Origin of the sequence: Salegentibacter sp. 24 (assembly GCF_004362395.1) — a bacterium.
In the GTDB taxonomy this organism is placed as follows: Bacteria; Bacteroidota; Bacteroidia; order Flavobacteriales; family Flavobacteriaceae; genus Salegentibacter.
In genome coordinates this window covers 1-230686 of sequence record NZ_SNWE01000001.1, presented here as the reverse complement: position 1 = coordinate 230686, position 230686 = coordinate 1, and the positions used below count along the sequence as shown (strand labels likewise).

Here is a 230686-nt window from a genome sequence, read left to right as displayed (position 1 = left end):
TAAAATATCCTAAAGCACCGATTAATAAATAAGGAAATACCATTAGATAAAGAATTCCATTATTAATACCTTCCGCAGCGCTTTGGTCTGTGCCGCTTTGTAAAACCGCACGACACATAGAACATTGTGCCTGGGCAAATTCAGGAAGCAAGAACAGAAGAATGAAAAGTAAAATATACCTGATTTTCATAACGATAATTTCTTATGCAAATTTAGCAAAACTGCAAATAAAAATTGCAATTGTTAGCAAGAATACTCCCTTGATTTTAATTGCAATCAAAGCTAATAATAAGGCCACATAAAAATATAAACCAACACACCAGTAATTGCCACATATAACCAAATAGGAAAAGTCCACCGGGCAATTTTAGCATGCTTGGTATATTCTCCAGTCAGTCCTCGATACATGGTAAAAAGCACTAGCGGAACAATTATGGCCGAAAGTACGATATGTGTAATAAGTATAAAGAAATAAACTATACGTAAGAAACCCTCACCTCCATATGGTGTTGGATCGTTGCTGATTTTTGAAATTACATAGCTTACCAGAAATATAGCTGACAGTACAAAAGCGGTAATCATTACATTTCGGTGCAATTTATATTCCCCTATACTCATAAAAAAGTAACCAAACATAAGCAAAATGGCAGTTGAAGCATTTAAAACTGCGTGAAAAAATGGAAAAGTCCCTGCTTGTGTTCCGAACACATTATATCGGTCTGGCAAATACATTAAAATAAGCACGATAATTGGCACCAGGATGGAAAGGGCAATAATAACTGGTACTGCAATTCTATCAGTTTTCGTTAGTGTTCTTTTCACAGTAGTTTTCTAATATCTTCAATTAAAATTTCAATTTGGGGCGCTTCTTCTCCCTCTGCAACGGATTTACTTCTCTCTACCGAACCTCGATAGTAGATTATTGGGTTTCCATATTTGTCCTCCCGGGACCTAATGTAACCTTCTTTATCTACAAGTGCGAACAAGCCCTGATGAGCAAAACCACCGGGAACTTCGCTATTCTCTCCCACATAAACATTAAAACCGGCATTAGCAAGCCCATAAATAGCATCTTTATCTCCGGTTAAAAGGTTCCAATTAGGATGGTTTATTCCATAATTCTCAGCATATGATTTTAGCACCTTTGGAGTATCATGATTTGGATCTATTGTGAAAGAAGCGATTCCAAAATCCTTGTTATTTTTAAATTCATTCTGAACTTCTACCAGGTTTTGATTCATTATTGGGCAAATTGTAGGGCAGGTTGTAAAAAAGAACTCAGCTACATAAACTTTCCCCAGGTAATCTTCGTTGGTAATAGTATCCCCGTCCTGATTAACCAACTCAAATTTAGGCGCTTTTTTCCTTTTGCCATTTATCTCAATAAATGATAGGGGTTTATTATCATTGACCTCTTTTTTAGCACCTTTAATATTAAGCCTATCAGCCTTAACCACTTGATTATTCCCAACGGTTTCTACAATTTTTGGAATAAAAATAATTCCAAATACCAGGATGATAAGTGAAAGCCCTATGTATGAATATTTTCTTTTCATTTTAATTATTTTTTCTATGCGCGTTATTCTTCTTTAAGGCCAATCGATATTCGGCAAGAATAACTTTCACATCATCGTTCATCTTATTGCTGAGTTCCGCAACAGATCGAGAGTCATAACCATACACTTTCCCGGTATCTTCATCATCACTTCGACCTCTCAAATTTCTATCTTTATCAACTATAAAAACGTAAGGTGTATAAGTCTCTTTTAGATTATGAGGTGTATCGAAACTTTCAAAAACTTCCTTTACTTCTTTTGGGGTTCCAAAAATGAATTTCCATTTCTCGGTTTTTGAAATTCCACTAAATTCCTTTTTAAATTTTTCCGCTTCTTCCCTCGCTTCCTCTGGCAGAACCACTATGAACTGAAAATCATTAAACTCATAATATTTTTCCAGAATCTTTTGATCTAGGTTAAAGGTATTCCCTTTCAGGTTCTCTAATTTTTTTCCAAAAAAGGCTACAATGCTAATTTTATCCTCAAGGCTAATTGGTTTCCCATCCAGGGTCTGAAATTCCGAGACATCCATCACTGTCTTGGTCAACACCGGTAATTTGGCGAAATTATTTTGCCCGGAAGCAAAAAACATATATGCGATAATTGGCAAAGCAAAGAGCACAAAAAGCACAAAAAACTTTTTCATAATCCTGTATAAAGAAGTGGGTGCAAAAATAAAAAGACGGTTTAATAAAACCGCCTTACTATACAAATTTAACTTTTAATCTTATCAAAAGTCCCAGGCCACATAGCCGTTTTTGTATACCTCGTAAATATAGCCTCCCTCCGTGAGAAGAATAAATATAAGGTAACTAATAAGGAAAATTGCTGTCCATACAATTGCGCGACGCAAACCTTTAGTTTCTCCTTCAAGATGCATAAAAGCCCAGGCTATATAATAAGCTTTGTAAATAGTCAATATAATGAATATCCAGTTAAGAAGAGACATTGTAAGGAAAGCTGTATCGGTAAGGAATTCAGGTTTTAAGATCCCTAAAACCACTTCCACAAGGGTTACGATGGAAAGTATAATAAATACGGTCCAGATTCTCTTCGTATTAGATTCGTGATGATGCGCTGTATCGTGTGCCATTTTTATTTATTTCTAAAAATTATACCAGGTAAAAGAATGTAAATACAAATACCCAAACTAAATCTACAAAGTGCCAGTAAAGACCTACTTTTTCAACCATTTCATAATTCTTTCTACGCTCATAGGTTCCAAGAATAACGTTAAAGAAAATAATGATATTGATGATTACACCCGAGAGCACGTGAAAACCGTGGAAACCGGTAATAAAGAAAAAGAAGTCCGCAAATAACGGTGGGCCGTATTCATTTCTAGTCAGATTAGCACCTTCTATTACACCTTCGGCATCTGCAGTTAGTTTTGCTAAAGATGCTTCACGGGAAAGTATGATCTTCTCTCCATCCTCACTCAACATCTCTGTTTTTATTAAAAGATTTGGATTCGCAGCAAAACCTGCTATCACTTCTTCTAAAGCATAAGAAGGCAAAGACTTCTCACTTTCAAACCAAACTCCATTTCTAGCTTGATGTTCTACCCTAACAGATTCACTAGGAACAGCAATTTCTTCAAGAGAAACTCTTTCCCCTTCGGTATCGATAAACTGAAGAATATTACCCCCTTCTGTATAAACAGCCCCATAAGTTCCGCTTATAAAATTTTTCCATTCCCAGGCTTGAGAACCAAGGAATATAAGCCCCCCAATAATAGTCAGGAACATATAAAAAGTAACTTTTCCCTTCTTTAACTGGTGGCCGGCATCAACTGCCAATACCATGGTCACGGAAGAGAAAATAAGAATAAAGGTCATTAATGCTACATAATACATTGGAGCATCTACCCCGTGTAAAAATGGAAAGTGATTAAAAACTTCATCTGCAATTGGCCAGGAGTCGATAAATTTAAAGCGGGAAAATCCATAAGCTGCAAGAAAACCAGAGAAGGTAAGTGCATCTGAAACGATGAAAAACCACATCATCATTTTACCATAACTTGCCTTTAACGGCTCATTACCACCACCCCAGGTTTTACCTTCAGTACCTGTTCTAACAACAGTAGCTTCCATAGAAGAGTATTTAGATTTTAAGTATTGCGCAAAAATACGCAATTTTATTATTTAACGAAATATAAAAACACAAACAGGTATATCCACATAAAATCAACAAAGTGCCAAAAAGTGCCACCTAACTCAATTCCAAGCATTTGACCTTTTACATAACGTTGTTTAAAATGGTTATAAATTACCACCAAAAGCGTGATTATTCCTGCAAATAAGTGCGCCATATGAACTAAAACCAACACATAAATAAAGGAAGTGGTGATACTGCTTTCACTTCCGGTGAAATAATACCCTTCACTTATAATTTGAGAAAAACCATGAAACTGAAAAACTACAAATAAAACCGCTAGCAACAAGGTTCCGATTAACATGGCCGAGGCATTCTTTCGGTTTCCCGACAGAATACTTTTTCTTGCAAGTATAAATGTTATACTACTTAATACAATTATAATTGTACTCCAGTAAAAGGCACCAGGCAATTCAAAGTCGGTCAACCAATCTGGCCTAGTTTTACTAACTACATAAGCACTGGTTAACCCTCCAAAGGTCATTACCATACTAATTATCCCAAACCAAAGCATCATCTTTTTCGCCCGGTCGTGCTTATCTTTTTCGCTATTTTGAGTTAGATCCATTGTCTTATAAATTTATCGAAAACATATACTATTTGAAGTAGGGTAATATAAGATACGCTTGCGAACATTAATTTTTTAGCAGCTTCTGCCGATTTTTCTTTATACAGTTTTATTGAATAAAATAGCATACCTAATCCAAGCATAAGTATGATAACTCCCGCAACAGGAGATAAAAAGAGCTTTCCTGTAACACCAAAAACGGGGATTAAAGAGACCAGAATAGTCCAAACCGTATAAAGAATAATTTGAATAGCGGTCCCCCGATCCCTCCTTCCAGTAGGCAACATAAAGAAACCTCCTTTTCTATAATCATCATACAACCACCAGCCTATTGCCCAAAAATGAGGAAATTGCCAGAAAAACTGGATCATAAATAGTGTACCGGGTTCTATACTAAAATCTCCAGTGGCCGCCACCCACCCCAACATAAATGGAATAGCACCAGGAATCGCACCTACAAATACGGCTAAAGGAGTCTTAGTCTTTAAGGGTGTATATAAGCTAACGTACAAGAAGATACTAATAGCCCCGAACATTGCGGTTTTAGGATTAATAATATACAATACTAAAAGCCCCGCAATGGTAAAAACGCTAGCAATTAAAAATGCCGTACTTACCGACATTCGACCATCAGGTATCGGACGATTTTTAGTACGATCCATTAGAGCATCCAGGTCCCGCTCTATAATTTGGTTATAAGCATTAGAAGCACCAACCATAAAATAACCTCCTATGGCCAGCAAAAATACTGTAACAAAATCTATACTATCCGCCCCTAGAAAATAACCGGCAATCGAAGAAAAAACAACGCTGACAGCAAGCCGCACCTTGGTAATTTCTTTAAAGTCTGTTAGAATGGAAGCCGAGGAAGTATGTACGCCGGTGCTGCTCAAAAATAGATTTTTTCAATTGGCGCAAAGATACTTCTTAATTGGGTTTTGACAAGGGGGCAAAAATGTTAATTTTCAGCCTCTAGCGAATTCAGGAAACATTCATAAAAAATCTAAAAGTAGTTGTTCCTAATAATCGTAATACCAGTTAAAAATATCTGTACGCAAACCAAAATTTACCCAGGAAGTAGTATTATCAAAATTTTGTGGAGTTTTAACCTCAGGATTAAAATTGCGATAAATATAACTTCCATAAAGCTTTAAATTGGTTGCCGGATTTATAATATAGCCCACTTCTATGTTAGAAAAAAAAGAGATTGTAGTATTTCCCTGCCCAATTTCCACATCGGTATCAAAGGGACGCTGGCGCTCACTAGAATAAATATCCCCCCCATAAGCTGCCTGATTCACAGCCACATTGTAATCAAACCCTCTTTTCCCATAGATGAATTTAGCATTTCCGTACCACCTATTGCTTTTATATCGTGCGATAGCGAGGATCTCTCTGAAGTTGGAACCCCACAAATGGGCCATTGACTGGTTATTATGTCCGTAATTTAAAACTCCGGTATTATGGGAATAAGTATAAGGTCGCACCTGGTTATATTCAGTCTGCAGAAATAATCCAGGAATATTAAACGCATTAAAATACTTTATCCCTAATTGATACCCAAGTTTGTTTTTCCAGCTCTGTTGCCCTCCGAAAACATCAGTAGTAGAGAATTCATCTATTATAATTTGACCATAAAAATTAATTTTATTTGACAACTTATATTTTGAAGTTAAACCAATAATAGCATTTCCTCCCCTAGCTCCCGTAGAAAATTCTATTGCACGATAAAAAATTATAGGATTTAGGTAATTTAAATCAAATCCTCGATTATTATCATTTTGCCAAACTACCGATTCAAATAAACCAATATTAAGCCTTTTAGTAACATTATAACTTAGATAATGATTGGCCATATATTTTGTCCTGAAAGAGCCATCTGAAGTAACTGCAGGTCTCACGTCTCGAAGGGACATCCAGGTATTGGTGTATTTTAACTTCCAGAAAGTTGTATTAAGCTTAAAATAGGGATATGGGGAAGCATTATCACTCATTAAAAGGGAGCGATAACCATCGCCGATAAAATTTTTGCCATGCCCAAATTGAATATTAAAAAATTTACTGGGAGTATAAGACAAGTAACCTTCGGCGACAGGATAATCATAACCTCCATCCATAAAGGGTTTGGCAATTCCCCGACCGGGAATTATAGCAGGATCACCTCCGTCTGGCCGGAGGGACGCTGCAAAACGGTTGTAATATTCAGCAAATCTGCCCTGATTTTCGTAAGCAACAGTGTAAAAATTAAAATTTGCACCCAAACCACCCTGAAAGATAAGTGCACGAGTATTATTATAAGTGAAATCGAAGCTTTGCTGCTGAAAATCTTTACCAAGCTGAAGATCTAGAGCAAAATCCAAAGTAAACCAGTAATCTTCAGTTTGATATTGAACCAGATGTTCGTTAAACAATTTTCTACCCACCCAGGAATTGACATCCAGGCGCATTTCATTTTCCTTTGCCTTAAAATTGTAATATTTGGAAACTTCAGAGAAAAGCAAGGGCTTGGAAGCCGAGTGCGTATTTAAACCGATTCTATTGAATTCAGCATCAAACCTGCTATAGTACTCATGGGAAAGTGGAATATTAATCTGGCTTTCATAACGAGGCCGGGTAAATTCCCCGGGTTGAATTTCATCGTATTCATTAATCACTATGTCTTCTTTAACCTGTGGCATAATGTCTGCAGAATCCTCATTTTCTGAAAATTCAAGACTTTGGACAAGAGGAATCTTTATTGGCATTTTAAACTGAACGGAAATAGGCCTGGAGTTATAGGTAGCCGGTTTAATATTAGGCAGTAATTCAAAAACCCGTACCATTTCTTCCTTGAGTTCCGGGTATACAGCATCGAGATAAATAATCTCAAAACCACCTACTTGATTAACTTCGAAAATCACTCTTACTTCCCCCTTGTACTGTTCTTTTCTTATTTCCGCAGGAACTTGATAATTATCCAGAACAAACGCTCTTAAGGTATTTTTAAAACAAGCCTCTTTCTGTAAGAAATCTACATCCACACATTTAGGAAATTGTGGAAAGCGCTGGCTGTTATGCTGAGCCTGGGACTTGGAATTGACTGAAATTAGCAGAAAAAGAAGAAACAGGTAGCTCTTCATATTAGAGTCGGGGAAAGATTGGTTACACCTCCGAAATATACATTTTTTTGTATAGAGTCACTCATTAAATTAAAAAATCCCGGAACGAAGCCGGGATTTTAATATATATAAAAACTTTAATTTTAATCCTGAACCTGGAAAATAATAGGTAAAGAATACATAACTCCTACTGCTTTACCACGTTGTCTACCCGGTTTCATTTTTGGTAATTTATTAATTACTCTTGCCGCTTCTTGCTCTAACCTTGGGTGAGGAGCACGAGACATTACATTGGTAATATTACCTTTTTCATTAATTTTAAACTGAACAATCACCCTGTTTACCCCAGAAAGGCCAAGTTCTGCACCCAAATCGGTATCAAACTCATCGTTAACGAACTGACTAATTTTCTGACTCATACAGTTTTTACGCTCTTCGTTGTTGTTAAGGTTCTCACAACCTGGGAAAATCGGCACATCTTCAATTACAGCAAAAGGCACGTCTTCAATCACCTCTTCAGTAGGCGCTTCAACAACCTCTTCTACCTCAACAATTTCCTCCAAACTGGTTTCGGTAGATTGAATTTCATCTTCCTCTACCTCTTCCTCGTCTTCTACAACCTCAATAATCTCCGGTGCCGGTGGCGGCGGTGGCGGTGGTGGTGGTGTATTCTGCATTTCAGTAATCGGGATTACCTCTTCATCTAACTCGTCCATATTTAACTGGCCGGTATCAATGGCTTCCTTGTCATAGGTCTTCCATTCAATTGCCCGCCAGGTAATTAAAAGGACCAGGATAAGCCCCAATTGAAGAAAGAATACACTTCTTCTTTTTAAATCGGCTTTTGGATTTTTCTTTGGTTCCATAATAGGTTATTGATTAATAAGGATTGCTAAATTAAATATTTTTTCTAAAAAATTAAATTAATCTTACTATTTAACCTTTTTAGGTTCTTTTCGAAGAAAAGAAAGATACTAACAGCAAGTATAACTCCGCCTGCATTGGCCAAAATATCATACCAATCCGGCTCTCTGTAACTGGTAAACACACCTTGTAGAACCTCAATTAACATACCAAACCCCAATGCGAGACCTGCTATTTTAAATAAATTGTTTTTAAAAGATACTTTAGGATTATTTTTCAGTATAAAATATACTTTCCACAACACCACAAGTCCAAAATAGGCTGTAAGATGCATAAGTTTATCCGTAGGACTAAAACTACCTACACTAATTTTACCCAAGCTCACTAATGAGGAAACCAAAAGTAAAACAGTATAAACAATCGCTACAAATAAGCCTGCTCTAGCTACCAAGAATTTCCTTATATGAATCTGGATTTAGCAAATCCTCCAGCTGAGATTCATCAGAAAATTTTATTTTAATCATCCAACCTTCACCATAAGGATCGGAATTCACCTTTTCCGGTTCGTCTTCAAGGCTTTCATTAAATTCAATTATCTCCCCCGAAAGTGGCAAATATAGATCGGAAACTGTTTTTACCGCTTCTACCGTTCCAAAAACTTCTTCTCTATCAAGTGTTTCATCTACGGTTTCGACTTCTACATATACGATATCACCCAATTCGCCCTGAGCGAAATCTGTAATACCAATTGTAGCCGTATCACCTTCTATCCTAACCCATTCGTGGTCTTTTGTGTATTTTAAATCTTGTGGAATATTCATTAGTTGTTTTTTATATTATGGCAAAGTTAATTTTTTAAAGTAATACTTCAAACAAGCCTTAATTAATTTCCGAAATTATATCTAAGAGTGATGCCAGATCTTATAGTTGTTTGAGGAAATGCAGTAGAGACAGCGTATTCGGAAAAATTATGTTCATAGTAGAATATTGCCGTTAAATTGCTGGAAAGCGCATAATCTGTAGTGAAGTTAATGCGCCATATATCCTGGCCTGCAATTACCTGGCTTGTTTCTAAATCCAAATACCTAATAATGCTTTTATTCCTTCTAAAGGATACATCAGCTTTAAAATTAAGATCGCTACTCAAAATTCTGTTTCTACCTCCTAGTCCCGTTGCAATTCTTAAATCCTTTATCCTATATCCAGCACCCAGGATATATTCGTTTCCGGTAGTCTCCGTCAGTAAATTATTATCAAAACTTAAAGAAAGCATACGGTCCTTTCTAACTTCTGCTAAAATTTGGATAGCATTTTTTGTTTCCAGGTCTAAACGGAATAATGGCGTAAACAATTCTGTTAAAACAATATTAGAGTACAATACCGGGTTTTTAAAATCTCCTGCCTGGTTAGTTTCAAATTCATTCTCTGGATCATAGTCCAGGTTGGTCTGAAATTGATTGATGGTATAATTTGATTGATAACCATGATTTATAGAAATTCTCCTAAACTTATCCCTAAACCAACCGATTCGCATTAAACCTGTATATTTCATATCCCAGTTAGGCAATGGCATATCTCTAAAAGCACCCAGTTGAATGTCCTGTGGATTCTTCCCTGAATAGGCCGAAACAAAAGCGGGCAAAAGAACAGCCTGGTTAGTTCTCCCAATTCCTATAGGATAACCATCATCATCCACCTCGTTGGGATCTAACCCACGCTCTCTGGCAATCCGACGAGCTATTTGTAAACGATTGGCTCTAAAGGTTTCGAAAGTTTCTGAAGATTGCTCGCTGGATTGATTAAAAGCAGTTCCGATAAGAATGGTTGAAATATTAAAATTTCCATAGTTATATGGCGTTAGCGGAATGTATTCTAAAGTATTTGGATCCACTCTAAAGTTCTCTGAATAATTCTCCGAATAGTTCTTGTTAGCACTTATCGTTACTGTGAGATCAGGAATTATATCTAAAGCCGCCTGAAAATCCAGTTGTTCATTCACTAAAGTAGAATACTGCTGGTTAAAATTTTGAAATAGGGTTAACCAACCTCTTCTTGCAGCAGCATACCTAACTTCTTCCTGCCATCCAAAAGTAAAAGCCGTACTTGGCCGCAGAGTTCCCATAAAACCAACACTAGGAATATAGCCTGGAAGAAATGTGCCTTCATTCTGACGATAGTTTATTTGTAACCTGCTCAAAATAGTTACAAAATCTACAAAAGTATTATAGGTTTTATTGGTTTTTTCAATGACCTGTGTGCTCTGAGTGCGTTGTGTGTCTTGTGCCGTTCCATCCAGAGTGGGAACACCGGCGCTGCGTTGTTTAATTGTTTGTCCAGATTTGGCCCCCTTTTTTTCTAAACCTAAATAAGAATAAAGACTTTCCATATCCAGGCTGGCGTTTATTTGATGGGAACTGGAGTTTTGTACACTATTTCCAATATCGGGAATACCTTCGAGATTTTCATAAATTCTGGAACCACGTTGCCATTGAAAATCGCCAGAATATGAGTAAGTAGCATTAATAAATTTCAGTACTGGAATTTTATCGAAAGGCAGTTCATAATTTACCTGTAGGTTCTGATAATGCAAATCTGGAGTACCAATGCTAAAAAAGTTATCCCACACACCAATATTGTTATTTGCAAAGCCATCTTCGTCTATATAATTTCTAACAACGCGATTATTTGAAGCATTGAAAATAAAATTTAAGGATTTGGTAAGATTGTAGTTTATACCATATTCCCAGTTGAATAAATAGTTTCGCTGATAAAGAGTCGGAATACCCAAATCGTCTTCCGAAAGATCTAAAGTCCTGAATTGTTGTTCTGTATACTGCCTTAAGATCGTAGAACTCGCATTGATATTTGAAGGCAACAAATTCACGTTAAAATCCCTTACTAGCGAGTAATAATCGCTACTGTCCAATTCGGAAATATTCTTAAACGGCTCTATTTGCTTTGGCTCAAAATTAAACTCATAAGTTGCCCCCACCCTAACATTTTGATCCAGAGATTCTTCAATTTCAAAATCACGGTGATTCACCTGGTTATAAGAAGTTGTGAAAGTAAAATTCTCCACATCATAAGGCATCGGCTTTGCCTCCCCAGTACGCTCTTTTCTTAAACCAATTATATTTACGCTTTGCCGTTTGGTGTAAGATTGTGATTGTCTTTTAACCAAAGCTCTTTCTACCGGATCCTCAATATTTTCCAGTCTTGTTTCCAATTCTAAATCCAGGTATTCCTGGTCATATTTCGGAGTTATCAATTCCTCTCCTCTGCTATAATTAAAAGGAATTTTAACGCCCCAATTCTTTGGTAATAGTTGCCCTGCATTTACACTGGTAACCACGTTATATTGCTGGAAATTTTCCCTGCTTCGTTGGTTTGGTCCCTGAGCCAGTGTTCCAAATCCAACAGTACTTTTTCTCCCGGTGGCGGCCACAGTTGCAAAATCTGCTAAATTAGTATCCATATTAATCACTGTAGCCCAACCACCTTCATTTTTAAGATCAGAAAGTCTTAGCTCATTAAACCAAACTTCTCCACACAAATCTTGAACACCATTGGTTGGTGTGCCGTTTTTAACACCAAGCATCAACACACGAACATTGCCAAAGCTGGGATTCCCTTTTATTCCAAGTCGCAGCTGACCCATTTCATAGGAATCTTCTTCATTTACTAAATTCAGATTCTCGCTGAAAAAATTCAATTCTCCCGAGCTCAGGGAAGGATCCCCAAGGACCCTTGTTTTTATTCCCTGTAATAAATCCAGTGGTAGTTCCATACGATTTACTGCAGGCCAAATCTCTTCAGCAGTCATTGCTCCAAAAGATGTTGGACTTAAAGGTACTTCAACCTGATAGTAATTATCGGTAAAATCGGTTCCCATTCTTATAAAAGCTACCAACTGGCCATCTTTTAACGGCGTTCTTTCGGGTAGCGATTCTGCGTGAATAAACATTTCCAGTTCCTTATACTGTCGCATATCCAACTGGAAATTCTTGTAAACCGCCCGCGAGTCCTGGGGCTCTAAATCACAAACTCTAAGCGACAATGATTGCTCATTTTGTCTTATGTTTGTATTACTTTCAAAAAGTTCTTCTCTTATTACGCCCGGTGGCAATACATAAGGTATTGGTTCACGATTTTCATTTTCCTCTATATTTACTGCGGAAACTTCAAAAAGGGTATTTTGATTTTCAGGAAGCACATCTCTATCTCTTAAACCACCATTATAACGCCGGTAATCTCCTCTTACCAACTCCATAGTACCGAATCTAAGTAAAGTTTCCTCCTCAAAATCACTTAGAAACATTCGCATAAAACGAATGGACCTATATCCCGCTATCCCACCTTTGGAATCCGTGGGTTCATAAATAGGTATTTTAAATTGGAGCCAACGAACAGGCAGTTGGTTGCCGTTTCGAAGCGTTACATTAAGCTCTTTTTCATCTGTAATATATTGGTTATTATCAATATCCATCCCGGGAAAAAACGGTATTTCATATTCAAAATAACTATCTATAGTATTCATTGTATTGTCCCGATTCATATCTTCCGATGTGGGTAAGGTGGTATTCCCCCTATTGGTCTCACTAACTTCTGGGGGTGAATTCCCATCGGGACCATTATAATTCCTATAGCGATTAACTATATCGCCATCTACACTAAGAAAATATTCATAATTATCTGCAGCAGGATCAGGTAAGGTACTAAATTCAGGGAATTTTACAGCTTCCAGTTCGTCGGAAAACCCATCGTAGCCTATATCCTGATTTACACGTTCTTCTCCTTCAGAATCAAATGCGTAAATTAAAGATTGATCTGCCGGAACCTGCGCCACTTCAGTTTCTATGGTATTTTGGGTCCCACCGTCACGGGGAAGACCATTTTCATATTGCTTCCGACCATCTTTAAGTACATCTTCAGAAATATTTCCCAAGTTGAAATTGATAATTCCTCCTGAATTACTCATATTTTCAGCATATATATAGGGATCCATCACCCAAAATTCTATAAACTCAACATTGCTTTGCTCAAAATTCGTGGTATTGATTCCCCGCATAATTCCACCAAAATTATCTGCAGGGTTCGGAAGAGAACCATTTGCAGCTGCAGGATCGAAATTGTACGGCCCTCGCTCTTCAGGAAAATAAGCCACGTCCATGGTATAAACTACTTGGGGCTGACCTTGTACAACATCGGTATTCGGAAAAATCTCACTTAGGGCCACTCTTCTTGTGGCGTAAGTGGAGATATCATTATCTGAAATCCCCTCTGGGCGGTTACTACTATAAAAAATAGGATCTATCGTGTACCATGCTATTTTTGCACGGTTTGCTCCCACTCTAATATCACCATTGGCCAGTTCCCCACCATATCCTAATGGAACACTACTTAATTCCCAGCTTAGCGGGGAATTAATATCTATGGTTGTTTGAGCTGCTTCAAAATCATCTATATATGTGGTTGCCTCTCCATCAAAATCATTAACTGCGGGTGCTCCTGGTTGTAAATAGGCAAATTCCCCAGTTACTGAAAAGTTAGAAGGCACATCAGTATCTATATTTGGCAGTTCATTGACCAGTCTGGTAAGGAATGGGACCTGAGTGGAATAATTTACATTAAAGCCAAAAATCGAATTATTTATGGGTTCATAACTATAGTTAGCCTTCTGGGTGAGGGGGCGTTCCTTTAAGTTTAGAAACGTAGCTCCAACCAAAAGATTTTTGTTAAACTGATGTTCAACATTGATCCCTGTAAATCGTTTGGTTTGCTGACCAAATAAAGCATTATTCTCCGTATTGACCTGGATTGGAATATTGGAGGCTAGCAAGGCTTCATCAAGAATTTGCACTCTTCCCAATTCATAATTCACCACATAATCTACACCTTCCTGTAGGATCCTGCCTCCAGCAGTAACGGTAACAGAACCCGGCGGGAGGTTATAACCGATTGGGATACCTTCAACCTCACCAGAGGTATATCTTCCTTTTAACTGGAATTTATTTTTATCTGCATCTTCCTGCTCTGCCTGAGTTTTTGTAGTTCGATATAAAGAGCGAAAAACATATTTTTCCTGGTTGGGATTCCAGGTTTCTGGATTACTATAAATTTCGGTACCGGTGTTCGGGGTGTTATCCAATTCATCAAATAAATGCTCTCCAAAAGGTTCCACGGTTGTAAAAATAATATTCCCGTTTTGCGGATCTATGGTTAAGCCGGGTACATAATCAAAAAAACCATCTCCACCATTTATAGGATCATTATTGTTATTCAATTTATCTAAATTAAATACACGTAACAAGGAAGTTTCTTGTACATCTTCTGGCAAAGGAACCTGACCATCTCCGGCAGGTTTTATATAATTTAATGGCTGTGGATCTGTATAAAGAATATTCATCCTAAAATCTTCTCGCTCCAATTGGTATGCTCCCAGACTATAAATATTCTTCATCATCAAATCCCAAACCGGTTCATCTACATTGGTGATAGTACTCTTAAGCATTTTCACAACCAAGTTCTTGTTAACCCTTAAATTTATGTCGGGATCTTCCCCTGGTTGTGTTGATAGATTGCTATCTCCGGTAGCATTCACTCCGTCATTTGCAAATTCTCCTACCTGGTAGACTTCACCATTTACAGTGTATTGATAAGCTACTGCAAGGATCTCATCATTGCTCAATCTCTGATTTAATGAAATATAACCGAGCTGTGCATTCAAGGTATATTCATTTGGCTGCAATTGCCTGGCACTTTCAAGTTTTACGTAATCGAGACCCTCTGAAACAGGAAGCCCACTAAACCCATTATCTACGGTAGCCACATCTCGAATAGCAGGAGTTAAGAGAGATTCACCCGAACCATCAATTCCAAAAGGATTTAAATCATTGTTGGTATTATCAGGATAACTTCCCGCGGGTTGGTTAAAAAACCCGGCGGGTACAGTCTCAAGGCCTATATTTCCCGGCACATTGGTCTCTCCAAGATCCTGAATTCCCACTATACTCCTGGTATCGGATAGGTTTTGCACATTATTGGTACGATTAGTTACCCATACCTGAACCCGTTTTACCTGAATATTAGAATTGATAAAAGGATAATCTTCAAGAGCTTCATCATAATGATCCCTGAAGTAATGCGATAGAAAAAAGTGCCGATCCTGATCGTAATCTAGTATAAATTTCTCAAATTCTTCAACTGTTGATCCTCCCTCTACATTTACAGTACGTCGTTCCGACTTCTGTTCAGAAAAAACACCGGTAATTCGGGTTTTTCCAAACTGTAACTCTGTTTTAAATCCGAATAAACTTTGTGCACCCTGCATCAGGGCGTTATTAAGCGGCATATTCACATTACCTACTTCAATTTTTTGAACTATATCATCTTCAGTAGGGGTGTATTCCAGTTTCAACTGATTTTGAAAATCGAAAGTAGATTCCGTATCATAATTAGCAGTTATTTGCAGACGCTCTCCGATTTGCCCAAGAAGACTGAGGCTAATTCGCTGATCAAAATCAAAAGTAAGATTACTTCGGTTTCTGGGTGAAAAAGCTGGATTGTCCTGCTTGGTATAAAGTAACCCAAGATCCATTTCTACTGTTCCCTGAGGAACAATATTTATTTCAGTACCACCAAAAATGCTTTCAAAAAAATTATTATTAACATAAAAATCAGGAAGTAAATCACGCTGAATTTCCTCTGTTCCTTCTTTCCGACCCGCCTGAGCATCAGCCTTTAACTTAAAATAATCACGCATTTCCTCCTCTAAAACCAGGTTTTCATACTCCTCAGGCGTTAGAATCAATGGAATAGATAGGTCTAAATCTCCCAGTCTTTCTCTGTAGATATAACGATTTAGAATGGGATCGTACTGGTAATAGGTTGAAATTAGCTCAGAGTCTGGCAAGCTTATTTCACCCATAACATACCCCGTTTCGGTAGTATCCTGGGGGGTTTCCTGTGCAGTGGAACTCAATGAAATTATCAGTGACAACAACAAGCTGAGTCTAACCGAAGTTGACAATTTCCAGTAATTGTGCCTCAATTCTTTACAAATTTTTAAGAGCCATTTTTATAATAGATTCTACCGTAGGGTTAGTTGAATCTTTCATTAATTTATCTACAACTCTGGTAGCCTGCTTTCTGGCAAAGCCAAGAGTCTCTAAAGCAGATAACGCTTCTTCCTTTATTGTATTGTTCTGAGGAACCAAAATTTCATCCTCCCCGTAAACTTTCAATATTTTATCTTTTAAATCCAAAATTACGCGCTGCGCTGTTTTGGCTCCAATTCCTTTAACGCTTTGTATGGTGGGCACATCGGAATGGGCAATAGCTTCTTTCACCTGATTGGGTTCTAAGGAAGATAACATTGTTCTTGCAGTACTGGTGCCCACTCCCGAAACCGAAATCAACAACCTGAAAATCTCACGTTCAGATTTTTGATAAAAACCATATAGCGTATGGGAGTCTTCCTTTACGTGCAAATGAGTGTAAATACTTATATTTTCGGAATCTGGAATTAGGGAAAAAGTGTGAAGTGAAATATGAACCAAATACCCAACACCGTTGCAGTCGATTACTAAGTAAGTAGGATTCTTCTCTATTAATTGCCCCTTAAGATGATGAATCATAAAATTTAAACTTGAAGAGCCAAATGTAGTAAATAAAAATTAAGCCCGAAATCTTTGGTCCGGGCTTAACTATTGTATATTCAATTATTTTATTTCTTTTGCTTTTTTACTTTTTCTTGAGCATCTACAACGGTTACCGCCGTCATATTGACAATTTCTTCTACACTTGCTCCAAGCTGAAGAATGTGCACTGGTCTGCGCATCCCCATCATAATTGGGCCAATAGAATCAACCTTATTAAGTTCCTTGATAAGCTTATAAGTGCTATTTGCTGAATCAAGATTAGGATAGATTAAAGTATTGACCTTTTTTCCGGCAAGTTTTGAAAATGGGAATTTATCCTGAAGCATTTCACGGTTAAGGGCAAAATCTGCCTGCAACTCTCCATCAACATTTAAATCTGGATGGTAACGGTGCAAATAAGAAACCGCCTCTTTAACTTTGGTGGCGTGAGGATCTTTAGAAGAGCCAAAATTCGCATAAGACATCATGGCAATTACGGGTTCTAGACCAAAAAGTTTAACAGTTCTGGCAGTCATTTGGGCAATTTTAGCAAGATCTTTTGCCGGCGGATCTATATTGATAGAAGTATCGCTAATAAAAAGCGGACCGCGAGAAGTATTCATAAGGTTTGTGGCGGCCACACGAGTTACTCCTGGCGCCATTCCGATAAGCTCCAACATAGGTTTGACCACTGCAGGATACGCTCTTGAGTAACCGGAAAGTAAACCATCCGCATCGCCTTCGTTAACCATCATTGCAGCGAAATAATTGCGTTCACGCATTAGTTTTTCCGCATCATAAAGTGTAACTCCGCTACGGTTTCTCGTTTTCCAGTATACCTGAGCATAATCTTTTCTGTGACCTTCCTCTTCATCAGATTTTGGATCAATGATGGCAACATCTTCATTAAAATCTATTTCTGCCATCAATTCTTTAATCACCTCCCGGCGGCCCAGTAAAATTGGAGTAGCTATTCCTTCATCGTGAACAATTTGTGCTGCCTTAAGTACATCAAGATGATCGGCTTCAGCAAACACAATTCTTTTGGGGTTCATTTTCGCTCGGTTTAGCAATAACCGGGTAATTTTATTATCGCTACCCATTCTTTCAAGCAACTCCTCTTCATATTTTTCCCAATCCTGAATAGGTTGCCTTGCCACACCACTTTCCATAGCGGCTCTGGCCACGGCAGGAGGAACCTTGGCAATTAATCGAGGATCAAAAGGTTTTGGAATAATATAATCCGACCCAAAATTAAGCCTGGTTTCCCCATAAGCAATATTCACTTGTTCTGGAACTGGCTCTTTGGCCATCTCTGCCAGGGCTTTCACCGCTGCCATTTTCATCTCTTCATTAATTTTCGTTGCCCTAACATCTAAAGCTCCACGAAAAATAAATGGAAATCCAAGAACATTGTTTACCTGGTTAGGATGGTCACTTCTCCCGGTGGCCATAATAATATCCTTTCGGGTATCCATGGCAAGTTGATAGTCGATCTCAGGATTTGGATTTGCCATCGCAAAAACAATCGGGCGTTTCGCCATACTTTTCAACATTTCTGGAGAAACGATGTTGGCAATAGAAAGCCCGACGAAAACATCGGCATTTTTCATCGCCTCGTCAAGAGTATCTATTTTTCTATGAGTAGCAAATTCTTTCTTTTCTTCTGAAAGATTGGGACGATCTTTTCTAATCACGCCTTTGCTATCCAACATTACGATGTTTTCATCTTTTGCACCAAAAGCCTTATAAAGTTTAGTACAAGAAACCGCTGCTGCACCGGCACCGCTTATCACAATCTTTACTTTCCCGATCTTTTTCTTAGCCAACTCCAATGCATTTAATAGAGCGGCAGCAGAAATAATAGCCGTTCCGTGCTGATCATCATGCATCACTGGAATATCAAGCTCTGCTTTTAGGCGCTGTTCAATTTCAAAAGCTTCTGGAGCTTTGATATCTTCAAGATTAATTCCACCAAAGGTAGGAGCGATATTCTTTACTGTCTCAATAAATTTATCCACATCTTTGGTATCCACTTCAATATCAAATACATCTATATCAGCAAAAATCTTGAAGAGTAAACCTTTTCCTTCCATTACGGGCTTAGAAGCTTCTGGGCCTATATCACCTAGCCCTAATACGGCAGTACCGTTGGTAATAACGGCAACCAAATTTCCCTTAGTAGTATACTTATAAGCATTTTCTTTATCCTTTTCTATCTCCAGGCAAGGTTCAGCAACGCCGGGAGAATATGCCAGGGAAAGATCCCTTTGGGTTGCATATTTTTTAGTCGGTACTACCTGAATTTTTCCAGGTTTGGGTTTGGCGTGATAAACCAGTGCTTCTCTTCTTTTTCTAGGATTATTACTCATAATTTATTTTTTGTGCTAACCACAAAGGTAGCAAGCTTAGCTCCAATATTGAACTTCTAGGTATAAAAGAAACCTTAAATTTGATAAAATTGAAAGAATATTCCCGTTCAGGATTATTTATGAAAATTTCATAAATAGTTTGGTGTTTTATTTATAATAAGAGCGTTAAATTTAAAGTTAGAAGGTTTTAACGAAGTCTATATTTAAAATTTTAGCCCTTCAAAAACTCAATATTTCGCTTCAAGCCTTCAAATTTGGTTCTTTTAACCGCTGATTTTTTAAAGATTTCATTAAAAGTTTCTTTGGTAAGTTCCTCCCAGCCCTGCTTATCTTTTTCTAGCAGTTCGGGATGCGGATTAAACAGAGGTTCGTTATGGGGTTTTGAAAACCGGTTCCACGGGCATACATCCTGACAAATATCACAACCAAACATCCAGTCCTCAAACTGATTTTTGAAGGAATTAGGCAATTCGTCCTTCAACTCTATTGTGAAATACGAAATACATTTGCTGCCATCTACTTTGTAAGGCTCCACAATGGCTTCTGTGGGGCATGCATCTATGCAGGCGGTACAGCTTCCACAATGGTCGGTAACCGGGGTATCATATTCCAGTTCGAGATCTACAATCAGTTCAGCGATAAAATAAAAAGAACCAGTTTGTTTTGAAAGTAAATTGGAGTGCTTACCTATCCAGCCTAATCCACTTTTTGCTGCCCAGGCCTTATCCATTACCGGAGCTGAATCTACAAATGCGCGTCCGCTAATCTCTCCTATTTCATCCTGCATAAACTGCAACAATTGCTTCAGTTTATTTTTAATAACAAAATGATAATCCCTACCATAAGCATACTTGCTAATTTTATACGAATCTTCCCGTTGAGTTTCTTCCGGATAATAGTTGAGCAAAAGCGAAATCACACTTTTAGATCCTTCTACAAGTTTGGTAGGATCCAGGCGTTTATCAAAGTTATTTTCCATCCAGCGCATTTCACCGTGACGGTTTTTATTTAGAAATTCTTCCAGGCGGGGAGCTTCCGCCTCAAGAAATTCAGCTTTAGAAACCCCACAGGAAAGAAATCCCAGTCTCATGGCTTCTGTTTTAATCAGTTGCGTATATTTTGACTTATTTTCGTACAAATTTATCTAGGTAAAAATTCTAAAAATGTGTTTTTAGGCTTGAGTGTAATTAAAGGTTTGATTTGAATTTCAGCAGTTTTTGATTGAATTTTATATCGGGACATAACCTGGGAAATTGCTATGATCATTTCGAACATTGCAAAATTATTTCCAATACACTTTCTTGGTCCTGCACCAAAAGGAAAATAGTAAGAGGAATGGGTTTTGGTTTTCAGAAATCTGTCTGGATCAAAAACTTCAGGATCTTGCCAATATTTTTTATGTCGGTGGATTTCAAAACAGGAAAATAAAATACTAGAATTTTTTGGCACTTTGTAGCCGTTAAAATTATCTTCTTCAATATTCACACGATCTATAAAATAAGCCGGCGGGTACAAACGCAAAGATTCCTCAATAACCTGTTGGGTATAACCACAGGATCTTACAAATTCCATAAGGTCTTGCGTTTCATTTTTTGCTTTTTTTACTTCCGAAAATATTTTCTCCTGAATTGTAGGATGACGTGCTAAGAGTTCACAAGTAAAGGTTAGCGCATTGGAAGTCGTTTCGTGACCAGCAGTGAAAAGTATGAGAATTTCATCAATCAATTGTTCCTTCTCCATTGGCATACCACCTTCATAACGTGCTTCCAGCAACATATCCAATAGATCATTATATCTAATCTCGGATTTTTTTCGTTCCTCCACGATATCCTCCAGGATCTGACGGGCTTCTTGGGTTAACCTGATATGTTTTGTAATGCTTCCACTTATATAAAACCACCAGCGTTTAAATGGTTGTCTAAGTTCTTTAACCAGCATTTTTTGAGCTGCTTCTGTAATATATTGTAACCGATTTATTTGTTGTTGATTAGCGGCGCTGCTAAACAAGGATTTTACTACCGTTTGAAAGGCTAAATCGTTAAAAACCGGAAACGCATCAATTGTTTCATGGGGCGGAATTTTATCAATTTCGGTATTAATTGCTTCCTGAATAGATTGTAATAAACCAGAAAGATGGGATTTATGAAAAGCCGGCTGAATAAGTTTACGTTGCCTGGCCCAATGCTGACCATTTGCAGTTAAAAGTCCCCTGCCAACATATTTAGCGAGGTCTCTGGTTTGAATAGTTGATTTTTGATAATTCCTTTGATTCTTTTGAAGCACATATTCAGCAAAAGCCGCATCTCGGGAAAATATTATCTTTTGACCAAACCCAATATGAATCTGAAAAATATCACCATATTTCTCAAAATTCTCCTTATGAAATGGAAGCGGATTTTTAAGAATTCTTCCCGCATTTTTCACAAATCGAAACATAGAAACCGTAGGAATATTTTTGTTTGCCATTATTTCATTGTTTCAGAAACAGCTTCAGCTGTATTGGAGTTTCAGGAAACTAAAAGAGCCCGCCTTGGATATTCCCCTTTACCCTGCTAAGATGTTTGTATGCGGCCTCAGTAACTTCCCGACCACGTGGAGTTCGGTAAATAAAGCCCTGTTGAATCAGAAAAGGCTCATAGACTTCCTCAATAGTTTCGGCACTTTCGCTTACTGCAGTTGACAGCGTAGTTAAGCCTACCGGGCCTCCTTTAAATTTATCAATTATTGTCTCCAGGATTTTATTATCCATTTCGTCTAAACCGTGGGCATCAACATTTAGTGCTTTTAACCCATATTTTGCGATTTCCATATCAATTCGTCCATTGCCTTTAATCTGGGCGAAATCACGAACCCGGCGGAGTAATGCGTTTGCAATCCTGGGAGTTCCCCGACTTCTACCCGCAATTTCTATAGCAGCATCCAGGCTGATGGGAACACGCAGGATTTCTGAACTACGTTGTACGATATCGGAAAGTAATTCGGTAGAGTAATATTGCAAGCGGCTGGATATACCAAAACGGGCACGCATAGGAGCTGTAAGCAAGCCAGATCGCGTAGTGGCACCAATAAGAGTGAACGGATTAAGATTAATCTGCACCGTTCTTGCATTTGGCCCGGATTCAATCATGATATCTATGCGGTAATCCTCCATTGCCGAATAGAGATATTCTTCAACAACAGGACTCAATCTATGAATTTCATCGATAAACAGGATGTCTCTTTCTTCTAGATTAGTAAGTAAACCTGCAAGATCTCCGGGCTTATCTAAAACAGGGCCTGAGGTCACTTTTATACCCACTTCTAATTCATTGGCTAAAATATGAGCTAATGTAGTCTTTCCTAAACCGGGAGGTCCATGAAAAAGCGTATGATCCAAAGCTTCACCACGTTGATTGGCAGCTTCAACGAATACCTTAAGATTTTCCAGCACCTGATCCTGACCGGCAAAATCATCAAAACTTAAAGGGCGCAGTGCCCTTTCGATATCAAATTCCTCAGGAGAAAAATTTTCTCCTGTCGGGTCCAGGTTTTCATTCATACTTTTATCACAATTATGGCACTTGTTCTACAAAGATAAGTAAAATACTGCGGGGCTAACCAAGGCGTGATAAAGTTAAAAACAGAAATTTATAAAAAAACCTCTTCGAAAACGAAGAGGTTTTTTATAAATTGTAATCACTAAGCCTAGTGATTCATTTCTTCTTCGTGATCTTGAAGAGGAACTGTTTGGGGAACATAATCCTGACCAGGAATTACATAATCCGTTCCTTCAAGATTCATCTTACTATAATCATAAGACCAACGGTAAACTGACGGAATAGCACCAGGCCAGTTTCCATGAATGTGTTCCACCGGAGTAGTCCATTCCAAAGTAGTAGAGTTCCAGGGATTTTGTGTAGCCTTTTTTCCATAAAACATCGAACTAAAGAAATTATAAAGGAATACTACCTGAACTCCAGCTGTTATTATTGCAAAAATCGTGATAATTACATTTACATCCGCCAAGTCGTCAAAATACGGAAAGGCTGTATTTGTATAATAACGCCTTGGTAATCCGGCCAGCCCGATAAAGTGCATTGGAAAAAATACTCCGTAAGCACCTACAGCAGTTATCCAGAAATGAACATAACCGAGGTTCTTGTTCATCATTCTTCCAAAGAGCTTCGGAAACCAGTGATACACACCGGCCAGTAGTCCGTAGATTGCTGAAATCCCCATTACAAGATGGAAATGTGCAATAACAAAATATGTATCGTGAACATTGATATCTAATGTTGAATCCCCTAGAATAATTCCGGTTAGCCCCCCTGTGATGAATGTTGAAACAAAACCAATAGAGAATAGCATCGCGGGATTCATTTGCAGGTTTCCTTTCCAGAGCGTTGTGATCCAGTTAAATGCTTTGACCGCCGAAGGAATGGCAATTAATAACGTTGTAAATGTAAATACCGAACCAAGGAATGGATTCATTCCCGAAACAAACATATGGTGACCCCATACAATTGTTGATAGGAATGCAATTGCAAGAATCGAAGCAACCATGGCACGATAACCAAAAATTGGTTTACGTGAGTTTGTTGCTAAAACCTCTGACACAATACCCATTGCAGGCAGAATTACGATATAAACCTCCGGGTGACCCAGGAACCAAAATAAGTGTTCAAACAAAACCGGAGAACCTCCCTGGTGGCTTAATACCTCACCTTCAAGATAAATATCACTAAGGAAGAAAGAAGTTCCAAAACTCCTATCCATTATAAGTAAAAGTGCTGCCGATAATAAAACCGGGAAAGAAACCACACCAATCACGGCAGTAATAAAAAACGCCCAAATGGTAAGCGGCAGTCTCATCATTGACATCCCCTTTGTTCTAAGGTTAAGAACAGTCACAATATAGTTAAGGGATCCTAAAAGAGATGATGCGATAAAAATTGCCATTGAAATTAACCACAGTGTCATTCCCATTCCTGAACCTCCAATAGCCTGAGGTAATGCACTAAGAGGAGGGTATATCGTCCATCCTGCAGAAGCGGGCCCAGATTCTATAAATAGTGAGCTGAGCATAATTACACAAGAAATGAAAAACAACCAATATGAAAGCATATTCATAAAACCGGAGGCCATATCCCTTGCTCCAATTTGAAGAGGAATTAAAAGGTTACTAAAGGTACCACTTAGACCAGCGGTTAACACAAAGAAAACCATAATGGTACCATGAATGGTAACCAGGGCAAGATAAATTGACGGTGTCATTACCCCATCCGGAGCCCACCTGTCACCTAAAAGCCATTCGAAGATCATAAAAGATTCCTCTGGCCAGGCTAGTTGCAAACGGAAAAGTACGGACATCATAATCCCTACAATACCCATTAAAATTCCTGTGATAAGATATTGCTTGGCAATCATCTTATGGTCCGTACTAAATATATATTTAGTAATGAAAGTTTGTTTATGATGATGTCCGTGATCTTCGTGGTGATCGTGAGCCGGTGCTGTTGCTATTGCTGACATATCTTAATTATATTCTATTTAGTTCTATTATTCTACTACTGAATCTATAACGCTAGCAAAAGTATCTTGCTGGCTTAACCATTCGTTGTATTCTTCCTGACTTTCTACAACAATTTTCATCTGCATATTATAGTGGGCTGTTCCACAAATCTTATTACAAAGCAGGAAGTAATCAAATTCATAAGAATCTAATGGTGCTTCGCCTTCCGCCATTAAAACCTCATTTCGCTCCTTTCTAATTTCATTAATTGTTTTCACCTTATCTACCATGTATTCCGAAGTTCTCATTTCTTCAGTAGTGATATCAGGGGTAAAAGAAAATTGTGTTATCATTCCCGGAACCACATTCATCTGGGCTCTAAAATGTGGAAAATAAGCAGAGTGAAGGACATCCTGGGATCTAAATTTAAACAGAATCTGCCTCCCTACAGGAAGATGAAGTTCGGTTGTGATTTTATCATCCGCAGCGTAAGGATCGTTTACATTGAGTCCAACAGTATTAACACCTTCAATAAACCTGACATTTGCTTCTCCAAGGGTATTATCCTCCCCTGAATATCTCGCCTGCCAGCTAAATTGCTTAGCATAAAGTTCGATAACAATAGGATCGTCGTCTTCACTAATGTTCATAATATCACTCCAGGTAAATAGCCCATAGATAATTAAACCCGCAAGAGTAATCACTGGAATAATAGTCCATATAAATTCAAGTTTATCGTTATCGGCGAAGAAAAGTGCCCTTTGCCCTTTTTTACCCTGATACTTATAAGCAAACCAGTGCAGCAATGCTTGCGTTATTACCTGCACCACCATAATAAGTCCTATGGATATGAACATCAAGGTGTCTACCTGGTTTCCATGAACTGAGGCTGCTTCAGGTAGATAAAACCTACTCCAATGCCAGAAACTGTAGGCCATACCAACATAAATGAAAACCATAAACCAAAGCATCAGTTTGGCTTGCTGCCTGTTATCATTATCATTAGCTATTTCAGGACTCTCCGCGCCGGGACCCTTTGACAACTGAAAAATCTTAGACATTTGCCACCCGGTAACGGCCAAAAGAGCTAATACTATTATTACTAAAAATACGGTCATTTTATACGTTCTTCTTTAAACAATCAAATCTTTTTATTAATAGTGGAAATGTTCACTTTCCTTAATATACGGGTTGCGTTTAGCAAGCAGGGGTGCTTTTGTTAGGGCATTAAAGACCACAAAAGTAAATAATCCTCCAAAGAAAAGTACTGCACTAATCTCTGGAATTCCAATAAACCATGATTCCCCGACAGTTGAAGGCATCACCATTGTGAAAACATCCAAATAATGTCCAACAAGAATTATGACCCCGGTCATTACCACGAACCAGTTCACTCGTTTATAATCACTATTCATTAATACCAATAATGGGAACACGAAATTCAACACTACCATTCCAAAAAATGGAAGACTATAATTCTCTATTCGGCTGATAAAGTATACAACTTCTTCAGGAATGTTTGAGTACCAAATCAACATAAATTGTGAAAACCAAAGATAAGTCCAGAAAATACTAATTCCGAACATAAACTTGGCTAAATCGTGAATATGGCTATTGTTAACAAAAGGTAAATGATCTCTTGATTTAAGATAGATAGTAACTAAGGCAATAACCGTAATTCCTGAAACGAACATACTAGAGAAAACATACCACCCAAATAAAGTACTAAACCAGTGAGGATCGAGGCTCATTATCCAGTCCCAGCTCATTATTGATTCTGTTACAATAAAAAAGACAAGGAATCCGGCCGCAAGTTTAAAATTCTTTTTAAAGTAATAATTATCGGTAGCCTGGTCAAGTCTTCTGGAATTGCGAACAAGAAAATGTCTAAATATAAACCACCCAGCTAAAAATATAGCTGCTCTTATTAAGAAAAAAGGAATATTTAAATAAGCAGTTTTATTACGAATAATCTCATCGGTAGCGACAACTTCCGGATCCATCCAAACAAATAAGTGGTTTAAATGCATACTCGACAGTACTAGAAGAACAAACATAATGATTCCACCGGGAACAATATAAGCCGTAATAGCCTCCATAACTCTAAATAGTACGGGTGACCAACCAGCCTGTGAAGCATACTGCACAGCATAGAATGCTAAAACACCAAGAGAAATCATAAAGAAAAAGAAAGCTGCAACATAGACTGCTGCCCAGGGCTTATTCTGCAATTGGTGAAATTTATGCTCCAAATGTTCGGTATCATGCCCTTGCTCAGCAGCTGCATCTTCCTTTGATTCAGCATTTCTTCCCGCCTCATCATCTAATAACAAGCTGTGCTCGGCATAAGCAAAATTATCATCTTCCCCTTCTTTCTCCAGGGCTGTCTCACCGTGATGTTCTTCGGCAGCCATCATTTCCCTAACATCATCCAAATTTGAAGGTGCCTGTAAAAACCCAATTACGATTCCAATGGCACCAACAATCATAAAAATAATTGCTGTTAATTTTAATTTACTGGATAGCGTGTACATATTTATAGATCTAAATGCTTTGTTCTTAATTAATTGTTTTGGTCTACATCCTCCACCTCTGGTTGAGCTGCACCTTCTCCCTGGGCTTCTTCTACATTTTCCTGGGCTCTTTGTATTGCAACGGGCTGAGTTTCAGCAATAGAAGGCTCAATTTCCTCAAAAGGTATCTCTCCACCTCCTTCTAACTGATTTTTAAGATACATCACATAATGGGTGATTTTCCAGCGCTCCTCCTCATTAGTTTGCGCAGCATAAGAACCCATAGAATTTAGCCCGTAATAAATTACGTGATAAACACTACCTTCAGTAATGGCTCTTCCGGCATCGTCATAAGATGGAATACCAAGTATTTTCTCCCTCTGAGCAAGAATACCCTGACCATCTCCTTTATCACCGTGACAAACGGCACAGTAAATTGTATACAATAACTTTCCTTCATTAAGGTTTTCCTCTGTATATGGCAATGGATTGTTAAGATTAGCTTTCGCATTTGCTTTTCCTTCAGGCGAATCTTCATAACCATAAGGCATCCAACCACGTGGAATCGTACCTTCAACTGGAAGTTTGGCTTCCTGTTGATCAACAAAAATATCGTAAGCACCATAAGCTTCATAACCTACAGGCTCATACATATCTGGCATATATTGGTAGTTAGGTTCGTCGTTATCTGCACAAGAAGTTACACCCCCCCCAATCAGGAACAAAACTATCGCTTTATAGAACAAATTTTTCATTCTGTCTATTTATTATCTATTAATTTAATTTCAGCAGCACCGGTATTGTAAAGGAATTTAGTTAATTCATCTACATTATGGTTTGCCACATCAACTTCCATAAGGAACATATCATCGGTTGTGCGAACATCCGGGTTTTCAGCTTTCTTAAAAGGCCATAGTTTACTTCTCATATAAAAAGTAATTACCATAAGGTGAGCCGCAAAAAACACGGTAAGTTCAAACATAATTGGTACAAAAGCAGGCATATTCTCAATATAACTAAAGCTTGGCTTCCCTCCAATATCCTGTGGCCAATCCTCTATCATAATAAAGTCCATCATTGCGGTTGCTACTATCAATCCAACAACACCATACATAAAAGAGGTAATTGCAAGACGAGTAGGTGCTAATCCCATGGCTTTATCCAAACCATGAACTGGCATTGGTGTATAAATTTCACCAATATGATACCGAGCCTCTCTTATCTGCTTCACGGCCTGTAAAAGCAAATCGTCATCATTATAAATAGCGTGTATAACTTTTGATGCCATCTTACTTATTTTTTAGTTCAGTTGCCTGTGCTACCCAATCTTCACGTTGTGTAGCATTAGGGAAGTTTTCTATCACTTCATCAAGCAATTCAAAATCATCCTGGGTAAGTTTACTTACCTGAACATAGGTATATAGACCCACCTGATGTAAACGCTGTTCAAGGAAAGGACCTACTGCTTTAAGTTTTTGTAATTTATCTGCGTTTTGATCGGCCGGGTTGTAAGAACCAGTTCTCCCAAGCATTTCATCTATTCTGTCTTTTTGAACTTCAGAAAGCGTTAGGGCATCTGCATTGACAGTTTGGTTATGGTCATCCTTTCTGTCGCCTTCTTCATAAGCATCCTCATCACCCATTTTCTTATCAACTTTAGTATCGATATTTTTCTTTGGCTCACCTACATTTACCGGGGTGTAATGTTTTACGTCATCCCCATGTTCTGCTCTTAGTTTTTTATACTTTGCGCCCGAAGATTTAAGTATGGTCTTCACTTCCGCCTGTGCAATTACAGGAAAAGATCGGGCATATAAGAGGAACAGCACAAAGAAAAATCCTATCGTTCCAATAAAAATTCCGATATCAACAAAAGTAGGAGAGAACATAGTCCAGGAAGACGGAAGATAATCTCGGTGCAAGGAAGTAACAATGATCACAAAACGCTCAAACCACATCCCTATGTTTACCACAATGGAAATAAAGAATGAGAACATAATACTGGTTCGTAATTTCTTAAACCACATAAACTGAGGAGAAAACACGTTGCACGTCATCATAGCCCAATATGCCCAGGCATAAGGCCCTGTAGCCCTGTTAAGGAATGCATACTGCTCATATTCCACTCCGGAGTACCACGCAATAACAAGCTCGGTTATATAAGCTACTCCTACAATAGAACCTGTGATCATAATCACAATATTCATTAATTCTATATGCTGTATAGTAATATAACTTTCTAGATTAGACACCTTTCTCATTATAATAAGAAGCGTATTTACCATAGCAAAACCCGAGAACACTGCCCCCGCAACGAAATAAGGAGGAAAAATCGTAGTATGCCAACCGGGGATAACCGAGGTAGCAAAGTCAAAAGATACAATGGTGTGTACGGAAAGTACCAGAGGAGTTGCCAAACCAGCAAGCACCAAAGAAACTTCTTCAAAACGCTGCCAGTCTTTTGCACGCCCACTCCAACCAAAACTTAATATTCCGTATATTTTTTTATTAAACGGAGTAATTGCCCGATCACGAATCATTGCAAAATCAGGAAGTAATCCTGTCCACCAGAACACCAATGATACAGAAAGGTAAGTTGAAATAGCAAATACATCCCAAAGCAGTGGTGAATTAAAGTTCACCCATAGCGAACCAAATTGGTTTGGAATAGGAAGTACCCAATAGGCCAACCAAGGTCTACCCATGTGGATTAAAGGAAATAAGCCAGCCTGCATAACGGAAAAAATTGTCATAGCTTCTGCCGAGCGGTTAATTGCCATTCTCCATTTTTGACGGAATAATAACAATACCGCAGAAATAAGAGTACCTGCGTGCCCAATACCGACCCACCAAACAAAGTTTGTAATATCCCAGGCCCAGCCTACAGTTTTATTTAATCCCCAGGTTCCAATACCAGTAGAAATCGTATAAATTATACAACCTACACCCCAGAGAAAGGCAATAAGGGCAATTGAAAAAACAATCCACCAGGATTTATTAGCCCTTCCTTCTACCGGCGCAGCAACATCCACGGTAACATCGTGGTAGCTTTTATCCCCGGTAACTAAAGGCTTTCGTATAGGTGCTTCGTAATGAGACATATCCTTTTAAAATTGATTTCTTTATTAATTTATTAAGCTTCTGTTGTGTTTCTAACTTTGGTCTGGTACATTACATTTGGTTTTGTCCCAACATATTCCAGTAAATGATACATTCTATCATCTTGCTTTTTTTCTCTTATCAAAGCACCCTCATTGTTTATATCACCAAAGGTCATCGCTCCTTTATCACAAGCTGAGGAACAGGCCGTTCTAAATTCTCCATCCTCAATAACTCTTCCTTCACGCTTGGCATCCAGAATCGTTTTCTGTGTTATTTGAATACACATAGAACATTTCTCCATAACCCCTCTAGAGCGCACAGTAACATCTGGATTAATTACCATTCTTCCCAGGTCATTGTTCATATGATAATCAAACTCTTCATTTTGAACATAACTAAACCAGTTGAAACGACGCACTTTATAAGGACAGTTGTTTGCACAATATCTTGTTCCCACACAACGGTTATAAATCATTTGATTTTGCCCCTGTCTTCCGTGAGAAGTTGCAGCTACAGGACACACGGTCTCACAAGGAGCGTGATTACAGTGTTGACACATTACCGGCTGAAAAACAACCATAGGATTATCTGCGGGTTCTTCCAATTCAGCAAATTCAACAAGGGAGTTGCCTAAACCAGAAATATTTTCTTTCTTCTCAAGATCATCAGTGAAAGTTCTACCTGAAGAATAGTATCTATCAATACGCAGCCAGTGCATATCACGAGAGCGCCTAACCTCAGTTTTACCGACAACCGGAACATTATTTTCCGCGTGACAGGCAATCACACAGGCACCGCAACCGGTACAGGCATTGAGATCTATAGATAGGTTAAAGTGATGCCCTATACTACGATCAAAACCATCCCACATATCTACTTCAGGAGAAGTCACCGGTTTCTCAACGTGATCTAGCGATACTTCAGGAACCGAATTCCATACGTGTACATCTTTAGTATTAAAAACCTCAAGGGTAGTTTCTTTTATAATATCTCCACGCCCCATTAAAGTATTGTGAAGTTGAACACAAGCAAACTCATGCATTCCGGTAGCCTTTTCAACGGTTACCGACTGCACAGGGTTTAATTTTTTATATAAAGGATATGCATTTACACCTACCTGCATTTCCTTTTGCATTCCTTTTTTCTTCCCATAACCAAGCGCAAGACCTACTGATCCCTTTGCCTGCCCAGGTTGAATAAGAACAGGAACATTTTCAACCAAAGTACCATCTACAATCACGTTAGCATAACTTCCATTTAAGGCTCCGTTCGAAACATTTATATTTTCGAGATCTAAAGCTTTGGCATCAGATTCAGAAATTGTAAGGTAATTATCCCAGGATACCCTTGTTAAAGGGTCTGGCATTTCCTGCAACCATGGATTATTAGCTTGCTCACCTGCCCCCATTGAAGGTTTAGTGTAAAGCGTTAGCTCTAGCCCAGTACCTTCTGAGGGACGCCCTAAGGCGCTAGCCGCAGTTGCAACATTAAAAGTTTCTGAAACTTCAGCTCCCCCAAGTTCTACAGGAGAAGTTGCTTTAAAAACACCATCATGCAGCGCCTGGATCCAGGAAGGTATATTGCCAGTCCAGGTCTCTTTTATATATTCCTGATAAGATTTATTATTATTGGTCCATTTCAACAAGCAATCTTGAAACTGTCTAGTATCAAACAACGGCCGAATTGTAGGCTGAATCAACCCAAAATCGGAAGTGGTATATTGAACATCACCCCAACTCTCCAAATAGTGTGGTGCCGCAGCAACATACTTACAAAGAGTAGCAGTTTCGTCCGGCTTCATACTAAATGCCAAAGAAACATCTACTTTGGCTAAAGCTTCAGCAAATTCTTCTCCATTAGGCAAAGAATATGCAGGATTCACTCCAGCCATTAAAACTGCACCTACAGATCCAGTTTTCATATCTTCAATTGCCTGGAAAACCTTCTCCGTATCACCCTGACGAGTCATACGCGGGTTGTCAACATCCATTACAGCGCTTCCCAGAGCTTCGTTAATAGCCAGCACTAAAGCCTGAGCATTAACATCGGGGATTCCAGAAACCACTACAGCTCCATTACCTGCATCCCTTAATTGACTTGCTGCTTTAACAACTGCATCATCAATTTTCGCAGGTAAATTACTAGTAGAAGCACCACCTGAAATATATCCATACAGTGCGGCTAAAACAGCTTTTTGCTGTGATGGCGTTACAGGAATACGTTTATCGGCATTAGCGCCGGTTAAGCTCATATTTGATTCAAACTGTACATGGCGCGACATTTCCCCATTGGTGGGTACGCGTCCCTTAGCATAACCAGAATCATAACCTCCCCCTTGCCAATCTCCAAGAAAATCGGCTCCAACGGAAACTATAGTTTTAGCTTTAGAGAAATCGTAATTCGGCATTGCACGCTTTCCATATTTCGCCTGAAAAGCATTCAACACATCATTTTCAGAAACAATATCATAAACCACATGGCGTACATTTGGATATTTTTCTGAAAATTCATTGATCAGTTTGGTAGTAGAAGGACTGGCAAAAGTTTGCGTTAATAAAATAATATCACCGGAAACTCCATCAAGGGCACCAGTAACTTCACGATCAAACTCCTCCCAGGAAACATTTCTTCCATCGATCATTGGGCGTTTCACCCTATTTGCATCATACATCGACAATACAGAAGCATGTACGCGGGCATTAACTCCGCCTTTAGACTTTGCTAATTCATTATTCTCAATCTTAATAGGCCTTCCTTCCCTGGTTTTTACTAGAACACTAGCGAAATCAAAACCATTAGCAATTGTAGAGGCATAATAATTTGCTACCCCAGGAACAATACGCTCTGGCTGTACTACATAAGGAATAGATTTAATAACCGGCCCTTCACAGGCAGCCAAAGAGGCCGCAGCTGTACTAAAACCAACATATTTCAAAAAATCCCTTCTAGAAGTTTTTGAACTTTCAAGCGAACCTTTATCCCCAAGAAATTCATCAACCGGAATCTCTTCTGCAAATTCTTTTTGTTGGAGCGTCTCAACAACAGAGCTGTTTTCATTTAGCTCTTCAACACTTTTCCAGTATTTTTTGTTTGATGACATATATATCTAAATATTAACTTCTTAATTAACCCCGAATTACCGGGAAAAAAATTTAGTAATGGCATTTTGCACATTCAAGGCCTCCCATTTGGGCTACAGTAACCTCTTCTACACCGTATTTTTTAGCCAATTCTTCGTGAATTTTCTCGTAATACTCATTCCCTTCCATTCTAACTTTGGTTTCACGGTGACAATTTATACACCAACCCATAGTTAAAGGGGCATCCTGATAAACCACTTCCATTTCCTGAATTGGTCCATGGCAAGTTTGACACTGAACCCCGGCCACACTAACGTGCTGAGAGTGATTAAAATATGCGAAATCTGGCAAGTTATGAATTCGAACCCATTTTACAGGCTCCTGCTCCCCTGTATAGGCCTGCTCTGAAGGACTCCAGCCAACTGCATCGTAAAGTTTCGCGATTTCTCCATCATAAAATTCCTTAGAGTATTCCGCAGTTGCGGTTTCAGGTGCTACTTCAGAAATAGTTTTATGACAATTCATACATACATTCAGCGATGGAATACCAGCATGCTTAGATGTTCTAGCTGAAGAGTGACAGTATTTACAGTCTATTTCGTTTTCCCCAGCGTGGATCCTATGCGAATAATGGATAGGTTGAATTGGCTGATAACCTTTATCAACACCAACTTGCATAAAGAAACCATAGGCAAAATAACCGATAAACAGCAAACCAAAAACAGCAGTTACCAGCACAAGGAATTGATTTTCAACAAAAGCCTTCCAAATCGGTTTTCTTTTAGGTTTTTCTGGAACCACAACGCCACTTGCCTTCGCAAAATTCCTAAGCGTTTTATTAACCAGGAACAACACTGCAAGTAGCATCACCAAAACAAAAACCAAGATGCCTAAAATAACATTAACCGAAACCCCCCCACCAGAAGCTTCACCAGAAGCAGAAGCCCCGGAAGATTGCGCAGCCTGCGGCTCGGGTTTAGGTTGCTCCACGTAGGCTAAAATATTATCAATATCCGCATTGGATAATTGAGGAAAAGCCGGCATAGCCGTCTGATTATATTCTTCATAAATTGCAACAGCCTGATTATCACCCGAAGCAATCAACTCCTGACTGTTTTTTATCCAGCTATATATCCATTCCATTTCCCTTCTTTCAGTTACTCCATGAAGAGCAGGACCAATAGATGCAGAATATGGCTTGTGACAGGCAGCACACAACGAATTAAACAAGGATTTTCCAGCAGCAGGATCACCAAGAGCTGAAGCTGCTGTATCAGCCTCTGAAGACCCACCAGATGATTCATTGGTTTGCTCCTGTCCATCTCCAGTAGACTCTTGCGAAGCCCCCTCTTGTGCAATTCCCAAAACGCTGAATGAGATAAAAAATGCTACACCTAATAGCAATAGTCGCGAAGTTGAGTGGCGGTATTTCACCTTTTTCATATTATAAGTTGAATTAACGTCTTAACTTTGGTACGGTTTTTCCAGCTTAAAGCCTTAACAATATTAACAATCCGCACCCTTAAATTCGGCAACAAAAGTAATACTTAAAGTCGATTTTAGGAATGTTACAATAGTGTTAATCGATAATTTATACTAGTTCTAAATAATAAAACACATCTTGTTTAAGTTATTAAATTATACTTTTGCCTTAAATAAATAACTATGAGAAAATTAAACATAAACAAACTATTTTTTTCCTGTGTTCTTTCAGGATTCACTTTTATGAATTTAATGGCTCAGGAGGTCCCAGCAAATCTTAGCGACAATGAAAAGATCTTAAAATTATTAGAGCTTAAATCTGAAATGAGTAAGCATAATGAACTTGGAGATCGGTATAAAATTCAGCTTTTCTACGGAAATAATGGGGAAGCAAATGAGGTAATCAAAGACTATCGAAGCAAATTTGACTACCCGTCTTTAATCGCTTATGAAGCTCCAAACTATAAAGTATGGGTAGGAAGTTTTAGAAATCGCCTTGAGGCAGATAGGGCCCTTTTAATAATTAAGCAGAGCTTCCCTTCTGCGTTTATTCCCAAACCCAGGCTCAGATAGTCCTGATAAGAAGTTGATTGAGGTTTATAGTGATTTTAAAATTAGAGACGGGGATAGGAAGGTTCTGATCAGGTTATTTTTCTTATGTTTTTTATCCTATAAATCATCTCCTGCCAAGAAAAGAACTCTTTTTATAAAATTAAACCAGCGGACCATCGCATAATTGTCCTATCTATCATCCCACATTTCATTATGCTATTTTCAGTCCTAAAAATTATAATTTCAAAAAAGATATTATTTCATTTATTTCATAAAAATACCCCCAATAGTTTCTAGCTTATTGGGGGCACACTTCTTTTAGATATTTTTTTTTATATAATAATAATCTAAATTATTTAAGCTTCTTTTTCACTTCTACTTCACGGAATGATTCTATTACATCCCCTTCTTTAATATCGTTATAATTCTTTACCTGGATACCGCAATCGTAACCTTTGGCTACTTCTTTTACATCGTCTTTAAAACGTTTAAGTGAAGCAAGCTCTCCGGTATAAACTACTACGCCTTCGCGAATTAAACGAATTCCTGAATTTCTATAGATTTTACCAGAAGTTACCATACAACCCGCAATGGTTCCAACTTTAGAAATCTTAAAGGTTTCTCTAATTTCCGCTGTTCCAGTGATCTCTTCTTTAAGTTCAGGAGAAAGCATTCCCTCCATCGCATCTTTAAGATCATTGATCGCATCATAGATAATAGAATAAGTCCGGATATCAATTTCTTCTTTATCGGCAACCTGCCTAGCATTTCCAGCAGGACGAACGTTAAATCCAATTATTACAGCATCCGAAGCCGAGGCAAGTAGCACGTCACTCTCTGTAATAGCCCCCACTCCTTTGTGAATGATATTCACTTGGATCTCCTCTGTAGATAATTTCAAGAAGCTATCAGTTAAGGCTTCTACAGAACCATCAACGTCACCTTTCAGGATAATATTAAGTTCTTTAAAGTCACCTAAAGCAATTCTACGTCCAATTTCATCAAGAGTAATATGACGCTGAGTTCTAACACTTTGTTCGCGTTGTAACTGAGTTCGTTTTGTCGCGATATCTTTAGCTTCTCGCTCGTCTGTCATGACCTTGAATTTATCACCGGCCTGCGGCGCGCCATCAAGACCTAATATAGATACCGGAGTTGCTGGTCCGGCTTCTTTAATTTCATGACCTCTTTCATCGTGCATCGCCTTTACCTTACCACTATGGCGCCCAGCTAATACGTAATCTCCAATTTTTAAAGTCCCGCTTTGCACAAGGATGGTTGCAACATAACCCCTTCCTCTATCAAGGAAGGCTTCTACTACGGTACCTGAGGCGACTTTAGAAGGATTAGCTTTTAATTCGAGAATCTCGGATTCCAGTAATACTTTCTCCAAAAGTTCTTCAACTCCCAGTCCGGTTTTAGCCGATATGTCATGAGATTGAACTTTACCTCCCCAGTCTTCGACAAGTAGGTTCATTCCGGCTAGCTTTTCTTTAATTTTTTCCGGATTTGCAGTTGGTAAATCAGATTTATTAATTGCAAATACAATTGGCACACCGGCAGCCTGCGCATGTGAAATAGCCTCCTTGGTTTGCGGCATCACATCATCATCAGCAGCTATTACGATAATCGCAATATCCGTTACCTGAGCTCCACGAGCACGCATTGCCGTAAAGGCTTCGTGACCAGGCGTATCCAGGAAGGTCATTTTCTGACCGTTTTTTAATTTTACACTATAAGCTCCAATATGCTGCGTAATTCCACCACTTTCTCCGGCAATTACATTTTCTTTACGAATATAATCCAGTAAAGATGTTTTACCGTGGTCTACGTGGCCCATTACAGTAACAATTGGCGCTCTATCCTCAAGGTCTTCGGGGTTTTCAGGAACTTCTTCCACCGTTTCCTCGATGTCAGCAGTCACAAAATCCACTTCATAACCGAATTCTTCAGCAACAATAGAAAGGGTTTCAGCATCTAATCGCTGGTTCATAGTCACCATCATTCCTAAAGACATACAGGCCGAAATTACTTTTGTCACCGGCACATCCATCATCGTAGCAACTTCACTTACAGTTACAAACTCTGTTACTTTTAAGATCTTACTATCGGTTTCTTGCTGTGCAAGATCGTCCTCTGAACGTTGACGGTGTTGATCCCTTTTATCTCTCCTGTACTTAGCTCCTTTACCCTTACCAGATTTCCCCTGAAGCTTTTCAAGGGTTTCACGAACCTGCTTTTGAACTTCTTCCTCACTAGGTTCTTCTTTGGTAATAGGTTTAGCTCTTTTTCTAGCTCCTCCTTTTTTAGCTCCCTGATTTGAAGCTCCAGGCTTCACATCTTTACTAATTCTACGACGACGTTTTTTACGCTTTTCTTTCTCCTTCTTCTCGTCGGCAGCTTTTTTCTCGTCCTTTTTCTTTTCCGGTTTTTTAAATTGACTAAGGTCAATTTTTTTTCCGGTAAAGTTGGGACCATTAAGCTTAGTATAATTGGTTTTATGAGTCATTGACTCAGGTTCCTTAACCTCTTCTTCTTTAGCTGAAGATGCTTCTTCTTCCTTGACAACCTCTTCAGGCTTTTTAGCTTCTTTTTGAGGTTCCTGAGCATCAGGTTTTTCGGAGGGTTCTTCTTTGGCTTCAGGTTTTTTGGCTTCCTCGGGCTGTTCAGGTTGCGCTATTTCTGGTTTTTCTTCCTTATTTTCAGCTTTCTTCTCCGGCTTTTTATCCAGATCAATTTTACCTACTTTTTTAGGACCGGCTAATTTAGCTCTTGAAGAAATAGCTTCCTCGTCTTTACGACGATCACTTTCTTTCTTCTCTTCGGCTTTGCGTTTATCTTCTTGCTCTCTTTCCCTTGCTAAACGCAATTCTTCCTTCTCCTTTCTCTTTTCCTCACCCACTTCCTTTGACTCGACTTTCTTAGACTTGTCAGTCTCAAATTCATCAGAAAGCACCTGATAAACTTCGGATGAGATTTTGGTAGTAGGACGTGCCTCAATATCGTGACCCTTAGAATTTAAAAATTCTACAGCCCGGTCCAACGAAATATTGAATTCACGTAATACTTTGTTTAGTCGCATTGTTTTTGCTTCAGCCATAAATTGCCCTCTAAATTAACCTCTTTTAATTATTATTATTCAATGAGTTTGCTATTACTCTTCAAATTCTTCTCTTAAAACTTTCACTACTTCGCGAATAGTTTCTTCTTCTAAATCGGTAAGTCTAATAAGGTCTTCCAATTCCTGTTCCAAAACACTTTTGGCAGTGTCCAAACCAACTCTAGAAAATTCCTTTATTACCCAATCTTCAATTTCATCAGAGAATTCTTTTAATTCTACATCTTCTTCAACACCTTCTCTGAAAACGTCAATTTCATAACCGGTTAACTGACCGGCAAGCCTAATATTGTGACCCCCACGGCCAATGGCTTTTGAAACCTCTTCAGGTTTCAACATAACTTCGGCCGTTTTATTCTCTTCATCCAATTTAATAGATGTAATTTTCGCCGGACTTAACGCTCGTGTTATATATAACTGGTCGTTAGTGGTGAAATTAATTACATCAATATTCTCATTCCCCAGTTCACGGACAATACTATGAATCCTAGAACCCTTCATACCTACACAAGCACCTACAGGATCAATCCTGTCATCATAAGTATCTACAGCTACTTTAGCTTTTTCCCCAGGAACACGAACTACGTTTTGAATAGTAATTAAACCATCAAACACTTCCGGAATTTCCTGTTCAAATAGTTTTTCCAGGAACACTGGAGCAGTACGTGATAGAATAATTGTAGGCTTATTTCCTTTAAGCTCTACACTTTCTATTATCCCCTTAACATTATCTCCTTTCCTGAAAAAGTCTGAAGGAATCTGGCGATCTTTCGGAAGAACGATCTCGTTCCCTTCATCATCCAGCAAAATAATAGCTCTATGCCTGATATGATGAACTTCTGCAGTATATATTTCCCCTTCAAGCTCTTTGAAATGCTTGAAGATATTGGTATTATCATGTTCGTGGATTTTCGAAATAAGATTTTGTCTTAAAGCTAAAATCGCACGACGCCCCAAATCTACAAGTTTTACTTCTTCAGATACATCTTCACCAACTTCAAAATCGGGTTCAATCTTCCTAGCTTCGGTAAGGGAAATCTCCTGGTTGGAATCTTCTACCTCACCATCGGCAACAACAACCCTGTTTCTCCAAATTTCGAGATCTCCTTTATCTGGATTTACGATAATATCGAAATTATCGTCTTCTCCATATTTCTTCTTTAAAGCGCTTCTGAACACATCCTCAAGGATGGCCATCAGCGTTACACGATCTATCAATTTGTCATCCTTAAATTCTGAAAATGACTCAATCAAGGCGATATTTTCCATATCAATTTGAGGTTAAAATGTTATCATAACTTTAGCGTCAGTAATCTCCGAATATGGCAATACCGCTTCTTTCTCAACGGTATGCTTCCCTTTTCCCACGGGTTTTGGCTCCCTGGCTTTCCAGTTAAGCCTAATCCCGTTCTGATCCACTTCAGTTAAAGTTGCTTCAATTTTTTCTTTACTGGTAATCACCTGCAGTTTCCTACCCAGGTTTTTCCGATATTGTCGTTCCAGGTGTAAAGGTTCAGAAACTCCTGCTGAGCTAACTTCCAAAGAAAAATCTTCCTCCTCCCTGTCTAGATTGTGTTCAATTTTACGGCTTACCGCAATACAATCATTAACAGAAACCCCGTCATCCCCATCTATTACAACTGAAATCTTGTTGTCATTAGTGATATTAAGGTCTATTAAAAATAGTGAATTATTTTCCTGGAAAGCTTCCTTCAACAAATTTTCTACTTTATCCTGCAACATAACTTATAAAAAGAGGGGACTTTATGTCCCCTCGCTGTACTTTTTTAGTTTCAACGCTGCAAATATAATAATAATTTCAGAGAAAGAAAACCAGACTTTAAATGAAATTTTATTCTTAACTTTAATAAAACAATCATTTTTAATCTTTTATAAATTTTCATGAAAAAAATCCTGGTTCCCACAGACTTTTCTGACACCGCTGAGCATGCGCTTAAAATTGCTGCTCAACTGGCAAAAAAGCATGGCAGCGAGATCTATCTCATGCATATGTTAGAACTCCCTACGCAGCTAATAGATCCGGTGGATGGCAACAATAGCCAGAATTTACCGGAATCTATTTTTTTTATGAAATTGGCTCATCAGCGTTTTGCTGAGCTTATGACAAGACCTTTCCTAAAAGACGTTAAAGTTCACGAAACCGTAATGTTTCACCAGGCTTTTGAAGGTATTATGGAAGTTAGCCAGCAAAACAATTGTGATCTCATAATTATGGGCTCACATGGCGCTAGCGGATTCAAAGAAATGTTTATTGGAAGTAATACCGAAAAAGTGGTGCGTTCTTCAAGCATACCTGTACTTGTCATCAAAAATGAACATGAAAATTTTGAAATCGAAAATTTTATTTTTGCTACCGATGCTGATGCCAGTAATAAACATACCTTAGAAAAGGCCTATAAATTCTCTCAAATGATAGCGGCGGAATTTCACTTGCTATTTATAAACACGCCAAACAATTTTATCACCAGTACCGAAATTAGAGAACGCATAGAGAATTTTATTTCAGGAACTGACATAAAAGATTACAAAATGCATATATATAACGATGTAAGTGTTGAAAAGGGCATTTTAAATTTCGCTATGAAAAAGAAAAAAACCTTAATTGCCATCAGTACCCATGGACGTAAAGGTTTAGCTCATTTCTTTAATGGCAGCATAAGCGAAGATTTGGTTAACCATGCCAAAATGCCGGTGCTTACTTTTAAAATTTAAAGAAAAGATTTTAAAGCTCCATTTCTAATATTTTTCCATAGATAATTCCAAAAAGATTTCTTTGGATCTCGTTGGGTTTTTATATTTTCCTGTTCTTTTTCTCCTGAGGTAGCATTATTATTTATTAATAGATTAGCTATAGCAGAAAGAAACTCATTTTTTTGTTCCCCATCCTCCTTAAGTACCTCAACTTTAAAATTATGATAAACTAATTTCATATCTCCTATTGCCATTTCTTGATTACCCGAAAAATTAAATCGCATATCCCTAATTCCCCCTTCGGCCTTTACATTTAAAGCAGGCTTTAAAAACTGGTTAATCCCTTCACTGGAAATTCGGTCCATTTGCCCAGAAATCCTAAAGGCTTCAGCTTTATTGGAAATATCAAAACTCCAATCTACATTCAGGCTGGCTTCTCCCATAAACTGGGTTCGAACATCAATATCCGTTCGCGGAAAATTTTCAGTATCCAAACCTACATTGGTGAGATTATAAATGGTGGCATTCAAATTTTTAAATGTCACTTTGCCTACCCCTCTTTGTGGTTTTACTAACTCCTCATATTGTATGGAAAAATCCTGCACTTTTACGGTATCCAGTTTTATTTTGAAAGGTAGTTCCCTAATCATTTTGCTATACATTGGTTTTCTTCGTGGATCATCTTTCACCTGTTTATCCCGGTAAATACTTATATCCCCCCCTTTAAACCTAGTATTATCACTTCCTATTTCAAGGGAATCATTTAAAAAATTCCAATTAAAAGATTTAAAGACCAACTCATTCAAGCATATATCAAAGCGATCTTTTTCGTAAGGGATATGCTTTTGAAACTCTTGTTTACTATATAAAGGCCTAATATTAATCTCACTAAACTTCAGGGAGTCCCCTTTCATTATAACTTGATTTACCGATAAATCATGCTGCTTATTAAGATTTAAAATCAAACTATCTGATCTCAGCTGTAGATCCTTATAATTAAATGGTAAACCGTTTTTAATCGATTTCTGGTTTATACTTACTTTTTCCAATTTGAGCGATGGAACTTGCGCAAAAAATTGGAATTTGACCGAATCGCTTTTAGTAATCTTCAAACTTGCATTGGAGATTTCTAATGAATTAATCAAAAGGTCCATTTTTTTAGAGGTTCCATTTTCAGAGCTGTCCTTTTTCTTTTCGGCTCCGGTATAGATTGTCACTTTAGGTTGAGTTACCTTTAAAATAGATATTTCCAGTTTTTTATTACTTAAATATTCTAAAATATCAATCCCGTCTAAATTTATTCTTTCTGCAGAAATCTTCAATCCATTTTTGTGATAAACCGGTTTGAGGATGGACACACTTTTACTAAGAATATTTGCATTTAAAGAATTATATTTAAATTCAGTCTTTTCGAAATTTCCATCTATAGCATCTACCAGCTTGTTTTCAATAAACATATTCCCCCCAATTATGGCAAGTATCAGAACAATAAGAATTCCAACAAAACCGAAAAAAATTTTAGAACTTTTCTTCAAAATAGCTTTTTTTACAATGGAAATTTACAATTTCAAAACATCCGTCTTCATTGTTTAAGAGTTTTTAACTTAATAATTTAACCTCAAAGTTTTGTTTGCGTTAAATTTTAGCAAAAGCCGATAAGTGTCAAACTTTCAATGGTTTTTGATCGTATATTTGTCCAATAACCTTAATAGAGATCATGATTTTTAAACTTAGCATAAAAGTATTATTCATAGCCGTAGAAATTTTTCTAGGAGTTTATAGTTTTGTGCTAAGTGACAGCTTACTAATTAAGTTTCTGTTTTTTGTATTAACGGCGGTAATTGTAGCGTTCGCTATAACCAAAATCACTAACAAATTATTACCAGTAGACAAAGATTATATATCTTTAGAAGAGGAAGAAGAAACCGAAAAGCAATAGAAAAAATTTTTTAAAATAGTATAGTCCGGAAGATTTTGTCTTCCGGATTTTTTTATATTATGTAAAGAAAATGAAATTAGTCTGCATTTCCGACACCCATAACAAACACAGCCAGATACCCATTCCCACAGGAGATGTATTAATCCATGCAGGAGACATTACTGAAGGTGGTACCGAAAGAGAAGTTTTGGATTTTCTGAAGTGGTTTTCCAGTCAGCCACATCACTATAAAATTTTTATTGCAGGGAATCACGATTTCTATTTCGAAAAAAATAGCGATAAGGATATTCTTAAAATCATTCCTGAAAATATTCATTATTTAAAGAATAGCGGGGTTAATATTAACGGAGTAACTTTCTGGGGCTCACCGATAACACCAGGTGACGGTACCTGGGCCTTTAACCAAAAACAGACCCAGGAAATAAATAAACATTGGGATCAAATCCCCCAAGATACTCAAGTACTGATTACACATACCCCACCTTATAAAATAAAAGATGTTTCTGGTAAAGGAAAACATATTGGATGCGCTTCGCTTTTAAAAACTTTGCAAAATCGTAAAATCAAGTATCACATTTTTGGTCATGTTCACGATTCCTATGGAATTACTTCAGTTGCGGGAACAAAATTTATTAATGCCGCCTGTTTGGATAACAAGGATAGATTCCTTCATAAACCATTAGATTTCCATATCAATTAGATACGAAAAACTTTCTTTTATCGATATAAGGGAATTCCCTTAATATTTTTGTAATCCTTTTCTTTCACAACTCATCTTCAAAAGTTTAATAAAATTAGAAAAAAGTTCCTTGGTCGTTAAATATTTGCTAATCATAGTATTATTAAAAGTTTTTTAACATTTAAACAGAAATCTAAATGTAATTTAGCCTTTACTAACACCTATAATTAATACCAACACCTATGGAATTTAATACTAACCCAAACGCTACTCTCAATGAGGTAAAGAGCCTGATTACTTATAGTATCTTTCACTTAGATTCAGAAGACAATTCAAGTTACAGTATTATGCATCGCGCTATTATAAAAAAATATTTTGATGCTAAAAATGTAAGGATTAATTACAAAGAACAAACGGTTGATTTAAAAATACCGGTTGGTAAAAGAAAATACACTGGTATCACCTTTGAATGTCAGGACTTGGAACGTTTTTTACAATCCTGTTTAAAGAAAGATGAAAAGAGCTTGAATTTCTACCAGGAAATTCTAAATCATTACAACATTTATCACGCGGCTTAACTTTATAAGAGACGCTGAATTTATAGCCATACGGGACCCGTATGGCTTTTTTATTTTAATAAATCCTGTTCAATTCGTGGATGAATAAAATGGGTTTAGCCAACTCAAAGGAGTTTAGACTTGTAAAACTGCGGGTAAAATCGGACACGAGACAAAATACAACCAGGTGTTGCCATTGGAATAGTCCACGATCTCAGAAGTCCGAACCATCTGCACTATCCAGGCTTGATAGTACACTAATTCATATTTAACTATTAACCTTGTCTTCCATTTAACTTAAATTGGTTAATTTTGAATCCTTAAACCGACAAATACTTATCAACCATTCTGTTAGCATTAATTTATTTCTATGAGTAAAAAACAAGAACCAACAGATCATAAAAAATATTTCATTTTTGGAAAGAAAAATTACCAGTTTATGTTCATCGGATTGGCGGTTATCGCTTTAGGTTTTATTCTCATGTCAGGTGGTGGTAGCGACGATCCCAATATATTTAATCCTGATATCTACAATTTTCAACGTATTAGGTTAGCTCCAACTATAGTACTAATTGGGTTCGCCATAGAAGTTTATGCTATTTTATTAAATCCCAAAAAATAAATCACATTGAACGAATTAGATGCTGCCATTCTGGGAATTATCCAGGGGCTAACTGAATTTCTGCCGGTTTCTTCCAGTGGCCACCTGGAACTTGGCAAAGCAATTTTAGGGGACAATAGTATTCCAAGTGAATCCTTACTTTTTACAGTAATTCTACACGCTGCCACGGCATTAAGCACCCTGGTCATTTTTAGAAAAGATGTAATCGAAATTTTTAAAGGTCTGTTTCAACTTAAATGGAATGAGGAGTTTCGATTTTCCTTAAAAATTGTCATTTCTATGATTCCTGCTGCTGTTATAGGACTTTTCTTCGAAGAACAATTAGAAACTCTTTTTGGCGGAAATATTATATTCGTAGGATTTATGCTCATCGTTACAGCCCTGCTTTTATGGCTGGCAGACAAGGCAAAAAACACTGATAAGCCGGTGAGTTATAGCAATGCTTTTGTAATAGGGGTATCACAAGCTATCGCGATTTTACCGGGAATTTCCAGAAGTGGCGCTACAATTTCCACCTCGGTATTACTCGGCAATGACAAAACTAAAGCTGCACGGTTTTCCTTTTTAATGGTTGTTCCATTAATCTTAGGAAAAATCGCAAAAGATCTTTTAGATGGAAATTTAATGGAAAGTACCACTTCTTTTTCTGTCCTCGCCATTGGTTTTCTAGCTTCTTTTCTTGCAGGACTCGCTGCCTGTACCTGGATGATTAGTATTGTTAAAAAAAGTAAGCTCTCCTATTTTGCTATTTATTGCTTTGTTGCAGGAATTGTATCCATAGTCGTTGCTTATTATAATTAAATAAATTTTTATGTCCACTCAAATTGAAAAACTCTCTCCTGAAGATTTTAAAAATGGCCAGATCCTGGTTTTTGACAAGCCTCTAGAGTGGACCTCATTTCAATTGGTTAATAAGGTGCGTTGGCTAATTAAGAGAAGTTGTGGAATAAAAAAAATTAAAGTAGGTCATGCAGGCACTCTAGACCCTTTAGCCACGGGCGTGCTGGTAATTTGCACAGGAAAATTCACTAAAAAAATTCCTGAACTCCAGGGAACCGAAAAAGAATATACAGGCACATTTACATTGGGTGCAACTACCCCCTCCTTCGATATGGAGACCGAAGTGGACAAAACTTTTGAAACAGCTCATATTTCTAAAGAAAATTTACAAGAAGCAGCGTTTCACCTTACCGGTAAAATTCATCAGATCCCTCCTGTTTTTTCGGCTATAAAAAAAGAGGGAAAACGTCTATATGAATATGCCAGGAAAGGTGAGGATGTTAAACTGGAAAGTCGCCCTGTTTCTATATTAGAATTTGAAGTTGATGCGCCCAGGTTTCCAGAAGTAGATTTTAGAATTGTTTGCAGTAAAGGCACCTACATTAGAAGTATGGCTAATGATTTTGGTTTTGCACTGGGTTCTGGCGCTTATCTGTCCTCTTTAAAACGCACAAGGGTTGGAGAATTTGTCTTAGAGGATGCGTTAGACCTTCTATCTTTTGAAAAATTATTACCTTCCATATAAAATAAAACACTGAAAGTTTTGTTTTCAAGCATGGATTTTTTCGAAAAACATAAAGCCCTTATTATAACCGTACTTTTCTGTTTGGTATTAATTCTTGGACTTTACAATTTCAACCTTTCACAAAAGAGTAAAGCCCAACAAGAACTCTTGGTTGATTTGGAAAATTACTCCAAAGAGGAAGATTCCAAAGAGGAAGAAATTCCCGATGAAAAACCAGAATCTGAACCTAACTTAAATTCGTCGAGAACTCATAGGGCATTCAATGAAAATCAAGAAGCAAGGGAAGAAAATTTTGACAGAAAACTTGATGAGATCCTGCAGGAAAACAGTGCAAAACAAGAAGAAAATTCAGAAAACGAAATAAAAACTTCTTCTAATGGAAACATAGCAAAAGCCAACAAAGCAGAACCAAAGGAAAGATCTGATGGAGATGGTTCCACTGATAAGATTTCTACTCAAAATGGAGGCCTAATAAATAGTTCTATTTCATTTTCTCTCCGCGGAAGAAGTGCCGTTTCTATTCCTAACCCTATCTATACCTGTGATCTTCCCGGTAGAATCGTCGTAAATATCACCGTGAATACTGCAGGAAAAGTTATTGAGACAGCGATTAATCAGGCAAGCTCCAGTACAGATAACGCATGCTTAACAGAAAAAGCACAAGAATATGCTGCAAATGCCGTATTTTCTCCCCTGGTTGGCAGGAACGAACAACCAGGTACGATTACCTACAATTTTAAACCTTAGTTCAGGATAAACAAAGGCTTTGGCTGTCCTTATAAATTTTGGTTTAAGTAGCTATCGCCCAAAATAAAAACTATGAAAAAACTTAACCGCTGTGGCTGGTGTGAAGGTGATGAGCTCTATGAAGCTTATCACGATAATGAATGGGGAGTTCCTGTTTATGACGATAATACACTCTTTGAATTTCTTATTCTAGAAACTTTCCAGGCTGGTTTAAGCTGGATAACCGTTTTACGAAAACGAGAAAATTTCAGAGAAGCTTTTGATGATTTTGACTACAATAAGATTGCAAATTATCCTGAAGAAAAAGTTCAGGAACTCCTGGGAAATCCGGGAATTATCAGAAATAAATTAAAAGTTAAGGCCGCGGTAACCAACGCACAAAATTTTATAAAAATTCAAGAAAAATATGGATCTTTCAGTAAATATATCTGGGGCTTTGTAGGTGGAAATCCAATACAAAATGAAGTTGAAGATTATAAAAAGGCACCTACGACCAGCTCAATAAGTAACAAATTAAGCGCCGACCTTAAGAAAAAAGGGTTTAAGTTTGTAGGTTCAACAGTAATTTATGCCCATATGCAGGCTACAGGCATGGTTAACGATCACGAGGTATCCTGCTTTCGACATAAGGAAGTTAAACAGCTAGAAAAATGAAACCACGCTGTACTATTAATAAATAACAGATTAGGGACCGAAATTTATCTCAATTACCTTAAAATTATAAGAAAATGAAAAATCTGGTTATCTTCATATTTTTTCTTATAACTGCCGTTTTACAGGCTCAAGAAAAAAAGCAAGAAAGAGAAGAAGGTATAGAGCGCGATGAGATGCCGAGTTCTGCCTTATTTTTAATCGAAAAAATTCCTGAAAAAGCAAAAAGGGTGCGCTTTTATTCCGAAACTGATGGTGAAAACGAAAGTTATGAAGTAAAATTCAATTTTAATAAATCAATCTTTAGTGTAGAGTTTGGTGAAAAGGGAAAATTGCAGGATGTTGAAGTTACTTTAAACGACAAAGAAGTTCCTTCAACAATTATTGAAAATATTGAGGCCTATCTGCAGGAGAGTCATGAGCGCTATAAAATCGAAAAAATCCAGGCACAATATTTACCTCTAACACCAAAAGACAGTACTGGTCTCCATTTGTTAGTAAGATCACTTTCTTTTAAAAATAATGCACCTTCAAATTATGAAATAATCGTAGCGGTAAAAAATAATGGAAATTTGAATAAATTTGAAATGATCTTTGACGAAAATGGACATTTTCAAAATAAAAGAGAAATAATTAGAAACTCTTATGACTATCTTATCTTTTAACAAAATTATCCCCGGTTTTTTACTGGCTTTTGTATTGTTAAATTTTCAAACCCTAAAGGCACAGGAAAACTTTAGCATGCTTGTAGATCCAGAATTTTCTTTAAATATAGATACGCCTTCCCGCTGGTCTTATAATTTCGGCTTATCTAACAGGGATATTATCTACGAAAATGAAGCCTATAATTTTGATGCGCAACATATCGAACTCTCACATTTCACAAGCTATGAAATCGCTTTTTACAGCAAAGTCAGCCTAGGAATAAAGTACCGATTTAAAGAAATTTTTCATAAAGATCAACAAGACGAAGTAAGGATCATACAACAATTCGGAAATTCAAGGAAGTTCAACCTTTTAAAGATAGCACACCGAGCACGTTTTGAACAACGTTTTAGTGAAAATACCACCTTTAGAACGCGTTATCGTTTTTCGGTAGAATTACCACTAAGCGGACAACGTGTAGACCAAAGTGAATTCTTTATAGTTGGCAATACGGAAGCTCTATGGAGTCTAGGGAATAAAGAGAGGCCGTCCCTGGAACAGCGTTTTTCTATCGCCCTGGGCAATGATATTTGGACTAATATAAAAGCCAGCCTAGGATTGCAATATCGCTATGATGATTACACCGGTAATCCGGGCAGCGAATTATTTATCACTAGTGAAATTAATTTATCGCTTTAAAATTCCCGGGGACCATTTGATCGCATGAGTAATTCCCTTGGAGAACAGGAGATCTAAGCAGAAACTCCTAAATGTTCCAGAAATTTCTTCCTTGGAATCTCTTCAGCCCCCAAACTCTCTAAATGTTGGGTATAAACTTGACAATCTATAAGCTTAACTCCCTCGGTTTTTAATTTTTTAACCAAGGTGATAAATCCGTATTTAGAAGCGTTGCTTACTTTAGCAAACATACTTTCCCCACAAAATATTTTTTTATCTCTTAAATAAACCCCGTAAAGTCCACCAACAAGTTTACCACCCTTCCAGACCTCTACAGATTGAGCTAAATTGTATTGATGCAATTCGGTATAACACTCTATCATTTCGCTGGTAATCCAGGTGCCATGCTGGCCATCTCGCCTAATTGCGGCACAGGCTTCTATAACTGCCTTAAAATCATGGTTAAAAGTAACCTCAAAAGGCTCCTTCCCGAATAGTTGCTTCATACTTTTCGAAACTCTTAATTTTTCTGGAAAAAGCACCATTCTTGGATCTGGACTCCACCAGAGTAAGGGCTGGGAAGCATCATACCAGGGGAAAATTCCGTGGTTGTAGGCATAGATTAACCTTGGGGTGCTCAACTCACCCCCAATGGCCAGAAGTCCGTGTTCATCCGCCTCGGAGATAGGGGGGAATTTTTCGTTATGTTTTAAAAAATGCAATTTTTCTGGAAATTAAGATAAATAAGAAATGTACAAAAAGAAAAAGCCTAGCCCTCTTAATAGGATGCTAAGCTTTTTATAATTTGGACCGAATTCTTTCTCGAACCGGTTAATGTATTTAATTAAAAAGGAAGATCGTCGTAATCTTCTTCATTTAAGTTATTTGCAGGTTCAAAATTATCCGGTGGTGGTACAGTATCACCCCCTGCCGATTGATCTGCCTGTAAATTTTCAATTCTCCATCCCTGAATAGAATTAAAGTATTTGGTTTCCCCCTGGGGACTCACCCATTCTCTTCCCCGTAGGTTTATTCCAATCTTTACCGGTTGACCTACCTGGAAATTGTTAAGTAAATCTGTTTTATCCTGAACAAATTCTATCATAATATGCTGAGGATACTGCTCCTCGGTAGTTACCACGACTTCCCGCTTTCTAAAACCATTATTCCCGAAGGTCTTGGTTTCTCCAATTAATTTAATTTTGCCTTGTACTTCCATCTTAATCTGTTTTTGCTAATAATAATTTCCAGGCCGCATCAGTATTGTTTTTCTCTAAAAACAACTGTGCCCGGGTATGTATATCGTTTATATTATTGGTGTTAACCAATTCAGCCAAATCTATATTTTCAGCCATAAATTTTGCTATTTCCTCGTTTTGTGGGAGCTTCTCCACATTACCAAGTTTTCCCAAATCATTTCCGGTTAGGATCTTGCTTTGTTTAATTTCCTCGGGAATAACGTCTACTCCAATTCCCAAACTTGAAAGGGGCTTGGGGACCTCAAACATGCCCATGTTGGCCCGGGAATACCAATTGCCGCCCATTCTTCCTACCAGGTCAATTTTATGCTGATCGATAAATCCATCTTCATCCAAAATACTTTTATCGACATGCATTTTAAGAACTTCACAGATCACTAAATTTCCGGCTCCTCCTTCCTGACCAGTTTCTATAACCTGTTTCACTCTACATTCAAATTGCACCGGTGATTCAGCCACCCGAAACGGTTTTACAAGATCGGATTTCAGCATGGAAAAGCCAGCTTTTTCAAACTCGTTAACCCCCTCAGCATATTCCGTACTAGAGAGTGACATTTGCTGAACAATATTATAATTTACAATATTGATAACTACCTCAGCGGTATTTTTAACATTATTGTAGGTATGTTTGACTGTGTTATCTCGACCGCGCCTTGCAGGGGAAAAAATCAAAGTAGGCGGATTAGATCCAAAAACATTGAAAAAGCTGAAAGGAGATAAATTGGGGCGACCTTTTGCATCGATGGTGCTAGCAAAAGCGATAGGTCTCGGTCCAATGGCACCGAGCAAATAACGATGAAGTTTGCCCGAGCTCACCTCTTTAGGATCTATTGTAAGCATAATTAATTTTTGACAAAGGTAACGAAACCAATAGGGAATGAAAAGCCACAGCAGGCAATAAAATTCGTTTAAAAACGCTTATCTTTAAATCCTTTAAAGCTCAAAGGCCTGTATGAACTTCACAGACGAACGTACTTTTAATCGCTGGTTTATTATTATTTCGTGCTTTATAGTAGTAGGCCTGGTTTTATGGAATACCAGTATTTTTTTTCAGCGCCTAAAAGAGGATGAAAGGGCTAAAATGAGTGTTTGGGCAAAGGCTCAGGAAGCTTTAGACCGTGACCCACCACCAGTAGATGCCGATCTTGATTTGATTCTTGAAATTTTAAACAACAATACTACCATACCAATAATTCATACTAATGCCGAAGGAGAGATCGCTTATACCACCAATATAGACCCCGATAAATTAGAAAACGAAACTCAAGCGGAACAACTCCTTACGAATCTAAAAGAAGAAAATGCACCGATAATAATCAACCTTGGTAATGGAGAAAAACAATATATATATTACGGAAACTCCCCTGTCTTAAACAGCTTAAAATATTATCCTATTGGACTAGTTCTTATAGGTTTTCTCTTTATTGGAGTGGTTTATTTTTTCTATACAACCACAAAAAATAGTGAACAAAATAAACTTTGGGCGGGGATGGCTAAAGAAACCGCGCATCAAATTGGAACTCCTTTGTCTTCTCTAATTGGATGGACAGAAATCCTGAAACAGGAAAACGTGAACAAGTCTTATATCCTGGAAATGGAAAAAGATATTAGCCGTCTTGAAACCATTACCGAACGCTTTTCCAAAATTGGTTCGTCGCCAATTTTAGAAAAAACCAATATTATTGAAGCCACTCAAAATAGTTTCGATTACTTAAAAACAAGAAGTTCCCGACTTATAGAATTCTCTATAGAGGTGCCCAATGCTAACATCCCGGTAATGCTAAACCAGCAGCTCTACAGCTGGACCATAGAGAATCTGGTGAAAAATGCCATTGATGCCATGAGGGGAAAAGGAAAATTGCATATCGAAATTCAGGAAGAGCGAAAATGGGCAAATATCTTGATTAAAGATACAGGGAAAGGCCTGGACAAAAGTAAATTCAGGCAAATTTTTGAACCAGGCCATACTACTAAAAAACGTGGTTGGGGCTTGGGGCTCTCCTTAGCAAAACGAATCATTGAAGGCTATCACCATGGAAGAATTAAAGTAGCTGAAAGCGAATTGAATAAAGGAACAACTTTCAAAATTTCTATAAGAAAGGTTTAAAATTGAGAAAGCTTCTTTCTCAATTCATCAGGTATGTTAAACGTATTGTTTTTTCTAAAATCATAACAAACCACTACGTCCATGCCTTCGGCGCAAATCTCATCGGTTTCATTCAAAATAAGATGTTTTAAACCAAAGCTAGAATTTCTAATAAATTCGAGTTTGGTTTTCACTATGGCCTTTCCAGGGTAATAAAGTGATTTTTTAAAATCACAATGGGTAGAAACCAGCATAGTTCCTTTATCTGTATCTTCATACATTTTGTAAATACCTGAAGCTTCCCAGAAATTCACTCGCCCAGACTGCATATAACGCATAAACGAAATATTATTGACGTGTTTATACATGTCAAGATCGCTCCAATCTACTCTCAGTTCAAGCGATAATTTATAATTTTCAAACTTCATTAAAGATTTACGTGAATAGATTTTGCTAGTTTTTCAAACTCTTCATCCTGCATCTTCACACTTTTAGAGAAATCCATATCATTCATACTATTAAGCGGAATCAAATGAACATGAACATGCGGAACTTCGAGACCTACTACGGCCATGCCCACTCGCTTACAGTCTATAGTTTTTTCTAAAGCAATAGCTACTTTTCGTGAAAAACGCATTAACTCCTGGTAAATTTCCTCTTCCAGATCAAAGATTTTATTCACTTCCTTTTTCGGAATACAGAGGGTGTGTCCTTTTGCATTGGGATTCACGTCCAAGAAAGCTAAAAACTGACTGTCTTCTGCAATTTTGTAGGCAGGAACTTCTCCTCTTACTATTTTAGTAAATAAACTGGCCATAATATTTTTTGAATTGGTTAGTGTCTTAAATATAAAATCCTTTTCATAAAACCTTAGTTAAAGGTATTGGAAAAGGATTTTAGAAACTGTTAAAAACCGAAAACTTACTCTCGCCAGATCTCCAGTATTTCAAATTTCATAGTTCCGTTAGGCACATCAATTTGGGCTGTATCACCAACTTTTTTACCCAACAAACCTTTACCAATTGGAGAATCTACGGATATTTTTCCTGATTTTAAATCGGCTTCACTTTGGGCCACCAGTTTGTATTTAACTTCAGCACCATTGGTCTGGTTCCTTATTTTAACATGGGAATGTACAAGTACTTTTGAAGTATCTAGTTGAGATTCGTCTATTATCCTTGCGTTGGCAACCACTTCTTCCAATTTGGAAATTTTCATTTCTAAAAGTCCCTGTGCTTCCTTCGCGGCATCATACTCTGCATTCTCACTTAAATCTCCTTTATCACGGGCCTCGGCAATAGCTTCAGAAGCCTTTGGCCGTTCTACATCTCGTAGTTGATTTAGTTCATCCCTCAATTTTTTTAGCCCCTCTTCAGTATAATAAGATACTTTGCTCATAACTTCATCGTTTATATAAATAGAAAAAATCCCATAGCACGACGGGATTTGTTTAACAAATATAATAAATTTACACCTTGAAAACAATAATATTATTTAGTGAAAAAATTGCTGATTTTATGAAAAAAACTCTCTTTTTACTTTTATTTTTAGCATTTTTTACCGCCTGTTCCCCCAATGATATTAATAAAGTCAATAATCCTAACCTCATAGATCTGAATTTCAGAATGCAACTCAACCTCGATTTCCCCGAGTACAACGATCTTCAATTTCCTGGAAATAGCTATGTGACTTATAATGAAGGTATAAAAGGCGTGGTTGTCTACAATATCAATAATTCGCAATACACTGCTTTTGAATTAAGCGACCCTAATCACCCACCAAGCAATTGTTCTTCAATGGAAGTTGAAGGAATCATTGCCCATTGTAATTGTGAAGATGCAAATTCTTATAATATAATTACAGGCGAATTGATGGAAGGTGAAGGTCAATATGCGATGAAACCTTACCGAATTGAAGCCCGTGGTAATATTATTGAAGTTTATAATTAAAAACCTTCCTCCCCCGTTTTAAAATAATAAGGAGGAGAAAGGCGACAAACAAATTAAAACTTCAAAGTGATTCCGGCTAAAAAATTGGTGGTAGCCTGGGGATAATACCCTGCACCATCCAAGGTTTGTACACCATTTGGATTTTCCAGATTTTCTATATTAAAAGTGTAATAGTATCCATTTGATACATATTCTTCTCCAAAAATATTATTCACAAGACCTGTAAAAACAACTTCTTTGAATAGAGGGGCATTTTTCCACGAATATTGAATATTAAAATCGTTCACAAAATAGGCCTCAAGCTTGGAAGTTTCAGCTTCAATATTACTCATGTATTGCTCACCTACATATTTTGAGAGCAAACTTAACTCCAATCCGTTTAATGGCAGGTAGGTGATTCGGTTTCCACCTACTAGGGAGGGTGAGAAAGAGATATCAGTATTGCCAAAATTAACCAGCTCACCATTCCGGGTTGAAACAAAACCGACGTTTTTGTTTCGGCTTATCGCAAAATTTGGTCGAATATAAAATTTTTCTGAAAGTCTGATTACCGCATCTATTTCCAAACCTAAACGATAACTATTTCCACTGTTTTCGCGGATAAAAGCGCCAACATCATCTATACCGCCGGTTAATACCAGCTGGTTTTGATAATCCATATAATATATATTGGTATTTAACTGAAGTGAAGGTTTACTTAACCTCCATCCCATTTCAAAATCATTCAATTCTTCGTGCTCTGGATTACCGTTTTCGTAATCACTTCGTCTAGGCTCACGATTGGCACGAGCATAAGAAAAATAGAAGTGATTTTGATTATTAGGTGCATAGGTTAATCCGGCTTTTGGATTAAAGAAAGTAAATTGATCGTCAACCAAAAATTCGTTTCCTTCAGCTAAAATTCCTTCTGTTTCATAATCTATTGTTCTTACCTGCAAGTCTAAATAAGCAGCGATTTGTTCTGAAATCGCATAAGTAGCTTTTCCATAGAGATTAAAATCGGTTTTAAAACCAGTATTTTCATAATAAGGTTGGTAAGGATCGTTATTCCTGGCAAAACGCGTATATATAACTTCTCCGAAGTGATCGCCGATATAGCGATTCCATCCACCCCCAAAAATTATATCCCAATTTGTATCCTGATAATTCAGACTAAAGACGCTGCCGTAGAAATGGTTATCCAACCATTTCGTTCCTACCAGGTCTGAGGTTGTAATTTCTTCCCCCTTGGCCAGGAAATTTTCAAGTCCGAATTCATTTAAAACCGCATCTTCCTCATATTCCTCATAATATCCGCGACCGTATGTGTAGTGAAAAGCGAGATTTGAAGACCAGTTCTTATTATATTTTTGATTCCACAATAATTGATAATGGTCTTGTTTGTAATTATCGGTCTGGTTTTCGTAAAATCTTGTGTTTCCTTCCTCATCGGTATAAACTCCTGCGGGATTATAAGTTCGGTCATTAGCCAAAGTTGTAGAATCTATGCCGTACCAGGCCTGATAAGTAGTTTCGCTTCCTCCAAAAGTAATCGCTTTAATTAATGTATTCTCATCCACATAAGTTCCTTGGAGAAAGTAAGATTTCAGATCACTACTGGCGCGATCAATATAGCCATCACTTTTTATCTTCGAAGCGCGACCGGCAAATTCCCAGTGATCCTCTATGAGTCCGGTACTGAATTTTATGGTGTGTTTATAAGTATTATAAGAGCCTACACTATTGGCTATTTCGGCATTGGCTTCTTTACTATACCCATCGGTTAGAATATTCAGGCTGGCTCCAAAAGCTCCCGCCCCATTGGTTGAAGTCCCTACCCCGCGCTGCAGTTGGAGGTTCTCTACAGAAGATGCAAAATCTCCGAGATTGACCCAGAAAGTCCCAAGGCTTTCTGCATCGTTATAGGGAATTCCATTAATGGTAACATTGGTGCTCGATGGACCGGATCCTCTTACCCTAATCCCCGTGTAACCAACACCTGCACCCGCGTCACTTGTGGTCACAACGTTTGGCATATAACTCATTAGCACTGGAATATCCTGACCCAGATTACGATCCTCAATTTCCTCATTGCTCAGGTTGCTATAAGTAATGGGTGATAGCTCCGTTACCCTCACCGAAGAGAGAAAAACTTCATCAAGTACTTCCTCGGCATCAGCAAGGTCTACATTTAATGTTTTATCCTGATAAAGCTTTACACTTAAACTCTTTTGATTTCCATAGGAAAATACGAGTTTATGTTCCCCTTCAACAAGTTTGAGGGTGTACCATCCTTTTTCATCAGTAGTTGTTCCCTCCCCTGATTCTACGGCATAAACAGCCACGCCTTCTACCGGATTTTCTCCACGGGTAACTCTTCCCTGTAAGATGTGAGTTTGCGCTAAGGTTTGCAATGAAATAAAGCAGAGGCCGGTAAAAAATAATAAAGATTTCATTCGTAATATATTGGTTTACGAATAAAAGGGGCTATTATTCTTCGGTTAAAAATTAGATAAAAAAAATCCTGAAATTGCCCACCGGTGTTTTTGGCATTTTCAGGAGTAACATACGTTTGTGCTTTTGCACATGTCCCTTGGCAGCATTACCTGCCCAGGTTCGTTGGGTATGATCTCAGCCACATTCAAGCGGCACCCCTTTGAGATTGATGCAAATGTATAACGCTTTTATTGAAATTCCATAATTTTATTTGATTTCGTTTAAATGGTGTAATTTTGGTAACAATTAATCTATGCAAAATCCAAAGCGGTCTATAACTTATAAGGTAATTGGTGGATATCTTTTGATAGCTGCACTAGCGGCTATTGCCGTATGGTTTGTATGGAAACAAGTAGTGGCTTTTAGTCAAATTTCTGAAAATAATGATAACAATAACGAACAACTTTTCAGGCTTAGCGACATTACCACTGGTCTCTATGAAACAGAAAATTTAAGCCGCCAACTCATTCAAACCGGCAATGAAGCTGATATGGTTAAATATCAGAACCAGATAGATAGTATTCAGCTTGATATTCAAACTTTAAAAACCGGTTACGCAGACAGGTCTATGAAAAAGGAACTGGACAGTATTGCAGAATTGCTTTCTGAAAAATCTACCAACCTACTTGAGCTTTATGAATTGAGAGAACAACAACGCAATCAAAATTATTATTCCCAGGTATTAGATGAACTTAAGAAGATTGATCCCTCATTTGGAGATTATAATTACCGACAACGTTTCTCAAATTTAGAACCGCATCAACGCAGACTATTAATTCAGTGGCTGGAGTATTCAAGGAAAGACAATGCGGAAAAACTTTCTAATCGCACCGCCGATTCTCTAATTGGATCTGTTAGAAATGTATTAAGCGAACTTGAAATAGCTAGCCGACGGTTTCAAAATACTGTAGACAAGAAGGAACAGGAATTCCTAGAAAATGATATGATTATTAACCAGCAATTAAGACGCTTGCTAGGGAAGGTTGAATTAGAAGAACGGGAAGCATCGGTTGTTCGTGCGCAAATCTCCCAAAATATGATTAAAGAAAGTGCACAAATTTTCCTAATTGCGGGAATCGTAAGTTTTCTAATCATATTGTTATCGCTTATTTTTATTATAAAGGATATCACTAGAAGTCAAAAGTACCGGAGGCAGTTAGAAGAAGCCAAGGATTTCGCCGAAACTCTTCTGAAAAGACGGGAGCAATTTATGACGGCTATTACACACGATTTGCGATCTCCACTCAATACACTTATTGGATATACTGAACTAATTGAAAAATCTTCCTTGAATACCAAGCAATCCCATTATATGGAACAGGTTAAAAAATCGTCTCATTTTATACTGCATTTGGTGAACGATTTATTAGATCTTTCTAAATTGGAAGCTGGAAAAATGACAGTCGAAAAATTACCTTTTAACCCGGTCAAACTTATAAAGGATACTGTCTATAATGCTTTACCCGCAACCAAAAATGAAAATGTGCGAGTCATTTTTGAAGCCTCGGAAGAAACCGATACTCAGGTGATGAGCGACCCTTTTCGCATAAAGCAGATTATTGCGAACTTAATTACCAATGCCTGTAAATTCACTCATCAAGGCGAAATCAGGGTGAACATTCATCTTAAAAAAGAAATAGAAGACAGTTATTGTCTTGTTATTTCAGTTAAAGATAGTGGAATTGGAATTTCTGAGGAAAAACAAGAAGAGATCTTTGAAGAATTTTCTCAGGAAAACAGTAAAATCGAAAAAGCTTACGGCGGCACCGGGCTTGGACTTACAATTACCAAAAGTTTAACTGAATTACTCAAGGGCGAATTAAAGCTAAAAAGCAAACAGGGAGAAGGAAGTGAATTTACTGTTTTCCTGCCTGTAAGAAAATTAACCACTGAGGAAGCAAAAACCCCCGAACCACCTGTCACCCAGGAATTACCCGACCTCACTGGAAAAATAGGTCTTATTGTAGATGATGAGCCTTCACAGCTTTCTCTCACTCGGGAATTATTAAAATCTATGGGAATGAAATGCGACACCGCTTTAAACGGTAAAGAAGCACTGAATAAGCTTGAAACGAACAAGTATTCCCTGGTTTTAACCGATATTCAAATGCCTAAAATGGATGGTTTTGACCTTATTAAGAATATTAGGAAAAAATATAAAATCGAAATATTACCGGTGATTGCTTTATCGGGGAGAACAGATGTTGATGCTGAAACTTATAAACTTGCAGGCTTCAACAAAAGCCTGCTAAAACCATACAAACCTGGAAAACTTCAACAAAGTATTGCTGAAATATTTAAGCTGGACCTTAAGGAAAAATTAAATAGCAACCATCAGCATTCAAAAAACAGTAATTACGATCTACAGGATATTTATGATTTTTCGGCAGGTGATCAAAAAGCGGTACAAACCATCTTAAAAGCCTTTATTCAAAGTTCTAGATCACAAATTGACCTGATAACTTTAGCACGAAAGAATAATGATACAAAGGAGGTAGGTCGCTTGGCTCATAAAATGGTTCCCATGTTGAAACAAATAAATGCCGTACACCAGGCTAAACAGTTTGAGAAACTGGAGCAATATGAAGTTTTCTCGGAAGAAGAATTTCAGCAATTAAAGGCTGATATTTTAAACTTAATGAAAGAACTCGAACAAGAAGCTAAAGTTTAATGTCATATTGTTTGAGCTTATTGTAAAGAGTTTTACGATCAATAGAGAGTAATCGCGCTGCTTTGCTTTTATTACCACCAGACTTTTCCAGGGCGTCCAAAATAAGTTGCTCCTCATTTTTATTTTTAAACAAACCATAAGCAATGTCAGGATTGGATTCAGAAGCTGTAGCGATTTCATGGGGCAGTACTTTTAGGGGAATCATCTCCTCCTGAGTAAGTAATACTGCGCGCTTTATCATATTTTTTAATTCCCTAAGATTTCCAGGCCAATTATATTTCTTGAAAGCTTCAATAGCACTTTCTGTAAAACCTATCACATTTTTTTCAAGTTCCGCATTGGCTTCATCCAAAAAATATTCTGCAAAAAGCATTAGATCCTCTTTTCGTTCTTTTAAAGCAGGGACTTTAATTGAAAATTCATTGAGACGATGGTATAAATCTTCTCTGAACTCTCCATCCTTTACCGCCTGTGTAAGATCTTCATTGGTAGCTGTAATCACCCGAATGTCTACGTAAATTTCATTATTACTTCCTACAGGCTTAATTTTTCTTTCCTGGAGGGCTCGCAATAATTGCACCTGAAGTTCATAACTTAGGTTCCCAATCTCATCCAGAAAAAGAGTCCCACCATTAGCGGCTTCAAAATGCCCGGTTTTGTCGTTTATTGCACCCGTAAATGAACCCTTTAAATGCCCAAAGAATTCACTGGAAGCCAATTCTCTAGGAATAGCACCACAATCTACAGCTATGAAAGGTGCCCCGGTGCGCTTACTTTGCTTATGGATACTTTTAGCGACCTGTTCTTTTCCTGTGCCACTTTCACCCATTATTAATACAGACATATTTGTAGGTGCCACAAGTTCGATATAATCATTAAGTTTTATCGCGGCCTCACTCACTCCTTTTACAAAATCTGTCTCTTGTTTTGAAGTAGATTTCTGGGATTTTTCAACTTTTTCCGGTGTAGGTTGGACTTTGGTATGGGTTAAAGCATTTTCTATAGTTTGCAAGATAGATTCTGGTCTAAATGGTTTAGACACATAATCGAAAGCACCGTTTTTCATGGCCTCTACAGCCATACTAATTTCAGCATAACTTGTCATAATAATCACCTGGGTTTGGGCATTTTCAGCTTTGACCTCTTTTAGTATATCTAACCCACTGGTGTCAGGCAATCTTACATCGGAAAGAATTAGATTAAAAGTGTTTTCCTTTAATTTTCTAAATGCTTCTGCTCCCGAAAAAACCAATTCAACCATATAGTCGCGCTTGATTAGAAAAGTTTTTAGCATGGTTCCGAAAGGAACGTCATCTTCAACTATAAGAATTTTTGTCATTGATTTTCAGTTTAACCCTTCTTGCAAATTTAACAATCTAAAGTTCATTGGGTTTAAAATATATAAAAAAAAGAGACCTCGCGAAAGGTCTCTCTTCAATGACAATCTAAATTTATTTATTAATCTGTCATTGGGTGGTATCCATTTTCCAGATTGCTTAAAGCACAATCATCATATAATCTCTCAATCTATTCCAACGGTTAATTAGTGTTAGTTGGTATACCCAAAAGGTATTTAACCGTTAAAGTTACTCATTATGCTTAAAAAAAACAGAATTTTTGCTGTTAATCTGGTGCCGAAGGAGTTGGTTTCTCTTAAATTCCGGCAGTTTTTTTAAATTTCCGTTTAATGTTTGGCAGGACAAATGCATAAAACGGAAATTTATGGTTAGTTGTGCTATTAATTATTTATCCTCTTTTTCAATCCAGTTTCCTTCACTGTCTATATAAACTTTTTCCTTCTCTCCATCTACATTAACCACTAATTTGTAAATGCTTTTCCCATCTTCTTCCTTTACCCAGGCCTCTTCAGGCATAACTCCGTTCATATCGGTCATTACCGCATCCTTCACAGCTTGAGGAAGTGCCACTACATCTACCTCAACGAACTCGTCAATCTCTTCCTGAATTTCTTCTACCGCTTCCATAGATTCCATTTCTTCTGGATCTTCTACCTGCGCTTTCGCATTTTGACTAAATAAAAACATTCCTGCAACTGCTATTAAAGTTATTCCTAGCTTCTTCATAATAATAAGGTTTTAAGTTATGTGGTTTAAATATGATAAGTAATAAGGAATAACTGTACCAAATTGAAAACAAAGATATCAATTACCTGACAATAAGATACTTATGAATTAAATCCCTGATAATTGGGAAATCATTATGTAGAAAAGTGGGGTCTTTAAGAAAAAATTATGTAGAAATATAGATTCACTAATACTTAGAAATAAAAAAAGAGACCCTAAGGCCTCTTTTTCTCCGAAAATCTAAATTATACAACAGTTTCTTAAGCTGCTATATCTTATATTAATTTAGCGATTATCATATATAAAAAATTATACCAGTAAAAACTCACATTATTAATCCCTTGGTAACAAGTAATTTAAAATTCAATCATGACGCTTAAGACCTCCAGACTATTTCATTTATAGGGGTGTTTTTCTACATAAGTGTAGAAAAACACCCCACTTATTTTAAGGGATTGTTTCTTCGTGCCTTTTTTTCTGCAATGATTTTCTTCGCTTTCAAACGCTTTAATATTGCAGTCTTTCTGGGTTTGGTTTTCTTTCTTGGTTTTGCTTTCTTAATATTCTCTTTTAGCAATTCAAAAAACTTAGCTATTACCAGCGCCTTATTTTTATGTTGACTTCTACTTTCTTCACTTTGTAAGATTAATAGATTTTCTTTTGTCAACCGGGAAGCTAATTTTTTAATTAAACGCTGTTTTTCTTCTTCAGAAAGTCCTTGAGAAGCATCCAAATCAAAATAGAGTTCGACTTTTGATGAAGTCTTATTCACATGCTGTCCACCGGCCCCCGAACTACGCACGGCTTTAAAATTTAATTCCTGCGCTATTTTTTCTTCTTCCAAAACGAGTTATTTTGTTTGGTGGGAAGGTTTTAAAAGATCCGACACCGTTTTCACCGGGTTAAATGTTTCTACCGGGACTTCTACAAAAACCGTATTCCAATAAGCCATGCCGCCGTTCCATAATCCGGGACGCTCCAATGCTTTTAAAGGCTTTCCATCCTTGGTTTTATCTGCAATGAAACTCATATGGTCATCAACATAGCTATGAAGATCAAAACTTTCTCCTTTATGATTTTTAGGGCTACAGGCGATATCTACAGGATTAAAGTGAGTAGAATTATTTAAGATCTTCAATTGTTCGGAATTACTTTTATCTATTTGTGCCCCTTCAATAATCTGAAGCGAAATCTCTCCCTGCTCATTTTTAACTAAGAAAGGTCCACCCCCGGGTTCCCCCTGGTTTTTCACCATTCCACAAACTCTTAATGGCCGGTCCAATTTCTTACACAGATATTGCGTTTTTTCCTCTCCGGTAAATTTTCTAAAAGTAGAAGTTACTTTTACAAAAAGTTCATTCTCAATAAAACTGGCAATTTCATCAAGTTTTGCCTCAGAATTATTCCCTCCATCAAGGTTCTGCATATACTCAAATACCTGATTTTGGAGCGTTATTAATTTTCCCCCCAGCATTTTTTTCATCTCTACCACCTTCGGCAGATTAGTGGCTACCACTACATTATCTATGTTTTTAATGAAAATAAGATCAGCTTCCTGCTTATTTAAATTTTCTATTAAAGCACCATGGCCTCCGGGTCTGAAGAAAATTCTGTTATCTTCGTCCCTAAATGGCTTGTTATCTTTATCTACCGCTATAGTATCGGTTTTTGGATCCTGGTAAGAATAGGAAATTTCAAATTCAGTATGAGTAGCTGCTTTTACTCTTTCTTTAATGTTCTCAAATTCCTTCTCAAACTTATCTTTATCACCTTGGGCAACGGTAAAATGCAGTCGTGTCATTCCGTTTGTTGAGAGGTATTTTGCTGCACTATACAAATGCTCCTCAAAGGCACTCGCTGTATAATCAGGGTAGGAATGAAAAGGAACCAGTCCTTTAGGTAAATCGCTTAATCCAAGTCCGTTGTCATACAACATGGTTTTTACCAAAATCAGTTGTTTTTCATTATTCGATTTGTCTGAAAAATCCGGATTGTTTTTTTTAGCTTTTTTAAGAGCATCAATATAAAACGGCAGTTTTTCCATTTTCTCAAAAAATAACTGAAGACTTTTATTACCTTTCCTATCCAAGTATTCGCGTAAACTTTGCTGTTCAGGATCAAATTCATTGGCAAAGTTGTGAAATGCCTTAAACATTCTTGTTGCAGCTCCTGAAGCCGGCACGAATTTCAACAGACTTAGTTGATCTTTATGATCCTCAAATGTTTGAATAAACCTTTTCTGTTCTTCTATTGAATAGGCAAATATTCCGTTTCCTACCGTTGCCGCCTGTTGAATATCTACTTTAATATTTCCTCTTTCGAATATCTGGATCTGTCTTTCAACTTCCTGTGTTGACAATCCCTTTTCTTCAATCTGCAAAATATCTATTTCGCTAAACTCCACGTCTATTTATTTTTTAAAAGTTCATCTATTTTCTCTACCGCGGTTTTAAAACGTTCGTTGAGATCGCCCTTTAAAATCACATAAGGTTTTTTGCTGTTTTTAAGTGCAGCTTCAAACCTGTTATACATCCCAATACGATCTTCTGGTTTATCCCGAAGGTCATCGGGAGTCCACGGTACGTCAATATACGTTAAAAAGTATAAATTGTAAAGGTTGTTTAACGCATATTTAAGAAGCTCAGGATCACAATATCCCTGGTAATAGGCTTCAGAATAGACTTTTAACTCTAAAAGATCGGTGTCGCTAATCAGTAGCTTATTCGCTTTTTTTGTAAGTTGATTTTCACGTTTAATTTGACCTTCAGCAATTGGAATCATGTCCTTAGGTTCACACACTTTTTTCTGCTTATCCCATTTTTCCTGAAGGTATTCCCGCATAAATTCCTCTACCCAGAGGGTGTTATAATGCTTTGCCAGCATTTCTGCAAGCGTTGTTTTACCGGTCGACTCAGGTCCAAAAAAAACTACTTTTATCAGGGACGAAGGTCGTTGCGCAAGTTTTTCTGCCATGTTTTGTAGCCGTAAATAGCAATTATAGTAAATACAAAATATTGAATAGCCGTTATAGTAAGGCCTTTATAAAAATAGAGTGGTACCGAAATGATATCGCCAATTATCCAGAAAATCCAGTTTTCAATTTTTCTTTTGGCCATTTGCCACATACCTACAAAGAAAATTGCCGTGGTGAATGTATCTACATAAGCGGTCCAATTATTCCATTTATCGAAATACTCATAAACAGCGAACACAAAAAGCAAGGTTCCAATAAAAATAAAAAAGCTTTGCCAGTTTTCCTTTTTGGTAGTATTGGTTATTGGTGTAAAATGTGTGGCATCAATTTTCCGGGTCCAAATATACCAGCCATAAATACTCATTGAAAAATAATAAACGTTTATCATCATATCACCCAGCAGTTCCCATTGCCATAGCAGATAAACGAAGATAATGGTGCTGATAATTCCGGTGGGATAAACCAAAATATTGTTTTGCTTGGAATAAATTACCGAGAGAAATCCAAAAATCACAGCGATGGTCTCCAGGATAATAAATAAAGTAGGGTACCCTGAATATTGATCGAAGAAAAAATCAAAAATTGGCTGCATAGTCACTTCGATCAGATTTAACAATTTTCATCAAGATAAGTCCGCGGTCCATAGCTTCTAAGGAATCCTTTATTTCCGAATTTAGCAAAGTCATTACTTCGTCATAATCTCCATAAATCTGTGTACTGAGTGGATTCTCTTTTACCGTCAAGCCGGTTGCCCTTAGTTTTCTGATAAAATCGATGATTATTGGTTCAAAATCGTTCTGCAACGGACTTAATGTTAGTTCAACTGAAATTTTCATTTTATTTAGTTTAGACTTCCAATACAGTAATAATATATTAACCCACTTGGAAGCCGATTATAAAATTTGTAATTCGTAATGTAATCCACAAAACCACTTTATTAATTTTCAAATTGGGTTCCTATTACGATCAAATCGGCACCGGAATCGTATGCTTTTTCCTGTTGTTGAAGTGTGCGAATTCCGCCACCGACAATCAGGGGGATGGTAACGACCTTTTTTACTTCTGCAATAATTTCTTCAGAAATTGGAAAATCCGCACCGCTTCCTGCTTCCAGATAAATGAGCTTCTTACCGGAAAATTCACCTGCCAAAGCAGTATTTATTATAGTTTCCACCTGAAATTGTAAAATTGGTTTTGTACCACTCACCCGTTGTACTGCGGATTCTTTCCCGCCATCTATTAAAATATAAGCTGTAGGAATTATCTCTAACCTGCTAGTTCTTAATTTTGTCACAGATTTTACCTGTTGTTCGATTAAATACTCAGGATTTCTTCCTGAAATCAGGCTTAAGAAGAGTAAAGCATCGGCGTAATCCGTGATTTGAGAATAATCTCCAGGGAACAAAACAATTGGTAAATCAGTCTCAGCTTTAACCGCCTTAACAGTTTTTTCGGTTTTAAAGTTCGCAACGCTACTACCGCCTACAAAAAGGTGTGTGGTAGTTTTTGGTATTTTTTTTAGAAAAAATGCTGCTTCAGTTTCAATAAATTTTTCGGGATCTATCAAAATGGCAAGCAGCTTTTTTCCTTTAGCTATAGCATGAGAGATCTCGGCGTAAACATTCCGCATTAATTATTGGTTTTCTGTGTATTATTCCAACCATACACACAGGTAAAGCCTTCAAATTCCAGGAATTTTATTTCATAAAAAGATTCTTTTCCTTTAAACCTAACTTTAGCTGTGGTTTGGGCATCATCAAAATCAAAATCAGTGACATTTATGTGCTGCAAAAATCCAAGTCCAGGCTCGGCATACATTTTATAAATAGATTCTTTAGCTCCCCACACAATGGTCAATTTCCTAATTAGAGCCTCTTCATTTGCAAGGGTATGATATTCGCTTAAAGGGGTGAATTTATTGGCAATTTTTAAAATCTTATCGCGACGTTTTTCAATATCAATCCCCACGCCCTTATCGCTCAAAATAATCGCGGTAAAATTAAAAGAATGGGTAATAGAAATATTTTTTCCATTTTTTAGGTGAGGTTTTCCCAGTTCGTCATAATACAAATCCTGATCAACGTAACCGGCTTTGGCCATTAAATGTCGGATACTCATAAAACCCCGCTGGTGAATTTCGGATTTCATTCCATTTACGCGGTTTTGACAATGTTGACTAAGTTCAATCCCTTTTTTTAAATCTTCAAGTGACTCTTCTAGCTTCCAAATGAAGACTTTAGTATGGGAGTCTACTGTTATTGTTTTGTAAAGTGGCATGTGAATTTGTTATAGATTCCTTATTTTTGCGAGACAAAAAATTGCTAATATTCAAATATAATAATATGTCGACTAAAACAGTGCCGTATACCGCTTATAAAGTTAAGGATATTTCCCTGGCTGATTGGGGTAGAAAAGAGATTGAACTTGCCGAAGCTGAAATGCCGGGTTTAATGAGCCTGCGTGAAGAATACAAGAAGGAGCAACCTCTAAAAGGAGCCAGAATTGCTGGATGCCTCCATATGACCGTGCAAACTGCTGTTCTAATTGAGACGCTTATCTCACTTGGTGCCGATGTTACCTGGAGCTCCTGTAACATTTTCTCTACTCAGGATCACGCAGCAGCAGCAATAGCAGCTGCAGGAATTCCTGTCTATGCCTGGAAAGGAATGACCGAGGAAGAATTTAACTGGTGTATAGAACAAACTCTGTTTTTTGGAGAACAACGCGAGCCTTTGAATATGATTCTTGATGATGGCGGCGACCTTACCAATATGGTTTTTGATAAATACCCTGAGCTTGCCAAGGGGATTCGAGGACTTTCAGAAGAAACCACTACTGGAGTTCATAGACTCTATGAAAGAATGAAAAACGGGACATTAGTAATGCCTGCAATTAATGTTAATGATTCCGTAACCAAATCTAAGTTCGACAATAAATACGGATGTCGCGAAAGTGCTGTTGATGCTATTCGTCGTGCTACAGATGTTATGCTTGCTGGGAAAAGAGTTGTGGTCTGTGGTTACGGTGATGTAGGTAAAGGTACTGCTGCTTCCTTTAAAGGTGCCGGGTCCATAGTAACTGTTACCGAGATTGATCCTATTTGCGCATTACAGGCTGCGATGGACGGATTTGAAGTAAAAAAACTTGAAACCGTACTTCCAAAAGCGGATATTGTAATAACCACAACTGGAAACAAGGATATAGTTCGTTCCGAACATTTCGAAGCGATGAAAGATAAAACCATTGTCTGCAATATCGGGCATTTTGACAACGAAATTGATGTGGCATGGTTGAACGACAATCACGGTGATTCTAAAAGTGAAATCAAGCCTCAGGTTGACAAATACACTATAAACGGAAAGGATATTATTCTTTTAGCTGAAGGCCGCCTGGTAAATCTGGGTTGTGCTACGGGTCATCCAAGTTTTGTCATGAGTAATTCCTTTACCAACCAAACTTTGGCACAAATTGAACTTTGGAAGAATTCTGATAAGTACGAAAACGAAGTTTATATGCTTCCAAAACATTTAGATGAAAAAGTAGCGCAACTTCACTTAGAAAAAATTGGAGTTGAATTAACCGAACTTAAACCATACCAGGCTGAATATATTGGCGTGGAAGTAAAAGGTCCATTTAAGCCGGAGTATTACAGATATTAATGATTTTCATTGGAATATCTTTTAAATAAAAGACCTCGCTGATTCTTTAATTGGCGAGGTTTTTTTATAGCAAAAATAAAACTGTTCAGAAAATAATAGTTTTAGTTGCCGCTCATAAACCAGACAAACAGGATAATGGCCACAAAAACAACAAGGGCAGCAAGTATTATAATTACCCATTTTCCTATTTTAGGCTTTCTTCTTTGCGGTTGCGAAATCTTTGTTGGCTCACCGAGGAAACCGGTTCGTTCAATTATTTTTATCGCCTCCTTATGATCGCTTTCGGCAACTTCTATCCTAAGTCCATGATTTCCCAAACCGCCAATATTGGCAGCATTATCTGTGGCTTCCCCATGGGTTCTATAGGCAATATTTTCCTCATCAAAAAGATTTTTAATTATGGATAATTCATTGCGGTCTGAAGTGCGAAAAACATCAATATAATTCATAAACACTATCTTAAGTCTAAATTAAAGATACAAAAAAACCCCTTCTCAAATTTGGAAGGGGTTTATATAAATTCAAAGAAAGCAGTCCGCACCCTTTAAAAAGGCACGTTGACTTTATGCTTCATACGGTTCTATGGAAACGTAAGATTTATTATTCTTTGTTTTAGAAAATTTCACCACGCCGTCTACTTTAGCGTGTAATGTATGATCTTTTCCTGCATACACATTATCACCTGGATTGTGCGCAGTACCTCTTTGTCTAACAATGATGTTTCCAGCTACGGCAGCCTGACCGCCAAATATCTTTACACCTAAGCGTTTCGATTCTGACTCTCTACCGTTCTTGGAACTACCGACTCCTTTTTTGTGTGCCATTTTACTTTAGTTTTAAGTAGATTAATAATTAACTTAAAGCTTCAATTAATTCAGCTTTCTTCATAGAAGAGTAGCCTTCAAGACCTTTCTCCTTTGCCATCTCTTTTAATTCAGCTACGGTGTATTGATTCAAATCTTCCGATTTTTTATCAGTACTGGCATCCTTCTTAGGCGCTTCTTCCTTTTTGGTTGAAGCGGCTTTCTTTCCGTCTTTTAAATCGATGCTCTCGATTACAATTTCGGTTAAAGATTGACGATGTCCGTTTTTCTTTTTGTAACCTTTTCGTCTTTTCTTTTTGAAAACAATTACTTTGTCTCCTTTAAGATGACGGGTGATTTTTGCTCCAACTAGAGCACCATCTATAGCCGGGGCGCCAAGATTTATGCTGTCACCATCGCCGGTTAGAAGAACTTTGTCAAAAGAGACACTGTCTCCTTCTTCTCCACTAAGACGGTTAACAAACACCTTTTGGTCTTTTGCAACTTTAAACTGCTGCCCTGCTATCTCTACAATTGCATACATAGTGTTGTGATTAATTAATTATGCTAAAAATTACACTTACTTTTTCGCAAGCGGGTGCAAATATACTTCTAATTAATTAATTCACAAAGTCTAAAAAGCTTTAATAGGTATGTTGTTGCCCTTCTTTTGTATTCCAGGAATCTTTAAATAATTGCATATAGGCTAGAGTCAGTACCAGAGTAGTGGCAAAACCCATTATAGCAACAACGAAAAGTACAATGCCAATCTCGGTACCATAGTCAGTACGCCACATATTAATAAGATTGCTTAAATAATTAGCATTTAGCTCAGTGGCGTAAAAAGCAAAAAAAATTGTAAAAACTATAGTCGCATTAAATCCCGTAAGCAAGCTCGCCATAAAACCTTTTTGATACTTAAACTTTGCTCCTTTAGAATTACGGTAAGCTTTTAAGGCAAGCCACATTCCTAGGGCCATAATCACTCCGTTAAACAAACTAAATAAAGGATAGATATGTAGATTAAAAAGTGATAGAATTAAAAAATATGCAATAAGGCCGACTACAATTATAAGACCATATTTAATTGGTACACTAAAATTCTTCATAGCTCTGGTTGGTGTTTTTATTTAGTAAATTTCTAAAAAATGTGTCGGTTTTTAGCTTAATAGCTTGTTAATTTTGACACTATTGACACAATTTCATCAATTTATTCATTATTCTCAAACTTTGATGTAACAAAATACAACTTTCAAATACTAATCCCATGCATTAATGAAAAATCTATTTAAAAATGATTAAAAACTTAAAGATGGCTGCCCTTGCATTAGTTTGCAGCGCAGCAGGAATTGCCCAGGAGGTAGAATTTACCGAATATAACCTGGACAACGGATTACATGTTATTTTGCATCAGGACAACACAGCTCCCGTAGTTACAGTTGGCGTGATGTATCACGTGGGTGCTAAAGATGAAGAAAAAGGCAGATCTGGCTTTGCCCATTTCTTTGAACATCTTCTTTTTGAAGGTACTGAGAATATCGAGCGCGGAGAATGGTTTGATATTGTTGCTGCCAATGGCGGTAGCAATAACGCCAATACCACCCAGGATCGTACTTACTATTACGAAACATTTCCTTCTAACAACCTTGAACTGGGTTTATGGATGGAATCTGAAAGAATGCTCCACCCAGTTATCAATGAAGTTGGGGTAGAAACTCAAAATGAGGTAGTAAAAGAAGAGAAACGGTCTCGAATAGATAATGCCCCTTACGGAAAGATTATTTACGCAACCGGAATCAACAAATATGTTTTTGATAAACATCCTTACAAAAACTCGGTAATTGGTACAATGGAAGATCTTGACGCAGCTGAGCTGCAAGAGTTCAAGGCCTTCTTCGATAAATATTACGGGCCGAACAATGCAACTTTAGTTGTTGCCGGTGATATTAAAATTGAGGAAACCAAAGAAATGATTAAGAAGTATTTTGCCGGGATTCCTGAAGGGGAAGAAGTACAACGTGTTTCTATTAAAGAGGAACCGATTACCGAAACTATCATTGCTACTGAATATGACAACAATATTCAAATTCCAGCAAAGTTATTTGTTTACCGTACTCCTTCTATGAAAGATAGAGACGCTTATGTTCTTGATATGATCTCTTCTATTCTTACCGATGGAAGAAGCTCCAGGATGTATAAAAAAATGGTAGATGAAGAAAAAACCGCGCTTCAGGTATTGGCTTTCCCAAGATCTCAGGAAGATTATGGCACTTATGTAATGGGAGCTCTTGCTCTGGGAGAAACCCCATTAGACACCCTTGCGGTTTCAATGGATGAAGAAATTGATAAACTTCAAAATGAATTGATTTCAGAAAAGGAATATCAAAAACTTCAGAACAAATTTGAAAACCGTTTTGTGAATTCTAACAGTAGTATTCAGGGAATTGCATCTTCACTTGCAACTTATAATGTACTTTACGACGACACTGATCTTATTAATGAAGAGATTGAAATCTACAGAGATATTACTAGGGAAGATATTAAAAGAGTTGCCAATGAATACCTGAACGAGAACCAACGTTTAGAATTAGATTATCTGCCAGCGAGCGAAAAAGAATAACATAAAAAGATATAGCATGAAATTTAACATACTCACATTATTTATAGCCTGCTTTTTGTCCACAGCGGCAATTGCACAGGTAGACCGCTCCAAACAACCGGAACCGGGACCCGCTCCCAAGATCAATCTTGGACAACCAGATGAATTTACATTGGACAATGGCTTAAAAGTTTTAGTAGTTGAGAACCACAAACTTCCTAGAGTTTCAGCTTCTTTAATTATTGACAACAAGCCTCATGCGGAAGAAAAACCAGCAACATCGTCTCTTGTTAGTGCTTTAATGGGCACAGGAACAGAAAATATTTCCAAAGACGAGTACAATGAAGAAATTGACTTTTTGGGTGCTAATATCAATTTAGGTGCAGAAAGTGCCTATGCAGCTTCGCTTTCAAAATTTTTTCCAAGAATTATGGAACTTATGGCAGAAGGAGCTTTAAGACCGAAATTCACCCAGGAAGAATTTGAGGCTGAAAAAACCAAACAAATTGAAGGTTTAAAATCTATCAATAAGGATGTTGGTTCTATTGCTAGCCGTGTAAGTGCAGCTTTAGCCTATGGAGTTGATCACCCCTATGGAGAATTTGCTACAGTAGAAAACACTGAAAAAGTAACCTTAGAAGATGTGAAAAGCTTCTATAACAATTATTTTAAACCTGACAATGCCTATCTGGTTGTAGTTGGGGATGTAAAAACTGCTGAGGTAAAAAAACTGGCTGAAAAAACATTTGGAAGTTGGGAAGCAGGCGCTCCAAAACCGCAAAATTTACCAGAAGTTACCAACGTTGCTCAAACGCAAATCAATCTGGTAGATATGCCTAATGCAGTTCAAAGTGAATTAAGACTTCAAAATACCATAGATCTTGAAATGTCAGATGAAGATTACTTTCCTGTATTAGTAGCCAACCAAATTCTTGGAGGTAGTTTTGGAAGTTACTTAAACATGAACCTTCGTGAAGATAAAGGGTACACCTATGGAGCCGGATCAAACACAGGAGCTGATAAGTATGCCTCAAGATTTATTGCTCAGGCAAGCGTTAGAAACGCCGTAACCGATAGTGCAATTGTAGAAACTTTAAAGGAGATAAGAAGAATTAAAACCGAACCCGTAGATGCTGATATGCTAAAAGATGCTAAAAGCAAGTTTGCCGGTGATTTCGTTTTAAGACTAGAGCAACCCTCTACCATCGCCAATTACGCGCTTAACATAAAAACGAACGATCTTTCTGAAGATTTTTATGAAAATTTCCTTGAGGAAATAAACGCAGTTACGGCTGAAGATATACAGCGTGTAGCTAATAAATATTACCAAACTGACAATATGAGAATAGTTGTCGCTGGGAAAGCTTCAGAAATTGCTGAAAATCTAGAAAAAATCGAATTGAACGGGAAAAATATACCCGTGAAATATTACAACAAGCTGGGAGAAGAAGTTGAAAAACCTGAGCAAAAACAACTTGATGCTTCAGTAACCGTAGCGAAAGTTTTCGAAAATTACATTGAAGCCGTTGGTGGTCGTGATGCCGTACAGGATGTGGAAAGCGTAGTTATGAAGGCTGAAGCAACCATACAGGGAATGGCTTTAAACCTTGTTCAAAAAAGAACTATGAACGGTAAGCTTAACCAGGAAGTATCTGTTGGGGGCAATGTAATGAGCAAACAGGTTTTTGATGGAGAAGCAGGATTTATCGTAGCACAAGGACAAAAAATTCCGTACACCGCAGCCCAAATTGAGGCAGCTAAAATAGACGCCACTCCCTTCCCAGAACTGGAAGTTGGCGATGCTACTTTGGAAGGTATTGAAACAGTACAGGGAGAAGATGCTTACGTTGTTGCCTTTAGCGATAACTATAAAGCATATTACAACGTGAAGAGTGGTTTAAAAATGCAAACGGTACAAACTATATCCCAGGGCGGCCAAACGATAAATGTTCCAACTGGATATAGTGATTATCAAGCTGTAGAAGGTGTGAAATTTCCATTTCAAATGACTCAGGCCGCAGGCCCACAAACATTTGAATTTAACGTAACTGAAATCTTAATTAACGAAGGTATTTCAGCTGAAGATTTTCAGGAATAGTAATTTTTGTTAATGTTAGAAAGAACCGGCCAGCAATGGTCGGTTCTTTTATTTTATATTCATTCAAAAACCATACATACACTCCAACCTGCTATCACTTAATTATTATAAGAATATCGCTTATACAATAGGATGTTCGGCAATAACTCTTCCTCGATTAAGTTTTTACGAGCACTTCAACTCAGACCAGGATATCTTTATTATTTAGCATCCTAATATTGCTAGAAAGAGAAAGCATTTGCTAATAGTGATCACTTCTACTTATGTAGCCTGTTTTCTAAATTTAGTAAATATCTTTTTAGAACGGTTCACTATAAATACTCCAAATAAGATAACAAGGGCCGATAGTAATTGCCAGAGACTAAAGACTTCACCATCCAGTATTCCCCAGCCTAAAGCTACCACAGGAATAGTATAAGTAACCGAAGTTGTAAATACAGGATCTGAAATCTGGACCAGCTTATTGAAAATTATCATCGCAACCCCGGTGCCTATAACCCCTAAAATAGCTACATATCCAATAGATTGCTGAAGTACAATATTAGAAAGATCCCTCTCAAAAAATCCTGAAAAGTATAATATAAACAGCGTGGGAATTATTAAGACCGTAAAGCTTCCCGCTGCAATCCCCAGAGGACTAATGTCGCTCATATAAGTTTTTAATACATTTACATTCATAGCATAACAGGAAGCCGCAATAATAACTAAAAGCGAATAGAGATAATTCTGGTCTGGATTAATACTAGCTCCACTTAAAATAAGCCCTGCAGTTCCTAACAAACCTATAACCACGCCCAATATTTTATTTTGATTAATGATTGCTTTAAAAAATAAAGTTCCAAAAATAAGCGTCATTAAAGGTGTTGCAGCATTTAAAATTGAAGCAATAGCGCTGTCAATCTCGGTCTCTGCGAAGGAAAATAGATATACCGGTAAGAAATTTCCCATCACACCAGAGACCACCATCCATTTCCACTGTCTTTTCTTAATTTTTTTAATTGACCTAAAACCTATAAGAATAAGAAAGAATGCAGCAAAAATTATTCGAAAGGAACCCACTTCTATGGCCGACAAACCTATCAGCCCTTTTTTGATAAGTATAAAAGAACTCCCCCAAACAACAGAAAGAATCACCAGGTAGACCCATTTTAATTTCTCTAACGGCATATTTTTCGATTTTTTGCTGCAAAAATGGGTATTCTTTGAGAGTTAAAAAGAAAAGAAGTAATTAATTTCAAAAGGATTTTTCAATTTTCCCAGCGAAAAGTTTCCACCATGTGTTTCATATCATTTTTTAAATAATCAGCCGCGGGAATAATTGAATCATAATTGGGTTTTGTCCTAAAGTAAACCGAAGCAGTAACAAAATGATTTGTACTATCGGTGAGATAAAACTGTGCCTGAGAAGCAGCATCTCCTGTTACTTCATAAAACATTCCGTGAACATCCTGAATTTTGTTGGTATATACGTCTCCCTCAATAGCATCAGCTTTAATGGTATGTTGCAAAGGCAGTTTTTGCGCATCAGCTAGTAAAGAATCTAAATTACCATCAACTTCCTGATAGGTTAAAAAAATGGTCCCATTCAGATCTTTGTATTCGAGATTTATCCAGCATGGATTATTATTTTGGGAAGCGCTTACTTTGGCCAGAGAGTTAATTTCGAAATTATAAGGGCAATTGAAATTAGCGATTTCATAGGTTGCTTTAGGATAATTAAGTGCCAGAAATGCACGAGGCCTAGGTGTTTTACTTTCCTCCCCACAGCTCATAAGCATTAGACTTATAATAATCACCAGAGACTTTTTCATATTAAATACTCAATTACAATTCAAGAGGGGAAATATTCACTTTAATTTGTTTCAAACGCTTGTTATCCAATACTTCTACAGTAAAACTATAATTCAAAAAATAGATCACATCATTCTTCTTGGGAAATCCTCCTGAAATCTCGAGTAAAAATCCTGCCAAAGTATCTGCCTCACCCTTTCGCTCTTCAAACCCAATAGGATCTTCAATTTTCACAATGCGATAGAAGTCCTTTAATGAAGTCTTTCCTTCAAAAACATAGCTATTCTCATCTAACTTGGAATATACTAAATCTTCATCGTCAAATTCATCACTTATATCGCCAACAATTTCCTCAATAATATCTTCCAGGGAGATTAGACCACTGGTACCGCCGTATTCATCTACCACAATGGCCAAGTGATTTTTCTTGGTTTTAAAATCATTCAGTAAATCGTCAAGCTTTTTGTTTTCAGGAACAAAATAAGGTTCTCTTAGCAAGCTATTCCATTTAAAAGCTGGCTCATCTATATATGGCAACAAATCCTTAACGTATAAAATACCGCTTACATTGTCTATATTTTCCCGATAAACCGGAATCCTGGAATAACCTTTATCTATAATTTCAGGAATAATTTCTTTATAAGTCTGGCTTTCATTTAACGCGAAAATATCCATCCTTGGCCGCATTACCTGTTTGGTATCTGTATTTCCAAAAGAAACAATTCCCTGTAGTATTTTTTGTTCCTCTTTAGTGGTATCCTCATCACTGGTAAGTTCCAACGCCTGCGACAAATGATCTATACTTATAAAAGAACGCTGTTTCCCAAGGCGATTATGCACAAAAATCGTAACCGCGCGCATAGGTCCACTTAATGGTGTAAAAATAGTATCTAAGAAATTTAAAGGACGCGCCATAAAATTTGAAAACAATACATTGTTTCGACTAGCGTACACTTTAGGCAAAATTTCCCCAAAAAGCAGGATAATAAAAGTAACTATACCAACTTCAATAAGGAATTTGAAATTAATACCATAAAAAACCGTATTGATCCCTCCAAAAAGATTCTCGGCAAGATTATCGAACAAGAGTACGATCGCAATGTTTATAAAGTTGTTGGCCACTAAAATTGTGGCGAGTAACTTCTTGGGTTTATCAAGTAAATTAACTACAATTTGTTGCGTATTGGAACGCTTCCCGTCCTCGGTAATAACATCTGCAGGAGTTAAGGAAAAAAAAGCAACCTCGGCCCCAGAAATTAAGGCTGAACAAATTAAAAGCAGCAGTAAAACTAAATAGCTGAATAGCTGCGTAAAATCAAAAGCGGCCCATAACAATATTAAACTGGGAGGTTCTGAATCCAAATGACGGAGTTTTAATTAAACTTAAAATGGCAAATCGTCCTCTTCTTCATTTGCCAAAGACTGATTGGCAAAATTATCATTTTTAGGCGTAGTTTGTTGGTTTTGAGACGGAGAATTTTGCTGTTGCATATTCCCACCACCTTCATTTTCTCCTTTTGGTGTTAAAAAGGTGAATTCGGTGCACTGAATTTCCGTAGTATACCTGTCATTCCCCTGGTCGTCCTGCCATTTTCGAGTTTTAATCCTACCCTCTATGTAAACTTTATCTCCTTTTTTAAGGTATTTTTCACAGACTTCCGCAGCTTTATTCCGCACTACAATATTATGCCATTCGGTATTGGTAACTCGCTCGTTGGTCGTGCGATTGGTATACGTCTCGTTGGTAGCCAGAGGAAATCGGCCAATAGCCCCTCCCCCTTCAAAATAATGCATTTTCACGTCGTCTCCCGTATGCCCAATCAGCATTACCTTGTTTAATGTACCTGTCATCTCAATTAATTATTTTCGCCAAATAGGCTAATTATTTACACCCTAAAATACTGAAAAATTTATGGCTAATTAAAGCTAAAACACATAAAACTTTAAACAACTTATAAGGAATATGTTTCCAGACTGGTTTCTTCAAGAAAATTAGCAATTAAAACCGGCACCGGATAATCCTTCACCCGATTTAGCGAAATTCCCTTACCTCCCACTTTCTCCGCCTTAACCCACCAAAAATGCGCGTAAATATGCTGATGAGACAGTTTATGCACTACTGGTTTATCATTATGCAGATGAAACGAAAGTTCTTGTGATCCAAGAATTTTACTTATTTCTCCTTCCGGAAGAAAATCGTCTTTTCCAACTGGCTTCTTTGTTTCAATTAAGGGAAACTCATACAAACCATGCCATATTCCCTTTCCTGTTCGCTGCTGTAGCAGGGTTTTATTCTCATCAGAATAAACCACCAAGTAGTTAAAGAAGCGTTTTTTTATTTTCCCTTTCTTTAGTTTAACCGGTAATTCCTGAATTTTTTTTCTCTGCAAAGCCAGACAACCCGAACTCAAGGGACAGGTTGCACATAAAGGATTTCGAGGTTTACACTGAAGGGCACCAAATTCCATTAAAGCCTGGTTATAATTGGAGGGATCTTTTTTCTCTAACAATTCAGTGGCAAGGATTTTAAATTCTTTAATTCCTGCCGTAGAATTTATAGGGGTCTCTACATCAAAAAACCTAGCTAAAACCCTATAAACATTACCATCAACCACCGCAACAGGTTCACTATAGCAAATAGAAGCTACGGCGGCAGCGGTATAATCGCCGACTCCTTTTAGTTTTTTTAGTTCTTTATAGGATTTAGGAAAAATACCATTCAATTCTTCTGCTACGTATTTAGCACTTTCGTGCAGGTTTCTGGCTCTTGAATAATAACCTAAACCTTGCCAAAGTTTTAGCACTTTTTCCAAGGGGGCAGCAGCAAGATCAAAAACAGTAGGAAAAGCCTTGGAAAAACGCAGATAATAGGGTAAACCCTGCTCTATTCTGGTTTGCTGTAACATGATTTCACTCAACCATATATGGTAAGGATCGCTTGTTAAGCGCCAGGGCAATTCTCGTTTGTTTTTTAAATACCAACCAATCAACACTTTAGAAAATACCATACATAAAATAGACTTGTTGCAATAATAAAAGTTTATTCCGTTATTATTTAATGAATTAGGCTTGAAATATTGTAGATTTAATTCTTATATTTGCGCCCTTGAAAAATATAGAAACCCCAATTTATAATATTAAATAGTACGAAAATGACGAAAGCAGATATTGTAGCAAACATTTCAGAAAAATTAGGAATGGAAAAAGGTGATGTCCAGGCTACTATTGAAACCTTCATGGATGAGGTAAAAACTTCATTGGAAAGTGGAGATAACGTATATTTAAGAGGATTTGGAAGTTTTGTTGTAAAAACAAGAGCTGAAAAAACCGGAAGAAATATCTCTAAAAACACTACCATTAAAATTCCAGCACACAACATCCCAGCTTTTAAACCAGCTAAGATTTTTGTGGAAGGGGTTAAAACCAACGTCGAGGTTAAGTAATTTGAAACTGTAAATCAGTTTCTGTAGAAAATAATTTATTAATTAAAAAGAAACACTATGCCAAGTGGTAAAAAAAGAAAAAGACATAAGGTAGCTACGCACAAGCGTAAAAAAAGAAACAGAGCTAACCGTCATAAGAAAAAGTAGTTTTCACACTACTTTTTTTAATTAAAACGTTCATTGAAATTGAAACCCTAGTGATTACCTAAAATTTTTAGGGTTTCTTCAGGATTAAAAAACCTGTGATAAAATAATGTTTAATCCATCCCGATACAATCGGGACAAAAATCTAATAGAGTGGACAAAGAATTAATTATCCGGTCCGGAACCTCTGCTGTAGATTTTGCCTTACAAAAAGATGGAAAACTTATTGAACTCAACAAGGAAGAAGATAGCAACAAATTTAATGTTGGTGATATTTTTATCGCTAAAATTAGAAAAGCTGTTCCTGGGTTAAATGCCGCATTTGTCAATGTCGGTTATGAGAAAGATGGTTTTTTACACTATCACGATCTCGGCCCTCAGGTTTCTTCTATGCTTAAGTTCATAAAACGTGTAAGCACAGGTAAATTAAAAGATTATTCCTTAAAGAATTTTACATTTGAAAAGGATATTGACAAAGACGGAATTATTACCGATGTCTTAAAGTCAAATCAATCGTTATTGGTTCAGGTTGTAAAAGAACCTATTTCTACCAAAGGCCCTCGAATAAGCTCAGAGCTTTCTATCGCGGGTCGATATATCGTACTGGTACCTTTTTCTAATCGTATTTCAGTTTCACAAAAAATTGAAAGCAAAGAAGAAAAAGACCGGTTAAAGCGATTGGTAAAAAGCATTAAACCCAAAGGTTTTGGGATTATTGTAAGAACCGTAGCCGAAGGCAAAAAAGTAGCAGAACTGGATAGAGATCTTCAAAATTTGATGGATCGTTGGACAGGAATGTGCAAAAAGATGTATAAACCGCATCATCCCTCTAAAGTATTAGGAGAATTAAACAGGGCATCTTCCCTGTTAAGAGATATTTTTAATGACTCTTTCACTTCTATTACTGTAGATGACGAAACGCTTTATACACAAATTAAAGACTATGTGGGCGAGATCGCCCCGAGTAAAGAATCGATTGTTAAATTATATCAATCTAATGTTCCAATTTTTGAAAAATACGGTATCGAAAGACAAATAAAAACTTCATTTGGGCGCACCGTCTCTATGAGCAAAGGCGCCTACCTGGTAATAGAACATACCGAAGCTATGCACGTTATAGACGTCAATAGCGGTAATCGTTCCAACAAATCCAGAAACCAGGAAGATACTGCATTAGAGGTGAATATGATTAGCGCCACAGAAATAGCCCGGCAATTAAGATTGCGTGATATGGGTGGCATAATCGTGATCGACTTCATAGACATGGGAAAAGCAGAAAACCGCAAGACCCTGTTTGATCACCTTAGAAACGAAATGAGTGACGACCGTGCAAAGCATAAGATTTTGCCACCGAGCAAATTCGGGTTGATACAAATTACAAGACAACGCGTAAGGCCGGAAATGAATATTAAAACCCGTGAGGACAATCCGAACGGATCTGGTGAGATTGAAGCACCGATACTTTTAATAAACAAAATGAAAACCGACCTGGAAAAACTCATTAAGAAAGATCATAAAAAGATCACTTTGAGTGCGCACCCATTTATTGCTGCCTTTCTAACAAAAGGCTTTCCATCTCCCCGCTCCCAATGGTTTTTAGACCATAAGCGCTGGGTTAAAATTTTACCAAGAGACGCTTACACGTACATGGAATATCATTTTCACGATAAAGAAGGAAATGAAATCCTTTAAACTAACGCCTTTCGTTCATTCGGAAGGCGTTTTTTTTATGTAATAGCCTGAAATCAAACCTTGCTTCTGCACCGATTTATCCCTACTTTTATTACTATTTTTGAACTCTCAAATCTGCAATATTCCATCTTGAAAGAAATAAAAAAATCTTATACCGTTAAAGAAGCAACTATCAAATTGATGCAATTTTGCGCCTACCGAGACCGTTCCCAAAAAGAAGTTGAAGAAAAATTAATTGAAATGAAAATGATTCCAGCGGCACAGGAGCAAATCATTATTCAACTCATGCAGGAAGATTTTTTAAATGAAGAACGATTTGCGAGAAGTTTTGTACGGGGAAAATTCAGGATAAAAAAATGGGGAAGGGTTAAAATCAAACAAGAATTAAAATTTAGGGAGATTTCCATTCCTATAATTAAGATAGCTCTTTCAGAAATAGATCCACAAGAATACTCCTCCACATTAAATGAACTCGCCGTAAAGAAGCTCAGGCTTATCAAAGATCCAGATAAATATAAGAAGAAGGGCAAATTAGCCGATTTCCTGCTTCGTAAAGGCTATGAGAGTAATCTTGTATTTGATACCGCAAACGAGCTGTTAGAGTAAGTTTATTATCCTATTCACCCACGGACGAAATTAAGGCTGGTGATTTTTTTATTTTGCCCATGTTTCAAAGATTGAAACGAAAAAAATAACCCACTGATTCTAATACTCCTTGAAATAATGGATATAAAGGAAATTGGTAGCTAAACTTTATTTTTCTTATGCGTTCGCCTTATCGCTTCTTCGTTTTTGTAATCTATCCACTTTTGTCCTTTTAATTTCCTCATATAATTATCAAAATTACGCATCACAACAAGGTTATAAACCGCTTTAGAAAAATTGGTCAGTGTTCTTGGAGTAGCCCTTAAACTCATAGAAAAACCGGGCGTCAAATAAGTCATCTGATGCCAGTAACCTTCAGGCATGTATAAGGCTTCGCCGTGGTTTAATTCAGTTACAAAGCCTTTTGCTTTTCTCAAAACCGGGAATTTTTGAAAATCTGGGTTGTTAAAGTCTATATCCTCACGGGAAATTAAGGCATGAGGTACTTTATATAGGTATTTAGTCTGAGTAGGTGGATAAAGAATACAGCGTTTTTTTCCATGGAAGTGAAAATGTAGGATATTAGCAAAATCAATATCATAATGCATAAAAACTTTGGAATTCTCTCCTCCAAAAAACAAAGTGGGCAGTTGCTTTAGAAAACGAATTCCCAAATCAGGAAACTTAAAGTCTTTTTGTAAAACAGGGACCTCTTTCAACAAATGATAAAGAAAAATACGGTAATTAGTAGGTTTGGATTTCAGCAGATCTATATATTCTGCCATTTTCATTTCAGTATGGGGTTCGTTAAATTTTTGCTTTGAATGAATTGGACGGTTATCGTATAGCGGTACTGTTTTCTCTCCAGCTACTTTCTTGATATAATCCAGGCTCCATTTATGCTTAGCTGGCCAGTCATCTGTTAAGTGTTCAATTACCACAGGCTTTTGTTGGCGAACATATTGTTCTAAAAAATCAGTTTTAGAAATATTCTTTAGCCTTGGTATAGGTTCTAAATTCAAGCGATCTTCTTTCTCCATCATTCGATTCCAGCACTTTTATGCGTGTTTTCAATTGCTTTTCTATTCTTGTAATCCACCCATTCCTGCCCCTTAATTTTACGCATTAAATTGTCGTAATTTCGAGTAATCATCAAATTTTTAAACACCTCGGCGATTCGTCCAGGTTTTTGCGGCAATGACCTTAAGGTCATGGATAAACTGGCAGTATCATATTTTATAAAATGCCACCACTTACTTGGAATATAAAGGGCTTCACCATGTTTTAGTCTAGTTTCAAATCCCTGAGCTATAGCTAGTGCCGGATACTTTTCAAAATCTGGATCATCCATATTTATTATCTCCATACTAACTATGGAGTATGGTACATGATACAAAAATTTTGTTTCGGAAGGAGGATAAAGGATCACTCTTTTTTCCCCGATAAAATTAAAATGAAAATTATTGGCCAGATCCATATCATAATGCATAACAACACTACTTCCTTGTCCTCCGACAAATAATACGGGTAACTTTTTAAAGAATTTCACCCCTAAATCGGGATATTGAAAATCATGGATTAAATCCGGGCAATTTTGAAGAAGATTAAAGAAAAACATTCTCAGTTGTGTGGGACCCTTCTCCAGGATATCAATGTATTCCCGCATAGGGACTTTCTTTACGGGTCCATGAGAACTTTGTCTGCCTTTTGCTGGTTTTCCGTCATACAGGGGTACTACCATATCTCCGGCTTTCTTCCGAAAATAATCAAAATCCCATTTTTGGGTTGCAGGCCAATCGGCAGAGAGCTCTTCAAACACAACCGGTTTTTCTGGAATAAAATAGTCTTTCAAAAATTCTTCTTTTGAAAGCGTTTTAACCCGCGGTATGTTTTGCAGATTCAGTTTCAAGATTTCGATTTGTTATACCTTGGCCTTGGATTTTTGTTGCGCCTCTAAATTCCTTTCAATCTTGTGCCCGGGTCTTGACCATTTTGGCTTTTCACCTAAATTCTGGTATTTGGAATCTTCGGCAGAAACACTTTCAGGCTGCTGTTTTTTCTCAAAAGCTTTCTGAGGATTCAACCCTAAGGATTTAAACAATTCCATATCCTCACTGACATCAGGATTTGGTGTAGTCAGTAACTTATCCCCAGCAAAAATTGAATTGGCACCAGCAAAAAAGCACATCGCCTGTCCTTCTCTACTCATTTGAGTTCTTCCTGCCGAAAGTCTAACCTGAGTTTCAGGCATGACAATTCTAGCCGTTGCTACCATTCTCACCATTTCCCAGATAGAAACTGGCTCTTGTTCCTCCATTGGAGTTCCTTCTACTGGCACTAAAGCGTTAATTGGTACAGATTCTGGTTGTGGACTCAAGGTAGATAGGGCCACCAGCATTCCAGCACGATCGTTTGCACTTTCACCCATTCCAATAATTCCACCGCTACAGACTGTCACATTGGTTTTTCGAACGTTTCCTATAGTATCTAATCTGTCCTGATAGCCACGAGTAGAAATAACTTCTTTATAATATTCTTCTGAAGAATCTAAATTATGATTATATGCATACAATCCGGCTTCGGCAAGTCGCTGCGCCTGATTTTCTGTTATCATTCCTAGGGTACAACAAACTTCCATATCTAGTTTATTAATGGTTCTCACCATTTCCAAAACAGAATCGAATTCCACCCCATCCTTTACATTTCTCCAGGCTGCACCCATACAAACCCGGGAACTTCCTGATGCTTTTGCGCGTAATGCCTGTGCTTTGACCTGACTTACACTCATAAGGTCATTTCCTTCCACATTGGTGTGATATCTCGCTGCCTGGGGACAATAGCCACAATCTTCTGGGCAGCCACCGGTTTTAATGGAAAGTAAGGTTGAAACCTGTACAGTATTGGGATCGTGATGTTCCCTGTGCACAGTGGCCGCCTCATAAAGCAGCTCCATTAATGGTTTGTTGTATATTTCGAGTATTTCTTCTTTTGTCCAGTTATGTCTTGTAGCCATAGAAATAGATTTGATTTCAAAAATAAATAAAACTGCGCTTTAATAGACCTTCGGCGAAGAAAGTTTTCAAAGCTTTCTCAAAAAGCTTATTTCCTGCTTACCAATATAGACACTGCATTCCCACCAAAGCCAATGGCATTCACCAAGATATTTTCTAATTTAGATGGGATTTTACTGATTTCAGAAAAGGGAACATCTATAAATTCCTGATGCTGCAGCATCAAAACAGCCAGCTCCAAATTCAGTATTCCAGAAGTGGCGAAGGTATGGCCAAGCTTCCATTTATTGCTGGTCATAGCAGGAATATTTTCACCAAAAACAGCCTTTAATGCATTCACTTCGGAAAGATCTCCTCTTAAAGTCCCTGGGGCATGCATCACCACGGCATCAATCTCGGAAAGTTCTTTTTTGCCAACTGCCATTCTCATCGCTTTTTGCAAAGATTCTCCATGTTCTGAAATTGAAACGCTGTGTTTCAAAATTTCGGTCGCGTAACCAATCCCTGTAATTCTACCAAGTGCTTCCTCTGAATTTTGATTTTGTAAGGCCAAAATTCCTGAACCTTCCCCCAGCACCATAGAATTTCGCTTTTTCTTCATATCTAAAGCACGGCATGGAAAATCAAGCTCTTCTGAGGCATAGATTTTCATCGCCTTCATCTGGGCTATGGTAAAGGGCGTAAGCGCAGCTTCACTACCTCCAGCAAGAAATTTATCACAAAAGCCCGCCTGCATCCAGGCAATTGCATTTGCAATCGCGTGCAAACCGGTTGAGCAGGTCACGCTATGAGAAAATTCAGGGCCGGCACTTTGAAGGTCTTGGGCAACCCAGGAAGAAATATTACCTAAGGTAGTTGAAGGTGAAGCCTGGGTTGAAGCTTCCCCGTTTTTGATAAATTCTTTATGGTATTTTTCGAATAATCCTGTAGCCCCTCGCGAGCTCCCAATATTAATCCCTATATTTTTATCATTCCCCCAGCCCGCTTCCTTAATTGCTTTTCTGGCAGAAAAAATTGCGAACAGAACGGATTCGTCTATTTTCCCATACTGGCTGTTGGTATTCCTAAGTGTTTCAATATCATTTCGCACTTCTTTAGGTAAAAATGCCGCAAAAGCTTCCTTATTACCAAACATATGTTTGGTAATAAAATGTTTAGGAGTTTTATAATTGTTCCATATTTCTGCTTTGGACTGCCCAAGGGCAGAAACAGTGCCAAATGAAGATATAAATACTGGTGATTTCAAAACTGATTATTTTTTTAGCAAAAATACAGTCTGTAGTATCAACCACTAAATATTCTGCTTAAAAAATTAATAGAATTGAAATAAGATTCTAAGAAGCCTAACGCTGATAATAAAGGTTTAAAATAGAATCCATTTCTTTTTCACCCAAGAGAATTTTTTGCAACTCCAACTGGATTCCTTCTGAGATAAGTTCGATCAGCGGCTGATATACCATCTCAACTTTTCGGATAGATTTCTGTAGAATTTCATCCCATTCTTTATGATAGTTTAGCAAGTCATCCGGATACACCTTTTTCCTGGAACTTTTTTCCTGGTTTGGTTCAAAAGCTTCATCAATATTTAAATACCCGTAATCGTCCGTTAGCTCTTCGCCAATCTCAATATCCTTTATCGCGATCTCAAAACCATAGGCAGTAGAAAAGCAGTTAGAATTAAAACTATGGTTAACATATTTAGCCAAATCCCAACACAGTACCAAATCGCCAAAACGATTTCGAAATGCATATTTATCCAACATTTTCAAACTTTTAGGATGTAGTTTTTCTACCTGAGAGGTATAAAAAATACGGTCTAAATCGTCCTGAACCCAGGTAATTGTACCCTCTGGGATATTTTTAGTAGCAACCACGCCATAGCCCACTTTTTCATTTATAAATCGCAATTCGGTATCTGGATGCATCATAATGGCAAAAATTTAATTCTAATGTAACCATTTAAACCTTTGCTTTTAAACGACTTAAAAATTTATTACAAAAATTTATCTAACAGGTCTTCAATAACGTGGTAGATTTTATCCAGTTCGGTCTGAGAAACCGTGAAAGGTGCCAGAATATATATGGTATTGCCAAGGGGCCTTAAAAACACACCATTGTCCATAAAATGTTTATAAAGCTGGTTTCGAAGATTTCCGTAACGGTCCATTTTCAGGTTGATATCAAAAGCATATATAACACCAAGTTGCCGACGATTGGTCACTTTAGGATGGTCCTTTATTTTTTCATCAAATGCCTGGTGTGATTTAATTACCTTTCTTATGTTCTGTTGAATTTCTTCGGAAACCAACAATTCTATTCCTGCAATTGCTGCAGCGCAAGCAGGTGGATTCGCTGAATAAGTATGGCCATGGAATAATCCTTTTGAGATTTTATCATCGTAGAATGCATCGTAAATTTTTTGCGAGCAGGTGGTTAATCCCATAGGCAACAATCCGGCGGTCAATGCTTTAGAAAGGCATATAATATCGGGTTTAGTTGCTAGATAATCAGAAGCGAAATATTTCCCTGTTTTCCCAAAGCCAGTCATCACTTCATCTGCCACACAAATAATATCATTTTTCTGACAAATGTTTAAAATTTCATTCAAACCTTCCGCATTATGCATTTTCATCCCAGCAGCACCCTGAACTAGCGGCTCATAGATAAATCCGGCAATATCATTTTCTGAAATAAGCATTTCCAGTTGGGATATAACTTCTGAATTGTTCTTTCCAAGGGGAACGGGAATTCGTATGACTTCAATAAAGTGTTCCTCAAAGGCGCCATTATAAACCGAAAGACCAGAAACCGACATAGCCCCAAAAGTATCTCCATGAAAACCTTCCTCAAAAGCCAACATTACATTACGCCTATTCCCCTGGTTGTAATGGTACTGCAATGCCATTTTAATCCCAATCTCAGTAGCCGTCGACCCATTGTCATTAAAAAATAATTTTTGTTGATTTCCAGGTAAAATCTTTATAAGCTCCTCTGAAAGTTTTACCGCGGGCTCGTGAGTAAAACCGCTGAAAACAACCTGATCCAGGTTCTGCATTTGCGCTGCAACTCTACCGGAAATAAATTCATTACAATGTCCGTACATAGCGGTATACCAGGATGAAATACCATCTATGTATTGACTGCCGTCTTCAGCGTAGAGTATACTTCCTTTGGCCTTTACAATAGGTATGGCTTCGGGAGAAATTTTATGTTGGGTTAGCGGATGCCAAAGGTGTTTTTGGTCTCGGAAAACTAGATTCATTTCTTTTAGAATGGGTTAGTTAGCTCAAAAATTGATATATATAATTGGTCTCCTGATAATTCCAGGAAAAAGCAACCTGAGCGGTTCATAGCGGATAAGAGTTTATAACACTCCATTTTTGAACGCCTATTTTCTTAAAATTGTTTTGATGTATTTATTGCAATTTTTCTCTAAAGATGTCCGCGTATTCTTTCACTATATTCTGATCAAAATAAGGTTCCTGGTCTATTCTTCCAAGAACGGGAACCCCGCTCATTTTTTCAATTATGCTTTCTGTAGATTTATTTTTTTTACCAGAAAAAATTATTCCAAAACATTGCAATTTGCGAGATTTCAGTGCCTCAATGGTGAGTAAAGTGTGGTTGATACTTCCCAGATAATGGCGTGAAACCAAAATTATACGATCTTTCGGTTGTATTAAATCGGCAATGATCTCTTTGTCGCTGATAGGCACCATTAAACCACCGGCGCCTTCAATTATCAGATTATTATCGGTATTTGGACGTTTTATTTTGTTTGAAAAAATCTTAACCCCATCAATTTCAGCAGCAGCGTGGGGACTCATTGGCATTGTTAAAGCAAAAGAATTTTTATGAAAAACAATGCTTTCATTCGAAACTAATTTTTTTACTTTAATACTATCAGAATTCTCGAGATCTCCGGCCTGTATGGGTTTCCAGTAATCGGCTTGCAAGGATTCGGTTAAGATAGCCGAAACAATTGTTTTACCGACTTCGGTTCCGATACCGGTTACAAAATAAGTATGTTTCATTTCTAACTAAATTTATTTTTACAACTTTCACAATAGTAATCGTATTTGTAATGAATTGGTAAGGAGAAGGTGAGAAATGAAATCAGAAAAGCCAAAAAAGAACGTAAATCTTTTACATTGGTGTAAACTTTTACATGAATACTATTACAGCTTGGGCATATTAACCTTTTCCCTTCATTATCAAGTGAATAGTTTTCAATTTCGTTTAAAACGGCTAATGCCCGTGCTCTATCACAGGTTCGAACATTCATTTTAACACCACCTATGGCCTGACTTATCAAAGGATCAGTATCTATTAAAACCTGATCGGCTAAAAATACCTCAATGCCTTCCGACTGCAATTTACCCTTTACTATTTGGGCTTCAGAAGAATACTGGTAGCAGGCAATATTTACAAATGTCTCTTTCAAGGGATTAATTTAGTAAGTTTTTTTAACACTCCAGTAATTTCACTTTCCGAATTGAAAGAATGCAAACAAAACCTTAAGCGTTCCCTGTTTTTTGAAACGGTTGGAGAAAGTATTGGTTTTACATCGAAACCCTCCTTTGCCAAATCTCCAGCTATCTTTTTTACTTGTTCGTTGCCTGGAATAATACAACTGTGAACGGCCGATTTACTTGGAATGAAATATTTTACCAGTTTGTTCTTTTCTAACTGATGATTAAAAAAAATAATATTTTGGTGTAATTGCTGAATTCCTGGAAACCCCTCTTGAAAATTCTGATATACCGCTATTATCGTGGCCACAGAATGTGGCGGTAAAGCGGTGGTATAAATTAAACTTCTGGAAAAATTAACCAGGTACTCTTTAAGGCCCTTACTGCCTAGAATTACCGCGCCGTGGCATCCAGGCGCTTTTCCAAAGGTAATTAATCTGGCAAAGACCCTATGCTGAAGTTGCAATTGCTGAACCAATCCTTCTCCCTTTTCTCCAAAAACACCACTAGCGTGGGCTTCATCCACGATCAAAAAAGCACCATATTCTTCTGAAAGACCAGTTAATTCATTTAAAGGAGCAAACGCTCCATCCATAGAAAAAACAGATTCGGTTACTATATAAATTTCTGAAGTTTCAGATTTTGGATTTCTTTTTAGCTTAATTTTTAGGTCTTCCGTATCATTATGCTTGAATTTATAAGATTTGGCGTTACTCATAATAATTCCATCCCGTATGGAAGCATGTACCAGTTCATCATAAAAAACAACATCACCACGTTTAGGTACAGAAGCGAAAAAACCAATATTAGCATCGTAACCCGAATTGTAAATTAAAGCAGCTGCGGAATGATGAAACTCTGCTAGAAAATTTTCGGCTAGATCATAAATTTTATGATTTCCCGACAGCAACCTGGAACCGGTGGCACCATTCTTCAACAGTGTATTGTTACTTAAAATATGATGGGCCTGCCTATAAATTTTTTCCGAAGAAGCCAATCCCAAGTAATCGTTGGAAGAGAAATCTATTAATTTTACATTCTGCTTTAGGCTTCGAAACGCATTCTGTTGCTTTCTAATTCCCAAAGTTTTCGCTAATTTTAAAGGTAATTCTTGCATAGGGTAAAATTACGATATTAACCAACCTAAAAATATGGAACTTGCAGAATTTAGCCTAAGCATAGGTCTGGCAGCTATCGCAGGTCTTTTTATAGGCATAGAAAGAGAGATTACCGGAAAAAGTGCTGGATTAAAAACTAACGCTCTTGTTGCTCTTGGTTCCTGTGTTTTTATCCTACTTTCTCTGCAATTTAGGGGTGAAGAATTTGTTGATATCACGAGAGTTTTGGGGCAGGTAGTTACCGGGATCGGTTTTATTGGGGCTGGAACTATCCTTCAACACGGAAAAAACGTTAAAGGTTTAACTACAGCTGCTACAATTTGGTGTAGTGCCGGTGCCGGTGGATTAGCTGCCTTGAAAATGTATGAAGCACTTCTAATTGTATGCCTGACCATAGTGGCAATAAACCTCCTTTTTGGATTTGTAGAAAAGAAGCTAATTAGGCGTAAAGGAAATAAGGAAAATGATGAAAATTAAAGGATTATTATTTATTATCATCATCTAGTTTGGTATGATCTACATTATCTTCAGGGGTATCATCAATTTCACTTTTTAATATATAAGAGTTCTTTTGATATTTGCCTTTCAAATCGTCTACAACAGATCCTTTCCAAAGTTTAACCCCGGTAAAATATGAGGCTCTTCCAATTAAATGCGCACTAACCGGCGCAGTAAGAAAAACAAAAAGAATGATAACCAGTGACCTGGAAGTAGTAGAAAGATCGTTAAAGAACACAGCTGTCCCTACCAAAATCAATCCAACGCCGAGTGTAGCTGCTTTGGTATTCACCGAAATCCTCATATAAGTATCGGGCATTCGTATAAGGCCAATTGCGGAAAGCAATACGAACAAGGTTCCTAATGTGACTAAAATTCCTATAATTATCGAACTCATTTTTTTCTATTTCTTTTTTCAAGGTAATACGAGAAAGCTACGGTACTCAAAAAAGCAATTAATGCTAAAATCATAGCAGTATCCAAGAAAGTAGATCTACCATGAATAATACTGTAAACCCCGATGATTCCAATGCCAGTAGTAATTAATACATCTAGAGCAATAATTTTATCCGCGATACTAGGACCTTTTATAAATCGGTATACTATAAGAAGTACCGAAAAGGCCAATAAGGGTAAAATAACATAATATAAATAATCCGTTAGCGTCATTTCAAAATTTCCAAAATTCGTTTTTCAAATCCGTTTTTAATCCCATCTATAAATTCCTCCCTATTGGTTATATACATACTGTGGACATACAGTACTTTCTTATCATTAGAAACGTCAAGGCTTAAAGTTCCAGGGGTTAACGAAATCATATTCGCTAAAAAAGTAATCCCCAGGTTACTTTGCACGCTAAGTGGGACTTTTACAATTCCCGGTTTCATTCTATAATGCGGAGTACTTACCTCATATGCCACCTGCAGGTTAGCTTTAAACAATTCCCACAGGAAATAGAAAAAGAAAGCAATTAGTTTAGGTATAATTGTAAAGTATCGAGCATCCCTGTTTCCTCGCGTAATTACCCATAAAATGAAAAAATTGACAATAAATCCAAATACATAATTTGGAAAACCAAAATCCCCAGTAAGGGCAACCCATACAAAGGTGAGTAATAAGTTAGATACAAACCTGCTCTTCATTATTGGGTTTTTTGTGAGTTAAGTACCGCGTCAATATATTGTTGACTATCCATTAGTTCTGATGAAATTCTCGCCGAAAGTATTTGAATGTGTTCCGCTCCGAAACCTACGTACAAAGAAACCAGGCTTAAAAAAACAATGGGTACCACGATCTGGATTCTCTTTATATTTCTGATCTTATGAAAATACCTGAATTTAGGTCTTGCCGGAATTTCCTGAACATCCTTCCAAAAAACTTCGGCCCAAAGTTTAGATATTACCACCAAGGTAATAAAACTTGCAAAAATAATTGCCGCCAGGCTCCAATAACTTTCAGACTCGAAAGCAGCAGTGATTAATGAAATTTTGGGCCAAAAACCAGAAAGAGGTGGAATCCCGACCAACGAAAATAGCGGAATAAACAATAGTAAACTTAATTTAGGATAATTGGCATAGAAACCTCCTAATGCCCTCATACTATTGGAACCAGTAATTCTGTAAATAAGGCCACTCATCATAAACAAATTCGTCTTTACCAGGATATCGTGAATCAAATAGAAAATTGCCCCAGCAATAGCTACTTCAGTAAACATTCCTAAACCAATAATCATATAACCAATATGACATATGATTAAATATGAAAACACTTTTCTAATATTATTTTGAACCAAAGCACCTAAAGCTCCACTAAAAAGGGTGAAGATAGCCAGCACAAGCAAAATTTGATCTAGTAAAACATCTCCGACAAAAATTAATGTAAACACTCTGATTAAAGCATATACACCCACTTTTGTAAGCAAACCTCCAAAAATTGCCGAAACAGCAGATGGAGGGGTGTGATAGGAAGCTGGTAACCAGAAGTATAAAGGAAAAAGTGCCGATTTAATACCAAAGGCAATTAAAAATAAGATAGCGTCAATTTCTACTAAGGCCCTATTTTCAACTGCTGCCACTTTGCCCGCAAGATCAGCCATATTCAGGCTTCCGGTTAAACCGTACAGCACAGCAATTGCCGTTAAAAAGATCATGGACGCTAGGAAATTAAGGGTGAAATATTTTACCGCACCCTCTAACTGTGCTTTTTCCCCACCAATAGTGATGAGCACAAATGAACTAATTATAATAATCTCAAACCAAACGTACAGGTTGAAGATATCACCAGTTAAAAATGCTCCTGTAAGGCCTAAAAGCAAGAAGTGAAAAATAGGGAAATACCCAAACCGTAAACGATCACTTATCACCGAGCCAGATGAAAATATAGAAACTGCAAGCCCGGCAATTGAGGTTAATAAGACCATTGTAGCCGCAAAAGTATCAGCTATAAAAGTAATTCCGAAGGGTGCTTCCCAGTCTCCCGCTTGCACCGTTTGGGTGCCATGGTTCCAGATATAGGCAAAAACACCAATGCTGACTGCGAGATGAATAAGACTTCCTATCATGCTTATTATACGTTGCGCACTTATCTTCCTCCAAAAGAACATAAGAAGTATAGCCAAAAATAATTGCAGCAGTAAAGGATATAATATTAATTGTTGTGTCATGAATCTTCGTCTGTTGCGTTCATTTCGTCGAGATCATCTGTTTTTACCACTTTATGTGCTCTCTTTACAAGGATTATGGCAAAAGATTGTAAACCGAAACTAATTACGATTGCTGTTAATATTAATGCTTGGGGAAGAGGATCTGCATAGGCTTCTAAAAAAACCTTGGAGTTTTCTGGGATAATTGGCGGTGCACCTTCGGTGATTCTTCCGAGAAGAAAAATAAGAAGGTTTGCCCCATTTCCTAGAAGTATGATCCCAATAATGAGTTTTACCAAACTCCTACGTAGAATCATATATATACCCGCGGCATACAGAACCCCTATAATTATCGCTAAAATAATTTCCATAAATTAAGCTGATTCTGAAATTGTAAATATTATTGTTAGGGTTACACCAATTACCACCAGGTAAACCCCAATATCAAAAAATAAGGCTGAGCCAACACTTCCAATAACAGGAAAGGGTTCTGGAAACCAAAGCCCAGTCATAAAAGGATCGTCAAAAAACAGCACCGGTGTTAACCCACTGAAAAAAGCAAGTCCCAACCCGACCGGCATCAAAAACCCAGGATGAAATCTCAACAAACCTTTTGTATTATCCAGTCCATTGGCGAAGGCATGCAAAACAAAAGCGATTGCAGCTATAAGTCCGCCAACAAAACCACCGCCTGGCAAATAGTGCCCTCGCAGTAGTATGAAAATGGAGAACACCAGCAGTACCGGTAAAAGGTAATTAGAAGCTGTTTTTAATATTAAGGTTCTCATCGCTCTATAATTTTTACTTAATGCCTCTTTCAAGACAGTTTTAGTTCATTTTACTGGGATCTATCGGTACTTTTCAATCTCAATTTTAATAGCCCAAATACACCGATAGCGGCAATTGCCAATACTGAAATTTCAATAAGCGTATCTGCACCCCTGAAATCAACAAGAATTACATTTACCACGTTCTTCCCATGAGCCATTTTGTAGGCATTTTCCGCATAAAAGTCACTTATCTCACTATTGGTTGGTTCGGCTAAAACCTGTAATGCCAATAAACATATTATTGCTCCTAAAGACACTGATAATATGCCATCCCTAATTCTCATTTTATAATCTGAAAGGGATAGATATTTTGGCAACCTGTAAAGGACCAAAACAAATAAAATTACAGTGAGGGTGTCTATAGAAAATTGTGTCATCGCTAGATCTGGTGCACTGTAAAACACGAAGATTAAACATATTGCCAACCCTACAACACCCATAGCAGCTACAGCCGCTAATCTGGATTTTGTAAAAACAGTGTAGAAAACCCCTGCAATTAAAATTATAGCCACCACTAACTCATAGGCGGTAACTTGAGAAAGCTTGCTATAATCGATTGTAACTCCCGCTGTTCCAAAAAGAATATAACTCACCAACACCACAAGGAACAAAACAATAGTAGTCACATAATTTCTCAAATAGCCATTTTGAAATACATTGGTCCAGAATGCCGAAAATACACCGAAATAGTGTGTTCCTTTTTCCAAGATACTTTTTGGAGAAATAAATTCCAGCTTACCAATTCTGTTTTCCAATTTTATGGACGGTTTTACGAAAAAATATAGGAGAATCCCCACTGCTATTGTAATTCCACTCAGAAGTAAAACCGTATTAAAGCCGTGCCATAAGGCAAGGTGATAATCAGAGGCATCTGCACCTAAAGCTAAAACTACAGGTTTGACCAGTGCCGATTCTATAAGCTTTGGAAAAATTCCAAACAAAATTCCTAAAACTGCTAAAATAATGGCCGGCCCCCACATTAAAAATCCTGGAGCTTTTACATCTTTATGAGCCTCAGGTAGCTTCCCAACAAAAGGTTTTATTCCGGCAACAAAACCAGCCCAAAGCAGTAATATTTTTGTAAGTACAATAGCGATGACAATTATGACCGTGAAAGTTTCCGCATGTGCACTGGCCTCATAAGTTAATTCTTTTCCGAGAAAACCTATAGAAGGTGGAATTCCAGCACTGGAGATCGCTGCCAAAATACCGGCTATGGCCACTGGCATCATAATTTTTCGTAATCCACCTAATCTGGTTACATCCCGTGTTCCGGTTTGGTGATCTATAATACCTGTAACCAGGAACAAGGTCGCTTTATAAAGCGCGTGTACAATGATAAAAACCGCTGCGGCCAAAAAAGCACCTTTAGTCCCCAATCCAATGAGAAAAACCAGTATACCTAAAGCTGAGATAGTAGAATAGGCCAAAACGCCTTTAAGATCAGTTCTAAAAAGGGCATGTATAGCAGAATAAACCATAGTAATTCCCCCCACAATTATTAAGCTTGTATTCCAGAATTCCTGATCTCCCAATATGGGAGTAAAACGCATTAGCAGGTAAATACCCGCTTTTACCATTGTGGCCGAGTGCAAATAAGTGGAAACCGGAGTTGGCGCTTTCATTGCACCAGGTAACCAGAAATGAAATGGAAACTGTGCCGATTTAGTAAATGCCGCTACAAAAATAAAGAGCACTGCCAGGATGTAATATTCACTTCCGGCAATGGCTTCTTTCATGCCAAGCATTTCAGAAATAGTGAAGGTTCCTGTGATATTACCGAGCAACAAAGCTCCTGCTAATAAGAAAAACCCTCCAAATCCTGTAATTCCCAAAGCGGTTAAAGCCGACTTTCGCGAGGCTGGATTTGAATTATTAAACCCGATTAAGAAAAATGAACTTATACTGGTTAATTCCCAGAATACAAAAAGTGAGATAATATTGTCTGAAAGGACCAAACCAAGCATCGCAGCCATAAACAAGCTAAGATATCCGTAGAAGCGATCTAAATATTTGTGTCCTTTAAGGTATGAAGCGGTATATGCAAAGACCAGGAAACCAATTCCCGTGATCATTAATGAAAAAAGAAGAGAGAGTCCGTCTAGTTTAAAACTAAGATCTACCCCGAAGGCAGGAACCCATTGATAAGTCCTGCTAATGATTTCTCCTGAAGCAATTTCCGGAATGAAACTCGCGAAATAAGCAAAAAGTGCACCCGGAATAATTGCTGAAAGAACGGCTAGTTTTCCCCTGAAGAACTTTCCTGTGAAAACCAGAAGTATTGCGAATAAAAAACCTAAAAGTATTGCTGCTAGCATATATTTTCTCTCAAAAAGTCCGTTCCCCGCAAATATAAGAGTTATTATTTAAGTTTTACAGGCAAAAGCATCGTTTAAGCCTTAAGAATCCCGATTTAAAAGCTTCTTATTTTTAATCATTTTAAAAAGCCTGTTTCTTAGCAAAGTTCTTAAAAGTCTGAAAATAAACCATATTTTTTTGTTTTTTAATTATTGTTAGTCGATAATTTGATGTAGGTTTGTTATCGTAAAACAATAATTGAATATTTGTGAAGCCACCTTTATTTCTAAAAAGAGTTTTAGACATTTGTCTTATACTAATTCTTTTCACGCTATTAATTTCAATATTAGTCCCCGTTTTTAACGCTGTAAGTCAGGAAGATCTAATACCCTTGAGTATAGATGGAGTGAAAATAGAAATATATACCGTCCCTGTGGTTATCGTAATATTTTTAAGTATTTTAAAATCCTGTTTGTTCATTTTCATCATTTACGTTCTTCGAAAGCTCATAAAAAGTTTTTTTAAAGATCGTGTGTTTACACCCTTTCAGATAAAGGCCTTAAATCTTACCGGCCAATTAATTATAATAGTCACTATAGTTGCTCCTATCCTAAATTTTATAAGTTCATTAATTTTAAAGAATAAAGCAAGAATGAGCCTGGATATGGAACTCTCTGTGAACTCGTTCTGGTTTACCTTTGCACTCGGATTATTCTTTATTTTACTTAGTAAAGTTTTTGAGCAAGCAAAAAATATTAAAGAAGAAAACGAATTAACCGTTTAGCTATGCCAATAACAATTAATCTCGATAAGATTCTTGAAAAAAATGATATGAAAAGCACCGAGCTTGCTGGGAAAATAGGGATTACCACTGCTAACCTTTCTATCTTAAAAACAGGCAAGGCAAAAGCGGTAAGGTTTTCTACTTTAGAGGCCATTTGTGAAGTTTTAAACTGCCAACCAAGAGATATTCTAAAATACAGCAGAAACTGAAAAAGCCAGGAGTTTTCCCGGCTTTTTTTATATTGAGTTTCCTGAAAAATTAATCGGCCAAAATAATGGCCTTATTGTCTTTTAATTCAAGTACACCACCTTTAATCATATAATAAAGAATATTACTATTGACTGAATCTTTTCTAAACTCTTCAGAAAGCTCATCGTCAAGTTCTTTATTAGAAGCAGCAAGTTGAATTTTAACTTCACCTTCAACCAATGTGGAAACTATAGGTGCGTGATTGTTTAGCATTTGAAATTCCCCATCGTGACCGGGAACTTTTACCGCATCTACATTCGCTTTAAATACTACAGCTTCAGGAGTTACTATTTCTAGGTACATATATTTTAGTTTACAGGTTGTAAGTTTTAGTTTGCAGTATTATCGAGTAATAAAATACTACTACTATCAACTCATTACTGTTTGCTATTTATTAATCTTCTTCAGCTAACATTTTTTCACCGGCTTCTATTGCTTCTTCGATGGTTCCTTTAAGGTTAAAGGCAGATTCCGGAAGGTGATCTAACTCCCCGTCCATAATCATATTAAATCCTTTGATAGTGTCTTTAATATCCACCAGTACTCCTTTTAAACCAGTAAACTGTTCTGCAACATGGAAGGGTTGAGAAAGGAAACGCTGAACCCGTCTTGCTCGCGATACTGCTAGTTTATCTTCTTCAGAAAGCTCCTCCATACCAAGTATAGCAATAATGTCCTGCAATTCCTTATAACGCTGCAAAAGCTCCTTTACTCGTTGCGCACATTTATAGTGATCGGCACCTAAAATATCAGCGGTAAGAATTCTTGAAGTAGACTCTAAAGGATCTACTGCAGGATAAATACCAAGTTCGGCAATTTTACGTGAAAGTACTGTTGTAGCATCCAGGTGGGCAAAAGTTGTTGCTGGCGCGGGGTCTGTCAAGTCATCAGCAGGCACATAAACCGCCTGTACAGATGTAATAGATCCATTTTTTGTGGAAGTAATACGCTCCTGCATCGCCCCCATTTCTGTGGCCAAAGTGGGTTGATAACCTACTGCAGAAGGCATACGTCCAAGAAGTGCGGACACTTCTGAACCGGCCTGCGTAAAACGGAAAATATTATCTACGAAGAAAAGAACGTCTTTACCCTGGCCTTCCCCGGCACCATCACGGAAATATTCTGCAATAGTCAATCCTGAAAGTGCTACACGAGCACGTGCTCCAGGTGGCTCGTTCATTTGTCCAAAAACGAAAGTCGCTTTTGACTCAAGCATAGCAGATTTATCAACTTTTTCCAGGTCCCATCCACCTTTTTCCATAGATTCAGAAAAAGCATCACCATATTTAATAATACCAGATTCAAGCATTTCCCTAAGCAGGTCATTCCCTTCACGGGTACGCTCTCCTACACCGGCAAACACCGAAAGACCACCGTGGCCTTTGGCAATATTGTTAATCAATTCCTGGATGAGAACTGTTTTACCAACACCAGCACCTCCAAATAGACCGATTTTTCCACCTTTTGCATAAGGCTCAATCAGATCAATTACTTTAATCCCAGTAAATAATACTTCAGTAGAAACAGATAAATCTTCAAATTTTGGAGCCTCTCTATGGATAGACATACCATCCTTACCTGCTTTAGGCAAATTCCCAAGCCCGTCAATAGCATCTCCTACCACATTAAACAAACGACCATAAACTTCTTTACCCACCGGCATTTGTATAGGGGCTCCTGTGGCAACCACTTCTACACCTCGACTTAAACCATCGGTAGAATCCATGGAAACTGTTCTAACTGTTTCTTCACCAATATGCGATTGCACCTCTAAAATCAAAAGGGAACCGTCCTTCCTGGTAATTTCCAAAGAATCATAGATATTTGGTAATTCACCATTTTCTGAGTTGAAGGCAACATCAACTACAGGGCCAATAATTTGCGCAACTTTACCTGTTACTTTAGACATTATTTAATCTTTTAATGTTTCTAATTTAAAATATCTCAAAACCCAACGGAATAATTTACAATAAGTTAAATTCCCAAATAGGGTATTTTCAGGCTGCAAAGATAGTTTTTTCTTGCTAAATTCATACTTCTCTGAAAATAACTTTTTCCAGGCTATTTAAAGCCGGCAAAAACAAGCTTTAATTTAATTTAAAATTCAAAAATCCCTTCTGAAATTTTCAAAAGGGATTTTTATATGGTTCAATTTTTTACTTTAGAATATTATTCTACCGTAACCGATTTTGCTAAATTCCTGGGCTGGTCTACATTTTTTCCAAGCATAACAGCAATATGGTACGATAATAACTGCAGCGGGATAGTTGTAAGAAGCGGTGTTAACGGCTCTAGAGTTTCAGGAACTTCAATAACGTGATCGGCTAGATCACGAACTTCAGTATCTCCTTCGGTAACGATAGCGATAATCTTACCGCTTCGCGACTTTATTTCCTGAATGTTGCTTACTACCTTCTCGTAATGTCCTTTTTTAGTTGCTATAACCACTACTGGCATTTCTTCATCAATAAGTGCAATCGGACCGTGTTTCATTTCAGCAGCAGGATAACCTTCCGCGTGTATGTATGATATCTCTTTTAATTTAAGAGCACCTTCTAAAGCCACAGGGAAATTAAACCCTCTTCCTAAATAAAGACAGTTCCGTGCATTTTTATAGATATCGGCTATCATCTTTATATGTTCATCACCTTGTAGGGCTTTTTCAATTTTGCCAGGAATACGTTCCATTTCCTGCAAATAGGTCATAAAATCTGTATGGGAGATCGTGCCCTTATGCTTTGCTAGTTTTAGTGCCATTAAAGTAAGCACGGTAATCTGCGTAGTAAAGGCTTTTGTTGAAGCCACCCCAATTTCGGGTCCCGCGTGGGTGTAGGCTCCAGCATGAGTTTCTCTGGAAATGGAAGATCCAACCACATTACAAACTCCAAAAGCGAAAGCACCCTTTTCTTTGGCAAGTTTTATAGCAGCCATTGTATCGGCGGTTTCCCCACTTTGAGAGATCGCAATAATTACATCTTTTTCTGAAATAATAGGATTGCGATATCTGAATTCCGAAGCATATTCCACTTCTACAGGAATTCTTGCAAGTTCTTCAAAAATATATTCTGCTACCAGTCCGGCGTGCCAGCTTGTACCACAGGCTACAATAAGAATTCGTTTGGCATTGGCAATGCGCTCCAGGTTATCATCTACCCCGGCCATTCTTATTAAACCTTCATCTGCCAACATTCTACCTCGATAGGTATCCTTGATTGCTGTAGGCTGCTCATAAATTTCCTTAAGCATAAAATGCTCATATCCCCCCTTCTCTATTTGCTCAAGGTTAAGTTGCAATTCCTGAATATAAGGATCAACTAAGGTATCATCCTTTATCTTTCTTACCTTAACTTCCTTACCTCTTCTCACTACTGCCATTTCACCATCTTCAAGGTAAATTGCATTGTTGGTATATTCTATAAAAGGAGAGGCGTCGGAGGCGATAAAAAATTCATCCTCCCCAACTCCAATCGCAAGAGGGCTTCCTAAGCGGGCTACTACAATCTCGTCGGGCTTGGTTTTATTATAGACAGCAATAGCATAAGCACCAATAGTTTGGTTCAACGCTATTTGAACAGCCTTCCCAAGCTTAACACCTTCATTAATGATAACATCTTCAATAAGGTTTACCAAGACTTCAGTATCGGTATCACTTTTAAAGGTATAGCCACGAGTTTTTAGTTCCTTTTTTAGGGAATCGTAATTCTCTATAATCCCATTATGGATAATTACAATATCACCAGAATTTGAATAATGGGGATGACTATTTACATCGTTAGGCACCCCATGGGTCGCCCAACGTGTATGGCCAAGCGCCACATTTCCATTGGTAGTAATGGTATTTTCAAGTTTTTCTTTTAGATCGGCAACCTTCCCCTTTGTTTTACAAAGTTTTAGTTCTTTCCCATCGTATAAGGCAATTCCTGCACTATCATATCCACGATATTCCAGTCTTTGGAGTCCTTTTAGGACAACGGGATATGCATCCCTATGCCCAATATATCCTACAATTCCGCACATAGTATATTGGTATTATTAATTAACTTCGGTATAATATATTCTAAGCTTTAATCTCTTATCTTCATTATCTGAAAGGTTGCCGTGCAACACGGTTCCTTTAGGTGTAATAATTCCCATACTTGGAAAAAACTCTACATCTTCAGAATATCTTACTGCAGATGTATTGGTAATATTAATATTTTGAGTGATAACCAGACCTAATCTCACATTATCTGTTTCCTCCTCAATAATATTGTTGACGTGTTGGGTTAAATTAAGTTTGTAACGAATCCCATTTCCATCTTCATCCCTTTCTAAAGGACCTGAAAAAGAGGACAGTGAAACAGAAGGATTAAGCTCATTACCATCACTTATAAAATTAGCAGCAAAACTGTAATCAGCTAAAACCCTGTTATTATCCAAATCGTAAAGATAAAGCCGGGTAGGCTCATTAATATCACCAGCAAAATCCTGATCCACGTAGAATGTAAGGTTTGCTTCATTGATCAACCAGTTGTTTTCCTTGATCTCCGCTAATTGTTCTTCATCTTCAAAAAGCTCGATTACGGCAACCGTACCTTCACCTCCATCAACAAAAAGTTTCTCCGCCCCAGACTCCTCGTTTGATTCTTGTATGGCCTGTAATACATCTCCCGGATATTCCCCCACAAAAGTATTTACAATGGTAGTTCCAAAATCCAATTCATAACTTCTTCGGGTTCTTGTCGTTTCTGTCTCTCCATCTGTTGTAGTTTCTACCTCTGAAGTGTAAAAAAGCTCTACCCCAGCATTAGCGGTATTAAGATCAAGCAACATCATTGTACCATCTTCAGCAGTAGCTTCCGCCTTAATGAACATTCCGCGTAAATAATTTTTAAAATTATTATTATTACTAAGTACGCTCGAACCTTCTTTCTCAATAATTTTTTGCTCAAAATAAGCCACCGGAAGTTTCACCCTTAAAGCAGGACCAGAAGTAATAGTGTCCTGTTCTCCATTTTCATTTTCTTTATAAGAAACAATAGGTTGTGATGAAGGAAGAAAGGATTCATTTTCATAAATTATATCCCCCACAAGATTGTCCTGAAACAATTCCTGTTGATCGGAATAATATTTCTGGCTTTCTTCAAAATCTTCCTCTGGGTCATAATTATTTAGGAAGTAATTAGATTCCTGAATAGTTAATTTTATTGGTGTGTTTCCATAAATTGAATCCAATGCATATTGGATGTTACCATCCTCATCTGAATCACCTTCAGTACTAAAGTATGGAATAGTTAAAACCACACTATCAAGTTCTGGCTCTACCCCGAATGTAGGATTATTAGTAGGCAAGGAGAGTTGGCTTAGTATGCTTGCGGTCGACTGCCCGTAAATCGGGTGATTATAGACTCCTAATAAATAATTACTCAGATTATTGGTTTGTACCGAAGTAATATTTTTATTGTAAGCAGTTACTTCAACTTCTTGTAGCTCGAGATTACTGGGGTTTTCTATAATTTCACCTCCTACGGTGCTATATTCATTATCACAAGCCACAAAAGCAAAAACAACAACAAATAAAGTTGCTGTTTTATACAACATTCTCATTAAATTCATTCGATAAAAATTTCTATTTTGATAAAACTTCGTTAGTGTAAAATTCTTGATAAGCCTGGCTAAATTCTTCCCTGTTTTTATATGGGAGCAACGGTTTATTAATCCTGCTAAGGTATATTGAAAGATCTTCGGGAATACTTTCACCCGCTGTAATTATAGCATCTGAATGATCTGCAGCAAGCTTCATTAGATTAACAAAGTTTGGGGTTTTTAAATGTTTTATATCTTCTTTTTCCATCCCGTCATACAATACTTTCTCCTGCATGTTCTCATCTAACGTTCCTTCGAAGTCTTGATTGTATACAGAGGTAACAATTTTTGCGCCACTAAATAAAGGTTCGTTCCCATAATAACGTCTAAGATAAAGTGGCAATAAAGATGCCAGCCAGCCATGAACGTGAATAATATCGGGGGACCAGTTTAATTTCTTAACGGTTTCTATTACTCCTTTTGCAAAAAAGATAGCACGCTCATCGTTATCGTGAAACATTTTACCTTCCTCATCGGTAAGGGTGGCTTTTCTTTTAAAATAATCTTCGTTGTCAATAAAATAAACCTGCATTCTCTCCTTAGGGATCGAAGCTACTTTAATTATCAACGGCATATCCAGGTCATTTATCACCAAATTCATCCCCGACAGTCTGATCACTTCGTGTAACTGATGGCGACGTTCATTGATGTTACCAAACCGGGGCATAAAAATTCTAATTTGCCCTCCAATATTATTTACCATTTTTGCGGCTTCAAAAGACGTGGATGATATTTCGGTTTCAGGCAGGTAAGGAATAACTTCAGATGATACGTATAATATCCTCTTATCTTTCATAAATTGATTGCTTTAATTGCGATTGCGAACAAAAAACACGCAAAATTACAAAAATTTATGCAGATTGCTGGTAATATATTAAGTTTGCACGCTGTTAATTTTATAATAAAATGCAGGTTTTCAAAGAAAAAACCCCTTTAAAAGAGGCGATAAAAGCCGAAAAATCCATTGCTAAAACCATTGGTCTGGTACCTACTATGGGTGCCTTACATCAGGGTCATTTGTCCCTGGTGAAACAGGCGTTAAAAACCTGCGATCGTGTGATTATCAGCATCTTTGTAAACCCAACCCAGTTTGACAACCCAGCCGATCTGGAGAAATATCCCCGCACTTTAAATGAGGATATAAAACTCCTGGAAAAAGCCAGCCCAAACCTTTGGATCTTTGCTCCTTCAGCAAACGAATTATACGGTAAAAATGTTCGTTCTGAACAGTTTAATTTTGACGGCCTGGAACGAGTAATGGAAGGAAAATACCGACACGGACATTTTGACGGTGTTGGAACTATAGTAAAAAGGTTGTTAACTATCGTTGAACCCCATAAAGCATTTTTTGGTGAAAAAGATTTTCAACAATTACAAATAGTAAGAAGATTAACAGAAAAATCAGGGCTTCCAGTGGAGATAATTGGTTGTCCTATTTTACGAGAAGAAAATGGTTTGGCCAGAAGTTCGAGAAACGAAAGACTGGATACCAAACAGCGGGAAAAAGCTTCTTTTATATACATAACCCTTCTTAAAGCCAAGGAATTATTTGGCACAAAAAGTGCTGATTATATTCACAACTGGGTTAAAGAACAATTTGAAAACCATCCCATTTTAAAACTGGAATATTTCGAAATTGCCAATACCCAAACTTTAAAAAAAATTAAAAGAAAAAGAAAAGGCAATTCTTACCGTGCTTTTATTGCCGCCTATGCCGGCGATATCAGACTAATAGATAACATTGCTTTAAACCTCGAAAAATAATCTATGCAAGTTCACGTAGTAAAATCTAAGATACATAGGGTAAAAGTTACAGGTGCCGATCTTAATTATATTGGCAGCATCACAATAGATGAAGATTTAATGGAAGCTGCAAATATAATTGAAGGTGAAAAAGTTCAGATTGTAAACAATAACAATGGTGAACGTTTAGAAACTTATGTTATCCCTGGACCAAGAAATTCTGGTGAAATCACTTTAAATGGAGCAGCGGCAAGAAAAGTCGCAAAAGGCGATATCCTAATCCTTATCGCATATGCCATTATGGATTTGGAAGAGGCTAAAACTTTTAAGCCTTCCCTTGTTTTTCCGAACGAAGAAACCAATCTCTTGAGTTAGTCAATTGAAGAATAAAATAATCAAATTACTTAAAATTATACTCCCATTATTTTTGGGAGTTTTTTTAATCTGGTATTCTCTTGAAAGTGCCTCACCGCAGGAACGGGAGGAATTATGGCAAAATATTTTGAATGCAAATCCCTGGTTTTTGCTACTTTCCATTTTATTTGGTACACTTTCACATCTCTCCCGTGCCTATCGATGGAAGTTTTTGTTGGAGCCAATGGGATACAACCCAAAATTACCAAACAGTTTTATGGCTGTTATGGCTGGATACCTGGCAAACTTTGGGATTCCAAGATCAGGAGAAGTACTGCGGGCTGCAAGTCTTTCTTCTTATGAAAAAATCCCTTTTGAAAAAGCCTTTGGAACTATCATTTCTGAAAGAATTGCAGATGTAGTGGTGATGCTTAGCATAACAGCTTTTACCTTTTTTCTCCAAACCGAACACCTTTTGGCTTATTTTGAAGCCAACGACATTAATCCCGTAGTTAGCATAGGTATTCTTTTTGGATTAATTTTAATTGGGATTCTAATACTTCAGATAATAAAAAGATCGAAACTTCCATTTCTAATTCGCATCAAAAAAACGGCTAAAGGCCTTTTGGAAGGTATGCGTAGTATTTTGAGAATGAGACAAAAATGGGCCTTCATATTCCACACGCTTTTTATCTGGTTAATGTATATTCTTATGTTTTACGTAGTTGTATTTTCTATACCAGGTCTTGAACGTATTGAATTTTCCGTTATAATGGCAGCTTTTGTAGTAGGTTCTTTTGCGATTTCTGCCACTAATGGCGGAATTGGGGTATATCCCGTTGCCATTGGTGCTATTCTGGTGCTTTTTGGAATTTCTAAACAAAACGGCGAAGCTTTTGGCTGGATTACCTGGGGCACACAAACCTTATTAGTGTTGATTTTAGGAGGACTTTCCTTCCTCCTTCTTCCTATTTTCAACCGTCGGAAATAATCTATATCTTGTGTTGGTTAAACAAAACTCAACACCTATGATGAAAAAATTACTATTCTTTGTGCTGATGGCAGTACCTCTACTTAGCTCAGCACAAATTCTTTACGAAACGATTTCTTCCGAAAAACTCGGCCAAACAAGGGAAATCAAGATCCAATTACCCAGGAATTATGAAGAAAATACCGAAAAAACTTACCCGGTATTTTTAGTACTTGATGGCGATTACCTATTTGAGCCGATAGCGGGAAACGTAGATTATTATTCTTATTGGGAAGATACTCCTGAAATGATCGTAGTAGGCGTCAATCAAAGCTCAACCCGGATGGATGATGCTTATTATGAAGATCGAAATTTTCTTCCTGCCGATAAAGGTGCGGCCTTTTTTGAATTTCTCGGAATGGAGCTTCTGCAGCATCTAGATGACAAATACCGAACTTCAAATTTCCGGGTAATAGCAGGCCACGATTATACTGCAAATTTCATCAATTATTATTTGTTAAAAACCGATCCAATCTTTGATGGTTACATTAATTTAAGTCCAGACCTCGCACCATTAATGGCAGATAGAATCAGCAGCGCCCTGAGAAAATCTGAAACAAAAAAATGGTTATATCTGGCCACTGGCACCGAAGATATTCCCCAGCTAAAAAAGGGAATCGAAGATTTAAACTCCCAACTTTCTGCAATAGAAAATGATTTAGTAACCTATGCCTTCGACAACTTTGAAAACGCAACCCACTATACGCTGGTAGGCAAAGCAATACCATCGGCGTTACTAAGCATATTTAATGTTTACAGACCGATTAGCAAGAAGGATTACAATGAGCTTTTATTACAAACTTCAGTATCTTCTGTGGAATTCTTAACCGATAAATATGAAAGCATCAATGAGCTTTTCGGAATTCAGAAAAAAATTAGGCTTAATGATTTTATGGCAGTGTATAATGCGATTGAAAAAACAAGACGATGGGAAGATTATAAAGACCTGAGTAAACTTGCATACGATAATTTTCCAGGAACTATGCTGGGTACTTTTTTTGAAGCACGGTATGAAGAAGAAACCGGAGATCCAAAGAAAGCAATGCGTACCTATCAGAATGCCTATGGACAGGAAGAAATTGCATTTTTAAATGCAGATTTTATGCTGGCAAAAGCTGATGCAATTAAAAAAGATTTCGGTTATTAGCAGGAAATTTTAGAGCTAAATGCCCAAGGTTAAATCAACGTTTTACTGCCAGAATTGTGGTAGCCAATTTTCGAAATGGCAAGGCAAATGCAATGCCTGTGGCCAATGGAATACTATTGCTGAAGAAATTGTAGAAAAACCCAATCCAAAGGACTGGAAGTCACCTAGCGAGCGTGAGGCAAAACGTACTGCAAAACCATTAAAAATTGCCGAAATTGAAAATAGCCCCCAGAACCGATGGCATACTGGCAATAATGAGCTGGACCGGGTTCTGGGTGGCGGGCTTGTTCCTGGATCGCTCACCCTACTGGGCGGTGAACCGGGAATCGGAAAAAGTACGCTCTTGCTTCAGATTTCACTTCAGTTAACTTATAAAGTTTTATATGTTTCCGGAGAAGAAAGTCAGCAGCAAATAAAAATGCGCGCAGAACGAATCAATCCCCTGGCTGCCAATTGCTATATTCTTACAGAAACTAAAACTCAGAATATATTTAAACAAATTGAAGTTATCCAGCCCGAAGTAGTAATTATAGATTCTATTCAAACCTTGCATAGTGATTATATTGAAAGCGCTCCGGGGAGTATTTCACAAATTAGGGAATGTACTGCAGAACTTATAAAATTTGCAAAAGAAACAAACACTCCAGTTATTTTAATTGGCCATATTACTAAAGAAGGTAGTATAGCCGGACCCAAAGTACTGGAACATATGGTGGACACTGTATTACAGTTTGAAGGCGACAGAAACCATGTTTATCGGATTTTAAGAGCGCATAAAAACCGTTTTGGTTCCACTCACGAGCTGGGCATTTACGAAATGCAAGGCAGTGGCCTAAGGGAAGTTTCCAATCCTTCAGAAATTTTAATTTCCAAAAACGAAGAAGACCTTAGCGGAACTGCTATTTCAGCCACTTTAGAAGGGATGCGGCCGCTTATGATAGAGATTCAGGCCCTGGTAAGTACTGCAGTGTACGGAACTCCTCAGCGTTCTGCTACTGGATACAATGCGAAGAGACTGAATATGTTACTTGCAGTTTTAGAAAAACGAGCAGGTTTTAGGCTAGGTGCTAAGGATGTTTTCCTGAATATTACCGGGGGAATTAGCGTAGACGACCCCGCGATAGACCTTGCCGTGATTGCCGCAATATTATCTTCAAATGAAGATATTTTTATCGAAAAGAACATCTGTTTTGCCGCAGAAGTCGGACTCGCTGGAGAAATTAGACCCGTCACTCGGATAGAACAACGAATTATTGAAGCTGAAAAACTGGGTTTTGCCTCCATTCTGGTTTCCAAACAAAGTAAAATTCCCAAAAATAACTTTAGCATTAATATAATTAAAGTTGCTAAAATTGAAGATGTGGTAAGTTATTTATTCGGATAAACCTATGGAATTTCCTATTTTGACAGGAAAATCAGGGTGCCGGATTGGGATAAGTTTCGTGCACCTGATTAATGGCTTCCAATACTTCTTCAGAGATTTCTAAATCTATGCTTCCAATATTTTCTTGCAATTGCTTAATTGAAGTTGCACCTATAATATTACTGGTTACAAAGGGTCGGCTATTTACAAAGGCCAGGGACATTTGTGCGAAATTCAACTCATACTTTTTAGCGACCTCGCTATAAGCCAGGGTGGCTTTTACTGCCTGTTTTCCTGAATATCTTTTATATTGTGGAAATAAGCCTAATCTTGACTTTGACCGAATTCCTTCTAGATGCTTCCCGCTTAAAGTACCCATCCCTAATGGCGAATAAGGAAGTAATCCTACCTTCTCCCGATGAAGGATCTCGGTGAGTCCAATTTCATCCTTTCGGTTGAGTAAATTATATGGATTTTGAACAGTGATCATTTTTGGTAAATTGTACTTTCTGCCTTCTTCCAGAAAGCGCATCACTCCATACGGTGTTTCATTAGATAAACCTACCTGACGAATTTTTCCATCTATTACAAAACCATTTAAAGTTTCCAAAACTTCTTTAAAATTCTCCTTCCAGGCGTCGCCATTATCATGTTCATAACCTCTTTTTCCAAAGAAATTAGTATTTCTTTCAGGCCAGTGTAATTGATAAAGATCAATATAATCCGTTTGTAATCTTTTTAAACTTTTATGTAAAGCATCGGTAACAGCCTTCTTGGTAAAACCAAGATTCTCTCGAATATGATCCATGGAATTTCCTGGTCCCACAACTTTTGAAGCCAACACCACTTCCTGTCTTTTTCCTGACTTTTTAAACCAGGATCCAATAATTTCTTCGGTGCTTCCCTGAGTTTGTGGTTTCCCAGGAATGGAATACATTTCAGCAGTATCCAGGAAGTTCACTCCTTTATCAAGTGCAAATTCTATTTGCTCGTGACCCTCAGCTTCAGTGTTCTGTTCGCCCCAGGTCATCGTGCCAAGGCAAATCTTACTTACTTTTATATCGGTATTAGGGAGTTTGGTATATTCCATTAAATTTTATTTGGAAAATGTTCTATTCTTCATTTAATAATTTTGTCACCTCATCTAATTTTGGAGTTAAAATAACCTCAATTCTTCGGTTTTTCGCTCTTCCTTCTGCGGTTTCGTTGGTAGCAATAGGCGCGTACTCCCCACGACCGGCAGCAGTTAAATTTTGTGGATCTATATTATTGTTTTCTTTTAATATTTGCACAATAGAAGTTGCACGTTTGGTCGAAAGATCCCAGTTATCATTTAACGGACCGCTTCCCCCGTAGGGCACATTATCGGTGTGACCTTCAATCAGAACAGCTATATCGGGATTTTGCGCTAAAACCTGACCTAATTGCTGAACAGCCTTTCTTCCTTCTGCATTTACCGCCCAGCTTCCCGAGCTGAATAATAACTTATTTTCCATGGAGACATAAACCTTACCCTCACGTTGCTCGACGGTTAAACCTTTACCTTCAAAATTGGTTAAAGCTTTAGAAATCGCATCTTTTAAGGCATTCATTTTCGCATCTTTTGCAGCGATTAATCCTTCGAGCTCGTTTACTCTTCTGGAACGTGCATCAAGTTCACGTTGCAATTTATTTAGCCTGGCCTGTTCTGCTACCAAGGATTGTTCCTTTTTCTCGAGCTCTTCAAGCAACTGACGGTTTTGCCGGGAATTTTCGGCAATAGCAGCCGAACTATTTTCCTCTAAAGCATCGTAAGAATTCTTAAGTGCTGCATAGTTTTTTTGCGAACTTTCCAATTCATCTTTTAACCGATCTCTTTCTGCCTTGAGCTCAGCATATTGCTTTTTCAATGCTGAAAATTCTTTATCTAGATTTTTATATTTATCAAGTTCAGATTGTATATTTCTGCTTTCACGTTTTAAATCAGCGTGTCTACCTTCGAGTTCCTGATATTTTTTTGAAGAAACACAAGAATTTAGCATGAAAATTGCTAAAACAGCCAAAACAATTAATTTTCTCATAACTTTAAACTATTACATATTAAAAATCTGATTCCAATTCTACCAAAATAGGACAGTGGTCACTATGTTTGGCTTCGGGTAATATAACGGCGCGTTTTAGCTTTTCTTGCAAAGGCTCAGCTACCAAATTATAATCGATACGCCAACCTTTGTTATTGGCGCGTGCGTTGGCACGATAACTCCACCACGAATAATTATCTCCATCTTGATTAAAATGCCTGAATGAATCAATAAAACCGCTTTTCATAAAATTATCAATCCATTTACGCTCAATTGGCAAAAATCCAGAAACATTTTTTAGTCGAACAGGGTCGTGGATATCTATAGCCTGGTGGCAAATATTATAATCCCCGCAAATTATCAAATTGGGAAAATCCTGTTTTAATTGGTCTATATATTGCTGGAAATCATCCATAAACTGAAGCTTGTGATCCAGCCGGGCATTATTAGTTCCTGAAGGTAAATACAGACTTATGACTGAAAAATTTTCAAAATCAGCCCGAATCGTTCGTCCTTCATGATCCATATAATCTATACCTGTACCATATTCTATATGTAAAGGCTTGTGTTTACTTAGAATCGCGACGCCACTGTAGCCTTTCTTTTGAGCGGGATACCAATAATGATAAGGATAGCCGGCTTCCTTGAAATCATCTAGATTTAATTGATCGGGATTTGCTTTTATCTCCTGAAGACAAACCAAATCAGGATTTGCCTGTTGAACCCAATCTAAAAAACCTTTTCGTACGGCAGCCCTAATTCCATTTACGTTATAGGAAATGATTTTCATGAAAGTCAATTTTCCTCAAAAATAAGGCTAAATGGCAGATTTACAAGTTGAATTACTGAATTTTCAGCAGCTTTTTAGCCTGTTGAAAGTGTCTTTCCTCATGGGCGAGAATAATTTTAAAGGCAGCATCAATTTTATATACGATTTTAGGATTTGCAGGTGAAGAAATTATCGCATTTTGTTTTAATAGATCCTCTGAGTGTATAATTTTCTGCTTTAATTTCTCCTGATGCTCCATGAATCTAAAAACAACATTTTTTGACTTGCTATTTTCAGCAGGTTTCCAGATGGAGAAAGTTTTGGTCTTTCTACTTGTACTGGGCTGAACCGATTTTAAGATAGTCCTTCCAAAGAAATTCACCAAAAAACTGAAATTTGCTATAAATGGTTTTTTATGATCCTTAATTCTCAACTTATCAATCATCGGAAAATAAGATTGATTAATTAAAATAAGATGTTCTATATTTTGGGCAATACTCCAGGTTTCAGGATCTGGTTTCCAGTGAATTTCACGTTCACTGAGTTCTCCAAACTCCCTACTGAACTTTAAAGTTAGTTCATCTAGCCTATTGATGAAATCTTCCGTATACACCGATAAAAGTTATAAAATTAGATTAACTATTTTACAATAAATCGTTGAATTTTTCCTACTTCTCGCGTACCCACTCGCACCAAATAAACACCTCTTGCAGCATAAGACATATTTAATTCGTAAACATATCCGGTACCATTATTTTCTATCTGATTTTCTAATAATTTTTGACCTAACACATTATGAACTGTAATTCGTAAAGGTTCATCATAATCTGTTTCCATAACAATCCTAAACTGTTTATTTCCTTCGGAAAGCACAAGTAATTCAGCTTCGTTTAGAATAAAATCTTCTATATCCAGGGTAGAATCAGTAACATTAACTGAATAATCGTGGGTAGTACCGTATTCCATCACTTCACAGGGACTATCCAGATCTCCATCAAAATCTACATCTCCTGCCCTAATTCTTAACAAGTGCTGTCCTAAAGGTGCATCAAAGGGAAGACTAAAATCGTAAGAATACCATTCACGTGCCGTAGGGATGATTTCGGAGGTGATCAAACGCTCTTCGTCTTCAAATACTGCATCATCATCCAAGTCTATCCATAAAGAAAAACGTTCGGAATTCTCTTCGGTTAATTCCCCAAATAAAGATTGTACCGACACCGTGAACTGTCCTTCTGCACGATCTAAAACAGATTCTAAACCAATAAAATCAGCATAACCATTTCCACAAGGAATTCGTTCATTGAGAACGCCTTCCAATTCATAAAAGAAAATCCCATCCCCGTAACTACAATCAGACCCTTCTGGAATACAGTTTAAATTGGCAACGGACCTTACGCTTATATCATTATCTGGTTCAAAATCGTTCTCCAGGCGGGTCCCAGAACTAATCCTATAGGTCCCAGAAGGTGAAATATCGGCGCTTTCATCAAAAGTATAAACTTCAAGTCCGCCAACATCCAGAATACCATTAAAAACTTCCGTTACGGGCGTGTTATTGCCCACCTGGTAAAAAACAGGAATATCCTGTTGCGGTTCGCCTCCAAAATTTTCAATGCTTATAGTAACTTCTTCTGAGGTTCCCAAGCTCTCCCCGGTTTGGGGAGCATCAATAGAGGTTACCCCAACATCATTTGGAGGTAAATTTCGAACAGATGCAATTAAGGTATCATTTTCAAAATTTTGATCGTTTTCTAAATCTGTGCTGAAAAGGAATTCGTAGGTTTCCCCAACCTGGGAAAGATCGGCAGTTTGAGAAAAAGTATATTCAACGGTACTTGTTCCGGGAATGCTTTCTTCGAAAAATTCGGTAACTTCCCCACCCCCTGCTATAGTATAGCTTACTTCAAAATTAGATTGGGCATTTCGGCCGTAATTCCTTATTTTAATAGTGATTTCTTCATTTGAACTCAAACTCGAATCCTCTGGGCCAATTAAGGACACTACCCCAATATCGTTATCAAAATCTGGTGCTATTTTAAAAACGCCTACGTGATTTTTTCTAAGTTGACCCTCAAAGTATTCTCCATTATGCCAAAAGGTAAGCCCATCGGCTGCATCTACGCTTAAGTGGGCATAATCACCATACCTCGAATTAGGATTGGGACTTTCTCCTTCAACTATATTCTGTTCTTCTATAGTCATAATACCTAATTCATCATTTTGGTATCTTCCCGTATAACGTAGGGACGGGTAAACGGGATCTTGTGGATTATCATTTAGAACCGTATAACCAAGAGCAATATTTCCTTCCTTATCCATTCCAATACTTCCGCTAAACCGATCACTGTTATCCGGGGCATAGGTGCCTTCCTGGTAAACACTCCAAAGATCTCCTACATTTTGTTGCCGCAATTCATACCATCTGATGCCTGCATGTTCTGCCGCGCTTGGATCTACATCTACTACAAAATTCATTACCACGGAATTATAATCCGGGAAACGCCGATAGGTGGTCATATACATCATCGTGGCCTGTAGAGCATCGATTTCCGGATTGTCCTCCCCTGGTTGAGAAAGATTGGCAAAAGAACCTCCATCAAAAGTTGATATAAAGGGAGAAACACCCTCAGCGGAACCTAATTCCTGGGATTCTGAAATCGTAGAAACTAAAGGATCGCTCCAGTCTACATTAATGAGCCAAAGTTTTAAATGGTCTTCGCTTATTCCTGCCCAGGCATCATCCTGTAAATAAATTATCGGCGAATTTCCACGCGGAGGTAAGTTTTCTCCAATTCCTGAAAATCCTGCAGGGCTGTAAAACCCATTTGTTTCTATTCCGGGCAGGGGAAATGCCATTATTTGGGCAGTTTCTCCAAGAAGCATTTTATCTCTTTCTAAAGCATATACCACCTGGCTGGTAGCAGCAGTTCTGGAATTTTTATTGGTCGTGATATAATAGCCATCTCCCCAAACTGAAATCTTGGGATAATCAGGCAAAACTCCATTGGTTGTAAATCGATAAGTATACCATCCATCATTAACAGGATCGGGTCCCTGAGATACAGCGATTAAAAAGCTCTCCGGGGTATCACTAAATTGTGAAATTATCCATCGGTCTGCAAAATCATCATATAGAATTATGGGGTCTCCAAGGGTTTCATTGGTAAACTCACCACCAATACTAGCCAGGGATGTGGGTTCTATAATTCGGTTACCCAATTTATCAAAAATAGAAAATGCTGAATTCCAACCATTTACATAATGATTTGGCCCAGCAGCTCCCGTTGGATCTGTAGGGGTTGCCTGGGTAGAAACAGCTTCAAAAGTAAAATAAGGAGCCTTTACCTGGATTTCCCCCATTTTTTGCTGAAGCGCATCCGTTTTTGTCTTGGGCAATCCTTTTCCTGGTACAATTTTATTAATTCCACGATTTCTGGGATTGTATATCTTGAATTCCTTTAGGGGCGGAATTAGTTTTCTTTTAGCCATAGCAGAAGAAGGGAATGCTTTGGCAGAATCTATATATACCGGGCCGGAAGTCTCCCTCTCTTGCCCAAGAATTATAGAATGAAAACCAAAAATTAAAACTAAAAGGATTATTATTTTTTTCATTTTTATGCGACTTCTTCTTTTACAATCTAAAAATAATGATTCCATGCTTATCTAAAACAAAAGGAGCGATTAAGTTAATTAACCACTCCTTTATTAAAATAAATACTATTTCTAAAAATGCGAAGATTATTATTATTCAAAAAAATATGCAATCCAACCTATGACATACTTATGAATAAAAACAAAAAATAAATACTATTTTTTACTTTTTCATCCAAGCCTTAAAATCAACTTCCTGTTGAATGAGTTCTTTTAATTCTGTAATGGAAACACGTTTCTGCTCCATAGTATCCCGGTAACGCACAGTAACTTGTTTGTCCTCTAAAGAATCATGATCTACAGTGATACAAAGCGGGGTTCCTGCTGCATCTTGTCTGCGATATCTTCGCCCAATAGCATCTTTTTCATCATATTGCACCCTGAAATCCCATTTCAGTTCTTCTATAATTTCCTGAGCAAGTTCTGGTAACCCATCTTTTTTAACTAAAGGAAGCACTGCAGCTTTGGTGGGAGCAAGGACTGCGGGTAATTTCAAGACCGTTCTAGTGGTCCCGCCTTCAAGTTCCTCTTCTTTTAATGAAGCTGAAAAAACGGCTAAAAACATTCGGTCTAAACCAATAGAAGTTTCAATTACATAAGGAACGTAATTCTCCTTTAGCTCGGGATCATAAAAACGCAATTTCTTTCCCGAATGTTCTTCGTGTGCCTTCAGGTCAAAATCTGTTCTAGAGTGGATTCCTTCGAGTTCTTTAAAACCAAAGGGGAAATTAAACTCAATATCGGTAGCGGCATTGGCATAATGCGCCATTTTTTCATGGTCATGGAAACGATAATTTTCTTCACCTAAGCCTAGGGAAGTGTGCCATTTCTGACGCGTTTCTTTCCAGTGCTCAAACCATTTTAATTCTTCACCAGGACGTACAAAAAATTGCATCTCCATCTGTTCGAATTCTCGCTGGCGAAATATAAATTGTCTGGCTACTATTTCATTTCTGAAAGCTTTTCCTATCTGAGCAATTCCAAAAGGAATTTTCATCCTTCCAGTTTTTTGTACGTTAGAAAAATTTACAAAAATTCCCTGGGCGGTTTCAGGCCGTAAATACAAATCAGTAGCAGAATCAGCTGAAGCTCCTAATTTGGTTCCAAACATCAAATTGAACTGTTTAACATCAGTCCAGTTTCTAGAACCTGTTTCGGGACAAGCGATTTCCAGCTCTTCAATTAACGCCTTCACATCAGCTAAATTCTCATCAGTAAGTGATTTCGCAAGTCGCTCTAGAATTTTCTTTTCTTCTTTTTTATAGCGAATAACCCGGGGATTGGTAGTTATAAACTCTTCTTCGTCAAATTTCTCACCAAAACGCTTCCTTGCTTTTGCGATTTCTTTCTGAGCTTTTTGATTTATCTTTTCTGCAAAATCTTCAACCAAGACATCCGCACGATACCGCTTTTTAGAATCTTTATTATCAATTAATGGATCGTTAAAGGCGTCCACGTGTCCAGAGGCCTTCCAGGTAGTTGGATGCATTAAAATTGCCGCATCCAATCCTACTATATTCTGGTGCAACTGCACCATACTTTTCCACCAGTATTCCTTGATATTCCTCTTTAATTCCGCTCCGTTTTGCCCATAATCGTAAACAGCACTAAGGCCGTCGTATATTTCACTTGATGCAAAAATATACCCATACTCTTTCGCATGGGATATTACATTTTTAAAAAAGTCTTCTTGTTTTGCCATAGCACAAAAATAAAAAAACCGCCCTGATATATAGCAGGGCGGCCTTTGATTTTTAGGTTTTTAATTATTTTAGGTTAAAAGAGGCTGTTCCCAGTAAAGTTGCATTTGCATAAACATATACTTTATAGGTACCCTCCAATAATTTATCTTCATTTGTATTGGCCAGCAAACAAACATCTAGCTCATTATTCTCATAATATACTTTTGAAGCTGCGCTATACACCATAGGACCGCCCTCGTGCTCTACCACAATTTGATCGCCTACCAGTTCATTCTCCGGATTATAGACCTGCACATACATATCCCTTTCTCCGGGACCAGCAAGATCGTTGGCAGTTATGGTAAAGCAAGTCCGTACCTGATCTATCCTTCCGGTTCGATCGTTTTCTACCAATTTCCCACTATTTCTAACAATAACACCTTCTCCACGAAGGTTTGTTATTTTAAGCTGTGCTGCAAGGTCTACCTTATTGGAAAGGTCCTGGTTGGTATCTTGTAAGGAATCCGATAAACGGGTTTTTTCTTGTAAAATTACATTTGTACTATCTAAAGTTTGAGACATCATCTGGTTTTGACGATTCAAGCTATCTACCACTCTAAACAATCGTTCCTTTTCAGCTTTAAGATTGCCAATTTCTCTTCTATACCGCGAAATTAGCAAAAGATTAGCCTCATTATCTTCTACAGAATCGAGTAAGCGCTCTATTCTATCTCGTGCATCCACAAGATTTTGATCCATAATCTGATTCTCTGCGATCGCCTCGTCGTATTTAATAATCAAATCATTAAGTTCATCTTCAATAACCTCTTTTTCTTTAGTCAGGATAGCTCTATTTTCCTTTTCCTCATTGTAAAATTTAATTGTATAAATACCTAAGGCCAATAAGGCCACAGCTAAAACTCCGGTCAATATTTTAAGCGCAGTGTTATTTTTCTTTTCGGTCATCATATTAAAAGAATTTTGTTTGTAAATTTAGGAGATTTTTAAGTTAAAATACGAGGACTTAACAAATGTTTCACGGTTTAGCCTTTTATTCTATCCAAAAATGCACAGTTGCTGGAACAATGCTTTAATAAAGGGTAAACAAGTAATTAAAGCTGCTGTCTCCAGGAATTATCAATCTCCGGTTTTATTCTGATAACGAGAATGCCAGGGGAAAAGTATGGAGACATGCTTCGCTACGAATCACAAGCTTGTTTTATATAATAAAATTTGGTCCGACCCCTTTCCTCGAGCAATAAATGATCAACTTTTTAAAATGCCAAATTTACTATCACTAACATTCATTTCCAGGCCGATTGTATTATAAAATCTAAAATAATTGTTTCTTTGTTATAAGATTTCATTTTTAAAATATGCTAAAAAGAATCCCAGGAGTTTTACTTGTTGCCGTTTTAGTCCTGCTTTGCGTGCAATGCGCCAAAAAGGGTATGCCGGAAGGTGGTCCTGAAGACGAAGAGCCACCAACATTTTTAAGAGCAAATCCTGAAAACTACAACACTAATTTCACTGCAGAGGAAATAAGGATATTCTTTGACGAGTATATTAAACTAGAGGACGCTCGACAGCAAATTGTGATTTCACCGCCCATAGAACCCCGCCCCAGTATAATACCTATGGGAACAGCCCGAAAAGATATTCGTATTCAAAATTTGGATTCCCTTCAAAAAAATACCACCTATACTATCAATTTTGGAAAAAGTATTGTAGATAATAACGAAGGCAATCCACTACCTTATTTTAAATATGTATTTTCTACTGGAGATTATTTAGATTCCTTGGAAATTTCCGGAACTATTAAAGATGCTTACCTAAAAGCTCCTTCAGAATTTATCTCTATTTTTTTATACGAAGTGGACTCTACTTTTTCAGATTCCCTAGTTTTTAAAGAAACTCCGCGTTATATAACATATACTTTAGATAGTACGGTGAATTTTGAAATGGAAAATCTCAAAGAAGGTACTTATCAAATTCTTGCCGTTGAAGATAAAAACGATAATTACAATTTTGACCCTAAGTCTGAAAAAATAGGTTTTATAAAAGATTACATTACCCTCCCGACAGATTCTACCTATAAAATCACCATTTTTAAGGAAAAACTACCATTTGAAGCACAAAGGCCTAAATTGCTCAAAGGAAATCAAATTCTTTTTGGATATGAAGGTAGCAAAGGAATTGATAGCGTAGAAATCAACCTGTTAACTCCAAAGCCTGAAGGTTTCCAGTCCAGAATTGTAAAGGACGCCAAAACTGACACCTTGTATTACTGGTATAATATTAGACCCGAAAATGACAGCCTTTCTTTTGAAGTTCTAAGTCCTTCAGGGCGAGACACGCTTTTTACGAAGATTGGTGAAGAACCCCGTGATTCGCTTAATGTAACCACAGAACCTTCCGGAGGAATTGAGTTCGAACAGAATTTTAAATTTAAAGCCAATACACCGATCACGGATATTAACTCCGAATTAATAAGTATTCGCGATAAAGATTCTGTTTTAATTCCTTTTAATGCTGAAATGCGACCCCTGGAAAATGAAATTATTATTTCTTTTGAAAAATCGGAAAGCACTGATTATTTGGTTACTGCATTGCCCGGAGCAATTACCGATCTTTTTAAAACAACCAATGATACTATTCAACAAAGTTTAAATACCAAATCTTATGCAGATTATGGAAGTATAATTTTAAACCTTCAAAATGTTGATCGGTATCCCATACTTGTGCAACTCACAAATGAAAAAGGAGAGGTAATGGCCGAAAAATATTCTAACGGAGACAGCAATTTTCATTTCAGGTTTCTTAACCCTGCAGAATATCTTATTAGAGTGATTTTTGATGAAAATGAAAATCAGAAATGGGATACCGGGGATTATTTAAAAAGAATTCAGCCGGAGGAAATACAATATTATCAAGATACAATAAATGTAAGGTCTAACTGGGATATGCCTGAAACCTTTATTTTAGAATAAACTCATCCCGATCTTGAAGAAATTTTAAATGACTGCGAGTTTCTTCTAAATGCGTTTTGTCTAATTTAACTTCCTTGACAAAAGGTTCTTCGATATCAAGGTCACTTATATTCTGACCCAAACAATCGTAAGCTGCGGTATGTCCGTTGTATTGATAACCATCGCCGTCATTTCCGGTACGATTTACACCAATACAATAACTCATATTCTCAATTGCCCGAGCCTTTAAAAGGGTATCCCACGCAAAAACTCTTTTGCTTGGCCAGTTGGCAACATAAATTAATAGATCATAATCTTTATCATTCCTGGAAAATACCGGGAAACGTAAATCATAACAAACCAGAGGACAAATTTTCCATCCTTTATAATGCACTATAAGACGTTCTTTTCCAGCCGTGTAAGTTTGATCTTCTTTGGCTAAAGTAAAAGTGTGACGTTTATCATAAATATCATAACTTCCATCAGGGAAAACAAAAAAAAGCCGGTTATAAAAATTCCCATCATCAGTAATAATGACACTTCCGGTCACCGCGGATTCTTTTAATTTCGCCATTTCACGCATCCACTGCAAGGTCAAACCATCGGTTTTTTCAGCCAATTTTCTCGCATTCATACTAAAACCAGTGGTAAACATTTCCGGAAGAATAATGAGATCTGTATCTTCCGATAGTGCCTTAATTTCTTTTGAAAACAAACTTCGATTTGCCTGGGGATCCTCCCATTTCAAATTTGGCTGGATCAGGACAGTATTTAATTTTTGTGCCATACCCAAAATTAGCAAATTTTAATTTTATGCTGCTAAATCCTTGTTAAACAATTGTGGATAAATCTTATAATGGATAGCTTTAAACTGTAAAATTGTTTTATGAAGGTACAAACTTTGCTTAAAAAAGATTCATTTTCCTCAGCAGCCGGTCGTGGACTTGTTGCCGGAATAATTGGTGGACTTGCCGGTACCGCCGTAAAAAGTCTAGTAGAACACTTTTTACCAGTTCGGCAAATTGAACAACGCTCAGCCCAAATTAAAATCGTAGACGATCTTTCTACCAAAATTATAGGTTCTCCTATTAGCATTCAAAATGAAGAATTAGCTGAGCAATTAGTGAATTTCCCAATAGGAGCTAGTGTTGGTGCTGCATACGGGTATGGAAAAAGAGATGATGACCTATTGAAATTGAAAGACGGAATTATTCTTGGAAGTTCTACCTGGATCACTACCCACGAAACCTCCTTTCCACTTATGGGACTGGAACCTAAACCTACTGAAATCCCTATTAGGATGCAAATGAATGAGCTTTTAGCTCATGTTCTTTTTGGAATTACCACCGAAGTGGTTCGTAGCACCATTCTTAAAAGATTAAACGAAAGAAATTAATTTTCCAACTTCTTCAACATTTTTCTAATCCTATCTTCCAATTTTTCTGAAGACAGTTTTTCCCGAAGCCTATCAGTAATAATAGGAAATGAAAAAGGCGTAGGATTTTCACAATTTTTCCAAACTATTTTTTGACTCTGTATGCGCTCTAAAGCCTGTCGAAGTCGACCTTCTTCTAATTGATGCTCAAAGGTTTCCCTAAAAGCTTGTAAGTACAATAAATTGTCTTCTTCATAATCTTTAAAAACGCTGAACAGTAACTGCGAACTACTTTGCAGGTGTTTACTTTTAATTTGTTGAGTTGGATAACCGGTAAAAACCATCCCGGCAATTACAGCAATATCTCTAAATTTACGCCGGGCCATCTCAGTAGCGTTTAAACTTTTGTATAGATCGTCCATTAAATATGTTGTAGAAAACAAATTATTATCCAACACTTGCTGTAGATCCATCTTCTGATCAGAGAGTAATTCAAAACCATAATCGTTAAAAGCAATGCTGAAAGATATTGGTGAGAGTAGGCTAATGCGGTAAGCCAGTAAACTTCCCAAAGCCTCGTGTACAAAACGACCTTCAAAAGGATAAAAAATAGCATGATGTCCATCACGGGTTTTAAAAGTTTCAATTAAGAACTCATCCTGATTCGGAATAATAGATTCTTTTTTTTGCCTTTCCAGAATGGGACGCAAAGCTTTTAATTCTAATGAATTTACGGTTTTAGTGGAAGCAATAGAATTAGCAGCTGTATACATTTCTTCTCGAAGCAGTTTGCTCATTTGCGCTGAAAAAGACATTCTACCTCCCATCCAACTGGGTATTTTGGAAGTTTTTCTCTTAGATTTTCGTACTAGAACTTGCATACTCTGGATCCTAACCAATTCTAGATTTCTCCCAGCAAAAGTAAACACATCGCCTATGGTCAGTTTGGAGATAAACCATTCTTCAATAGTACCGATATATCCGCCTTTCAGATATTTTACACTTAGAACGGCATCGCTCACAATCGTACCAATTTGTAGTCTGTGACGCATTGCAATTCCACGGCTATTCACTTTGAACCGCCCATCCTCTTCAATTTCAATTTTCTTATATTCATCATAAGCCTGCAAACTTTGGCTGCCTTTAGTAATAAAATTCAAAATCCACAACCACTGGTCTGCCGTCATTGCATTAAAGCAAAAAGTAGATTTAATTTCAGGCCAGATTTTCTTCGGGAAAAATCCATTACCAACAGCAAGGGTGGTAAGGTATTGTACCAGAACGTCGAAACTCAACAAATATGGAATACGGTCTTCAACTGCTGTTTTTTTAACCGCTTTTTTTAAAGCAGAAGCTTCAATAAGTTCTATAGCGTGGGTCGGCAGAAAATGAATAACACTTTCTTTTCCGGGTCGGTGTCCACTTCTCCCAGCCCTTTGTAAAAAACGTGCCACACCTTTTGGTCCCCCAATCTGTATAATAGTTTCCACAGGGGCAAAATCTACACCCAGATCAAGGCTAGACGTACATACAACAGCTTTTAAAGTTTCATTTCTAATGGCCTGTTCCACCCATAACCGAGTTTCTTTGTTGATACTCCCGTGGTGCATTGCTACTTCTCCTGCCAACTCAGGGTACTTTATCATAAGTTTTTGAAACCACATTTCGCACTGAGAACGGGTATTGGTAAATAATAAAGTGGTTTTCGAGCTTTTAATAATTGGCACAACCTCATCTATCAAATGCAAACCCAAATGTCCGCGCCATGGAAACTTATCCATTTTCTGGGGAATAATGGATTTCACGCTAATTTTTTTTTTCAAATTAGCCTTAATCAAAATCGAGTTTCGAAAAGCTTCCGAATCAGGACCTAATAAAACTTCCCGTGCCTGTTCTAAATTCCCTATTGTTGCAGAAATTCCCCAAATTCTTAAATCTTCCGAAACCGATTTTAAGCGGGATAGCGCCAATTCCATTTGAACGCCACGCTTTGTTCCCAAAAGTTCGTGCCATTCATCAACCACTACAGCATCTAGATGCTCAAAGGTTTTTGGATAATCTTTAGATGAAAGCAATAATTGCAAACTTTCAGGTGTGGTAATCAGCAAATCGGGCATGGACTTTTTCTGTGTAGCACGGATTTTCTGCGGCGTATCGCCGGTTCGGATCCCTACTGTTAAACCGCTTTCAATTTCATTGGAAAAACGTTCTGTCGCCTGTTGAATTTCAACTGAAAGTGCCCGTAGAGGCGTAATCCAAATAGCTTTTAAGCCTGCTTTGTGGGTAGTTTTATAACTGGGATTTTTCTTTATATAATTCAAAACAATTGGAACCCAAAGAGCATAGGTTTTTCCGCTTCCAGTTGGCGCGTTGAGAAGACCGCTCTTTCCTTGTAAAAAAGCTGTCCAGGTTTGTCTTTGAAAAGCGAAAGACTTCCAATTTTGTTTTAAAAACCAGTTCTCCGGGATTTGAGTAAGTTGTTTTTTATTCATGTTTCAAAGAGAGTTCACCAGTTTTAACAACCTAAGAGCTCTATTTCTAAATATTAGGGGATCAGTTCCCGCAATTCAGTTAATGTATTGGCCTCAAGAATATTCTTATCAGTTCTCCAGCGCACCATTCTGGGAAATCTTGTGGCAACACCGCTTTTGTGCCTTTTGGATTCTGCAATGCCCTCAAAGGCAATTTCAAAAACGTGGTACGGCACTACACTTCTTACGGGGCCAAAACGTTCAAGTGTATTTTTTTTAATCCAGGCGTCCAATTTTTTAAATTCTGCATCGGTAAGTCCGGAATAGGCCTTAGCGAAAGTTACGAGTTCTTTTTTTTCATCATCCCAAAGGCCAAAGGTATAATCTGTGAATAAATTAGTGCGTCTGCCATGACCCCGCATCGCATAAGTTAACACTGCATCTATCGTAAAGGGATCTAACTTCCACTTCCACCAGTCGCCTTTTTTTCTACCAACTAAATAAGCTGAATCTAGTTTTTTCAACATTAATCCCTCTGACTTTTTTTCGCGTGCCCGTTCCCGTTCCTCAGCAACTTCCATCCAGCTTTTAAAAGAAATTCGTTCTGATAGATGCAAGGGAATTTCTTCTGTAGAAACTTCCGAGTATAGCCTTTCCAAAATTTGTCTCCTTTCTTTAAAAGACTGCTGGCGTATGTCTTCTCCTTTCCACTCTAAAACATCGTAAGCCTTTAAAATTACCGGTGTTTTAGTTAATAATTTATTACTTATGTTTTTCCTGCCTATTCGGGTTTGAAGGTCCTTAAAAGTCCCTATTTCTCCCTTGGGAAAAGGTAGAATTTCTCCATCTATCACCGTACCATTAGGAATAGTACCTAAAAAAAATTTAAATTCAGGATATTTATCAGTCACTAATTCTTCACCTCGACTCCACACAAAAAGCTCATCGTTCCTGATAATTACCTGTGCGCGGATACCGTCCCATTTATGCTCTGCGCTCCATTGGGCTACATTACCTAACTCCTCCACTTCGCTATCTATAGCATAAGCCAGGTAGAACGGATAAGGTTTAGATAAATAATCTTCTGCATTTTCCTCTATAATCAATTTTTCAAAGGTTATTTTTTCCGGCTCCCAGTCTCCCATCATTTTATAGGCAAGAATATCTTCATCGATATCGGTAGCCTTAGAAAGGGCACGGGTCATAAGTTTTTGACTTACCCCTATTCGAAAACTACCGGTGATAAGTTTTGTAAAAACAAAACGTTCATAATAATTTAGAGAAAGCCAGTTGTGCCGCAGGTATTCTCGTTTCTCTATTTCGCTTTTAGGTTTTAACTCTATTATTTCCTGAAGAAACTGGCTCAGGCTTTTTTTCGAGGTCTCTTTGGCGGGCGGAATTACTAAAGCAATAGTTTCAGCCAAATCACCTACAATATGATAGGATTCTTCAAACAACCACAAAGGAATATTTGCCAGTTCTGAAGCAAATTCCCTCATTAAAGTGGTATTAACAGGACGCGGCGGACGTCGATGAGATAAAATTGCAATGGTCCAAACCTTGTCTTTGTCCTGGGCATTTTTAAAATAATGCGTTAAGGCAGCTACTTTTAAATTGGTACTATTGGTACTGTCTAAGGTTTTTATGAGTTCTGCGAATCTCCGCATTCCCTGTAAGGGAAGTACCTTGTCTATATTTTTTTTTCTCATAATTCCTTTAGCTTTTTACCCAAAAAAGTGCCTGTAAATGACAAAATCATTTAATTTTGATTCTCTACTTCTTTCTTAGATTCTTCCTCCCCCACTTCTCCTTCGTATTGAGTTTCTTCTGTCCTGGCATCATAACCGATTTCCCTTAAATAGCGGGAAAAAATATCGGTGTAACCATGGGTGCAAATAACTTTTTCAGCACCAGTAGCTTTTATTGAATTCAGCAATCCCTGCCAGTCGCAATGATCAGAAAGTACAAATCCACGATCGATGGCTCTTCTTCGGCGTGCACCTCGAAAAGCCATCCAGCCACTTGCTGAAGCCGTTACATATGGCACCAATTTCTTAATCCACGGGCTCCCGTGCGCGCTAGGTGGCGCTACAACAATATTCCCTTTCAACTGGTTTTTTTTCGTATCCTGAGTAACCCTGGCGGTCTCGGGCATTTCAGATAAAGGGCGAATTACCTCTGTCATATTTTCTATAGCACCGTGGGTATAAATTTTCCCGATGGAAGTATCCAGGTGTTTTAATAAACGCTGTGCTTTTCCTAAGGAATAACCAAATATCACTGAAGTTCTTCCTTCCTCTTTATTTTGTTCCCACCAGTTATTGATTTCTGTAAACACATCTGCTTGTGGCTGCCATTTAAAAGCGGGTAAGCCAAAAGTACATTCGGTAATAAACGTATGGCACTTTACCGGTACGAAAGGTACGGCTACATCATCATCTTCATCTTTATAATCACCGGTGAAGACCCAGACTTCACCCTTGTATTCCACCCGGATTTGAGAGGAACCAATGATATGTCCGGCAGGATGTAATGAAAACTTTACTCCGTTGATCGTAAAAGTTTCGTTCCATTTTTTCCCTGACACATTAATTTCCCCAAGGCGATGTTTTATTATAGGAATATTGCTATGATGGGTTATGTATTTCTTATGGCCCCATCGGGAATGATCAGCGTGACCATGGGATATAATGGCTCTATCTACAGGCTTCCATGGATCTAGATAAACATTAGCCGCCTGGCAGTAAATTCCTTTTTTATTGAATGCAAGTAAGGGTGGTTTCATATGTTAGGTCCTTGAAATGAAATTAATTAAAATCAAATGCTTTGAAAAAGGATTAAGAAAAGATTAGCGATTGATTAAAACATCAATATTTTAGAAGTTTTTTGATAAAAAATACTTTAAGCTTTAAGTATCTTTGTGGTATAAAAAAAATTAAAATGTCATTTTCAGATTTATTCGGTTCGGGAGAGCATCTTCGAAATATTAATCACTTTGCTTCAATTGTTAACCTAGCAAGTGTGGATGGAGAGATTAATGAAAAAGAACGAAACCTGGTAGAACGTTTTGCACGTAAACTCGATATTAGCGAACAGGAGTATACTATGGTTATTAAAAACCCTAAGGAATTTCCTATTAGTGCATATAATAGTAGTGAAAAACGCCTGGAACGTCTTCACGACCTGTTTAAAATTATTTTTGCCGATAGCCTTATAGATCATGAAGAAGAGATCCTAGTTAAGCGCTACGCAATAGGTCTTGGTTTCTCAAGCGAAGCAGCTGAAAAAATAATTAAAAGATCTATTCAAATTTTTAGTGGACAACTAAATTTTGAAGATTACAAATATCTACTCGATAAATAGCTGTAGAAATTAATGGAATATTTAATTCTGAATTTTTGCCATCATTTAATTATTGGAATTACGATTCCATTTAAAGTGAAATAAAGCAGGGCAAAAAAAGGTTTTATTTTTAACCATATTTCTGCATAAATTCTTCAGCTTTGGTTACCATATTTTTGCTTCCACAGAAAAAAGGTGCGCGCTCATGTAGTTCTTTAGGCTGAATATCCATTATTCGGGTAAATCCATCAGTGGCTTTCCCCCCAGCCTGTTCAACTATAAACGCCATTGGGTTGCATTCGTATAACAACCTAAGTTTTCCATTATTCGCTTTAGAACTTTTAGGGTAAATAAAGATTCCACCTTTAATCATATTTCTATGAATATCTGAAACCATAGAACCAATGTATCTAGAGGTATAAGGCCTGTCTTGGTTTTCTTCCTGGCAATATTTTATGTATTTCTTTACGCCTTCGGGAAAATGTACATAATTCCCCTCGTTAATGGAATAAATACTTCCGTTTTCGGGGAATTTCATATCTGGATGTGACAAATACCAGGAACCAAGTGCAGGATTTAGAGTGAAACCATTTACGCCACAACCTGTAGTATAAACCAGCATCGTTGAAGTTCCGTAAATAATATAACCTGCCGCAACCTGTTTATCACCGGACTGCAAAAAGTCTTCACTGGTGACTGGAGAGCCAATTGGGGTGACACGGCGATAAATTGAGAAAATAGTTCCAACCGAAACGTTCACGTCAATATTGGAACTACCGTCAAGCGGATCCATAAGCACTACGTATTTATTTTGGTTGTCATTATTTTTTCCTGAAATCGTAATAAAATCATCGTTTTCCTCTGAAGCTATTCCGCAGACAATTTCACGATTAATTAATGTTTGAATAAAGGTTTCATTAGCGTAGACGTCCAATTTTTGCTGATCTTCACCCTGAATATTGGTATTCCCATGTAATCCCAGAATATCTACAAGGCCTGCTTTATTTACTTCATGATTTACCACTTTAGCCGCCAACCTTAAAGATCTTATTAAACGAGAAAGTTCTCCTGAAGAATATGGAAATGCCTCCTGGTTTTCTATTATAAATTCACCTAAAGTTTGATTTTTCTTATCCATTCTATATCAATATCGTTCTTTGCCTCAAAAATATTCATTTTTTTGACTTACTAAAACGTTTTCGTAAATAAAAATAATGATCTTACTATCTAAAACAATATTACATACCTCTGGTGATAAATTTCGACAGCATTTTACATAAGCCATCTTTTTTGAATTTCCATTCTTTATTTTTGTAAAAAAGTATTTATAATGGAATTTAAAATCAGAAAAGCAAAATCCGAAGACATGCCGGAGGTTTTAGAACTTATACAGGAACTGGCCGAATTCGAAAAAGAACCGGATGCGGTAATTATTTCCGCAGAGGATTTAAAAAGAGATGGTTTTGGAAAAAATCCCTCTTTCACCTGTTTTGTAGCTGAAGAAAAGGGGAAAATTGAAGGTATGGCATTATGCTATTTTAGATATTCTACCTGGAAAGGAAAAACAGTACACCTGGAAGACTTAGTCGTGAGGGAGAGTAGCCGTGGCAGAGGTCTAGGAAATGCTCTTTATAAACGCGTTATTCAATTTGCGAAAGATAAGGACGTAAAACGCACGGAATGGGTGGTTTTAGACTGGAATACTCATGCACGAGAATTTTACAATCGCAGCGGTGCAACAGTCTTCACAGATTGGTGTACCGTTCAAATGGAAGAGAAGGCTATGGATAGATTTCTTCAGAAATCACGTTAATAATACACTAAGCCAGCAGAAATTGCAATTTTTATAAAAATCTATTCCTACTTTTGTAGAAACACCAAACTTATGGAATACGTTATACGGGAAGCTGAGCGGGAGGATATGCCCGCGGTTTTGGAGCTTATAAAAGAACTTGCCGCTTATGAAAAGGCAACGGATCAAGTGGAAATCAGCGTAAGTGATCTTGAACATGAAGGTTTTGACGAAGGAAATTTTAAATGCTTTGTAGCCGAAGTGGACAAAAAAATTGAAGGAATGGCACTGGTTTATTTTAGGTTTTCTACCTGGAAAGGTCGTACTGTTCATCTGGAAGATCTCATAGTAAGAGAAAGTATGCGAGGTACCGGACTCGGGGGGGCGCTTTATAAACGAGTTGTAAAGTATGGTCACGAAAATAACGTTAAAAGAGTTGAATGGGTAGTTTCCGAAGGCAATAAAAACGCCCAGGAATTTTACGAAAACACTGGAGCTGATATTAAGAAAAACTGGTATACAGTGCATATGGATGAAACCGGAATTCAGAAAAATATCGATTAAAATTTATGAGGGTTTTTAAATTTGGAGGCGCATCGGTAAAAGATGCTGCAGGGGTAAGGAATGTTCAAAATGTTTTAGAAAAAACCGGAAAAGGCCCAAAAATAATTGTGGTTTCGGCAATGGGAAAGACCACCAATGCCCTGGAAATCGTAATTAAAGATTATCTTTTTGGGAATAGAGTTCCTCAAAGCCTTAAGACAATTGAAGATGATCATTTTGAAATCATCAAGGAATTGTTTTCTAATAACCCCGCCCCAATTCTAAAAAAGGTAAATTCTCTTTTTACCGAACTTAGAAACTTCCTTCAACATAATAAATCTGACCAATACGATTTTGTTTACGACCAGGTTATTTGCTATGGCGAATTAGCTTCAACTACTATTGTCAGCGAATATCTCAATTCCCAAGACATTAAAAACAACTGGATTGATGCACGAGAATTTGTAAAAACCGATAGCGTATACCGGGATGCTGGTGTAAACTGGGAAGAAACTCAGGAAGCTATATTACAGAATATTAATACAACAGAAATAAATATTACCCAGGGGTTTATCGGATCAGATCCTAATAATTTTACCACAAGCCTTGGAAGGGAAGGAAGTGATTATACGGCTGCGATTTTTGCATATTGCTTAAACGCAGAAAATGTCACCATCTGGAAGGATGTCCCCGGTGTATTAAATTCCGATCCACGAGAATTTAAAAACCCGAAATTGCTTCAACATATTTCCTATGAAGAGGCCATTGAATTGGCTTTTTATGGTGCTTCTGTTATTCATCCTAAAACATTACAACCACTTCAGCAAAAAGAAATTCCTTTATTTGTAAAACCATTTTTAAAACCTGAAAGTGAAGGTACTAAAGTTGGTAAAGGCCAGCTTATTTTTCCGAAAATCCCATGTTTTATCGTTAAAAAAGATCTAGTTTTAATTTCCCTTTCTACCCTAGATTTTTCTTTTATGGTAGAAGAAAATATCAGTGAGGTGTTTCGTCTTTTTCATCAATATCAAATGAAAGTCGATTTAATTCAGAATTCTGCCATTAGTTTTTCAGTTTGTGTGGATAATAAATTCAATCAATTAGAGAAACTTCTACAACATTTAAAAGCTCGTTTCAAGGTAAATTTTGTTCCCGGTGTTTCCCTTTACACCATTCGACATTTTAACGATGAAGCAATTAAAAGCCTGGAAAGAGATAAGGAAATTCTGTTAAAACAACTCACCCATAACACACTGCAAATTGTTACCCGTATCTAAAATACTCTATCTTTATCCTTAATTACTAATTTAATTTTCAATGGGAATTGTGAGCGCCAGAGAGGTGGCTAAAGTGATGAAGCTCGAAAAGCTAGGGCCTTTAGGGACCACAATTGGCTGGCTGGTTTTAAAAACTACCAAACTTTCGCAACTTAATAAAGAATACCAAAAACGGAAAAGTTTAAACGGAATTGATTTTATAGATTCAATTTTAGAAGGTTTTGAGATTGATTTTGAGATTCCAGAAAAAGACTTAAAACGAATCCCGAAATCTGGTGCATTTATCACGATTTCTAATCATCCTTTAGGGGGAATAGACGGAATGATTTTGATGAAATTATTGTTGCATCAGCGCCCTGATTATAAAGTTATTGCGAATTTTTTACTCCATCGTCTAGATCCGTTGAAACCCTATATTATGCCGGTGAATCCCTTTGAAGACCATAAGGAGGCGAAATCCAGTTTAGGGGGAATTAAACAAGCTATTTCCCATTTGAAAAATGGCAAGGCTTTAGGTATGTTCCCCTCTGGGGAAGTTTCTACGTATAAAGATGAAAAAGTCATCGTAGACAAACCCTGGGACCCAGCGGCGATGAAACTTATTCAAAAGGCAAAAGTTCCAGTGTTGCCAATTTATTTTCACGCCAAAAATTCCTTATTTTTCTATCGCTTAGCTTCTATGAGCGATATATTGCGTACAGCGAAATTACCTAGCGAAATGCTCTCGCAGAAAAGACGAAAGATTAAAGTTAGGATCGGAAATCCAATTTCTGTACAAGACCAGTTAGAACAAACTAATCTGGAAGCTTTCACAGCTTTTCTGCGTCAAAAAACCTATATGCTCGCTAATGTATTTGAAAGAAAAAATCTTTTTGAAAAAATTCCGAGAAACTTAAAACTTCCTAAAACACCAAAAAAGATCGCGGTCGAAATGGCTGAAGCTTTAATGGAAATTGAAGTTGAAAATTGCAGAAAAATGGACAAGCGTCTCTTGTCCAGCAAAAACTACGAAGTTTTTTTAGCTAAAAAAGAGGTGATTCCAAATATTATGACCGAACTCGGAAGACTGCGTGAAATCACCTTTAGAGCCGTTGGCGAAGGCACTAATAACGCCACAGATCTTGATAAATTTGACGAGTATTACCATCATCTATTTTTATGGGATAATGAAGCAAAAAAAGTAGCAGGAGCCTATCGCATGGGAATGGGAAATGAAATTTATGTCAAGTATGGAATTGATGGGTTTTATCTTCAAGAACTATTTAGGTTTGAGCCAGAATTACACAAAATGATGAGCCAGTCAATAGAAATGGGCAGAGCTTTTATCATTAAAGAATATCAGCAAAAACCAATGCCACTTTTTCTACTCTGGAAAGGAATTGTGCACTGTACCCTCCGTTTTCCCCAACATAAATATCTAATTGGTGGAGTGAGTATCAGCAATAAATTTTCAAATTTCTCGAAATCGCTGATGATCGAATTTATGAAATCCCATTATTATGATCCCTATATCGCACAATATATTAAACCGAAAAAAGAATTTAAAATAAAATTAAAAGACGCTGATAAAGATTTTGTATTTGATGCTAGTGAAGCCGACCTCAATAAATTCGATAAAATTATTGATGAAATTGAGCCTGAAAATATACGTCTGCCGGTTTTGATTAAAAAGTACATCAAGCAGAATGCAAAAGTGGTGGCATTTAATGTGGACCCTCTTTTCAATAACGCGATAGACGGATTAATGTACATAAGAATCGCGGATTTGCCCGAAAGTACAGTAAAACCGGTTATGGAAGATTTCCAGAAGGAACTGGAAGCCAAGTTCAATTTAGAGCATTGAGCTGTTAATTTCATGTTATTCTGAAGTATTCATTATGAAGGTTTTTAAATTCATCCTTATCTTCAAAACTGATTAAAAAATTTAGGAAAAATGGAAAAGATATTGATAGCCGGTTCAACCGGACAAACAGGAAAAAGGGTCATTGAAATTTTAAATAATACGGAAAACTTTAAACCTATTGCCATGATTCTTAAAGAGGAACAAAAGCAAATCTTTGACGATATGGAGGTTGAGAGTGTGATGGCAGATCTTGAAGGAGATGTAGAACATGCATTTAAAGGAGTAGACCGCGTAATTTTTGCCGCTGGTTCTGGGGGTAGCACAGGCCCCGACAAAACTACCGCTGTTGACCAAGAAGGCGCTAAAAAAATGGTAGATGCCGCTAAGAAATTTAATGTAAAAAAATTCATTATGCTCAGCGCTATGGGAACTGATAAACCTGAAGAAGGAGGGGATCTGGAACATTACCTTAGGGCTAAAAAAGAAGCCGATGACTACCTAGTAGATAGCGGAATTGTTTATACCATTGTTCAGCCCGGCCGACTTACTGATGATATGGGACTTGCTAAAGTAAAACTTGCCCCTAAGCTAGAAGAAAATGGAGAAATTTCACGTGATGATGTGGCTTTTCTATTAGTTATGTGCCTTGCTGATCCCCTAGGAAAAAATATGGCATTTCAGGCGCTAGAAGGAGAAGAGTCCATAAAATCCGCGCTTATAGAATTGAGCCAAAATAATTAAAAAAGTTCCGAAATAACTTTTTAATAAGTACTGTTTGATAATTCCCGCATTATTCTGAACTTGTTTCAGAGATATACATCTGGAAATTATCAAACAGTTTTTTTGTTTTATAAATTATCATTGACAAATTTTTTACACCAGGTTTTAATTTCATTCCTGATAGTTTTAAATGCTTGCTGAATTTCTTCTTCAGACCCATCTACTTTAGAAGGATCTTTAAAATTCTGATGTACTCTTATTGCTTTTTTGGAAGGTATATAAGGGCAGTTCTCGTTTGCATGGTCGCAGACCGTGATAATAAAGTCGAAATTTACTTTTATATACTCGTCTACGTGGTTACTGGTGTGATTCGAAATATCTAACCCATCCTTGTCCATTATCGCCACAGCTCTTTCATTTAAACCATGGATCTCAATACCCGCGCTATAAATCTGAGCCTTATCTCTGCCAAAATGCTCTAAATATCCATGAGCCATTTGGCTTCTACAGGAATTTCCGGTACAAAGTACAAGTACGTTTTTCATAAAAATGATATTTAATGAACCTCGGAACCAAAAGGCACACAAGGTTCCAACTGAACTAAAATTAAGGTTGCTAGGTTTGACCCTTTAATAAGAAGCTAACAACAGCCATTCTCGGGTAAACATTGGGCTACACTCACCTGATCCGGTTGACTTACCCCACAGGTTTCTTTCGCCTTACAATCAGTTGGGTGTATGTCTAACTTGATCAATAAACTTCCGTTTTTAATAATAAAACCGGATACTAGCAATTGAGCAGTATGGAAATTTGGATTACCATACTCGAACTTTACCTCGGACTCTAAATCGTAAGCTTTCATTTGTCCTACTTTATCTAAAATCGATAAAGCTTTAGATACCATCATAAACTCGGTTTTGCCATTTTCTTCCGGGCTTTCCCAAAGCTGAATAATAGTTTCATTCCAAGTATCGACTCCCCCACCACAATCTACCGAGTCTATTTTTAAATGCTTTACTTCGGTAATATGATAATTTGCACCAACCAGCAGGTTAGAAGTATACTCAAACAACAAAGGTTTATCCGTATGTTGATTCAGTAAATCAAATAATTCTAGTGTTTTCATAACCCATTATATTACTATATCGCAATATTACGATATTTAACAATTAAAAAAAAGAAGATGTAGTTGTTTTTTAAGTTGCGATCCAAAAAAAAATTATTTAAAGAAACGCTTTGTCGTTAGGTTCCCAGAGTTCAATTTTATTTCCTTCCAGGTCTATTATCCACCCGAATTTTCCTTCTTCCACTTTCTGAATTTCATCAATAACTTTGACACCTTCTGCCTTTAAAGTTTCCAGCAATTCCTCCAGGTTCTCCACCCGGTAATTCATCATAAAATCTTTTTCAGAAGGCTGAAAGTGTTCAGTATTTTCTTTAAAAGGGCTCCATTGGGTGGAGCATTTATTCCCGTTTTCATCTATCCACCAAAAAGTGCATCCCCACCTGTCGGTATTTAAACCCAAATGTTGATTATACCATTTTTTTATTGCTTTCGGGTCTTTGGCTTTAAAGAAAACACCACCAATACCCGTGACTCTTTTTTTCATAATATCTGAATTACTTTTCCTGAAATTAGGATATTTAGGAAAAAGTTTTTAAATATTCTTTTTCGATCAAGATCTAAACTTAGGATTATATATTGAGAAAGATAGCGTGTTTTTTATACTTTCTGTCACGAAAAAACCTCACAAGTCGAATTTGTGAGGTTTAAATTATCTATGCAAAAGAACTGCTTACTTCTCTTCCCCTTTTCCAAATTTATTTATGATCTTACCAGCGATAACACTGGCCAGACGCTCGTGGGATTCTTTGGTCCAACCTGCAACATGAGGACTTAAAATCACGTTATTTAAAAACATTAGTTCCCGCATAGCATCAGGAATCTGGTTTTCTATACTTAAAGAAACATTCTTTTTATTGGAAAAAAGACTCTCGAAGGAAGCCTTTTCATATTCCAAAACATCAAGACCCGCACCAAGAACTCGACCGTCTTTTAAAGCATCTACAAGATCTGCAGTAACCACGTTCTTTCCTCGGGCGGTATTTATAAACCAGAAAGGTTTTCTATAGGCATCTATAAATTCCCTGTTGACCATTTGATCAGTTTCAGGCGTCCAAGGAGTATGCAAGCTAACGACATCACTTTTTTCTCGAAATTCCTTCAATGAGACCTGACGTACATTTTCATCGCCTAAACCGTCTTTAATGTCATAACAGATCACCTCGACATCAAAACCGCGTAGCTTTTTAGCAAAAGCTTTTCCCATATTACCATAACCTACAATTCCAACGGTTTTCCCGTCTAATTCCAAACCACGATTCTCTTCTCGGTGCCAAAGGCCCTCACGTACTTCCCTATCGGCTTTATTCAATCTGTTAAAAAGGGAGAGCAACATAGCTAGGGTGTGTTCACCAACAGCATTTCGGTTTCCTTCAGGAGCGGAAAATAAGGTGATTCCGTGTTCTCTGGCATAATCTACATCAATGTTTTCAAGGCCTGCTCCTACCCTGGCTATAAATTTTAAATTCGGAGCGGCATCAATAAATTCACGATCTATGGTATAGCGGCTTCTAATGACGATCCCATCATATAAATGTTGATTTTCCAGTGTTTCCTCCCGGGATTGGGTAAAACCTTCAATATTATGATGACCTGCCTTATCCAGTTGCTTGATTAAAGTTGGGTGATTGGTATCTGAATGTAAAATAATCATTGCACTAATTTTGAGTTTTTAATTTTTAAAATAAACGTCCGTCAGGAAAAGCTTTGTTAGTGACTTTTCCTCATTACAAGAAAACTAGGTCTGATAAATAGAATATTTTTGCTGAATTGAAGACGGTTTCATATTTTTTCCACTAGAAAAAATTTATCCAAGGTTTTATAAAATGGCCTTTCTTCACCAAGCTGAACATATTTTTAAATATATCATTTCATTACCGACCCTAATAATATTGGGTCAAGCTTTTAAATAAATTCAGGGTGATTATTACAAACAATTCCGAAAGCCTATGTTTGGTTCTTTCCAGGTTAATTAAATTTCGAAAAAACAAAGTTAAAGAATGATTTTTAAAACATAAAGCTTCAAGCCTTTTAGTTAAAAACCAAGTACCAATTTAGAAATATAGAAAAAAAGAAAAATTCCGAAGATATCATTACTGGTGGTAATAAATGGTCCGGTTGCAATCGCAGGATCAATACCTTGTTTGTTTAGAATTATTGGCACAAAAGTTCCCACTAAAGCGGCGACTATAATGACGGAAAGTAAAGATGTGGCGATGGTAAGGCTTACTAATTGGTCCTGACCAACAATGTAACCAAAAAGCATAACTAGAATCCCCAAAGCGACCCCATTAATTAAGCTAAGGCCAACCTCTTTGATTAAACGCTGTAATAAACTTCCTCTTAAATTGTCGTTTGCGAGTCCCTGTACTATAATAGCACTTGATTGCACACCGACATTTCCAGCCATGGCAGCAATTAAAGGCGTAAAAAAGAATAAAATAGGAAACTGTTCCAGGGCGCCTTCAAAACCTTTCATTATATAAACACTGCCCAGGCCACCAAAAAGCCCAAGAACCAGCCATGGTAAGCGTGCCCTTGTTAATCTCCATAGACTGTCATCGGCTTCTACAGATTCAGAAATACCGGAAGCCATCTGGTAATCTTTTTCAGCCTCTTCTTTTATAAAATCCACAATATCATCAATAGTAATCCTTCCCACCAATCGTCCCATTTCATCTACTACCGGAATAGCTTCCAGGTCATATTTCTGCATGACCCGTGCTACTTCTTCACCTTCCGTATGAACAGTTACATAATCCACCTGCGGAATATACACATCCTGAATATTGGCGTGGCTGGGAGCGGTAAGTAAATCTTTAAGTGAAAGTCGACCTTTTAGTTTATTCTTATCGTCTACTACATAAATGGAATGTACACGGGTCACATTTTCAGCTTGTTCGCGCATTTCCGTCATACAACCGGTCACACTCCAGTTTTCGTTCACTTTTACAAGTTCTTTTGCCATAAGTCCGCCGGCCGAATCTTCGTCGTAGCGAAGCAGTTCCACAATATTATCGGCATGTTCCTCGTCTAGGAGTTCGGCAATAACATTTTGTTGGCGTTCAGGAGAAAGTTCCGAAATGATATCTGCTGCATCATCGGTGTCCATTTCTTCCAGCTCTTCTGCAATCTCTTTAGCCGAAAGTGTATCCAAAATACGTTCCCGTACTCCTTCTTCCAGTTCCATTAAAGCTTCAGCCGTCTTCTGACTATCTAATAGCTTAACTATATACGTGGCTTCTTCTAAGGAAAGTTCTGTTAAAATTTCAGCGATATCGGCGTGGTGCACGTCTTCAAGGTGCAATAACAATTCCTCATTATTCTGATGCTCAATGAGAAACTGTAATTTCTCAATTAACTCGTTACTGATTTGAAACTGCATAGGGCTGTATTTTAAGGGTCAAATCTATAAATTCCTGGAATCCGAGTTGCTCAGGACGTTTATCAAATATAGTATCTTCCCTTAAATTATCAGGTAAATCTAAATTTTTTAAACTATTACGCATCGTCTTTCTACGCTGCTGAAAAGCGGTCTTCACCACCCTAAAAAACAATTTCTCATCACAAGGAAGGTTAAAATTTTGTTTCCGGGTTAACCGAAGCACTCCGCTTTCTACTTTTGGTGGGGGATTAAACACAGAAGCCGGCACGGTAAATAAATATTCGGCTTCAAAAAATGCCTGTACTAAAACCGAAAGGATTCCGTAGGTTTTATTGCCTTCTTTTCCACAAATTCGAAGGGCGACCTCTTTTTGAAACATTCCCGAAAATTCCGGAATTTGATGTTTTAACTCTAAAACTTTAAAAACAATTTGTGTTGAAATATTGTAAGGGAAGTTACCAATTACGGCGAAGGTCTCATTGCGGAAAAGCGAACCTAAATGGTATTTAAGAAAATCATTTTGATGAATCCTATCTTCCAGCTGCGGATAATGTTCTTGAAGATAAGCCACACTTTCAGCGTCAATCTCTATTACATGAACTTCAGTATTTTGCGCCAGCAAATATTTGGTTAATACCCCCATGCCGGGCCCAATTTCCAAAACTTTATTATAACCTTTAAAACTGAGAGTTTCGGCTATTTGCTTAGCCACACTCTCATCTGTTAAAAAATGTTGCCCAAGTTGCTTTTTTGCTCTTACCTCTCCATCCTCTGACTTCTGAGCTCTGACTTTTTTCTTATACTTTCCCATAAACTACTGCTCGCTAATCACCTGCATTTCGGTCCTAAAAGCCACAAACTTTCCTTCAAACGCCTTTCCCTTTGCCCTTAACCTTTCGGCATCTTCTTTATAATATTTCTCTAGTTCAGCCCTATTTTCAGCTGTATATTGAATAGAATAGGTGATCCCGCCCATAGCTTCGGTTACCATCACTCGCGTCATTAAAGCTTTATTAAACTTTCCAGTATGTAACATTTCAGGAATATGTTCTTCTTTCATCCATTTTACCCAATCTTCGTGAATAGCTTCTTCTACATTTATCGTTACGTTGTATATGTACATATTGATATATTAAGGGTTTTCTTGGTAATCTCCTCTAAGTGCACGGTATTTTTTTCGGGCTTCCACAAAATAGATACTATCGGCAAAGTTAAAGATTATTTGCTCGTAATACTTCTTTGCTTTCTCTACATTTTCCAGCTCTTTCGAATATAATTCTCCAAGATAATAATGGGCATTATCGGCAAGAATATCCTTATTAAAATTTTCAATAATTGCAAGATAATTATTTTCAGCTTTATTAAACTGACCTACCTTTTCAAAAAGACGCGCTTGTTTCAGCAAGGCTTGATCTTCTATTTTTTGTCCTTTATGCAGATTTAAAATTTCTTCCAAAAGCTCAATAGCTTCAAAATATTTTTCCTGAAACGCCAGCAAATCAGCTCGGGCATATTTTTTAAGGGAGGTTTGGGTTGAATCTCCGATAGAATTGTCTTCTATAAGCAAACTCAGTTCCATGGCATCGTTGGCGATAAGCTGGGAAGTTGAAGATTTCAAAATATCCAGTTGTTGTTTTGCCCATTCAAAATCTCCCTTAAAATAACTTGTTTTAGCTACCTTAAAGCGAGCATTTTGAGAAATTTGATCATTTTTAACCAAATTTTGAACCTGAGAATAATAAATAAGTGCTTCGTTAAATTTTTCCTGAAGTACCAAAATATCAGCCAGGTTAATTTTTATTATCGCTTTGTCAAAATCCCGGTTTACGCTTTCAGAAAGTTGTTTCAATAAAACTATGGCTTCCTCTTTCTTATTTCGTTTAAATGCCAGGAAATTTGCAAAATCAATCTGTAAATTCAGTGTGTTAAGTCCAGTTCCAAAACGCTCCAGTAATTCCTGATATTTTTTTTCTACTTCCGAATACATTTTTTCACCTTCGTTTTCGAGCTGCACTTTTAATAAAAACTGGTTTCCCTGTAGCACGATACTTTCCGAAGGCGCTTCTTCTATCACATAATTTACAATCTCAACAGCTGCCTCAAAATTTTTAGCTTCCCTGGCCATTACCGCAAGATTTAAAATGCTTTGTAAATTTTTATCACCTCTTTTATATATCGCCCTTTCTTGAGAAAATGCTCTTAAGTATTCTTTCTCCTGTACAAAAAGCCAGCTAAGCATTTCATTATAGATCAAGATTGGTTTCTGTTGAAGTTTGGTGAGCAGCAATTCTCTAAAAATTGTATTTGCTTGGCTTGAAGCATCTTCTGAAATATATTTACCAAATTCGCGATTGGCAAGTGAGAAGAAATCTGGGTTGGCTTCAATTAATTCAAGATAATTCTTGAACATTTCTTTCGTCTTGCCCTGCTCCCCGTAAATTCTAGCGAGTTGCAAATTGTAATTAAGCTCATTATTTAACTGCATCGCCTTTTCATAAGTTTCAGCAGCATTTTTCAACAAACTATATTTTTGAAATGTACGTGCGATCGCATAGGCATAATTTGGACGAGCATCTACTGCGTTGAGAGCTTCTATATAAAACTGATTTGCCCTTTCGGTATTTTGCTGAAGTTCATAATTATGTCCAAGCTCTATCAAAAGCGTAGGATTATTGGCTGAATTATTTAGTTTCTCTTGGAGCAATTGTTCCGCTTTGGTGAAATTTTCCAACTGCTGAAGACTTTCAATCATTCCGAAGAAATAGGAAATATTCTGTGGGTTTTCTTCAACTAATTGCTCATAGGTTTTCAAGGCTTTTTCAAATTCACCTTGGTCAAAAAAATTACGCGCCAGAATATCAGACTGTGCCCAGGCACCTGAGATATAGCAAAATAATAGTAAGGATATGAAAGCAGTACGCATCTTGTAAAGATACGGATTTGCCTATTGATTCTATATGTTTAGGCGTTTAATCTATAAGGTTGAAACCTGTATAAGGCACCAAAACATCTGGAATTTTTATTCCTTTTTCAGTCTGGTAATTCTCTAGAATTCCAGCGAGTACACGTGGTAAAGCTAATGCACTTCCATTTAATGTGTGTACTAATTCCTTTTTACCTTCTTTGTTTTTGTACCGAAGCTTAAGTCGGTTAGCCTGGAAAGTCTCAAAGTTCGAAACCGAACTAATCTCCAACCATCGATCCTGGGCGGTAGAAAAAACTTCAAAATCATAGGTAAGGGCAGCAGTAAATCCAAGATCCCCACCGCAAAGTCTCAAGATTCTATAAGGTAATTTCAAATCAGCCAAGATATCTTTAATATGTTCCACCATATTATTTAAAGCTGTATAAGAATCTTCGGGCTTTTCAATCCTTACCAACTCCACTTTGTCAAATTGATGTAAACGATTAAGCCCTCGCACATGGGCCCCGTATGAACCTGCTTCACGTCTAAAACAAGGGGTATAGCCGGTACAGGCTATTGGAAAATCCTTATCGGTCAACAATCGGTCACGATACATGTTGGTCATTGGAACCTCAGCTGTTGGGATCATATAAAGATCATCAGCTGTTATATGGTACATTTGACCTTCTTTATCGGGTAACTGCCCGGTGCCCAGTCCGGAAGCTTCATTGATCATTAAGGGCAACTGGTATTCGGTATAACCGGCTTCTATCGCTTTATCAAGAAAGTAGGTTATTAAAGCACGTTGCAATCTGGCACCTTTTCCCTTATAAACTGGAAACCCAGCTCCGGTAACTTTATTCCCAAGTTCAAAATCTATTATATCATACTTTTTGGCCAGCTCCCAATGAGGAAGGGAACCTTCTGCGAGTACCGGAATATCTCCTTCTTTAAATATCTCTTCGTTATCCTCTTCTGAAGTTCCTGCTGGAACAGATTTATGTGGTACGTTTGGAATAGTATAAAGCAAAGCTTCTAACTGCGCAATTGTTATTGAAAGATCTTCAGAAAGTGCTTTAGAATCTTCTTTTAGCTTTCCCGTTTTTTCTTTAATTAGGTTAGCCTTCTGATGTTCGCCACTCTTAAACATTATTCCGATTTCTTTAGAGAGCCTGTTAGATTCAGCTAAAATATCATCGAGTTTTACCTGGGTTGCACGACGTTTTTCATCCAGTTGCAACACCTCATCCAGAATACTTTCAGCCTCAAAATTTCTTTTTTTGAGTCCCTTTATGAAGTCTTCTTTATTTTCCCTGATATGGTTAACCTGTAACATAGCTTTCTTTTACCTAATTTGAAGCAGCAAATGTAACAAAAGCACTCTAAATTTCTAGTCTAATTTTGAAGGTAAAATCCAATCATGATGGTTAAAATGAGACCATTTTTCAGCAGCAAGATCAACTTTCGGGTCAATAAAATTCTCATAAGGACGTCCGTTTATGCTTATTTGAGATTCTACAAAAACCTGAACATCCTTCCCTTTTTCAGCATAAACTCTCTCCAGGTGTTGCGCAAACTGCCACATCATATCCGGTTTAGAACTTGCAGAACGCCTTTGCTTGGAACTTAAAAATCGGGCTTTATTCACATATATAGTATCGCTCTTTCCTCTTTCTACTACTTTAAAGGTGGTTCTACCAGATCGGGAACGTAACATCATCCGCCAACTTAGTCTATGCCCTTCTTCTGTCCAAAGCACATCATCCTGAAAAAACCAGTGTCTAAGCGGTAAAGCAATTTGAATAACAAACCAAACTAAAAGAACTGCAATAAGTGGTTTTTTATAAGATGGTATTAGTATCTCGGCTTTATCGTAAAAAGGTTTCTTATTGCGTAGGATATACTTATTTATTTTTTCTGCCGGAAAAAAGAATAAACAAAAAGCCAGCGATAAATAAGGGAAAATTCCTATTTGAAAAATAAAACTATTGAAAAGATGAAAAAAGATAGCGAGGATAAAAGATGGTAATCTCGTTGGCTTCCACAAAAGTGCTGGAATAATCAATAAATCGAAGAAAAGTCCAAAATAGGTAATTATATATCTAATCCATTTTTGCTGAAGTATATCTCCTACCAGCCAGTAATCTGCTTTCCCCCGCATGAGCATCTCCGGAAGCGTTCCGTTTAACCAATCTGGATAGAGTTTTGCTACTGAGGCATAAGTGTAGACTATCCATAATTGAAGAACGATTACCACCCAAACCCATTGTGGCATAGCAATTTTCTTTAAATCTGGCTTTCTCCAGACTGCTAGTGAAAGGTAACGATGTGCGGGTAGAAAAAACATGAAAATACACAGCAACATCAGTAAGTAATAGTGGTTGTTATAGGAGGATTTTTGCATCAAATAGACTCCTGCCCACATAATAGTATAGCAAAAAATACTAAATCGGTATTTATAGCCCAACATCACTAAAACACCAAATAATCCTAATATCCCGTAGTAATATAGCATTCCGTTTCCCGGAAGCGGCTGGAGGAATTCAAAACCGATAAAATTAAAAGTGAATTCAGGCTCGATAAGGGTTCTACGCACCCAACCGGTGAAAATAGCCCCGACAGCTTCAAGCGTAATAAGCAAGCCAAAGATAATTCGAAAGGCAATAAGTGCCGAATTATCTACCTGCTTAAAAAGCCATTTATTCAGCATAGTTATCTTTAATATATTGCCTGGAGAATGCTTCGTCCTGTCGCATTGCTATTTTCAAAGCGTCTATGGAGTTGAATTTTTTTTCATTACGAATTCTCACCAACATTTCTATAGCTAGTTCTTGACCGTAAAGGTCTTTGTTGAGATTAAAAAAGTAGGTCTCTATGGTTTGCTTTTCTCCTCCAACGGTGGGATTGGTGCCAATGTTCATCATCCCAAAGTAGCGTTTCCCATTAATTGTTGAACGAACTACATATACCCCGTTTTTCGGAATTAATTTATAATCCTCTTTAATACTCAAATTCGCTGTAGGGTAATTAAATTCCTTGCCCAAACCTCTGCCTTTTATGACTTTGCCTTTTAAACTAAAAGGAGTTTGCAGGTAACTATTAGCCCGCTCTACTTTACCCTCTAAAAGGGCATTCCTTATTTTCGTAGAGCTTACTGCTACCTGGTCTACTTCCTGTTTTGTAATCTCCTCTACTTCAAAGCCATATTCTTCCCCAAATTGTTTTAGGGTATTAATATCTGCAGTACGGTTCCGGCCAAAACGATGATCGTAACCAATAATCACCTTTTTTGCTTTTAAACGATTAACCAAAATATCACGAACAAATTCCTGGGCAGTAAGCCGAGAAAATTGTTGAGTAAATGGATGAACCACCAAATGGTCAATTTCCGTTTTTTCTAAGATTTCAGTGCGTTCTTCTATGGTATTTATAAGCTTTAGCCCACTTTCCTTTTGCAGAACCATTCTGGGGTGCGGAAAAAAAGTAAAAATCACGGACTCCAGATTCTCGATTTTCGCAGCATCTACCAGACGAGATATAATCTTTTGGTGACCGGCATGAACCCCATCAAATGTACCAATAGTAACTACGGTTTGGGTATTTCCGTTAAAAGCATTTGCTCCTTTATGTATTTTCAAGGCCAACCTATTTACCGTTAAACGAATTCATTGTATTGGAAACGCCTGCTGTTCCAAAAGATTTTACCAATTCAGTCGCTTTCTCAAGGCGTTCTGACAATTCTTTTTTTTCTTCTTCACCCCATTCTCCCAATACATAATCTACTTGCTGGCCCTTCGAGAATTTGTCACTAATACCAAATCTAAATCTATTGTAATTTGTGGTACTGAGTGTGTTCTGTATATCTTTCAACCCATTATGCCCTCCATCACTACCTTTGGTTTTTAGCCGAATTGTCCCAAAAGCCAGGTTAAGGTCATCGGTAATTACCAAAAGATTTTCTAATTCTATTTTTTCTTTCTGAAGCCAATAATTGACTGCCTTTCCGCTTAAATTCATATAAGTAGAGGGTTTAAGCATTACAAAGGTGCGTCCTTTGAACTTAAACTGAGCTACATCTCCCAGTTTCTCCGTGGAAAAACTTACTTCTTCTTTTTCGGCTATATAATCAAGAATCTTAAAACCTATATTATGGCGGGTATTTTCGTATTTAGGACCGGGATTTCCTAACCCGGCGATCAAATATTTCTTCATAGGATCTGGTTCTTCTTCCTGGGGCTTCTTCTTACTGAGTATTTTTCCGAAAAAAGATAGCATAGCTTTTGTTTTGGTAAAGATAAAATTATTAGAATCTAACTAAAATTTTTTATAAGGATTAAAAGACAAGATAGCAAACTGGACTTGCTGAAAAACTCTTGAGATAAAATATATTGAAAAAACACCTTAATTTATTAGTAAAAAAAAAGCACCCCTTTGTGGGATGCTTTTATGTTTTTGCTAAAAAAAGTAAGACTAACTATCTTCTCCCTCTTTAACTGCAGCAACATCATCTGTTTCTGTAGATGGTACTTCGTCTGCTGGTACTTCGTCTTCATCTTCATCGTCCTCAAGGGCAACAATATTACGTGAAGTTCTAACCTGACAAATTACCGTGTTATCTGGATGCTGAATCTCGTAAGACTCATCTGCAACGGCGGTAACGTAAAGTTTTTGACCTATTTTAAGTTTAGAAACGTCGGCTGTAATGTAATCCGGCAATTCGTTGGCCAAACCTCTTACTTTTAAACGACGCAGGTTGTATCTTAAAACACCACCATTTTTAACCCCTCTCGCAACACCTTCCGTATGGATAGGGATTTCCATAGTGATTGGTTTATCATCACTAATTTGGTAGAAATCTACGTGCAAAATAGCATCGGTAACCGGGTGGAATTGAATGTCCTGAAGAATGGCATTGAATTTCTCACCATCTCCAAACTTAATTTCCACTGTATGCACATCTGGGGTGTACACAAGGTCGTTAAACGAAATTTCTTCTGTTGCAAAATGCAACGGCTTGGCATCTCCCCCGTATAATACGCAAGGAACCTGTCCAGCATTACGTAGGGCCTTCGTGGCTTTCTTTCCTACGCTTTCTCTTTTAGATCCGTTGATCGTAATTGATTTCATTGTTGAAAAATTTTAGGCTGCAAAAGTAAGGCTTTTTTCCTTTCTATAAAACCCTGACTTAAAATTCTTTAAAAAGATGATGCTCGTTGAGATTTACCTCTAGAAACTGAGAACAAAAAAACTAAATTGAATTCAATCAATTCTTTTACATAACAAATTTTGAACTGATAGATTTATTTTTGTGCACTCTACTCATTACATCAGCAAAAAGATCGGAGCAGCTTACTACTTTAATTTTTCGACTTTCCTTTTTTAAGGGAATAGAATCAGTAACAATTAATTCCTGAAGTTTAGAGTTTTCAATACGTTCATATGCTTCTCCAGAAAGCACAGGATGTGTACAGATTGCACGAACGCTCTTTGCTCCGCGCTCCATCATAACATCAGCGGCTTTGGTTAAGGTTCCGGCTGTGTCTACCATATCATCCACTAAAACAACATTTTTACCTTCTACATTACCAATAAGCTCCATATGCGAAATAATGTTGGCCTTTGCCCTTTGCTTGTAACAAATAACCACATCACTTTCCAAAGCTTTAGAATATGCGTAGGCTCTTTTAGAACCACCCATATCTGGTGAGGCAATGGTTAAATTATCTAATTTCAAATTCTTCAAATGTGGAAGAAATACGGTGGAAGCATAAAGATGATCTACAGGTTTTTCAAAAAATCCCTGAATTTGATCAGCATGTAAATCCATAGTAATAATTCTGGTTGCACCTGCGGTTTCAAGAATGCTAGCTATCATTTTTGCTGCAATTGGCACCCGGGGCTTATCTTTTCTATCCTGGCGTGCCCAACCGAAATACGGGAGTACAGCTGTAATATGTCTCGCCGAAGCTCTTTTGGCCGCATCAAGCATTAAAAGCATTTCCATCAAATGGTCTGATCCCGGATGGGTGGAACCAATAATAAAAACTCGCGAACCGCGAACCGATTCCTCAAATGATGGCTGAAATTCGCCATCGCTATAAGTTGAAGTGATTACATTTCCTAGTTTGGTGCCGTAAGCAGCCGCTATTTTTTCAGCTAAAACTTTGCTCTGAGTACAGGAAAAAATTTTGGCCTCGGGAATTACGTTGGGCATGTTATGTTGTTTTTGTGTAAATGTTGTTTGTTGTGTTGCAAATTTAAAAATTAATTCCTTTAACACCTCACTATTAAGTACAGACTCAAATTTTAAAGTTCGAAAAAAACACTGGCAGGTAAGATTTTTTTTTACTTTTGCCCTCCATTAGCTCGAGTGGCGGAACTGGTAGACGCGCTGGATTCAAAATCCAGTAACTTCGGTTGTGCGGGTTCGATTCCCGCCTCGAGTACTGAATAAACCCCAAAACCCTTATAATTAAAGGTTTTGCGGGTTTTTTTAATACCTTTTTCCAAACTCTTTCCAAACCTTTTCTGTTTTCCTTTCTGTTTCAATTTTTTTGATAATCAAGATTTCATAAGGTCGATACACAATAAATAACAAGGATTTTTTATCTAGATTCGTGTCTACTAAAAAATATTACTAGTGATAAATAGGCTTATTCCGAAATCCTCAATACTAGTTATTTTTTTATTGAGTGGCACCTTAAAAGCATCATAATTGAATATAGTATAGAAGTACGCTATCTAATTGATTTTCCAATACCAGAATCTGATTTTGTCCAAAATTTTTCAGTTTGTGAATAAATTTTTCTGGGAAATTTAAATGATTATTCATTGGATATAAGCCGAAATGCAGAAAAAATTGTAAAAAACCTAAGAAATAGATTGTTTCTACCTTCCCGGGTCCAAGACCTAATCTAAAGTTAAAATAAAGCTTGTTTAATTATAATCAGGTTTCACATTTTTAAGCCCCCCTTCCAGGTTGTACATTTTCTTTTCGCTAAATTTTTCTTTAAGTTCAGCAATAGCTCTGGAACTTCTGGTGCTGGATGCGCAGTAAACTAGCAAATTATCTTCGGAAGCCAATTCATCAAACCTGTTTCTTAATTCCGAAAGGGGAATGTGTAGCCCCCCGATGTTGAATGAGATTCGTTCTTCATAATTCCTTACGTCAAGTAAGGTAAATGATGACTTGGATTCTAAATACTCCTGATAAGAGATGGAATCGCCAGGTTTGGTTTCACAGGAAAAATTTATTTCTTTTAATTCTGTTATCAACGCGGAGTTTTTAGAGAATGGCAGAATCCAAGTTTGCATTTCAAGTGCATTAAAGACGAGCAATTTTCCTGATAATATATTTCCTATTCCTAGGATCATCTTTAGCACTTCATTTGCTTGCAGGTTTCCGATGATTCCCGGCAAGATTCCTAACACACCGATTTCACTGCAGGATGGCATCTCTTCTGGCAATCCTGGCTCCGGAAACAGGCAGCGATAAGTGGGTCCATTTTGGTAATTGAAGACCGAAACCTGTCCCTCAAACTTGAAAATTGAACCGAATACCAGGGGCTTTTCTGCCATAACTGCGGCATCATTTGCCAGGTATTTGGTGATGAAATTATCACTCCCTTCCACTATGATGTCGTAAACGGAAAATAAATCAACTGCATTTTCTGCCGTAAGTCTCTCATTATACGCCAATATTTCTATCGAAGAATTAATCTCCCGAAGCCGGTTTTTAGAAGCTATTACTTTCGGCTCCCCTATATTATTTTCTGAAAATAGAATCTGCCTTTGTAAATTAGAGGTGTCAACCAGATCGTTATCTATAACTCCAATTTTCCCTACTCCGGCTGCGGCAAGATATTGCAAGACAGGACATCCAAGTCCGCCAGCACCTATCACCAAGACCTTCGCCTGCTTCAGTTTTATTTGTCCCGCTTCACCGATTTCTTTCAGTAGGATGTGCCGTATATAGCGTTGTTTTTCTTCTTCGGTTAACATTTTTACCAGCTTTTTTCCCAATCTTTCCAAACAGGATCTATTCCGGTATCAGAAAGCATTTTTGCAATGATCTCCGTACTTCTTTCGTCGGAAATTTCAAACTGCTCCAGAGATTGTGGTTCCACTACATAACCTCCGGGATTCGTTTTAGATTCAGCACTCATGGAATTAATACCCAGGTGGACTATATTATTCCTAAACACTTCACTTTCCCGGGTAGAAATCGAAAGTTCAACTTCTTCGTCAAGCAACCTGTATGCACATATTAGCTGCAACAAATCGGGATCTGTCATTTCTACCTTTGGTTCTAGTCCGCCGCTAAAAGGCCGCAAACGCGGAAATGAAATAGAATATCTTGTTTTCCAATAGGTCTTCTGCAAATATTTTAAATGCAGTGCAGTGAAAAAACTATCTGCCCGCCAGTCTTCTAATCCGAATAATGCACCAATCCCAATCTTGTGAATTTCCGCTCTTCCCAGCCGATCTGCGGTTTCCAGACGATAATCGAAATTTGATTTTTTTCCTTTCGGGTGATGGATTTTGTAGGTTTTTCGGTGATAGGTTTCCTGATAAACCAGGGTTGCGTAAAGTCCGTTCTCAATAAGCCTTTCATATTCATACTGGTCCAAGGGCTGAATTTCAATAGAAATATTGGAAAAATAAGATCTCAGTAATTTAACTGCATTGCACATATAATCAACGCCTACAGTCTTGTTCGCTTCCCCGGTTACTAGCAGGATATGGTCGTAACCCTTTGACTTTAAAAATTCGGCTTCCTTGATTATTTCAGCATCGCTCAAAGTCTTCCTCGGAATTTTATTTGTCATACTAAAACCACAATAAGTACAAATATTCTGGCATTCATTGCTTAGGTACATGGGAGCGTACATTTGCATCGTATTCCCAAAGCGTTTTTTGGTAATCTTCTTGCTTTGTTGCGCCATTTGTTCCAAAAAAGGCTTTGCAGCAGGAGAGATAAGGGCTTTAAAATCCTCAAGATCCCTCTTTCTGCTCTGCAATGCAGAATGTACATCGGCTTCTGTTTTGGAGAAAATACTTTCCAGCACCTCATCCCAGGAATATCCGCTTAAAGCATCTTTGAAACTACTCATAAAGAAATTGTGTTAACGGGCTACTTGGTTCGGCTTGTAGTCTTTGTGGAGCCAGTTTCGCGTTGTAGGCTATCCTTCCCGCTTCGACAGCGAGTTTAAAAGCTTTTGCTATTTCCACCGGATTTTGAGAAACCGCGATTGCAGTATTTACTAACACGGCATCAGCGCCTATTTCCATCGCTTGAGCGGCTTGAGAAGGGCTGCCAATTCCCGCATCTACGATAACAGGCACGTTGCTTTGTTCAATTATAATCTCCAGAAAATCCTGTGTTTTTAAACCTTTGTTGCTCCCAATTGGGGCACCAAGAGGCATTACACACTGCACGCCAACTTCTTCAAGTCGTTTGGACAGAACCGGATCGGCGTGGATGTAGGGCATTACCACAAATCCGAGTTTTACCAATTCTTCACAGGCTTTTAAAGTCTCAACAGGGTCAGGCAATAAATATTTAGGATCAGGATGTATTTCAACTTTTACCCAATTTGTTTCCAGTGCTTCCCTGGCCATTTGAGCAGCAAATACAGCTTCTTTGGCATTCCTAACTCCCGAAGTATTTGGGAGAAGGCTGATGTAGGGATCTTTTAAGGCAGCGATCATCTGATCATCGTCATTGCCCGGTTCCACCCTTTTCAAAGCCACGGTAACCAGTTCACTTTCTGAGGCTAAAACCGCACGCTGCATTACTTCTGAAGAGCTAAATTTTCCTGTTCCCGTAAACAAACGGGAAGAAAAGGTTTTATCTGCTATTTTTAATTGATCTGTTTTGCTCATAATTGTTTTTCTGAAAATTGTTGTTGAATTCTCCTAAAGATTATTTCAGGCCGTGGATGTTTAGTAAGGCATCCCGAAATAGCCACACCATTTACCCCAATTTCTTCCAGAACTTGAAGGTCATCCGGAGTGATACCTCCAATAGCAATTACAGGGATTAATATTTCTTTTGCACGAAGACTACCTAACAGCTTCCGGTAACCTGCTGCTCCCAATACTGGACTTAGGTTCTTCTTAGTGGGTGTAAAACGGAAGGGACCCAAGCCAATATAATCTACTTGCTTTCCACAAAGGCATTCACAATCCTCCAGCGTATTTGCAGTTCCTCCAATGATTTTTTCTGATCCCAGTAATTTCCTAGCCTGCAAAGGGCAGCTGTCTTCTTTTCCTAAATGAACACCACTTGCATTTATTTTTTGTGCTATTTCTGGAAAGTCATTGATAATCAATTTCACCTGAAATTCATCACAAATTTTCTTTGCTGCTTTTGCTGTTTCCAGAACAGTTTCATAAGATTCATTTTTAAGGCGCAACTGTACCCAGTCTGCCCCGGCGGCACACATCTTACGAATGTTTTCCTGGTGTTTTTTGGGCGTTTCTCCCTGCGATATGTAATGTAAGTTCGAGATCATATATTATGGTATGCTAGTAATGTGTTGTTTGACCCTAATATTTTTTCGGTATAAGCTTTTGCATTTTGACAAGCTTCCGGAAGGGATTCACCCAAAGCCAAATGTGCTGCAAGTGCCGAGGATAAAACGCATCCGCTTCCGTGCTTTTCGGAACAGTCGGTTCTGCCCGGTTCTAAACGCAGACATTTCCCTTCTTCTGTGGTAAACAGTTCGTCCAGGCCGATATTTGCCATTCTGTGTCCCCCTTTAAGGTACAAGTTGGTTTTACCACCTATTTTCCGGATTATTCCTTCCATAGGCAATTCAGGATAAAACATTTTGATTTCATTAAAATTTGGCGTGATAAGGAATATCCTTTCCAGAACTGATTCTAGATTCTTCTGAAATTTGAGTGGTTCCTGAAATGAGAATCCGCTACTGGATTTTATAACCGGATCCCAGATAATTTTAATATTTTGGTTTCTAACAAATAGTTTGTCAATCACTTTTGTCAAAACCTGAAGATTCTCCACAATTCCGATTTTAACCACTTCCACTGGAAAACTATCCAGTAGAATTTCTAGTTGCTTCAGAATGATTGCTTCAGAGGTCCAGTAACAAGCTTCTAATTTTTTATCATTTTGAATAGTATTTGCAGTGTTCACAGCCAAACCATAACAGCCCAGCATTTCAAAGGTCTTGACATCAGCCAGCAATCCGGCTCCACCTGATGGATCGAACCCGGCGATGCTTAAAACAAATAATCTGTTAGTGGTAGACATTTCTGTACTCATTATGGATTTCAGTAAATACCTTATTCCTGTTTTCAGCGAGCCATACGGCTCCAAATACTGCTACTCCGGCATATCCCATTTCTTTCGTTTTGGCAATTCTATTTGCTTGAATTCCGCCTAAGGCGATCACTTTTTGAGGCAGTTTTTCCACATTAAAAGCTCGACCTTCATATTGTTTTTTTGAAACCGAATTAAATACCGGACTCAAAAAAACATAATCAAAATGGGAAGTTTCATTTTTCAGGTTTGCCCGCTCGTGAAATGAGGAACTCACCGTAAACCCTTTTGATTTATACTTTTGTACATATTTAGTTAATTCTTTTTCTTTGCTTCTAAAGTTTTCCTTTAAATGAATTCCTTTTACCGGAAAAATTTCAGCTAAAAGATGATCTTGATGAAGTACCATTTTTTGAAGGTATTTTTCTTCAAATTGTGATAACCAATACCTAAATTCATTTTCCCTCATTCCAGGCTTGCGAACGTGTAAAAGGGACAGACCATTCTCAAGAAAATGAATGAGCTGTTCCTTTTCATCAATTTGATTTTCTTCAGAAGTAAAAAGAATTAGCACCTGTATTTTCGTTTATAGGTAAACCTCACTTCCCTTCGCTCTAAACTCCTCCGATTTCTTCTTCATTCCTTCCTCAATGGCTTCCTGGCTATCCATTCCATTTTCTTCCGCAAACTTTCTCACATCCTGCGTAATCTTCATAGAGCAGAAATTTGGTCCGCACATAGAACAGAAATGGGCAACTTTAGCATTTTCAGATGGCAAAGTTTCATCGTGGTAAGACCTCGCCGTATCTGGATCAAGCGCCAGGTTAAACTGATCTTCCCATCTGAACTCGAATCGCGCTTTACTCAAGGCATCATCCCTGTGCTGCGCTCCGGGGTGACCCTTCGCCAAATCTGCAGCGTGGGCAGCGATTTTGTAGGTGATCACTCCTTCTTTTACATCGTCCCTGTTTGGCAGTCCCAAATGTTCTTTTGGCGTCACGTAACAAAGCATCGCGCAACCAAACCAGCCAATCATCGCCGCGCCAATTCCACTGGTAATGTGGTCATAGCCGGGAGCAATATCTGTAGTTAGCGGGCCTAAAGTGTAAAAAGGAGCTTCGCCGCATACTTCCAATTGCTTGTCCATATTCTCCTTGATCATATGCATTGGGATATGACCTGGACCTTCTATAATACACTGTACATCGTGTTTCCAGGCAATTTTCGTAAGTTCACCCAAAGTTTCAAGCTCGGCGAATTGCGCGTAATCATTGGCATCGGCAATACTTCCGGGACGTAGTCCGTCTCCTAAAGAAAACGAAACATCGTAAACTTTCATGATCTCACAAATTTCTTCGAAATGCGTGTACAGAAAGCTTTCTTTGTGATGCGCCAAGCACCATTTTGCCATAATAGAACCTCCGCGGGAAACCAATCCTGTAACCCTTTTCGCGGTATGTGGGACATAAGCCAAACGCACCCCGGCGTGAATGGTGAAATAATCCACGCCCTGCTCGGCCTGCTCGATAAGTGTATCCCTGAAAATTTCCCAGGTAAGGTCTTCCGCTTTTCCGTTTACTTTTTCCAGTGCCTGGTAAATAGGCACTGTACCAATAGGCACTGGAGAATTTCTAAGAATCCATTCCCGGGTTTCGTGAATGTTTTTTCCGGTGGAGAGATCCATGACGGTATCTGCTCCCCAACGGCATGCCCACACGGCTTTTTCTACTTCTTCCTCGATAGAAGAGGTTACAGCTGAATTCCCGATGTTAGCGTTGATCTTCACCAGGAAGTTACGGCCAATGATCATAGGTTCATTTTCAGGATGGTTGATGTTGGAAGGAATAATAGCTCTTCCGCGGGCAACCTCATCACGCACAAATTCCGGAGTGATTACCTTCGGAATTCTGGCTCCAAAACTGGTACCTGGATGTTGTTCTGAAATTTGTTTTATTTCCTCCAGCTTCTGGTTTTCACGAATGGCAATGTATTCCATTTCAGGGGTGATAATGCCTTTTCGTGCATAGTGCATTTGAGTGACATTCTGTCCTGGTTTTGCTTTCAGGGGTTTTCTGTTTCTTTTGAAACGAAGTTCATCCAGCTTCCCGTTGTTTTCCCTTTCGCGCCCGTAAGCCGAAGAAAGTCCCTGTAGTTGCTTTACATCTTCACGGCCGGCAATCCAGCTGTTGCGAATAGGTTGTAAACCTTTGCATACATCGATCTCAACCGTCGGATCTGTGTATGGACCGCTAGTGTCATAGACCAAAACAGGTTCGTTTTTCTCTACTTTTCCGTTGAATTTATCTACGGTATCGCTAAGGGAAATTTTCCGCATCGGAACTTTTATGTCCGGATGAATTTTTCCACTTACATAGATCTTTTCAGAATTGGGAAAAGGTGCACGGCTAATTGTTTGTTGCTTTGAAGTCTGGTCCTTCTTCATAATTACTTCTTTTTAATGTTGGTATATTCTGGCTTACGGAAATCCTTCCGAAGCACATTTATCCTCCCTGAGTAGCCCTGATAATGAGTATGTTTTCACCTTCGGTTAATTCTCGCCGGTTCCAGTCGTTTTTAGAAATAATCTGATTATTGACAGCTACGGCAATTCCTTTTTCTGAAATATCAAGCTGCTTCAAAAGGTCCTGAAGATTGGATGGTGAATTTAAGTTGTGGGCGGTGTTGTTTAGGTTTACAGTTATCATTTGTTTTATATTTAATAGCTGTAAACTGCAGGGGGATTCCCCAAAGAAAAAAGTAAATACAACCCAGGATTCCTTCGAAATGGAATAATGGTAGAAAATATGTAGATAACACTTTTCCCTTCGCGGGTATTAACCGGATCAGGTTCAAAGGGTTTTATCTCAGCCAATTTTTAAAAATCAGCACCCCTAAAGTTTACGTTTTCAAATGTAAAGGAATTTTTATGAGAAATAAAAATTTTCCTGGCTTCAATTCCTCAAATAGTTCTTTTAAAAAACTGAACGTAAAACCTATTGGTCTTTAGCCGATGGGTTGTAATGACCTACCCTTGAGTGAGGATATAATGACCAGTGCTATCGGGACAGGTCTCACCCATAACACAAACGAAATACCCATCTAACCAAAAAGTACGTGGCTTCCAAAAATGATTGAACAAGAATGACCTATGGGATAAAGATCAAATATGATTGGTGAAGTCTTGCTTTAACTTTACAAGAGCAAAAATGACAGCCCCCTTAAAAGGAGGTTTTGAAAATTTAACTTATAGATTTTATAGACCTGATTAAAGACTCACTATTTCCTTATCGGAATTGGGTTCTTATTTTCATCAATTGCAACGAAAGCAAACTCTCCTTGAATAGCTTTTTCTCTATGTTCAGAATACATCTGTTCCGTAAAAACTTCTACATTTACTTTAAGACTTTTGTTGCCCAGGTATACTACTTTTCCGATAAGTTCTACAATTGTTCCTGAAGGGATTGGTTTTCTAAAGTCAATTTTGTCGCTACTTACCGTTACCACAGTTTGCCTTGTAAAACGTGTTGCCGTTATAAAGGCTACTTCATCCATCATCTGCATTGCAGTTCCCCCAAAAAGTGTATCATAATGATTAGTAGTATTCGGAAAAACGGCTTTAAAAATCCGTGTTTCCGATTTTCTAATATTTTCTTCGACCGTCATTTCTCATTTTTTGGTGATCTATAAAATACCCCCAAGATATCTTTCAGTTTACTTTGGTAATTTTGGTTATGGAACTCTGTTTTTAGTTCTTTCATACATCTTGCGCAGAGGCAGCTTTCATATAAACCTCGGATGTACTCAAGTTCCTTATGCTCTAATTTTATATCAGCGCACTGACAGAGTTGTATGGAACCAACTTTACATTCAAATTCTGTCTTACACCTTGGGCAGTATTTTTCTTCGTGTTTAATCAATTTTTAACAGGAATAATATTAGGTTGCCACAATAGTTTCCCTGGCTTTTTCTGCCGCTTTAACCATCGCCTTTAATGCATTTTTAGTTTCTTCCCATTTCCTGGTTTTTAAGCCACAATCTGGATTTACCCAAAGTTGCTCTGCAGGGATTACTTTTTGAGCTTTTTCAAGTAAGGCAAGCATTTCTTCTACTGAGGGCACTCTGGGCGAATGTATATCATAAACACCCGGACCAATTTCATTAGGGTAATTAAAATTGGAGAAAGCCTTTAGTAATTCCATTTGGGATCGGGAACATTCAATAGTAATCACATCGGCATCCATATTGGCTATATTTTCAATAATATCATTGAATTCAGAATAACACATATGTGTATGGATTTGAATGGAATCAGCCACCCCGCTAGATGCAATTTTAAAGCAATCTATGGCCCATTTTAAATAATTTTGCCAGTCTTCTTTACGCAAGGGTAGGCCTTCTCTAATGGCCGGTTCATCAATTTGAATTATGCGTATACCTGCATTTTCCAAATCTTTAACCTCCCCACTTATGGCCAGAGCTATTTGTTTACAGGTTAGGGATCGGGGTTGGTCATCCCGTACAAAAGACCACTGAAGAATAGTGACAGGACCTGTCAACATTCCTTTGATCCATTTTTTTGTTAAGGATTGTGCATATTTTGACCAATAAACCGTCATAGCTTTTGGCCTGGAAACATCGCCATAAACAATTGGAGGTTTCACACATCTACTTCCATAACTCTGCACCCAGGCCTTTTTTGTAAACAGGAATCCATCCAACTGCTCTCCAAAATATTCCACCATATCGTTTCGTTCATATTCCCCGTGAACCAGAACATCCAGACCAATTTCTTCCTGCCACCGAATGGTCTTTTCGGTTTCTTGCTTCAGTAAGCTATCGTATTGCTCAGAGGACAATTTTCCTTTTTTGAATTGAGCCCTCCAACTTCTTACCTCTTTGGTTTGGGGAAATGACCCAATGGTTGTAGTAGGAAATCGAGCTAAGTTCAATACTTTCTGCTGTTGATCTTTGCGAAAACTAAAAGGATTCTTCCTTTGAGTGTCTTTTTTTGAAATTTCATTAACCTTATCTTTAACAGCCTTGTTATGAATCAGAAAAGAGGTTTTCCTGTCTTTAAAGGCGTTTTTATTATCTTTAAATTCTTGCAGGGTTTGTTCTTCGGCTGTGCCATTTGCCAGGGCCTGAAGTGTTTTTAATTCCTTCACCTTTTGTTTGGCAAAAGCCAGCCAGTTTTTGATTTCAGGATTTAATTCTGTCTCCAGTTCAAGATCGTAGGGAATATGCAATAAAGAGCAGGAAGGAGCAATTAAAAGTCTGTCAGAACCTAACTTTTCCTTTGCTTTTTGAATGATTTCCAGGGACCCTTCGAAATCATTCTTCCAGATATTGCGACCATCCACAATTCCTAGGGATAATTTTAGGCCTTCTGGAATTTCATTAAGGACATTGTCCAATTGGGATGGGCATCGTACAAGATCAATATGCAATACATCAACCGGAAGCCCAAGGCTTAATGAAAGATTGTCTTTCAAACCTTCAAAATACGTAGCAAGAATAAATTTCAGGTCCGGAAATTTTTTTCTGATTTCCGCATACACAAAGGTAAAAGCTTCCCTGGTTTTTTCATTTAAATCTAAAGCTAAGAAAGGTTCGTCGAACTGAATCCATTCTGCACCTTGTTCTTGGAGAGCAGATAAAAGATCCAGGTAGACAGGAAGTAGCTTTTCTGCCAAATCCATTTTATCAAAATCCTCCTCTTTTTCTTTTCCTAAAAGAAGATAGGAAACCAAACCAATAATCACAGGTTTTGGTTTAATCCCAGTCTCTTTTGCTTCTTCAAATTCATTAAGGATTTTCTCTGAGTGAAGCTGGAATTTTTGGTTTTTAGTAAATTCAGGAACGATATAATGATAATTCGTGTCAAACCACTTGGTCATTTCCATTGCGGTAATATCGAAACCATCTTTCTGATAGCCTCTGGCCATAGCGAAATATAAATCCAGATACGTTGTGGAGGGATTCTCTGCAATTTCCTTATAACGTTTAGGAACAGCTCCCAGGCTAAGGGTCATATCTAATACCTGATCATAATATGAAAAATCATTACAGGGAACCAGGTCAATTCCCACGTCTTTTTGAAGGTTCCAGTTTTCCTTACGGCTTTTTCTACCCGTTTGGAGAAGCTCCTGTAATTCGATTTTGCCTGACCAATATTTCTCGCAGGCGTTTTTGAGTTCTCTGTTGCTACCAATTCGCGGATAGCCAAGAATGTGCGTTTGCATTTCTAACTTTTAATAATTAAACAATTAGTTTTTAAAAGCCTTTAAAATGCTTCGAAATGCTAAGCGATAAAAAATGAGGGAAATAGGACTATGTCCCCAAAGGATATACCTTTTATGTAAAATGAAAAGTATTCTGGGTAACACATCTCTAAGACCTAAGCTTCAAACCGCGAAAGCATTGTCCAATCAGAATAGGCAGGTCTCCTGACTTGTAACGGCTTCTGTCATCCTTCCCGCATTAGGCAGTGGATATTCTTAGGACAGTTCCTTTAATTTGTTACTTACAGTTGCGCGACAGTTCGTGATTTTCACACGATTCCCTATTAATTTACCTTAAGTAAAACCTTTTCTGTTTGATGAAGTATGGTAAAGAACTTATGAGAGGTAAACTTAGGGATTATTTTTTAATTTCTAAGCCTTCTTTAGAGTTACTAAAGATTTAAATCTTTTTTATCAGGTAATTAAGTAATAAGAATCTCTTAGAACCGGTAAATTAAGCATTTATAAGATGTAATCTTTCTCGAATACGGCTATAGGTCGGGAAATCCCTAAGTAATTATCACAAATTTCATGTAACAAAAAGTGGGAGTTTGTTACTTATACCTTCAAATTATATTTCTCAAAAATGAACAAGATTACCGGAACCACCATATTCATAATAGTGCTGATGTTTACTGTATTTACAACTCTATCTGACCATACAGTTTTGCAGTATATAGCACTATTTTTGGGATTGATACTTGCTATTAACAGCGTTTTTCAATTTGATAAGGTAAAAAAAGCAGAAGTGGAGAAAGAGAGAATTCAATTAAGTACCTGGAAAAATAAATGAATATTTAATCGCCTTATTATGTGATAAAAGCGCTCGAAAATCTTCGACAGTTTTTTTATAACTAAACAATAATCCAATGCACAAAAAAGTTTCCTTGTCTTTAATTCTACTAGTTACAGTTTTATTGTCTTCCTGCCAAAAAGATGACCACATTTCACAAACCGATTATTCTATAGAATCCGATACTTATTTTGAGGTCATTAGCCGTCATTCCAATGGCTGGATCAAAGAAGCACAGTATAATAATATTCATTTAGGAGAAACCGTGCCTGAAAATGAATTTGAATATTATGAAAACGGTTATATCAAGTCTGCAAAGGTTTACTCCAGTTATCCGCAGCAACATTTGTATATGGAAGTAAACCGCAGTGAAAACAATAAGCCGCTTTGGTCTAAATACTATACTCCTGAAGGTGACCTATGGTTCGAAACTTTATATCAGAACGGGCTTCCATCCACAAAGAAGGTCTATAATGAAAAAGGAACTGCTGTGCATTCCTACACCGATGGTGAATTGACTTCTGTTGAATTTATTTCTGCCGATAATAATACAACCATTACTACTGGTTACAACAGGACGGCTGGGACTAAAAAGACCACTATCGTTCAGGATGGAAAAACCGTGCTGGAAGAGGAATATGATATCCTGGAAAATTTTGGTGACGGAATGCTGACCAGTAACCGGACCCCGATGGCAAACCCCTTTGCTGATACCCAAGGATATTATCGTGAGTTACGCTCATCCTTTTTTACAAGTACTAGTTGGGAAAATAATGCAGACCCTATTCAATACGTGAAACCTTTCCGAAACTATTATGGATACCACCTTCCTGGTGGGGCTGAGTTTATATCAAAATTTGCAGTAGAATTTGCAGTTTGCTCCGAGGTGTACCAGTCGATTATAGAGCAATATCCTGTTACCGAAGATGAAGTTTTAGTATTAAGCTACCAGTATACCGAAAGTAGTGGCAACTTTTTACCTCCCTTTGAAGAAAGACAGGCACTGGATAAGGAAATGCAGGAAAACCCCTCGCTTTTTGAATTGAAGTACGGAAATGAATACATAGAAAAAATACATTACGGTAAAAACATTTTTGTAATTGGTGCTTTACGTAATATGCCCACCGCTGATAATGCAGCTAATGAAATAAAAGAAATTGCCCGAAAGCAGATGAATGGTTTAATAAACGGGGAGAATCACCTGAACATCGAAGAATCCGAAATATTACAAAAAGTATGGTTTGAAGTTAAGCTTTTCTCCAATCTTAAAAGGCATCGCAATGGAGTGGTAATTAATTCTAATGAAGATTATACTACTGCCGTAGAGGAAGTTTTTAATGCCGAAGCATCAATAATTCAGCTGGAATACACTCCGTTTGAACATATGATAAGTAATTAATTCAATTTTGATTAGTTTAAGATAAAAGTCACTCTCAATCAGGGTGGCTTTTTTAATTTTACTAGCAAGGGTCAACATGCTCCGGAATAATTTAAAAACTCCGATTTCTTCGATTTCTAGTGGGTCAAATCTGTAATACAGAACCAGGCTATATCCAGACTATTAGGAAAAGCCTAGTTAAGGTATTGAATCGTTGAACAAGCCGATAAAACCTTCCTAAACAGGTGCAATTAGAACATAATAGGTCATTATAAAAAAATGACTTCTAACCCGTGATTTTGGATTATCAGTTTTTTATGATGATGCTGGTTTTCCAAAAGATTTCTTCTAAGCTTATACTATTGGACGGAGATAACAACTGGTTGAAATTCAAATTGAGGAAATGTAAAAAACTCTATAAATCATTTAATGGCATATGAGTTACCTCATATAACGGAAAATTAGGATGATACAAAACCGATGAGAACAGGTAAATTAGGTTAATAGTTTAATATTCATATTTTGATATCCATTGATTTGCAGTACCCCAATTTTTATTCGGTTGAGAACCGGTTTCAATAACCAGCCTATCAGCATTATCCAATTCGTCTTGGGTGAGCCAGTTCTTTTCAATTCTTTTACCATCTAAATAAACTGATCGAATATAAAAGTGATCTTTATTATAATTCTTTACTATAATTTCTAAATAATTTTCATTCCCTCGGTCAATCCTGACCGATTTAAAAATTGGAGCTGTAAGATAATAGATCGGAGAACCTATGTTTGCCGGAGACAGACCAATGCTGCGCATAACAAACCAAGAGGACATCGTTCCTGCATCATCATCCATGGTCCTAAGGTAAGCTTTTGGTTTATTCTTATAAATTCTGCCTATATATGGGTCTATTCCTTTACTATTATTATTAAAATAATTTTGAACAACGGTGTCCAAAAGCAGGTTTCGATATAACTTTTGTGATTTCCAGGGCTGGTTGGTTGCATTATAAAGTCCGGGGACCTGTAAATCAGGTTGGTTCGCATGATTATAGCTATTTTCTGCAAAGAATTGATCCAATTGTTTTAAAAAATTAGCTTCTCCCCCAGTTAATTTCTTTAAACCTTTAATGTCAAAAGGTACAAACCACCGATATTGCCATATCGTACCCTGGTAAAGTCCTCTTGCCTGCATGCGGTCTATATCATCTTTAGATAAATCGGCAAAATCCTTTTTCCAGTAATTTTTATAATCCAGGGCCTTCTGTTTATATTTCTCACTAAGTAAAGTATCTCCAGTGATTTCTAGGATTTCGGCCATAGCCCAGTTATCATAGGAAGATTCCAAAGCCTTGTCAGGAGAATCATAATTAAGTTGTTCTACTTCACTGATCAGGGAATCCTTGATGGATTCAAAATCAATAGGGTATCCCTTTTTGTAAGCATCAAGAAGGACAACAATAGCATGTTCAGTTCTAACCGTTGGCGATGGCTCGTGCATAGTAGCCCAGTTCTTCTTGCCGTATGGATATAAGTTGGCAATGGATTTAGCAATTGGACCAAATTTTCTTGGATATATCAAAGACAACATAGGTAATTGTTCCCGGTAATTGTCCCATATTGCCCAACCATTATATACCGGGAAATCTGAATTTTGCACTGAACCATCGATGGCTCGGTAGGCACCATCATCTTCGGAAATAAGATAAGGTGCCTGTAAACCACGATAAAGCAAAGAATAAAACAATGTTTTACGATCAGATTCCCCTTGAACTTGAATTTTGCTTAAAAGCTGGTTCCAGCTATTGGTGGTCTTTTCTTCCAGCTCTTTAACTGTAGTCTCATTCCCTACCTTTTTTGTTGCATAGTCGGTATTTACTGAAGAAAAACCGACCTTTACAGCCATTGGTTTTAGTGTATCCTTTCGCACGGCAATCATTTGATGCTTACCTATGGGCTTTAATTCTTGAACATTTTCAATTTTAATGGCATAATAGATCCGGTAAATCCCAGCACCGCAGGTGGTCTTCGTGTCGACAAATCCAGCTATTACCTTGTCGTTTATCATATGTTCTTCAGCAACAAACCTATTTGCCAAGGCATAGGAAAGATCAACGAGTAGTCCGCTTTTTTTCTTAGGAAATTCATATTGGTGGATTCCAAAATTGGTTTCTACCACCATTGAGGCTCTTATCCCGTTTTTAAAAGAAACCCTGTAAAAACCAGGATGAGCAAATTCTTTCTTTTTCCTCAAAATCGTTTCCCTATTCTCCCCTAAAATAGGTTTTATAAGGATATTCCCCCCGCTACCAGTGCAACCAACCCCTTCTATCCTGGTATGGGTGAAACCTTCAAATTCCTTGGCATAATATTCATAACCGGTGTGTATGTGCGGACTTGTTTGCGGCCCAATACTCATCATATTAAATGGAGAGGAGGCAGCAGGGGACATTTGCCCGTGGTCTCCAGAGGTTCCCAGAAAGACGTTTACCCGATCCACCGGATCTACTTTTTTGGATGTAATCAAGGTCGCCTTTTTAGGCAAATGACTTGAGCTGAAAAGCAGAAACACCAGGGTAAATATTAGTTTATTCATAGATCTTAAGGGTCAAGGGGTTCTAAAGGATTTTGTTGTAAAGATTCTTTCTTGGGTTGAAATTCCAAGGTGGTGGCATTAAGACGTTTTTTAATGATCCCCGGTAAGTATCCGAGTTCTTCTAAACATCGCTGAGCAAATTCAGAACTGCCCGTATAATCACTATGCAAATTATTAGTCACCACTATAGAAGGACGGGATATAGGAATATTGTAGTCAAGCATTAACCGAGTAGCATTTCTTAAATTTGTTGTGGTATGCCTGGCATAGGGCTCAATGATAATCCGGTTTTCAGGAACCTGGTATTGTTCCATTAATTCCTTCTTCATCTCAATTGCCTCACAATATTCGGCTCTAAAGGGGTGCGCATGCCCTCCTGTGACAATAATAAGTGGCGCATGCCCTGCCAGATACTCCTCAACTCCCAACTGAATATTTAATTTCCCTAAGGCGGAAAGCCTGTCTGTATAATTTTCAGGACCATTACCTAGAATTAAAATTGAAGGATATTTATATTTATCAAAATCTATATTCGATATATTATTACTTACTTTTTTATTTCGTAGCCTTTCGAGAGGTTCATATCTGACTGCTTCATCTCTATGATTTAAATACAAGAGAGAGAGCGCATAATTCATAGGTTCAGAATAAAAAGATTTATGGATATTCCTTTTAGAATGCAAGTGATCACTCCACATAAATAAAGCTGCTTTGTAATAGTCGCTCTTTACATCATAAGAGACCGAGTCTATGCTTGCATACCTTGGGGGTATCCCTTTCCCGTAGGTATCAAGCACGTGATTAATACCCTGTGCACATAGCTCCCAGGCTTTAGAAAGCAGTTTTTCCTCCTCTTTGTTTTCATAAAGTATATAGGCTCCTGATGGTTTAAGGGTATTTTGAACAAAATTTCTAATTTTTTCAGACTCATGATATAACTCCTCTAGTCTTGAGCTAATTTCAAGTATTTCTTCAGAAGTAAATAGATAAGGTTCTACATAAGCAACCCAAGAATAAGTTCCAGGAGAATTTATAAGAGAAGATGATATCGCCTGGTATCTCTTACCGGAAATTCTATTGAGAATTTTATCCTTTTCTATTAAATGTTTTATGTCTTTATTATTATTTATGGCATTTAGTAAAAAATAATTTTTAGATGCCAGTGCTTTATAAGCTTCAGGTGAAGCTACTTTTGCTTCCTGAGCCAGGATACTTACATTCACTATTAGAAAAAGGAATAGCGTAAATTTCTTTATCATATTATAAAAACAAATAAAAACAGGGGTTTTTAAACCCCCGTTAAATTAATAACCACTGTTTTGGGTCACCATACCATCTTCGACTCCATCTATGTAGGCTTGTGGAATAGGCCAGTATTCATTTTTTCCTGCGTTAAATGAAGCATTAGACAAATGCGATCTTCTTGTTTTTTCTACCTCTAAATAATCAGGAATTACCTCGTCTGCAATTCCCCATCTTACTAGATTAAAGAAACGATGTCCTTCCAATGCCAATTCTAATCTCGACTCAAGCCGAACTGCTCCCCTGGCTTGCTCCTGTTCTGTCCAAGTAGTATTATATAATTCTATATTATAATTTGCAGCATCCTGGCTTCCACCTAAAGTTTGGACGTATGCGGAATTTTTCGCGCGACTTCTTATCTGGTTTACTAAAGCACGTGCTTCCTCTAGTTTACCAATTTCTACTGCAGCCTCGGCTCTCCATAATAGTACCTCCCCAAATCTAATGATGTAATAATTTAAAGCACTAACATATGGCCAAACTTCCAGATGATAAGAAGAATTGGCTGAGACGATTCTTTTCTTCGGACTAAACTCTCCATAAGTGGCAAGATCTCTTGCCCAGTCGGCTGAATATAAAATATCAAGATCTTTATAAGGTATCCCTGGTCTACCTATGGTCACATCTAATCTAGGATCTACCGGGTCCAAAGCCGTTACATTTTCGTTGCTCTTTGCCGGCAAACCATCAGAATTAACTTTAAAAGCATTAACCAGATTCTGGGACGGCCTGTGAAATCCATATTGCGCATAATATGGACCACCAGGCGCTAATAATCGATCACCTATACTTCCGTTGTAATTACTAGGTTGACCATCATTGATCGAATGTTGTACCGCAAAGATAACCTCCTTATTATTGTCATTTTCAGGTAAAAACAATTCCTGGAAATCGTCCATTAATCCATAGTTACTATTAATTACTTCAGTAGTAGCGTCATAAGCCATTTGCCATTTACCCTGAAATAAATATGTTTTTGCCAGGTATGCCTTTGCCGCTATCTTTGTTGGTCTTCCTGCTTCATCCTGACTAGTAGGTAAAACATCGTAGGCTGCCTGAAAATCATCCTCTATTTTACCCCATAATTCTTCAGAGGTAAATTCGGTATTCGATTTTGCATAATCTGATACTGTTTCTGCAGTTTCATCGATATAAGGAATTCGATTATAAATTTTCTTCAATTCAAAATAAAAATGACCGCGTAAAAACTGTAATTCGGCCTTTCTTTGGGCTCGTAAATTTTCATCAAAATCTTCTGAGGCTGCTAATAATCGCATAGCTTCATTGGCACGTTTAACCCCTTCATATAAAGCCATCCACTTGCGTTCTACATCCAGGGTTGTCGGATCTGTACTATAAATTTCCATCTGGTGGATGTTATTCTGGTCGCCAGTACCACCACCACCTTTGTAAGCGTCGTCTGACACTACATCACCAAAACTCCAGTTGGAAGCCGGAGAGTTATAAGCATTACTTGCTTGATCAATCTGTCCATTAAGCACGCTATAAGCGGAAATAATTGCTCTTTCTACATTCTCTGGGCTAGTCATTTTGGAGGGGGAAACTTCCCCATAGGTCACTTCATCCAAATAATCCTCTGAACAGGAAAGACTACTCAGGATTGCTGAAACAACTATAAGCTTTATGATATTTAATTTAAATTTCATTATTAATAGTTTTAAAAGTTTAGGTTAAATCCAAATACAAATGTTCTTGAAGGCGGGTAAATACCACGGTCTACACCAATATCTAAATTTCTACTACTGCTGGAGTAGTTCTGAAGCCCGATCTCTGGAGTCATTCCACTATAATCGGTAATTGTAAATACGTTACTTACCTGTGCATAAATTCTTAGGCCCGTATCTCCTAAAATATCGGATGGCAAGGTGTATCCTAATTGCAAATTATTTAATTTTAAATAGGAACCATCTTCTACATAATAAGAGGATGGTCTGATGTTATTATTGGTATCATCAAGACTTAATCTGGGAATTTCAGAATTTGGATTTTCGGGAGTCCAGGCATTTAATAAGGATGAGTCCTTATTGTAAGCTGACTGATTGAAGAACTGAGTTTTATATTTCGTCAAATTATAAAGCTCATTGCCAAAACTGCCGTTAAAGAACATTCCTAAATCAAAATTCTTGTAGTTTAGGTTTAGATTTAAACCCAGCACCATATCTGGATGCGGTGAGCCGATAAAGGTTCTGTCATCATCATCTATAACCCCATCTCCATTTATATCTGTGAATTTAATATCTCCAGGCTGTGCCTCTGGCTGAAGGCCATATTCGTCGACTTCCTCCTGACTTCTAAATAGACCATCAGCCTGATATCCGAAAAAGGATGCGATGGGCTGACCAACTGTACTTCTGGAAACTTCCTGGTCAAAGTTTACAGTATGTAATGAAGAACTGGGAATCCCTAAATAAGCAACACTTTGTAGATCTGTTAGCTCATTTTGATAACCAGAAATATTTAGACCTACCTCATAACCAAAATCCGCTTTTTGATCTCTGAATGTTAGATTTAGTTCATATCCTTTATTTTCCATCGTTCCATCATTGATCCACTGCCCATCATTTGTTCCTCCGTAGGTCAATGGTACTGCATTATAAACTAAAATATCGTCTGTGACTTTCTTATAAACTTCTGCCGTTACATTTAATTTATTATTGAAAAAACCCAGATCTAATCCCAATGTGGTCTGAGTCGATGTCTCCCACTGAAGATCTGAATTAGGAACTCTTGTTTGGGTAAGACCTGTAAATACCGCGTTTTGTGCCCCATCAATAGCATAATCACTATAAAAGGAATTATTGCTATAACTATCTACAGTCGAATAAGAAGGCACCTGTTGATTCCCGGTTTGCCCCCAACTTGTTCGAATCATCATACTTGTTAATCCATCTCCAAAGTCGAAGAAGTCTTCCTTATCTACTCTCCATCCTGCAGAAAATGCCGGAAATGTTCCCCAGTTATTATTTGCCAAACGAGAAGTTCCATCACGTCTTACCGTAGCTGTCATTAGATATTTCTCATCGAAATTATATTTTACTCTTCCAAAATAAGAATTAAGCTTCCACTCTCCTGCACTTCCAGAGTTTAGTTGATTTTGGGTCCCATAGCTTAAATACCTAAAGTTTAGGTCTTCATATAAAAAGTTTTGTCTTGAGGCTGAAAAACCTTCTTGATAATACTCTATAGCTTCCTGTCCTAACAAAACATCAAGATTATGCTCCCTGAAAGAATTGGCATAGTTCAGTGTATTGGTAAAGGTAAACTGGTAATTAAAATTATTTTGAGTACTTAAACTATTGATCACATTTTGGGAGAGAATCTCGTCGTAGACCGGAGAAAAATTTCTGTAATTAAAATTGTTATAATCAAGCCCAAATGATGACTTAAACCTAAAATCTCCAAAATTAAGACTGGCAAAAGCATTTCCAAAAGCGCGAACATTCTTTTGTTTGTCATCTTTCGAACGATATAAACTCCCTAAGGGATTTCCGATGTCATTTAAAGGATTTCCTCCAAAATCACCGTTGATATCTCTAACAGGTACAATAGAAGGAAACTGAAAAGCATCATAAATAATACTACCCAAAGCACTATTAGTACCTACCGCTACTTCCTCTGTGTAAGAACCTGTAAAATTCTCTCCTATAGTTAACCAATCTGTAATGTCATAATTTGAGTTAAAACGAGCTGAATAGCGTGTAAAACCAGTATACTCAACCACTCCTTCCTGGTCATAATATCCTAGTGAGAAAGAATGTTGACCATTCTCCGATCCTTTCTGAATGGACACATTATAATTTTGAACCAAAGCGGGTCTCATAATCTCATCTACCCAGTCCACATCACCACTTGGCAAGGTCTGCTCTTCATTCAACCATTCTGGAATTAGAGGCTGATCGGGATCATTTCCATAAATATCGTTTGCTGGAGTTTGACCATCATTTTTGAAGGCCTGCCAGAGAAGGTCACCATATTGTTGTGCATTTAGCATTCTAGGCAAATTGAAAGCTTTTTGAATACCTGCATAGCCATCCATATTTACCGTAAAATAATTCTTATTAGTATCTTTCGTCGTAGTTATTACTACGACGCCATTGGCCGCTCTAGAACCATAAATTGAAGAGGAAGCGGCATCTTTGAGCACCTGTATGCTCTCTATATCTTGAGGATTTATACTGCTTAAACCATTTGATGTAGGCACACCATCAATAACCACAAGTGGATCGTTATTGTTAATGGTGCTAAATCCTCTTACCCGAATGGATGTACCTCCCCCTGGACGGTTATCACTCATCACCTGGACACCTGGCATTCTTCCTTGTAACATTTCAGTTACGTTGGCCTTTGGTAGAGATTTGATTTCTTCTGGTGCAATTGAAGAAATGGACGCTGTTATATTCTCTCTTTTTTCTGTTCCGTACCCCACTACAACCACCTCATTCAAAGTTTGTTGATCTTGCTCGAGGGTAATCAACACATCAGCCCCCGACGTAATTAATTCTTCCTGGGATTTAAAACCTAGGTAGGAAAAAACAAGTGTTGTTTTCTGGCCCGGGAGCTCCAAAGTAAACTCGCCGTCAAGATTAGTTATTGTTCCAATGGAGGAATCTTTAATTTGGACTGTAACCCCAGGAAGAGGCATTCCTTTTTCATCTACCACCTTTCCCTGAATGATCTGTTGCAGATTAAAAGGTTCCGTTGTTGTATGTGAATTATAAAAACTGGATGCAAATGCTTCCGGAAGAATAAAGAGGAAACAAATTAAAAGGCTTGGTTTCCTGAAAAAAAATTGTATATTATCTTTCATTATAGATTAATTTTATGTCTTAATAAGGCTAAGCCCATTTCTGTTACAGCAGCAATGGGCTATTTTATGGCTAATTCAAATTTTGGTCTTTTCTTATAATATTAATTTTAGGTTTATATTTCTAGGTTTCTCTGCAAGGTCAATTGGACTTTTTTTAGTAGAACACAAATGAATACAAATCTTTCTTTGATTGTTTTCTTTCAAGATTAAGCTTTGTTTATCTAAATTTTAAATAATTAGAAACAGGCCCCTATATGATATATTAGGTTATATAAAAAGAAATCTCAGAAGCACGTCTAGAGCTCCTTAAATTCCGGAAAACAGGGAAAATAGGAAGATTCTATAAAATTTTTATTCTTTGAATACCCCGTGGTTGCTCGCTTCAATCCATAAGTAAGGATTCTCCTTACTTTTAGTAAGGATTATTTTTTCTCTTTATGGTTTTCAAATTTTAATTTCACATTCTATTAACCTTTTAATCATATATTTTTATGAAAACCCCAAAAATACTTTTAGGTATTCTGGCATCCGGTGCCTTACTCTCTTCTTGCCAAAAACAAGATACCCCTACTCCTGAGGAAGCTAAAATGGAGGAAACCACTAAACAGCTAAAAATATCTAAGGAAGAACTTAAACAGATAGCTAATTTGCATTTTAATACTAAAGATGCTGAGGTGATAGATTTTTTACTTCCAAATGGTGAGACCAAAAAATCCTTTCTTATCGAAGGGGACATTCTATTGGATCAGGAACAATTAGAAAGTATGAGTTCGGCAAAGGCAACTGCCAAGCAATACCGAACCTATAACTTAGTTTCAACTCCAAGAAATATAAATGTAATTGGTTTTACAGGAGGTTCCGGTCAGGGATTAACCTCTAAACAAAGGTCAGCATTGCAACGTGCTATAAACAATTACAATTCCCTGAATATCGGACTTAATTTCACCCTTACTTTTGGAACTAATTATGGGCCATATGATATTGTTGTATATCAAAACCCAAATGGTGAAGCTGGGGGAGTCGCCGGTTTCCCAAATGGTGGAGATCCATATAAATATGTACAGATTTTTTCCGGAATGGAAAATTACAGCACTGCAACAAATGAACACGTAATGACTCACGAGATAGGCCACTCGGTAGGTTTGCGCCATACTGACTGGTTTAGCCGTCAAAGCTGTGGTCAAAGTGGAGAGTCCAGTGGAGCGGATGGCGCTGTTCATATTCCCGGCACCCCAACCGGATATGATTCAAACTCCATAATGCTTGCTTGCTTTAGCTCTAGTGAGAGCGGAAATTTTGGTTACTATGACCAAGTAGCCTTAGAATATCTTTATTAATGTTAGATAATTTGAACTAAGTCTTAATTTGTTAGCAGAAAATGGATGTCTGCAAAGGCATCCATTTCTTTTTAAACCAGGATTATACGACGGGGAAACTCATTATAATTTAAATTAAAAACCTAAGTGAATATGAAACTTAAAACAACTTTATTTGGAAGCTTATTTTTAGCAACTTTTTTTATGTCTTGTGTGCCCGAAGCACTACCTCAAAAGCCACCACATATGGAAAATGAAATAATTAATATAGAAAAAACGGCTTCCGGGGATGAAGACAATCCCATTGATGATAGAAGAAACGAAGGCTAAACCTCCAAAAAGATTATTTTACTTTTTGTAGTTTTGAATGACTTCAAATTCGACTATTATTGTATTTATTTAAAATAAACTTCCTTCTATTAATTATTCTTGTTACTTCCTGTGATCTAGACAAAAACACACCTAAATCCACTCAGGAATATAGCCATTTAAAACGAACAATATTAAATCAAAAACAAACTGATTCTCTCCCTTTACTTCTTAAGAAAATATCTGATGATTCACTAAAAAGCAAACTCTTACTTGATTTGGCTTATGAATTCTATGTTAAAAAGGATTCTTCAAACTTTCGCTATTGGAATACCCAAGCCAGGAAGATGGCAATTAGTTTAGATTTAAAAAATCATCTTGCCTTAACTAATTGGGATCTTGGTAATTTTTTCTATCGGGAACATATTATAGATAGCTCTTATTATCATTATAATCTTGCATATGAAAAATACTTAGAAGCTAATGAAAAATTAAAAGCTGGTAGGATGTTGCTGAATATGGCTATTCTTCAGGAAAAGGTTAAAGATTATATTGGCAGTGAAAATACCACCTTTCAGGCTCTAGATTTAATTAAAGGCTCTAAAGAAAGTTATAAATATGTATATCCTGCATATAATAATCTTGGGATCATATATAATGGGTTAGAAGATTATTCTCAGGCCATTGAATATCATCGCAAAGCCCTAATTAATGCGAAATTTCTAAATGATCCAGTTAAATCGGCCAGATCTTTAAATAATATTGGTGTTGTTTATCAAAAACTAAAAGATCATAATAATTCCATCTCCAATTACTCGCAGGCCCTTTCCATAGATAGCCTTTACATTAAGAATCCCAGACTTTATGCTATGCTTACCGATAATTTGGGTTATTCAGAATTTAAACTTGGTAATTATCAGGTGGCTTCATTTCTATTTCATAAAGCACTGAAAATACGAGATAGTCTTACGCACGAATCCGGAATCGTAATTAACAAGCTCCACTTAGGCGAATATTTTCTAAAAAGCAAGGATACCGCTAAGGCATTGGAATATACCAAGGAAGCGAATTTTCTTGCTGAAGCAACCCGAAATAATAGGGATCTACTTGCTTCATTTTTACTGCTCGCTCAGATTGCGCCAAAAAAGTCCACAACTTACCTAGAAAGCTATATTCATCTCAATGACAGTTTATTGAAAGAAGAACGGGCTATTCGAAATAAATTTGCTAGAATAAGGTTTGAAACAGATCAATATATTGAAAAAACCCAGCAGCTTAGCGACGAAAAATTGTGGCTTAGCCTAATAGCCGTAGTTTTAACTTCGGTATTATTTCTATTATATCTGTTAAGCTCACAAAGGGCCAAAAATAAAGAGTTGAAATTTCAGAAAGAACAACAGGAATATAACGAAGAAATATATAAGCTTCTTCTTAAACAACAAACCAAATTAGAAGAAGGTCGGCAGGAAGAACGGGCTCGGATTTCCGGCGAATTGCATGATGGTGTTCTGGGTAAACTTTTTGGTATTAGGATGAATTTCGGTTTGTTAAATTTAAAAGCACCTAGTCAGGTTTCGGTTAAATACAACGAGTTACTAGAAAAATTGCAACTTACCGAAGAAGAGATAAGGCAAATTTCCCATAATCTAATCAGAGAAGTTTCGGGATCCCATCTAAATTTTGCTAAATTATTACAGCGGTTATTAGCAGATTATAGCAACTTAACATCGACAAAAATCGAATTCCATTTTAACGAAAATATCGATGGGGATTTAATAGATGAAAATATTCAAATTAATTATTACCGTATTCTACAGGAAGCTTTACAGAATGTTGTAAAGCACGCTCAAGCTACTCTGGTTAACATAAAAATTTACCGTGATCAGGAAGATTTACTTATGGAAATAATTGATGATGGAAAGGGTTTTGACAGGCGAAGAATACCAAAAGGCATTGGCTTAAAAAATATGCGAGACCGAATGGAAAAAATTGGTGGGTTTTTTACTTTCGAAACTTCAGCAAGTGGAACGCATCTTGTATTTAAGGTAAAAATTTATACAAATGGATAAATCAATTTCGGTATTAATTATAGACGATCACCCTATTATTACAAGTGCTTACGAGTCGGCTCTTGAAAGTTTTGTGACTCAGAATACTGAATACAATTTTAAAATCACCAGTATCTATAGCCTGGATGAAGCCCAATTCTTGCTTGATAATTCCAGTTTTATAGAAAGTCTCGACCTTGTGTTTTTAGACATGCGTTTACCCGCTAGTAGTGATGGAAAACTATTTTCAGGTGAAGACCTGGGCAAATTAATAAGGGAGAAAAAGCCAACGGTTAAAATAATAGTTTCCACTACTTTTAATGATAATTATCGTTTACATAATATTCTACAATCATTAAATCCGGAAGGTTTTTTGGTTAAAAATGATATTAATCCAAAAGAGCTATTAAGTGCCATAGAAAACATTTTAACCGGTTCTCCATATTACAGTAAGACGGTACTGAATCTTCTTAGATACCAGGTGGGAAGCGATATATATTTAGATGATGTAGACCGTAAAATGCTTTACGAACTCTCCATCGGTGCGAAACTGAAAGATCTAAGTGACCTCTTACCATTATCCATAGCCGGGATTGAAAAACGCAGAAGGAATCTAAAGAAAATATTTGGAATTTCAGGCGCAGAAGATCGTGAACTTGTAAAAATAGCCAGAGAGAAAGGATTTTTATAATCATTCAACATAAGTTTAAAAATTAATTCAATTCTATTGTTCAGTGATCGCGAAAATCAAGAATTTCAATATCAAGGTTCAAACAAATAGTAACCTTTCTAAGTTTTCAATAATGTTCAATTAAGATATTCTATGTCAGCAGTAGGTTTACAAATCCTTATACCAGCGAAACCCAAACTTATAAAGTTTGTATTCTATCTATTCCCATTGATAGCATACTGAAACACTGTAAATTGCCTGATTTGAAGCAACTTTCTGGAAGCTATTCAGAGCTACTCTACTTAGCAAAATTTCAGATAAGGGGGTTCTTATCTTGCTTAATCCTCATTGAAAAACAAGCTTTATATGCTTCTGATATAAGTTGTTTGTAACAGCCTCTTCTATAGGTTTTCGGTATTTATCAAGAAGACGAACAAAATCCTCTGATTCTGCAGCTACTTTATAAGCACAATGCATCAGCTGCCGAAAATGTGGGTTATAATCTTTTTCTTCTAGATTATGCCTAAGTGCTTTTGACATTTTCGCTCGGCCGGCGTTTTTAAGTTCAATAACTTTCGGAAGTTTGCTTATATCAATATCTAAAACTTCAGGATAGGGAGAGGTTAACTCATCAAAGCGTACCAGTGCTTTTTCATAAATGGAAAGCGCAAATTCAAATCCATCTTCGCCGATTTCAGCAATCACATTAATTTCTTCAAGCCAGGTAGTTCCTGCTGTTTTAAGGTGCAAACCTGCTTTGTGCTTCTTAATAAGGCGATTCATAATTGGGTAAATTGAAAACTTGTCACTTCCACTATGGATGCTAAGTTTTAAATTTCTGGGCAGACCGAATTCCTTTTTAACAAAATCCAGTACCAGTAAATCTTCCTCAAATTCTTTAGCAAATTTATCTAAATCGCCTTCGTAATCAATTCCCTTATTGAACCTACCTGTAAATTTGGGGGCGATGGTATTTACTGGGATTTCATAAAATGCGAATGCAGCCAATACGAAAAATAAGGCCACCGGAGTCTGGGGGTTTTCTACTTCATCCATAGATATTTCCAACACAAATTCTTCAGATTTATTTTTATTTATATACTTGTATACTTTTGAAGCTTTATTTGCTGCGAATAAAAAAGTATTTAAAATTTTATTTAAGGCGGTTTCGGAAATTTCAAATTTATTAGAAACTCCAGGAATATTAACCTCCTTTTGAAATTTAGCTATGAATTTTAAAAATTCATCTTTTTCCTTTCCAGTTGCGCTTTTACCAATGTAATCCGCCACATCTATAGTGAAAAAATTACTCACTGGTAAATATTCATCTATGATATTAAGATTAATATGATCGGCATCTACAAAATATTTACCTGAATAATTTAGCGATTTTACCGCGGCGTCAGCTTCATCCTTCACAAAGTGCGGTTTAGAACCCACCGTTTTATGTTCCCTATGGGATTTGTTCCAGACAGGAGTAACTTCAACCCCGCTTTCCCTGGCTTTTAATACAGCCATTAACTGGGCCTTACCTTCTTTCCCAAATCGGTCTCCTGTTCCTAAGGAATATGTACCTAAACCTGCCATATTTATAGATTGTTGCGTTAAACGCCGCTAAAGGCACCAAAACCACCATCTACCGGAACGACTATGCCAGTTACAAATGAAGCATATTCACTTGCAAGCCAATTGGTTACACCTTGAAGTTCTTCAGGTTTTCCGAAACGTTTCATAGGGGTATTGGAAACAATGGTTTCCCCCCTTGCCGTCAGACTGCCGTCGTTATTCAGTAATAAATCACGGTTTTGCTCACCGATAAAAAATCCTGGTGCGATTGCATTTACACGAATTCCATCCCCATATTTTTGCGCCATTTCCACAGCCAACCATTTCGTGAAATTATCTACCGCAGCTTTAGCAGCACTATAACCTACCACCCGGGTAAGTGCTTGTTGCGCGGCCATGGAAGAAATATTAATAATACTACCTTTTTTTTCTCCAGCTATAGGTTTTCCGAAAATAAAAGTGGGAAGTACTGTTCCTTTAAAATTCAGGTCATTGACTTTGCTGAAATCCTCCAGGGATAGGTCAAAAAAATTTTGATCTGGTCCAATCGTTGCGCCTTTCATATTTCCGCCTGCACCATTGACAAGAATATCAATTTTATCCCACGCACTTAGGACTCTTTCTTTAGCCTCTTCCAGGCCTTCTCGGTCCAACACATCGGCTACCAGACTCATCGCTACGCCCCCGGCACCTTCAATTTCCTTAACCCTTTCTCCAACAGTATCAGCAGATCTTCCTAAAATTCCCACTTTAACCCCTTGGGCTGCAAGACCATGAGCCATAGCTCCACCAAGGACGCCATTTCCTCCAGTAATTATCGCTACTTTTCCTTCTAAATCTAACATTATATTTTATTTATAAGAATTTATAATTCCAGTTTCCAAACCTCGTAATTCTGCTAATCCACGCATTCTTCCTATTACGGAATAACCGGGATAAAACTGTTTTTCTTTATCATACATCATTTCGTGCCCGTGATCCGGTCGCATTGGTATTGGTTCACGTCCAATTTTTTGCTGAAGATCAAAAAAGGTTTTTACCAAATCGAACATTCCAACGCTACCTTCCAGGTGATTGGCCTCATAGAAATAATCTGATTTCTCTCGTTGCACCGAACGTAAATGAACAAAATGAATTCGCTCATAAAATTTTGAAATGATTTCCGGTAAATTATTAAGTGCCGAAGCTCCTAAACTACCACTGCAAAAGGTAAGTCCATTAGCAGTTGACGGCACTGTATTAAACAAATAATCCAAATCTTCCACATCGCTAACAATTCGAGGTAATCCAAATACTGACCAGGGCGGATCATCTGGATGAATGGCCATCTTTACACCGCTTTGCTCGGCTACCGGAATTACTTCTTTTAGAAAATGAACCAAATGCTCTCGCAATCTTTCAGCAGAAATCCCATCGAAAGTTGCTAGACTTTTTTTTAATTTTTCAAGAGTAAAACCTTCATCATCTCCCGGAAGTGCCATCAACATACTCTGTTCCAGAATTGCCAGGTCCTGGCTACTTTTATTCTGAAAACGTTTTTTAGCTTCCTTTATAATATCATCGGAATAATCCCTTTCTGCATTTTCTCTTTTCAGAATGAACAAATCGAAAACAGCGAGCTCCACTTTATCGTGAAGCAATGCTGTACTACCATCTTCTAACTGAAATTTCACGTTGGTTCGCAACCAGTCCAGAACGGGCATAAAATTGTAACAAATGATATTTACACCACACCTACCAAGATTTCTGAGGCTTATTTTATAATTTTCTATAAACTCATCACGCTCTGGTTTACCAAGTTTTATAGCTTCGTGTACCGGCAAGCTTTCAACCACATTCCAATGTAACCTAAAGGGATGTTTTTTATTGCTTTCTTCTAATGTTGTAATCCTTTTTTCAATTTCCGCGACGCTCCAAACTTCCCCAACAGGAATATGGTGTAAAGCAGTCACGACACCGTGCGCCCCAGCCTGCTTTATCATCTCAAGATCTACCGGATCCTTGGGCCCATACCAACGCCAACTCTGTTCAAATATCATTGATTTATTTTTTATGATTATAATTTACAAAGCTTCAATCAATTTTATGTGAAGTTTGCAATAAAATGTCTTCACGTAACGGACTAAAGACATCAATTAACACGCCTGCTTCCAAACACTTTACACCGTGCTTTATGTTCGGCGGCACTAAAAACCCATCTCCTTCCAAAAGCGTTTCTCTCTTTCCATCGATTACCACCTCAAATTTTCCAGAAGTCACATAGGTACTTTGGGTATGAAAGTGACTATGCTCATAGCCTATTGCCCCTTTTTCAAATCTTACTTTGACTTGCATAATTTGCGAGTTGTAATTTACTAGCTGTCTTTGAATACCTTTATCTATGGTTTCCCAACTGGTGTCAGCTTCTTTAAAGAAAATTTTTTTCTTTGTTTTTAAGTCGTTCATATTTTAATCATATTGTCTTAAAAATTCTTCTGCCTTTTCTACTAAAATTTTATTCCCGCAGTAAAACGGAATCCGCTGGTGAAGTTCTTTTGGTTGAATTTCCATTATTCGTCGGAAACCATTTGTACACTTCCCACCGGATTGTTCGGTTATAAATGCTATAGGATTACCTTCATATAAGAGTCGTAATTTTCCTTTTGGTGCAGTAGTTCCCTGAGGATAAAAATAAATCCCTCCTAAAAGAATATTTCGATGAAAATCGGCCACTAGAGATCCTGTGTACCTTGCCGTGTATGGTCGCCCTTCGCTTTCATTTAACTCTTGCAACCATTTGATAAATTGCTTTACACCAGTAGGAAAATGAACATAATTTCCTTCGTTAACAGAATAAATATTTCCGGAGTCCGGAATTTTTATGTTAGGATGAGAGAGAAAAAAGGATCCAATACCCGGATCAAAAGTAAAACCGTTTACTCCGTTTCCAGTGGTATAAACTAGTAAAGTAGAAGTGCCATAAAGAATATATCCAGCTGCAACCTGATTGACACCAGGTTGCAGAAAATCTTCAAGTTCCACCTTATTTCCAACTTTAGATTTTCTCCGGTAAATGCTGAAAATCGTACCCACAGTTATTCCTACATCAATGTTTGAGGAACCGTCCAATGGATCCATAAGAACAACATATTTAGCTTCCTTATTTAAATCTCCCTCGAAGGCAATAAAATCTTCCAATTCTTCAGAAACTAGACCGCATATTTCCCCACGATTTCGCAAAGTCTCAACAAAAACATCATTGGCCATAACATCCAATTTACCCTGAGATTCACCCTGAATATTTTCCTGTCCCGTTTTCCCAAGAATTTCTGCCAATCCCGCTTTGTTTATCGCCTGATTAACAACTTTACCGGCCAATCTTATAGAACTGAGCAATCCGCTTAACTCTCCTTTGGCATAAGGAAAATCCTTTTGGTTTTCTACAATAAATTCGCCAAGAGTGATATGTCTATTCATAATTAGAAAAACTATAAAATTTATAAAAACAGTTAAGCAGTGATTTACCCCTATAAGTTAGGCTCAAATTATTTATTACGCCCAGGGATCTTCTTTTCTAATACTCTTTTTTTAATATAGGATTTAAAATCGGGGTCTAATTTTGCCATTTCTTTTAAAGCAAGTCTGGCTACCATTCTTGCCCCCTTTTTAGAGAGATGTGTATCGTCTGATATTCCGTCAGGATAATAATCATTTTCTCCTGGAGCAAAATGAAGATGTAATGCTTTAGAACCTTCTTTTCCGTAAAACAGTTCTAATTTCTCGGTTTGTCGCTGTAAATCTACAAAGGGAACTTTTAAATCTTCTGCTACCAATCGAGCTACTAATGGATAATCACCGTGGGTGTCGATTAAAGTTCCGTATTCATTAAAATTTCTTCTTACGATTGAACTAAAAAGAATAGGCTTCGCTCCCCTTTCCCTGGTTTCCTTTACAAATTTTTCCAAATTACTTCGGTATCCTGTAAAAGGATTAGTAAATCTTGTTGGAGCTTTGAATTTTTGGTCATTATGCCCAAACTGAATAAACACATAGTCACCGGGCTGCAGCTTCTCTAAAACTTTTTTCCATCTGCCTTGATCTATAAAACTTTTAGTACTTCGACCGTTCACTGCATGATTTTCAACCTTAAGTTCATCGGTTAAAAATTCCGGTAAGACCTGTCCCCATCCGTGTTCAGGATTTTTTTTTGGTTCTCTTTTATCAGACATTGTAGAATCCCCAATGAGATATAGTCTAGTCTGATTTTGTGTTGAAATAACAAGGAAAAAAAAAACAATTATAAGGGAAAGGGAATATTTCATTTTATTTATTTTATTCTAAGTTAGTTCGCATATTCAAAAACACCCAAATCAGGTGCACTGCCATTATAAGGAATACCAACATCTATTCCGGCATTAATTAAATCACTACCTTGAGTAAGATGCATAAAATTGACTTCCGGAAGACTCCCATCAGCTTTTCGGATAGCCATTAGTTCATCAATTTTAAGACTTACGAAGTCATTTTCAGTTGCAGATATAGCTTCCTCCCAACTATTGTGAGATACATTGATTTCATCAGCTTTAAAATTACCCGGTGCTCCAAGAACCGCTGAATTTTTTATCACCAGCTTGCCTACCCGATTTGTTCCTCCAAACCCAAAATTATCCTTATCATTATTATAAGCAGTACAATTATAAATCAGGATATCTCCACGATTACTATTATGATCAAAACCATCGCCTGTGTTTCCAGTAGCTATGCAATTGTAATAACTGGCGTGATGCTTTAAATTTTTATCATCACTACCGCCAGTTTTAAAGCCATTACCATCTCCGGATCCTCTAATACCATTCTTCAGATATCCGTTTTTGAAAGCCCAACAATTTTCATAAATCGTTTTGATATTATCAGTATCACGGAGATATCCGTCATAACCGTCATCGAGATTCTGCCAGGCGCGACAGCCTATAAATTTATTACCTGTACCTGCGCTAAGTTTGCAGGCAAAGCCATCTGCATTTTCAAGGCTGGAATCTGCATTAAAAAAAGAATCACAATTTAAAATGGTATTATTAGCGGCACCATTATCTAGTTGCAAACCCGTATCATGACATTCTGAAAAACTACAAAATTCAATTATATTATTATTCCCTTCGATTTTCATTCCATTATCACCTGCTCCAAAAATTTCAAGTCCTTTTATATGCCAAAAATCCGCATTCAAAACGATTCCATGATTGCTAGAACTTTCGCTCATCGAGGAGAAATCAAATATTGGTCGTTCTCCATCAGCAGCTGCAGTCAAGGATATTTTTTTATCGGCAGTACCCGATTTAAAAATGCGAATTTTGCTATCCAATTCATAAGTTCCTTCCTTTACAACAATAGAATCTCCTACTTTAACTTTTGAAAGAGCCGTTATTAGTTCATCACTATTTTCTACTATAATCACGCTATTTTCTAAAGGGGCCTCAATGGGATTTTCTGAATGCGGATTTTCAATTTCAGTTGAAGCGTCTTGAGTGTTGCAGGAAATTAATATCAGCGGGAAAACAGCTGTATAGAGAAATAGTCTTTCTAGGTTTTTCATTTTTTCATGTAGAGTTCTTAATTCCTTCTAATCGGCTCCCACTTGTCGTGCCCGCTTAAAACATTCTCAACGGTATAAGTCTTCGCTTCTTTTTCACTAAGTTGCTTTGACCATTTTACTCTTTCTGAAATTTTAGCACCAGGGCCAGAGTTATTATACTCTGCATAGAACGCAGTTTTCTGCTTATTAGGAAACATTTCATCGCCATCCCATGGGTCCCATCCTTCAGGTACAATATGATCTCCAAATTCAGAATTAATAAAAACAGTTTGAGCATATGGTCTCCATGGTCTTCCCAAGTAAACCTCATTAACACCTTCGGCAGCAATTAATTTACAATTTAAAAACACGAAACCGAACTCCTGATGTGGAGTTGTGGCCGCTGCAGTAATATAAGAATCGCGTAAACTTTTAATGGTACACTCTTCAAATACAGCTGTAGCCTGTCCAAAAATAAAATCAGTTGTACCTTCTATATAACAATTTTTATAATACTGCCGGCTGCATTGGGTTGCAGCATATAAAGTATCCTGACAACCAATAAGATTAACATTTTTGGCGATAAATTTATCCCCCTCTACATGTAAAGCCACAGCCTGTCCTTGCCCGCAAGAACCATTTTTTATGGTAATGTTTTCAATTTCAATTTCATCACCTGCAACCAAAAGAGTATAGGAGGTAAAAGTAGAAAGTGCTGTCCCAGTCAAACTATCTTTTTTTCCAGAATAGTCATGATTGATAATAACTGTTTTGTTTTGGTCCTCTCCTATTAATCGAAGCTTATGTTTCCAGGTTGGGATCTCGAGCTTCTCATTATAAACCCCATTCTTAATGTGAATCTCAACAAAACCCGGACCCAGGTCTCGAGTAGAATTAATAGCGTTTTGAATTTCAGTGAAATCTCCTCCCCCTTTTTTATCTACCGTTATAGAACGATAAACAGTACTAGAATCTTGGGCAGAAAGATTAAAAATCAGAAAAAAAACGGGAAGAAAAAAAAGTTTATTCAAGTTCATTAAATTTTAGTTATTAGCATAAGAACAAAAAAAGAATAGATTCATTTCAAAAATATGGTATAAGGGTGCGTTCAACTTAATGTACAGATATCCGCACACCCAAATACCATAATCACACACTGTAAAATCACTTTAGATATCTGCATGAAAAAAACCAACTTGAAAACTATTTACTCATAGGTTATTTGCTCACCATTAATGGTGGTGTTCTTAAATTCTACATCATTTGCATTTTCTATTAAAAGAGGGGTTTCTGCCTTTTCGATAGTGACATCTGTAAAATAAACTCCCGAAACTGGAGACTCTTCTCTCCCTCTAATCAAAATTCCATATTCACCACCATTTTCAACATCTACATTTTCTAAATATATATTTCTAATTACCGGCATATGGTTTCCTTCTTGATTTTCATAAATTCCATAATGGGTGTTTATCTTTAAAACAGCTTCTTTAACCTGACCAACTTTTAAATTTTTCACATAAATATCTTCAATAGTTCCGCCACGACGGGTATTGGTCTTTATTCTAATTGCTCGATCCAGATTCGGGCTGTTCATTTCACAGTTTCTAACGAATACATTGCGAACACCACCGGAAATTTCACTCCCCATTACCACGCCCCCGTGACCGTCTTTCATAACACAATTTTCAACTACGATGTTTTCGCTGCTTATCCCTACGCGCCTTCCATCATTATCTCTACCGGATTTTATAGCTATACAATCATCACCAGTGTCGAAAAGACAGTTTTTAATATGAACATTTTTACTGTATTCCGGATTACAACCATCATTATTTGGCCCATGACTTTCAACAGTTACTCCATCTACAGTAACATTATTAGATTTTGTTGGATGCATGACCCAGAATGGAGCTTTTATAAACTTCACCCCTTTTATCAGTACATTTTCACATTCAAAAGGCTCAAAAAACGGCACCCGAAACTGATGGCCTTCGCCAAAAATTCGTTCTTCTACAGCAACACCATCTTCGACCATCTTACTCAAACGCGGCAGGTTGTGATCATCACGCTGTTGAGGCTGACCTTGCTTATATCCATAGCGCTCGGCACCACTCCAGGGCCACCAGTTCTCATTATCGGCCTGTCCGTTAAATACACCTTTTCCGGTTACAGCAATATTTTTCTGTTTGTAAGCGTAAATCATAGGAGAATAACTCATGAATTCCATTCCTTCATAAGATGTATGAACCACCGGTAAGTAGGCCTTTTTATCCTTGGTAAATAGAATTTCGGTGTTTTCCGCAATATGAAAATTTACATTGCTCTTTAAATGAATAGGACCTGTAAGATATTTTCCCTCTGGAACCAATACTTTTCCACCACCTGATTCCGAGCAGGCGCCAATAGCATCGGCAAAGGCTATTGTATTGTCTGTTTTTCCATCGGCCACTGCTCCATAATCCATAACGTTGAAAACAGTATCCTTGAATTTAGGAACAGTTATATTTTTAATTATTTCATCAGCTTTTTCCCATGCCTTTTCCGAAGGACTCATTTCTGAATTCTGGGTTATTTCAGATTTATCTTTTGCATTATTTTTACAGGAAAACATTACAACTCCTATTAGGACTAAAATTAAAATTTTAAAGCAGGCTTTATTTTTTATATTCATTTTATTGGAAATTAGAAATTACTGTAATCGATTACACTAAAGTATAAAATAAATAATAAACGCCCTAGATAATCTTATATATTATTAGATTATGGCTTTAAAATTTCCCATTTAACCTAAATAACACCTAAATTCTTGTACAATTTATTACCATTTGTTCAAAAATGAAATCGATTACTTCATATTTTCTTTATTTATTGCAGATTTTTAGACATAAAAATACAATTCACTATATATTGTAAGTTTTCAGTGACAATTTTCTTGAATAAAATCATTTTATGAGCTTTTTTTTTATTTTTGTAATGCAACAAATTGCACATTTAATTATAATTCTCCCGTATTTATGAAAGAAAAGGTAACTATATACGATATTTCTAAAAAACTAAATGTGAGTGCCGCTACAGTATCCCGTGCTTTAAACAATAATCCCAAAATTAGTTTAAGTACCCGAGAACTGGTTTTAAAAACAGCCAGGGAAATGAATTATAAACAAAATCGTTTAGCACAAGCACTAAAGAGTGGCAAAAGCAATAATGTTGGAGTAATTGTACCTTACATAAATCGCAGTTTTTTCTCTTCGGTAATAAGAGGTATCGAAGAAGAACTTACGCCACACGGTTACCATGTTATAATTTGTCAAACTCATGAAAATTATGAATATGAGATAGATCAAATAAATACCCTTATCAACACTCAAATAGATGGTATTTTTATGTCGGTTTCAAAAACTACTTTAAATACCGAACATATTGAAAAGGCTCTGGCCGAAGGTACACCATTGGTCTTTTTTGATAGGAAAAAAGATATTCCAGGTGTTAGCTCCGTGACAATTGATGATTTTAAAGCGGGTTATTTAGCAACAGAACAACTGATTAAACAAGGATGTAAAAAAATCGCGCATTTCTCTGGAGATTTAAATCTTGAAATTTACAAGAATCGTTACGATGGCTATATAAAAGCTTTAGAGGATAATAACCTGAAAGTTAAACAAGAATATATTCTAAAAACTAACAGTAAAATAGAATCGGGAGCCTCCGCAGTAGAGGAATTATGGGAATTAAATGAAAAACCGGATGCTATTTTTTCAGCAAGTGATTACACAGCATTAGGAGCGATTCAGCAGTTGAAAAAAATGGGCCTTAAAATTCCAGAAGACGTTTGTGTTACCGGATTTAGTAACGAGCCCTTTACCAAATATATGGAACTTCCAATAAGTAGTGTGGATCAAACCCCACTTACCATGGGAAAAATTGCAGCCCAGGTTTTTCTTGAACAGATGAACGAAAATCAAAAAGTAAGCATCGAAAAAAAAGTAGTTCTCACTCCAGAACTTATTGTAAGAGAATCGTCTAATCGACGCACCAAGTAAATCCCAGTTTAAAAAATTATAAAGAAACCCCCCTCTTCCATGGAATAAAATCGTCCTGTTTTAATTGATCTGCCTTAGATTCGGTCTCGCCACTAGCAACCTTTATAATAAACTCCAAAATTTCTTCCCCCATTTCTTCTATGGTTTTTTCCCCTCGAATCACTCCACCTGAATCTATATCTATAATATCAGGCATAGTTCTGGCGAGTGTTGAATTGGAAGATACCTTTATCACGGGCGCTACAGGATTCCCAGTAGGGGTTCCCAAACCGGTTGTAAAAACTACTACGTTTGCACCTGCACCTACCATGGCGGTAGTACTTTCCACATCATTACCAGGAGTGTTTAATAAATTTAATCCAGGTTTGGTGACATAATCACCATAATCCAATACATCCTCAATTGGTGATGTGCCACCTTTTTTTGCTGCTCCGGCAGATTTCATGGCATCGGTAATTAATCCATCCTTAATGTTTCCGGGAGATGGGTTCATATCAAAACCTGAACCTGAGGCTATGGCTGCTTTCTCATAAGCTCGGGTGAGTTCAATAAAGCGTTCGGCTATTTCATCCGTAACACAGCGGTTAACTAATTCCTGTTCTATCCCGCACAATTCTGGGAATTCAGACAGAATTGGCGAACCTTTTAATGCTGCCAATAAATCTGAAGTATAACCCAGCGCTGGGTTGGCCGAAATACCAGAGAACCCATCGGAACCACCACATTCCAGCCCCAATTTTATTTTTGATAATGAAGCTGGTTCTCTTTTAATTTCATTAGCATTTTTAATTTCAGCATAAGATTCTTTTATAATGGTATCCATCATATCGTCTACCGTACCCATTTGCTGTTGCTCATAAATAAGTACTGGTTTTTGAATGTTGGGGTTGATTCTTTTTAAAGCATTTTTAAAAATATCAATTTGCAAATTTTGGCAACCCAAACTCAATACGGTTGCACCTGCAACGTTAGGATTATTCACGTATCCTGATAATAATCTTGCCAAAGAGGCGCTATCCTGTCTAATGCCTCCGCAGCCGCCCTGATGCGTAATAAACTTCACTTCGATATTATCGAAGACCGCACTTTCTTCCGGTTCGGTATCCACTAAAGGTTCCGTGTTTTCGCCGTGGATTAAACTGCGTAACAATAGACGCTGTCTTGTTGATTTATGGAAAGATAATTCCTTTTCAAAAATGTCTTTTAAAACTTCAATATTTCGATTTTCACAAAAAACCAAAGGAAAAAATAACCAGACATTTTTAGTACCAACCTGGCCATCGGGACGGTGATACCCGTTAAAAGTTCTGTATTTCCATTTAGATATGTCTGGGACATTCCAGGAAGTAGTTTCTGTCTTTTTATATGCGGTATTGCTCTGATGTTTTACGTTATTTACAGTAAGAACTTCCCCACGTTTTATAGGTTTCATAGCCTTGCCTACCAACACCCCATACATAAATATTTTATCGCCTTGGGCAAGGTCTACCAGGCTAAATTTATGTTTAGCCTTAGTATTAGTTTTTAATTCCACCTGCTCCTGCTCAACCTGAATCACACTATCTTTCCAAACATCTATAAGGGCTACGGCTACATTATCTTCAGGATGAACCTTTATCGCTTTCTTTTCCATACTACAATACTTTTTGCTATTTAATCTTTAATTCTTCAGAGAAAACTGAAAAACCTTGTTCCACACCTTTATTTTCAATTAATTCTAGAGCATTTGCGATCTGTTTTTTCAAATCTGGAATAGTGGTAAGATCCTCTCCCCAAAATTCGCTCTTCTGAAGTACATCTCCGGCTATATCTTTATAACTATGCTGCTCCCATACTTTTTGGAAAAAATCGATAATTTGCACATCGTCTTTTACCGGAAGTAATTTCCCTTTCCACTGACCACGGTAAAACCTAATTAAACAGGCCATGGCGTAAGTAAGTCGCAGAGGGAGTACGTTATTTTTCTTCTGATAGGCTAATAGGCTAGGCAATACCCGAACTTTAAATTTTGAAATAGAATTAAGGGCAATACTCGCTAGTTGGTGTTTTATAAACGGATTTCTAAAACGATCAAAAACCTCATTGGAAAAGGTATCAAGTTCTTCTTGACTCAAAGAAAGTGTTGGATTAATTTCTTCAAAGACAGCTTCTTTCACAAACTCTCCGGTAAAACTATTATCTATAGTTTCTTTAACGGTTTCATTTCCGTACAAAATTGAAAATGGCACCATAGTAGTATGCGCTCCGTTGAGAATTCTTACCTTCCTTGTACGGTAAGGCTGCATATCTTTTACAACTAATATGTTTTCATCAATTTTATCAAATGGGATCTTTTCCTTTAATCTCTCATCTCCTTCAATAACCCAGAGAAGAAAAACTTCAGCTGTCACCACCAATTTATCTTCCATCTCGAGTTCCTCTTGATATTTTTTGATATCCTCTCTTGGATAACCAGGAACTATTCGGTCCACCAAGGTGTTGTGAAAACTGTTAGACTCCTTAATCCAGTCGCTAAACTCCATTTTCAATTGCCATAATTCGGCATATTTGAGAATGATTTCTTTAAGTGTATCAGCATTATAATTGATAAGTTCACAAGGAATAATAGTAAGCCCTTTATTTTTGTCACCTTTAAAATATTGAAATCGCTTATAAAGTAAAGCCGTCAGTTTCGCAGGGAAACTATTATGTGGTGTTGCTTCTAATGTATCTTTATCATCCAAAGATATCCCTGCTTCAGTGGTATTAGAAATAACGAACTGGAGTTGTTCTTCCTCTGCAAGAGCCATATATTGGTTATAATCCTGGTAAGGATTTATTCCTTTTTGGATACAAGAAATAGTTCGTTTTTCTTGTATTTCCTTACCGTTCTTAATACCACGCATAAAAAGATTGTACAAACCATCCTGATTATTGAGCATATCTATCATCCCGGAAGAAATGGGTTGAACTACAGCCACCCCAGCATTAAACCCGGCCTGCTCATTTAGCTTATCAATCACATAATCTACAAAGGCTCGTAAAAAGTTCCCTTCGCCAAACTGGATTACTTTTATAGGAAGATCAGGACTAATTCCCGCATTTTTTCTATTTAATGTTTTCATAAAATTAAATTTTCGGAATAATTTATTATTCAAATAAAGCCGGTAACCATAGGCTGATCGCCGGGATAAAGGTGACTAGCATAAGGACTATGGCCATTACCAAATAAAGTGGTAACAAGGGTTTAATAATTTTCTGAATAGATGTCTTGGCTACGCTAACTCCAATAAAGAGTACTGAGCCTACTGGTGGCGTACAAAGACCTACACATAGATTCATTACCATGATAATCCCAAAATGTACAGGATCTATCCCCAGGCTTTCCATAACAGGTAAAAATATTGGGGTAAAAATTAGAATTGCCGGGGTCATATCCATAAAAGTCCCCACAAATAATAGTAACAAATTGATAATCAGTAAAATCACAAATTTATTATCGCTTAAACCAAGTAAAACTTCGCTTACTGATTGCGGAATATTTTCAAAAGACATAACCCATGACATACTCATAGAAGTAGCTATAAGAAGCATAACTATTGCCGTTGTACCTACCGAATTTAGAAATATGCTATAGAGTTTTTTAAAATTTAATTGCCGGTAAATTCCAGAAAGGATCAGGGTATATAAAACGGCGATAGCCGAAGCTTCCGTAGCCGTAAAAATTCCTGAAACAATCCCACCAATTACTACAATAAGTAAGAATAAACTCGGAAAAGCATCTAAAAAAGTAAAAGCGATTCTTTTAAAACTACTGGTCTCCCCTGCCGGATATTTTTTCTTTTTAATCCAGAATGCTGCGGTAAGCATAAGTGCAAGACCCATTAATATCCCGGGAATATAACCGGCTAGAAAAAGTGATGCAATAGAAACCCCACCGCTGGCCAATGAGTATACAATAAGTACGTTGGAAGGTGGAATTATCAGCCCTGTGGTAGATGCCGTGACATTTATGGCTGCTCCAAACTCTCTTGAATAGTTCTCTTTTTCCATTCTTGGTCCTAAAATCCCACCAATAGCCGAGGTAGCCGCTACAGCAGATCCTGAAATAGCTCCAAACAGCATCGCTGCGATTACATTGACATATATTAAACCTCCGGGTAAAGATCCTATAAGAGCTTTGGCAAAATCTATGAGTTTGGTAGCAATCCCTCCCTGATTCATAATTTGTCCGGCCAGAATAAAAAATGGAATGGCCAGTAAGGAGAAACTATCCAAACCAGTAGCCATTCGTTGTGCTACCGTGGTATAGGCAGCCATAGAATCGATAGAAACAAGCATAGTAAGTACGCAGGATATCCCAATGGACCAGGCCACCGGGACCCCAATACTAAGCAGGATTAGAAACGAAACAACCAGTATTAATACTTCTAACATCATACTAAATACTGTTTAGGGTTTAATAGTTCATTCACTTTATAAATAATCACCAGTACGCCACTAATTGGGATAACGGTATATACGGCTCCCAGTGGAATATTAAGGGCTGCCGAGGTTTGTCCTAATAAATAATTCAGGTAAACCAGGTTACTGCCTCCTATTACCAGTACTAATAGGCAGAAAAGGATAATCAATAAATTGATTCCCATTCTAAGTTTTATCCGGTTTTTCTGGCTTAATTTAGGTGCCAGGATATCTATGGAAAGGTGTTGTTGTTGACCAGCGACGTACGCTGCCCCCAGAATTCCAATCCATATTAATAAATATCGCGCAATCTCTTCTGTAAAGGAACTGGAGGCTTGCAGGATATACCTGGAAAATACCTGCCAAGAAACAGCCGTTACCATAACTGCCATTAAAAATACCAGCAGTGATCCTAAAATTTTATCAAGTATAAGTTTCATATGTTTTTACTTTACTGCCTGTATGGCATCGATGAGTTTCTTCATTTCCGGGTCTTTAGAGAATTCTTCATACATGGGTTGTACCATTTCCCGAAAAGCTTCCTTGTCAGGATAAGTAACTTTTACCCCAGCTTTTTGTATTTCTTCCAAAGCTTCCAATTCCGCCTTTCGCCATAATTTCTTTTCATATTCCGAAGATTCCATAGCGGCTTCTTTAAGCCATACTTTTTCCTGTTCTGAAAGTTTGTCCCACACCATTGTACTTATAAGCAATTCATCAGGGAGCGCCGTATGTTCATCTACCATATAGTATTTACAGACTTCGTAATGCCTGGATAAATAGAAACTAGGCAGGTTGTTTTCAGCTCCGTCTACTATTCCCTGTTGCAGGGCAGTATAGAGTTCCCCCCAGGCAATCGGAGTTGGAGAACCTCCAAGCATTTGCACCATAGTCATTGCTGTGTTGCTTTCCATAACACGAAGTTTGAGGCCTTCTAGGTCTTCCGGACTGTCCATTGGTTCTTTCCCATAAAAGCTTCTACTACCCGCATCGTAAAAGGTTAAACCTTTCAATCGTTTTCGTAATCCGTCATTTAAAAGTTTTTCACCAAGTTCACTCTCCAAAACCTTGAATCGATGTTCGCGATCTCGGAATAAAAAAGGAAGTCCAAAAACCTTTAGACTTGGAATAAAATTTTCCAGGACCCCGGTGGAAACTTTAGTCATGCCCAAACTTCCAATCTGTAAAAGTTCTAAAGACTCCCGTTCGGAACCCAGTTGTTGATTGGGATAAATATCGATTTCTATACTCCCGTCAGATTTTTCGTGGACACGCTCAGCCATATAAAGCATCGCTTCGTGCACCGGGTGGGAAGTATCCAACCCGTGACCAAGTTTGATAACGGTAACGTCTCTTTTTATCGCATCACATCCGCTAAGACTGAATATCAGCATCAAACAAAAACTAATTTTTAAAGTCTTGATAGCTCCTGAACTTCTCATGATCTTATTTTTTGAACGATTTCAAGAGCCGACTTTACTTTTTGGGTTATTTCCTTATAGTTATAGGAACCATCGGTATTTTTTTGAAATAATTTTGATCCTATCCCTACGCAATGTACTCCGGCCTCGAACCATTCTTTTAAATTTTCCTGGGAAGGACTAACTCCGCCGGTTGGCATTATACTACTCCAGGGCATTGGTCCTTTAACGGCTTTAACAAAAGAGGGGCCGCCAACTTGTGCTCCCGGAAAAATTTTAACCACCTCTGCACCAAGTTCCTGGGCATAGGAAATTTCTGTAACAGTTCCGCAACCCGGCATCCAGGCTACCTTTCTACGATTACAAGCTTTGGCCATTTCGGGTTGTAGTATAGGGGATACTATAAAATTAGCCCCCAGTTGAAGGTACAAAGAAGTAGTTCCTTCATCTATGACAGATCCAACCCCAAGGATCATTCCCTCCAGTTCTTTTGAAACATATTTAGCCAGTTCTCCAAAAACCTCATGAGCGAAATCGCCCCTGTTGGTAAATTCAAAAACCCTGGCGCCGCCCTCAAAACAAGCTTTTATCACCTTTTTGCAAACCTCCAATTCTTTATGATAGAAAACAGGTACTATTCCGGTCTCACCCATCATCTGTACCGTTTCTATTCTTGTATATTTTGCCATAATTTTTTATGTATTATCTTTTTATCCTTCCGCCGGTATCTCCCCTGGTAACTTCGAGTACTTCTGAAACACTAACAAGGTTTGCATCTCCCAAAATGGTATGCTTCAAGGCACAGGCAGCATTGGCAAACTCTAAAGTTTTCTGATCATCAAAATGTTGTAATCCATATAAAAGACCAGCCGCATAAGCATCCCCGGTTCCGATCCTATCTATTACATCGGTAATTTCAAGTTCTTCGGTAGTAAGGTATTGGGTGCCTGTCCAGGCTTGTCCATAAATCTTCTGCCAGGAGGCGCTAAGGCCGGTGCGCACCTTGTCAAAAACTTTTTCAATGGAAGGATAGGTTTGAATCAATTTTCTGCTGGCGCTGATGAATCCTTCTTTATTAAATTCAAAATTCGTTTTTAAAATTTCATTGATTTCATTTACTCCACCAATAAAAATAGTAGAAAGCCCGGTAAGTTCTGCCAGGATCTCGCTACCCTCCCTGCCATATTTCCATAGATTACTTCGATAAGCAGGGTCAGCCGATACGATAACTCCTTTCTTTTTTGCTTCTGTAAGCCCCGCTTTTAAAGTTTCATAAGCCCCCTTAGAAATTCCGGGAGTGATTCCTGTCCAATGAAAATAGGATGCGTCTTTTAAAATATTCTTCCAATCTATTTCCTCGGGGGAAATATTAGCAAAAGCTGCATTCAAACGATTATAGGCAATCTGGCTAGGTCGCATAGCTGCTCCTACCTCTAGAAAATAAAGACCCAAGGGATGATCTACTTTATTTATAGCTGAAACATCTACTCCAAATTGACGGATAAATGCTAAAGCTGCATCTCCAACTAAATCATTGGAAACATTCGAAACATGGGTTACCTCCAGGCCGAAGTAAGAAAGGGATTCCGCAACATTGAGTTCCGTACCACCAAAGAAAAATTCCAGACTTGTTGATTGTTGAAGTTTTTTGTTTCCGGGAGGGGATAAACGCATCAATACTTCCCCAAAAGTCACTACTTTTTCGCTATTTTTTCCTAGTTCTTTCATTAAAAACCGAAATACTCATTAGCATTATGATAACTAATATCGGCTACAGTTTTACCTACTAGTTCCATATCATTAGGTAACTCTCCACTAGCCATTTCCTGGCCAAATAAATTACAAATTACCCTTCTAAAATATTCATGCCTCGGGTAAGAAAGAAAACTCCTGGAATCTGTAAGCATTCCTATAAAGCAACTTAGCATACCCATATTTGACAGTGCATTAATTTGTTTAATAATTCCATCTTTTTGATCTAAAAACCACCAGCCAGAACCTAATTGGACCTTTCCTTTTATGCTTCCATCGTTGAAATTTCCTATCATCGTAGCAAACACCTCATTATCTGAAGGGTTCAGGTTATATAGAATAGTTTTGGTCAATTTATCTTTTCCATCAAGTGCATCAAGGAATTTCGAGAGATTTTCGGCTTGTTTATAATCACCAATAGAATCCCAACCGGTATCAGGGCCAAGCTTACCTAGCATTCGCTTATTGTTATTACGCAGAGCGCCTAAATGGAATTGTTGTACCCAACCAAACTCGTGATAGGTCTCACCTAAAAATAGCAAAATTGCACTTTTGAATTTTTCAGCTTCTAATTTAGAAATATCTTCACCTTTCCGCCTTTTACTGAAGATCTGGTTTACTTCATTTTCAGTGAAGCTTTCCGAGGATATAAAATTCAATCCATGATCACATAATTTACAACCATTTTCATCAAAATATTCAATACGTTTTCTCAGTGCGTTTCTTAGATCCTCATAAGAATCTATCGAAATCTCAGCGACTTCACCCAGTTTGTCCAGGTAATCATTATATCCACCGGAATCTATAAGAATAGATTTATCGGGACGAAAAGCCGTACTTACCTTAATTTCGAAATCACTTTCTGCTAACTCTTGGTGGTACTTCAAAGTATCAATAGGATCTTCCGTAGTACACAGGGTTTCAACATTCATTTGCTTTAATAAGCCGCGACACGAATTTTCGGGCAGCTGCAATTGCTTATTCACGTCCTTGTAAATCCGTTCAGCAGAATCTTCATTCAACAATTCGTCTATACCAAAGTATCGTTTTAATTCTAAATGGGTCCAGTGGTATAAAGGATTTCTTAAGGTATGCGGCACTGTTTTGGCCCAGGCCAGAAATTTCTCTTTATCGGAAGCATCTCCCGTTATAAATTTCTCATCTACGCCCAGGGTGCGCATAGCACGCCATTTATAATGGTCTCCCGCGATCCATACCTGGGTAATATTCTCATAAACCCGGTCTTCAGCGATTTCTTTTGGAGATAAATGGCAGTGGTAATCTATGATAGGTTGCTTTGAAGCATATTTGGTATAAAGCTCTTCTGCATATTTATTATCCAGTAGAAAATTGTCTTTTATAAATTTTTCTTTACTCATATTTATTGTTTTATGAATCTCGGCAAAAGTGATCTTATCGTCCCATCCAGCCACCATCTACCAACATCACTGACCCATTCATATAGTTCCCTGCAGCCGAAGCCAGCAATAGGGTTGGACCTTTAAAATCTTCAGGTTTACCCCATCGACCAGCAGGGATTCGGGCAAGAATAGCTTCACTTCTCTCTTCGTCTTCCCTTAAAGCCTGGGTATTATCGGTAGCAATATATCCAGGTGCAATAGCATTTACCTGAACACCCTTGGCCGCCCATTCGTTAGCAAAAGCTTTTGTAAGCTGGCCAATTGCTCCCTTTGAAGCAGCGTATCCCGGAACGGTAATCCCACCTTGAAAGGTAAGTAGTGAGGCGGTAAAAATCACTTTTCCACTTCCGCGTTTTATCATTTCCTTACCTATTTCCCGGGTAAGGATAAACTGTGCATTTTGATTTACCTCTATTACTTTATCCCAATATTCATCAGGGTGTTCAGCGGCAGGTTTTCGCATAATTGTACCTGCATTATTTACCAATATATCAATTTGGCTATTTTCGGACTTTACCTCCTCAATGAACTTATAGAGAGATTTTCTATTAGAGAAATCACATTGGTAGCCTTTAAAATCGCTGCCAATTTCTTTAATGCGTTTCCCAATTTTAGAGCCTTCCGGATCTAAAGAAGCAGAAACTCCTAAAATATTGGCCCCTGCCTGAGCTAAAACTTCTGCCATAGCAAAACCAATTCCTCGTTTACAACCGGTAACTAAAGCCGTTTTTCCCTTTAAACTAAACAATTCTTCTATCATCTTTGACTTATTTTAATTCATGAGGTTGCACTCCGTCCATATCGCTATAGTCAAGATTTTCTCCAGCCATTCCCCAAATAAAAGTGTAGTTAGAAGTTCCTGCCCCGGAATGGATGGACCATTCTGGGGAAATTACCGCCTGGTGATTTTGCATAAAAATATGGCGGGTTTCCTGTGGTTGTCCCATAAAATGGCTTATAGTTTGACCCTCTTCTAAATCGAAATAAAAGTACACTTCCATTCTACGCGTATGGGTATGGGGCGGCATCGTATTCCAAACATTACCTTCTTTTAGCTCGGTCATTCCCATCTGCAATTGACAGGTATCTACCACACTGTTCACTAACAGTTTATTGATTTTTCTTTTATTGGAATACTTGCTATCCCCAAGTTCTACCACCTCGGCTTCAGCAAGAGTCACTTTCTTCACAGGGTACTCCTTATGTGCAGGTGCAGAATTCAAGTAGAAATAAGGTTGCTCGCCATCTGCTGCTTCAAAGAATACTTCTTTATTTCCACGGCCGACATAAAGAGCTTCCTTGTGGCCAATTTCATAGACTTCACCACCAACAGTAACTTTTCCTTTTCCACCCACGTTGATCACCCCTAGTTCACGGCGCTCTAAAAAATAATCGGCTTTAAGATCATCAATGGTATCGAGTTTAATTTTTTTGCTTACTGGAAACGCTCCGCCCGCAATATAGCGATCGTACATCGTGTAAGTTAGGTTGATCTCATCCTTCTTGAATAAGTTGGGGATTAGAAAGTGTTTCCGAAGTTCTTCCGTGGTATATTTCTTTACATCCTCAGGGTGATGTGCAAATCTGAATTCTGAATTAGTCATAATAAAAATTTTTGATTAATTAAAAAAATCAATGTTGATTACAATTTCAGGTTTTCGCAAATTTGAAGCATCCTGTACATACCTGAATAGATGTAATCGATTACACAAATGTACTATTTACATATTAAAAATCAAATTCTGGGCTTCATTCTTTCACATTATCACCTTCATTATTTGATTTTTTCGAACCAAAAAATTCTATTTCAGGTGCAAATTGTTAGGTTAACCCGATTATTTTTTATCCAAATCAAGACCTCTTTTGCGACTATTTAGAAAAACGAAACCAATCAAAATCAGCATAGCCAGAGTCATTGGTCTTACTTGCTTTAATGGCAAAAATTCCAACCTTTGCACCTATCCATTTTCCTTCCACAGCTTTAAAATTCTCATCACTTACCTTATGAAAGTTCCTTCCATTTTCACTATAACTAAAAGTACATTTAGCCCCCTTATCAACCTCTACTCGCAAAATCACTTCATTTCCCTCCAGTTTTGTAATTACTTCCTTTTTCTCTACACCTTCTTTTTCAGCATCTTCATTAAAGGAATACACAAGATACAGCCCATCTTCCTTGCTCTGGACAGCGATATAAGCATATTGCCTTCCCATAACCAGTAAACCAGCTTTTTCGTTCTCAAGATCTTCATTTGGGTTAAAAGTAAGTTTTGTCGTAGTTATAAACTCCTGGGCCGGAAATTTCTGAAGTAACAAGTTAGGCGCATCCCAGAGATTATTACTGTCATTGGGAATTTCTTGTGTGTATAGCCTAAGTTGACCTTTTGAGGGGATCAGGAAAGACCAGGTTTCGTGCGGATTAGCATGCCATTGCCATTGTAATCCAAGACTATCTCCATCAAATTCATCCGAATCTTTTGGAGTTTTTATGGTATGGGTATCAGTATCGGGTTTTTTGTGAGTCATTACAGGTTGCCCGGTACCATCACCATCAGGGTCTTCGCCCATTGTTGGCCACCCATTGTTCCACTCCATGGGTTGCAAATGTACGATCCGACCATAAGCTCCTTTATCTTGAAAATGAATAAACCAATCTTCCCCGCTCTCAGTGTCCACCCACGCACCCTGGTGGGGCCCATTGATATCGGTCTTCCCCTGTGCCAGAGAAACATGTTCTTCATAAGGTCCATAAACGTTTTTACTGCGCAAAATTAATTGCCAACCCGTAGAAACGCCACCGGCCGGAGCAAAAATGTAATAATAACCGTCCTTTTTATAAAATTTTGAACCTTCCACAGTGGGATGATCCTGATGACCGTCAAAAACAATTCTTCCAGAACCTATGGTTTTTGTGCCCTCTTTATTCATTGGCTTTACCACCAAAATACTTTTAATTCCAGCGCGGCTCCCGGCGTAGGCGTGAACTAAGTATGCTTTTCCATCATCGTCCCACAGCGGGGCCGGATCTATGAGCCCTTTTCCTTGTTCAACCAAAACAGGTTCTTCCCAGGGGCCTGTGGGATTTTCGCTTTTTACCATATAAATTCCAAAATCGGGATCGCCCCAATAGATATAAAATTCACCCTTGTGATAACGAATTGCTGGAGCCCAAACCCCATTCCCATGTTGCGGAGTTTTAAAATGTTCTATCGGCACCTGCCGTTCCAAGGCGTGACCGATTAATTCCCAGTTTACAAGGTCTTTGGAGTGTAATATTGGTAAGCCAGGAGCCACATTAAAAGACGAGGCCGTCATGTAAAAATCCTCTCCTACTCGCACGACATCTGGATCAGAATAGTCGGCGTGGAGCACGGGGTTTTTATAGGTACCATCACCCTGATCACTCACCCAAACTTTGGATAGATGATCAGTTTGGGCTGATATATTTGAAATTAAAAATGCGCAAATTAAAAGACTGAGTTTGTAGGAATGGTGCTTTCTCATTTTTCAAGTTTTCCTTTTGTATTAAGTGACTCTAATTTTTGATTTAAATCAGCTTTAAATTCCTCTTTTGAGGTGATTCCCCCCGGCTCCTGCTCCCAGGCCCCCAGGAAATAATAGGTTACCGGTTCCTTTCTTTCTTTGAATACTACTAAGTGATCATGCGGGCCTTCGGTAATTTTATCTACTTCATCAGTTCTGTAAAAAATAGCCATTCCCAAATGGTCCTGGTCATTTACAAGGGTTTGTGTGCCATAAGTGGCAATATATGCCCATTCCCCCTTTTCACTTTGTTGTTGCAATAATTCCACATCATCAAATTTCACAATTCCCGTGGTTAAACCTGAAATCGCTTCAGAAGGAACTAACGCTACTTTTGTAAACCTGTCTTTATCAAAAATATTGAGTTTTGCTACTAGATCTATGGTTTTATCTCCTGTGGTCCAATCGGTATATTCGATCTTCACCTGGGAAGAATTTTCTAGGTTTGAAACTTCAGCAACTGTTTTTCCCACCTTCCTGAAATGGGCTACAGTATCGTTCATATAGCGACCGAAACTGCCAAGCCCTAAAGATTTTCCTGCTTTTAAGATGTCCATTCCCCAATCTGCTTCTTCGTGGTAAGAGTCAAACCCATCTTTCCCCACCTGAGATAAGATCATAGTATCAGTCTTTTTTCCGAAAATATCTATTGCATTTCTCCAATCGAGATATAACCGATAACCTATTTGGGAATTTTCCCAGCCTGGACCTTCATACCTGATATACCAGGAATGATCGGTATGCTCTTCTGGCACCTCTATACGGGAAACATTCTCAAATTCACCGTTTATGTATTCCCGGCCTTCCCATTTTCCTCCTTCTTTAACTGAAATCTCAGCATAGGTTTTTTGTTCTTTCTGCGTTTGGATATTCTGCTTCTCGATGGATTTTTTAGTTTCCTCTTGTTTATTTTCTTTGCAAGAAAATACCAAGGTCGATACTGCCAGAATTATTAATTTAAAATTTAGTCTCATTCTAATCGTTTTTAGTTTTTAGCGGTTGCCAATTGTCTTTTCCTTTTAAAATATTTTCTACAGTATATTTTTCTGCTTCCTCTTCACTTAACTGTTTAGACCAGGATACCCTCTCTTCTGTTTTTCCTCCCGGTCCTCTGGAGTCATGCTCTGCATAAAAGACAGTTTTTTCTGCTTCAGGCTTGTTCCAATTATGCCAACCTTCTTTTTTAATATGATCTCCCATTTCAGTATTTATAAAGACAGTTTGGGCATAATCACGCCATGGTCTGCCAAGATATACGCTTTCTTTTGGGGCATCACCGGTAAGTTTACAGTCAATGAAGACAAAACCATGTTCAGCCTCTTTTTCAGTAGAGGCCGCGGTAATGTAATGTCCACCATCTTTGGAATATATCTCGCAATCCTCAAAAACCGCAGTAGACCACCCAAATATGAAATCCGTTCCACCTTCTATGTAACAGTTTTTGTAATATTGTCTGCTATCTCTTCCGTGAGGGTAAAGCGTATCCTGAAAACCTAGAAAACGGCAATTTTCAAAAACCACTTTATCTCCATCTACTCGAACGGCAACAGCCTGACCTACTGGTCCTGCAGAATTCTCGAAAGTGATATTTTTTGCTTGAAATCCTTCTCCGAAAACAAAAAAACTAGTAGAACCAGTAGTGCCAATTTCTTCCCCGAACTTGTTTTTTTTTGAAGCATAATCATCGTAAGTAACAATGGTTTCTTTCGCATTTTCACCTATAAGATGAATATTGGTCTTTGAGGTGGGCAAAATAAGTTTTTCTTTATAAATTCCTGGTTTCAAATAAATTGTAGTCGGTTTTTTACGGAAATCGGGAACGGCCATAAATGCTTCCTGCAGCTTGGTATAGTCACCACTGCCATCTGCTGCCACCACTATATCATAATGTTGCGCCTGAATGCAGGTTATTGTAAAAAACAGTATAAAAGTTAAACGAACTAACATCGGACTACTGGTTTAGGTTTTCATAATAAATAGAAGCCAAAATAAATGGTCCAACTCCTTTTGGGTCGTCATCCCTAATTATCTCATTGATATAATACTCGTAAGAACCGTCACGATATGGATCGCCACCTAAACCTGCAACCCCGTTAACCTTTGTGAGGCTGATGGTGCCATCATCATTCTTTCGAATAAATTCTTCCAAAATTCCTTCATAAGCTTTAATTCCCGCTTGCTTGTGCGCTTCAGATAAATAACCTTTTTGGGCTCCTTTTAGTAGAAAATAAGCAAACATGCTTGAGGCGGATGCTTCCAAATAATTCCCTTCACGTTCACCCTGATCAAGTACCTGGTACCAGGTTCCGGTTTCATCCTGGTACTTTAATATTCCATCGGCCAATTTCTGAGCTATTTTAATGATTTTCTCTCGTTCTGGATGATCCCTGGGAAGGAAATCTAATACATCTACCAGGGCCATACTAAACCAACCAATACTTCTTCCCCAGTAATTAGAAGAAAGCCCGGTATCAGGATCTGCCCAGCGTTGTTCTTTGCTCTCGTCCCAGGCATGATGAAAAAGTCCACTCTCCTCACTGTAGTGGTATTTATTCACTAGGGAAATTTGATTGGCCACATCATCAAATAATTCTGGCTCATCAAATTTTTTGGCGTAACGGGCTAGAAACGGCGAAGCCATATACAAACCATCTAACCACATTTGATAAGGATAGATTTTTTTATGCCAAAAACCACCTTCTGAAGTACGTGGATGTTCCCTCATTTGATCACGTAACATTTCTACTGCCTTTTTATATTTTTCTCTCCCTGTTTCTTTATATAGACCTATTAGGAACCGCCCACCCTGAACACGGTCAATATTGTAATCCGATTTTTTGTAGGTTTTAATCGAGCCATCTTCTTCTACCATAAAATCTGCAAAATTCTTGATATAATCCAGATACTTTTCATTGCCTGTTTCCTTATATAACTTCTCCATTGAAGTCATAATGAGTCCATGAGTATATTCCCATTTTGGCTTTTCGTTGAAATCAAGTGTCCAGCCTTTTGGATTTCGTTTAATCTCAGAATCTGCCATCCAGGTGGAATATTTTTTTGTTTCTGTAGTATCCTGTTTCTCTAACTGGGCCGAATCTTTATCTTCTTTCCCATTTTTACAAGAAACGAGCATTCCTGTTATAAGAAAAAGCAAAAGCGATTTTTTAAATAGTTTGATTGTTTTCATTTAGGTATTTATTTTAAGTCTTTCTTTAAAGTTTTATCCAGGAAATCCAGAGTATAGGCTAGTGTCTTTTCGAACCAAGGATGCAAAAGCCAAAATGAATGGGGAGAATTTGGAATGGTATGGACTTCGGAATAAATTTGATGTTTTTCAAGTATTTTCCGCATATCATCGCGCCCAGCATGAAAACGCTCTTGCGCACTATTTATAAATAGAATAGGGGGTGTATTCTCATCAACATATTCTAGTGGTGAAGCATCTTTCCAGTTCTGTGGGTTTTGGTCCTTCAGACCGCCTAGCCATAAACCGGCAATTTCACTTTCCTCAGCTTCAGGATGAATAAAAGATACGATTCCGTCTATATTTACAATTGCCTCAACCTGATCCTGATCTTCATAAACGGTTTTCTGGAACTTTTGATTTCCTGCGGTAACACCTATTAAGGTTGCAAGCTGCCCCCCCGCTGAAGTTCCTAGTACAGCAATTTTTTCTATATTTATTCCGAATTCTAATGCGTTTTTTCTCATCCAAGCTAATGCGGTTTTTAAATCAATAACCGCTGCGGGAAATTTAGCATCACGGCTTAACCGGTAATTGATTACCACCGCTACATAACCATTTTTAGCAAGATGTTGTGCCATTATTTGCTGATTTTCCTTGCTTCCGGTAACCCAGCCACCTCCGTGTATTAAAAGAACTGCAGGATAGTTTTTTCCATTTCTTGGCGAGTAAACATCGGCTTTTAATTCTTTCCCTTCAATTGTACTATAAACCAGGTTTTCCTTAGTCACAATTTCCTCAGAATCTAGGGATCCGATCGGCTCTATAAATGGATAATCCTTTTTGAGCTTCTGGTATGTAGTTTCAATGGTATAAGGTGATATTGAAATAGGTATCCCGTTAAATAATGTGAGTTTGCTCATTTCATCAAAAACCAACTGAGCAATTGCTTTTGCACCTTCCGGTTGAAAATGGGTATTATCCTCCTGACCTTCTGGATAGGCGTTATATTTCCCAGACGGCAGGTTCATGAAATAATTTTCGGTTACATAATCCTTCCCTTTTTGCGTAAAAAACTCCTGTGATCTTTTGTTTAAATCAATTAGAAGAACGTTAAGTTCTTTCGCAATTTCTTTTACTGCAGAATCATATCTTCCGTGTACATTGCCAAGTTTTCCATTTTCCCAGGGATAATTTCTAGCTACCGGTGTAAGTAAGATAGGAATCGCATTTTTTTCCCGGGTTTGTTTAACGAAGAGCCTTAGAAATTCTTTGTAACCTTTGACATTTACAAATCTTTCATGTTTCTCCTTAGAAGCGTCATTATGTCCAAACTGGATGATCACAATGTCATTCGCTTTTAAATCATTATAAACAGACCGCCAGCGGCCCTCCTCAAAGAATGTTCTTGTACTGCGACCACCTCGGGCGCGATTATCTATTTTCACATTTTCCGCTTCTATAAGACCACTTACTTTCTTAAGGCTGTCCTTGACAAAAAACTGCTGAAAAACCTGGCCCCACCCTGTAAGTGGATAACGGGTTTTCATATAATCTTTTCCCGGATCGTAATTATCAGAATAATCGGCCATTGTAGAATCTCCCACCAAATAAATAGTTTGGGAATCTTCCTGGCTTTTAAAAGAAAAAACGGTTGCACTTAGGATAAATCCTAAAATGAAGACTGGAAGTTTTAGATTCATTTTTTTTCTAATGGTTTTCATATGAAATTCTTTTTAACCAATTTGGATAGGCTTCGTTGAGTAAATCATTAGCATAATTCCCCAAATAGCTATACCCCATTCTTCTTTCATGCGCTATTTTTTCGAGGGAATCTTCCACTACTCCATCCCGTCCAACAAACATGGGCCGGCCGGTTCCAATCTCATTAAAACGTGCCCATAATGGGTCAGCTTTCTCATCTTTCACAACTACACGATCTTTACCTCCTTCTAGTTCGGGAGCATCAATATAGACCAAATTTTTTCCTTCAATTTTATGCTTTTCAAACCAAGCAACAGCACTTTTTACAGCAGTTATCACTTTTTGGGAAGGATTTTCTATTGTCATTAGATATTTCACTATTCCTACACTTTCACTTCCACTAAGGGAGGGTAATTCATATGATCTGGCTTTTGCTGGACTTAAATCTTTACTGTGATGCTGTGCACACCAAAGAGTGGGTTTGCCATCAATTCTAATTTGCATTTTAAGTATAACTTCTTCACCTTTTTCAATGGATTCTCTGATCTTTTCTTTTATGGCGGTATCCACAAAAGCGAATTTTTTTCTGTTCAAGATATCACTAAACAAGAACATCACCCCCATCATAGCATTATCATTAAAGGTAATGTGCTCATAATACCCTTCTTTTAAAGGGAAGAACTGAGGCCAACCGCCATTCTTATATTGTGCTTCTAGAAGATAATCTACTCCTTTTAGAAAGGACTGTCTATAATCATCCTTTTGTGTTTGACTATAAACTTTGGCCAGATACCGTAACTGAGTGTGCGTGGCCCCATTATCTATGGTGGTACCTATTTCTTTTGATTTTTCTTCCCTTAATACTTGCTTTTCTTTTTCCCCAAGCACACCGGCCATCGCTATATTTTTTAGCCAACCACCATTACTGTGTTGATATAGTAAAACATTTTCTGCAATACGGATAGCTTCCTCACTTCCATACCAAGCGATATCCTGACGTTGTGCTTCTTTCCAGGAGACTGTTTGCTCCTGAGACTGAGCAGCCTGAAGGAAAAGGGCGGATACCAGCAAACAGATCAAGGTAAATAACTTATTTTCCTTTGTAATCTTATTGGCCATAATTCACATTTTTGGGACTATTTACTTTGTCAAGCTATTTATATATACCTCAATATTATCGTAAAAATCGCTTAGATCTCGCCCGTTTGCTTCATATTTCCCAGGATTTAAACCGTTTTGCTCTTTCCACTTATCCGGCATTCCATCTTTAGAGGAATCCTTCTTAGCAGTCGAATGCTTAAGTTTTGGCCAACTACCTACATCTTTCTGACTATCAATAATTCCGTTATGACCAAAATTTGCAATTCCTTTGGACACCTCATCAACGATGCGTTTATCTACGGAATCACGAACCAGACTACTTCCTGCTTTTCTTAAAACAAGCTTATATGCTTTTTCAGCAGAATCGGTGCATATATTATTATTAATTGGTATAGGTTTTTCCAACATGGCAGCCTCAATATTATCGGCCTGAACACCACCGTCCCAATTATTTTTTGAAATTTCTGGAGAACCTTCTACAATATTTCCAGACACATAAAACTTACCATACGGCGAATATGGTTCAATTATTCTATTCATTTTAGAAGAAGAAGTAGCGGGTCCGGGTTTAAAATAATTATTTATAATATTGTAGCGACCTTCTTCCCCACCATAGATACTGTTCTCTCCCCAATTATATATTACATTATTCCTGAAATCTACAAATTCACCTTCTAAGTTTTCTGTGGTTCGAGAGCCACTAAAACGTGGATTTCTACTATTATTACTGGCTATTAAATTATGATGAAAAGACACATTTGCGCCACCCCAAATACCTCCATAACCGTGATCTCCTTTTGAATGAACAGAATTGTTTAAGGCTTCAGAAACAATGTTCCACTGAAATGTGAAATTTTCATTCTGATAAAAAGAAGCGTTTTCATCTGTAGCCCAGCTTATAGAACAGTGATCAACTATTACATTTTTTACCTCTCTTCCTTTAAGCGCATCATCAGCTACTTCATTTTCGTCTCCAAGTCTAAACCTAAGATACCTGACAATTACATTATCGGCTTTTATAGCTACTGGATATCCTTTTATTGTAATACCATCACCCGGGGCTGTTTGTCCAGCAATAGTAAGATTTCCTCTATTTATATCTAGATTTGACTTAAGAGCAATAGTTCCAGAAACAGCAAAAACTATGATACGAGGACCATGTTTTAATATACCTTTCCTCAAACTACCTTCTCCATCGTCGTTTAAATTTGTAACTATATACACCTGCCCTCCTCTTCCACCTGAAGCAAATTGCCCAAAACCTTCTGCCGTAGGGAAAGCTTTTTGACTCAATGCTCCTTGAAAACCACAAACAAAAAGGGCAAAGATTATTAAGAGGATATTATTTGTAATTTTTATAGTTGAGAGAAATTTCATAAAAAATTGTGGTTATAATTGGTTTTGAATAATGTTTTCCACCAAGCTATTTAAATAGACTTCAACATTATCGTATGCGGTACTTAAATCACGCCCGTTTGCATTGTTCCTTTCAGGGTCAAGTCCCATTTTCTCTTTCCAGGAATCAGGCATTCCATCACCCGAAGTATCAAGTGCTGGCTCTTTTGATAAAAGCTCTGGCCAACCTCCAACATCGGTTTGAGTGTCTATAATTCCTAAGCCGCTTCCGTTAGAAGCTTCATATGTATAGGTGCCGGTTTTTACTTCGTCTGCTATACGCTTATCAACTCCGTCCCGAACCAAAGATGCTCCTCCATAAGAAATCACTTTATCAAATGCTTTTTCCGGGAGATGAGATGTCACATTATCTTCGATATTGTGCGGTTCGAAAATGCGCATTTCTTTTTTCTCAGCATCGGAAACCTCACCATAACTATGGTGGAATTGATTATAAACACCATACTTCCAGTTATCCTGGTTAACCTGAGAGCTACCTTCTACATAATTACCATCGATATAAAACTTACCCCAAATATCATATATTTCAGTTCCTACATTTTTATTTTTATCAATTGAGATAATTCGATCTTTTTTAGTGGTTGCAGGGCCAGGTTTGTAATAATTATTTATGATATTCAGATTCATCGCCTCTGCTCCATAGGCGCTATTTCCCTGCCAGTTATATATCACATTATTCCTAAAATCTACTAAATCAGTTAAAGCAAATGCTTTTCCTGCCTCTTCCCCAAAACGAGGATTACGGCTATCGTGATGTGCCAGGAGATTGTGATGAAAGGATGCCTTTTTTCCTCCCCATATACCACCGTATCCATGGGCCCCTTTCTCATGAACAGAATTTCTCAAACTCTCGGTAATATAGGACCACTGAACAGTTGTATTCTCATTGGCATACATTGTTAAGGTTTCATCTGTAGCCCAACTAAATGAACAATGATCAATAATAATATTCTTATGAAATCGTGCTTCCAGGGCGTCACCTTGTTGTTGAGCCTCATCTCCCATTCTGAACCGCATAAAACGTAAAATCACATTATCGGCATCAATAATTACCGGGTAATTCTTTATTGTAATTCCATCTCCGGGAGCAGTTTGTCCTGCAATAGTAAGATCACCATTTCTAATTCTAAGAGTAGAACTTAAACTTAGATTGCCAGACACCTTAAAAAGTACATATCTAGCACCGGTGGTCTCCACGGCCTCCCTAAAACTTCCAGGACCAGAATCCATTAAATTGGTTACATAGAGAATTTTGCCTCCCCGCCCACCTGTGGTTTTATTCCCAAATCCTTCTGCTCCCGGAAAAGCAAAAGCCTCTTCCTCTATAGGTTCAGGTGTTTTATTTTTTTTTTCATCTTCGGTAGATGGGTCATTACTACCGCTGTCACAAGCAGCAAATACCAGAAGAAAAATCCCTAATAAATTAAAATGAATTCTATAGATCATTTATTAAAATTTAAGAGAGACCTTGATAGTTTCTCAATTAAAAAAATCAGGATAAGGGTGATCACCCCCACCCTGATCTTATTCAGCAATCCAAACTTATTAGCAAATTAAATTTCATCCCTCCATCTGGGGTCTCCAGCATTGGTGCGGCCACCAAAACTACTGTCTCTGAAATTGAAGTTATTATTCATTGGATCTACCCAAAGATCTTGCTGGGTGCCTGAATAATTTCCAACTGGGAATCCCGGTATTTCTGTCCCATCCCGAAATGAGAAATTAGTTGTACTCCAAACATTATCAATACTAAAAATTGTATTTTCAAGTCCATCACCTATTCCTTGTATACCATAACTTCCTTCTCCTGAAAGATCCCAAGAGTGGCCAAAAATGGAGTTTCTAATTGTAATTCCTTCAGTTACATTATTATTTCCCTCACCTCCTCTGTAACGGAAGAATCTACCTCCAGTTACAATAAAATTGGCGAAAGTGGAATTCTCAATAAGAATTGATTCAGAATTATTCCTGGATTGAATCCCGGTATCAATATGATTAAACGTACTGTTTACAAGCTCAATATTATTTACCCTTGCTGTTGGCGGATCCCCAGGGTCTGTATCTGTAGTAATAATACCATAGCCTCCAATGGTATCTACGATAGAATTACTAATCCGGTAGGTATCTAAAACTACAGACGTCCTGATTCTCATAATTCCTCTAAATGAAACAATCTTACAGTTTTCGAATAATAGTTCACCTATATAAACATTCTCTCTGTTTGGGTTGAATACATAGTCTCCTGAATAATCTTCTCCTCTTAGTTCAAGGTTAATAAATCTAATATGGTCTATATTGCTGTTATCATCTATATCCCAATTTCCGGTTGTATAAAGTTGCGCTTTCTTCTCGCCAAAACCATAAGCTGCCCGAATTGTTATAGACTTATTTAGGTTATTTTCGGGAAAATTATATTTCACTCCTTTTTTAACTAAAATTATAGCGCCATCGGGAGCTGTGTTAACCGCATTGGAAACTGCGTTGGGATCTTCATCATCTCTAATATCAATTACATTAGGATCAGATGGATCGACATCCTGAGGTAAGGTTGTATATCTAACCCATCCTCTTAGGACATCTTCACTATAAATGGCAATTTGATATTCGGTTTCTGGCTCAAGACCACCAACAATTACTTCAGCACTATCACGCTCTACCTGGGTTACTGGACGTTCCTCAAATAGTGGATCATTAAGTTGAAGGTCTGTCGCACTATAAACTTGAACTCCAGTAACAGGAGCTCCAGCGATTTCCCAAGTTACTCGCGCAGCTGTATCAATTACATCAAAAGATTCCGGAATATTTAAAATTGAAGGAAATCTTTGGGTTCTAACATTACCCAATTCGGCAATTTCACTATCATACTGAGGATCTTCAGCATGGGCTTTTGCACGAACTTGATAGATTGTGTTCCAAAGAAGCTCTTCTCCCACCAGGTCTTCATTTACTTCTATGTAACTAGTATCTGTTTCTATAGTGTAATCAACGGTTTGAAAAGTATCTCTACTAATCTCCACGGTATAATAGGAAGCATCTTTAAAACTCCCCATATTCACTATCACCGTATTACCTATGGATGTAAGACCATTTTCGTTTAATACTGGTCGAAATAGCCGTGTGCGCTCAAATACTTCTTCGTCTTTTTCGCAGGCGCTAAACATAAGCATCCCCAAGAAGATGAATAACAATGTTTGAATATGACTTTTATAAGCTTTCATAATTATGAGTTCTTAAGGTTATAATTAAAATCCGTAGCCATCATTTTGCAATACTCCACGGCTATTTTCTATAGCTACGTTCGGGATTGGAAAAATGTATCTAACTACCCCTGGTTGAGGTCCATTTATATAATTCTCCCAATCCTTCAGAATAAATTCCTGATATTGGGTTTCGTCACTGTGTAAACTTAGGACGAATGGCGCTTGCATCCAGGTGTCATCTGGTGGAGCAATAACATTTTCATCTCTGTTATAGATTATAAAATCACCATCCTCATCGGTTTTCCAATACATATAGATTGGTTCATCTGTGGTTCCATTAAAAGCGGCATCTGCCAGGTTTTTAAGTTCTTCTACGGTTTCCTGAACCTTCTCTGAATAGATACCCCAACGAATAAGTTCGTATTTCCTTATCATTTCACCACCAAATTCCCAAGCTCTTTCATCTACAATTGCCTCAAAAAAACTTTCTTTGGATGTTGAAACATTAGCCACATATTGGTCTACATTTTCAGGCCAGTCAACATCATCAAAAGCTCTTCTTCTTACTCTTTTGAGTGCTTCCTGTGCTTCAGCCGTAGGACCATTTATTTCATTTTCCGCTTCTGCGAACATCAGGATCACATCGGAATATCTCATCATAGGCCAGTTAATACCTGTTCCTTTTGCAGAAGATGATCCAGGTGGCGGATCTAATAAGGCACGGTTCCATTTGCCCTGTGCAATATTATAGGAGGGTTCAATAAATTCCTGCTGAAAATCTGTGTTAATTTGATATAAGCTTGTAGTAACCTCCCTGCGCTTATCTTCCTCGTCAAAAGAAAGATAATAACTTATAGGCATTTGCATATAATTCCCACCGGAACCATAATCGTGAGATGCCGTTGGTCCTCCTTCCACGGTAACTCCAATATTCCAACCAACATCTCCCTGACCCTGGCCAAATGGAACTTCAAAAAGAACATCACTATTTACAGGAGATTTACCATTATGTTGGTTCACAAAAATTTGTCTATAATCTACAGGTAACTGCCTGTCTTTGAGCTCCATTAATTTTCGGGTATATTCCCTGGCAATTTGATAATAATCAAGGTAATCTCCCTCTCGCTCCATTGTTAGTTCCGGAGTTAAAAAGTAACCTCCTCTTTGCAAAGAAAGCCTGGCAATCATTCCTAAAGTATATTCTCTATTTACCTGCTCGGCTCCATACGGTAATTGATCGGCCCACATCATATTGGCCTCTGCATCAATCATATCCTGAATAACACCTGTCAAAATAACATTTCTGTCAGTCTTAGGCTGATTAAGATCTGCCCCTGCTTTAGGAGCTACAGTAATGTAGGGAACATCTCCAAAATGGAAAATAAGCATACTATACCAATAGGCTCTAAGGGTGTAAGCTTCTCCTAAAAGATGATTAAAAGTTCTTCGTACATTTTCATCTGAAGCCTCCAGATTACCAGATTCTTGGATCCCCTCAATTGCGATATTGGCATCTCTAATGGCACGATAAGCATAGGTCCAGACTATATCAAGATCCCTATTGGTTGTTAATGCTTCTAAATTCCATATTTGATAACGATCTGCATTACTAGTCCAGCCAGATTGATGTTCAATATCCGTGTTTCCAGTCATATTGTTAGAAAGTCGAGATCTAAAAGCATCTTGATTAAAGTGAGAGTAAATAGCATTTACTGCATTTCGTGCATCATCAACATTAGAAAATATATATTCATTATTAAATGTTGAAATAGATCGCGGATCCATAAAATCCTCTTCGCAAGCTGCAAAAAGAGTCACAGCGATAATTGTTATGAATAATTTATTTTTCATCATTTGTTTATTTTATATTAAAAGGTAAGGTTCACACCTAATGTATACGTTCTACTTCTAGGATAAGATGAAAAATCCACTCCCGGAGTCAGTCCACTGTTTGAACTATTCACCTCTGGATCATAGCCCGAATAATTTGTCCAAACGAATAAATTTCTGCCTGCTGCATAAATTCTAAAATTGCTTAGCCCCACCTTAGAAATAAGGTCAGATGGCAAGGTATATCCGAAGGTCAGGTTATTTAACCTTAAAAAAGAACCATCTTCAATTGCCCAGGAATGCACCACTGCACCTGCAATCCCATGACTGGCATGTGACCAAATATCTTTATCTTGGTTCAAATCTGCTAATTGATCTAAATCGGTTACAACTTCACCCGGTGTACCTGTATACTGCCCATCTACATCAATATATGTATAACGATTATCAGAATTCATCGTGTTCAAAAGGTTTCCATATGTGACCCTTCTAAATTGATTAAACTGAATTTTTCCAGTATTATACACATCGTTTCCATACTGGAAATTAAAAAATATCGAGGCATCAAAACCTTTATACCTGGCATTAAACCCAAGTCCACCTTGAAAATCTGGTAAGGCATTCCCTATAACTTGCCTATCATTGGCATCTATAAGCCCATCATCATTCAAATCTTTAAGTTTCAAAAAACCTGGTCTAATATCTGGGTTGCCAACAACCTGGCCGGAATTTGGGACTCCATCATTTAAAATGTACTCTCCGCTTGCCTGGTCATAGCCAGCAAAGTCTTCTTCATCGTACATGCCGTCAGTAACATAACCATAGATATCACCTATAGTCCCGCCTACCCTTAGGTAATAATCATTTATGTTATTTAAATCTGTACTTGCCCATCCAGACTGAAAGAAACGTTCATCCGTTCCATCTAGTTCTTCAATTTCTGCAATATTCCTTCCTATGTTAAAACTAGTCGAAAACGTCAAATCTTCTTTATCCACTAAATAAGCATTAACACCTAATTCGATACCTTTATTTGAAGTACTACCTATATTATTCCATTGAGTATTGAATCCTGAAGTTGGAGGGATAGCTGATTGTAATAAAAGGTCTTTGGTGGTATTGTAATAAACATCTAGACTCCCTACAATACTTTCCTGTGCTAGAGCGAAATCAAGCCCTAAGTTTCTGTTTATTGTAGTTTCCCATTTTAAATTTGGGTTATACAGCACATCACTGCTCGGGCTGTAATAAACCTGCTCTCTTCCATTAAATCCAGGGCCTCTAAATGTTTCAGGGCTAAACAAAAACTGAGTCGCGGTAGAGCTAATACGATCATTTCCAGTTTGTCCGTAGCTTAAACGAAGCTTTAAATTGTTTACAAATTCACTATCTCGTAAAAACGGCTCTTCTGAAATTTTCCAACCTAATGCGAGTGCAGGAAACAAGCCCAATCTATTATCTTCTGAAAATTTACTTGACTGGTCTGCCCTAAAAGTAAGTGTTGCTAAATACTTATCTTGAAACTGATAGTCTAATCTTCCAAATACAGAAAGCCTATTGATTGGAGTGGAATTAGCAGTACTCAACCTATCAAATGTACCAAAGGACATGTTTGCAAAGAGTTCCTCTGGAGTAATGGACAACCTAAATTCCTCTGCTCTCATAAAAGTTTGCTCCCCCTCAGTAGAGTAAAGTTCTTGCCCTAAAAGGAAATCAATTCTATGATTTTCCCATTCATTATAAACAAAATTTAAAGTGTTTAACCATCTGTAAGAATTGGTGGTACTAATTGTTTTTTGACCTAATGGCATACTACTACCATTATTAAAAGATTCCCCTGTTAAAGGACCATAAAATCTTTTATCCTCATAGAAGTTTTTCTGAGTAGTAAAGGTACTTCTAAAGCGTAATTGCTCTATGATAGACCAATTTATTCCTGCATTTAAAACATATCTATTTTCATCTCTTTTTCGCCAATCCTGTTTTGCTAGTTCTAAAGGACTTATTAAACTTAAAAGAAAGGATTGAAAATCGTCATTTACATTGACTTGATTAAGATCAATTTCTAAATCATCGGCAATCCCATTTACTGGTCTTGCCTGAACTGCATCACCAATTTTAATCTGAGCATTGGTTGAAGTTCCAGCTCCATCAGTAACCATATTTGTTATCCTCGCAGATACATCTACATCTAGTTTATCTTCAATAAGTTGTTGATTCAATTTGAAGTTAATTGCAGTACGCTCAAAGGCAGAATTTATCATTAAACCCTCATCCTCATTATGGGTAATACTCAAATTCATCTTTGTCCTTTCGGAACCTCCTGATATTGTTAGGTTGTGGTACTGAGATAATCTCGCATCTCCAAAAAGCTTATCCTGCCAATCCGTTCCAGGCCTGTTTCTGTAAATATCAATATCGCCATATACCCCGAAGTATCGTTCAAAATTTTCAAGTGAAGTTTGAGATTGAAGTTTTGCATATTCATAATTCGCAAAAACATATTCATATGGAGATAATACATCATAGCTCCTATCTTCTGGAAAATTATTAAATTGAAAAAAATTGTTGTAGGATACGGTCGTTTTTCCAGCCTTAGGATCTTTCGTATTTATAACCACCACACCATTGGCTGCCTGGGCACCATAGATAGCGGTAGATGCTGCATCTTTTAGAACATTAATACTTTCAATATCGGTTGGCGGAATATCATTAATACCATCAACAATAAATCCATCAACAACATACAGTGGCTCGTTTGATTGTGTAATCGACCCTCCTCCTCTTATTCTGATACTAACCTGAGCACCTGGAGCTCCATCAGCTGTTGTTACATTAACCCCTGGGAGCCTTCCGCTTAATGCCTGAGCAACACTGGCCACTGGTATTTTGGATAGTTCTTCACTCCCAATACTTGCAACTGCCCCGGTCATATCTTCTTTTCTAACTTTTCCATACCCGTAATCAATTAAAGTAACAGCTTCTAATTGATCCATATCTGGTTCCATAACCACATTAATCTCCTCTCCTTCATTGGCCTGAACTTCCAAGGTCTTATAGCCTAAGTATGAAAAAACAAGCGTAGAGGGACTATCAATCAGTTCAATGGAGTATTCACCATCAAAGTTTGTGGTGGTACCATTTGATGTGTTTTTTTCAATTACATTAACGCCAAGCACAGGTTCCCCCGTTTCAGCATCTGTAATAGTTCCCGTCACTTGATTCTCCTGAGCATTTAATTGAGCACAGAAACAAATAAACACCCCTAAAAAGAATAATTGTTTTCTGGGTAGCCTCAGCAATTTTTGATGCATAACTGATCTTTTTGATTATTAATAGTTTTCATTATTGGTTAATTAGTTATTGCGAATTTTATAGGTGAAATTCTCTCAAACATCAAAATTCTATAACTATATCGATTTCGCATCAATTGATTTAATTAAGAGACTTTCGGCTCTTAACTAAATTAAAATTGTAATCGATTACACAAACGTAAACATTTAATTAACATTTCCAAAATATTTTTATATAAAAATTGATATTATTCCTATAAAGAGCTCTAAATGGGCGTGAATATTCAGTTTAGCAGCCTAAATTTTAATGTTATCACATATTAAAAGGGAATAATAGTTATTAATGTAATCGATACCATCATTATTATTAAACTATAATAATCTCATAAACAGGGAACTATTAATTTTTTTATTTAAGAAATATCTTGGGATAGATGGATGGAAGAATGTATGTAATCCAGTCCGGAATCCTTGTCAGTAGCCGGAAACAGGCTTGACACCAATAAGCATTACGGTACTTCTAAAAAATCAGGACTTTAAAATGGACCGTATTACCCGGAACCCAAAACGAAAAATAGTCTTTTTTCCTTTTCAAAAAGGTTGTAACCTAAGGCCAATTATAACTGGTTAAAATCCAAAAATCTTAGCAGCTTGGATATTCGGTTCTCAGAGGACGCGACTGAAGATTTTCGAGGAGCTAATAAAATACCATTGATTAGTTCTTATCTCTAATAATGGCTACATCAATAATGTTTCTTAAATATTTTGATTCTTAACCAGCCTGGCGCTCCAAGGCTAAATAATGGATGGTTTTATTATTTATTAAGGGGATAATACTGATTTCACACTTATATGGAGTTTGATCTTTTTTATAATTCACCACAATTTCAGTGAAAGGCTGCTCGCGGGACAGTTTATTTTTAATTCGGTTTAATACAATTCTGTCAGTTTCTTTACCCTGCAAAAAATGAGGGGTTCTATTTATGGCAAAACTACTGCTGTAACCAGTCATTTCGGTAAAACCAGCGCTTACCCATTGTATTTTAGCTTCCTGATTAGTTAAAACAAGAGCATCAAAAGTTTTATCTTTAAATACATCATCCCAATCATTTTTCCAGCCGAATTTATTTGCTAATTCTTTAAAGGAATTTATGGCATTTTGTTGTTTTAATATCGATAAATGCCGACCATAAAAATCATTATAAATATCCCAACTACGAAGTGGCATTAGTTTTATATCAGAAACAATAAGCTCGTGTTCGATTTCTAAAAACTCTTCTTTACTTAAAGACGAGAGATAGATATCAAGACATTGCATATTCATAAGATTCTTCTTCATAGCCATATGTTTTGTAAGAAAACGAACTCAGGTTTTCATATTTATTAATCAATTTTGAAATTCGATTAACAAACAAAATTACTTAAAATCCTATTCAACATCTTTTAAACCAACGTTAATGTTGTATCTTTTAAGAATAAACTTAGACACTTCTGGGAAAATCTATATAAGTCCTATTGCAAAAGTAAAATGTAATACCCCTAAATTCTTCCAAAAAATCATCTTTACCCAAGCATCATTCATCCGGAAAACTCCTTCATCAAGTCGTCGAATTGAGGAGTCCAAAAGCTTTTGCAATTTTATGAATAAGTTGTACTTTCGGTTTTTCTAATATTTTAGATATGTCCCAATTCTGGCTGTATTTTAGATTGGGTCTGGAACATGTTCTGGACTGGCAGGCTTACGACCATATTTTGTTTCTAATTGTTCTGGTAGCAGCCTACAGTTTTAGTAGCTGGAAACGAATTATCTGGCTTGTTAGCTTGTTTACCATCGGCCATACTTTAGCATTATTTCTATCGGTATATGGCATTGTAAAAGTAGATCCAGCCTGGGTAGAATTACTAATTCCTGTAACCATAATTCTTACTGCACTATACAATATAATTACTGTAAATAAAAAAGAACGCAATAAAAGTCATAATCCGCTTTATTTCACTACCATTTTTTTCGGCTTAATACACGGACTTGGTTTTTCAAATTACTTTAAAATGCTTGCTTCAAATTCCGACAGTAAGTTATTACCGCTTCTGGAATTTGCTTTAGGAATCGAAACTGCTCAGGTAATAGTCGTTCTTGCTGTCATTATTCTCGGGTTTATTGCACAAAATATCCTTTCGGTTTCAAGAAGAGATTGGGTATTAGTGACCTCAGCAATAGTTATTGGTATTATTTTACCAATTCTTCAGGAGAATTTTCTGGCTATTTAATAAATTAGCAAATTAAATTACAGGCGAAAAATCGCGCTTCAAAATGCCAGATATCAGTACTTTATGGATAAGAAAAAACAATTGAAATACGATAGGGCATATTTAAGAATTGCCCGGGAATGGAGTAAATTATCACACTGTAAAAGAAAGCAGGTTGGCGCAGTTATTGTAAAGAATAGAATGATAATTTCAGATGGCTATAATGGGACGCCTACTGGATTTGAGAATTATTGTGAAGATGATGAAGGATATACCAAATGGTATGTGTTACACGCAGAAGCCAACGCTATTTTAAAGGTTGCAGGTTCTACCCAGTCCTGCAATGGAGCTACCCTTTATATTACAATGTCACCCTGCAAGGAATGCAGTAAGTTAATCCATCAAGCAGGAATCACCAGATTGGTTTATCATATAGATTATAAAGATAATTCCGGATTGGAATTCCTGGAAAAAGCCGGCGTAAAACTGGAACAAATAAACGATCTAGAAGTTTGAATAAAAAACAAAAAATAATATTGCCTATTCTTCTCGCCACCGCATGTGCTATGGGGGTTTTACTTGGCGGATTATTGGATTTCTCTTCCTCTGATGCTTTATTTTCTTCCAACCCGAAAAAACAAAAACTCAACCGGCTTATCGACTATATAGAATATGAATATGTAGACGATGTTAACACTGATAGCATTGTAGACGTTACCGTAAATAGGATATTGGAAAATCTCGATCCTCATTCCGTCTATATTCCAAAAGAAGAATATGCTGGAGTAGTAGAAAATATGCAAGGTGATTTTGTGGGAATAGGGGTAAGCTTTTACAATGTAAACGATACAGTAGTTGTGATTCAAGCTTTGGAAGGGGGACCAAGTGAAAAAATAGGAATTCGAGGCGGAGATCGTATTCTATATGCAGATGGCACTCCTCTTTTTAATAAAGATATTAGCACAGACTCTTTAACAAAACACTTAAAAGGAGAAGAAGATTCACAGGTAACACTTAAAGTTAAAAGACAGGGAATTGAAGACCTGTTGACCTTTAATGTAAAGCGCGGTAGAGTTCCTCTAAAGAGTGTAGATGCTGCATATATGTTATCACCGGATTTGGGTTATATAAAAGTAAATAGATTTTCTGAAACGACTTTTCAGGAGTTTAAAAGCGCTTTAAAGAAACTCAAAAAAAAGGGGGCAAATGAAATTGCTTTGGATCTTCGTGACAATCCCGGAGGATATCTTTCAGAAGCTATAAAAATTGTAGATGAATTTCTGGAAGATGAAAAGTTAATCCTATTTACAAAAAATAAAAGCGGTGCAGTTGATAAAACTTATTCCAAACGAAAAGGGCTTTTAGAAAAAGGAGATCTTTATGTATTGATTAACGAAAATTCTGCTTCAGCAAGTGAAGTTGTTGCTGGGGCGCTACAGGATAATGATCGCGGCACCATTGTAGGACGCAGATCATACGGAAAAGGTCTTGTGCAGCGCGAAATGGCTTTGGGGGATGGTAGCGCCGTCAGATTAACCATTGCCCGCTATTATACACCAACTGGTCGGTCCATTCAAAAACCTTATGATAATGGAAACGAAAGTTATTTTAAGGACTATATGCGACGTTATAAAAATGGAGAGCTAATTAGCGTAGATAGTATTAACGTAAATGATTCACTTAGGTACGAAACCCCAGAGGGTAATGTGGTATATGGTGGCGGTGGAATTATACCCGATGTCTTTATCCCACTGGATACCGATAGTGAAAGAAATAAAATTAAATTACTATTACACGGTGGGTATATGAGTCGGTTTATTTTTAATGTTCTTGAAGAAAATCGTACTTTTTATAATAATATTAAGCGCAAGAATTTTGAAAGTAAAGTAAAAATCACAGACGAGATGGCTGGAGATTTTATAAAGTTTTTAGGTAAAGGAAATTACAGGCTTAATTTAAATAAACAGAATCCACTTCTAAAACAGTACCTGAAAGCAGTAATTGCACAACAATTATATGGCACTACTGCTTTTGAGAAATTGATCAATGAAAATGACCCTGCAATCGAAAAAGTGCTTGAATTATCGAAAAAAAATGAATAGATTGCAGTCGTGACTGGTTTTAATGAAAATCTTATAATCTTTTGTACGGTTTCGCCGTTATTTTTCTTCATAGTAGCTGTAAGTTTCAGGCTGCTGGACAATAGTGCCCTACTCTTCCTTCAAAAAGAAATACTCGTTACTTCCTCTAATGTCTCCGTAGCAAGCATTAAAAAACAGATAAAAAATACCGAAGATCAAGAGTTTCGAAAAAAATTAAGGCTTGCTCTTTTATATCGAAGAGCGCATCGCACTTGTTTAATTTTAATGGTTTCTTCGATTCCATTAATGATAACAGGTTACTATATGTTATAAAAGTTTATCGTGAACTTTTGTGTGAGCTCCTTTCCACAAACTAAGAATATCTGTTGCTACACTAGCACCGCTACCACAGGCTATAGAAAATTGACTTCGCCAGCCTGCAAGACTTCCCGCCACATATAAGCCTGGTTTTATACGATGATCTTCATTTTCTAACTGAATGCGCTCTTTGGAAGCTTTGGCCTTTTTATGAGGAATAACTTTATCTTCAAATCCTTTTATTCTGAAAGGACTGGTATAACCAGTAGCCATCACAACAATTTCAGTTTTGTAAATATTCTTGTTGGTGACTACCTGAAAACCCTTTTGTAATTGAATAACTTCCCTAACCTTTTCTTTATCAATTTGTCGGACTTGGGGATATCTTTCTTTTAAATGTAGCGCTCCTTCTTTAAGAATTTGTTGACCTGAAGTTCCAGGTTCAACTCCTAATACATTATTCAATAACGCGGAATTTAAGTGTGAAGTTTTTTGATGAATAATTATTCCTATATTTTTATTGGAGACTACCTTATTCTCAAGAGCAGATCCTAAAATAAGTCCGCAAGACATTCCTGCTGCACCACCACCAATAATAAGCACGTCAAAATTCATCCTAGGAATTGTGCTTTTCTGCAATCGTTCGTGATGTTAATAAAATTCCCATTAGGATTATAAGGCAAAGGCTACCAACAATAATCAGAACGGCGGTACCGCTATCCCCCTTTAATAGATCATCAAAATTCAAAATCGTTGCGCTATAGGCAATAATTACAATCGCTAAAAAAATTACGGTATAAATAAACAACTTCATGTAAATAAACTCTGAATGTTAGTGGCAAATAATTTTACTGCAATGGCGAGCAAAATTACACCAAATACTTTTCTAATTACGCTAATCCCTTGACTTCCTAAAACTCTTTCAATCTTAGTTGAAGATTTAAGAACCATATATACAAAGATAATATTGATAAGTATAGCAGCAATAATATTTATCGCTTCATATTCCGCCTGTAGGGAAACCAAAGTAGTAAGGGTACCCGCACCGGCAATTAATGGAAATGCTAACGGAACAATGGAAGCGGTTTCGGGTTCATCATCTTTATAAAGGGTAATGCCTAAAATCATCTCGAGGGCTAAAAAAAATAATATAAATGCACCGGCTACAGCAAAGGAATTCACATCGATACCGATAAGATTTAGGATTTCCTTTCCTACAAAAAGAAAAACGATCATAATAATCCCGGCGACTACCGATGCCTTTTCACTTTGAATATGTCCTACTTTTTTACGCAGGTCTATAATAATTGGGATGTTCCCAATAATGTCAATTACCGCGAAAAGAATCATTCCTGCAGTAAATATCTCTTTTGCGTTTAATAATTTCCACATAACTCCCTATTTGAAAAATTTTGCGCAAAAGTAATTTTTAAAAACAGAGAATCAAGCAATTAGCAGGTAAAATTTTTATTAAAATTTATCCTTTCCCTTAAGAACTTCAATACCAGCTATTTTTGAATATTCCCAGTAATAAGACTATCTAAAACTAAAGATGAAATGAGATGGGAAATTTTAATTGCATTCCAGCGATGATGACTTTATGGCTTTCCTTATTTAGAAACTTAATCCTTCTGATCAATTAAAACCGGTTAAGGAAAGCTAAAGACCATAAGTACCAAAGCCAAAGTTCGATTTCCAAATATTTAAAAAGAACCTATTTAATGTAATTTCCCAAAGGTAGCATATAGAGGGTTGTCATTAATAAAAATATCAGGAACCGGTCATTTTGCAGAGGCCATCTGTAGTATATATACTCAATATCAATTATGGCATAACCTGGTCCGTGCTATTAATTTTGAATCAAAAGTGGGTTAAACTTTTCTCTCTATATTGAATTCCCATAGGTCTATAAATGATCCATCAATTTAAAATTTGATCACAAGTATAAAATAATGACGGGCTGAAAAATTAATTAATTCTGGAACCTAATCTGAAATTAGTACCACGATAGCCAAGGAAGCTATTGACCGCTATGGATTTTTTTAAGACAATACATTAATAATTACAAACCATCAAAGATTTATAGATTAAAACTTTCTCAATCAGGGAAGTTAAATTTATATTTGCGGTTATGTTTCAAATAGGAAAAACGATAGTTTCTGAAGAGATCTTGACCAAAGATTTTGTGTGTAACCTTTCAGCTTGTAAAGGTGCTTGTTGCGTGGACGGTGATGCCGGTGCCCCCGTAGCACCAGAAGAAAGACAAATCTTAGACGAGATTTATCCAAAAGTCAAACCTTATTTACGTCAAAAAGGGATAGAGGCCATAGAAAAACAAGGAAGTTATATCACCACCGATTTAGATGAGATTGAAACTCCGTTAATAGATGGCGCTGATTGTGCATATGTAACTTTTGATGAAAAAGGAACCGCGCTTTGCGCGATTGAAGAAGCCTATAACCAGGGTGATATCAATTTTAAAAAACCTATTTCCTGTCATTTATACCCAATACGGATACAGGAATATTCCGAATTTTCTGCGATAAACTACCATAAATGGCAAATTTGTGACGATGCTTGCAGCCTGGGGGCTGAGCTTCAGGTTCCTGTTTATAAATTCACCAAAGACGCTTTGGTCAGAAAATTTGGCGAAGATTGGTACCAGGAATTAGAAGAAGCAGCCAAAGAGCTTTAAAAAATTACCCATATTCCCTCATGACTGATTTTTCAGAAAAATTAAAATATTTCTGAAAGATTTAGTATCTTGTAATTCAAATTATAGCCCCAAAAATCGGCCAGTTCACAAACCGTTTTTTCAATACCCCTACATTTTATCGAATCCTGCCCCTACCTTATAAGCTAAAGGCTTACAAATTATTTTATTATCTAAATTGAAAAATTATGAAAAAACTAATCTTGCTGGGGTTTTCGCTGCTATTCTCTATTTCCACAATGGAAGCCCAGTTTCTAAAAAAATTAAAGGAGAAAATTGAAAAAAAAGTGGAACATGCAGTTACCGAAAATATTTCGGATAAAGCAGCTCACGAGGCCAACGAATCCCTTAATAAAATGTGGGAGACCAATTTAAAAAACAGCCCGATACCAATGGGTGCCAAGCGTGTGGATATAAGTGAAGTTCCTCAATCTTATGATTTTGATTGGGAATATCAATTAAATATGGAGACCAGTGAAGGTACGGTCAATATGACCTATCTTTTAAAAGAAGATGCTCCTTATTTCGGTATGCGAATGCCTCATGCTGAAGGAGTTTTTATGATCCTTGATATGGAAAGAAAACTTAGTATTATGTACTTCAACTCAGGAGAAAATAATTTTATAACCGCCAGCAAAATAGATGATCTTACTAATTCTGCGAAGGCAACAGGTCCCTATGAAAATGCAGAATTGAAGAAAATTGGGACAAAAGATATCTTGGGTTTTCAATGCCAGGGCTATGAAACTGAAACTAATGAACACAAATTCACCTTCTACCTTACTCAGCAGGCACCAATTTCTTTCGCCAATATGTATACAGATAAAAAAAGCAATATTCCTGAAGGCTGGAATACTGATTGGCTGGAAGAGGGTGATGCTCTGATGATGGAAATGCAAATGATTGATAAAAACAATCCAAATCAAACCGCAAATATGCGGTGTACGGGATTGGAGAAAAGATCTTTTTCAATAGATAAAGAAAATTATACCGCTCTTGCTACTGCAAAATAAATGGAGAATCATGGAGAACTCAAACGCACAAAATAAAGAAACCAGGAGCACTTTCGATCCTAAAACTATAGCCATTATTGCTTATCTAACTGTAATTGGACTTGTAGTGGCATTTGTTTTAAACAATGACAAAAGGAATGAATTTGCAAGTTTTCACATCAAACAATCCCTTGGACTTTGTAGTAATTAGCTTGGGACTTTTCATTATAGGCATGATCCCAATTTTAGGTTGGGTACTGAGCTTTTTAGGATCTATTTTCCTTTTATATTTATGGATAATGGGTCTTATAAATGCAATAAACCAAAAATTAAAACCAGTCCCCATTCTGGGTCATCAATTTGAAAAGTGGTTCGCAAATATGTAATTAACCAAAATCTTTGTTTATTTAATTATTATTCGGTTCTAAGGAATGTATCAGAAGCTTAGATTTACTAAAATCCGTTTCCAGAATTTCCTTGCTTTCCTGAATACCTAAAATTGAAAATAATTGTAATTAAATAACCCGGTCTTTACCGTCTGAGAAAAACCGCTCGGTTACAGATAAACCCAAAAATGAATTTTACTTTCAGTCTTTAAGAATTGTTGATCTACCAGTTTTCAACAAAATAACATCCTAAATCGACAAAAAGCAGAAAAATAGGTTCAAAACACTAATTCCCAGCTTTTTGTGTTGAAAACTTTGTGAATATCTTAAATAACAATTATTAACAACATCAGAATTTTTCATAATCTTTGTTTATACCCAAAACCCATAATTTTAGCTTTCATGAGTAAACAGGAACCCCTACTCCGGGATAACAAAGACCGATTTGTAATTTTTCCTGTAAAACACAATGATATTTGGGATTCTTATAAAGCAATTGAAGCGAATTTCTGGACTTCAGGAGCTATAGATATTCATCAGGATTTATTAGACCAAAAGGAATTAAGTGAAGATAAACGTTTATTGCTAAATAAAATCATTGGTTTAATACTTCATACGGAACATAACCTCAATGGAAAGTCCACCAAAAAACTTAGTGAAGACATCAAGCTTCCAGAAGCAAAATCTTTTCTCGATTTGCAGGTGGTAATGGAAAATACCCATACAGAAGCTTATGGAATTTGTTTGAATTCCTTTTTAACCAGCACCGAGCAGGAAGAAGTTTTTAAGGAGGTTTTAAATTTTCCAGCTACCACAAAAAGAGAAGACTGGATAAGCAAATGGCCTAATAGCAACTCATTTTCCGAGAAATTAGTCGCTCTTGCCACAGCCAAAAGTATTTTTTCCTATGGTGGTTTTGCCGCGATTTTCTGGATTAAAAACTGCGGCTTAATGCCCGGTCTTAGTTATACCTATGAAATGATTTACCGGGATAAAGCCCTACATCGCGATTTTGCTACACAGTTATTTAGAAATCATCTTTCAGAGGATATTTCAGATAAAAAAGTTTTTCAAATTATTAGTGAAGCGGTTGCTATAGAAAAAGAAGTTATTGCTAATTTCCTCCCTCTGGACTTAATTGGGTTAAAACCGAAGTCTTTAAACGATTATCTTGATTATGAAAGCAACAGGTTATTTACAGATTTAATGGTAGACAAAATTTGGGATACAGAAGAAGCGGCAAAAGAAAATCTATTAGAAAAACGAGCAAAAGACTTTACAAGCAGTAGTAAATCTGACGAAAAATTTAGTAAGATCAGTAAAAATACTGATTTATAAAACTGAAACAAGGGCCATGATCCCCAATGTGGTCTTGTTTCAGTTTTTTTTAAAGCCTCCCCCCGGGCTTCTTCATTAAAACAGTTAATAAAACTCATAGTTACCTCCAGCAATTCGCAATCTTCTAGCTTATATTCTTATAGCTTTTTTTATTTTTGGAGTAGAATTAGAAATTTCTACTATAAACAGGAATTAAATTATGATGAACTGGGAACAACTCCTTTCTTTAAAACGTTTTGGAGATACAAATAAGAGGTTGAGAAAAGAACAGGACGAAACCCGTTTAGGATTTGAAGTAGATTACGACCGAATAATATTCTCTTCCCCTTTTAGGAGTTTGCAGGACAAAACACAGGTGATTCCACTTTCTAAAACTGATTTTGTTCACACCCGCTTAACCCATAGTTTAGAAGTTTCAGTAGTGGGACGATCTTTAGGCAGGCTAGCAGGCCAAAAAATTCTAGAAAAACACCCACAACTAGAAAAGACACACGCTTACAAAATGAATGATTTTGGAGCTATTGTAGCTGCCGCCGCGCTCGCTCACGATATAGGGAATCCTCCTTTTGGGCATTCTGGAGAAAAAGCTATCGGGGAATATTTTAGCCACGGAAATGGGAGACGTTTTAAAGATGAACTTTCTTCAAAAGAATATCAAGATCTTGTGAAATTTGAAGGAAACGCCAATGGCTTTAAGATTCTTACTCAGAACAAACCGGGAATCGCTGGCGGGCTTCGACTTTCTTATGCCACCCTGGGGGCTTTTATAAAATATCCCAAAGAATCCCTCCCGCATAAACCCACACAAAATGTAGCGGACAAGAAATTTGGTTTTTTTCAAACTGAAAAAGAGATTTTTAAAGAAGTGGCTGTAGAACTAGGTCTTTTAGAGACTGGAAAAAATAAAGATTCAAGTTATAATCGACACCCTCTGGCATTTTTGGTTGAAGCTGCCGATGATATTTGTTATACCATTATCGATTTTGAAGATGGTATAAATCTTGGGCTCATAGAGGAAGATTATGCGTTGGAGTATCTTATTAAACTCGTTAAAGACAAAATAAATACTACCAAATATAATAGCCTTACCAATACAGCGGATAGGCTTAGCTACTTAAGAGCACTTGCCATAAATACCTTAATAACAGAAGCCGTGGAAACTTTTCTAAAAAATGAAGAGGCAATTCTTGCTGGAAAATTCCATCAAGGCTTGTTGGATAAGAGCAAGTATGAAGCTCAAATAGACGATATTATTAAAATTAGTATCGAAAAAATTTACCAGAGCGAAGAGGTGATTAGTAAAGAAATTGCTGGTTATAAAATGCTCTCGCATCTTTTAGACACTTATACGGAAGCGCTGCTTCCGAAGAAAGGTCATGAAGATTCTAACTTTAATCAACTCGTTTTAAAATCTGCGCCACATTTAAATTATTTGCAGGAAGAGAATTCGATTTACAGACGTTTATTGGAAATTTGTTCCTATACCGCTTCATTAACCGATGGTTTTACAGTTGCTTCATTTAAAAAATATAAAGGAATTAAATTGTAAAAAATGCCGGCTTAGGCAACCGGCCGCCTTAAAATTCATAGACGAGTCCGACGCCTAACATTTGTTTGAACTGAATCCTGGCTCCTGTAGTCTCCAATTCCCCGTCCCCATCAATATCCTGCTTATATTTCACATCGTCATCATAACGTAAATGAGAACCTACATTGGCCTTTATAAAATCGTTAACCTTTAGATTCACATTTAATTGCCATTCAACATCAATATTGCCAAATTTATTCAGGTAATCTGAATACAAACTCAACTGGTTATCTACCTCAACATTTTCAAATACCTCTTTGGAAAAATCACTTGTCACCAGGAAACCGAATTCTGTTCGTACATTTTCTCCTTCCTCAATAATATTTCCAAGGCTATCACGAACTGCACCTGTCACTCCGAACATGCCTTCATTGGCCAGTCTCTGAGCAAGCACAAAGGTAGATTTTTGGGTTACCGGAGAAATATATACCTTAAGATCTTCCACAGGATCTGAATATTCAGTCCCAATTCCTAAAAATAAATAACCCGGTGCCATGAATTTCGAAATTGGGCTATTGGTATCAGGGTATCTGTATCCGTTCGTAAACTGTGTATTAAAATCAAATTTTGCCGAATAAAACCAGTTAGAAGTTGAATCTTTTCTATAACCAAAAGAAGAGCTTAATCGTAACTCATCCTCGGTTTTTCTAAGCTCCTGTCCTTCCTGAGAATTAATTCCGTAACGCACCAAGGCTTTGTTACGCCAGAAAAGATCATCTTTCTTATAATTTCGCTCGGCAGTACCGTACACCAATGCTGAAATTGAATTATTCCCTCCAGCACTCCAATTAATAAAAGCGACCTCACTAATATTAACACCTACTTGATTTTTTTCTGTCCAAAAAACCACCACCACGGAATCTGCCTCGGTGGTATCCTTAACCACTTTCAAAGAATCTGAAGGCTTTATAGTATCGGTATAATAGTCAGGATAATAATCTGAAAAAGAATTTTTTGCGGTTAAATTTAAATGCACTAAAAGGGCTAAAAGACATAAGACTTTGAATTTCATTGGTTAATTTAGATTGTCGGAATTGCAAAATTAAATATTTTGAAGAAGAGACACTATTTCTTCCTCAATATATTCAACGTTAATTTTTGCAATTTCTTGTAACTCATCTATATTTCCCTGTTCTATAAACTCATCAGGTAAACCTAAATTCCTGATTTTTGATTTATAATTGGACCGGGCAGCAAATTCTAAAACAGCACTACCAAAGCCACCCGTTACTACACCATCTTCAATAGTAATAATAGCTTTGTATTTTTTAAATACGGCGTGTAAAACATCTTCATCTAAGGGTTTTACAAATCGCATATCATAATGTCCGATCTTTTCAACTTTAATATTCTCTATGGCTTTGGATACATTCTGTACCATATTTCCAACACTTAATACAGCAATTTTAATACCCTTCTGTAAACACCTGGCTTTTCCAATTTGAATTTTTTGAAAAGGGGTTTCCCAATCCAATTTAACTCCTCTACCACGGGGATATCTAATTGCCATGGGAAGACTTAAACCGAGTTGAGCCGTATAAAGCATATTTCTAAGTTCAGTTTCATCACTAGGTGCAGCAATTATAATATTCGGGATACACCGTAAATAAGCAATATCAAAAACCCCATGATGGGTAGCACCGTCCTCACCCACGAGACCTGCTCTATCAAGGCAAAAAATAACTGGTAATTTTTGAAGAGCAACATCGTGAATTACCTGGTCATACGCCCTTTGTAAAAAAGTTGAGTAAATGGCGCAAAAAACTATAAAACCCTGGGTCGCCATTCCTGCGGAAAGCGTTACCGCATGCTGTTCGGCTATTCCAACATCAAATGCTCGTTCAGGAAAAACCTGCATCATAAATTTGAGAGAACTTCCGGTGGGCATAGCAGGTGTAATTCCGATAATCCTTTTGTTCTTTTTAGCTAATTCTACTAAAGTGAGTCCAAATACATCTTGGTATTTCAATGGGAGTGCAGCGGTATCATAAGGTAGAAGTTCACCGGTATCAGGTTTGAATCTCCCCGGCGCATGATATTTTACTTGATCTTCTTCAGCTTTTTTTAAGCCTTTACCCTTTGTCGTAATTACGTGAAGAAATTTTGGCCCCGCTATGTTTTTCATCTTTTCGAAAACTTCAAGCAAGCCGGCGAGATCATGACCATCTACAGGTCCAAAATATTTAAAATTGAGAGCTTCAATAATATTGCTTTGTTTGGGCTTATAACCTACCCTGGCTTTAGTAAGATACTGTTTTAGAGCCCCAACACTAGGATCTATTCCAATGGCGTTATCATTAAGAACCACCAATAAATTCGCATTTGTTACTCCCGCATGATTTAATCCTTCAAAAGCCATCCCACTGGCAATAGAAGCGTCTCCCACCACCGCTATATGGTGCCTATTAAATTGTCCTTTAAGATTTGAGGCTATGGCCATTCCCAAGGCTGCCGAAATTGAGGTGGAAGAATGCCCCACTCCAAATGTATCGTAAGGACTTTCTTCGCGTTTTGGAAATCCACTAATACCATTCAACCTTCTATTGGTGTGAAAATTCTCTCGCCTGCCCGTCAAAATCTTATGCCCGTATGCCTGATGACCAACATCCCAAACCAATAGGTCCTCTGGCGTGTTAAAAGCATAATGCAAAGCTATAGTTAATTCCACTACCCCAAGACTGGCCCCTAAATGTCCTTCTTTTGTAGCTACAACATCTATGATGAATCTCCTAAGAGCTGCCGCCACTAACCCTAATTTATCAGGTGGGAGTTTCCGCAGGTCTTCTGGGGAATGTATATCTTCTAAAATCTTACGATCCATAATGCACAAAGTTAAGCTTTGGAAAGATATTTCTTGTAAGTATTTCTTCAGAAGCTAAATTTTTAATTTTTATCTTTCAAACAGAAAAATCAACCAAAATGCTGCAGCCTTACGACGACAAATATTTTATGCGAAAAGCCCTGGATGAAGCCGAGAAAGCTTTTGAAAAAGGTGAAATACCTGTTGGGGTTGTAGTGGTAATCAATAATCAAATTATTGCGCGCGGTCATAATTTAACCGAAACGCTTAACGATGTTACGGCACATGCTGAAATGCAGGTCATAACCGCCGCAGCCAGTTTTCTTGGCGGGAAATACCTGAAAGATTGCCGCATGTATGTGAGCCTCGAGCCCTGCCAAATGTGCGCTGGAGCTTTATACTGGAGTCAACTCTCTAAACTTATTTTTGCTGCAGAAGATCTTCAAAGAGGATACCGAAAAACCGGAGTAAAACTGCACCCAAAAACTGAAATAAAATCCGGTGTATTAGCCGCAGAAGCCTCAAACTTACTGAAACGCTTTTTCATCGAAAGAAGAAATTTAAACTAGTGATAGGTTTTTTTAAAAGTTAAAGACTTACTAAAGCCAAGTGTTATAATCCGTTAAAAGTTATTGCCAATTTGCATTTTTTCAAAAGATTTGATGTTTGTTCTAAATCAAATTACATTATTTCATTTATGGGAAATACTCAAGGACTTCTTAAGCTGACACTTATATTTTTAATTACTGGATTATCGGCTTCTGCTCAGCTTTCTTCCGAAAAGGAAGAGATTGAATCCTTTGAGCATAGTTTTTATGTTGCTGGAAATATTGGTGAAGATCTAACAGTAGAAGGTCAAAAACTATTGAAAGCAATAATTAAGGCTTCCAAAAATGATAAATCAGCTACTTTATTGATTCCCGGAAATTTTATAACATCCAGAGGGTTTTTACCAGAAGGAGAACGGGAAAAACAAAAGCATTTTCTGAAAAAGAATTTACTGGATGCCCTGGCAGAGTTTAACGGAAAAGTAGTTTTAACACCGGGACAAAATGAATGGAATGAAGGTGGACAAAACCGAATAGACGATCTGGAATCCTTTCTACAGGACAACCAATCTAATGTAGAAGTTTGGCCAGACGATGGCTGTCCCATAGAAAATGAAGAAATTACAGAAGGTATTGTTTTGGTTACCATCGACACACAATGGTATTTGCAAGATTGGGACGAATATCCAAATATGAATACAGGGTGCGATATCAAAACGCGTGAACAATTTTTTGCAGAATTTAAGGATGCCATTAAAGATGCCCATGGAAAAACAATTTTTGTTTCCATGCAACATCCTGTTATGAGCAATTCTAGGATATCCTTTTTTGAAAAAATTGGAGCTTTTTCTGCACAGGATTATCAAAGTGAGGCATTCCGGTATTTACGTGGGAGATTAGAAACTCTTGCCAGTCTTTATGACAATGTTATTTTCGCATCAGGTATTGATGGGAATTTACAGTATTTAGAAGACGACGGTATTCCTCAAATTATAAGTGGGACAACCGGTAAAACTGAAAAACTAAGCATCAGGAAAGAAAACGAACATTTTGGAACCACCAAGGCAGGGTATGCCAAACTAACCCCTCATAAAAATAACGAAACCTTAGTCGAACTCTACGAAATTGATAATGCTGACACTCCCGTTTTTAGTAAAACCATTAAAAGCGATGAACCGAACTGGGACGAAATCGATTTTAAGACCAAAGAAGAAATTGGCGATACGATAAGCGCATCTATTTACACCAGGGAAGAAACTGATAAATCGGGACTTTATGAGACGCTTTTTGGAGATTTTTATCGAGATGTTTATAGTACAAAAATAAAAGCCCCGGTGTTATTTCTTGACACCTTAGAAGGTAATCTTCAACCATTAAAAGAAGGTGGTGGCATGCAATCACGTTCCCTTAGGTTTATTAGTAAAGATGATCACGAGTATACAATACGGGCATTAAGAAAAAGTGCTACCCGATTTTTACAGGCCGCTGCAGTAAAAGATCACTACATTAAAGACTATATAGAAAACACCGTGGCCCAGCGTTATGCCATGGATCTTTTTACTACTGCACATCCTTATGCCCGCTATTCGCTTAAGCATATCAACGATTTACTGAATATTAAGGCCGGTAAACCAGAAATTTTCTACATTCCCAAGCAAAAAGCCCTGGGATTAAATAACGATGAATATGGCGGGGAACTCTATATGCTCGAAGCCCACGTAGGTTCAGAAAATAAAGAATTTGAATTATTTGGCTCTCCGGAAAATATCATCAGCACCACAGATCTTCTTGAAGAAATGAAAGAATCCAAGAATATCCAGGTCGATGAAGAGGAATATATAAAGAACCGGTTGGTTGATATGTTAATAGGGGATTGGGATCGACATTTTGATCAGTGGCGATGGGCTCTTCATACCCAGGAAGATGGCACAAAACTTTACAAACCTATTCCTAGAGACCGGGATTTTGCATTCCCTAATTATGACGGTTTTATTCCGGATTTAGTAAAACTGGGATTACCCACGGTGAGAAAAATGGAAACTTTCGATGAAAATGTAGATAACGTAAAATGGTTTAACCTTTCAGGTTATCCTTTAGACCAACGTTTACTCAAAGAATCAAATTGGAAGGATTGGCAGCAACAAGTTTCTTTTATTCAGTCCAAGCTTACCGATAAACAAATAGAAACTGCCTTTGAAGCTTTACCTAAAGCAGCGAAAGATCAAAGTATTGAGCAAATAAAAGCAAGCCTTAAAGCGAGAAGGGAAAATTTGGGAGATATCGCCCAAAGATATTATAATTATCTGCAGGAATTTCAAGTGTTAACCGGTACTGAAGAAGATGATGTTTTCAATATTGAAAGAAAGAAAAACGGTATTACCAAAATTACATTAGTTAATAAAAATAATGAGAATGTCTTTGAAAACTTCTATAATTCTGAAGCAACAGATGAAATTTGGATCTATGGCCTTGATGGAGACGATACTTTTAAAGTCACAGGCAAGGGCAGCGAACCCTTAAGGATAAATGTAATCGGAGGGGAAGAGAATGATATCTATGATTTTAATAATACCAGTAAAATTAACCCGAAAAATTCATGGGATATAAAGAAGAATTGGGCGTAAAGTGTTATATTTAAAGAGCTTGACGGTCTCTTTACTAACACTAAAACAGCCCAAT

General features: G+C 37.3%; 204 protein-coding genes, 1 tRNA gene and 3 riboswitches (1 of these 208 cut by a window edge). Of the genes, 53 read left to right on the top strand and 152 right to left on the bottom strand.

Annotation, left to right across the window (positions count from 1 at the left end; genetic code table 11):
• From DET49_RS01040 to DET49_RS00915, 26 genes are all read right to left on the bottom strand, one after another.
• A protein-coding gene (locus DET49_RS01040) for a hypothetical protein (RefSeq protein WP_133546291.1) crosses the window boundary here: on the bottom strand, nt 1-190 show its 5' portion. It extends 44 nt beyond the left edge of the window; only the first 190 of its 234 coding nucleotides appear in the window; its start codon is at nt 188-190; the stop codon falls past the left edge of the window.
• Between the two features lie 92 nt (nt 191-282).
• Nucleotides 283-822, bottom strand: coding sequence for a DUF420 domain-containing protein (locus tag DET49_RS01035; RefSeq protein ID WP_133546290.1), 540 nt, complete (start codon nt 820-822; stop codon nt 283-285).
• Nucleotides 819-1556 (bottom strand): SCO family protein, encoded by a 738-nt coding sequence (locus DET49_RS01030; protein ID WP_133546289.1) that lies wholly within the window; start codon nt 1554-1556, stop codon nt 819-821. The genes DET49_RS01035 and DET49_RS01030 overlap by 4 nt, the downstream gene beginning before the upstream one ends.
• A gap of 1 nt (nt 1557) precedes the next feature.
• Nucleotides 1558-2202, bottom strand: coding sequence for a hypothetical protein (locus DET49_RS01025; RefSeq protein ID WP_133546288.1), 645 nt, complete (start codon nt 2200-2202; stop codon nt 1558-1560).
• Nucleotides 2203-2286: 84 nt separating this feature from the next.
• Nucleotides 2287-2649 (bottom strand): cytochrome C oxidase subunit IV family protein, encoded by a 363-nt coding sequence (locus DET49_RS01020; protein ID WP_133546287.1) that lies wholly within the window; start codon nt 2647-2649, stop codon nt 2287-2289.
• Nucleotides 2650-2668: 19 nt separating this feature from the next.
• Nucleotides 2669-3649, bottom strand: coding sequence for a cytochrome c oxidase subunit 3 (locus DET49_RS01015; protein ID WP_133546286.1), 981 nt, complete (start codon nt 3647-3649; stop codon nt 2669-2671).
• Between the two features lie 47 nt (nt 3650-3696).
• Nucleotides 3697-4278 carry a heme-copper oxidase subunit III gene (locus DET49_RS01010; RefSeq protein ID WP_133546285.1) on the bottom strand — a complete coding sequence of 194 codons (582 nt, stop codon included), beginning with the start codon at nt 4276-4278 and terminating at the stop codon, nt 3697-3699.
• Entirely contained in the window at nt 4269-5171 is a 903-nt protein-coding gene (gene cyoE / locus DET49_RS01005; protein ID WP_133546284.1) for a heme o synthase, read from the bottom strand. The genes DET49_RS01010 and cyoE overlap by 10 nt, the downstream gene beginning before the upstream one ends.
• A 126-nt stretch (nt 5172-5297) precedes the next feature.
• The gene (locus DET49_RS01000; RefSeq protein ID WP_133546283.1) at nt 5298-7397 is read right to left on the bottom strand and encodes a gliding motility protein RemB; all 2100 of its coding nucleotides are present in this window, start codon (nt 7395-7397) and stop codon (nt 5298-5300) included.
• A 122-nt stretch (nt 7398-7519) separates the two neighbouring features.
• On the bottom strand, nt 7520-8242 hold the full coding sequence (locus tag DET49_RS00995) for an energy transducer TonB (protein ID WP_133546282.1): 723 nt from the start codon (nt 8240-8242) through the stop codon (nt 7520-7522).
• 44 nt (nt 8243-8286) lie between these two features.
• The gene (locus tag DET49_RS00990; RefSeq protein ID WP_243729483.1) at nt 8287-8691 is read right to left on the bottom strand and encodes a VanZ family protein; all 405 of its coding nucleotides are present in this window, start codon (nt 8689-8691) and stop codon (nt 8287-8289) included.
• On the bottom strand, nt 8681-9061 hold the full coding sequence (gcvH, locus tag DET49_RS00985; RefSeq protein WP_133546281.1) for a glycine cleavage system protein GcvH: 381 nt from the start codon (nt 9059-9061) through the stop codon (nt 8681-8683). The genes DET49_RS00990 and gcvH overlap by 11 nt, the downstream gene beginning before the upstream one ends.
• A gap of 62 nt (nt 9062-9123) precedes the next feature.
• On the bottom strand, nt 9124-16290 hold the full coding sequence (sprA, locus tag DET49_RS00980; protein WP_243729482.1) for a cell surface protein SprA: 7167 nt from the start codon (nt 16288-16290) through the stop codon (nt 9124-9126).
• Between the two features lie 4 nt (nt 16291-16294).
• On the bottom strand, nt 16295-16876 hold the full coding sequence (gene ruvA / locus DET49_RS00975) for a Holliday junction branch migration protein RuvA (RefSeq protein WP_133546280.1): 582 nt from the start codon (nt 16874-16876) through the stop codon (nt 16295-16297).
• A gap of 89 nt (nt 16877-16965) precedes the next feature.
• Complete coding sequence (locus DET49_RS00970) at nt 16966-19251, bottom strand: NADP-dependent malic enzyme (RefSeq protein WP_133546279.1); 2286 nt, start codon at nt 19249-19251, stop codon at nt 16966-16968.
• Between the two features lie 211 nt (nt 19252-19462).
• A complete protein-coding gene (queG, locus tag DET49_RS00965) occupies nt 19463-20389 on the bottom strand; it encodes a tRNA epoxyqueuosine(34) reductase QueG (protein ID WP_262707956.1) in 927 nt (308 codons plus the stop codon).
• A 2-nt stretch (nt 20390-20391) separates the two neighbouring features.
• Entirely contained in the window at nt 20392-21717 is a 1326-nt protein-coding gene (locus DET49_RS00960) for a cytochrome P450 (protein WP_133546277.1), read from the bottom strand.
• A 49-nt stretch (nt 21718-21766) separates the two neighbouring features.
• Nucleotides 21767-22789: a Holliday junction branch migration DNA helicase RuvB gene (gene ruvB / locus DET49_RS00955; protein WP_133546276.1), complete on the bottom strand. Its 1023-nt coding sequence runs from the start codon at nt 22787-22789 to the stop codon at nt 21767-21769.
• A 146-nt stretch (nt 22790-22935) separates the two neighbouring features.
• Nucleotides 22936-24762, bottom strand: coding sequence for a cbb3-type cytochrome c oxidase subunit I (locus DET49_RS00950; RefSeq protein WP_133546275.1), 1827 nt, complete (start codon nt 24760-24762; stop codon nt 22936-22938).
• A 27-nt stretch (nt 24763-24789) separates the two neighbouring features.
• Nucleotides 24790-25860 carry a cytochrome c oxidase subunit II gene (locus tag DET49_RS00945; RefSeq protein ID WP_133546274.1) on the bottom strand — a complete coding sequence of 357 codons (1071 nt, stop codon included), beginning with the start codon at nt 25858-25860 and terminating at the stop codon, nt 24790-24792.
• 36 nt (nt 25861-25896) lie between these two features.
• Nucleotides 25897-27276, bottom strand: coding sequence for a quinol:cytochrome C oxidoreductase (locus tag DET49_RS00940; RefSeq protein ID WP_133546273.1), 1380 nt, complete (start codon nt 27274-27276; stop codon nt 25897-25899).
• A gap of 29 nt (nt 27277-27305) precedes the next feature.
• On the bottom strand, nt 27306-28010 hold the full coding sequence (locus tag DET49_RS00935) for a c-type cytochrome (RefSeq protein WP_133546272.1): 705 nt from the start codon (nt 28008-28010) through the stop codon (nt 27306-27308).
• A 5-nt stretch (nt 28011-28015) separates the two neighbouring features.
• Nucleotides 28016-28543, bottom strand: a complete 528-nt coding sequence (locus tag DET49_RS00930) for a DUF3341 domain-containing protein (RefSeq protein ID WP_133546271.1) — start codon at nt 28541-28543, stop codon at nt 28016-28018.
• A 1-nt stretch (nt 28544) separates the two neighbouring features.
• Nucleotides 28545-30356, bottom strand: coding sequence for an NrfD/PsrC family molybdoenzyme membrane anchor subunit (gene nrfD / locus DET49_RS00925; protein WP_133546270.1), 1812 nt, complete (start codon nt 30354-30356; stop codon nt 28545-28547).
• 32 nt (nt 30357-30388) lie between these two features.
• Complete coding sequence (locus DET49_RS00920) at nt 30389-33457, bottom strand: TAT-variant-translocated molybdopterin oxidoreductase (protein WP_133546269.1); 3069 nt, start codon at nt 33455-33457, stop codon at nt 30389-30391.
• 52 nt (nt 33458-33509) lie between these two features.
• Nucleotides 33510-34880 (bottom strand): cytochrome c3 family protein, encoded by a 1371-nt coding sequence (locus DET49_RS00915; RefSeq protein WP_133546268.1) that lies wholly within the window; start codon nt 34878-34880, stop codon nt 33510-33512.
• 222 nt (nt 34881-35102) lie between these two features.
• Here DET49_RS00915 and DET49_RS00910 point away from each other — a divergent pair, with 222 nt between their 5' ends.
• The gene (locus DET49_RS00910) at nt 35103-35492 is read left to right on the top strand and encodes an SPOR domain-containing protein (RefSeq protein WP_133546267.1); all 390 of its coding nucleotides are present in this window, start codon (nt 35103-35105) and stop codon (nt 35490-35492) included.
• Between the two features lie 331 nt (nt 35493-35823).
• On the opposite strand, the gene infB is transcribed toward DET49_RS00910, so the two are convergent.
• The 3 genes from infB to rimP are packed head-to-tail and all read right to left on the bottom strand — an operon-like array spanning nt 35824 to nt 40332.
• Nucleotides 35824-38571, bottom strand: coding sequence for a translation initiation factor IF-2 (gene infB / locus DET49_RS00905; protein ID WP_133546266.1), 2748 nt, complete (start codon nt 38569-38571; stop codon nt 35824-35826).
• Nucleotides 38572-38625: 54 nt separating this feature from the next.
• Complete coding sequence (gene nusA, locus DET49_RS00900) at nt 38626-39858, bottom strand: transcription termination factor NusA (protein WP_133546265.1); 1233 nt, start codon at nt 39856-39858, stop codon at nt 38626-38628.
• Between the two features lie 12 nt (nt 39859-39870).
• Nucleotides 39871-40332 carry a ribosome assembly cofactor RimP gene (rimP, locus tag DET49_RS00895; RefSeq protein WP_133546264.1) on the bottom strand — a complete coding sequence of 154 codons (462 nt, stop codon included), beginning with the start codon at nt 40330-40332 and terminating at the stop codon, nt 39871-39873.
• A gap of 159 nt (nt 40333-40491) precedes the next feature.
• Between rimP and DET49_RS00890 the strand changes: the two genes are divergently transcribed.
• On the top strand, nt 40492-41322 hold the full coding sequence (locus DET49_RS00890) for a universal stress protein (protein ID WP_133546263.1): 831 nt from the start codon (nt 40492-40494) through the stop codon (nt 41320-41322).
• On the opposite strand, the gene DET49_RS00885 is transcribed toward DET49_RS00890, so the two are convergent.
• Nucleotides 41319-42836 carry a hypothetical protein gene (locus DET49_RS00885; RefSeq protein WP_133546262.1) on the bottom strand — a complete coding sequence of 506 codons (1518 nt, stop codon included), beginning with the start codon at nt 42834-42836 and terminating at the stop codon, nt 41319-41321. The two genes, DET49_RS00890 and DET49_RS00885, sit on opposite strands and share 4 nt — an antisense overlap.
• A gap of 474 nt (nt 42837-43310) precedes the next feature.
• On the opposite strand from DET49_RS00885, the gene DET49_RS00875 reads away from it, so the two are divergent.
• The 9 genes from DET49_RS00875 (at nt 43311) to DET49_RS00835 (ending at nt 49365) form a co-directional block, all read left to right on the top strand.
• Nucleotides 43311-43940, top strand: coding sequence for a metallophosphatase domain-containing protein (locus DET49_RS00875; protein ID WP_133546260.1), 630 nt, complete (start codon nt 43311-43313; stop codon nt 43938-43940).
• A 221-nt stretch (nt 43941-44161) separates the two neighbouring features.
• Complete coding sequence (locus tag DET49_RS00870; protein ID WP_133546259.1) at nt 44162-44497, top strand: hypothetical protein; 336 nt, start codon at nt 44162-44164, stop codon at nt 44495-44497.
• A 349-nt stretch (nt 44498-44846) separates the two neighbouring features.
• Nucleotides 44847-45098 (top strand): DUF3098 domain-containing protein, encoded by a 252-nt coding sequence (locus tag DET49_RS00865; RefSeq protein WP_133546258.1) that lies wholly within the window; start codon nt 44847-44849, stop codon nt 45096-45098.
• Nucleotides 45099-45104: 6 nt separating this feature from the next.
• Nucleotides 45105-45899: an undecaprenyl-diphosphate phosphatase gene (locus DET49_RS00860; RefSeq protein WP_133546257.1), complete on the top strand. Its 795-nt coding sequence runs from the start codon at nt 45105-45107 to the stop codon at nt 45897-45899.
• Nucleotides 45900-45909: 10 nt separating this feature from the next.
• The gene (gene truB, locus DET49_RS00855) at nt 45910-46623 is read left to right on the top strand and encodes a tRNA pseudouridine(55) synthase TruB (protein ID WP_133546256.1); all 714 of its coding nucleotides are present in this window, start codon (nt 45910-45912) and stop codon (nt 46621-46623) included.
• A gap of 30 nt (nt 46624-46653) precedes the next feature.
• Nucleotides 46654-47370, top strand: coding sequence for an energy transducer TonB (locus DET49_RS00850; protein WP_133546255.1), 717 nt, complete (start codon nt 46654-46656; stop codon nt 47368-47370).
• A gap of 72 nt (nt 47371-47442) precedes the next feature.
• Nucleotides 47443-48024: a DNA-3-methyladenine glycosylase I gene (locus tag DET49_RS00845; RefSeq protein ID WP_133546254.1), complete on the top strand. Its 582-nt coding sequence runs from the start codon at nt 47443-47445 to the stop codon at nt 48022-48024.
• Nucleotides 48025-48098: 74 nt separating this feature from the next.
• Nucleotides 48099-48686 carry a hypothetical protein gene (locus DET49_RS00840; protein ID WP_133546253.1) on the top strand — a complete coding sequence of 196 codons (588 nt, stop codon included), beginning with the start codon at nt 48099-48101 and terminating at the stop codon, nt 48684-48686.
• Nucleotides 48667-49365: a DUF2490 domain-containing protein gene (locus DET49_RS00835; protein WP_133546252.1), complete on the top strand. Its 699-nt coding sequence runs from the start codon at nt 48667-48669 to the stop codon at nt 49363-49365. The genes DET49_RS00840 and DET49_RS00835 overlap by 20 nt, the downstream gene beginning before the upstream one ends.
• 53 nt (nt 49366-49418) lie before the next feature.
• Here the strand turns inward: DET49_RS00835 and aat are convergent, their stop codons facing one another.
• The 3 genes from aat to DET49_RS00820 all read right to left on the bottom strand — a co-directional run bounded on the left by aat (nt 49419) and on the right by DET49_RS00820 (nt 51443).
• On the bottom strand, nt 49419-50066 hold the full coding sequence (gene aat / locus DET49_RS00830; RefSeq protein WP_133546251.1) for a leucyl/phenylalanyl-tRNA--protein transferase: 648 nt from the start codon (nt 50064-50066) through the stop codon (nt 49419-49421).
• A gap of 122 nt (nt 50067-50188) precedes the next feature.
• Nucleotides 50189-50563 (bottom strand): DUF3127 domain-containing protein, encoded by a 375-nt coding sequence (locus DET49_RS00825; protein WP_133546250.1) that lies wholly within the window; start codon nt 50561-50563, stop codon nt 50189-50191.
• A 1-nt stretch (nt 50564) separates the two neighbouring features.
• Nucleotides 50565-51443, bottom strand: a complete 879-nt coding sequence (locus tag DET49_RS00820; RefSeq protein ID WP_133546249.1) for a flavin reductase family protein — start codon at nt 51441-51443, stop codon at nt 50565-50567.
• 112 nt (nt 51444-51555) lie between these two features.
• Between DET49_RS00820 and DET49_RS00815 the strand changes: the two genes are divergently transcribed.
• Nucleotides 51556-52710, top strand: coding sequence for a sensor histidine kinase (locus DET49_RS00815; RefSeq protein ID WP_133546248.1), 1155 nt, complete (start codon nt 51556-51558; stop codon nt 52708-52710).
• Here DET49_RS00815 and DET49_RS00810 read toward each other — a convergent pair.
• The 3 genes from DET49_RS00810 to greA all read right to left on the bottom strand — a co-directional run bounded on the left by DET49_RS00810 (nt 52707) and on the right by greA (nt 54087).
• Complete coding sequence (locus DET49_RS00810; protein WP_133546247.1) at nt 52707-53117, bottom strand: acyl-CoA thioesterase; 411 nt, start codon at nt 53115-53117, stop codon at nt 52707-52709. The two genes, DET49_RS00815 and DET49_RS00810, sit on opposite strands and share 4 nt — an antisense overlap.
• Nucleotides 53117-53506: an HIT family protein gene (locus tag DET49_RS00805; RefSeq protein WP_133546246.1), complete on the bottom strand. Its 390-nt coding sequence runs from the start codon at nt 53504-53506 to the stop codon at nt 53117-53119. The genes DET49_RS00810 and DET49_RS00805 overlap by 1 nt, the downstream gene beginning before the upstream one ends.
• Nucleotides 53507-53610: 104 nt before the next feature.
• Nucleotides 53611-54087: a transcription elongation factor GreA gene (gene greA, locus DET49_RS00800; protein ID WP_133546245.1), complete on the bottom strand. Its 477-nt coding sequence runs from the start codon at nt 54085-54087 to the stop codon at nt 53611-53613.
• 119 nt (nt 54088-54206) lie between these two features.
• On the opposite strand from greA, the gene DET49_RS00795 reads away from it, so the two are divergent.
• Entirely contained in the window at nt 54207-54638 is a 432-nt protein-coding gene (locus tag DET49_RS00795) for a hypothetical protein (protein WP_133546244.1), read from the top strand.
• Nucleotides 54639-54691: 53 nt separating this feature from the next.
• Here the strand turns inward: DET49_RS00795 and DET49_RS00790 are convergent, their stop codons facing one another.
• A complete protein-coding gene (locus DET49_RS00790; RefSeq protein WP_133546243.1) occupies nt 54692-57073 on the bottom strand; it encodes a TonB-dependent receptor in 2382 nt (793 codons plus the stop codon).
• A gap of 115 nt (nt 57074-57188) precedes the next feature.
• A riboswitch (TPP riboswitch) is annotated at nt 57189-57283 on the bottom strand.
• 83 nt (nt 57284-57366) lie between these two features.
• Between DET49_RS00790 and DET49_RS00785 the strand changes: the two genes are divergently transcribed.
• The gene (locus DET49_RS00785) at nt 57367-59784 is read left to right on the top strand and encodes an ATP-binding protein (RefSeq protein ID WP_133546242.1); all 2418 of its coding nucleotides are present in this window, start codon (nt 57367-57369) and stop codon (nt 59782-59784) included.
• On the opposite strand, the gene DET49_RS00780 is transcribed toward DET49_RS00785, so the two are convergent.
• The 9 genes from DET49_RS00780 to DET49_RS00740 form a co-directional block, all read right to left on the bottom strand.
• Nucleotides 59774-61123, bottom strand: a complete 1350-nt coding sequence (locus tag DET49_RS00780; protein WP_133546241.1) for a sigma-54-dependent transcriptional regulator — start codon at nt 61121-61123, stop codon at nt 59774-59776. The genes DET49_RS00785 and DET49_RS00780 overlap by 11 nt on opposite strands.
• Nucleotides 61124-61526: 403 nt before the next feature.
• The gene (locus DET49_RS00775) at nt 61527-61868 is read right to left on the bottom strand and encodes a hypothetical protein (RefSeq protein WP_133546240.1); all 342 of its coding nucleotides are present in this window, start codon (nt 61866-61868) and stop codon (nt 61527-61529) included.
• Between the two features lie 442 nt (nt 61869-62310).
• Nucleotides 62311-62712 carry an alternative ribosome rescue aminoacyl-tRNA hydrolase ArfB gene (arfB, locus tag DET49_RS00770; protein ID WP_133546239.1) on the bottom strand — a complete coding sequence of 134 codons (402 nt, stop codon included), beginning with the start codon at nt 62710-62712 and terminating at the stop codon, nt 62311-62313.
• Nucleotides 62713-62718: 6 nt separating this feature from the next.
• On the bottom strand, nt 62719-64272 hold the full coding sequence (locus tag DET49_RS00765) for a DUF4301 family protein (protein WP_133546238.1): 1554 nt from the start codon (nt 64270-64272) through the stop codon (nt 62719-62721).
• A gap of 2 nt (nt 64273-64274) precedes the next feature.
• Nucleotides 64275-64841, bottom strand: coding sequence for an AAA family ATPase (locus tag DET49_RS00760; RefSeq protein ID WP_133546237.1), 567 nt, complete (start codon nt 64839-64841; stop codon nt 64275-64277).
• A complete protein-coding gene (gene pnuC / locus DET49_RS00755) occupies nt 64805-65434 on the bottom strand; it encodes a nicotinamide riboside transporter PnuC (RefSeq protein ID WP_133546236.1) in 630 nt (209 codons plus the stop codon). The genes DET49_RS00760 and pnuC overlap by 37 nt, the downstream gene beginning before the upstream one ends.
• Nucleotides 65418-65678, bottom strand: coding sequence for a YkoF family thiamine/hydroxymethylpyrimidine-binding protein (locus tag DET49_RS00750; protein ID WP_133546235.1), 261 nt, complete (start codon nt 65676-65678; stop codon nt 65418-65420). The genes pnuC and DET49_RS00750 overlap by 17 nt, the downstream gene beginning before the upstream one ends.
• A gap of 101 nt (nt 65679-65779) precedes the next feature.
• On the bottom strand, nt 65780-66472 hold the full coding sequence (locus DET49_RS00745) for a geranylgeranylglyceryl/heptaprenylglyceryl phosphate synthase (RefSeq protein WP_133546234.1): 693 nt from the start codon (nt 66470-66472) through the stop codon (nt 65780-65782).
• Entirely contained in the window at nt 66472-67119 is a 648-nt protein-coding gene (locus DET49_RS00740) for a 4'-phosphopantetheinyl transferase family protein (protein WP_133546233.1), read from the bottom strand. Before DET49_RS00740 ends, DET49_RS00745 begins: the two co-directional genes overlap by 1 nt.
• A 65-nt stretch (nt 67120-67184) precedes the next feature.
• Between DET49_RS00740 and ahcY the strand changes: the two genes are divergently transcribed.
• Entirely contained in the window at nt 67185-68501 is a 1317-nt protein-coding gene (gene ahcY / locus DET49_RS00735) for an adenosylhomocysteinase (protein WP_133546232.1), read from the top strand.
• Nucleotides 68502-68602: 101 nt separating this feature from the next.
• Here ahcY and DET49_RS00730 read toward each other — a convergent pair whose 3' ends face one another.
• The 4 genes from DET49_RS00730 to DET49_RS00715 form a co-directional block, all read right to left on the bottom strand.
• Entirely contained in the window at nt 68603-68950 is a 348-nt protein-coding gene (locus DET49_RS00730) for a DUF2007 domain-containing protein (protein WP_133546231.1), read from the bottom strand.
• Nucleotides 68951-69064: 114 nt separating this feature from the next.
• On the bottom strand, nt 69065-69325 hold the full coding sequence (gene rpmA / locus DET49_RS00725) for a 50S ribosomal protein L27 (RefSeq protein ID WP_133546230.1): 261 nt from the start codon (nt 69323-69325) through the stop codon (nt 69065-69067).
• 28 nt (nt 69326-69353) lie between these two features.
• Nucleotides 69354-69848: a 50S ribosomal protein L21 gene (gene rplU, locus DET49_RS00720; RefSeq protein WP_133546229.1), complete on the bottom strand. Its 495-nt coding sequence runs from the start codon at nt 69846-69848 to the stop codon at nt 69354-69356.
• Between the two features lie 100 nt (nt 69849-69948).
• A complete protein-coding gene (locus tag DET49_RS00715; protein ID WP_133546228.1) occupies nt 69949-70413 on the bottom strand; it encodes a DUF4199 family protein in 465 nt (154 codons plus the stop codon).
• Nucleotides 70414-70598: 185 nt separating this feature from the next.
• Between DET49_RS00715 and DET49_RS00710 the strand changes: the two genes are divergently transcribed.
• Both DET49_RS00710 and DET49_RS00705 read left to right on the top strand, forming a co-directional pair.
• Nucleotides 70599-71924, top strand: coding sequence for a M16 family metallopeptidase (locus DET49_RS00710; protein ID WP_243729480.1), 1326 nt, complete (start codon nt 70599-70601; stop codon nt 71922-71924).
• A 16-nt stretch (nt 71925-71940) separates the two neighbouring features.
• Nucleotides 71941-74001, top strand: coding sequence for a M16 family metallopeptidase (locus DET49_RS00705; RefSeq protein ID WP_133546227.1), 2061 nt, complete (start codon nt 71941-71943; stop codon nt 73999-74001).
• 261 nt (nt 74002-74262) lie between these two features.
• Here DET49_RS00705 and DET49_RS00700 read toward each other — a convergent pair whose 3' ends face one another.
• The 5 genes from DET49_RS00700 to mutY all read right to left on the bottom strand — a co-directional run bounded on the left by DET49_RS00700 (nt 74263) and on the right by mutY (nt 78800).
• A complete protein-coding gene (locus DET49_RS00700) occupies nt 74263-75168 on the bottom strand; it encodes a DMT family transporter (RefSeq protein ID WP_133546226.1) in 906 nt (301 codons plus the stop codon).
• 80 nt (nt 75169-75248) lie between these two features.
• Nucleotides 75249-75812, bottom strand: coding sequence for a gliding motility lipoprotein GldD (gene gldD, locus DET49_RS00695; protein WP_133546225.1), 564 nt, complete (start codon nt 75810-75812; stop codon nt 75249-75251).
• Nucleotides 75813-75825: 13 nt separating this feature from the next.
• Nucleotides 75826-77154 carry a gliding motility-associated protein GldE gene (locus DET49_RS00690; RefSeq protein ID WP_133546224.1) on the bottom strand — a complete coding sequence of 443 codons (1329 nt, stop codon included), beginning with the start codon at nt 77152-77154 and terminating at the stop codon, nt 75826-75828.
• A gap of 21 nt (nt 77155-77175) precedes the next feature.
• A complete protein-coding gene (locus tag DET49_RS00685; protein ID WP_133546223.1) occupies nt 77176-77643 on the bottom strand; it encodes a single-stranded DNA-binding protein in 468 nt (155 codons plus the stop codon).
• A gap of 101 nt (nt 77644-77744) precedes the next feature.
• On the bottom strand, nt 77745-78800 hold the full coding sequence (gene mutY / locus DET49_RS00680) for an A/G-specific adenine glycosylase (RefSeq protein ID WP_133546222.1): 1056 nt from the start codon (nt 78798-78800) through the stop codon (nt 77745-77747).
• Between the two features lie 126 nt (nt 78801-78926).
• Between mutY and DET49_RS00675 the strand changes: the two genes are divergently transcribed.
• The 3 genes from DET49_RS00675 (at nt 78927) to DET49_RS00665 (ending at nt 81677) form a co-directional block, all read left to right on the top strand.
• Nucleotides 78927-79235, top strand: coding sequence for an HU family DNA-binding protein (locus DET49_RS00675; protein WP_255351554.1), 309 nt, complete (start codon nt 78927-78929; stop codon nt 79233-79235).
• Nucleotides 79236-79532: 297 nt separating this feature from the next.
• Nucleotides 79533-81071 (top strand): ribonuclease E/G, encoded by a 1539-nt coding sequence (locus tag DET49_RS00670; RefSeq protein WP_133546221.1) that lies wholly within the window; start codon nt 79533-79535, stop codon nt 81069-81071.
• Nucleotides 81072-81251: 180 nt separating this feature from the next.
• On the top strand, nt 81252-81677 hold the full coding sequence (locus tag DET49_RS00665; protein ID WP_133546364.1) for a regulatory protein RecX: 426 nt from the start codon (nt 81252-81254) through the stop codon (nt 81675-81677).
• Between the two features lie 140 nt (nt 81678-81817).
• Here DET49_RS00665 and DET49_RS00660 read toward each other — a convergent pair whose 3' ends face one another.
• The 9 genes from DET49_RS00660 to DET49_RS00620 form a co-directional block, all read right to left on the bottom strand.
• Nucleotides 81818-82696, bottom strand: a complete 879-nt coding sequence (locus DET49_RS00660) for a cupin-like domain-containing protein (RefSeq protein ID WP_410527954.1) — start codon at nt 82694-82696, stop codon at nt 81818-81820.
• Nucleotides 82696-83508 carry a cupin-like domain-containing protein gene (locus DET49_RS00655; protein WP_317130286.1) on the bottom strand — a complete coding sequence of 271 codons (813 nt, stop codon included), beginning with the start codon at nt 83506-83508 and terminating at the stop codon, nt 82696-82698. The genes DET49_RS00660 and DET49_RS00655 overlap by 1 nt, the downstream gene beginning before the upstream one ends.
• A 69-nt stretch (nt 83509-83577) precedes the next feature.
• Nucleotides 83578-84669: a biotin synthase BioB gene (bioB, locus tag DET49_RS00650; RefSeq protein WP_133546218.1), complete on the bottom strand. Its 1092-nt coding sequence runs from the start codon at nt 84667-84669 to the stop codon at nt 83578-83580.
• A gap of 86 nt (nt 84670-84755) precedes the next feature.
• Nucleotides 84756-85913 carry a beta-ketoacyl synthase N-terminal-like domain-containing protein gene (locus tag DET49_RS00645; protein WP_133546217.1) on the bottom strand — a complete coding sequence of 386 codons (1158 nt, stop codon included), beginning with the start codon at nt 85911-85913 and terminating at the stop codon, nt 84756-84758.
• Between the two features lie 97 nt (nt 85914-86010).
• Nucleotides 86011-86595, bottom strand: coding sequence for an SET domain-containing protein (locus tag DET49_RS00640; RefSeq protein ID WP_133546216.1), 585 nt, complete (start codon nt 86593-86595; stop codon nt 86011-86013).
• Nucleotides 86596-86660: 65 nt separating this feature from the next.
• A complete protein-coding gene (gene bioA / locus DET49_RS00635) occupies nt 86661-87929 on the bottom strand; it encodes an adenosylmethionine--8-amino-7-oxononanoate transaminase (RefSeq protein ID WP_133546215.1) in 1269 nt (422 codons plus the stop codon).
• 154 nt (nt 87930-88083) lie between these two features.
• Nucleotides 88084-88701 carry a dethiobiotin synthase gene (bioD, locus tag DET49_RS00630; RefSeq protein WP_133546214.1) on the bottom strand — a complete coding sequence of 206 codons (618 nt, stop codon included), beginning with the start codon at nt 88699-88701 and terminating at the stop codon, nt 88084-88086.
• Nucleotides 88702-88703: 2 nt separating this feature from the next.
• Nucleotides 88704-89111: a DUF2007 domain-containing protein gene (locus DET49_RS00625; RefSeq protein ID WP_133546213.1), complete on the bottom strand. Its 408-nt coding sequence runs from the start codon at nt 89109-89111 to the stop codon at nt 88704-88706.
• On the bottom strand, nt 89108-90256 hold the full coding sequence (locus DET49_RS00620) for an aminotransferase class I/II-fold pyridoxal phosphate-dependent enzyme (RefSeq protein WP_133546212.1): 1149 nt from the start codon (nt 90254-90256) through the stop codon (nt 89108-89110). The genes DET49_RS00625 and DET49_RS00620 overlap by 4 nt, the downstream gene beginning before the upstream one ends.
• Nucleotides 90257-90290: 34 nt before the next feature.
• Here DET49_RS00620 and DET49_RS00615 point away from each other — a divergent pair, with 34 nt between their 5' ends.
• Nucleotides 90291-90734, top strand: a complete 444-nt coding sequence (locus DET49_RS00615) for an MgtC/SapB family protein (RefSeq protein ID WP_133546211.1) — start codon at nt 90291-90293, stop codon at nt 90732-90734.
• Nucleotides 90735-90741: 7 nt separating this feature from the next.
• On the opposite strand, the gene mnhG is transcribed toward DET49_RS00615, so the two are convergent.
• The 7 genes from mnhG to DET49_RS00580 are packed head-to-tail and all read right to left on the bottom strand — an operon-like array spanning nt 90742 to nt 96544.
• On the bottom strand, nt 90742-91152 hold the full coding sequence (mnhG, locus tag DET49_RS00610; protein ID WP_133546210.1) for a monovalent cation/H(+) antiporter subunit G: 411 nt from the start codon (nt 91150-91152) through the stop codon (nt 90742-90744).
• Nucleotides 91149-91424, bottom strand: coding sequence for a cation:proton antiporter (locus DET49_RS00605; protein ID WP_133546209.1), 276 nt, complete (start codon nt 91422-91424; stop codon nt 91149-91151). The genes mnhG and DET49_RS00605 overlap by 4 nt, the downstream gene beginning before the upstream one ends.
• Entirely contained in the window at nt 91421-91897 is a 477-nt protein-coding gene (locus tag DET49_RS00600) for a Na+/H+ antiporter subunit E (RefSeq protein ID WP_133546208.1), read from the bottom strand. Before DET49_RS00600 ends, DET49_RS00605 begins: the two co-directional genes overlap by 4 nt.
• Nucleotides 91897-93417, bottom strand: coding sequence for a proton-conducting transporter membrane subunit (locus DET49_RS00595; protein ID WP_133546207.1), 1521 nt, complete (start codon nt 93415-93417; stop codon nt 91897-91899). Before DET49_RS00595 ends, DET49_RS00600 begins: the two co-directional genes overlap by 1 nt.
• On the bottom strand, nt 93414-93767 hold the full coding sequence (locus DET49_RS00590; protein WP_133546206.1) for a Na+/H+ antiporter subunit C: 354 nt from the start codon (nt 93765-93767) through the stop codon (nt 93414-93416). The genes DET49_RS00595 and DET49_RS00590 overlap by 4 nt, the downstream gene beginning before the upstream one ends.
• A gap of 3 nt (nt 93768-93770) precedes the next feature.
• Entirely contained in the window at nt 93771-94184 is a 414-nt protein-coding gene (locus tag DET49_RS00585) for a Na+/H+ antiporter subunit B (RefSeq protein WP_133546205.1), read from the bottom strand.
• A 50-nt stretch (nt 94185-94234) separates the two neighbouring features.
• A complete protein-coding gene (locus DET49_RS00580) occupies nt 94235-96544 on the bottom strand; it encodes a putative monovalent cation/H+ antiporter subunit A (protein ID WP_133546204.1) in 2310 nt (769 codons plus the stop codon).
• A gap of 248 nt (nt 96545-96792) precedes the next feature.
• On the opposite strand from DET49_RS00580, the gene DET49_RS00575 reads away from it, so the two are divergent.
• Nucleotides 96793-97308 (top strand): DUF2975 domain-containing protein, encoded by a 516-nt coding sequence (locus DET49_RS00575; protein ID WP_166636520.1) that lies wholly within the window; start codon nt 96793-96795, stop codon nt 97306-97308.
• A 2-nt stretch (nt 97309-97310) separates the two neighbouring features.
• Nucleotides 97311-97517: a helix-turn-helix domain-containing protein gene (locus DET49_RS00570; RefSeq protein ID WP_133546202.1), complete on the top strand. Its 207-nt coding sequence runs from the start codon at nt 97311-97313 to the stop codon at nt 97515-97517.
• A gap of 49 nt (nt 97518-97566) precedes the next feature.
• Here the strand turns inward: DET49_RS00570 and DET49_RS00565 are convergent, their stop codons facing one another.
• The 5 genes from DET49_RS00565 to DET49_RS00545 form a co-directional block, all read right to left on the bottom strand.
• Nucleotides 97567-97860 carry a hypothetical protein gene (locus DET49_RS00565; RefSeq protein ID WP_133546201.1) on the bottom strand — a complete coding sequence of 98 codons (294 nt, stop codon included), beginning with the start codon at nt 97858-97860 and terminating at the stop codon, nt 97567-97569.
• A 91-nt stretch (nt 97861-97951) separates the two neighbouring features.
• Entirely contained in the window at nt 97952-99466 is a 1515-nt protein-coding gene (gene atpD, locus DET49_RS00560) for a F0F1 ATP synthase subunit beta (RefSeq protein WP_133546200.1), read from the bottom strand.
• A 260-nt stretch (nt 99467-99726) separates the two neighbouring features.
• A complete protein-coding gene (gene glmS / locus DET49_RS00555; RefSeq protein WP_133546199.1) occupies nt 99727-101574 on the bottom strand; it encodes a glutamine--fructose-6-phosphate transaminase (isomerizing) in 1848 nt (615 codons plus the stop codon).
• Between the two features lie 15 nt (nt 101575-101589).
• Nucleotides 101590-103152 (bottom strand): DUF4270 domain-containing protein, encoded by a 1563-nt coding sequence (locus DET49_RS00550; protein WP_133546198.1) that lies wholly within the window; start codon nt 103150-103152, stop codon nt 101590-101592.
• A gap of 13 nt (nt 103153-103165) precedes the next feature.
• Nucleotides 103166-103978 (bottom strand): glycogen/starch synthase, encoded by an 813-nt coding sequence (locus DET49_RS00545; protein ID WP_133546197.1) that lies wholly within the window; start codon nt 103976-103978, stop codon nt 103166-103168.
• A 110-nt stretch (nt 103979-104088) separates the two neighbouring features.
• On the opposite strand from DET49_RS00545, the gene panC reads away from it, so the two are divergent.
• The 5 genes from panC to radA are packed head-to-tail and all read left to right on the top strand — an operon-like array spanning nt 104089 to nt 108840.
• Nucleotides 104089-104946: a pantoate--beta-alanine ligase gene (gene panC, locus DET49_RS00540; RefSeq protein WP_133546196.1), complete on the top strand. Its 858-nt coding sequence runs from the start codon at nt 104089-104091 to the stop codon at nt 104944-104946.
• Between the two features lie 3 nt (nt 104947-104949).
• The gene (gene panD / locus DET49_RS00535; RefSeq protein WP_133546195.1) at nt 104950-105300 is read left to right on the top strand and encodes an aspartate 1-decarboxylase; all 351 of its coding nucleotides are present in this window, start codon (nt 104950-104952) and stop codon (nt 105298-105300) included.
• Between the two features lie 4 nt (nt 105301-105304).
• On the top strand, nt 105305-106270 hold the full coding sequence (locus DET49_RS00530; protein WP_133546194.1) for a YbhN family protein: 966 nt from the start codon (nt 105305-105307) through the stop codon (nt 106268-106270).
• Nucleotides 106271-106307: 37 nt separating this feature from the next.
• On the top strand, nt 106308-107456 hold the full coding sequence (locus DET49_RS00525; protein WP_133546193.1) for an alpha/beta hydrolase: 1149 nt from the start codon (nt 106308-106310) through the stop codon (nt 107454-107456).
• A 19-nt stretch (nt 107457-107475) separates the two neighbouring features.
• On the top strand, nt 107476-108840 hold the full coding sequence (gene radA / locus DET49_RS00520) for a DNA repair protein RadA (RefSeq protein ID WP_133546192.1): 1365 nt from the start codon (nt 107476-107478) through the stop codon (nt 108838-108840).
• A gap of 31 nt (nt 108841-108871) precedes the next feature.
• Here radA and DET49_RS00515 read toward each other — a convergent pair whose 3' ends face one another.
• The 7 genes from DET49_RS00515 to DET49_RS00485 all read right to left on the bottom strand — a co-directional run bounded on the left by DET49_RS00515 (nt 108872) and on the right by DET49_RS00485 (nt 117953).
• Entirely contained in the window at nt 108872-109909 is a 1038-nt protein-coding gene (locus DET49_RS00515; protein WP_133546191.1) for an NADP(H)-dependent aldo-keto reductase, read from the bottom strand.
• 22 nt (nt 109910-109931) lie between these two features.
• Nucleotides 109932-110879, bottom strand: a complete 948-nt coding sequence (locus tag DET49_RS00510; protein ID WP_133546190.1) for an OmpA family protein — start codon at nt 110877-110879, stop codon at nt 109932-109934.
• A 19-nt stretch (nt 110880-110898) separates the two neighbouring features.
• Entirely contained in the window at nt 110899-111669 is a 771-nt protein-coding gene (locus DET49_RS00505; protein ID WP_133546189.1) for an exodeoxyribonuclease III, read from the bottom strand.
• A gap of 52 nt (nt 111670-111721) precedes the next feature.
• Nucleotides 111722-112261 (bottom strand): DinB family protein, encoded by a 540-nt coding sequence (locus DET49_RS00500; protein ID WP_133546188.1) that lies wholly within the window; start codon nt 112259-112261, stop codon nt 111722-111724.
• A gap of 26 nt (nt 112262-112287) precedes the next feature.
• Nucleotides 112288-115263: a T9SS type A sorting domain-containing protein gene (locus DET49_RS00495; RefSeq protein WP_133546187.1), complete on the bottom strand. Its 2976-nt coding sequence runs from the start codon at nt 115261-115263 to the stop codon at nt 112288-112290.
• Nucleotides 115264-115465: 202 nt separating this feature from the next.
• Complete coding sequence (locus DET49_RS00490) at nt 115466-117004, bottom strand: glycine--tRNA ligase (RefSeq protein ID WP_133546186.1); 1539 nt, start codon at nt 117002-117004, stop codon at nt 115466-115468.
• Between the two features lie 64 nt (nt 117005-117068).
• Nucleotides 117069-117953 (bottom strand): hypothetical protein, encoded by an 885-nt coding sequence (locus tag DET49_RS00485; RefSeq protein ID WP_133546185.1) that lies wholly within the window; start codon nt 117951-117953, stop codon nt 117069-117071.
• 407 nt (nt 117954-118360) lie between these two features.
• Between DET49_RS00485 and DET49_RS00480 the strand changes: the two genes are divergently transcribed.
• On the top strand, nt 118361-119974 hold the full coding sequence (locus DET49_RS00480; RefSeq protein ID WP_133546184.1) for an Ig-like domain-containing protein: 1614 nt from the start codon (nt 118361-118363) through the stop codon (nt 119972-119974).
• Here DET49_RS00480 and DET49_RS00475 read toward each other — a convergent pair.
• Nucleotides 119961-120740 (bottom strand): amidohydrolase, encoded by a 780-nt coding sequence (locus tag DET49_RS00475; protein ID WP_133546183.1) that lies wholly within the window; start codon nt 120738-120740, stop codon nt 119961-119963. The two genes, DET49_RS00480 and DET49_RS00475, sit on opposite strands and share 14 nt — an antisense overlap.
• A gap of 99 nt (nt 120741-120839) precedes the next feature.
• On the opposite strand from DET49_RS00475, the gene DET49_RS00470 reads away from it, so the two are divergent.
• Nucleotides 120840-121349: a DUF1440 domain-containing protein gene (locus tag DET49_RS00470; RefSeq protein ID WP_133546182.1), complete on the top strand. Its 510-nt coding sequence runs from the start codon at nt 120840-120842 to the stop codon at nt 121347-121349.
• Here the strand turns inward: DET49_RS00470 and DET49_RS00465 are convergent.
• The 3 genes from DET49_RS00465 to DET49_RS00455 all read right to left on the bottom strand — a co-directional run bounded on the left by DET49_RS00465 (nt 121346) and on the right by DET49_RS00455 (nt 126584).
• Nucleotides 121346-123820 carry a ligase-associated DNA damage response DEXH box helicase gene (locus tag DET49_RS00465; RefSeq protein ID WP_133546181.1) on the bottom strand — a complete coding sequence of 825 codons (2475 nt, stop codon included), beginning with the start codon at nt 123818-123820 and terminating at the stop codon, nt 121346-121348. The two genes, DET49_RS00470 and DET49_RS00465, sit on opposite strands and share 4 nt — an antisense overlap.
• 53 nt (nt 123821-123873) lie before the next feature.
• Complete coding sequence (locus tag DET49_RS00460) at nt 123874-125466, bottom strand: ATP-dependent DNA ligase (protein ID WP_133546363.1); 1593 nt, start codon at nt 125464-125466, stop codon at nt 123874-123876.
• A 92-nt stretch (nt 125467-125558) separates the two neighbouring features.
• The gene (locus DET49_RS00455; protein ID WP_133546180.1) at nt 125559-126584 is read right to left on the bottom strand and encodes a ligase-associated DNA damage response exonuclease; all 1026 of its coding nucleotides are present in this window, start codon (nt 126582-126584) and stop codon (nt 125559-125561) included.
• A 155-nt stretch (nt 126585-126739) separates the two neighbouring features.
• Here DET49_RS00455 and DET49_RS00450 point away from each other — a divergent pair, with 155 nt between their 5' ends.
• Nucleotides 126740-127162 (top strand): TerB family tellurite resistance protein, encoded by a 423-nt coding sequence (locus DET49_RS00450; protein WP_133546179.1) that lies wholly within the window; start codon nt 126740-126742, stop codon nt 127160-127162.
• Nucleotides 127163-127271: 109 nt separating this feature from the next.
• Here DET49_RS00450 and fbp (DET49_RS00445) read toward each other — a convergent pair whose 3' ends face one another.
• Nucleotides 127272-128279, bottom strand: a complete 1008-nt coding sequence (fbp, locus tag DET49_RS00445) for a class 1 fructose-bisphosphatase (protein WP_133546178.1) — start codon at nt 128277-128279, stop codon at nt 127272-127274.
• 192 nt (nt 128280-128471) lie between these two features.
• Between fbp (DET49_RS00445) and DET49_RS00440 the strand changes: the two genes are divergently transcribed.
• The 5 genes from DET49_RS00440 to DET49_RS00420 all read left to right on the top strand — a co-directional run bounded on the left by DET49_RS00440 (nt 128472) and on the right by DET49_RS00420 (nt 133337).
• Nucleotides 128472-128954, top strand: a complete 483-nt coding sequence (locus tag DET49_RS00440) for a GNAT family N-acetyltransferase (RefSeq protein WP_133546177.1) — start codon at nt 128472-128474, stop codon at nt 128952-128954.
• A 72-nt stretch (nt 128955-129026) separates the two neighbouring features.
• On the top strand, nt 129027-129497 hold the full coding sequence (locus tag DET49_RS00435; protein WP_133546176.1) for a GNAT family N-acetyltransferase: 471 nt from the start codon (nt 129027-129029) through the stop codon (nt 129495-129497).
• 5 nt (nt 129498-129502) lie between these two features.
• Nucleotides 129503-130753, top strand: coding sequence for an aspartate kinase (locus DET49_RS00430; protein WP_133546175.1), 1251 nt, complete (start codon nt 129503-129505; stop codon nt 130751-130753).
• A 40-nt stretch (nt 130754-130793) separates the two neighbouring features.
• The gene (locus DET49_RS00425; protein WP_133546174.1) at nt 130794-132596 is read left to right on the top strand and encodes a GNAT family N-acyltransferase; all 1803 of its coding nucleotides are present in this window, start codon (nt 130794-130796) and stop codon (nt 132594-132596) included.
• Nucleotides 132597-132686: 90 nt separating this feature from the next.
• The gene (locus tag DET49_RS00420) at nt 132687-133337 is read left to right on the top strand and encodes an SDR family oxidoreductase (RefSeq protein WP_133546173.1); all 651 of its coding nucleotides are present in this window, start codon (nt 132687-132689) and stop codon (nt 133335-133337) included.
• Nucleotides 133338-133444: 107 nt separating this feature from the next.
• Here DET49_RS00420 and DET49_RS00415 read toward each other — a convergent pair whose 3' ends face one another.
• From DET49_RS00415 to DET49_RS00350, 14 genes are all read right to left on the bottom strand, one after another.
• The gene (locus DET49_RS00415; protein ID WP_208109601.1) at nt 133445-133861 is read right to left on the bottom strand and encodes an arsenate reductase ArsC; all 417 of its coding nucleotides are present in this window, start codon (nt 133859-133861) and stop codon (nt 133445-133447) included.
• A 95-nt stretch (nt 133862-133956) separates the two neighbouring features.
• A complete protein-coding gene (locus DET49_RS00410) occupies nt 133957-134442 on the bottom strand; it encodes a DUF6428 family protein (protein WP_133546172.1) in 486 nt (161 codons plus the stop codon).
• Between the two features lie 97 nt (nt 134443-134539).
• Nucleotides 134540-134926 (bottom strand): VOC family protein, encoded by a 387-nt coding sequence (locus DET49_RS00405; protein WP_133546171.1) that lies wholly within the window; start codon nt 134924-134926, stop codon nt 134540-134542.
• Nucleotides 134927-135112: 186 nt separating this feature from the next.
• On the bottom strand, nt 135113-136093 hold the full coding sequence (locus DET49_RS00400) for a 2-hydroxyacid dehydrogenase (RefSeq protein ID WP_133546170.1): 981 nt from the start codon (nt 136091-136093) through the stop codon (nt 135113-135115).
• Nucleotides 136094-136474: 381 nt separating this feature from the next.
• Nucleotides 136475-137824, bottom strand: coding sequence for a magnesium transporter (gene mgtE, locus DET49_RS00395; RefSeq protein ID WP_133546169.1), 1350 nt, complete (start codon nt 137822-137824; stop codon nt 136475-136477).
• Nucleotides 137805-138635: a 16S rRNA (adenine(1518)-N(6)/adenine(1519)-N(6))-dimethyltransferase RsmA gene (gene rsmA, locus DET49_RS00390; protein WP_133546168.1), complete on the bottom strand. Its 831-nt coding sequence runs from the start codon at nt 138633-138635 to the stop codon at nt 137805-137807. The genes mgtE and rsmA overlap by 20 nt, the downstream gene beginning before the upstream one ends.
• Nucleotides 138636-138638: 3 nt before the next feature.
• Nucleotides 138639-138947, bottom strand: coding sequence for a DUF4286 family protein (locus tag DET49_RS00385; protein WP_133546167.1), 309 nt, complete (start codon nt 138945-138947; stop codon nt 138639-138641).
• A gap of 9 nt (nt 138948-138956) precedes the next feature.
• Nucleotides 138957-140747 (bottom strand): tetratricopeptide repeat protein, encoded by a 1791-nt coding sequence (locus tag DET49_RS00380; RefSeq protein WP_133546166.1) that lies wholly within the window; start codon nt 140745-140747, stop codon nt 138957-138959.
• A 46-nt stretch (nt 140748-140793) separates the two neighbouring features.
• Nucleotides 140794-142065, bottom strand: a complete 1272-nt coding sequence (gene serS, locus DET49_RS00375) for a serine--tRNA ligase (RefSeq protein WP_133546165.1) — start codon at nt 142063-142065, stop codon at nt 140794-140796.
• A gap of 54 nt (nt 142066-142119) precedes the next feature.
• The gene (locus DET49_RS00370; protein WP_133546164.1) at nt 142120-143439 is read right to left on the bottom strand and encodes an HTTM domain-containing protein; all 1320 of its coding nucleotides are present in this window, start codon (nt 143437-143439) and stop codon (nt 142120-142122) included.
• Nucleotides 143429-144367 (bottom strand): bifunctional riboflavin kinase/FAD synthetase, encoded by a 939-nt coding sequence (locus DET49_RS00365; protein WP_133546163.1) that lies wholly within the window; start codon nt 144365-144367, stop codon nt 143429-143431. The genes DET49_RS00370 and DET49_RS00365 overlap by 11 nt, the downstream gene beginning before the upstream one ends.
• A 7-nt stretch (nt 144368-144374) precedes the next feature.
• Nucleotides 144375-145004, bottom strand: coding sequence for an aminoacyl-tRNA hydrolase (gene pth, locus DET49_RS00360; protein ID WP_133546162.1), 630 nt, complete (start codon nt 145002-145004; stop codon nt 144375-144377).
• Nucleotides 145005-145199: 195 nt separating this feature from the next.
• A complete protein-coding gene (locus DET49_RS00355) occupies nt 145200-145856 on the bottom strand; it encodes a 50S ribosomal protein L25/general stress protein Ctc (RefSeq protein ID WP_133546161.1) in 657 nt (218 codons plus the stop codon).
• A 145-nt stretch (nt 145857-146001) separates the two neighbouring features.
• Nucleotides 146002-146943 (bottom strand): ribose-phosphate pyrophosphokinase, encoded by a 942-nt coding sequence (locus tag DET49_RS00350; protein ID WP_133546160.1) that lies wholly within the window; start codon nt 146941-146943, stop codon nt 146002-146004.
• Nucleotides 146944-147093: 150 nt separating this feature from the next.
• Here DET49_RS00350 and DET49_RS00345 point away from each other — a divergent pair.
• A tRNA-Leu gene (locus DET49_RS00345) sits at nt 147094-147175 on the top strand.
• Nucleotides 147176-147665: 490 nt separating this feature from the next.
• On the opposite strand, the gene moeB is transcribed toward DET49_RS00345, so the two are convergent.
• The 11 genes from moeB to metE form a co-directional block, all read right to left on the bottom strand.
• The gene (gene moeB, locus DET49_RS00340; RefSeq protein ID WP_133546159.1) at nt 147666-148730 is read right to left on the bottom strand and encodes a HesA/MoeB/ThiF family protein; all 1065 of its coding nucleotides are present in this window, start codon (nt 148728-148730) and stop codon (nt 147666-147668) included.
• A 2-nt stretch (nt 148731-148732) separates the two neighbouring features.
• Nucleotides 148733-149842 (bottom strand): 2-iminoacetate synthase ThiH, encoded by a 1110-nt coding sequence (gene thiH / locus DET49_RS00335; protein WP_133546158.1) that lies wholly within the window; start codon nt 149840-149842, stop codon nt 148733-148735.
• Complete coding sequence (locus DET49_RS00330; protein ID WP_133546157.1) at nt 149835-150614, bottom strand: thiazole synthase; 780 nt, start codon at nt 150612-150614, stop codon at nt 149835-149837. The genes thiH and DET49_RS00330 overlap by 8 nt, the downstream gene beginning before the upstream one ends.
• Nucleotides 150611-151246 carry a thiamine phosphate synthase gene (gene thiE / locus DET49_RS00325; protein WP_133546156.1) on the bottom strand — a complete coding sequence of 212 codons (636 nt, stop codon included), beginning with the start codon at nt 151244-151246 and terminating at the stop codon, nt 150611-150613. Before thiE ends, DET49_RS00330 begins: the two co-directional genes overlap by 4 nt.
• A complete protein-coding gene (locus DET49_RS00320) occupies nt 151243-152019 on the bottom strand; it encodes a hydroxymethylpyrimidine/phosphomethylpyrimidine kinase (protein WP_243729476.1) in 777 nt (258 codons plus the stop codon). The genes thiE and DET49_RS00320 overlap by 4 nt, the downstream gene beginning before the upstream one ends.
• Nucleotides 151994-152590: a thiamine phosphate synthase gene (locus DET49_RS00315; protein ID WP_166636519.1), complete on the bottom strand. Its 597-nt coding sequence runs from the start codon at nt 152588-152590 to the stop codon at nt 151994-151996. Before DET49_RS00315 ends, DET49_RS00320 begins: the two co-directional genes overlap by 26 nt.
• 12 nt (nt 152591-152602) lie before the next feature.
• The gene (gene thiC, locus DET49_RS00310; RefSeq protein ID WP_133546154.1) at nt 152603-154459 is read right to left on the bottom strand and encodes a phosphomethylpyrimidine synthase ThiC; all 1857 of its coding nucleotides are present in this window, start codon (nt 154457-154459) and stop codon (nt 152603-152605) included.
• 58 nt (nt 154460-154517) lie between these two features.
• Complete coding sequence (gene thiS / locus DET49_RS00305) at nt 154518-154721, bottom strand: sulfur carrier protein ThiS (protein ID WP_133546153.1); 204 nt, start codon at nt 154719-154721, stop codon at nt 154518-154520.
• A gap of 98 nt (nt 154722-154819) precedes the next feature.
• Nucleotides 154820-154919: riboswitch (TPP riboswitch) on the bottom strand.
• A 373-nt stretch (nt 154920-155292) separates the two neighbouring features.
• On the bottom strand, nt 155293-155679 hold the full coding sequence (locus DET49_RS00295; protein WP_133546151.1) for an acyl-CoA thioesterase: 387 nt from the start codon (nt 155677-155679) through the stop codon (nt 155293-155295).
• A complete protein-coding gene (locus DET49_RS00290) occupies nt 155676-155933 on the bottom strand; it encodes a cysteine-rich CWC family protein (RefSeq protein WP_133546150.1) in 258 nt (85 codons plus the stop codon). Before DET49_RS00290 ends, DET49_RS00295 begins: the two co-directional genes overlap by 4 nt.
• Before the next feature lie 18 nt (nt 155934-155951).
• On the bottom strand, nt 155952-158258 hold the full coding sequence (gene metE, locus DET49_RS00285) for a 5-methyltetrahydropteroyltriglutamate--homocysteine S-methyltransferase (protein WP_133546149.1): 2307 nt from the start codon (nt 158256-158258) through the stop codon (nt 155952-155954).
• Nucleotides 158259-158434: 176 nt separating this feature from the next.
• A riboswitch (cobalamin riboswitch) is annotated at nt 158435-158621 on the bottom strand.
• Nucleotides 158622-159166: 545 nt separating this feature from the next.
• On the opposite strand from metE, the gene DET49_RS00280 reads away from it, so the two are divergent.
• Entirely contained in the window at nt 159167-160489 is a 1323-nt protein-coding gene (locus DET49_RS00280; protein ID WP_133546148.1) for a hypothetical protein, read from the top strand.
• A gap of 487 nt (nt 160490-160976) precedes the next feature.
• On the opposite strand, the gene DET49_RS00275 is transcribed toward DET49_RS00280, so the two are convergent.
• Genes DET49_RS00275 through DET49_RS00260 form a run of 4 tightly spaced genes read right to left on the bottom strand, consistent with a single transcriptional unit; the run spans nt 160977 to nt 169188 of the window.
• Complete coding sequence (locus DET49_RS00275) at nt 160977-163058, bottom strand: glycoside hydrolase domain-containing protein (protein WP_133546147.1); 2082 nt, start codon at nt 163056-163058, stop codon at nt 160977-160979.
• 5 nt (nt 163059-163063) lie between these two features.
• Nucleotides 163064-164317, bottom strand: coding sequence for a YdcF family protein (locus DET49_RS00270; protein ID WP_133546146.1), 1254 nt, complete (start codon nt 164315-164317; stop codon nt 163064-163066).
• A 45-nt stretch (nt 164318-164362) separates the two neighbouring features.
• A complete protein-coding gene (locus tag DET49_RS00265) occupies nt 164363-166027 on the bottom strand; it encodes a RagB/SusD family nutrient uptake outer membrane protein (RefSeq protein ID WP_133546145.1) in 1665 nt (554 codons plus the stop codon).
• Nucleotides 166028-166038: 11 nt separating this feature from the next.
• Nucleotides 166039-169188, bottom strand: coding sequence for a SusC/RagA family TonB-linked outer membrane protein (locus tag DET49_RS00260; RefSeq protein ID WP_243729474.1), 3150 nt, complete (start codon nt 169186-169188; stop codon nt 166039-166041).
• Nucleotides 169189-169679: 491 nt separating this feature from the next.
• Here DET49_RS00260 and DET49_RS00255 point away from each other — a divergent pair, with 491 nt between their 5' ends.
• The 4 genes from DET49_RS00255 to DET49_RS00245 all read left to right on the top strand — a co-directional run bounded on the left by DET49_RS00255 (nt 169680) and on the right by DET49_RS00245 (nt 173552).
• Nucleotides 169680-170525 carry a M57 family metalloprotease gene (locus DET49_RS00255; RefSeq protein WP_133546144.1) on the top strand — a complete coding sequence of 282 codons (846 nt, stop codon included), beginning with the start codon at nt 169680-169682 and terminating at the stop codon, nt 170523-170525.
• Nucleotides 170526-170657: 132 nt separating this feature from the next.
• On the top strand, nt 170658-170834 hold the full coding sequence (locus DET49_RS18360) for a hypothetical protein (RefSeq protein ID WP_166636518.1): 177 nt from the start codon (nt 170658-170660) through the stop codon (nt 170832-170834).
• Between the two features lie 59 nt (nt 170835-170893).
• The gene (locus DET49_RS00250) at nt 170894-172882 is read left to right on the top strand and encodes a sensor histidine kinase (protein WP_166636517.1); all 1989 of its coding nucleotides are present in this window, start codon (nt 170894-170896) and stop codon (nt 172880-172882) included.
• Nucleotides 172875-173552 (top strand): response regulator, encoded by a 678-nt coding sequence (locus tag DET49_RS00245; RefSeq protein WP_133546142.1) that lies wholly within the window; start codon nt 172875-172877, stop codon nt 173550-173552. The genes DET49_RS00250 and DET49_RS00245 overlap by 8 nt, the downstream gene beginning before the upstream one ends.
• Before the next feature lie 324 nt (nt 173553-173876).
• On the opposite strand, the gene DET49_RS00240 is transcribed toward DET49_RS00245, so the two are convergent.
• The 9 genes from DET49_RS00240 to DET49_RS00200 all read right to left on the bottom strand — a co-directional run bounded on the left by DET49_RS00240 (nt 173877) and on the right by DET49_RS00200 (nt 183319).
• Complete coding sequence (locus DET49_RS00240) at nt 173877-175118, bottom strand: tagaturonate epimerase family protein (RefSeq protein WP_133546141.1); 1242 nt, start codon at nt 175116-175118, stop codon at nt 173877-173879.
• 17 nt (nt 175119-175135) lie between these two features.
• Entirely contained in the window at nt 175136-175942 is an 807-nt protein-coding gene (locus tag DET49_RS00235; protein ID WP_133546140.1) for an SDR family oxidoreductase, read from the bottom strand.
• Between the two features lie 6 nt (nt 175943-175948).
• Nucleotides 175949-177136 carry a mannonate dehydratase gene (gene uxuA, locus DET49_RS00230; protein ID WP_133546139.1) on the bottom strand — a complete coding sequence of 396 codons (1188 nt, stop codon included), beginning with the start codon at nt 177134-177136 and terminating at the stop codon, nt 175949-175951.
• Between the two features lie 34 nt (nt 177137-177170).
• Nucleotides 177171-177542 (bottom strand): cupin domain-containing protein, encoded by a 372-nt coding sequence (locus tag DET49_RS00225; RefSeq protein WP_133546138.1) that lies wholly within the window; start codon nt 177540-177542, stop codon nt 177171-177173.
• A gap of 3 nt (nt 177543-177545) precedes the next feature.
• Nucleotides 177546-178553, bottom strand: coding sequence for a class 1 fructose-bisphosphatase (fbp, locus tag DET49_RS00220; protein WP_166636516.1), 1008 nt, complete (start codon nt 178551-178553; stop codon nt 177546-177548).
• A gap of 68 nt (nt 178554-178621) precedes the next feature.
• Nucleotides 178622-179398, bottom strand: coding sequence for a rhamnogalacturonan acetylesterase (locus DET49_RS00215; protein WP_133546136.1), 777 nt, complete (start codon nt 179396-179398; stop codon nt 178622-178624).
• 20 nt (nt 179399-179418) lie between these two features.
• Nucleotides 179419-180669 (bottom strand): right-handed parallel beta-helix repeat-containing protein, encoded by a 1251-nt coding sequence (locus DET49_RS00210; protein WP_133546135.1) that lies wholly within the window; start codon nt 180667-180669, stop codon nt 179419-179421.
• A gap of 17 nt (nt 180670-180686) precedes the next feature.
• Nucleotides 180687-181679: a pectinesterase family protein gene (locus DET49_RS00205; protein WP_243729473.1), complete on the bottom strand. Its 993-nt coding sequence runs from the start codon at nt 181677-181679 to the stop codon at nt 180687-180689.
• Between the two features lie 176 nt (nt 181680-181855).
• Nucleotides 181856-183319 (bottom strand): glycoside hydrolase family 28 protein, encoded by a 1464-nt coding sequence (locus tag DET49_RS00200; RefSeq protein WP_133546133.1) that lies wholly within the window; start codon nt 183317-183319, stop codon nt 181856-181858.
• Between the two features lie 343 nt (nt 183320-183662).
• Here DET49_RS00200 and DET49_RS00195 point away from each other — a divergent pair, with 343 nt between their 5' ends.
• A complete protein-coding gene (locus DET49_RS00195; protein ID WP_133546132.1) occupies nt 183663-184688 on the top strand; it encodes a LacI family DNA-binding transcriptional regulator in 1026 nt (341 codons plus the stop codon).
• 16 nt (nt 184689-184704) lie between these two features.
• Here the strand turns inward: DET49_RS00195 and DET49_RS00190 are convergent, their stop codons facing one another.
• From DET49_RS00190 to DET49_RS00085, 22 genes are all read right to left on the bottom strand, one after another.
• A complete protein-coding gene (locus tag DET49_RS00190; protein WP_133546131.1) occupies nt 184705-186321 on the bottom strand; it encodes a UxaA family hydrolase in 1617 nt (538 codons plus the stop codon).
• A 16-nt stretch (nt 186322-186337) separates the two neighbouring features.
• Nucleotides 186338-187792 carry a tagaturonate reductase gene (locus tag DET49_RS00185; RefSeq protein ID WP_133546130.1) on the bottom strand — a complete coding sequence of 485 codons (1455 nt, stop codon included), beginning with the start codon at nt 187790-187792 and terminating at the stop codon, nt 186338-186340.
• 25 nt (nt 187793-187817) lie between these two features.
• On the bottom strand, nt 187818-189107 hold the full coding sequence (locus DET49_RS00180; protein ID WP_133546129.1) for a TRAP transporter large permease: 1290 nt from the start codon (nt 189105-189107) through the stop codon (nt 187818-187820).
• Nucleotides 189104-189571 (bottom strand): TRAP transporter small permease, encoded by a 468-nt coding sequence (locus DET49_RS00175; protein WP_133546128.1) that lies wholly within the window; start codon nt 189569-189571, stop codon nt 189104-189106. The genes DET49_RS00180 and DET49_RS00175 overlap by 4 nt, the downstream gene beginning before the upstream one ends.
• A gap of 6 nt (nt 189572-189577) precedes the next feature.
• The gene (locus tag DET49_RS00170; protein ID WP_243729472.1) at nt 189578-190573 is read right to left on the bottom strand and encodes a TRAP transporter substrate-binding protein; all 996 of its coding nucleotides are present in this window, start codon (nt 190571-190573) and stop codon (nt 189578-189580) included.
• Entirely contained in the window at nt 190570-191241 is a 672-nt protein-coding gene (locus DET49_RS00165) for a bifunctional 4-hydroxy-2-oxoglutarate aldolase/2-dehydro-3-deoxy-phosphogluconate aldolase (RefSeq protein WP_133546127.1), read from the bottom strand. The genes DET49_RS00170 and DET49_RS00165 overlap by 4 nt, the downstream gene beginning before the upstream one ends.
• A gap of 13 nt (nt 191242-191254) precedes the next feature.
• Nucleotides 191255-192280 (bottom strand): sugar kinase, encoded by a 1026-nt coding sequence (locus DET49_RS00160; RefSeq protein WP_133546126.1) that lies wholly within the window; start codon nt 192278-192280, stop codon nt 191255-191257.
• The gene (gene uxaC, locus DET49_RS00155; protein ID WP_133546125.1) at nt 192280-193683 is read right to left on the bottom strand and encodes a glucuronate isomerase; all 1404 of its coding nucleotides are present in this window, start codon (nt 193681-193683) and stop codon (nt 192280-192282) included. The genes DET49_RS00160 and uxaC overlap by 1 nt, the downstream gene beginning before the upstream one ends.
• 34 nt (nt 193684-193717) lie before the next feature.
• The gene (locus DET49_RS00150; protein WP_410527953.1) at nt 193718-194482 is read right to left on the bottom strand and encodes an SDR family NAD(P)-dependent oxidoreductase; all 765 of its coding nucleotides are present in this window, start codon (nt 194480-194482) and stop codon (nt 193718-193720) included.
• Nucleotides 194483-194492: 10 nt separating this feature from the next.
• A complete protein-coding gene (kduI, locus tag DET49_RS00145) occupies nt 194493-195329 on the bottom strand; it encodes a 5-dehydro-4-deoxy-D-glucuronate isomerase (protein ID WP_133546123.1) in 837 nt (278 codons plus the stop codon).
• 265 nt (nt 195330-195594) lie between these two features.
• Nucleotides 195595-197229, bottom strand: a complete 1635-nt coding sequence (locus DET49_RS00140) for a glycoside hydrolase 43 family protein (RefSeq protein WP_133546122.1) — start codon at nt 197227-197229, stop codon at nt 195595-195597.
• Complete coding sequence (locus tag DET49_RS00135; protein WP_133546121.1) at nt 197226-198242, bottom strand: DUF4861 family protein; 1017 nt, start codon at nt 198240-198242, stop codon at nt 197226-197228. The genes DET49_RS00140 and DET49_RS00135 overlap by 4 nt, the downstream gene beginning before the upstream one ends.
• Nucleotide 198243: 1 nt before the next feature.
• Nucleotides 198244-199215 carry a pectinesterase family protein gene (locus tag DET49_RS00130; RefSeq protein WP_133546120.1) on the bottom strand — a complete coding sequence of 324 codons (972 nt, stop codon included), beginning with the start codon at nt 199213-199215 and terminating at the stop codon, nt 198244-198246.
• Between the two features lie 4 nt (nt 199216-199219).
• The gene (locus DET49_RS00125; protein ID WP_133546119.1) at nt 199220-200455 is read right to left on the bottom strand and encodes a glycoside hydrolase family 105 protein; all 1236 of its coding nucleotides are present in this window, start codon (nt 200453-200455) and stop codon (nt 199220-199222) included.
• An 8-nt stretch (nt 200456-200463) separates the two neighbouring features.
• Nucleotides 200464-202176 (bottom strand): alpha/beta hydrolase fold domain-containing protein, encoded by a 1713-nt coding sequence (locus DET49_RS00120; protein ID WP_243729470.1) that lies wholly within the window; start codon nt 202174-202176, stop codon nt 200464-200466.
• Nucleotides 202163-203275: a pectate lyase gene (pelA, locus tag DET49_RS00115; RefSeq protein ID WP_133546118.1), complete on the bottom strand. Its 1113-nt coding sequence runs from the start codon at nt 203273-203275 to the stop codon at nt 202163-202165. Before pelA ends, DET49_RS00120 begins: the two co-directional genes overlap by 14 nt.
• Before the next feature lie 21 nt (nt 203276-203296).
• Entirely contained in the window at nt 203297-204634 is a 1338-nt protein-coding gene (locus DET49_RS00110; RefSeq protein ID WP_208109600.1) for a polysaccharide lyase family 1 protein, read from the bottom strand.
• 12 nt (nt 204635-204646) lie between these two features.
• Nucleotides 204647-206119: a polysaccharide lyase family 1 protein gene (locus DET49_RS00105; RefSeq protein WP_133546117.1), complete on the bottom strand. Its 1473-nt coding sequence runs from the start codon at nt 206117-206119 to the stop codon at nt 204647-204649.
• Between the two features lie 107 nt (nt 206120-206226).
• The gene (locus DET49_RS00100) at nt 206227-207891 is read right to left on the bottom strand and encodes a DUF5123 domain-containing protein (protein WP_133546116.1); all 1665 of its coding nucleotides are present in this window, start codon (nt 207889-207891) and stop codon (nt 206227-206229) included.
• Between the two features lie 24 nt (nt 207892-207915).
• On the bottom strand, nt 207916-209727 hold the full coding sequence (locus tag DET49_RS00095; RefSeq protein WP_166636515.1) for a RagB/SusD family nutrient uptake outer membrane protein: 1812 nt from the start codon (nt 209725-209727) through the stop codon (nt 207916-207918).
• A 14-nt stretch (nt 209728-209741) separates the two neighbouring features.
• Entirely contained in the window at nt 209742-213017 is a 3276-nt protein-coding gene (locus DET49_RS00090; RefSeq protein ID WP_133546115.1) for a SusC/RagA family TonB-linked outer membrane protein, read from the bottom strand.
• Nucleotides 213018-213768: 751 nt separating this feature from the next.
• On the bottom strand, nt 213769-214335 hold the full coding sequence (locus DET49_RS00085) for a PAS domain-containing protein (protein WP_133546114.1): 567 nt from the start codon (nt 214333-214335) through the stop codon (nt 213769-213771).
• A 341-nt stretch (nt 214336-214676) separates the two neighbouring features.
• Between DET49_RS00085 and DET49_RS00080 the strand changes: the two genes are divergently transcribed.
• From DET49_RS00080 to DET49_RS00070, 3 genes are all read left to right on the top strand, one after another.
• Complete coding sequence (locus tag DET49_RS00080) at nt 214677-215264, top strand: HupE/UreJ family protein (protein WP_133546113.1); 588 nt, start codon at nt 214677-214679, stop codon at nt 215262-215264.
• Between the two features lie 63 nt (nt 215265-215327).
• Nucleotides 215328-215759 (top strand): deoxycytidylate deaminase, encoded by a 432-nt coding sequence (locus tag DET49_RS00075; RefSeq protein ID WP_133546112.1) that lies wholly within the window; start codon nt 215328-215330, stop codon nt 215757-215759.
• Nucleotides 215756-217345: a S41 family peptidase gene (locus DET49_RS00070; protein ID WP_133546111.1), complete on the top strand. Its 1590-nt coding sequence runs from the start codon at nt 215756-215758 to the stop codon at nt 217343-217345. The genes DET49_RS00075 and DET49_RS00070 overlap by 4 nt, the downstream gene beginning before the upstream one ends.
• 306 nt (nt 217346-217651) lie before the next feature.
• Here DET49_RS00070 and DET49_RS00060 read toward each other — a convergent pair whose 3' ends face one another.
• Nucleotides 217652-218257 (bottom strand): FAD-dependent oxidoreductase, encoded by a 606-nt coding sequence (locus DET49_RS00060; RefSeq protein WP_133546109.1) that lies wholly within the window; start codon nt 218255-218257, stop codon nt 217652-217654.
• Nucleotides 218258-218452: 195 nt separating this feature from the next.
• A complete protein-coding gene (locus DET49_RS00050) occupies nt 218453-219034 on the bottom strand; it encodes a MarC family protein (protein WP_133546107.1) in 582 nt (193 codons plus the stop codon).
• Nucleotides 219035-219773: 739 nt separating this feature from the next.
• On the opposite strand from DET49_RS00050, the gene DET49_RS00045 reads away from it, so the two are divergent.
• The 5 genes from DET49_RS00045 to DET49_RS00025 all read left to right on the top strand — a co-directional run bounded on the left by DET49_RS00045 (nt 219774) and on the right by DET49_RS00025 (nt 224620).
• The gene (locus tag DET49_RS00045; protein WP_133546106.1) at nt 219774-220337 is read left to right on the top strand and encodes a DUF3109 family protein; all 564 of its coding nucleotides are present in this window, start codon (nt 219774-219776) and stop codon (nt 220335-220337) included.
• 206 nt (nt 220338-220543) lie between these two features.
• Nucleotides 220544-221368, top strand: coding sequence for a DUF4412 domain-containing protein (locus DET49_RS00040; protein ID WP_133546105.1), 825 nt, complete (start codon nt 220544-220546; stop codon nt 221366-221368).
• A gap of 10 nt (nt 221369-221378) precedes the next feature.
• Nucleotides 221379-221558, top strand: coding sequence for a hypothetical protein (locus DET49_RS18620; protein ID WP_243729469.1), 180 nt, complete (start codon nt 221379-221381; stop codon nt 221556-221558).
• A 577-nt stretch (nt 221559-222135) separates the two neighbouring features.
• Entirely contained in the window at nt 222136-223071 is a 936-nt protein-coding gene (locus tag DET49_RS00030; protein ID WP_133546104.1) for a ribonucleotide-diphosphate reductase subunit beta, read from the top strand.
• A 202-nt stretch (nt 223072-223273) separates the two neighbouring features.
• Nucleotides 223274-224620 (top strand): deoxyguanosinetriphosphate triphosphohydrolase, encoded by a 1347-nt coding sequence (locus DET49_RS00025; protein ID WP_133546356.1) that lies wholly within the window; start codon nt 223274-223276, stop codon nt 224618-224620.
• A 28-nt stretch (nt 224621-224648) separates the two neighbouring features.
• On the opposite strand, the gene DET49_RS00020 is transcribed toward DET49_RS00025, so the two are convergent.
• Entirely contained in the window at nt 224649-225671 is a 1023-nt protein-coding gene (locus tag DET49_RS00020) for a DUF3078 domain-containing protein (RefSeq protein ID WP_133546103.1), read from the bottom strand.
• 30 nt (nt 225672-225701) lie between these two features.
• On the bottom strand, nt 225702-227480 hold the full coding sequence (dxs, locus tag DET49_RS00015) for a 1-deoxy-D-xylulose-5-phosphate synthase (protein WP_133546102.1): 1779 nt from the start codon (nt 227478-227480) through the stop codon (nt 225702-225704).
• A 98-nt stretch (nt 227481-227578) separates the two neighbouring features.
• Here dxs and DET49_RS00010 point away from each other — a divergent pair, with 98 nt between their 5' ends.
• Complete coding sequence (locus DET49_RS00010) at nt 227579-228028, top strand: nucleoside deaminase (RefSeq protein ID WP_133546101.1); 450 nt, start codon at nt 227579-227581, stop codon at nt 228026-228028.
• Between the two features lie 128 nt (nt 228029-228156).
• A complete protein-coding gene (locus DET49_RS00005) occupies nt 228157-230631 on the top strand; it encodes a hypothetical protein (RefSeq protein ID WP_133546100.1) in 2475 nt (824 codons plus the stop codon).
• The last annotated feature ends 55 nt before the right edge of the window (nt 230632-230686 follow it).

Bases quoted from the DNA above. Each gene is read 5' to 3' on its own strand.
- moeB (WP_133546159.1), bottom strand. From the start codon at position 148,730: ATGTTAACCGAAGAAGAAAAACAACGCTATATACGGCACATCCTACTG.
- pnuC (WP_133546236.1), bottom strand. From the start codon at position 65,434: ATGCAGCCAATTTTTGATTTTTTCTTCGATCAATATTCAGGGTACCCT.
- DET49_RS00740 (WP_133546233.1), bottom strand. From the start codon at position 67,119: ATGCCACTTTACAAAACAATAACAGTAGACTCCCATACTAAAGTCTTC.
- DET49_RS00295 (WP_133546151.1), bottom strand. From the start codon at position 155,679: ATGACGGTCGAAGAAAATATTAGAAAATCGGAAACACGGATTTTTAAA.
- DET49_RS00385 (WP_133546167.1), bottom strand. From the start codon at position 138,947: ATGTACATATACAACGTAACGATAAATGTAGAAGAAGCTATTCACGAA.
- DET49_RS00320 (WP_243729476.1), bottom strand. From the start codon at position 152,019: ATGAGTACAGAAATGTCTACCACTAACAGATTATTTGTTTTAAGCATC.
- DET49_RS00120 (WP_243729470.1), bottom strand. From the start codon at position 202,176: ATGAAAACCATTAGAAAAAAAATGAATCTAAAACTTCCAGTCTTCATT.
- DET49_RS00835 (WP_133546252.1), top strand. From the start codon at position 48,667: ATGACTATCTTATCTTTTAACAAAATTATCCCCGGTTTTTTACTGGCT.
- DET49_RS00970 (WP_133546279.1), bottom strand. From the start codon at position 19,251: ATGAGTAATAATCCTAGAAAAAGAAGAGAAGCACTGGTTTATCACGCC.
- DET49_RS00875 (WP_133546260.1), top strand. From the start codon at position 43,311: ATGAAATTAGTCTGCATTTCCGACACCCATAACAAACACAGCCAGATA.
- DET49_RS00105 (WP_133546117.1), bottom strand. From the start codon at position 206,119: ATGATCTATAGAATTCATTTTAATTTATTAGGGATTTTTCTTCTGGTA.
- DET49_RS00405 (WP_133546171.1), bottom strand. From the start codon at position 134,926: ATGAAAAAAAGAGTCACGGGTATTGGTGGTGTTTTCTTTAAAGCCAAA.
- thiC (WP_133546154.1), bottom strand. From the start codon at position 154,459: ATGAAGAAGGACCAGACTTCAAAGCAACAAACAATTAGCCGTGCACCT.
- DET49_RS00840 (WP_133546253.1), top strand. From the start codon at position 48,099: ATGAAAAATCTGGTTATCTTCATATTTTTTCTTATAACTGCCGTTTTA.
- DET49_RS00470 (WP_133546182.1), top strand. From the start codon at position 120,840: ATGAAGGTACAAACTTTGCTTAAAAAAGATTCATTTTCCTCAGCAGCC.
- ruvA (WP_133546280.1), bottom strand. From the start codon at position 16,876: ATGATTCATCATCTTAAGGGGCAATTAATAGAGAAGAATCCTACTTAC.
- glmS (WP_133546199.1), bottom strand. From the start codon at position 101,574: ATGTGCGGAATTGTAGGATATATTGGGCATAGGGATGCATATCCCGTT.
- kduI (WP_133546123.1), bottom strand. From the start codon at position 195,329: ATGACTAATTCAGAATTCAGATTTGCACATCACCCTGAGGATGTAAAG.
- DET49_RS00100 (WP_133546116.1), bottom strand. From the start codon at position 207,891: ATGAAAGCTTATAAAAGTCATATTCAAACATTGTTATTCATCTTCTTG.
- DET49_RS00565 (WP_133546201.1), bottom strand. From the start codon at position 97,860: ATGTACCTAGAAATAGTAACTCCTGAAGCTGTAGTATTTAAAGCGAAT.
- DET49_RS01025 (WP_133546288.1), bottom strand. From the start codon at position 2,202: ATGAAAAAGTTTTTTGTGCTTTTTGTGCTCTTTGCTTTGCCAATTATC.
- mnhG (WP_133546210.1), bottom strand. From the start codon at position 91,152: ATGAGTTCGATAATTATAGGAATTTTAGTCACATTAGGAACCTTGTTC.
- DET49_RS00920 (WP_133546269.1), bottom strand. From the start codon at position 33,457: ATGTCATCAAACAAAAAATACTGGAAAAGTGTTGAAGAGCTAAATGAA.
- DET49_RS00995 (WP_133546282.1), bottom strand. From the start codon at position 8,242: ATGGAACCAAAGAAAAATCCAAAAGCCGATTTAAAAAGAAGAAGTGTA.
- DET49_RS00410 (WP_133546172.1), bottom strand. From the start codon at position 134,442: ATGAAAACACTAGAATTATTTGATTTACTGAATCAACATACGGATAAA.
- DET49_RS00125 (WP_133546119.1), bottom strand. From the start codon at position 200,455: ATGAAAACAATCAAACTATTTAAAAAATCGCTTTTGCTTTTTCTTATA.
- greA (WP_133546245.1), bottom strand. From the start codon at position 54,087: ATGAGCAAAGTATCTTATTATACTGAAGAGGGGCTAAAAAAATTGAGG.
- DET49_RS00235 (WP_133546140.1), bottom strand. From the start codon at position 175,942: ATGTTAGATTTAGAAGGAAAAGTAGCGATAATTACTGGAGGAAATGGC.
- pth (WP_133546162.1), bottom strand. From the start codon at position 145,004: ATGCTATCTTTTTTCGGAAAAATACTCAGTAAGAAGAAGCCCCAGGAA.
- DET49_RS01000 (WP_133546283.1), bottom strand. From the start codon at position 7,397: ATGAAGAGCTACCTGTTTCTTCTTTTTCTGCTAATTTCAGTCAATTCC.
- DET49_RS00350 (WP_133546160.1), bottom strand. From the start codon at position 146,943: ATGCCCAACGTAATTCCCGAGGCCAAAATTTTTTCCTGTACTCAGAGC.
- serS (WP_133546165.1), bottom strand. From the start codon at position 142,065: ATGTTACAGGTTAACCATATCAGGGAAAATAAAGAAGACTTCATAAAG.
- DET49_RS00255 (WP_133546144.1), top strand. From the start codon at position 169,680: ATGAAAACCCCAAAAATACTTTTAGGTATTCTGGCATCCGGTGCCTTA.
- DET49_RS00505 (WP_133546189.1), bottom strand. From the start codon at position 111,669: ATGAAAATCATTTCCTATAACGTAAATGGAATTAGGGCTGCCGTACGA.
- DET49_RS00050 (WP_133546107.1), bottom strand. From the start codon at position 219,034: ATGTGGAAATTATTAAACGCAAAAGAGATATTTACTGCAGGAATGATT.
- DET49_RS00110 (WP_208109600.1), bottom strand. From the start codon at position 204,634: ATGAAATTTCTCTCAACTATAAAAATTACAAATAATATCCTCTTAATA.
- DET49_RS00960 (WP_133546277.1), bottom strand. From the start codon at position 21,717: ATGGCAAACAAAAATATTCCTACGGTTTCTATGTTTCGATTTGTGAAA.
- DET49_RS00165 (WP_133546127.1), bottom strand. From the start codon at position 191,241: ATGGCAAAATATACAAGAATAGAAACGGTACAGATGATGGGTGAGACC.
- DET49_RS18620 (WP_243729469.1), top strand. From the start codon at position 221,379: ATGGAGAACTCAAACGCACAAAATAAAGAAACCAGGAGCACTTTCGAT.
- DET49_RS00025 (WP_133546356.1), top strand. From the start codon at position 223,274: ATGAACTGGGAACAACTCCTTTCTTTAAAACGTTTTGGAGATACAAAT.
- DET49_RS00430 (WP_133546175.1), top strand. From the start codon at position 129,503: ATGAGGGTTTTTAAATTTGGAGGCGCATCGGTAAAAGATGCTGCAGGG.
- DET49_RS00510 (WP_133546190.1), bottom strand. From the start codon at position 110,879: ATGAGAAAATTAATTGTTTTGGCTGTTTTAGCAATTTTCATGCTAAAT.
- DET49_RS00910 (WP_133546267.1), top strand. From the start codon at position 35,103: ATGAGAAAATTAAACATAAACAAACTATTTTTTTCCTGTGTTCTTTCA.
- DET49_RS00265 (WP_133546145.1), bottom strand. From the start codon at position 166,027: ATGAAATTTAAATTAAATATCATAAAGCTTATAGTTGTTTCAGCAATC.
- DET49_RS00245 (WP_133546142.1), top strand. From the start codon at position 172,875: ATGGATAAATCAATTTCGGTATTAATTATAGACGATCACCCTATTATT.
- DET49_RS00400 (WP_133546170.1), bottom strand. From the start codon at position 136,093: ATGATTATTTTACATTCAGATACCAATCACCCAACTTTAATCAAGCAA.
- bioA (WP_133546215.1), bottom strand. From the start codon at position 87,929: ATGAATCTAGTTTTCCGAGACCAAAAACACCTTTGGCATCCGCTAACC.
- DET49_RS00870 (WP_133546259.1), top strand. From the start codon at position 44,162: ATGGAATTTAATACTAACCCAAACGCTACTCTCAATGAGGTAAAGAGC.
- DET49_RS00370 (WP_133546164.1), bottom strand. From the start codon at position 143,439: ATGCTGAATAAATGGCTTTTTAAGCAGGTAGATAATTCGGCACTTATT.
- DET49_RS00715 (WP_133546228.1), bottom strand. From the start codon at position 70,413: ATGAAGAATTTTAGTGTACCAATTAAATATGGTCTTATAATTGTAGTC.
- DET49_RS00615 (WP_133546211.1), top strand. From the start codon at position 90,291: ATGGAACTTGCAGAATTTAGCCTAAGCATAGGTCTGGCAGCTATCGCA.
- gcvH (WP_133546281.1), bottom strand. From the start codon at position 9,061: ATGAATATTCCACAAGATTTAAAATACACAAAAGACCACGAATGGGTT.
- thiH (WP_133546158.1), bottom strand. From the start codon at position 149,842: ATGAGTAGTTTCAAAGATGCTTTAAGCGGATATTCCTGGGATGAGGTG.
- DET49_RS00080 (WP_133546113.1), top strand. From the start codon at position 214,677: ATGTCCCAATTCTGGCTGTATTTTAGATTGGGTCTGGAACATGTTCTG.
- ruvB (WP_133546276.1), bottom strand. From the start codon at position 22,789: ATGAATGAAAACCTGGACCCGACAGGAGAAAATTTTTCTCCTGAGGAA.
- DET49_RS00480 (WP_133546184.1), top strand. From the start codon at position 118,361: ATGCTAAAAAGAATCCCAGGAGTTTTACTTGTTGCCGTTTTAGTCCTG.
- fbp (WP_133546178.1), bottom strand. From the start codon at position 128,279: ATGGATAAGAAAAATCAAACTTTAGGTGAATTTATAATAGAAAACCAG.
- DET49_RS00525 (WP_133546193.1), top strand. From the start codon at position 106,308: ATGATGAAAAAATTACTATTCTTTGTGCTGATGGCAGTACCTCTACTT.
- DET49_RS00465 (WP_133546181.1), bottom strand. From the start codon at position 123,820: ATGAATAAAAAACAACTTACTCAAATCCCGGAGAACTGGTTTTTAAAA.
- DET49_RS00620 (WP_133546212.1), bottom strand. From the start codon at position 90,256: ATGCAAGAATTACCTTTAAAATTAGCGAAAACTTTGGGAATTAGAAAG.
- bioB (WP_133546218.1), bottom strand. From the start codon at position 84,669: ATGGCTACAAGACATAACTGGACAAAAGAAGAAATACTCGAAATATAC.
- DET49_RS00415 (WP_208109601.1), bottom strand. From the start codon at position 133,861: ATGAAAAACGTACTTGTACTTTGTACCGGAAATTCCTGTAGAAGCCAA.
- DET49_RS00435 (WP_133546176.1), top strand. From the start codon at position 129,027: ATGGAATACGTTATACGGGAAGCTGAGCGGGAGGATATGCCCGCGGTT.
- DET49_RS00600 (WP_133546208.1), bottom strand. From the start codon at position 91,897: ATGAAGAGCAGGTTTGTATCTAACTTATTACTCACCTTTGTATGGGTT.
- DET49_RS00185 (WP_133546130.1), bottom strand. From the start codon at position 187,792: ATGAAAACATTAAATAGAAAAAATGCGGGAATTAGTCCTGATCTTCCT.
- DET49_RS00140 (WP_133546122.1), bottom strand. From the start codon at position 197,229: ATGAGAAAGCACCATTCCTACAAACTCAGTCTTTTAATTTGCGCATTT.
- DET49_RS00495 (WP_133546187.1), bottom strand. From the start codon at position 115,263: ATGAAAAAAATAATAATCCTTTTAGTTTTAATTTTTGGTTTTCATTCT.
- DET49_RS00135 (WP_133546121.1), bottom strand. From the start codon at position 198,242: ATGAGACTAAATTTTAAATTAATAATTCTGGCAGTATCGACCTTGGTA.
- DET49_RS00595 (WP_133546207.1), bottom strand. From the start codon at position 93,417: ATGACACAACAATTAATATTATATCCTTTACTGCTGCAATTATTTTTG.
- DET49_RS00710 (WP_243729480.1), top strand. From the start codon at position 70,599: ATGATTAAAAACTTAAAGATGGCTGCCCTTGCATTAGTTTGCAGCGCA.
- DET49_RS00020 (WP_133546103.1), bottom strand. From the start codon at position 225,671: ATGAAATTCAAAGTCTTATGTCTTTTAGCCCTTTTAGTGCATTTAAAT.
- atpD (WP_133546200.1), bottom strand. From the start codon at position 99,466: ATGTCTAAAGTAACAGGTAAAGTTGCGCAAATTATTGGCCCTGTAGTT.
- DET49_RS00805 (WP_133546246.1), bottom strand. From the start codon at position 53,506: ATGGCCAGTTTATTTACTAAAATAGTAAGAGGAGAAGTTCCTGCCTAC.
- DET49_RS00810 (WP_133546247.1), bottom strand. From the start codon at position 53,117: ATGAAGTTTGAAAATTATAAATTATCGCTTGAACTGAGAGTAGATTGG.
- nrfD (WP_133546270.1), bottom strand. From the start codon at position 30,356: ATGTCTCATTACGAAGCACCTATACGAAAGCCTTTAGTTACCGGGGAT.
- DET49_RS00460 (WP_133546363.1), bottom strand. From the start codon at position 125,466: ATGCGGAGATTCGCAGAACTCATAAAAACCTTAGACAGTACCAATAGT.
- DET49_RS00940 (WP_133546273.1), bottom strand. From the start codon at position 27,276: ATGTACACGCTATCCAGTAAATTAAAATTAACAGCAATTATTTTTATG.
- DET49_RS01030 (WP_133546289.1), bottom strand. From the start codon at position 1,556: ATGAAAAGAAAATATTCATACATAGGGCTTTCACTTATCATCCTGGTA.
- DET49_RS00865 (WP_133546258.1), top strand. From the start codon at position 44,847: ATGAGTAAAAAACAAGAACCAACAGATCATAAAAAATATTTCATTTTT.
- DET49_RS00180 (WP_133546129.1), bottom strand. From the start codon at position 189,107: ATGATGTTAGAAGTATTAATACTGGTTGTTTCGTTTCTAATCCTGCTT.
- rplU (WP_133546229.1), bottom strand. From the start codon at position 69,848: ATGTATGCAATTGTAGAGATAGCAGGGCAGCAGTTTAAAGTTGCAAAA.
- panC (WP_133546196.1), top strand. From the start codon at position 104,089: ATGCAGGTTTTCAAAGAAAAAACCCCTTTAAAAGAGGCGATAAAAGCC.
- mutY (WP_133546222.1), bottom strand. From the start codon at position 78,800: ATGGTATTTTCTAAAGTGTTGATTGGTTGGTATTTAAAAAACAAACGA.
- DET49_RS00760 (WP_133546237.1), bottom strand. From the start codon at position 64,841: ATGGCAGAAAAACTTGCGCAACGACCTTCGTCCCTGATAAAAGTAGTT.
- DET49_RS00030 (WP_133546104.1), top strand. From the start codon at position 222,136: ATGAGTAAACAGGAACCCCTACTCCGGGATAACAAAGACCGATTTGTA.
- DET49_RS00850 (WP_133546255.1), top strand. From the start codon at position 46,654: ATGGATTTTTTCGAAAAACATAAAGCCCTTATTATAACCGTACTTTTC.
- rsmA (WP_133546168.1), bottom strand. From the start codon at position 138,635: ATGGGAAAGTATAAGAAAAAAGTCAGAGCTCAGAAGTCAGAGGATGGA.
- DET49_RS00640 (WP_133546216.1), bottom strand. From the start codon at position 86,595: ATGATGCATCCAGATACCGAATTGCGATTTATAAATGAAAAAGTGGGC.
- DET49_RS00490 (WP_133546186.1), bottom strand. From the start codon at position 117,004: ATGGCAAAACAAGAAGACTTTTTTAAAAATGTAATATCCCATGCGAAA.
- DET49_RS00845 (WP_133546254.1), top strand. From the start codon at position 47,443: ATGAAAAAACTTAACCGCTGTGGCTGGTGTGAAGGTGATGAGCTCTAT.
- DET49_RS00745 (WP_133546234.1), bottom strand. From the start codon at position 66,472: ATGCGGAATGTTTACGCCGAGATCTCTCATGCTATAGCTAAAGGAAAA.
- DET49_RS00095 (WP_166636515.1), bottom strand. From the start codon at position 209,727: ATGATGAAAAATAAATTATTCATAACAATTATCGCTGTGACTCTTTTT.
- DET49_RS00210 (WP_133546135.1), bottom strand. From the start codon at position 180,669: ATGAAAAACCTAGAAAGACTATTTCTCTATACAGCTGTTTTCCCGCTG.
- dxs (WP_133546102.1), bottom strand. From the start codon at position 227,480: ATGGATCGTAAGATTTTAGAAGATATACATTCCCCAGAAGACCTGCGG.
- DET49_RS00130 (WP_133546120.1), bottom strand. From the start codon at position 199,215: ATGTTAGTTCGTTTAACTTTTATACTGTTTTTTACAATAACCTGCATT.
- DET49_RS00605 (WP_133546209.1), bottom strand. From the start codon at position 91,424: ATGACGCTAACGGATTATTTATATTATGTTATTTTACCCTTATTGGCC.
- DET49_RS01020 (WP_133546287.1), bottom strand. From the start codon at position 2,649: ATGGCACACGATACAGCGCATCATCACGAATCTAATACGAAGAGAATC.
- DET49_RS18360 (WP_166636518.1), top strand. From the start codon at position 170,658: ATGAAACTTAAAACAACTTTATTTGGAAGCTTATTTTTAGCAACTTTT.
- DET49_RS00005 (WP_133546100.1), top strand. From the start codon at position 228,157: ATGGGAAATACTCAAGGACTTCTTAAGCTGACACTTATATTTTTAATT.
- DET49_RS00175 (WP_133546128.1), bottom strand. From the start codon at position 189,571: ATGAAACTTATACTTGATAAAATTTTAGGATCACTGCTGGTATTTTTA.
- radA (WP_133546192.1), top strand. From the start codon at position 107,476: ATGCCCAAGGTTAAATCAACGTTTTACTGCCAGAATTGTGGTAGCCAA.
- pelA (WP_133546118.1), bottom strand. From the start codon at position 203,275: ATGGCCAATAAGATTACAAAGGAAAATAAGTTATTTACCTTGATCTGT.
- DET49_RS00425 (WP_133546174.1), top strand. From the start codon at position 130,794: ATGGGAATTGTGAGCGCCAGAGAGGTGGCTAAAGTGATGAAGCTCGAA.
- DET49_RS00685 (WP_133546223.1), bottom strand. From the start codon at position 77,643: ATGACAGGTACATTAAACAAGGTAATGCTGATTGGGCATACGGGAGAC.
- DET49_RS00280 (WP_133546148.1), top strand. From the start codon at position 159,167: ATGCACAAAAAAGTTTCCTTGTCTTTAATTCTACTAGTTACAGTTTTA.
- rpmA (WP_133546230.1), bottom strand. From the start codon at position 69,325: ATGGCACACAAAAAAGGAGTCGGTAGTTCCAAGAACGGTAGAGAGTCA.
- DET49_RS00820 (WP_133546249.1), bottom strand. From the start codon at position 51,443: ATGCTTACAATAGATCCTAAAGAGGTGAGCTCGGGCAAACTTCATCGT.
- rimP (WP_133546264.1), bottom strand. From the start codon at position 40,332: ATGTTGCAGGATAAAGTAGAAAATTTGTTGAAGGAAGCTTTCCAGGAA.
- nusA (WP_133546265.1), bottom strand. From the start codon at position 39,858: ATGGAAAATATCGCCTTGATTGAGTCATTTTCAGAATTTAAGGATGAC.
- DET49_RS00010 (WP_133546101.1), top strand. From the start codon at position 227,579: ATGCTGCAGCCTTACGACGACAAATATTTTATGCGAAAAGCCCTGGAT.
- uxaC (WP_133546125.1), bottom strand. From the start codon at position 193,683: ATGAGTAAAGAAAAATTTATAAAAGACAATTTTCTACTGGATAATAAA.
- infB (WP_133546266.1), bottom strand. From the start codon at position 38,571: ATGGCTGAAGCAAAAACAATGCGACTAAACAAAGTATTACGTGAATTC.
- truB (WP_133546256.1), top strand. From the start codon at position 45,910: ATGTCCACTCAAATTGAAAAACTCTCTCCTGAAGATTTTAAAAATGGC.
- DET49_RS00780 (WP_133546241.1), bottom strand. From the start codon at position 61,123: ATGACAAAAATTCTTATAGTTGAAGATGACGTTCCTTTCGGAACCATG.
- DET49_RS00170 (WP_243729472.1), bottom strand. From the start codon at position 190,573: ATGAGAAGTTCAGGAGCTATCAAGACTTTAAAAATTAGTTTTTGTTTG.
- DET49_RS00580 (WP_133546204.1), bottom strand. From the start codon at position 96,544: ATGCTAGCAGCAATACTTTTAGGTTTTTTATTCGCAATACTTCTGGTT.
- DET49_RS00075 (WP_133546112.1), top strand. From the start codon at position 215,328: ATGGATAAGAAAAAACAATTGAAATACGATAGGGCATATTTAAGAATT.
- DET49_RS00060 (WP_133546109.1), bottom strand. From the start codon at position 218,257: ATGAATTTTGACGTGCTTATTATTGGTGGTGGTGCAGCAGGAATGTCT.
- DET49_RS01010 (WP_133546285.1), bottom strand. From the start codon at position 4,278: ATGGATCTAACTCAAAATAGCGAAAAAGATAAGCACGACCGGGCGAAA.
- mgtE (WP_133546169.1), bottom strand. From the start codon at position 137,824: ATGCAGTTTCAAATCAGTAACGAGTTAATTGAGAAATTACAGTTTCTC.
- DET49_RS00085 (WP_133546114.1), bottom strand. From the start codon at position 214,335: ATGAAGAAGAATCTTATGAATATGCAATGTCTTGATATCTATCTCTCG.
- panD (WP_133546195.1), top strand. From the start codon at position 104,950: ATGCAAGTTCACGTAGTAAAATCTAAGATACATAGGGTAAAAGTTACA.
- DET49_RS00040 (WP_133546105.1), top strand. From the start codon at position 220,544: ATGAAAAAACTAATCTTGCTGGGGTTTTCGCTGCTATTCTCTATTTCC.
- DET49_RS00950 (WP_133546275.1), bottom strand. From the start codon at position 24,762: ATGTCAGCAATAGCAACAGCACCGGCTCACGATCACCACGAAGATCAC.
- fbp (WP_166636516.1), bottom strand. From the start codon at position 178,553: ATGAATAGACATATCACTCTTGGCGAATTTATTGTAGAAAACCAAAAG.
- DET49_RS00785 (WP_133546242.1), top strand. From the start codon at position 57,367: ATGCAAAATCCAAAGCGGTCTATAACTTATAAGGTAATTGGTGGATAT.
- DET49_RS00420 (WP_133546173.1), top strand. From the start codon at position 132,687: ATGGAAAAGATATTGATAGCCGGTTCAACCGGACAAACAGGAAAAAGG.
- DET49_RS00815 (WP_133546248.1), top strand. From the start codon at position 51,556: ATGAACTTCACAGACGAACGTACTTTTAATCGCTGGTTTATTATTATT.
- DET49_RS00195 (WP_133546132.1), top strand. From the start codon at position 183,663: ATGAAAGAAAAGGTAACTATATACGATATTTCTAAAAAACTAAATGTG.
- DET49_RS00200 (WP_133546133.1), bottom strand. From the start codon at position 183,319: ATGAATATAAAAAATAAAGCCTGCTTTAAAATTTTAATTTTAGTCCTA.
- thiE (WP_133546156.1), bottom strand. From the start codon at position 151,246: ATGATCTCGAACTTACATTACATATCGCAGGGAGAAACGCCCAAAAAA.
- DET49_RS00450 (WP_133546179.1), top strand. From the start codon at position 126,740: ATGTCATTTTCAGATTTATTCGGTTCGGGAGAGCATCTTCGAAATATT.
- DET49_RS00705 (WP_133546227.1), top strand. From the start codon at position 71,941: ATGAAATTTAACATACTCACATTATTTATAGCCTGCTTTTTGTCCACA.
- DET49_RS00930 (WP_133546271.1), bottom strand. From the start codon at position 28,543: ATGGCATCAAAAGTTATACACGCTATTTATAATGATGACGATTTGCTT.
- bioD (WP_133546214.1), bottom strand. From the start codon at position 88,701: ATGAAACATACTTATTTTGTAACCGGTATCGGAACCGAAGTCGGTAAA.
- DET49_RS00330 (WP_133546157.1), bottom strand. From the start codon at position 150,614: ATGAGCAAAACAGATCAATTAAAAATAGCAGATAAAACCTTTTCTTCC.
- DET49_RS00260 (WP_243729474.1), bottom strand. From the start codon at position 169,188: ATGAAAGATAATATACAATTTTTTTTCAGGAAACCAAGCCTTTTAATT.
- DET49_RS01015 (WP_133546286.1), bottom strand. From the start codon at position 3,649: ATGGAAGCTACTGTTGTTAGAACAGGTACTGAAGGTAAAACCTGGGGT.
- DET49_RS00270 (WP_133546146.1), bottom strand. From the start codon at position 164,317: ATGATAAAGAAATTTACGCTATTCCTTTTTCTAATAGTGAATGTAAGT.
- DET49_RS00440 (WP_133546177.1), top strand. From the start codon at position 128,472: ATGGAATTTAAAATCAGAAAAGCAAAATCCGAAGACATGCCGGAGGTT.
- DET49_RS00660 (WP_410527954.1), bottom strand. From the start codon at position 82,696: ATGGAGAAAGAAGATCGCTTGAATTTAGAACCTATACCAAGGCTAAAG.
- DET49_RS00475 (WP_133546183.1), bottom strand. From the start codon at position 120,740: ATGGCACAAAAATTAAATACTGTCCTGATCCAGCCAAATTTGAAATGG.
- DET49_RS00585 (WP_133546205.1), bottom strand. From the start codon at position 94,184: ATGAGAACCTTAATATTAAAAACAGCTTCTAATTACCTTTTACCGGTA.
- DET49_RS00825 (WP_133546250.1), bottom strand. From the start codon at position 50,563: ATGGAAGTACAAGGCAAAATTAAATTAATTGGAGAAACCAAGACCTTC.
- DET49_RS00935 (WP_133546272.1), bottom strand. From the start codon at position 28,010: ATGAAAAATTTGTTCTATAAAGCGATAGTTTTGTTCCTGATTGGGGGG.
- DET49_RS00945 (WP_133546274.1), bottom strand. From the start codon at position 25,860: ATGACCGTATTTTTAGTAATAATAGTATTAGCTCTTTTGGCCGTTACC.
- DET49_RS00915 (WP_133546268.1), bottom strand. From the start codon at position 34,880: ATGAAAAAGGTGAAATACCGCCACTCAACTTCGCGACTATTGCTATTA.
- DET49_RS00550 (WP_133546198.1), bottom strand. From the start codon at position 103,152: ATGAATTTAATGAGAATGTTGTATAAAACAGCAACTTTATTTGTTGTT.
- DET49_RS00790 (WP_133546243.1), bottom strand. From the start codon at position 57,073: ATGAAATCTTTATTATTTTTTACCGGCCTCTGCTTTATTTCATTGCAA.
- DET49_RS00355 (WP_133546161.1), bottom strand. From the start codon at position 145,856: ATGAAATCAATTACGATCAACGGATCTAAAAGAGAAAGCGTAGGAAAG.
- DET49_RS00700 (WP_133546226.1), bottom strand. From the start codon at position 75,168: ATGCCGTTAGAGAAATTAAAATGGGTCTACCTGGTGATTCTTTCTGTT.
- metE (WP_133546149.1), bottom strand. From the start codon at position 158,258: ATGCAAACGCACATTCTTGGCTATCCGCGAATTGGTAGCAACAGAGAA.
- DET49_RS00515 (WP_133546191.1), bottom strand. From the start codon at position 109,909: ATGGAATATACCAAACTCCCTAATACCGATATAAAAGTAAGTAAGATT.
- DET49_RS00215 (WP_133546136.1), bottom strand. From the start codon at position 179,398: ATGAAATATTCCCTTTCCCTTATAATTGTTTTTTTTTTCCTTGTTATT.
- DET49_RS00090 (WP_133546115.1), bottom strand. From the start codon at position 213,017: ATGCATCAAAAATTGCTGAGGCTACCCAGAAAACAATTATTCTTTTTA.
- uxuA (WP_133546139.1), bottom strand. From the start codon at position 177,136: ATGATATTTGAACAGAGTTGGCGTTGGTATGGGCCCAAGGATCCGGTA.
- DET49_RS00160 (WP_133546126.1), bottom strand. From the start codon at position 192,280: ATGAAAGAACTAGGAAAAAATAGCGAAAAAGTAGTGACTTTTGGGGAA.
- DET49_RS00795 (WP_133546244.1), top strand. From the start codon at position 54,207: ATGAAAAAAACTCTCTTTTTACTTTTATTTTTAGCATTTTTTACCGCC.
- DET49_RS00590 (WP_133546206.1), bottom strand. From the start codon at position 93,767: ATGGAAATTATTTTAGCGATAATTATAGGGGTTCTGTATGCCGCGGGT.
- DET49_RS00380 (WP_133546166.1), bottom strand. From the start codon at position 140,747: ATGCGTACTGCTTTCATATCCTTACTATTATTTTGCTATATCTCAGGT.
- DET49_RS00775 (WP_133546240.1), bottom strand. From the start codon at position 61,868: ATGAAGAAGCTAGGAATAACTTTAATAGCAGTTGCAGGAATGTTTTTA.
- DET49_RS00045 (WP_133546106.1), top strand. From the start codon at position 219,774: ATGTTTCAAATAGGAAAAACGATAGTTTCTGAAGAGATCTTGACCAAA.
- DET49_RS00455 (WP_133546180.1), bottom strand. From the start codon at position 126,584: ATGAAACCACCCTTACTTGCATTCAATAAAAAAGGAATTTACTGCCAG.
- DET49_RS00545 (WP_133546197.1), bottom strand. From the start codon at position 103,978: ATGAAAGATAAGAGGATATTATACGTATCATCTGAAGTTATTCCTTAC.
- DET49_RS00730 (WP_133546231.1), bottom strand. From the start codon at position 68,950: ATGAATTATATTGATGTTTTTCGCACTTCAGACCGCAATGAATTATCC.
- DET49_RS00225 (WP_133546138.1), bottom strand. From the start codon at position 177,542: ATGAACGACTTAAAAACAAAGAAAAAAATTTTCTTTAAAGAAGCTGAC.
- DET49_RS00750 (WP_133546235.1), bottom strand. From the start codon at position 65,678: ATGAAAATTTCAGTTGAACTAACATTAAGTCCGTTGCAGAACGATTTT.
- DET49_RS00190 (WP_133546131.1), bottom strand. From the start codon at position 186,321: ATGGAAAAGAAAGCGATAAAGGTTCATCCTGAAGATAATGTAGCCGTA.
- DET49_RS00570 (WP_133546202.1), top strand. From the start codon at position 97,311: ATGCCAATAACAATTAATCTCGATAAGATTCTTGAAAAAAATGATATG.
- DET49_RS00240 (WP_133546141.1), bottom strand. From the start codon at position 175,118: ATGGCAGGTTTAGGTACATATTCCTTAGGAACAGGAGACCGATTTGGG.
- DET49_RS00665 (WP_133546364.1), top strand. From the start codon at position 81,252: ATGCAATTTTGCGCCTACCGAGACCGTTCCCAAAAAGAAGTTGAAGAA.
- DET49_RS00890 (WP_133546263.1), top strand. From the start codon at position 40,492: ATGAAAAAAATCCTGGTTCCCACAGACTTTTCTGACACCGCTGAGCAT.
- thiS (WP_133546153.1), bottom strand. From the start codon at position 154,721: ATGATAACTGTAAACCTAAACAACACCGCCCACAACTTAAATTCACCA.
- DET49_RS00485 (WP_133546185.1), bottom strand. From the start codon at position 117,953: ATGATGACCGAAAAGAAAAATAACACTGCGCTTAAAATATTGACCGGA.
- gldD (WP_133546225.1), bottom strand. From the start codon at position 75,812: ATGAAAAAGTCTCTGGTGATTATTATAAGTCTAATGCTTATGAGCTGT.
- DET49_RS00275 (WP_133546147.1), bottom strand. From the start codon at position 163,058: ATGAATAAACTAATATTTACCCTGGTGTTTCTGCTTTTCAGCTCAAGT.
- ahcY (WP_133546232.1), top strand. From the start codon at position 67,185: ATGTCGACTAAAACAGTGCCGTATACCGCTTATAAAGTTAAGGATATT.